This is a genomic window from Thauera aminoaromatica (assembly GCF_000021765.1).
GTDB classification, from domain to species: Bacteria; Pseudomonadota; Gammaproteobacteria; order Burkholderiales; family Rhodocyclaceae; genus Thauera; species Thauera aminoaromatica.
Genome location: NC_011662.2, coordinates 1,632,028 through 1,857,847 on the forward strand (window position 1 = coordinate 1,632,028; position 225,820 = coordinate 1,857,847).

Annotated in this window: 192 protein-coding genes, 4 tRNA genes, 3 rRNA genes and 2 pseudogenes (2 of these 201 running past the window's edge); 102 read left to right on the top strand and 99 right to left on the bottom strand. The window is 68.2% G+C overall.

The window, feature by feature from the left end; translation table 11 throughout:
- The 12 genes from TMZ1T_RS07205 to TMZ1T_RS07260 form a co-directional block, all read left to right on the top strand.
- Window positions 1-510, top strand: partial view of an ATP-binding protein gene (locus tag TMZ1T_RS07205; RefSeq protein ID WP_012585025.1) — the end only. It extends 1,728 nt beyond the left edge of the window; the window shows 510 of its 2,238 coding nt (coding positions 1,729-2,238); the start codon falls outside the window, past its left edge; it ends in the stop codon at window positions 508-510.
- Window positions 511-575: 65 nt separating this feature from the next.
- Entirely contained in the window at window positions 576-1,319 is a 744-nt protein-coding gene (locus tag TMZ1T_RS07210) for a response regulator transcription factor (protein ID WP_012585026.1), read from the top strand.
- Window positions 1,320-1,460: 141 nt separating this feature from the next.
- Complete coding sequence (locus tag TMZ1T_RS07215) at window positions 1,461-1,856, top strand: response regulator transcription factor (protein ID WP_012585027.1); 396 nt, start codon at window positions 1,461-1,463, stop codon at window positions 1,854-1,856.
- A 122-nt stretch (window positions 1,857-1,978) separates the two neighbouring features.
- Entirely contained in the window at window positions 1,979-2,614 is a 636-nt protein-coding gene (locus TMZ1T_RS07220; protein WP_012585028.1) for a DUF3313 domain-containing protein, read from the top strand.
- A gap of 99 nt (window positions 2,615-2,713) precedes the next feature.
- Window positions 2,714-3,550 carry a DUF2092 domain-containing protein gene (locus TMZ1T_RS07225; protein ID WP_012585029.1) on the top strand — a complete coding sequence of 279 codons (837 nt, stop codon included), beginning with the start codon at window positions 2,714-2,716 and terminating at the stop codon, window positions 3,548-3,550.
- Entirely contained in the window at window positions 3,547-4,455 is a 909-nt protein-coding gene (locus TMZ1T_RS21300; protein WP_012585030.1) for a hypothetical protein, read from the top strand. The genes TMZ1T_RS07225 and TMZ1T_RS21300 overlap by 4 nt, the downstream gene beginning before the upstream one ends.
- Window positions 4,456-4,536: 81 nt before the next feature.
- Window positions 4,537-5,358, top strand: coding sequence for a hypothetical protein (locus TMZ1T_RS07235; protein ID WP_012585031.1), 822 nt, complete (start codon window positions 4,537-4,539; stop codon window positions 5,356-5,358).
- A gap of 82 nt (window positions 5,359-5,440) precedes the next feature.
- Complete coding sequence (locus TMZ1T_RS07240; RefSeq protein WP_012585032.1) at window positions 5,441-6,007, top strand: lipid-binding SYLF domain-containing protein; 567 nt, start codon at window positions 5,441-5,443, stop codon at window positions 6,005-6,007.
- 225 nt (window positions 6,008-6,232) lie between these two features.
- Complete coding sequence (locus TMZ1T_RS07245) at window positions 6,233-7,045, top strand: Lnb N-terminal periplasmic domain-containing protein (RefSeq protein ID WP_222702384.1); 813 nt, start codon at window positions 6,233-6,235, stop codon at window positions 7,043-7,045.
- 119 nt (window positions 7,046-7,164) lie between these two features.
- Window positions 7,165-9,351: a patatin-like phospholipase family protein gene (locus TMZ1T_RS07250; RefSeq protein ID WP_049766901.1), complete on the top strand. Its 2,187-nt coding sequence runs from the start codon at window positions 7,165-7,167 to the stop codon at window positions 9,349-9,351.
- 62 nt (window positions 9,352-9,413) lie between these two features.
- Window positions 9,414-11,090: a mechanosensitive ion channel family protein gene (locus tag TMZ1T_RS07255; protein WP_049766902.1), complete on the top strand. Its 1,677-nt coding sequence runs from the start codon at window positions 9,414-9,416 to the stop codon at window positions 11,088-11,090.
- Complete coding sequence (locus TMZ1T_RS07260; RefSeq protein ID WP_012585036.1) at window positions 11,087-12,295, top strand: hypothetical protein; 1,209 nt, start codon at window positions 11,087-11,089, stop codon at window positions 12,293-12,295. Before TMZ1T_RS07255 ends, TMZ1T_RS07260 begins: the two co-directional genes overlap by 4 nt.
- A gap of 22 nt (window positions 12,296-12,317) precedes the next feature.
- Here TMZ1T_RS07260 and TMZ1T_RS07265 read toward each other — a convergent pair whose 3' ends face one another.
- From TMZ1T_RS07265 to TMZ1T_RS07275, 3 genes are all read right to left on the bottom strand, one after another.
- Complete coding sequence (locus tag TMZ1T_RS07265) at window positions 12,318-13,328, bottom strand: DUF1214 domain-containing protein (RefSeq protein ID WP_012585037.1); 1,011 nt, start codon at window positions 13,326-13,328, stop codon at window positions 12,318-12,320.
- Between the two features lie 47 nt (window positions 13,329-13,375).
- Window positions 13,376-14,764: a carbohydrate porin gene (locus TMZ1T_RS07270; RefSeq protein ID WP_012585038.1), complete on the bottom strand. Its 1,389-nt coding sequence runs from the start codon at window positions 14,762-14,764 to the stop codon at window positions 13,376-13,378.
- A gap of 83 nt (window positions 14,765-14,847) precedes the next feature.
- Window positions 14,848-16,524 (bottom strand): sulfatase-like hydrolase/transferase, encoded by a 1,677-nt coding sequence (locus TMZ1T_RS07275; RefSeq protein ID WP_012585039.1) that lies wholly within the window; start codon window positions 16,522-16,524, stop codon window positions 14,848-14,850.
- A gap of 200 nt (window positions 16,525-16,724) precedes the next feature.
- On the opposite strand from TMZ1T_RS07275, the gene TMZ1T_RS07280 reads away from it, so the two are divergent.
- Both TMZ1T_RS07280 and TMZ1T_RS07285 read left to right on the top strand, forming a co-directional pair.
- Window positions 16,725-17,969: an anaerobic sulfatase maturase gene (locus TMZ1T_RS07280; protein ID WP_012585040.1), complete on the top strand. Its 1,245-nt coding sequence runs from the start codon at window positions 16,725-16,727 to the stop codon at window positions 17,967-17,969.
- Window positions 17,970-18,113: 144 nt separating this feature from the next.
- Complete coding sequence (locus TMZ1T_RS07285; RefSeq protein ID WP_012585041.1) at window positions 18,114-20,483, top strand: arylsulfatase; 2,370 nt, start codon at window positions 18,114-18,116, stop codon at window positions 20,481-20,483.
- Window positions 20,484-20,578: 95 nt separating this feature from the next.
- Here TMZ1T_RS07285 and TMZ1T_RS07290 read toward each other — a convergent pair whose 3' ends face one another.
- The 3 genes from TMZ1T_RS07290 to TMZ1T_RS07300 all read right to left on the bottom strand — a co-directional run bounded on the left by TMZ1T_RS07290 (window position 20,579) and on the right by TMZ1T_RS07300 (window position 24,844).
- Complete coding sequence (locus TMZ1T_RS07290; protein WP_049766904.1) at window positions 20,579-22,621, bottom strand: M3 family metallopeptidase; 2,043 nt, start codon at window positions 22,619-22,621, stop codon at window positions 20,579-20,581.
- Window positions 22,622-22,833: 212 nt separating this feature from the next.
- Window positions 22,834-23,607: a DUF2189 domain-containing protein gene (locus tag TMZ1T_RS07295; RefSeq protein WP_004299834.1), complete on the bottom strand. Its 774-nt coding sequence runs from the start codon at window positions 23,605-23,607 to the stop codon at window positions 22,834-22,836.
- A gap of 301 nt (window positions 23,608-23,908) precedes the next feature.
- Window positions 23,909-24,844, bottom strand: a complete 936-nt coding sequence (locus tag TMZ1T_RS07300; protein ID WP_004299836.1) for a phosphoribosylaminoimidazolesuccinocarboxamide synthase — start codon at window positions 24,842-24,844, stop codon at window positions 23,909-23,911.
- Window positions 24,845-25,731: 887 nt separating this feature from the next.
- Between TMZ1T_RS07300 and TMZ1T_RS07305 the strand changes: the two genes are divergently transcribed.
- Window positions 25,732-26,277, top strand: coding sequence for a hypothetical protein (locus TMZ1T_RS07305; RefSeq protein WP_004299838.1), 546 nt, complete (start codon window positions 25,732-25,734; stop codon window positions 26,275-26,277).
- Between the two features lie 115 nt (window positions 26,278-26,392).
- Here TMZ1T_RS07305 and TMZ1T_RS07310 read toward each other — a convergent pair whose 3' ends face one another.
- Window positions 26,393-27,055 (bottom strand): dioxygenase family protein, encoded by a 663-nt coding sequence (locus TMZ1T_RS07310; protein WP_012585043.1) that lies wholly within the window; start codon window positions 27,053-27,055, stop codon window positions 26,393-26,395.
- A gap of 185 nt (window positions 27,056-27,240) precedes the next feature.
- Here TMZ1T_RS07310 and TMZ1T_RS07315 point away from each other — a divergent pair, with 185 nt between their 5' ends.
- On the top strand, window positions 27,241-28,347 hold the full coding sequence (locus TMZ1T_RS07315; protein WP_012585044.1) for an Acg family FMN-binding oxidoreductase: 1,107 nt from the start codon (window positions 27,241-27,243) through the stop codon (window positions 28,345-28,347).
- Window positions 28,348-28,372: 25 nt separating this feature from the next.
- On the opposite strand, the gene TMZ1T_RS07320 is transcribed toward TMZ1T_RS07315, so the two are convergent.
- The 3 genes from TMZ1T_RS07320 to pyk all read right to left on the bottom strand — a co-directional run bounded on the left by TMZ1T_RS07320 (window position 28,373) and on the right by pyk (window position 32,434).
- Complete coding sequence (locus tag TMZ1T_RS07320; protein ID WP_012585045.1) at window positions 28,373-29,674, bottom strand: DUF3422 family protein; 1,302 nt, start codon at window positions 29,672-29,674, stop codon at window positions 28,373-28,375.
- 133 nt (window positions 29,675-29,807) lie between these two features.
- Complete coding sequence (gene fba / locus TMZ1T_RS07325; protein WP_004299846.1) at window positions 29,808-30,872, bottom strand: class II fructose-bisphosphate aldolase; 1,065 nt, start codon at window positions 30,870-30,872, stop codon at window positions 29,808-29,810.
- Between the two features lie 107 nt (window positions 30,873-30,979).
- Window positions 30,980-32,434 (bottom strand): pyruvate kinase, encoded by a 1,455-nt coding sequence (gene pyk, locus TMZ1T_RS07330; protein WP_004299849.1) that lies wholly within the window; start codon window positions 32,432-32,434, stop codon window positions 30,980-30,982.
- Between the two features lie 177 nt (window positions 32,435-32,611).
- On the opposite strand from pyk, the gene TMZ1T_RS07335 reads away from it, so the two are divergent.
- From TMZ1T_RS07335 to TMZ1T_RS07350, 4 genes are all read left to right on the top strand, one after another.
- Window positions 32,612-33,730 carry an SGNH/GDSL hydrolase family protein gene (locus TMZ1T_RS07335; protein ID WP_012585046.1) on the top strand — a complete coding sequence of 373 codons (1,119 nt, stop codon included), beginning with the start codon at window positions 32,612-32,614 and terminating at the stop codon, window positions 33,728-33,730.
- Between the two features lie 186 nt (window positions 33,731-33,916).
- Window positions 33,917-34,681 carry a fumarate reductase cytochrome b subunit gene (locus TMZ1T_RS07340; protein WP_012585047.1) on the top strand — a complete coding sequence of 255 codons (765 nt, stop codon included), beginning with the start codon at window positions 33,917-33,919 and terminating at the stop codon, window positions 34,679-34,681.
- Window positions 34,678-36,681, top strand: coding sequence for a fumarate reductase flavoprotein subunit (locus TMZ1T_RS07345; RefSeq protein WP_004299853.1), 2,004 nt, complete (start codon window positions 34,678-34,680; stop codon window positions 36,679-36,681). Before TMZ1T_RS07340 ends, TMZ1T_RS07345 begins: the two co-directional genes overlap by 4 nt.
- Entirely contained in the window at window positions 36,678-37,415 is a 738-nt protein-coding gene (locus TMZ1T_RS07350; protein ID WP_012585048.1) for a fumarate reductase iron-sulfur subunit, read from the top strand. The genes TMZ1T_RS07345 and TMZ1T_RS07350 overlap by 4 nt, the downstream gene beginning before the upstream one ends.
- Window positions 37,416-37,768: 353 nt before the next feature.
- Here the strand turns inward: TMZ1T_RS07350 and TMZ1T_RS07355 are convergent, their stop codons facing one another.
- The 5 genes from TMZ1T_RS07355 to TMZ1T_RS07375 all read right to left on the bottom strand — a co-directional run bounded on the left by TMZ1T_RS07355 (window position 37,769) and on the right by TMZ1T_RS07375 (window position 44,412).
- Window positions 37,769-38,953, bottom strand: coding sequence for a phosphoglycerate kinase (locus TMZ1T_RS07355; RefSeq protein ID WP_004299857.1), 1,185 nt, complete (start codon window positions 38,951-38,953; stop codon window positions 37,769-37,771).
- A 76-nt stretch (window positions 38,954-39,029) separates the two neighbouring features.
- Window positions 39,030-40,058, bottom strand: a complete 1,029-nt coding sequence (gene gap, locus TMZ1T_RS07360) for a type I glyceraldehyde-3-phosphate dehydrogenase (protein ID WP_004299859.1) — start codon at window positions 40,056-40,058, stop codon at window positions 39,030-39,032.
- Window positions 40,059-40,195: 137 nt separating this feature from the next.
- Window positions 40,196-42,223: a transketolase gene (gene tkt / locus TMZ1T_RS07365; RefSeq protein ID WP_012585049.1), complete on the bottom strand. Its 2,028-nt coding sequence runs from the start codon at window positions 42,221-42,223 to the stop codon at window positions 40,196-40,198.
- A 433-nt stretch (window positions 42,224-42,656) separates the two neighbouring features.
- Window positions 42,657-43,532, bottom strand: a complete 876-nt coding sequence (locus TMZ1T_RS07370; protein WP_004299865.1) for a phosphoribulokinase — start codon at window positions 43,530-43,532, stop codon at window positions 42,657-42,659.
- Window positions 43,533-43,602: 70 nt separating this feature from the next.
- Window positions 43,603-44,412, bottom strand: a complete 810-nt coding sequence (locus tag TMZ1T_RS07375) for an inositol monophosphatase family protein (protein WP_004299867.1) — start codon at window positions 44,410-44,412, stop codon at window positions 43,603-43,605.
- A 126-nt stretch (window positions 44,413-44,538) separates the two neighbouring features.
- Between TMZ1T_RS07375 and TMZ1T_RS07380 the strand changes: the two genes are divergently transcribed.
- Window positions 44,539-45,279, top strand: coding sequence for a 16S rRNA (uracil(1498)-N(3))-methyltransferase (locus TMZ1T_RS07380; protein WP_012585050.1), 741 nt, complete (start codon window positions 44,539-44,541; stop codon window positions 45,277-45,279).
- Between the two features lie 27 nt (window positions 45,280-45,306).
- Here the strand turns inward: TMZ1T_RS07380 and TMZ1T_RS07385 are convergent, their stop codons facing one another.
- From TMZ1T_RS07385 to paaN, 13 genes are all read right to left on the bottom strand, one after another.
- Complete coding sequence (locus TMZ1T_RS07385; RefSeq protein WP_004299871.1) at window positions 45,307-47,967, bottom strand: bifunctional acetate--CoA ligase family protein/GNAT family N-acetyltransferase; 2,661 nt, start codon at window positions 47,965-47,967, stop codon at window positions 45,307-45,309.
- Window positions 47,968-48,140: 173 nt separating this feature from the next.
- Complete coding sequence (locus TMZ1T_RS07390) at window positions 48,141-49,238, bottom strand: 2Fe-2S iron-sulfur cluster-binding protein (RefSeq protein ID WP_012585051.1); 1,098 nt, start codon at window positions 49,236-49,238, stop codon at window positions 48,141-48,143.
- A 19-nt stretch (window positions 49,239-49,257) separates the two neighbouring features.
- A complete protein-coding gene (gene paaD / locus TMZ1T_RS07395; RefSeq protein ID WP_012585052.1) occupies window positions 49,258-49,770 on the bottom strand; it encodes a 1,2-phenylacetyl-CoA epoxidase subunit PaaD in 513 nt (170 codons plus the stop codon).
- 11 nt (window positions 49,771-49,781) lie between these two features.
- A complete protein-coding gene (gene paaC, locus TMZ1T_RS07400; protein WP_004299874.1) occupies window positions 49,782-50,564 on the bottom strand; it encodes a 1,2-phenylacetyl-CoA epoxidase subunit PaaC in 783 nt (260 codons plus the stop codon).
- The gene (paaB, locus tag TMZ1T_RS07405; protein WP_004299876.1) at window positions 50,564-50,860 is read right to left on the bottom strand and encodes a 1,2-phenylacetyl-CoA epoxidase subunit PaaB; all 297 of its coding nucleotides are present in this window, start codon (window positions 50,858-50,860) and stop codon (window positions 50,564-50,566) included. The genes paaC and paaB overlap by 1 nt, the downstream gene beginning before the upstream one ends.
- Window positions 50,857-51,864 carry a 1,2-phenylacetyl-CoA epoxidase subunit PaaA gene (gene paaA / locus TMZ1T_RS07410; protein ID WP_012585053.1) on the bottom strand — a complete coding sequence of 336 codons (1,008 nt, stop codon included), beginning with the start codon at window positions 51,862-51,864 and terminating at the stop codon, window positions 50,857-50,859. The genes paaB and paaA overlap by 4 nt, the downstream gene beginning before the upstream one ends.
- 116 nt (window positions 51,865-51,980) lie before the next feature.
- Window positions 51,981-52,766 (bottom strand): enoyl-CoA hydratase/isomerase family protein, encoded by a 786-nt coding sequence (locus TMZ1T_RS07415; RefSeq protein ID WP_012585054.1) that lies wholly within the window; start codon window positions 52,764-52,766, stop codon window positions 51,981-51,983.
- Between the two features lie 15 nt (window positions 52,767-52,781).
- Window positions 52,782-53,987: a 3-oxoadipyl-CoA thiolase gene (gene pcaF / locus TMZ1T_RS07420; RefSeq protein WP_012585055.1), complete on the bottom strand. Its 1,206-nt coding sequence runs from the start codon at window positions 53,985-53,987 to the stop codon at window positions 52,782-52,784.
- Window positions 53,988-53,997: 10 nt separating this feature from the next.
- Entirely contained in the window at window positions 53,998-55,323 is a 1,326-nt protein-coding gene (gene paaK / locus TMZ1T_RS07425) for a phenylacetate--CoA ligase PaaK (protein ID WP_004299881.1), read from the bottom strand.
- 51 nt (window positions 55,324-55,374) lie between these two features.
- Window positions 55,375-55,842, bottom strand: coding sequence for a hydroxyphenylacetyl-CoA thioesterase PaaI (gene paaI / locus TMZ1T_RS07430; protein ID WP_004299883.1), 468 nt, complete (start codon window positions 55,840-55,842; stop codon window positions 55,375-55,377).
- The gene (paaH, locus tag TMZ1T_RS07435; protein ID WP_004299885.1) at window positions 55,835-57,394 is read right to left on the bottom strand and encodes a 3-hydroxyacyl-CoA dehydrogenase PaaH; all 1,560 of its coding nucleotides are present in this window, start codon (window positions 57,392-57,394) and stop codon (window positions 55,835-55,837) included. Before paaH ends, paaI begins: the two co-directional genes overlap by 8 nt.
- A complete protein-coding gene (paaG, locus tag TMZ1T_RS07440; RefSeq protein WP_004299887.1) occupies window positions 57,391-58,185 on the bottom strand; it encodes a 2-(1,2-epoxy-1,2-dihydrophenyl)acetyl-CoA isomerase PaaG in 795 nt (264 codons plus the stop codon). Before paaG ends, paaH begins: the two co-directional genes overlap by 4 nt.
- A 10-nt stretch (window positions 58,186-58,195) precedes the next feature.
- The gene (gene paaN / locus TMZ1T_RS07445; RefSeq protein ID WP_012585056.1) at window positions 58,196-59,863 is read right to left on the bottom strand and encodes a phenylacetic acid degradation protein PaaN; all 1,668 of its coding nucleotides are present in this window, start codon (window positions 59,861-59,863) and stop codon (window positions 58,196-58,198) included.
- A gap of 473 nt (window positions 59,864-60,336) precedes the next feature.
- On the opposite strand from paaN, the gene paaX reads away from it, so the two are divergent.
- Window positions 60,337-61,287, top strand: a complete 951-nt coding sequence (gene paaX / locus TMZ1T_RS07455; protein WP_012585057.1) for a phenylacetic acid degradation operon negative regulatory protein PaaX — start codon at window positions 60,337-60,339, stop codon at window positions 61,285-61,287.
- Between the two features lie 98 nt (window positions 61,288-61,385).
- Here paaX and paaY read toward each other — a convergent pair whose 3' ends face one another.
- Window positions 61,386-62,003 (bottom strand): phenylacetic acid degradation protein PaaY, encoded by a 618-nt coding sequence (paaY, locus tag TMZ1T_RS07460; protein WP_012585058.1) that lies wholly within the window; start codon window positions 62,001-62,003, stop codon window positions 61,386-61,388.
- Window positions 62,004-62,086: 83 nt separating this feature from the next.
- Between paaY and TMZ1T_RS07465 the strand changes: the two genes are divergently transcribed.
- From TMZ1T_RS07465 to TMZ1T_RS07505, 9 genes are all read left to right on the top strand, one after another.
- Window positions 62,087-62,902: an IclR family transcriptional regulator gene (locus tag TMZ1T_RS07465; protein WP_012585059.1), complete on the top strand. Its 816-nt coding sequence runs from the start codon at window positions 62,087-62,089 to the stop codon at window positions 62,900-62,902.
- Between the two features lie 198 nt (window positions 62,903-63,100).
- Window positions 63,101-64,249: an ABC transporter substrate-binding protein gene (locus tag TMZ1T_RS07470; RefSeq protein WP_004313989.1), complete on the top strand. Its 1,149-nt coding sequence runs from the start codon at window positions 63,101-63,103 to the stop codon at window positions 64,247-64,249.
- 114 nt (window positions 64,250-64,363) lie between these two features.
- Window positions 64,364-65,401 (top strand): branched-chain amino acid ABC transporter permease, encoded by a 1,038-nt coding sequence (locus tag TMZ1T_RS07475; RefSeq protein ID WP_012585060.1) that lies wholly within the window; start codon window positions 64,364-64,366, stop codon window positions 65,399-65,401.
- Window positions 65,398-67,191, top strand: coding sequence for a branched-chain amino acid ABC transporter ATP-binding protein/permease (locus TMZ1T_RS07480; protein ID WP_012585061.1), 1,794 nt, complete (start codon window positions 65,398-65,400; stop codon window positions 67,189-67,191). Before TMZ1T_RS07475 ends, TMZ1T_RS07480 begins: the two co-directional genes overlap by 4 nt.
- A gap of 14 nt (window positions 67,192-67,205) precedes the next feature.
- Entirely contained in the window at window positions 67,206-68,000 is a 795-nt protein-coding gene (locus TMZ1T_RS07485; RefSeq protein ID WP_040829257.1) for an ABC transporter ATP-binding protein, read from the top strand.
- A gap of 39 nt (window positions 68,001-68,039) precedes the next feature.
- Window positions 68,040-68,639 (top strand): hemerythrin domain-containing protein, encoded by a 600-nt coding sequence (locus tag TMZ1T_RS07490; protein ID WP_004313984.1) that lies wholly within the window; start codon window positions 68,040-68,042, stop codon window positions 68,637-68,639.
- A 171-nt stretch (window positions 68,640-68,810) separates the two neighbouring features.
- On the top strand, window positions 68,811-70,127 hold the full coding sequence (gene argA / locus TMZ1T_RS07495; RefSeq protein WP_004313983.1) for an amino-acid N-acetyltransferase: 1,317 nt from the start codon (window positions 68,811-68,813) through the stop codon (window positions 70,125-70,127).
- On the top strand, window positions 70,124-71,542 hold the full coding sequence (locus tag TMZ1T_RS07500; RefSeq protein WP_004313982.1) for a diguanylate cyclase: 1,419 nt from the start codon (window positions 70,124-70,126) through the stop codon (window positions 71,540-71,542). The genes argA and TMZ1T_RS07500 overlap by 4 nt, the downstream gene beginning before the upstream one ends.
- A 3-nt stretch (window positions 71,543-71,545) precedes the next feature.
- Window positions 71,546-71,818 (top strand): oxidative damage protection protein, encoded by a 273-nt coding sequence (locus tag TMZ1T_RS07505; RefSeq protein ID WP_004313981.1) that lies wholly within the window; start codon window positions 71,546-71,548, stop codon window positions 71,816-71,818.
- Window positions 71,819-71,878: 60 nt separating this feature from the next.
- Here TMZ1T_RS07505 and phoU read toward each other — a convergent pair whose 3' ends face one another.
- The 6 genes from phoU to TMZ1T_RS07535 all read right to left on the bottom strand — a co-directional run bounded on the left by phoU (window position 71,879) and on the right by TMZ1T_RS07535 (window position 78,698).
- Complete coding sequence (gene phoU / locus TMZ1T_RS07510; RefSeq protein WP_004313978.1) at window positions 71,879-72,571, bottom strand: phosphate signaling complex protein PhoU; 693 nt, start codon at window positions 72,569-72,571, stop codon at window positions 71,879-71,881.
- 89 nt (window positions 72,572-72,660) lie between these two features.
- Window positions 72,661-73,323, bottom strand: coding sequence for a ribose-5-phosphate isomerase RpiA (gene rpiA / locus TMZ1T_RS07515; protein WP_004313976.1), 663 nt, complete (start codon window positions 73,321-73,323; stop codon window positions 72,661-72,663).
- A gap of 56 nt (window positions 73,324-73,379) precedes the next feature.
- Complete coding sequence (gene moeA / locus TMZ1T_RS07520) at window positions 73,380-74,627, bottom strand: molybdopterin molybdotransferase MoeA (protein WP_012585062.1); 1,248 nt, start codon at window positions 74,625-74,627, stop codon at window positions 73,380-73,382.
- A 49-nt stretch (window positions 74,628-74,676) separates the two neighbouring features.
- Complete coding sequence (ccsB, locus tag TMZ1T_RS07525) at window positions 74,677-75,861, bottom strand: c-type cytochrome biogenesis protein CcsB (protein ID WP_012585063.1); 1,185 nt, start codon at window positions 75,859-75,861, stop codon at window positions 74,677-74,679.
- Window positions 75,858-77,942: a cytochrome c biogenesis protein ResB gene (locus TMZ1T_RS07530; RefSeq protein WP_012585064.1), complete on the bottom strand. Its 2,085-nt coding sequence runs from the start codon at window positions 77,940-77,942 to the stop codon at window positions 75,858-75,860. Before TMZ1T_RS07530 ends, ccsB begins: the two co-directional genes overlap by 4 nt.
- A 126-nt stretch (window positions 77,943-78,068) precedes the next feature.
- A complete protein-coding gene (locus TMZ1T_RS07535) occupies window positions 78,069-78,698 on the bottom strand; it encodes a c-type cytochrome (protein ID WP_012585065.1) in 630 nt (209 codons plus the stop codon).
- Window positions 78,699-78,821: 123 nt separating this feature from the next.
- Here TMZ1T_RS07535 and yihA point away from each other — a divergent pair, with 123 nt between their 5' ends.
- The 3 genes from yihA (at window position 78,822) to TMZ1T_RS07550 (ending at window position 81,281) form a co-directional block, all read left to right on the top strand.
- Entirely contained in the window at window positions 78,822-79,481 is a 660-nt protein-coding gene (yihA, locus tag TMZ1T_RS07540) for a ribosome biogenesis GTP-binding protein YihA/YsxC (protein WP_012585066.1), read from the top strand.
- 286 nt (window positions 79,482-79,767) lie between these two features.
- Window positions 79,768-80,784 (top strand): porphobilinogen synthase, encoded by a 1,017-nt coding sequence (gene hemB, locus TMZ1T_RS07545; RefSeq protein ID WP_004326638.1) that lies wholly within the window; start codon window positions 79,768-79,770, stop codon window positions 80,782-80,784.
- Window positions 80,784-81,281, top strand: a complete 498-nt coding sequence (locus TMZ1T_RS07550) for a GNAT family N-acetyltransferase (RefSeq protein WP_012585067.1) — start codon at window positions 80,784-80,786, stop codon at window positions 81,279-81,281. The genes hemB and TMZ1T_RS07550 overlap by 1 nt, the downstream gene beginning before the upstream one ends.
- A 69-nt stretch (window positions 81,282-81,350) precedes the next feature.
- Here the strand turns inward: TMZ1T_RS07550 and TMZ1T_RS07555 are convergent, their stop codons facing one another.
- The 3 genes from TMZ1T_RS07555 to bioB are packed head-to-tail and all read right to left on the bottom strand — an operon-like array spanning window position 81,351 to window position 83,995.
- The gene (locus TMZ1T_RS07555; protein WP_012585068.1) at window positions 81,351-82,001 is read right to left on the bottom strand and encodes a pyrimidine 5'-nucleotidase; all 651 of its coding nucleotides are present in this window, start codon (window positions 81,999-82,001) and stop codon (window positions 81,351-81,353) included.
- A gap of 39 nt (window positions 82,002-82,040) precedes the next feature.
- Entirely contained in the window at window positions 82,041-83,003 is a 963-nt protein-coding gene (locus TMZ1T_RS07560) for a methyltransferase domain-containing protein (RefSeq protein ID WP_012585069.1), read from the bottom strand.
- Window positions 83,004-83,014: 11 nt separating this feature from the next.
- Window positions 83,015-83,995 (bottom strand): biotin synthase BioB, encoded by a 981-nt coding sequence (gene bioB, locus TMZ1T_RS07565; RefSeq protein WP_004329059.1) that lies wholly within the window; start codon window positions 83,993-83,995, stop codon window positions 83,015-83,017.
- Between the two features lie 64 nt (window positions 83,996-84,059).
- Here bioB and TMZ1T_RS07570 point away from each other — a divergent pair, with 64 nt between their 5' ends.
- Both TMZ1T_RS07570 and TMZ1T_RS07575 read left to right on the top strand, forming a co-directional pair.
- On the top strand, window positions 84,060-84,791 hold the full coding sequence (locus tag TMZ1T_RS07570) for a ComF family protein (protein ID WP_041589632.1): 732 nt from the start codon (window positions 84,060-84,062) through the stop codon (window positions 84,789-84,791).
- A 137-nt stretch (window positions 84,792-84,928) separates the two neighbouring features.
- The gene (locus TMZ1T_RS07575) at window positions 84,929-85,405 is read left to right on the top strand and encodes a tRNA (cytidine(34)-2'-O)-methyltransferase (protein ID WP_004326033.1); all 477 of its coding nucleotides are present in this window, start codon (window positions 84,929-84,931) and stop codon (window positions 85,403-85,405) included.
- 21 nt (window positions 85,406-85,426) lie between these two features.
- Here the strand turns inward: TMZ1T_RS07575 and TMZ1T_RS07580 are convergent, their stop codons facing one another.
- From TMZ1T_RS07580 to TMZ1T_RS07605, 6 genes are all read right to left on the bottom strand, one after another.
- On the bottom strand, window positions 85,427-86,428 hold the full coding sequence (locus TMZ1T_RS07580; RefSeq protein ID WP_012585072.1) for an NAD(P)H-dependent glycerol-3-phosphate dehydrogenase: 1,002 nt from the start codon (window positions 86,426-86,428) through the stop codon (window positions 85,427-85,429).
- Entirely contained in the window at window positions 86,416-86,913 is a 498-nt protein-coding gene (locus TMZ1T_RS07585) for an SH3 domain-containing protein (RefSeq protein ID WP_012585073.1), read from the bottom strand. The genes TMZ1T_RS07580 and TMZ1T_RS07585 overlap by 13 nt, the downstream gene beginning before the upstream one ends.
- A gap of 10 nt (window positions 86,914-86,923) precedes the next feature.
- A complete protein-coding gene (gene secB, locus TMZ1T_RS07590) occupies window positions 86,924-87,388 on the bottom strand; it encodes a protein-export chaperone SecB (RefSeq protein WP_004326030.1) in 465 nt (154 codons plus the stop codon).
- Window positions 87,389-87,513: 125 nt separating this feature from the next.
- Window positions 87,514-87,783 (bottom strand): glutaredoxin 3, encoded by a 270-nt coding sequence (gene grxC, locus TMZ1T_RS07595; RefSeq protein ID WP_004326029.1) that lies wholly within the window; start codon window positions 87,781-87,783, stop codon window positions 87,514-87,516.
- A gap of 2 nt (window positions 87,784-87,785) precedes the next feature.
- A complete protein-coding gene (locus TMZ1T_RS07600) occupies window positions 87,786-88,202 on the bottom strand; it encodes a rhodanese-like domain-containing protein (protein ID WP_004326028.1) in 417 nt (138 codons plus the stop codon).
- Window positions 88,203-88,234: 32 nt separating this feature from the next.
- Entirely contained in the window at window positions 88,235-88,564 is a 330-nt protein-coding gene (locus TMZ1T_RS07605; protein WP_004326027.1) for an ArsR/SmtB family transcription factor, read from the bottom strand.
- A 207-nt stretch (window positions 88,565-88,771) separates the two neighbouring features.
- Here TMZ1T_RS07605 and TMZ1T_RS07610 point away from each other — a divergent pair, with 207 nt between their 5' ends.
- Genes TMZ1T_RS07610 through TMZ1T_RS07625 form a run of 4 tightly spaced genes read left to right on the top strand, consistent with a single transcriptional unit; the run spans window position 88,772 to window position 92,980 of the window.
- Entirely contained in the window at window positions 88,772-90,217 is a 1,446-nt protein-coding gene (locus tag TMZ1T_RS07610; protein ID WP_012585074.1) for a murein hydrolase activator EnvC family protein, read from the top strand.
- A gap of 44 nt (window positions 90,218-90,261) precedes the next feature.
- Window positions 90,262-91,713 carry a S41 family peptidase gene (locus TMZ1T_RS07615; protein WP_004313510.1) on the top strand — a complete coding sequence of 484 codons (1,452 nt, stop codon included), beginning with the start codon at window positions 90,262-90,264 and terminating at the stop codon, window positions 91,711-91,713.
- 27 nt (window positions 91,714-91,740) lie between these two features.
- Window positions 91,741-92,190, top strand: a complete 450-nt coding sequence (locus TMZ1T_RS07620; protein ID WP_004313512.1) for a hypothetical protein — start codon at window positions 91,741-91,743, stop codon at window positions 92,188-92,190.
- Between the two features lie 7 nt (window positions 92,191-92,197).
- Complete coding sequence (locus tag TMZ1T_RS07625) at window positions 92,198-92,980, top strand: HesA/MoeB/ThiF family protein (protein WP_012585075.1); 783 nt, start codon at window positions 92,198-92,200, stop codon at window positions 92,978-92,980.
- Here TMZ1T_RS07625 and ribD read toward each other — a convergent pair.
- From ribD to TMZ1T_RS07660, 7 genes are all read right to left on the bottom strand, one after another.
- Complete coding sequence (ribD, locus tag TMZ1T_RS07630; RefSeq protein WP_004313516.1) at window positions 92,966-94,063, bottom strand: bifunctional diaminohydroxyphosphoribosylaminopyrimidine deaminase/5-amino-6-(5-phosphoribosylamino)uracil reductase RibD; 1,098 nt, start codon at window positions 94,061-94,063, stop codon at window positions 92,966-92,968. The two genes, TMZ1T_RS07625 and ribD, sit on opposite strands and share 15 nt — an antisense overlap.
- Entirely contained in the window at window positions 94,044-94,556 is a 513-nt protein-coding gene (nrdR, locus tag TMZ1T_RS07635; protein WP_004313518.1) for a transcriptional regulator NrdR, read from the bottom strand. The genes ribD and nrdR overlap by 20 nt, the downstream gene beginning before the upstream one ends.
- Before the next feature lie 61 nt (window positions 94,557-94,617).
- Window positions 94,618-95,868 (bottom strand): serine hydroxymethyltransferase, encoded by a 1,251-nt coding sequence (gene glyA / locus TMZ1T_RS07640; protein ID WP_012585076.1) that lies wholly within the window; start codon window positions 95,866-95,868, stop codon window positions 94,618-94,620.
- Window positions 95,869-95,997: 129 nt separating this feature from the next.
- Window positions 95,998-97,809, bottom strand: coding sequence for a TRAP transporter large permease (locus TMZ1T_RS07645; protein WP_012585077.1), 1,812 nt, complete (start codon window positions 97,807-97,809; stop codon window positions 95,998-96,000).
- Window positions 97,806-98,408 carry a TRAP transporter small permease subunit gene (locus TMZ1T_RS07650; protein WP_012585078.1) on the bottom strand — a complete coding sequence of 201 codons (603 nt, stop codon included), beginning with the start codon at window positions 98,406-98,408 and terminating at the stop codon, window positions 97,806-97,808. The genes TMZ1T_RS07645 and TMZ1T_RS07650 overlap by 4 nt, the downstream gene beginning before the upstream one ends.
- A 131-nt stretch (window positions 98,409-98,539) precedes the next feature.
- A complete protein-coding gene (locus tag TMZ1T_RS07655) occupies window positions 98,540-99,622 on the bottom strand; it encodes a TRAP transporter substrate-binding protein (RefSeq protein WP_012585079.1) in 1,083 nt (360 codons plus the stop codon).
- 134 nt (window positions 99,623-99,756) lie between these two features.
- Complete coding sequence (locus tag TMZ1T_RS07660) at window positions 99,757-100,431, bottom strand: histidine phosphatase family protein (RefSeq protein ID WP_012585080.1); 675 nt, start codon at window positions 100,429-100,431, stop codon at window positions 99,757-99,759.
- Window positions 100,432-100,551: 120 nt separating this feature from the next.
- Between TMZ1T_RS07660 and TMZ1T_RS07665 the strand changes: the two genes are divergently transcribed.
- Together TMZ1T_RS07665 and TMZ1T_RS07670 are read left to right on the top strand one after the other, a co-directional pair.
- Complete coding sequence (locus TMZ1T_RS07665; protein ID WP_012585081.1) at window positions 100,552-101,148, top strand: TRAP transporter small permease subunit; 597 nt, start codon at window positions 100,552-100,554, stop codon at window positions 101,146-101,148.
- A complete protein-coding gene (locus tag TMZ1T_RS07670) occupies window positions 101,145-102,788 on the top strand; it encodes a TRAP transporter large permease (protein ID WP_012585082.1) in 1,644 nt (547 codons plus the stop codon). Before TMZ1T_RS07665 ends, TMZ1T_RS07670 begins: the two co-directional genes overlap by 4 nt.
- Window positions 102,789-102,852: 64 nt before the next feature.
- Here the strand turns inward: TMZ1T_RS07670 and TMZ1T_RS07675 are convergent, their stop codons facing one another.
- On the bottom strand, window positions 102,853-103,959 hold the full coding sequence (locus tag TMZ1T_RS07675) for a TRAP transporter substrate-binding protein (RefSeq protein WP_004313534.1): 1,107 nt from the start codon (window positions 103,957-103,959) through the stop codon (window positions 102,853-102,855).
- A gap of 116 nt (window positions 103,960-104,075) precedes the next feature.
- Window positions 104,076-105,422 (bottom strand): metalloprotease PmbA, encoded by a 1,347-nt coding sequence (pmbA, locus tag TMZ1T_RS07680; RefSeq protein ID WP_012585083.1) that lies wholly within the window; start codon window positions 105,420-105,422, stop codon window positions 104,076-104,078.
- A 65-nt stretch (window positions 105,423-105,487) separates the two neighbouring features.
- Here pmbA and yjgA point away from each other — a divergent pair, with 65 nt between their 5' ends.
- The 3 genes from yjgA to TMZ1T_RS07695 are packed head-to-tail and all read left to right on the top strand — an operon-like array spanning window position 105,488 to window position 107,933.
- Entirely contained in the window at window positions 105,488-106,072 is a 585-nt protein-coding gene (gene yjgA, locus TMZ1T_RS07685; protein ID WP_086014413.1) for a ribosome biogenesis factor YjgA, read from the top strand.
- The gene (gene mog, locus TMZ1T_RS07690) at window positions 106,069-106,659 is read left to right on the top strand and encodes a molybdopterin adenylyltransferase (protein WP_004313539.1); all 591 of its coding nucleotides are present in this window, start codon (window positions 106,069-106,071) and stop codon (window positions 106,657-106,659) included. The genes yjgA and mog overlap by 4 nt, the downstream gene beginning before the upstream one ends.
- Before the next feature lie 23 nt (window positions 106,660-106,682).
- A complete protein-coding gene (locus tag TMZ1T_RS07695) occupies window positions 106,683-107,933 on the top strand; it encodes a methyltransferase domain-containing protein (protein ID WP_049766934.1) in 1,251 nt (416 codons plus the stop codon).
- 39 nt (window positions 107,934-107,972) lie between these two features.
- Here TMZ1T_RS07695 and TMZ1T_RS07700 read toward each other — a convergent pair whose 3' ends face one another.
- Together TMZ1T_RS07700 and msrP are read right to left on the bottom strand one after the other, a co-directional pair.
- Window positions 107,973-108,656, bottom strand: coding sequence for a protein-methionine-sulfoxide reductase heme-binding subunit MsrQ (locus tag TMZ1T_RS07700; RefSeq protein ID WP_004325147.1), 684 nt, complete (start codon window positions 108,654-108,656; stop codon window positions 107,973-107,975).
- A gap of 25 nt (window positions 108,657-108,681) precedes the next feature.
- Complete coding sequence (gene msrP / locus TMZ1T_RS07705) at window positions 108,682-109,617, bottom strand: protein-methionine-sulfoxide reductase catalytic subunit MsrP (protein WP_004325145.1); 936 nt, start codon at window positions 109,615-109,617, stop codon at window positions 108,682-108,684.
- 180 nt (window positions 109,618-109,797) lie between these two features.
- On the opposite strand from msrP, the gene aroG reads away from it, so the two are divergent.
- From aroG to TMZ1T_RS07720, 3 genes are all read left to right on the top strand, one after another.
- Window positions 109,798-110,880, top strand: a complete 1,083-nt coding sequence (aroG, locus tag TMZ1T_RS07710; protein WP_004325143.1) for a 3-deoxy-7-phosphoheptulonate synthase AroG — start codon at window positions 109,798-109,800, stop codon at window positions 110,878-110,880.
- 85 nt (window positions 110,881-110,965) lie between these two features.
- Entirely contained in the window at window positions 110,966-112,075 is a 1,110-nt protein-coding gene (gene dinB, locus TMZ1T_RS07715; RefSeq protein WP_004325141.1) for a DNA polymerase IV, read from the top strand.
- A 13-nt stretch (window positions 112,076-112,088) separates the two neighbouring features.
- Window positions 112,089-114,050 (top strand): ABC transporter ATP-binding protein, encoded by a 1,962-nt coding sequence (locus TMZ1T_RS07720; RefSeq protein WP_012585086.1) that lies wholly within the window; start codon window positions 112,089-112,091, stop codon window positions 114,048-114,050.
- A 159-nt stretch (window positions 114,051-114,209) separates the two neighbouring features.
- Here the strand turns inward: TMZ1T_RS07720 and TMZ1T_RS07725 are convergent, their stop codons facing one another.
- A complete protein-coding gene (locus TMZ1T_RS07725) occupies window positions 114,210-114,761 on the bottom strand; it encodes a cob(I)yrinic acid a,c-diamide adenosyltransferase (protein ID WP_004324319.1) in 552 nt (183 codons plus the stop codon).
- Between the two features lie 122 nt (window positions 114,762-114,883).
- Between TMZ1T_RS07725 and TMZ1T_RS07730 the strand changes: the two genes are divergently transcribed.
- The 6 genes from TMZ1T_RS07730 to TMZ1T_RS07755 all read left to right on the top strand — a co-directional run bounded on the left by TMZ1T_RS07730 (window position 114,884) and on the right by TMZ1T_RS07755 (window position 119,428).
- Complete coding sequence (locus TMZ1T_RS07730; protein ID WP_004324317.1) at window positions 114,884-115,147, top strand: ribbon-helix-helix protein, CopG family; 264 nt, start codon at window positions 114,884-114,886, stop codon at window positions 115,145-115,147.
- The gene (locus tag TMZ1T_RS07735) at window positions 115,128-115,544 is read left to right on the top strand and encodes a type II toxin-antitoxin system VapC family toxin (protein WP_004324315.1); all 417 of its coding nucleotides are present in this window, start codon (window positions 115,128-115,130) and stop codon (window positions 115,542-115,544) included. The genes TMZ1T_RS07730 and TMZ1T_RS07735 overlap by 20 nt, the downstream gene beginning before the upstream one ends.
- Before the next feature lies 1 nt (window position 115,545).
- Window positions 115,546-118,167: an alanine--tRNA ligase gene (gene alaS, locus TMZ1T_RS07740; RefSeq protein ID WP_004324313.1), complete on the top strand. Its 2,622-nt coding sequence runs from the start codon at window positions 115,546-115,548 to the stop codon at window positions 118,165-118,167.
- A 208-nt stretch (window positions 118,168-118,375) separates the two neighbouring features.
- Window positions 118,376-118,618 (top strand): type II toxin-antitoxin system Phd/YefM family antitoxin, encoded by a 243-nt coding sequence (locus tag TMZ1T_RS07745; protein WP_004324311.1) that lies wholly within the window; start codon window positions 118,376-118,378, stop codon window positions 118,616-118,618.
- A 2-nt stretch (window positions 118,619-118,620) separates the two neighbouring features.
- The gene (locus TMZ1T_RS07750; RefSeq protein WP_004324309.1) at window positions 118,621-119,007 is read left to right on the top strand and encodes a type II toxin-antitoxin system VapC family toxin; all 387 of its coding nucleotides are present in this window, start codon (window positions 118,621-118,623) and stop codon (window positions 119,005-119,007) included.
- A gap of 16 nt (window positions 119,008-119,023) precedes the next feature.
- Window positions 119,024-119,428, top strand: coding sequence for an FKBP-type peptidyl-prolyl cis-trans isomerase (locus TMZ1T_RS07755; RefSeq protein WP_004324307.1), 405 nt, complete (start codon window positions 119,024-119,026; stop codon window positions 119,426-119,428).
- Window positions 119,429-119,444: 16 nt separating this feature from the next.
- On the opposite strand, the gene TMZ1T_RS07760 is transcribed toward TMZ1T_RS07755, so the two are convergent.
- Both TMZ1T_RS07760 and TMZ1T_RS07765 read right to left on the bottom strand, forming a co-directional pair.
- Entirely contained in the window at window positions 119,445-120,251 is an 807-nt protein-coding gene (locus tag TMZ1T_RS07760) for an ion transporter (RefSeq protein WP_012585087.1), read from the bottom strand.
- A 205-nt stretch (window positions 120,252-120,456) separates the two neighbouring features.
- On the bottom strand, window positions 120,457-121,434 hold the full coding sequence (locus tag TMZ1T_RS07765) for a TerC family protein (RefSeq protein ID WP_012585088.1): 978 nt from the start codon (window positions 121,432-121,434) through the stop codon (window positions 120,457-120,459).
- Between the two features lie 422 nt (window positions 121,435-121,856).
- On the opposite strand from TMZ1T_RS07765, the gene TMZ1T_RS07770 reads away from it, so the two are divergent.
- Both TMZ1T_RS07770 and TMZ1T_RS07775 read left to right on the top strand, forming a co-directional pair.
- A complete protein-coding gene (locus tag TMZ1T_RS07770; RefSeq protein WP_004323555.1) occupies window positions 121,857-123,200 on the top strand; it encodes a hemolysin family protein in 1,344 nt (447 codons plus the stop codon).
- Window positions 123,197-124,318, top strand: a complete 1,122-nt coding sequence (locus TMZ1T_RS07775; protein ID WP_012585089.1) for an AI-2E family transporter — start codon at window positions 123,197-123,199, stop codon at window positions 124,316-124,318. The genes TMZ1T_RS07770 and TMZ1T_RS07775 overlap by 4 nt, the downstream gene beginning before the upstream one ends.
- Before the next feature lie 387 nt (window positions 124,319-124,705).
- On the opposite strand, the gene TMZ1T_RS07780 is transcribed toward TMZ1T_RS07775, so the two are convergent.
- Window positions 124,706-125,485, bottom strand: coding sequence for a ParA family protein (locus TMZ1T_RS07780; RefSeq protein WP_004323553.1), 780 nt, complete (start codon window positions 125,483-125,485; stop codon window positions 124,706-124,708).
- Window positions 125,486-125,835: 350 nt separating this feature from the next.
- Here TMZ1T_RS07780 and TMZ1T_RS07785 point away from each other — a divergent pair, with 350 nt between their 5' ends.
- From TMZ1T_RS07785 to dnaE, 4 genes are all read left to right on the top strand, one after another.
- Window positions 125,836-128,130 (top strand): NADP-dependent malic enzyme, encoded by a 2,295-nt coding sequence (locus tag TMZ1T_RS07785; protein WP_004323552.1) that lies wholly within the window; start codon window positions 125,836-125,838, stop codon window positions 128,128-128,130.
- Window positions 128,131-128,264: 134 nt separating this feature from the next.
- Window positions 128,265-129,488 (top strand): phospholipase A, encoded by a 1,224-nt coding sequence (locus TMZ1T_RS07790; RefSeq protein ID WP_012585090.1) that lies wholly within the window; start codon window positions 128,265-128,267, stop codon window positions 129,486-129,488.
- Between the two features lie 67 nt (window positions 129,489-129,555).
- Entirely contained in the window at window positions 129,556-130,530 is a 975-nt protein-coding gene (locus tag TMZ1T_RS07795; protein ID WP_012585091.1) for a quinone oxidoreductase family protein, read from the top strand.
- Window positions 130,531-130,573: 43 nt separating this feature from the next.
- Window positions 130,574-134,098: a DNA polymerase III subunit alpha gene (dnaE, locus tag TMZ1T_RS07800; RefSeq protein WP_012585092.1), complete on the top strand. Its 3,525-nt coding sequence runs from the start codon at window positions 130,574-130,576 to the stop codon at window positions 134,096-134,098.
- Between the two features lie 219 nt (window positions 134,099-134,317).
- Here dnaE and TMZ1T_RS07805 read toward each other — a convergent pair whose 3' ends face one another.
- From TMZ1T_RS07805 to TMZ1T_RS07820, 4 genes are all read right to left on the bottom strand, one after another.
- Entirely contained in the window at window positions 134,318-134,686 is a 369-nt protein-coding gene (locus TMZ1T_RS07805; RefSeq protein WP_370695913.1) for an acylphosphatase, read from the bottom strand.
- A complete protein-coding gene (locus TMZ1T_RS07810) occupies window positions 134,679-136,370 on the bottom strand; it encodes a SulP family inorganic anion transporter (protein ID WP_004312333.1) in 1,692 nt (563 codons plus the stop codon). The genes TMZ1T_RS07805 and TMZ1T_RS07810 overlap by 8 nt, the downstream gene beginning before the upstream one ends.
- A gap of 172 nt (window positions 136,371-136,542) precedes the next feature.
- Window positions 136,543-138,744 (bottom strand): methionine--tRNA ligase, encoded by a 2,202-nt coding sequence (gene metG / locus TMZ1T_RS07815; protein ID WP_012585093.1) that lies wholly within the window; start codon window positions 138,742-138,744, stop codon window positions 136,543-136,545.
- Between the two features lie 77 nt (window positions 138,745-138,821).
- Entirely contained in the window at window positions 138,822-139,424 is a 603-nt protein-coding gene (locus tag TMZ1T_RS07820; RefSeq protein WP_004312330.1) for an OmpA family protein, read from the bottom strand.
- Between the two features lie 162 nt (window positions 139,425-139,586).
- Between TMZ1T_RS07820 and apbC the strand changes: the two genes are divergently transcribed.
- From apbC to TMZ1T_RS07835, 3 genes are all read left to right on the top strand, one after another.
- Window positions 139,587-140,678 (top strand): iron-sulfur cluster carrier protein ApbC, encoded by a 1,092-nt coding sequence (gene apbC, locus TMZ1T_RS07825; RefSeq protein ID WP_004312329.1) that lies wholly within the window; start codon window positions 139,587-139,589, stop codon window positions 140,676-140,678.
- A 191-nt stretch (window positions 140,679-140,869) separates the two neighbouring features.
- Window positions 140,870-141,436: a dCTP deaminase gene (gene dcd, locus TMZ1T_RS07830; protein ID WP_004312328.1), complete on the top strand. Its 567-nt coding sequence runs from the start codon at window positions 140,870-140,872 to the stop codon at window positions 141,434-141,436.
- A 149-nt stretch (window positions 141,437-141,585) separates the two neighbouring features.
- Window positions 141,586-143,829, top strand: coding sequence for an arginine/lysine/ornithine decarboxylase (locus TMZ1T_RS07835; protein ID WP_004312326.1), 2,244 nt, complete (start codon window positions 141,586-141,588; stop codon window positions 143,827-143,829).
- A gap of 93 nt (window positions 143,830-143,922) precedes the next feature.
- On the opposite strand, the gene TMZ1T_RS07840 is transcribed toward TMZ1T_RS07835, so the two are convergent.
- Window positions 143,923-144,417 carry a dihydrofolate reductase gene (locus TMZ1T_RS07840; protein ID WP_004312324.1) on the bottom strand — a complete coding sequence of 165 codons (495 nt, stop codon included), beginning with the start codon at window positions 144,415-144,417 and terminating at the stop codon, window positions 143,923-143,925.
- The gene (locus TMZ1T_RS07845) at window positions 144,414-145,208 is read right to left on the bottom strand and encodes a thymidylate synthase (RefSeq protein ID WP_004312322.1); all 795 of its coding nucleotides are present in this window, start codon (window positions 145,206-145,208) and stop codon (window positions 144,414-144,416) included. The genes TMZ1T_RS07840 and TMZ1T_RS07845 overlap by 4 nt, the downstream gene beginning before the upstream one ends.
- A gap of 200 nt (window positions 145,209-145,408) precedes the next feature.
- Between TMZ1T_RS07845 and TMZ1T_RS07850 the strand changes: the two genes are divergently transcribed.
- The 6 genes from TMZ1T_RS07850 to rrf all read left to right on the top strand — a co-directional run bounded on the left by TMZ1T_RS07850 (window position 145,409) and on the right by rrf (window position 152,567).
- Window positions 145,409-146,809, top strand: coding sequence for a hypothetical protein (locus TMZ1T_RS07850; RefSeq protein ID WP_012585094.1), 1,401 nt, complete (start codon window positions 145,409-145,411; stop codon window positions 146,807-146,809).
- Between the two features lie 566 nt (window positions 146,810-147,375).
- A 16S ribosomal RNA gene (locus TMZ1T_RS07855) occupies window positions 147,376-148,914 on the top strand.
- 71 nt (window positions 148,915-148,985) lie between these two features.
- Window positions 148,986-149,062 (top strand) — tRNA-Ile (locus TMZ1T_RS07860).
- Between the two features lie 22 nt (window positions 149,063-149,084).
- Window positions 149,085-149,160, top strand: a tRNA-Ala gene (locus TMZ1T_RS07865).
- A 289-nt stretch (window positions 149,161-149,449) separates the two neighbouring features.
- Window positions 149,450-152,336 (top strand): 23S ribosomal RNA (locus TMZ1T_RS07870).
- Window positions 152,337-152,453: 117 nt separating this feature from the next.
- A 5S ribosomal RNA gene (gene rrf, locus TMZ1T_RS07875) occupies window positions 152,454-152,567 on the top strand.
- Together the 16S, 23S and 5S rRNA genes with 2 tRNA genes alongside form the textbook arrangement of a ribosomal RNA operon.
- A 129-nt stretch (window positions 152,568-152,696) precedes the next feature.
- On the opposite strand, the gene TMZ1T_RS21765 is transcribed toward rrf, so the two are convergent.
- The 4 genes and pseudogenes from TMZ1T_RS21765 to TMZ1T_RS07885 all read right to left on the bottom strand — a co-directional run bounded on the left by TMZ1T_RS21765 (window position 152,697) and on the right by TMZ1T_RS07885 (window position 154,961).
- The gene (locus tag TMZ1T_RS21765) at window positions 152,697-152,780 is read right to left on the bottom strand and encodes a hypothetical protein (RefSeq protein ID WP_370695914.1); all 84 of its coding nucleotides are present in this window, start codon (window positions 152,778-152,780) and stop codon (window positions 152,697-152,699) included.
- A 5-nt stretch (window positions 152,781-152,785) separates the two neighbouring features.
- Window positions 152,786-153,251 (bottom strand): annotated as a pseudogene (locus tag TMZ1T_RS21770) (IS66 family transposase).
- Entirely contained in the window at window positions 153,151-153,738 is a 588-nt protein-coding gene (locus tag TMZ1T_RS21775) for an IS66 family transposase (protein ID WP_004313760.1), read from the bottom strand. Before TMZ1T_RS21775 ends, TMZ1T_RS21770 begins: the two are co-directional and overlap by 101 nt.
- A gap of 773 nt (window positions 153,739-154,511) precedes the next feature.
- Window positions 154,512-154,961, bottom strand: a complete 450-nt coding sequence (locus TMZ1T_RS07885) for a MaoC family dehydratase (protein WP_004313762.1) — start codon at window positions 154,959-154,961, stop codon at window positions 154,512-154,514.
- A 304-nt stretch (window positions 154,962-155,265) separates the two neighbouring features.
- Between TMZ1T_RS07885 and TMZ1T_RS07890 the strand changes: the two genes are divergently transcribed.
- The 7 genes and pseudogenes from TMZ1T_RS07890 to TMZ1T_RS07915 all read left to right on the top strand — a co-directional run bounded on the left by TMZ1T_RS07890 (window position 155,266) and on the right by TMZ1T_RS07915 (window position 164,787).
- Entirely contained in the window at window positions 155,266-156,651 is a 1,386-nt protein-coding gene (locus TMZ1T_RS07890) for a TIGR03013 family XrtA/PEP-CTERM system glycosyltransferase (RefSeq protein ID WP_004313763.1), read from the top strand.
- Between the two features lie 78 nt (window positions 156,652-156,729).
- Window positions 156,730-158,799, top strand: a complete 2,070-nt coding sequence (gene prsK / locus TMZ1T_RS07895) for an XrtA/PEP-CTERM system histidine kinase PrsK (protein WP_012585095.1) — start codon at window positions 156,730-156,732, stop codon at window positions 158,797-158,799.
- Between the two features lie 3 nt (window positions 158,800-158,802).
- On the top strand, window positions 158,803-160,176 hold the full coding sequence (prsR, locus tag TMZ1T_RS07900) for a PEP-CTERM-box response regulator transcription factor (protein WP_004313767.1): 1,374 nt from the start codon (window positions 158,803-158,805) through the stop codon (window positions 160,174-160,176).
- 113 nt (window positions 160,177-160,289) lie between these two features.
- Window positions 160,290-161,858, top strand: a pseudogene (gene prsT / locus TMZ1T_RS21540) (XrtA/PEP-CTERM system TPR-repeat protein PrsT); the annotation flags it as partial.
- Between the two features lie 125 nt (window positions 161,859-161,983).
- Complete coding sequence (locus tag TMZ1T_RS21545; protein ID WP_261789185.1) at window positions 161,984-162,976, top strand: tetratricopeptide repeat protein; 993 nt, start codon at window positions 161,984-161,986, stop codon at window positions 162,974-162,976.
- A gap of 51 nt (window positions 162,977-163,027) precedes the next feature.
- Window positions 163,028-163,993, top strand: coding sequence for a lytic transglycosylase domain-containing protein (locus TMZ1T_RS07910; protein ID WP_012585096.1), 966 nt, complete (start codon window positions 163,028-163,030; stop codon window positions 163,991-163,993).
- Window positions 163,990-164,787, top strand: a complete 798-nt coding sequence (locus TMZ1T_RS07915; protein WP_004313772.1) for a S1 family peptidase — start codon at window positions 163,990-163,992, stop codon at window positions 164,785-164,787. Before TMZ1T_RS07910 ends, TMZ1T_RS07915 begins: the two co-directional genes overlap by 4 nt.
- 25 nt (window positions 164,788-164,812) lie before the next feature.
- Here the strand turns inward: TMZ1T_RS07915 and TMZ1T_RS07920 are convergent, their stop codons facing one another.
- From TMZ1T_RS07920 to TMZ1T_RS07930, 3 genes are all read right to left on the bottom strand, one after another.
- A complete protein-coding gene (locus TMZ1T_RS07920) occupies window positions 164,813-165,472 on the bottom strand; it encodes an HAD family hydrolase (RefSeq protein WP_012585097.1) in 660 nt (219 codons plus the stop codon).
- A gap of 99 nt (window positions 165,473-165,571) precedes the next feature.
- A tRNA-Arg gene (locus TMZ1T_RS07925) sits at window positions 165,572-165,646 on the bottom strand.
- Window positions 165,647-165,664: 18 nt separating this feature from the next.
- Window positions 165,665-167,704, bottom strand: a complete 2,040-nt coding sequence (locus TMZ1T_RS07930; protein ID WP_012585098.1) for a site-specific recombinase — start codon at window positions 167,702-167,704, stop codon at window positions 165,665-165,667.
- A gap of 181 nt (window positions 167,705-167,885) precedes the next feature.
- On the opposite strand from TMZ1T_RS07930, the gene TMZ1T_RS07935 reads away from it, so the two are divergent.
- Together TMZ1T_RS07935 and TMZ1T_RS07940 are read left to right on the top strand one after the other, a co-directional pair.
- Complete coding sequence (locus TMZ1T_RS07935; RefSeq protein ID WP_012585099.1) at window positions 167,886-169,820, top strand: ATP-binding cassette domain-containing protein; 1,935 nt, start codon at window positions 167,886-167,888, stop codon at window positions 169,818-169,820.
- A 46-nt stretch (window positions 169,821-169,866) separates the two neighbouring features.
- Complete coding sequence (locus TMZ1T_RS07940; protein WP_012585100.1) at window positions 169,867-170,301, top strand: hypothetical protein; 435 nt, start codon at window positions 169,867-169,869, stop codon at window positions 170,299-170,301.
- Window positions 170,302-170,351: 50 nt separating this feature from the next.
- On the opposite strand, the gene TMZ1T_RS07945 is transcribed toward TMZ1T_RS07940, so the two are convergent.
- Both TMZ1T_RS07945 and TMZ1T_RS07950 read right to left on the bottom strand, forming a co-directional pair.
- A complete protein-coding gene (locus tag TMZ1T_RS07945) occupies window positions 170,352-171,254 on the bottom strand; it encodes a hypothetical protein (RefSeq protein WP_004308959.1) in 903 nt (300 codons plus the stop codon).
- A gap of 142 nt (window positions 171,255-171,396) precedes the next feature.
- Complete coding sequence (locus TMZ1T_RS07950; protein ID WP_004308960.1) at window positions 171,397-171,972, bottom strand: LemA family protein; 576 nt, start codon at window positions 171,970-171,972, stop codon at window positions 171,397-171,399.
- 110 nt (window positions 171,973-172,082) lie between these two features.
- Between TMZ1T_RS07950 and TMZ1T_RS07955 the strand changes: the two genes are divergently transcribed.
- A complete protein-coding gene (locus tag TMZ1T_RS07955; RefSeq protein ID WP_004308961.1) occupies window positions 172,083-173,300 on the top strand; it encodes an MFS transporter in 1,218 nt (405 codons plus the stop codon).
- Entirely contained in the window at window positions 173,297-173,425 is a 129-nt protein-coding gene (locus TMZ1T_RS21550; protein WP_012585101.1) for a hypothetical protein, read from the top strand. Before TMZ1T_RS07955 ends, TMZ1T_RS21550 begins: the two co-directional genes overlap by 4 nt.
- Window positions 173,426-173,882: 457 nt before the next feature.
- Here the strand turns inward: TMZ1T_RS21550 and TMZ1T_RS07960 are convergent, their stop codons facing one another.
- Window positions 173,883-174,746, bottom strand: a complete 864-nt coding sequence (locus tag TMZ1T_RS07960; protein WP_012585102.1) for an HDOD domain-containing protein — start codon at window positions 174,744-174,746, stop codon at window positions 173,883-173,885.
- Between the two features lie 184 nt (window positions 174,747-174,930).
- On the opposite strand from TMZ1T_RS07960, the gene TMZ1T_RS07965 reads away from it, so the two are divergent.
- The 4 genes from TMZ1T_RS07965 to TMZ1T_RS21305 all read left to right on the top strand — a co-directional run bounded on the left by TMZ1T_RS07965 (window position 174,931) and on the right by TMZ1T_RS21305 (window position 179,527).
- Window positions 174,931-175,926, top strand: coding sequence for an oxidoreductase (locus TMZ1T_RS07965; RefSeq protein ID WP_004308963.1), 996 nt, complete (start codon window positions 174,931-174,933; stop codon window positions 175,924-175,926).
- Window positions 175,927-175,939: 13 nt separating this feature from the next.
- Complete coding sequence (locus tag TMZ1T_RS07970) at window positions 175,940-177,115, top strand: GGDEF domain-containing response regulator (protein ID WP_012585103.1); 1,176 nt, start codon at window positions 175,940-175,942, stop codon at window positions 177,113-177,115.
- 136 nt (window positions 177,116-177,251) lie between these two features.
- The gene (locus tag TMZ1T_RS07975; RefSeq protein WP_012585104.1) at window positions 177,252-179,144 is read left to right on the top strand and encodes a propionate--CoA ligase; all 1,893 of its coding nucleotides are present in this window, start codon (window positions 177,252-177,254) and stop codon (window positions 179,142-179,144) included.
- Between the two features lie 245 nt (window positions 179,145-179,389).
- On the top strand, window positions 179,390-179,527 hold the full coding sequence (locus TMZ1T_RS21305; RefSeq protein WP_012585105.1) for a hypothetical protein: 138 nt from the start codon (window positions 179,390-179,392) through the stop codon (window positions 179,525-179,527).
- Here TMZ1T_RS21305 and tnpC read toward each other — a convergent pair.
- Genes tnpC through tnpA form a run of 3 tightly spaced genes read right to left on the bottom strand, consistent with a single transcriptional unit; the run spans window position 179,517 to window position 181,961 of the window.
- Window positions 179,517-181,262, bottom strand: a complete 1,746-nt coding sequence (gene tnpC / locus TMZ1T_RS07980) for an IS66 family transposase (protein ID WP_012584783.1) — start codon at window positions 181,260-181,262, stop codon at window positions 179,517-179,519. The genes TMZ1T_RS21305 and tnpC overlap by 11 nt on opposite strands.
- Before the next feature lie 22 nt (window positions 181,263-181,284).
- Window positions 181,285-181,644, bottom strand: coding sequence for an IS66 family insertion sequence element accessory protein TnpB (gene tnpB, locus TMZ1T_RS07985; RefSeq protein ID WP_012584784.1), 360 nt, complete (start codon window positions 181,642-181,644; stop codon window positions 181,285-181,287).
- Window positions 181,644-181,961: an IS66 family insertion sequence element accessory protein TnpA gene (tnpA, locus tag TMZ1T_RS07990; protein WP_012584785.1), complete on the bottom strand. Its 318-nt coding sequence runs from the start codon at window positions 181,959-181,961 to the stop codon at window positions 181,644-181,646. Before tnpA ends, tnpB begins: the two co-directional genes overlap by 1 nt.
- 69 nt (window positions 181,962-182,030) lie before the next feature.
- On the opposite strand from tnpA, the gene TMZ1T_RS07995 reads away from it, so the two are divergent.
- Window positions 182,031-182,681, top strand: coding sequence for a PEP-CTERM sorting domain-containing protein (locus TMZ1T_RS07995; protein WP_187283030.1), 651 nt, complete (start codon window positions 182,031-182,033; stop codon window positions 182,679-182,681).
- A 113-nt stretch (window positions 182,682-182,794) separates the two neighbouring features.
- Here the strand turns inward: TMZ1T_RS07995 and TMZ1T_RS08000 are convergent, their stop codons facing one another.
- The 3 genes from TMZ1T_RS08000 to TMZ1T_RS08010 are packed head-to-tail and all read right to left on the bottom strand — an operon-like array spanning window position 182,795 to window position 185,998.
- Complete coding sequence (locus tag TMZ1T_RS08000; protein WP_012585107.1) at window positions 182,795-183,535, bottom strand: PEP-CTERM/exosortase system-associated acyltransferase; 741 nt, start codon at window positions 183,533-183,535, stop codon at window positions 182,795-182,797.
- 2 nt (window positions 183,536-183,537) lie between these two features.
- Window positions 183,538-184,752: an ABC transporter permease gene (locus TMZ1T_RS08005; protein WP_012585108.1), complete on the bottom strand. Its 1,215-nt coding sequence runs from the start codon at window positions 184,750-184,752 to the stop codon at window positions 183,538-183,540.
- Between the two features lie 4 nt (window positions 184,753-184,756).
- The gene (locus tag TMZ1T_RS08010) at window positions 184,757-185,998 is read right to left on the bottom strand and encodes an ABC transporter permease (RefSeq protein ID WP_012585109.1); all 1,242 of its coding nucleotides are present in this window, start codon (window positions 185,996-185,998) and stop codon (window positions 184,757-184,759) included.
- A gap of 71 nt (window positions 185,999-186,069) precedes the next feature.
- Between TMZ1T_RS08010 and TMZ1T_RS08015 the strand changes: the two genes are divergently transcribed.
- The 3 genes from TMZ1T_RS08015 to TMZ1T_RS08025 all read left to right on the top strand — a co-directional run bounded on the left by TMZ1T_RS08015 (window position 186,070) and on the right by TMZ1T_RS08025 (window position 189,282).
- Complete coding sequence (locus TMZ1T_RS08015; protein ID WP_012585110.1) at window positions 186,070-186,957, top strand: ThiF family adenylyltransferase; 888 nt, start codon at window positions 186,070-186,072, stop codon at window positions 186,955-186,957.
- Window positions 186,950-188,059, top strand: coding sequence for a nitroreductase family protein (locus TMZ1T_RS08020; RefSeq protein ID WP_012585111.1), 1,110 nt, complete (start codon window positions 186,950-186,952; stop codon window positions 188,057-188,059). Before TMZ1T_RS08015 ends, TMZ1T_RS08020 begins: the two co-directional genes overlap by 8 nt.
- A gap of 200 nt (window positions 188,060-188,259) precedes the next feature.
- Window positions 188,260-189,282: an EDSAP-1 family PEP-CTERM protein gene (locus TMZ1T_RS08025; protein WP_012585112.1), complete on the top strand. Its 1,023-nt coding sequence runs from the start codon at window positions 188,260-188,262 to the stop codon at window positions 189,280-189,282.
- 113 nt (window positions 189,283-189,395) lie between these two features.
- Here the strand turns inward: TMZ1T_RS08025 and TMZ1T_RS08030 are convergent, their stop codons facing one another.
- From TMZ1T_RS08030 to TMZ1T_RS08075, 10 genes are all read right to left on the bottom strand, one after another.
- Window positions 189,396-189,971 carry a hypothetical protein gene (locus TMZ1T_RS08030; protein ID WP_012585113.1) on the bottom strand — a complete coding sequence of 192 codons (576 nt, stop codon included), beginning with the start codon at window positions 189,969-189,971 and terminating at the stop codon, window positions 189,396-189,398.
- 67 nt (window positions 189,972-190,038) lie between these two features.
- Window positions 190,039-191,274, bottom strand: coding sequence for a sulfotransferase family protein (locus TMZ1T_RS08035; protein ID WP_012585114.1), 1,236 nt, complete (start codon window positions 191,272-191,274; stop codon window positions 190,039-190,041).
- A gap of 68 nt (window positions 191,275-191,342) precedes the next feature.
- The gene (gene prsT, locus TMZ1T_RS08040) at window positions 191,343-194,117 is read right to left on the bottom strand and encodes an XrtA/PEP-CTERM system TPR-repeat protein PrsT (protein ID WP_012585115.1); all 2,775 of its coding nucleotides are present in this window, start codon (window positions 194,115-194,117) and stop codon (window positions 191,343-191,345) included.
- An 87-nt stretch (window positions 194,118-194,204) separates the two neighbouring features.
- Window positions 194,205-195,476 (bottom strand): nucleotide disphospho-sugar-binding domain-containing protein, encoded by a 1,272-nt coding sequence (locus tag TMZ1T_RS08045; RefSeq protein WP_012585116.1) that lies wholly within the window; start codon window positions 195,474-195,476, stop codon window positions 194,205-194,207.
- A gap of 22 nt (window positions 195,477-195,498) precedes the next feature.
- A complete protein-coding gene (gene proB / locus TMZ1T_RS08050) occupies window positions 195,499-196,614 on the bottom strand; it encodes a glutamate 5-kinase (RefSeq protein WP_012585117.1) in 1,116 nt (371 codons plus the stop codon).
- 87 nt (window positions 196,615-196,701) lie between these two features.
- Window positions 196,702-197,895 carry an Obg family GTPase CgtA gene (gene cgtA / locus TMZ1T_RS08055; protein ID WP_012585118.1) on the bottom strand — a complete coding sequence of 398 codons (1,194 nt, stop codon included), beginning with the start codon at window positions 197,893-197,895 and terminating at the stop codon, window positions 196,702-196,704.
- A 109-nt stretch (window positions 197,896-198,004) separates the two neighbouring features.
- Window positions 198,005-198,268, bottom strand: a complete 264-nt coding sequence (rpmA, locus tag TMZ1T_RS08060) for a 50S ribosomal protein L27 (protein ID WP_004322888.1) — start codon at window positions 198,266-198,268, stop codon at window positions 198,005-198,007.
- A gap of 20 nt (window positions 198,269-198,288) precedes the next feature.
- Window positions 198,289-198,600, bottom strand: a complete 312-nt coding sequence (gene rplU / locus TMZ1T_RS08065; RefSeq protein WP_004322886.1) for a 50S ribosomal protein L21 — start codon at window positions 198,598-198,600, stop codon at window positions 198,289-198,291.
- A 129-nt stretch (window positions 198,601-198,729) separates the two neighbouring features.
- Window positions 198,730-200,445 (bottom strand): SulP family inorganic anion transporter, encoded by a 1,716-nt coding sequence (locus TMZ1T_RS08070; protein WP_012585119.1) that lies wholly within the window; start codon window positions 200,443-200,445, stop codon window positions 198,730-198,732.
- 206 nt (window positions 200,446-200,651) lie between these two features.
- Window positions 200,652-201,806 carry a PEP-CTERM sorting domain-containing protein gene (locus tag TMZ1T_RS08075; RefSeq protein WP_012585120.1) on the bottom strand — a complete coding sequence of 385 codons (1,155 nt, stop codon included), beginning with the start codon at window positions 201,804-201,806 and terminating at the stop codon, window positions 200,652-200,654.
- Between the two features lie 487 nt (window positions 201,807-202,293).
- Here TMZ1T_RS08075 and TMZ1T_RS08080 point away from each other — a divergent pair, with 487 nt between their 5' ends.
- The 9 genes from TMZ1T_RS08080 (at window position 202,294) to TMZ1T_RS08120 (ending at window position 212,146) form a co-directional block, all read left to right on the top strand.
- Complete coding sequence (locus tag TMZ1T_RS08080; protein WP_004322881.1) at window positions 202,294-203,175, top strand: LysR substrate-binding domain-containing protein; 882 nt, start codon at window positions 202,294-202,296, stop codon at window positions 203,173-203,175.
- Between the two features lie 313 nt (window positions 203,176-203,488).
- Window positions 203,489-205,000, top strand: a complete 1,512-nt coding sequence (locus TMZ1T_RS08085) for an FAD-linked oxidase C-terminal domain-containing protein (protein WP_012585121.1) — start codon at window positions 203,489-203,491, stop codon at window positions 204,998-205,000.
- A gap of 335 nt (window positions 205,001-205,335) precedes the next feature.
- Window positions 205,336-206,406, top strand: a complete 1,071-nt coding sequence (gene glcE / locus TMZ1T_RS08090; RefSeq protein WP_012585122.1) for a glycolate oxidase subunit GlcE — start codon at window positions 205,336-205,338, stop codon at window positions 206,404-206,406.
- 3 nt (window positions 206,407-206,409) lie between these two features.
- Complete coding sequence (gene glcF / locus TMZ1T_RS08095; RefSeq protein WP_012585123.1) at window positions 206,410-207,651, top strand: glycolate oxidase subunit GlcF; 1,242 nt, start codon at window positions 206,410-206,412, stop codon at window positions 207,649-207,651.
- 126 nt (window positions 207,652-207,777) lie between these two features.
- A complete protein-coding gene (locus TMZ1T_RS08100; protein WP_012585124.1) occupies window positions 207,778-208,557 on the top strand; it encodes a PP2C family protein-serine/threonine phosphatase in 780 nt (259 codons plus the stop codon).
- A 347-nt stretch (window positions 208,558-208,904) separates the two neighbouring features.
- On the top strand, window positions 208,905-210,029 hold the full coding sequence (locus TMZ1T_RS08105; RefSeq protein ID WP_012585125.1) for an NAD(P) transhydrogenase subunit alpha: 1,125 nt from the start codon (window positions 208,905-208,907) through the stop codon (window positions 210,027-210,029).
- Between the two features lie 13 nt (window positions 210,030-210,042).
- The gene (locus tag TMZ1T_RS08110; protein WP_012585126.1) at window positions 210,043-210,348 is read left to right on the top strand and encodes an NAD(P) transhydrogenase subunit alpha; all 306 of its coding nucleotides are present in this window, start codon (window positions 210,043-210,045) and stop codon (window positions 210,346-210,348) included.
- Window positions 210,345-211,724: an NAD(P)(+) transhydrogenase (Re/Si-specific) subunit beta gene (locus TMZ1T_RS08115; RefSeq protein WP_012585127.1), complete on the top strand. Its 1,380-nt coding sequence runs from the start codon at window positions 210,345-210,347 to the stop codon at window positions 211,722-211,724. Before TMZ1T_RS08110 ends, TMZ1T_RS08115 begins: the two co-directional genes overlap by 4 nt.
- A gap of 98 nt (window positions 211,725-211,822) precedes the next feature.
- Window positions 211,823-212,146 (top strand): hypothetical protein, encoded by a 324-nt coding sequence (locus TMZ1T_RS08120; RefSeq protein ID WP_012585128.1) that lies wholly within the window; start codon window positions 211,823-211,825, stop codon window positions 212,144-212,146.
- Here TMZ1T_RS08120 and TMZ1T_RS08125 read toward each other — a convergent pair.
- The 3 genes from TMZ1T_RS08125 to rlmM form a co-directional block, all read right to left on the bottom strand.
- Window positions 212,140-213,942, bottom strand: coding sequence for a sensor domain-containing protein (locus TMZ1T_RS08125; RefSeq protein WP_012585129.1), 1,803 nt, complete (start codon window positions 213,940-213,942; stop codon window positions 212,140-212,142). The two genes, TMZ1T_RS08120 and TMZ1T_RS08125, sit on opposite strands and share 7 nt — an antisense overlap.
- Window positions 213,939-215,576, bottom strand: a complete 1,638-nt coding sequence (locus TMZ1T_RS08130) for a DEAD/DEAH box helicase (RefSeq protein WP_012585130.1) — start codon at window positions 215,574-215,576, stop codon at window positions 213,939-213,941. Before TMZ1T_RS08130 ends, TMZ1T_RS08125 begins: the two co-directional genes overlap by 4 nt.
- 138 nt (window positions 215,577-215,714) lie before the next feature.
- The gene (rlmM, locus tag TMZ1T_RS08135) at window positions 215,715-216,809 is read right to left on the bottom strand and encodes a 23S rRNA (cytidine(2498)-2'-O)-methyltransferase RlmM (protein ID WP_004317117.1); all 1,095 of its coding nucleotides are present in this window, start codon (window positions 216,807-216,809) and stop codon (window positions 215,715-215,717) included.
- Window positions 216,810-217,108: 299 nt separating this feature from the next.
- Between rlmM and TMZ1T_RS08140 the strand changes: the two genes are divergently transcribed.
- Window positions 217,109-218,146, top strand: a complete 1,038-nt coding sequence (locus TMZ1T_RS08140) for an aldo/keto reductase (RefSeq protein WP_041589633.1) — start codon at window positions 217,109-217,111, stop codon at window positions 218,144-218,146.
- Between the two features lie 21 nt (window positions 218,147-218,167).
- Here TMZ1T_RS08140 and TMZ1T_RS08145 read toward each other — a convergent pair whose 3' ends face one another.
- Entirely contained in the window at window positions 218,168-218,530 is a 363-nt protein-coding gene (locus tag TMZ1T_RS08145) for a hypothetical protein (RefSeq protein WP_004317121.1), read from the bottom strand.
- 175 nt (window positions 218,531-218,705) lie between these two features.
- Here TMZ1T_RS08145 and TMZ1T_RS08150 point away from each other — a divergent pair, with 175 nt between their 5' ends.
- The 3 genes from TMZ1T_RS08150 to TMZ1T_RS08160 all read left to right on the top strand — a co-directional run bounded on the left by TMZ1T_RS08150 (window position 218,706) and on the right by TMZ1T_RS08160 (window position 221,155).
- Entirely contained in the window at window positions 218,706-219,968 is a 1,263-nt protein-coding gene (locus TMZ1T_RS08150) for an extracellular solute-binding protein (RefSeq protein WP_004317123.1), read from the top strand.
- Between the two features lie 95 nt (window positions 219,969-220,063).
- Window positions 220,064-221,032 carry an octaprenyl diphosphate synthase gene (ispB, locus tag TMZ1T_RS08155; RefSeq protein ID WP_004317124.1) on the top strand — a complete coding sequence of 323 codons (969 nt, stop codon included), beginning with the start codon at window positions 220,064-220,066 and terminating at the stop codon, window positions 221,030-221,032.
- 46 nt (window positions 221,033-221,078) lie between these two features.
- A tRNA-Pro gene (locus tag TMZ1T_RS08160) sits at window positions 221,079-221,155 on the top strand.
- A gap of 286 nt (window positions 221,156-221,441) precedes the next feature.
- Here TMZ1T_RS08160 and pntB read toward each other — a convergent pair.
- The 4 genes from pntB to TMZ1T_RS21310 form a co-directional block, all read right to left on the bottom strand.
- Window positions 221,442-222,857 carry a Re/Si-specific NAD(P)(+) transhydrogenase subunit beta gene (pntB, locus tag TMZ1T_RS08165; RefSeq protein ID WP_004317126.1) on the bottom strand — a complete coding sequence of 472 codons (1,416 nt, stop codon included), beginning with the start codon at window positions 222,855-222,857 and terminating at the stop codon, window positions 221,442-221,444.
- Window positions 222,858-222,867: 10 nt separating this feature from the next.
- Window positions 222,868-224,457, bottom strand: coding sequence for a Re/Si-specific NAD(P)(+) transhydrogenase subunit alpha (locus TMZ1T_RS08170; RefSeq protein ID WP_004317128.1), 1,590 nt, complete (start codon window positions 224,455-224,457; stop codon window positions 222,868-222,870).
- Window positions 224,458-224,698: 241 nt separating this feature from the next.
- Window positions 224,699-224,938, bottom strand: a complete 240-nt coding sequence (locus tag TMZ1T_RS08175) for a hypothetical protein (RefSeq protein ID WP_004317130.1) — start codon at window positions 224,936-224,938, stop codon at window positions 224,699-224,701.
- A gap of 75 nt (window positions 224,939-225,013) precedes the next feature.
- Entirely contained in the window at window positions 225,014-225,193 is a 180-nt protein-coding gene (locus TMZ1T_RS21310) for a hypothetical protein (protein WP_157277056.1), read from the bottom strand.
- Window positions 225,194-225,286: 93 nt separating this feature from the next.
- Here TMZ1T_RS21310 and TMZ1T_RS08180 point away from each other — a divergent pair, with 93 nt between their 5' ends.
- Window positions 225,287-225,820 carry the 5' portion of a GrpB family protein gene (locus TMZ1T_RS08180; RefSeq protein ID WP_004317132.1) on the top strand. The gene runs 42 nt beyond the window's last position, so 534 of the gene's 576 nt are visible here — the first part of the coding sequence; the start codon lies at window positions 225,287-225,289; the stop codon falls past the right edge of the window.

The window sequence follows — 225,820 nt, forward strand, 5'->3', positions numbered from 1 at the left end:
GCTCAGGTCATCGAATCCCTGCGTGCGATGCTGCGCCGCCGGCCCACCGAGCGCCAGCGCGTGGAGATCGCGCAACTGGTGCGGGACGTCATGGGCCTGATGCATAGCGAACTGGTCATGAACGATGTGCGGTTCGAGCTCGATCTGCTTGCCGAGGGCTGCATCGAGGTCGATCGGGCGCAGATCCAGCAGGTCCTCATCAACCTGATCATGAACGGCATCGAGGCCATGCACGAGCTTCCGCCCGGCGGCCGCCTGCTGAGCCTGACGGTGACGCGAGACGAAGCCAGGGGGGTAAAGTTTTCCGTAACGGACGTCGGCCATGGTCTCGAAGTCCTGGATCCCGGAAAAGTGTTCCAGCCCTTCTGGACGACCAAGACGACGGGCATCGGCATGGGGCTTGCGATCTGCCGGTCGATCGTCGAGGCGCAGGGCGGACGGATCTGGGGCGAGAACAACGCGGGGCCGGGGGCGACCTTCAGCTTCACCTTGCCCGCGCTCGCGCGCTGATCGATCGGGTCGCCCCGCATTCTCCGGCTAAGATGCAGCCTTGCCTTGTGTCAGGAACTTTGCAGATGTTGCGGCCCGACTCCGACGCGCCGGTGATCGCCGGTGAGCCCACGATCTTCGTCGTCGATGACGACGACAGCCTGCGCCGAGGCCTTGTGCGGCTCTTGCGTGCGGCCGGTTTCAAGGTCGAGGCTTTCGGTTCGGCGCCCGAATTCCTGCAACGCCTGCCCATCATCGAGCATGGATGCATGCTGCTCGACGTGCAGATGCCCGTCGTGACGGGGCCGGACCTGCACGGCGAACTGCTGGCGCGCGGCATCGCCTTGCCGGTCGTGTACCTCACGGCACATGGCGATCTGCCCACCGGCATCCGGGCAATGAAGAACGGCGCGGTCGATTTTCTGCAAAAGCCGGTAGACGAGTCCGTGCTGGTCGACACCCTGCGCGAGGCGCTTGCACGCCACGCCGTGCTGCAATCCAGGGACCAGCAGGTCGACGAGATCGCCGACCGTCTCGCGGCGCTCTCGGGCAGGGAGCGCGAGGTGCTCAAGCTCGTCATCGACGGCCGCCTCAACAAGCAGATCGCCGATGACCTGGGGATCTCGATCAAGACCGTCAAGGTCCATCGCGCCAATATGATGAAGACCATGGCCGTGCGGTCGGTGGCCGAGCTCGTGCATCTGTGCGAGCTGGCCTCGAGCGGATCGGGCGAGTGTCTCTTCGGCGCTCGCACGGGTCCGCGCTGCGCGCGCCGTGCCTGCCTGAATTCGGGCGGCCGTTGCGAGAAGGCGCCTTGCCCGCGGGGCTGACCCCGCCCAGGCCTGTGGCCTGGCATCCGGCCGTGTGGAGCGATCGTGCCCAGCCCGGGCATGGGACCAAGGTCCAATGGCGCGGGGCCGCGTCTGCCAATACCGTCGTGACACTCCATCAACCGGTGCCCAGGAGCTGTCATGGCGAGTGCGTTCTGCGTGTATGTCGTCGATGACGATGAATCCGTCCGCAAAGCGCTGTCCAGATTGCTGTGCGCCAGCGGATATCAGGTCAAGGCCTATGCCCAGGGCGAGCAGTTCCTCGCCGAGCTGGCGCCCGATGCGGTGGGCTGTCTTCTGCTCGACATGACGATGCCCAGGCTCTCCGGGCTGCAGACGCAGATCCGGATGCGGGAGTTGGGGCGCGACCTGCCGGTCGTGGCCGTTTCGGCGCTCGACGACAACCAGGTCCGAGAGCGCGCCCGCGAGCTGGGCGCCAGTTTCTTCCTGCGCAAGCCGGTCGATGACCAGGCGCTGATGGACGCCATCGCCTGGGTCAGCGCCGGCGACGCCGGCACCCCGCGCGCCCTGCGCTAGGACCAAGGTCTAATGGCATGCGGGTGGGCCGGTCCGTAGAGTGGCAGCGAGCATTGCCGCGGGTGGGGCCTCGGCGCTCCAGAGCCCCCGCGGTGTCCGATTCCGCAACTTCAGGAGGCAGCATGTTCGCCAAGCGCGCACTTTTCATTGCAGGGCTTCTTTTCGTGTCGGCGCAGCAGGCGTTTGGTGCCGACACCCGATTCATCGACAACATGCCCGAGCTGGTCAAGGACGCCGATCGGCCGGGAGCGATGATCTGGACGAAGCCGGGTCTCGACCGTTCGGCCTATACCAGGGTGATGATGGCGCCCGTGCAGATCTTCATCAGCCCGGATTCACCCTATCAGGGGATCGATCCGAACGAGATGAAGGTGCTGGCCGACAGTTTTCACGAGGCTCTGGTCAGGACGCTCGAGCCCGAGATCCCGGTGTTGAGTCAGGGCGGTCCGGGCGTGATCTACCTCCGTTCGGCGATCACCAACGTGAAGCTGAGCGAGCCCAAGCGCGGCCTGCTGAGCTACACGCCGGTGGGCTTCGTCGTGCATGCGGTCGCCAGTGCGACGGGCGCACGGGTGTCCATGAACGAGGCCGCACTCGAGGTCGAGATGCTCGACGCGGTCAGCGGCGAGCGCCTGGGCGTGCTCATCGACAAGGCCCCCAAGTCGCCTGAAGGTGACGCCCTGTCGTGGGACACGATCAAGAGCAACTTCACCTTCTACGCCGAGCGCTTCAAGGCGCGAATGCTGGCGGGCAAGTGAGGCAGGCGGGGCGAGCGGGCGCCCCGTGTCGTTCGAGCCTGGTTCGTGCGGCGCAGGTGCCCTTTTCCCCAGTGTCGGTTATCAATTCGAGGACGCGTGATGTTGCGATCCAGTTTGGTGTTGGCGGCGTCGCTGTTTGCGGCGGGCGCCGTGCATGCGCAGGGGGCGCCTTCCGGCCAGGAGCCGGGCGGCGTGATGGTTGCCGAGAGCGTCGGGCAGCAGTTCGCACGCGATCGCCTGCTCGAGATGGCCAGGACGCTCGGCGCTGCCGAGCGCTTCAGCGTCTCGCTGAACGTCGCGTACGACGTCGTTCAGGACAATGGGCAAAAGATCGAGTTCGGTGAAATCCGCGAGCTCGAGGTTCAGCGCCCGGACAAGGTCCGCATCGCGGAGTCGGCGGGTGATGGCAGCCAGGATCTGATCCTGTTCGACGGCAAGTCGATCACGGTGCTGGACGGCGCGACGAGCGTGTTCGCGCAGGCGCCGCAGCCGGGCGACATCGATGCCTCGGTCAGGTATTTCGTCCGCGACCTGCAGATGCGCATGCCGCTCGCGCCCTTGCTGTTGACGGATTTTGCCGGCGAACTGCAGCGCCGGGTTCGCAGCATCGACTATGTGGGCCTGACCGACATTCTCGGCAAACCGGCCCACCACATTGCGGCCCGCACCGCGCAGGCCGATTTCCAGGTGTGGATCGCCGACGGCGAGCAGCCCACGCCCCTGCGCATCGTGATGACCTATCCGGCGTCGGAGGGACATCCGCAGTTCCGGGCCGATTTCTCCAAGTGGGATCTGGCGCCGAGCTTCGCCGCAGACCGCTTTGAATTCAAGCCGAGTGCGGATGCGCGGCAGATCATCTTCGCCGTCCAGCTCGTCGCGCCGCCTGACGCCGGCGAGTCCGCGGAAGGTGCCGTCACAGAAGGAGTCAAGCCATGAAAGCAGGCAAACAGGCGCGCGTGATGTCGATGGCGGTGCTTGCGCTCCTCGTCTCGGGCATGTTTGTGGTGCAGGACGTGCAAGCCCGCGAGACCAGGGCGGCCGGTGCATCCGCCCGGACTGCCGGCGCGCCGCAGGCGAGCAAGAGCTTTTCGCGTCAGGGAACTGCATCGGCAGGCAGCTTCGCCGGAAGCCGTTCGGCGACGGCCACGGTGTCCACACAGCCTCGCCAGGCACGACCGGCCGGCACGACCTCGGCCAATCAGGCTTCGCGCCAGAGCGCGGCCTCGAGCACGAGTTCGTCCAACCAGGCTGCCCGGCAAGGCTCCCGGCTGGAGAGCCAGGAACAGCGCCAGGAGACGGCGTCGTCGAATCAGGCCCAGCGTCAGTCGACCAGCTCGGCTAACCAGGCGCAGCGCCAGCAGGCCTCGAACGAGAATGTCGAAACGCGCCAGGCCGGGGCGACGGCGCGGCAGCAGGCGAGACCTGCGGCTTATCCGCCGGGCTATCGTCCGCCGGCAGCCGGCTACTATCCGCCCCCGCCGCCGGGCTACTACTACGACAACGACGATGACGACTGGGACGCCGGCTCTGCCGCCGTCGGCTTCGTCGCCGGCGCCGTTGTCGGCGCGGTGGTGACGGATGCCGCGCACAGCAGCGCGTCGACGTCCACTGCGCCGCCGCCCGCAAGCACTGCGCCGGCTCCCGCTCCGGCACCCGCACCAGCACCCGCACCGGCGCCAGCCCCGGTGGCCGCTCCCGGACTGCCGTGTGCGCCCGACGTGAGCTCGGTCAATGGCGTCACCTACTACCGTTGCGGCCAGTCCTACTACATGCAGGCGTACGGGCCTTCGGGTCCGGTCTACATGCCGGTCCAGCCGCCCGAGCAAGCGCCGGCCAAGTAAGTTCCGGGCGTGAACTCGGGACGGCGCGCCAGGTCCGGTGCCGTCCCGAGAGAAATGATGAGGCATTGGAGATCCAGAACCATGAGCACGAACACCTGCAGGGCCCGCGCCGGTGCGGCGCTGCTTGCGGCGCTCGGCCTGGCGATGAGCCCGGCCGCCAGCGCCGACTCCGACGCCGAGCTGGCCAAGAAGGCCCAGAACCCGATCGCCGCCATGATCAGCCTGCCGCTGCAGCTCAATTACGACGAGGGCTACGGCGCGACGGGAGACGGCGAGAAGTGGTTGCTCAACGTCCAGCCGGTGATTCCCTTCGACCTCAATGCCGACTGGAACCTGATCTCGCGCACCATCGTGCCGCTGATCGACCAGAAGGACTTCGTCGCGGGCGGGGCGCTCGACGAGTCCGGCGTGGGGGATGTGCTGCAGAGCCTGTTCTTTTCGCCCAAGGCACCGACGGCCGGCGGCTGGATCTGGGGCGTCGGCCCGGCGCTCCTGCTGCCGACGGCCAGCGACAGGGTGCTCGGCGGCGAAAAGTGGGCCCTGGGGCCGACCGCGGTCGTGCTCAAGCAGGAGAGTGGCTGGACCGTCGGCGTGCTCGGCAACCACCTGTGGTCGGTCGCGGGCGAGGACGATCGGGACGACATCAGCGCGACCCTTGTCCAGCCCTTCCTCGGCTACACCACGCGCACCTACACCACTTTCATGATCAACACCGAGTCGACTTACGACTGGAAGGGCGAGACCTGGTCGGTGCCGGTGAACCTGATGGCGACACAGATGTTGCGCGTCGGCGGGCAGCCGTTGACGCTGCAGGCGGGGGCGCGCTACTGGGCGGACCGCCCGGATGGCGGACCGGACGGTTGGGGCTTCCGCTTCGCCGTGACCTTCCTGTTTCCGAGGTGAAGAGCACCTGCGCCATTTTTCACCGGCCTGAGACTGCCCTTGACCAACTCAAGCAACCGAACCAACTGAAGGAAATCAACCCATGTACACCACTCCCATTTCCGGACGCGGCAGGCTGATCCGGTTCGCAATGACGCTGCTGGCCTTCCTGGCGGTCGGCGCGGCTCACGCCGATTCCGCTCGCGAGATCGATGCCCATGCCGATGCAGCGCTGTCCGAGTTTCGCAGGACGGTGAAGGGCGCCGACGAGTATCTGGCCGCGGCGAAGGGGGTGCTGGTGATTCCCGAGGTCAAGAAGGTCGGCCTCGTGGTCGGCGGCCAGTGGGGCGACGGCGCCCTGCGAATCGGTGGGAAGACGGTCGATTACTACCGCCTGGCGGCCGCATCGGTGGGCTTCCAGGCCGGCGTCCAGCAGGCGAACTACCTGTTCATTTTCCTGACCGAGGCGGCCTTGAACGACTTCCGCACCGGCAAGGGCTGGGATGCCGGGATCGACGCGGGTGTAACGCTGATCGACGAGAGCGTGGGCGCATCGGTCGATACGCTCAAGGCCAAGTCGTCGGTCGTGGCCTTCATCTTCGGCAAGGAAGGCCTGATGGGCGGCTACTCGCTCAAAGGCCAGAAGCTGACCAAGTTCAAGCCGGAGTGATCGGCGGTCGATAGGGGCGCGCAGATGCCGCGGAGAGCTCTTTGCATTGCGGGGCGCGTCCTGCTCGTATTGCTGGTGTCGGGTGTAACGGCCTGGGGTGCCTTGGCCTTGTTGTATTCGAGTACCACCAACGCCCTGGCTAGCGCCGTGCTGGCCGGAGCGTTCCTTCTCTGCGGGCTGCTCACCGCCCTTGCCGTGGGCGCGCGGCGCCGGGCAAGGGCGGCCGTGACCGGCTTTGCCCTGCTGTTCGCCGTGCTGCTCGGATGGTGGAGCGGCATCGAGCCCTCCAACGACCGCGACTGGCAGCCTGACGTCGCCCGGCTCGCACACGCCGAGATCAAGGGCGATCGGGTCACCGTGCGCAACGTGCGCAATTTCGCCTACCGCAGCGAGACCGACTACACGCCGCATTACTACGATCGGACCTACGACCTTGGCAAGCTGCGCTCGGTGGACCTGATCGCCGTCTACTGGATGGGGCCCGCGATCGCGCATACGATCCTCAGCTTCGGTTTCGAAGGCGGCGACCAGTTGGCCATTTCGATCGAGACGCGTAAGGAACGAGGCGAGACCTACTCCACCACGCGCGGCTTCTTCAAGCAGTACGAGCTCCATTACGTCGTGGCCGACGAGCGTGACGTGGTCCGGCTGCGCACCAGCTATCGCAAGGACCCGCCGGAGGATGTGTACGTCTATCGCCTGCACGGCCCGCTCGAGAACGCGCGGCGGGTGTTCCTGCAGTACATGCAGCGCATCAACGACCTCCAGGCGCGTCCCGAGTTCTACAACACCCTGATCGACAACTGCACGACCGGCATCTGGATGAACGCGCGCATCAATCCGGGGCACGTGCCACTGTCGTGGAAGGTTTTCGCCAGCGGCTACCTGCCGGAGTACCTCCATGGGGTCGGCATGCTGGCGCCGGGTGTACCATTCGCCGAGTTGCAACGCCTGGGGTATATAAATCCGCGCGCACGGGCGGCAGGCGATGCGGAGGATTTCTCCCGCCTGATCCGTGTCGGCCTGCCCGGTCAGTAAGCGGGCGTGCACCGGGTGCGGCTTCGCCGCGCCCTGCAATCGATTGAATCGAAGGGGGAGTGATGGGAATGCGGCCGGGAAGGACATGGTGGGCGGGGACCTCGATCCTGAGCTTTGCAGTGGCCATCGTGCTGGGTTCTTCGATGGCGGTCGCGCGCGCCGGGGAGCGAGTCTCTGCCGAGCCGGCCAGGCCGAAGATCGGGCTGGTGCTCGCTGGCGGCGGCGCCAAGGGGGCCGCGCACGTCGGCGTGCTCAAGGTGCTCGAAGAGATGCGGATCCCGATCGACGTCGTGGTCGGTACCAGCATGGGCTCGATCGTCGGCGGGCTGTACGCGTCGGGCATGCGCCCGGACGACATCGAGCGCGCGATCCGGGAGATCGACTGGGTCGATGTGTTCGAGGATGCGCCGGATCGGGCCGATCGCTCCTTCCGGCGCAAGGCGGACGACGCCCTGTATGTGTTCAAGGCCAAACCGGGATTCAGCGACGGCAAGATCAAGGTGCCGCTGGCCGTGGTCCAGGGGCAGAAGTTCGACCTGGAGTTGAACCGCCTGACCCAGGGTGTTTCCGCCGTCGGCGACTTCGACAGGCTGCCCATCCCCTTCCGTGCGGTGGCGGCCGACCTCGAGACCGGAGAACAGGTGGTGCTGAAGTCGGGCAGCCTCCCGCGTGCCCTGCGCGCGAGCATGGCGGTGCCCGGCGCCTTCAATCCGGTCGAGATGGATGGTCGCCTGCTCGTCGATGGCGGTATCGCGAACAACATCCCGGTGAGTGTGGCGCGCGACCTGGGGGCGGACGTGCTGATCGTGTCGGAACTGGGCACGGACATGCTGACGCGCGACGAGATCGAGTCCGGTCTCGACGTTGCGGCGCAGATGGTGAACTTCCTCTTCGTCATCAATTCGCGCCAGCAGCTCAAGACGCTGGCGGAGGACGATGTGCGGATCTCGGTGCAGTTGGGCGACATCGGTGCCGGCAGCTTCGAGCGGATCCGCGAGGCGATTCCGCTCGGCGAGCAGGCGGCGAGGGTCGCCGCGGACAAGCTGAACCGCTACGCGCTCGCCGAGGCGGGCTACCGGCAGCATGTGGCCTCGCGCAGCCTGCCGAGAACGGGGCCGCGGCAGGTCGACTTCGTTCGCATCGAGAACCGGTCCGGCGTCAGTGACGAGGTCATCGCCGCGCGTCTCTCGGTGAAGGCCGGCGAGCCGCTCGATGTAGCCGAGCTCGAGCACGACATCCAGCAGATCTATGGCCTCGAGATCTTCGAGTCGGTGCGTTATGCACTGGTCGAGGAGGACGGCAAGTCCGGTGTCGTCGTGCAGGCGACGGAGAAGTCGTGGGGCCCCGGCTACCTGCAGACGGGCCTCATCACCTCGAGCAATTTCGAGGGCGACGCGGTGTTCAGGCTGGGCCTGACCTATACGCGCACGGCGATCAACCCGCTCAACGGAGAATGGCGCACCGGCGCGCAGATCGGCGACGAGCCCGGCTTGTTCACCGAGATCTTCCAGCCCTTCGATCCCGCGGCACACTACTTCGGCTTTGCCAGGGCCGCCTACCAGACCCAAAACTTGAACAACTTCGACGACGACGGCAACAAGATCGCGGAGATGCGCGCGAAGGGGTTCGGGGTGGAGCTGGGCGTCGGCCGGCAGTTCGGGACCTGGGGCGAGATCAGGCTGGGCTATCTGCGGCGTACGGGCGATATCGAGGTCGGGGTCGGGGCGCCGATGCCGGCGCGGGATTTCGAGACCGGCGAGGTGTTCCTGAGGCTGACCGACGACAAGCTCGACAGCCTGTACTTCCCGCGCACCGGACATGCTGCCCGCGCCAATTGGCGGATGTCGCGCCGCGACCTGGGGGCCGACGCCGACTTCGATCAGGCGGACTATGGCTTCCTGCTCGCCCACTCCTGGGGGCGCCACACGCTGCTCGGCGGCCTGGAGGTGAAGGCGACCGTCGACGGCACCGCCCCGGCCCAGAGCCAGCAGCGCCTCGGCGGCTTCCTGCGCCTTTCGGGGTTCGAGGAAGGGCGTCTGAGCGGACAGCAGTCCGGCCTCGCGCGCCTGGTCTACATGCGCCGGATCAACGATATCCAGCAGTTCAAGGCCTATGCGGGGGCCAGCCTGGAGGCGGGCAATGTGTGGGCGGACAGCGGCGACATCTTCGGCGGCGACCATATCGTCGGCGGCAGCCTGTTCATCGGCGCCGATACGCCGATCGGGCCGCTGTATTTTGCCTACGGTCACAACGACACGGGCAAGGGCAGCGTGTACCTTTACCTCGGGCCCCTGTTCAGCTTCTAGCGTGATCGAGCGGGGCCGATACGCCGGGGACCGAGGTGGGTGATGGCAGGGAGCGAAACGTGTTGAGCAAATCCATACGGTGGCTGGCCGGCTGCGCCGTGCTCTTTGTCCTGGCGTGGGCGGCGGCGGCCGGCGCGGCGGACGTGCGCGTGCCCGTTTCCCCAGTCGACGAGGAGGTCAGCGCGCAGGTCGTCGTCGACGGTGCGGTGCTGTTCAGGGTCCGCGGCACATCGGCCTTTCCCGCCGAAAAGCGCGCCCAGTTGATCGCCGAGCGGATCGTCGGGCTCGCCGCCGACCCCAGGTTCAAGCGCGAGGATCTGCGCATCGACGAGTCGCAACCCGGCGTGGTGCAGGTCATGGCGGGGACCACGCGCGTGATGGCCCTCTATGCCGCCGACGCGGAACTCGAGGGGGTCGATGCGCGCACGCTCGCCACGACGGTCGTCCATCGTGTCGGCGAGGTGCTCGAGGCCTGGCGGCATGACCGCCTGCCGGCGACCCTGGTGCGCAACGGGCTGTACGCGGTCGGTGCGACGCTTGCCCTGGGGCTGGGGCTCTGGGTGGGAGCGCTGCTCATGCGCCGTTGGCGCCGGTTCACCGAGCAGCGCATCGGCACCCGCATCCACGACCTCAAGGTGTTCGGCTTCCGGGTCCTCGGTGCGCGACAGATGTGGGCGGTGCTCACCAGCGTGCTGAACCTGCTGTGGTTCGCGGCCGTGCTGGTGGCCCTCCATCTGTACTTCGGTACCGTGCTGCTGCTCTTTCCGTGGACGCGCGGCTTCGCCATCGACCTTATCGCCCTGGTCGTCAAGCCGCTGCGCACCTTCGCGGTCGGCTTCGTCGCGGCGCTGCCGGATCTGATCTTCCTCGCGGTGCTCTTCGTCTTCGTCCGCTATGTGCTGAAGCTGATCAAGCACTTCTTCGACAATGTGGGGGCGGGCCGCCTCACCCTCGCGGATTTCGAGCCGGACTGGGCCCTGCCGACGTATCGCCTGGTGAAGGTGCTGCTGATCGCCATCGCCGCCGCGGTCGCCTATCCGTACATCCCGGGGTCGGACTCCGATGCCTTCAAGGGCATGTCCCTGCTGCTGGGGGTGATCGTCTCGCTGGGTTCGTCGTCGGTGATCGGCAACATCATCGCCGGCTACACGATGACGTATCGCCGGGTGTTCAAGCTGGGTGATCGCGTGCGGATCGGGGAGTACATCGGCGACGTGCATGAGGCCCGCCTGCTCGTGACCCATTTGCGCACGCTCAAGAACGAGATCGTGGCGATCCCCAATTCGATGATCCTCGGCAGCGAGGTGGTCAATTACAGCAAGCTGGCGGGCAAGATGGGGCTGATCCTGCACACGAACGTCGGCATCGGCTACGAGACGCCATGGCGTCAGGTGGAAGCCATGCTGCTCGAGGCCGCCGCCCGCACGCCCGGTCTGCTGCGCGAGCCGCCGCCCTTCGTGATGCACCAGAAGCTGGGCGATTTCTGCGTCGACTACGAGATCAACGCCTACTGCAAGGACGCGCACGCCATGTACGGCCTGTACAACGCGCTGCACCGCAACATCCTCGATGTCTTCAACGAATATGGCGTGCAGATCATGACTCCGGCCTACGAGGGCGATCCGGACGAGCCGAAGCTCGTGCCGCGCGAGCGGTGGTATGCGGCGCCTGCGCAGCCTACTGCCGCGGCTACCGGAGCGCCGAACGCCGTGCCACTGCAACACGAGGACAACAGATGAGCCACTGGAGTGCGCCGCAGGCGGACGCTGACGGCGATCGCGCGTATTTTTCTCCCGTACTGGGCGGTCCGCTGTTCAGGCTGTTCTGCCGTACTCATCTGTCGACCGACGAGCTCCTGCTCCTAAGGCGCAGGATCGTCGTTGTTGCGTTCGTTGCCTGGCTGCCGCTGCTGCTGCTGTCGGTCATCGAGGGCAGGGCGGTGGGGGCGGGCGTTCCTGTCCCGTTCTTCTACGACTTCGCGGTTCACATCCGGTTTATGGTGGCGCTGCCCTTGTTGTTCGTCGCCGAGTTCGTGGCGCACCAGCGCCTGCGCCCGGTGGTAAAGGCCTTCGAGGCGCGAGGCCTGATTCCCTTCGATGCCCGCGAGTGCTTCGATACCGCCCTCGGCTCGGCCTTCAAGGCGCGAAACTCGGTGGTCGCGGAGCTGGTGATCATTGCGCTGGTGTATGGCGTGGGCGTTCTGGTGGTGTTGAAGCACTACGTCCCGATCGACGGCACGACCTGGTTCTCGGAACTGTCACCGGGCGGCGCCGAACTGTCGATGGCGGGCCTCTGGTACGGTTTCGTGAGCCTGCCCATCTTCCAGTTCCTGATGCTGCGCTGGTACTACCGGGTCTTCATCTGGGCGCGCTTCATGTGGCAGGTGTCGCGCCTCCCGCTCCGCCTGGTACCGACCCACCCGGACCGCGCCGGCGGTCTCGGTTTCCTTGCCCATTCGATCAGCGCGTTCGCGCTGCTGGCCCTGGCGCATAGCGTCGTGCTTGCCGGCCAGTTGCTCAATCGCATCGTGCATCGCGGCGCCAGCCTGCCCGATTTCGCGCTCGAGATTGGTGTGATGGTGGTGGTGTTGCTGCTGCTGGCGCTGGCGCCGCTGGCGGTGTTCGCCGGGCAGCTCGCGCAACTGAGGCGGACGGGGCTCGACGAGTATGGCGTCGTCGCGCAGCGCCTGGCGGACGAGTTCGACACCAAGTGGGTACGCGGCGGCGCCCCGGCCGACGAGCCGCTCCTGGGCAGCCCGGATATCTCGGCCCTTGCCGACATGGGGGGCAGCTACGAGGTCATCGAGAACATGCGCTCGGTGCCGATCGCCCCCGAGGCGCTGATCCCGCTGGTGGTGGCGATCCTGCTGCCGATGCTTCCGCTCACCCTCACCATGATGCCGCTCGACGCGCTGGTGAAGGCGCTGGTCGGCCTGATGTTCTGAGACTGGGAAGCGAGCTCTCCTCCTACTTCGTCGGTTGGGCGACCGGGAACTTCCAGGTGCCGTCGATGATTTCCTTGCGCGGCTGATACATGCGGACGATGTAGTTCCAGCCCGGGGTGATCGGCACATTGTTGAGCGCATCGGTGCCAGCGCCGAAGTGGATGGTCACGCTCCCGTCCTGGTTCTTCTTGGCCGTCACGTTGTTGTGCGAGTAGACGTTCTGGTCGTTCTTCTCCATGAAGCCGTCTTTGTTGTAAACGGTGATGGACCAGAAGCCATCGACAGGCACGTCCTTGACCGTGACCGAATGGGGCGTCTTGCCGTCGTTCTCCGCAGGCACAACGTTGTCGTAAATGGCGGCTTCTTCCGGATTCCCGCCCCAGCCGAAGGCCGTGCCGAGCAGGTGGCTGATCGGATCGAGCTTGGCCTTGTCACCGAACATGCCCTTGGCGCTGGTCCGGGTCGCCGCCAGAACGTTGATGGCATCGCGGACCTTCTTCAGTGAGGCCTCATCCCATTCCGGAATCTCGAACTTCCCTGGGGCCGCCTGCTTCACCACGATCTTGTCCTGCAGGGCGTTGGCCGCTTTGATATCAGTCGGGTCGTTTGAATCGACGAAGGTGCGGAAGAGCACGATCATGTAGCGCGTGCCCATCTTCTCCTGGGTGAAGGTGAACTCGCCCGCGCCGTGCTCTGCGGGCAGCATCGAGTGGTCCTGGTTGATGACCAGCATCGATTGGAATCGCCCCCCGGTTTCCGGCTTGACGATGGTGACCGGTGCGGAGAGGTCGAAGACGCCGGCGGAATACAGCGTGTCGCGATTCATGCGAATCACGTCCTGCCTGTCGATCGGCACGGGCATGCGGATGTGGATGAGTTTGCCCAGCGCGCCCTGCCTGACGTAGCGGTCGAGCGTCATGTCGGTCTCGGCGCGCACGAAGCTGTCCACCGTGACCTTCTCCGCCGCGAAACCGGCGCCTGGGTCGAGTCCCATGATTCCAGTGACTGCGGCGATCATCAGGTATCTGTTCATGCTCGTAAGTCCCTTCCCGGCTGGTTTGCGGAGCGTTGGCGTCCCGTTCAGAAGCGTACGCCGACCCGCACGCCTGCGATGTAGGCGGTGTCCAGGTCTTCGAAGCCGGGTGCGCTCGCGTTGAACACCTTGTTCAGCCCTTGGGAGACGACCTGCAGGCTGGGAGTGATGCTCAGCCAGGGGGTGATCGAGGCCTTGTAGTACAGCTCGACGACGTCTTCGTGATCGAGGCCGAGGTTGAAGCGATCGCGCAGGTAGGGCACGAAGTGGTCGCTGAACTCGGTGCGCGCCCAGCCGAGGCCGAAGTCGTCGTTCGGCCGGCCCGGCACCACGCCCTTGCCGACCAGCCCGAGCGAGTAGCTGTAGCGGATCGGGTTCGCCTTGCCGTCACTTACGCCGACGCTGAAGAAGGTGCCGATGCCGCGCTTCGGGTCACCCGCGGGCTGCCAGACGAACTGTTCGAAGCTGTAGACGGCGGCCCAGGTTTCGCTTTCCTTGTTCAAGGGGTCGGGGGGAATCTTGGCGGCCACGGGATGCGCGTCGAGGATCTCGCTGAGGATCGGGCCGGGGTTGCCGAGGCGCGGGAAGTGCGCGGTGAGCAGAAGTCCGGCGATGTTGGACGGATCCTGGACGAGCGAGGTGCGGTCCTTGTTGCTCCAGGCGACGGTCAGGTTCTGGTGGCCCGGGAGGCCCCAGGGCCGGATCTTCAGGTCCGCGCTGGCGAGCGCCATGATGCCGTCGTCGAAGGCATTGCTCAGGTTGTCGTTCTTGATCGTGCCGTTCGCATCCAGCACCATGCCGGCCAGCGTCACGTCGTGCGAGGGCAGGTACAGCGCGCCGATCCCATACGCCGACAGCGGAACCATGGCGAGCGCGAGTGGCATGTTTATGCCCGTGTTCTGGAAGCCGGTGGTGTAGTCGCCATGCAGCACGTTGGTCGGCGCGATGGCGTTGATCTTGCCCAGGAACACGCCGAAATGCTGGCTGAGGAACTGCGTGTAGGTGATCTCCTGCACGCCGGTGTCCGGGGTGATGGTCGGCAGCATCCACGACAGGTTGGCCGGCACGATGGCGCCGGTTTCCTTCAGCAGCGTGTCGCCGAAGCTGGTCACGGTCTGGAGCTTGAAGAAGCCGCCGGGCCACAGCCCCAGCTTCTGCGTATCCACGTTGAGGGTGAGGATCGCGTTGCCCCAGTCGCCGCTGGCGCTGTCGCGCCCGCCGCTGGTGATCTTCTGCGGCATCCAGTACACGTCCATGTCGAGGACGACCCCCTTCTTCGCCATGTCGTCGCGCGCACCGCCCCAGTTGCCGGTCAGGCGGGCGCGGGATTCGAGATCGCCGCCCCAGGTGTCGGGCGTGTCGTAGGGCATGGCCTGCAGCGGCATGGACGTGCCGAGCGCGGAGATCAAGGCGCCGAGTCCAAGGGTTTTCTTCATTTTTCCGGTCTCTTTTTCAGGTTGTCCATGGGGCGGCAGGGCCTTGCCCGACCGCCCCGGAAGGGGCCAGATCAGCGTGCGAGTCAGAGGTCGTGCACCGCGGGGGTCGCCACCCAGCCGCCATCCACGCCGCCCGGCAGCATCTGGCCGACGTCCTCGCCGACTTCCTCGTCGATCAGCCGGTTGAGCTTGTCGTTCATCATGAGCAGCAGCGCGGCGTTCTTGACCGGGTCCTGGGCAAGGTTGTCGACTTCGTCCGGGTCGTTCTGGAGGTCGAACAGCTCGACGTCGTTGAGTGCGAACAGCTCGTCGATCGACGTCGGCCGGTTGTGCTGCTTGGGCGAAAAGTAGCGGGTGAACTGGTAGCGGCCGTCGAACACGCTGCGGATCGCGCCGCGCTTGCTCAGGTCGGGGCGCAGGCCGGATTCCTTGATCTTCGCCGCGCCACCCGGCTGTGCAAGGAGCGCGCTGGCCTTCTGCAGGAAGCTGCCGTCCAGCGAGGCGAACATGTTGAAGCAGTACAACTGCCCGTCGCGCACGGTGTCGACGTTCGCCTGTTCCGGCGCGGCGAGCACGGGCGAGAAGTCCTTGCCCGGCAGCGTCTGGGCGATTGCCGCCTTTGTCTCCGGGCTCGCGTTGGTGAGCGCGATCAGGGTCGGCGCGAGGTCGAGGTGGGTGGTCACGGCCTTGCAGCGCTTGCCCCCCGCAAAGGCCGGATGCGCCACGATCAAGGGCACGTTGTTCTGCTCGCGATAGGAGGTGGCACCCTTGCCGGTCATCTGGTGTGCGCCACCGAGTTCGCCGTGGTCCGAGGTCAGGATGACGATGGTGTTCGAAGCCAGCCCGCGGTCCTCCAGTTCGTCGAGCAGCGTCATGATGTGACGGTCGACGTCCTGCAAGGCGTTCAGGTAGAAGTTGTGGCGCTTGCGCCAGCGCCATTCCTCGTTCGTCGGGATCACGCCGGTCATGACGTCGTTGCCGATGGTGTGGTCGATGTGCGCGGCGGGGCGTCCGGGGGCGTCGATCGGCTGCTTGAAGCTGGCGGGAAGGTCGATGTCCCACTGCTTCTTGTACATCGCGTGCTCCGGATCGCCGGCGAGGTGGGTCAGATGGTGCTTGCCCTGCACGGGCTGGCCGGGCTCGTCGGTGTTGTAGAACATCACGTCGTGCGGGTTGACCAGGTTCACCGCGAGGAACCACGGCTTCTGCTGCTCGGCGAGCTCCGCGGCCTTGCTGCGCAACCAGCTCGCCGCGGCGGCGGCGATCAAGCCGTCGTGCAGGTAGCCGCCCTGAGTGTGCGCGATGATGTCGCCGACGCCGAGGTAGTCGGAAAAGCCGTAGGCCTCCATCTCCTTGGTGAAGATCTTCTGCGGCGCCGCGAGCGTGTTGTCGGTCTCGAACTCGCGGGTCAGGTGCCACTTGCCCTTGTAGGCGGTGTAGTAGCCGGCCTCGCGCATCATGTGCCCGAGCGTCTTGATGTCGGTGGACATGCTGCTGATCCAGGGGAAGTTCGTGTTGTCGAACATCCTGGTCTGCTGGATGTGGCGGCCGGTGTAGATCACCGAGCGCGAGGGGGTGCACACGCAGGAGTTGATGCGGTGGTTCTCGAACACCACACCATTCTTGGCCAGGCGCTCGCGTGCCGGAAGCGTATAGCCGGCGGGCAGTTCGTCAGGGCGGAAGTAACGCTCCTGATCGGTAAGGATGAACACGATGTTGTACGGTGCGCCTTGTCCTTGTCCTTGCTCGACGATGCTCATGACGCCAGCCTCCAGTGTGATCTGTCGGTCCATCTTAGGAGAAGGCCATGGGCCTGACGATGGGACCAAGGTCTAATTCACCCTTGCCGACGGACGGGTTAGGGTTGGCGTCGTGGGTATCGTGGGATGTTCCTGCCAAGGAGCTGGTCATGCGCGCTGCCCGGAGATGAAGACCGCTCGCCAGGCGAAGGAACGCGCAGATGCAAACGAACCTGTCCCAATATCACCTGCTGGCCAAGCCCGCGGGCGCCGCGTGCAACCTGGGGTGCCAGTACTGCTTTTTCCTGTCGAAGGAAAACCTGTACCACGGTGATAGCCACCTCATGGACGAGGCCACGCTCGACCGCTATATCCGGCAGTTGATGGAGTCCTCGCTCGGGCCGCAGGTCGATGTCGCGTGGCAGGGCGGTGAGCCGATGCTGCGCGGGCTGGATTTCTACAAGCGCTCGGTGGAGCTTGCCGCGCGTTACCGGAAGCCTCATCAGCAGATCCTCCACACCATCCAGACCAACGGCACACTGATCGACGATGCGTGGGCGCGCTTCTTCAAGCGGCACAACTATCTGGTCGGAATCAGCATCGACGGGCCGCGCGCCATGCACGACGCCTATCGTGTCACCAAGAAGGGCGAGGGCAGCTTCGACGAGGTGGTTCGCGGCTGGAATCTGCTGCGCAAGCATGGGGTGGATGTGAACATCCTGTGCACCGTCCATGCGGCCAACCAGGATCATCCGCTCGAGGTCTACCGCTTCTTCCGTGACGAGCTGCAGGCGGAGTACATCCAGCTCATTCCCATCGTCGAGCGCGCGACACCCGACACCCTCGCCGTCGCCAACCAGGGCTGGGGCGGGCTCAAGGGCACGGATCGTCCGCTCTACCGGCAGGAAGGCAGCCTGGTCACCGAGCGCACCGTGAATGCGGAGAAGTTCGGCCAGTTCCTCAACGGCATCTTCGACGAATGGGTCAAGCGCGATGTCGGCAAGGTCTATGTGACGACCTTCGACATCGCCCTCGGCAGCTGGCTCGGGCACCACAACGCCTGCATCGTCTCGCCCACCTGCGGCGAAGCGCTGGCGCTGGAGCACAACGGCGACGTCTATTCCTGCGACCACTTCGTCGAGCCCGATCACCTGCTCGGCAACCTCAAGGACACGCCGCTGGGCGGGCTGGTCCGGTCGGAGAAGCAGCGCCGCTTCGGCCAGGCCAAGTACGACACCCTGCCCAGGTACTGCAGGGAATGCCCGGTGCTGTTCGCCTGCTACGGCGAATGCCCGCGCAACCGCTTCATCAGGACGCCCGACGGCGAGCAGGGGCTGAACTACCTGTGCGCGGGCTACAAGGGCTTCTTCACCCACATCGACCCGGCGATGAAGACCATGGCGAGCCTGCTCAGGCAGGGGCGCTACGCCGACGAGATCATGGACCTTGCGGGCGCCACGCCCTGAGACCCTCGCCCAGCGACGGCCGGCCCGACTGGGACCAAGGTCCAATGGCGGCTGCATGGCCGGCGCCTACACTGCCTGAGCACAACGCCTTCACTGTTGGGCAACAAGGCGGCGCCACCTTACGTTCATGCAAGGAGTTCGATGATGAGCAAGCAGGACAACAAACCCCGTACCCACCTGCCGATGCGCAATACCGCGCCGGCGCGCTTCGTTAACTACGATGCCAAGGATCCGGACACGGTCACGACCCCGATCGAGCAGTTGCGTCCGCCCGAAGGCGCGCCGAACGTGCTGATCGTGCTCATCGACGACTGCGGCTTCGGCGCGCCCAGCACCTTCGGCGGCCCCTGCGCCACGCCCTTTGCCGACAAGCTGGCCGCGGGCGGCCTGCGCTACAACCGCTTCCACACCACCGCGATCTGCTCGGCCACGCGCCAGTCCCTGCTCACCGGCCGCAACCACCACAACGCCGGCATGGCCGGCATCACCGAGATCGCCACCGGCCAGCCGGGCTACTCCTCGGTGCTGCCCAACTCCATGGCGCCGCTGGCCAAGACGCTCAAGCTCAACGGCTACAACACCGCACAGTTCGGCAAATGCCACGAGGTGCCGGTGTGGCAGTCGAGCCCGGTCGGCCCCTTCGACCAGTGGCCCACGGGCGGGGGCGGCTTCGAGTACTTCTACGGCTTCATCGGTGGCGAGGCGCACCAGTGGTATCCCGCGCTCGTCGAGGGCACCACCCCGGTCGCGCCGCCGAAGACGCCCGAGGAGGGTTACCACCTGATGGAGGACATGACCGACAAGGCCATCGGCTGGATCCAGCAGCAGAAGGCCCTCTCGCCCGACAAGCCCTTCTTCGCCTATTTCGCGCCCGGCGCGACCCACGCGCCGCACCATGTGCCCAAGGAATGGGCCGACAAGTACAAGGGCAAGTTCGACGCCGGCTGGGATGTGCTGCGCGAGGAGACCTTCGCCCGCCAGAAGAAGCTCGGCGTCATTCCTGCCGACTGCGAACTCACTGCCCGGCCCAAGGACGTTCCCGGCTGGGACGACATGCCCGAGGCGTTCAAGCCGGTGCTGCGTCGGCAGATGGAGGTCTATGCGGGCTTCCTCGAGTTCACCGACCATCACGTGGGCCGCCTGTTCGAGGCGATCGAGAATCTCGGCATCGCCGACGACACGCTGGTGTATTACATCATCGGCGACAACGGCGCCTCGGCCGAGGGCTCGTTCAACGGCTGCTTCAACGAGATGAGCTACTTCAACGGCCTGCAGTCCCTCGAGACCGCCGAGTACCTGACGGAGCGGATCGACAAGCTCGGCGGGCCGGAGTCGTACAACCACTTCGCGGTGGGTTGGGCGCATGCGCTGAACACGCCCTACCAGTGGACCAAGCAGGTCGCCTCGCACTTCGGCGGCACGCGCAACGGCACCATCGTGCACTGGCCGAAGGGCATCCAGGCCAAGGGCGAGTTGCGCACGCATTTTGCCCACGTGATCGACGTGGCGCCGACCATCCTCGAGGCGGCGGGCATTCCCGAGCCGGTCTCGGTCGATGGCATCCAGCAGGACCCGATCGATGGGGTCAGCATGCTGAAGACGTTCAACGACGCCAAGGCACCGGAAGCCCACGAGACGCAGTACTTCGAGGTCATGGGCAACCGGGCCATCTATCACAAGGGCTGGACCGCGGTGACCAAGCACTACACGCCGTGGATTCCGAACGTGAAGCCCGCGCTCGACGACGACGTCTGGGAGCTCTACGACACCACCACGGACTGGGCGCAGTCCAAGGACCTGTCGAAGGAGATGCCGGACAAGCTGCGCGAACTGCAGCGCCTGTGGATCATCGAGGCGACGCGCAACAAGGTGCTGCCGATCGATGACCGGATGTTCGAGAAGATAAATCCGGACACCGCCGGCCGGCCGACGCTGGTGAAGGGCAAGACCCAGCTCCTGGCCGGTGGCATGAGCCACCTGGGCGAGAACTGTGTCCTCAACATCAAGAACAAGTCGCACTCCGTCACCGCAGCGATCGTGGTCCCGCAAGGCGGGGCAGAGGGCGTCATCATCGCGCAGGGCGCCGATATCGGCGGCTGGAGCCTGTATGCCAAGGGCGGCAAGCTCAAGTACTGCTACAACTGGGGCGGCTTCAAGCACTTCATGATCGAAGGCGCTTCGGTCATGGCTCCGGGCGAGCATCAGGTGCGCATGGAGTTCGCCTACGCCGGTGGCGGCCTCGGCAAGGGCGGCAAGGTGACGCTGTACGTCGATGGCCAGCAGGACGGCGAGGGCGAAGTCGGCGCAACGCTGGCGATGATCTTCTCGGCCGACGACGGTCTGGATGTCGGCAAGGACGGCGGCTCGGCGGTATCGCCGGACTACAAGCCTGGCAACAATTCCTTCAACGGCAAGGTGAAGGGCGTGCAGCTCGCGATCGACGAGGCCGCGGAAGACCTGGATCACCTGCTCGATCCGGCGGACGTCATCCGCATGGCGATGGCCCGCCAGTAAGGGCCTGCCGGCCGGCAGCCTGCACGGGCTGCCAGTCAGCCAAGCGGCGTCGCTGTGATCGCGACGCCGCTTGCACGTTCAGTAGCCAGTTTGCGTCAGGCCTGCGCCACCATGCCGCTGTGGCGCAGCAGCGCGTCGACCCTGGGCTCGCGGCCGCGGAAGGCCTTGAAGGATTCCAGCGCCGGGCGGCTGCCGCCCACCGCCAGGATCTCGCGCCAGAAGCGCTCGCCGGTCTCGGGGTCGAGCAGGCTGCCCTTGCCGGCGCCGGCTTCCTCGAAGGCGGCGAAGGCGTCGGCCGACAGTACCTCGGCCCACTTGTAGCTGTAATAGCCCGCCGCGTAGCCGCCGGCGAAGATGTGCGAGAAGCTGTGCGGGAAGCGGTGCCAGGCGGGCGGGATCATCACCGCCACTTCGCGGCGCACCTCGTCGAGCAGGGCCATCACGCGTTCGATTGCGACCGGGCCGGCAGAGGCCTCCACCTCGCCGTGCAGGCGCAGGTCGAACATCGAGAACTCGAGCTGGCGCACGGTCTGCATGCCGCTCTGGAAGTTCTTGGCGGCGATCATCTTGTCGTACAGCGCGCGCGGCAGCGGCTCGCCGGTATCGACGTGCGCGGTCATGCCCTGCAGCACGTCCCACTCCCAGCAGAAGTTCTCCATGAACTGGCTGGGCAGCTCGACCGCATCCCACTCCACGCCGTGAATGCCGGACACCGCGAGCTCGTCCACCTGGGTGAGCAGGTGGTGCAGGCCGTGGCCACACTCGTGGAAGAGGGTGAGCACGTCGTCGTGGGTGAAGGTGGCCGGTTTGCCACCCACCGGGCCGGGGAAGTTGCACACCAGGTAGGCCACCGGCGTGTCGCTGCCCCAGGTGTTGCGGTGGCGGCTGCGTGCCGAATCCATCCACGCGCCGCCGCGCTTGGTGCTGCGCGCATGCAGGTCGAGGTAGAAGTGGCCGACGAGTTCCGGACCGTTCGCGCCTTCCTTCTCGATGCGGAAGAAGCGCACGTCCGGGTCCCAGCTCGGCGCCTCGTCGGGCAGGATGTCGACGCGGTACAGCGCGCGGATCACGCCGAACAGGCCGTCGAGCACCTTGGGCTCGGGGAAGTACTGCTTCACCTCCTGGTCGGAGTAGGCGTAGCGCTTCTCGCGCAATTTCTCGGAGGCGTAGGCCACGTCCCAGGGTTCGAGGGTGTCGAGGCCCAGCTCGGCCTTGGCGAAGGCCTTGAGTTCTTCCAGGTCCTTCTCGGCGAAGGGCTTGGCCTTGGCGGCGAGGTCGCGCAGGAAGCCGAGCACCTGCTCCGGCGTGTCGGCCATCTTGGGCACCAGCGACACCTCGGCGAAGTTGCGATAGCCGAGCATGCGCGCTTCTTCGTCGCGCAGCGCGAGGATGCGGCCGATCAGCGGGCCGTTGTCGAGTTCCGGGTTGCCGAGCTCGGAGGCGCGGGTGGCGTAGGCGCGGTACATGCGCGCGCGCAGCTCGCGATCGTCGGCGTACTGCATCACCGGCAGGTAGGAGGGCATCTGCAGGGTGAACTTCCAGCCTTCCTTGCCCTCGGCCTCGGCGGCGGCGCGGGCGGCCTGGCGTGCGTCGTCGGGGATGCCGGATAGGCCGGATTCATCGGTGATCCACTCGGCGTGGGCGTTGGTGGCGTCGAGCAGGTTCTCGGAGAACTTGGCGGCGAGCTGGGATTGCTCTTCCTGGATCTCCTGGAAGCGCGGCTTCTGCGCGTCGGGCAGCTCGGCGCCGGAGAGGCGGAAGTCGCGCAGCGCGTGCTCGAGGATGCGCTGGCGCACCGGAGACAGGGTGACGAACTCGGGGCTGTCGTGCAGGGCCTTGTACTTCTCGAACAGCGCGAGGTCTTGCCCGACCTCGGCATAGAAGCGCGAGATCTCGGGCAGCATCGCGTTGTAGGCCTCGCGCCACTCGGGCACGTCGAACACGCTGTGCAGGTGGCCGACCACGCCCCAGGCGCGGCCGAGGCGCTCGCCAGCCTCTTCCATCGGAGCGACGAAGCCGTCCCAGCTCGGGGTGGCGGGGTCGGCGGTGAGGCGTTCGATGAGCGCACGATTCTCGTCGATGAGGCCGCGGATCGCGGGCTCGACGTGCTCGGGCCGGATGTCGGCGAAGCGCGGCATGCCGGCGAAGTCGAGCAGGGGATTGGCGTTGGGAGTGGACGTGGAAATGGACGTGGAAATGGACGTGGAAATGGACGTGGAAATGGACGTGCTGTCGTGCATCTTCGACCTTGTCTGTTCGTTCCGGCCTCGCCGGGCAAGGCGGCTATTCTGCCGCAAAAAAGACGGCGGGCGCCGCGTACGACGCCCGCCGCCGCCTGAGCTGCGTGTACTCAGCGGACCACGTCGCGATAGGCGTGCCAGGTGGCGTGACCCACCAGCGGCAGCAGGACGGCCATGCCGATCATCATGGTGGCGAAGCCGATGCCGACCAGGACGACGATCAGCAAGGCCCACAGCATCATCGTGTCGAAATTGGTCTGCACCGCGCGCAGGCTGGTCATCGCCGCAGTGATGGTGTCGGTGTCGCGGTCCAGCACCATCGGAATCGCGATCGCGGAGAGCGAGAACACGACGATCGCCAGCACGGCGCCGACGACGACGTAGGCGGCGAGGAAGTACAGGTTGTCGCCCGACCCCAGGATGCCGCTGACGAAGTTCGTCACGTTGCTGACCTCGCCCCGATAGAACAGCGCGAAGAGGATGGCCGAGATGCGCTCCCAGGCGATCAGTGCGATGGCGAGGAAGGCGCCGAACATCGCGAGACCGTCGGCACTGCGGACGAGCCCCCGTACCGATGCGGCGAAGGAGACCTTCTCTCCCTTCTCGTGGTGACGCGAAATCTCGTACAGACCCGCAGCCGCGATCGGGCCGACCAGCATGAAGCCCGAGATCGCCGCCATGAACAGATAGGGCTTGTCCGCCGCGTAGGACAGGATCAGGTAGCCGATCGCAGCCAGGATCACGCCGTAGGAGAGGCTTGCGGCGAGGTTCTCGCGCATGTCGTTCCAGCCCATGCGCAGCCACTGCAGCGGCCGCTCCGCGCCGACGGAGCGGATCTGGGGCAGGTTGAAATGTTGATCCAGCGAGTCGTAGGGCTTGTCCATGATCGTCTCCGCAGGTTCTTCGTTATGTTTGACGTGTCGTCCGTGGATGGGATCGACGCGCATGGAAAAGTGCGCGTGATGCCTCGGGCGGTCGTGTTCTTAGAATAGGACAGGCGCGAAGAGTTCGCGAATGAGAGCTATTCTTTATCCAGATAGGGCGTGGCTATGCTGCGCGCGGCGCGGTCCCCAGCAGCGGGCGGCTCGGGTTCGTGAAACCTGCGGCCGATTCGGATGGACGCAGAAAGGAACAAGGGGCACCCCGTGGGGCGCCCCTTGTCGACGTCCTGTGCGCCCGCGGCGCTCAGTCCAGCTTGCGGCCGGTCAGGCGTTCGTAGGCCTCGCGGTATTTGGCCGCGGTGTGCTCGATGACCTCGGCGGGCAGCTTCGGTGCCGGCGGCGCCTTGTTCCAGTCCAGCGTCTCCAGGTAGTCGCGCACGTACTGCTTGTCGAAGGAGGGCGGGCTGATGCCCTCGCGGTAGCCGTCCGCCGGCCAGAAGCGCGAGGAGTCGGGGGTCAGCGCCTCGTCGATCAGGTGCAGCGTGCCGGCGGCGTCGATGCCGAACTCGAACTTGGTGTCGGCGATCAGGATGCCGCGGGTCGCGGCGAACTCGGCCGCCTCGGAATACAGCGCGATCGCCGCGGCGCGCGCCTCGTCGGCGAGCTGGGCGCCGGTCTTGCCGGTGCCGGCCAGCGCGTCCTTCATCAGCGCCTCGCAGCGCGCCTGCGCCTGCGCGAAGGAGATGTTCTCGTCGTGCTCGCCCATGTCGGCCTTGGACGAGGGCGTGAAGATCGGCGCCGGCAGCTTCGCCGCCTGCTGCAGGCCCGCCGGCAGCGCGATGCCGCAGATCGCGCCGGTGGCCTGGTAGTCCTTCCAGCCCGAGCCGATCACGTAGCCGCGCACCACCGCCTCGATCGGCAGCGGCTTCAGGCGCTTGACCACCAGCGCGCGCCCGCGCACCTGTTCGCGCTCGTTTTCGGCGACGACGGTTTCGGGGTCGATGCCGGTGAGCTGGTTGGGCAGAATGTGGCCGAGCCGGTCGAACCAGAAGTTCGCCAGCGCCACCAGCACGCGGCCCTTGTCGGGAATCGGGTCGGGCAGGACCACGTCGAAGGCCGACAGGCGATCGCTGGTCACGATGAGCAGCTTGTCGGCATCGACGGCATAGATGTCGCGCACCTTGCCGCGGCCGAGCAGCGGCAGGCTCTGGATGGAAGTCTCGAAAATGGGCGTCGCCACGGTGGGGCCTCGGGTTGCTGGCAAAGCCGGGATTATAGGGGAGGGCGCGGCAACGCGCTGAGCTCCTCCCGTGACAGCACCGTGTGGGACACGGACCGGCGTCTTCGACCGCAGCGGCGCCCATCTCGCGAGGATGGCGTAGCGCGGGGAAGCGCACGAACGCGTACCCAATAAACGTATTGCTGTCCGGTTCGCAAGCTGCAATGCTAGGGCCGAACGCGTTCCCGCATCTCGTCGAGCAAGCGCAAGGCCTACCGCGGCGGGGCGGGCGGCTCGTTCCGACGAGTACGGGGGGCGGTGGGCGTCCTGGGGGGGCGACTGGGCATGCCGCAGGGTTCCGTGCAAGCCAGCAGATTTGCGGGCTAAAACACGTTGGGCCTTTCCTTTCGGTTGGAGGCGGTCATTATTTGAACACTCGTTTTGTTCCTCACTGGCCTATTCCCGGTTCTCGTTTTCGGCCAAGTGCCATTCCCCGAGTTGCCGCAGCCGATAGCGGGCTATTCTTTTGAGGACAAGGACTGGAACGTCGAAGCGCCAACGACACCAAGGAGTGGTCGCCCTCATGCTCCCACGCCAACGTCCATTCCTGGCGCGCGGGTGATAAGGACACTTCAACTCAAGGCGCTTCTTGATGCAAGCAACAAGGTTGTGGTGGTTGATGTGCTGGATGCGAAGACCAGAATGGAGCGAGCCCGAGAGTGTCAGCTGGTAGCCGGCCAGGTTCAATTGGAAACGCATTGGTCACGGCTCATGCCGTTCCGCCAGCGCCGACATTTGCTTGGTCCCATCCATCCGCCAAACTGCGGGTGCATTCCCGGCCGCATCAGTCGGCGTCGATGCAGAAGGAGCGCTGGAATCATCAAACGCCATAAACAGGGAGCTTCGCCATGGCAGGTTTCGACATCAGGAACGATACGATCTGGCCGCTGGAGATCTCGCTCGGAATGCTGAGTCCGCTGTACTGGGGCTTGACCGAGCCCGCCCAGACCTTCTCCAGAAGCACGGGCGCGGTCTGGTTCACCATTCAGGCCACGGTGGCGCTGGACCACAAGGAGCACATCACGACGGCCGGGGCGGTCTTCGATGTCTTCAAGAACATCCTCTTCCCGCAGGTGATGCTCGGCAATTGGCTCATCAATGGCGAAATGCTCGCCGGATCGCATGGCATCACCGAGGACGTGGCCCAGGCCCTGGGCGCAAAGCGGCCGATCACGATCAAGGGCCGGCCGCTCGACGAGATGTCGACCGAAGATGCGATCGCGGGTTTGCAGGGAATCTTCACCCATGACAGGTCGCGCGTCTCGAAGGCGGGATGCTATGCGGGCTGGAGCGGGCACAAGCAGTACGTCGTCAGCGGCGGGCCGACGCTGCAGGTCAGGGCTGGCGGCGTGGAACTCGTGTCGGGTACGCCGCTGTCCATCGTGAAGCTGTAGGCGCGCCGAGACCTTGGCACCGGACCGCGACGTCGTCACGGTGAATGTCGCGTGTGCTCGTAGCACGAGGACGAAAGACCGCGAACGGCCCGGCCTGCGGGTCTCCCGGACAGCCTCAGGCCGTGCTCGCCTCGAACAGTCCCGCCAGCGCCGGCGCCAGCACGAAGTCGAACTCCGCCGCCAGCGTGGCGACCGGATCGTCCGCCGCGACGAAGTCCGCCAGCAGCAGCGGGCGCAGCGCCTCGGGCACGCGCATGAAGAGGCCGTCGCGCTGGTTGAGCGGTTCGCCGGCGACATAGATCTGGGTGACGAAGGGACGCCCGCCTTCCTGGAACACCGCGGCGTGGATGTGCGGCGTGCGTCCTGGGTAGGGCACCGGGCGGATGGTGCGGAAGCGGTAGCGCCCGTCGGCGTCGGTGAGGGTGTGGCCGAAGCCCTGGAAGTCCGGGTCCTCCTCCACGTCGGCGCGATCGCGCGGGTGGCGGTAGCGGCCGTTGGCGTCGCATTGCCAGATCTCCACGCGCAGGCCGGCCAGCGGGCGGCCGTCGAGGTCGAGCACGCGGCCCGACAGGTCGGCGATCTGCCCGGCGGCACGACCGCTGCGGCCTTCGACCCGGGTGAGGTCGTTGTCCTTGTGCAGCGGCGGGGTGACCGGGTAGAAGGGGCCGGGCATCTGGCTCGGCGTCAGCACGCGCTGCGCCGCGGCGAGCGGCGCGGAGAGCAGGGTGGCGCTGCCGCCGAGGACGAGGCGGCGGCGGAGTCCGGAATGGTGCGACATGCTTGCGGCTCCGGCTGTGGACATGCCGTGAAGACCGTCGCGGTGGGGCGCGGTTCCGCGCGTGCCCGGACGCGCGCGTCGGGCTTGGCGGGCGGTGGGGGCGCAGGCGGCGCAGGCGGTCTCGCGCGTGCCCGCAGGCGCGTCCAGACTGCCTTGGAGATTGGGTGGTCGGACGGAGGCGGGGCATGGAGCGAAGACGATTCATCGCCGCCGCGGCGCTGGCCGGGCTGGGGGTGGCGGGCGGGACCGGCGTCCTTTCCCATCGGCAGAGCGTGGCGGTCTACGAGGCAGCAGCGGGTGCGACCTGGCGCCATGGCGAGCCGGCGCAGCGGGACACGCGTGCGGCACTGCGCGAGCTCGTGCGCTACGCCACCCTCGCGCCGTCCAGCCACAACACGCAGTGTTGGAAGTTCGCGCTGGCGGAGCGGTCGGTTTCCATTCTCCCCGACTACTCGCGGCGCTGCCCGGTGGTGGATCCCGACGATCACCACCTCTTCGTCAGCCTGGGCTGCGCTGCCGAGAACCTCGTGCAGGCGGCGCCGGCGATGGGTTTCCACTGCGAGGCCGCCTTCGACGGGGAGGCCGCCGAGGTCCTGAACTGCGCGCTGGCGCCCGCGCCGAGCCGACGAACCGCCCTGTTCGAGGCCATTCCGCAGCGTCAATCGACCCGCGGCGAGTTCGACTCGCGGCCGCTTTCGAACGAGGAGCTGCGGCGGCTCGAGGCGGCCGGCTCGGGCAGGGGCGTGAGCGTGCGCCTGCTCACCGGGGCGCAGGCGTTGGAACGCGTCCTGGAGTTCGTCGTCGCGGGGAACACGGCGCAGATGCGGGACCCGGCGTTCGTGCGCGAGCTGAAGGCGTGGATCCGCTTCAACGGCAGCGATGCGGCGCGCACCGGCGACGGCCTGTTCGCAGGGGCGTCCGGAAACCCCTCCGCCCCGGCCTGGCTTGGCGGCCTGCTGTTCGATGCCTTCTTCACCGCGGCGGCCGAGAACGACAAGTACGCGCGGCAGGTCCGCAGCGCCGCGGGGATCGCGGTGTTCGTCTCGGAGCGCGACGATCGCGCGCACTGGATCGAGGCGGGGCGTTGCTTCCAGCGCTTCGCGCTGCAGGCGACCGCGATCGGCGTCCGCACCGCGCATCTCAACCAGCCGGTCGAGCTCGCCACGCTGCGCCCCGCCTTTGCCGCCGACCTGGGCATCACGAACGGCCGGCCGGATCTGGTGATCCGTTTCGGCAGGGGGCCGGCGATGCCCCGATCCCTGCGCCGTCCGCTCGACGCCGTGCTGCTGTGAGGGGCGGCGCCCGCCGCCGGCCACCTCAAGGGTGGGCCTGGCCGTCCTCTTCCGTGCCCAGCAGCTTGCGCATCCGCCGCAGCCCCATGAAGACGATGCCGGCGATGACCGGGATCGACACCGCGGTGAGCACCTCCGGCGTCAGCGGCTCGATCAGGTGCTTTGCGCCCTTGGCGACGTAGTTCACCAGCTGCGAGGCGTAGTAGGTGATCGCCACCACCGACAGCCCTTCAACGGTCTCCTGAAGGTGGAGCTGGATCTTGGCGCGGCGGTTCATCTGCGCGAGCAGCTCCTGGTTCTGGCGCTCGATCTCGATGTCGACGCGGGTGCGCAGCAGCTGCGAGTTGCGCGCGATGCGGCCGGAGAGGTCGTCCTGGCGGCGCGCGATCGAGGTGCAGGTGTCGATCGCGGGGACGAGGCGGCGGTCCATGAACTCGCCGATCGGCGAGAAGCCGGGCAGGCGCTGTTCGCGCAGGTCGTCGATGCGCTGGCGCACCAGGCGGTAGTAGGCCGCGGCGGCGCCGAAGCGGAAGGTGGTGCGCGCCACCGAGCGCTCGACCTCGGCGGCCAGGCGGGACAGGCGGGCGAGCACCGCGCGGTCGTCCTCGGCGCTGCGCGACCGGCCCATGCCGTCCATGAGGTCGGCGAGCTCGTCCTCGGCGCGCGAGACCAGGCGGCCGGTGTCCTTGGCCACCGGGAAGGCGAGCAGCGCCATGACGCGGTAGGTCTCGATCTCGACCAGGCGCTGGGCGATGCGGCCGGCCTGGCGCGGGGTGAAGCCCTTGTCGAGCAGCAGGAAGTGCGAGAAGCCGTCGTGCAGGTGGAAGTCGGTGAGCACCCAGCCGGCGCCGTCCGAGACGCCGGAGGCGACCAGCGCCTGGCCGTGGCGCGACTGCTGGTGCAGCACCGTCTCCAGCGGCACCTCGCCGACGTCGCGCAGCTCGATGTGGGTGGCGGCGATCAGCAGGCCGGGGATGGCCTTGCGCCACGCCGCGGGCACGTGCAGCAGGGCGTAGTCGTCGGGGCTGTCGTCGGGCTCGATGCGGCGGAAGAAGCAGTAGCTGGAGAACTCGTTGTGGCGCTCCCACTTCAGCCGGAAACCCTCGGCCTCGAGCAGCACGTGGCCCGAGTCGATGTCCGGCGCGGGCTGGCCGAGCTGCCCGGCCAGCGCCGCGAGGTGGTCCGCCTCGCGCCCGGCGCTGCCTTCGTGGTGCAGGAAGGCGAGGTAGGTGACGAATTCCGGGGTGTCCAGCGGCACCGGCGGGCGCGCGTGCACCTCGTCGCTGAGCGTCTGGCGCAGGGGGTGCTGTTCGAAGAGGGAGGACATGGTGGCTCGCAGAGCAGTCGGCGGCGGGTTGGATGAGGGCGACGCGATCGAAGACAATGGATCCACGGCCGCTTGAAGCGACGACCGCGCCAGCTGGCGCGGTCGTCGCTTCAAGCATGTGCTCCGCGCTGGTTCAGCGCACGATCTGGCTCAGCTCGCCGGCCTTGTAACGCGCCGCGATCTTGTCGAGCGCGACGGGCTTGATCTTCGAGGCCATGCCGGCGCAGCCGAAGGCTTCGTAGCGCGCCTTGCAGACCAGCTTGGCGGCCTCGCGCGCGGGCTTGTTGTACTCGCGCGGGTCGAACTTCGACGGGTTCTCGAACATGAACTTGCGGATCGCCCCGGTCATGGCGAGGCGGATGTCGGTGTCGATGTTGATCTTGCGCACGCCGTACTTGATGCCCTGGACGATCTCCTCGACCGGCACGCCGTAGGTCTCCTTCATGTCGCCGCCGTACTGGCGGATGATCTCGAGGAGCTCCTGCGGCACCGAGGAGGAGCCGTGCATCACCAGATGGGTGTTGGGGATGCGGGCATGGATGGCCTTGACGCGCTCGATGGCGAGGATGTCGCCGGTGGGCTTGCGGGTGAACTTGTAGGCGCCGTGGCTGGTGCCGATGGCGATGGCGAGCGCGTCGCAGTCGGTCTGCTTGACGAAGTCGGCGGCCTGGTCGGGGTCGGTGAGCATCTGGCTGTGGTCGAGCGTGCCCTCGGCGCCGACGCCGTCTTCCTCGCCGGCCTGACCGGTCTCGAGCGAGCCGAGGCAGCCAAGCTCGGCCTCGACGCTGACGCCGATCGCGTGCGAGAACTTGACCACCTCGCGGGTGACGGCGACGTTGTATTCGTAGGAGGAGGGCGTCTTGCCGTCTTCCAGCAGCGACCCGTCCATCATCACGCTCGAGAAGCCCGAGCGGATCGCACCCATGCAGATCGCCGGCGACTGGCCGTGATCCTGGTGCATGACGACCGGGATGTGCGGATAGGCCTCGATCGCGGCATCGATGAGGTGGCGCAGGAAGGCTTCGCCCGCGTATTTGCGCGCGCCGGCCGAGGCCTGCATGATCACCGGGGCGTCGCACTCGGCGGCCGCTTCCATGATCGCCTGCACCTGTTCGAGGTTGTTCACGTTGAAGGCGGGCAGGCCATAGCTGTGTTCGGCGGCGTGGTCGAGCAGCTGGCGCATGGAAACGAGGGGCATGGAATCTCTCCGGAAAAGGCCGCCGGGCGGGGCGGCCGGACGATCGAAAATTCTATTTTAGCGTGTGCGCGGGGACGCTGACCGTGTCTCCCGTCGCGGACGGGTATTCAGACGGGGTCGTCGAGCGTGCCGGGGCGGTGGTGTTCGCCCACGCGCACGATCTTGAGCGTGTTGGTGCCACCCGCGCTGCCGATCGGCTCGCCGATGGTGAGCACGATGAGGTCGCCGTAATCGACCACGCCCTGCTCGAGCAGGACCTGCTCCGCCTCCCACAGCAGCACGTCGCGGTCCTGGTGGGTCTGGCTCATCAGCAGCGGATGGACCTCGCGGTAGAGCGTCATCTGGTTGCGCGCCGAGACCTCGGGGGTGAGCGCGTAGATCGGCACGCCGGCGATCAGGCGGCTCATCCACAGCGCGGTCGAGCCGGTCTGGGTGAGCGAGGCGATCGCCTTGACCTTGAGATGGTAGGCGGTCCAGATTGCCGCCATCGCGATCGACTGGTCGATGCGGGTGAACACGCGGTCGAGCATCTCGCGGTCGAGCCCGGTGTCGTAGGACTTCTCCGCCTCCAGGCAGACCCGGCTCATGGCCTCGACCACCTCCACCGGGTACTTGCCGGCGGCGGTCTCGGCCGACAGCATCACCGCGTCGGTGCCGTCGAGCACCGCGTTGGCCACGTCGGAGACCTCGGCGCGGGTGGGCACCGGGCTGGTGATCATGGATTCCATCATCTGCGTGGCGGTGATGGTGAGCTTGTTGCGGTCGCGCGCAGCGCGGATCATCTTCTTCTGCAGCGCCGGCACCGCGGCGTCGCCCACCTCCACCGCGAGGTCGCCGCGCGCCACCATGATGCCGTCGGAGGCGTCGAGGATCTCGTCGAGGTTGGCCACCGCCTCGGTGCGCTCGATCTTGGCGATCAGCAGCGCCGAACAGCCGGCGGCGCGCATGAGCTGGCGCGCCATGTACATGTCGGCTGCGCTCTTGGGGAAGGACACCGCGACGAAGTCCACGCCGATCAGCGCGGCGGTGCGGATGTCGTCCATGTCCTTGGCGGTGAGCGCGGGCGCGGTGAGCCCGCCGCCCTGGCGGTTGATGCCCTTGTTGTTGGACAGCTCGCCGCCCACCTTCACCGTGGTGTGGATCTCGTGGCCGAGCACGCGCTGCACGGTGAGCTTGAGGCGGCCGTCGTCGAGCAGCAGCACGTCGCCCGGCTTCACGTCCTTGGGCAGGTCCTTGTAGTCGAGGCCGACGCGCTGGACGTTGCCGAGCTCGCAGCGGGCGTCGAGGATGAAGGGCGCGTCGCGGGTCAGCGTCACGCGGCCTTCCTCGAACTTGCCGACGCGGATCTTGGGGCCCTGCAGGTCGGCGAGGATGCCGATCGGGCGGCCGGCGCGCGCGGAGGCGTCGCGGATGGTCTCGGCGCGGGCGACGTGGTCCTCGGGCTTGCCATGGGAGAAGTTCATCCGCACCACGTCGAGGCCGGCGTGCACCATGCGCTCGAGGGTGAGGAGGTCGGACGAGGCGGGGCCGAGGGTGGCGACGATCTTGGTGTGGCGGGACATCCGGGCTGCTCCGGTCGGTGGCGTGCCCGCATTCTAGCAGCGCGGCCGCGACCGCGACTTCGCGCGCACCGTACGCGAGGCTTGCGGATCGGCCTGCATGGCATATATTGGATGAAGTCTGTTCGCGGATGGCACCCGGGTACCGGAGCCAGCCTCGCCACCCACTGGAGGAGCGTCATGGCCCTACCCGGCAAACCGAGCCGTCGCACAGCCGCGATGGCGGTGTCGAGCGTCGTGTTGTGCATGCTGTCCGCAAGCGCCGCGGCCGTGCCGTCCAGCCTGTACGTGTTCGGCGACAGCCTCTCGGACAACGGCAACCTGTATGCCTGGACTTCGAATCCGTCGAATCCGGTGACCTTCGGCTTGCCGATCCCGGTGTCGCCCCCCTATGAGCAGGGAACCTTCACCAATGGCCCGGTATACGCGGAGCGCCTTTGGGACAGGCTCGGCCTTCCCGGGGAGCTCGCTCCGGCGGCGCTGCCGGGCGGCACGAACCATGCGGTAGGCGGGGCGCGCTCGCGCTACCACTCCTTCGATGTCGGCCCCGACGGCCTGCCGCCGCTCGTGTGGCCCGCCAACTTCGCGTCCTTCAGCCTGACCGGACAGTTCCAGGGCTACCGCGACGGGCTCGCCGGTGGCGCTGCGGACGCGTCGGCGCTGTATCTGGTCTGGGCCGGTGCGAACGACCTGCAGGACGTGCTCCGGCTCGCCCAGCTGAGCGGCCCTGCCGCGGCCGGTGCGCGGCTGGCCGAGGCGGTCGGCGATGTGGCCGGCGTGATCGGCGGGCTGGTCGGCCTGGGCGCGCGCCAGCTCCTCGTGCCCACGGTGCCGGACATCGGCGCGCTGCCGGTGGTGGCCGCCTTCGGTGCGCAGGCCCAGGGAATCGCCCGCCAGTACAGCATCGCGTTCAACCAGGCGATCGACCAGGCCTTGCAGTCCTTCGCCGGCATCCCCGCACTCGAGGTACTGCGCTTCGATGCGTTCGGGCTGCTCGACGAGGTCGTCCGCGATCCCGCGGCGAACGGCTTCACCGACATCGACACGGCCTGCCTGCAGGGGCTGTACATCGCGCCGACGCCCGGTGCACCCGCGCCGACGATCTGCTCGAATCCGGACGAGCATCTGTTCTGGGACGTGGTGCATCCGTCGGCGGCCGCCCACGTGATCCTCGCGGACGAGATGTACCGCGAGGTGCGCACCGCCTTCGTGCCCGAGCCCCCGCTGCCGGCGCTGCTCGTGGTGGGCGCGTTGTTCCTCGGCGTTATTCGTCGCCTGCGGCTGACCAGGCCGCTGTAGGCGTCGGGAGCGCGCAGCTTCGTGCGCGGCGGCGCGCTTCGCCTTTCGGGCTGTTGCATTGCGGCAACGGGGGGCGTGACTTAATCCACTGAATGAGACTTTGCGCGGCGTCGGGCGCGGCGATCTGGGTTGTGCACTGCGGCATCCGTTGTATAGTGTGCTGCCTGTCCTGCACATCGCATCTTCATGACGCTCCCGCGACCTTGCGCAGCTTCGGCCGCCTCGCCCTGGCCGGCACGCCTGGATCTGCTCCAGAGCCTGTCCGGCCTCGCCCTCGCCCTCTTCATGTGGCTGCACATGGGCTTCGTGTCCGCGATCCTGATCAGCGCGGACTTCGCGTGGGCGGTGGCGCGTTTCTTCGAGGGCTACTTCTTCCTGCCGCGTCCGCAGGCGTGGCTGGTGACGGCCTTCGTCGCTTCGATCGCGCTCCTGTTCGCCCTGCATGCGCTGCTGGCGCTGCGCAGGTTTCCCGCCGACTGGCGCCAGTACCGCATCGCCGCGCGCCACGGCAGCCGTCTGCGCCATGGCGACACGACGCTTTGGTTCGTGCAGGTGGCGACCGGCTTCGCGATGTTCTTCCTCGCGCCGGTGCATCTGTACGCCATGTTCATGCATCCCGACCTCATCGGCCCTTACGAATCCGCCGATCGCGTGTGGACCGGCGGCTTCTGGCCGCTCTATCTCGCCTTGCTGTTCGCAGTCGAGGTGCATGGCAGCGTGGGCCTGTACCGCCTGGCGGTGAAGTGGGGCTGGTTCGAGGGCCGCGACGCGCGTACGACGCGGCGCCGGCTGAAGCTGGCGATGTGGGGCCTGATCGCCTTCCTGCTCACGCTGGGGCTGACCACGCTGTTGGCGGAGATCCGCATGGGCATCGAGCATGCGCCACGCGCCGGCGAGCGCTACGTGCCGACCTGGCAGCGCAGCCCGACTGCGGTGGAGGAGGCGCGATGAGGATCGAGTACACCGACGTGCTGGTGGTGGGCGGCGGCCTGGCCGGCCTGCGCACCGCGGTAGGCGCGGCAAGGCGCCGGCTGCGGGTCGAGGTGCTGTCGCTGGTGCCGGCCAAGCGCTCGCACTCGGTGGCGGCGCAGGGCGGCATGCAGGCGAGCCTGGGCAACGCCTTCAAGGGCATGGGCGACAACGAGGACGTGCACTTCGGCGACACCGTGCGCGGCTCGGACTGGGGCTGCGACCAGCTCGTCGCGCGCATGTTCGCCCACATGGCGCCCAAGGCGGTGCGCGAGCTCGCGGCCTGGGGCGTGCCCTGGAACCGCGTGCAGCGCGGCGCCCACGAGGTGGTCATCAACGGTGAGCGTGTCACGCTGACCGAACGCGACGAGGCCCACGGCCTCATCACCGCGCGCGACTTCGGCGGCACGCGCAAGTGGCGCACCTGCTACACCGCCGACGGCACCGGCCACACCATGCTCTACGCGCTCGGCGACCGCGCGGTCGCCGAGGGCATCCCGGTGCGCGACCGCAGCGAGGCGGTGGCGCTGATCCACGACGGCGGGCGCTGCCAGGGCGCGGTGGTGCGCGACCTGGAGACGGGCGAGCTGTACGCCATCCTGGCCGCCGCCACGGTGATCGCCACGGGCGGCTTCGGCCGCATCTGGGGCATCTCCACCAACGCGATCATCAACGAGGGCATGGGGGCTGCGATCGCGCTCGAGACCGGGGTGGCGCGCCTGGGCAACATGGAGGCGGTGCAGTTCCACCCCACCGCGATCGTGCCCGCCGGCATTCTCGTCACCGAGGGCTGCCGCGGCGACGGCGGCCTGCTGCGCGACGTCGACGGCCACCGCTTCATGCCCGACTACGAGCCGGAGAAGGCCGAGCTCGCCTCGCGTGACGTGGTCTCGCGCCGCATGGCCGAGCACATGCGCCGCGGCAAGGGCGTCAAGTCGGCCGCCGGCGAGCACCTGTGGCTGGACATCGCGGTGCTCGGCGCCGCCCATATCGACCACAAGCTGCGCGAGGTGAAGGACATCTGCCGCCACTTCCTCGGCATCGACCCGGCGCGCGACTGGATCCCGGTGCGGCCGACCCAGCACTACTCGATGGGCGGCATCCGCACCGACCACCGCGGCGAGTCGCCCGCGCTGCGCGGCCTGTTCGCGGTGGGCGAGGCGGCGTGCTGGGACCTGCACGGCTTCAACCGCCTGGGCGGCAACTCGCTCGCCGAGACGGTGGTGGCGGGCATGCTGGTGGGCGAGCACGTCGCCGACTTCGTCGAGTCGCACGCCGGCGCGCTGCAGTTCTCGCCCGGGCTGGCGCGCGACTTCGTCGGCCGCGAGCGCGCTGCCCTGGAGGCGATCACGGCGCGTCCGGCGCCCGCGCCGGGCGCGGACAACGTCGCCTCGCTGCGGCGCGGGATGGAGGCGACCATGACCGAGCACGTCGGCCTGTTCCGTAACGAGGCGGGGCTGCGCACGGCGGTCGCCACGCTGGTCGACCTGCACGCGCGCGCGCAGCGGGTCGGCATCGCCAGCCGCCACCTCGACGCCAATCCGGAGCTGGTGGCCGCCTACCGGCTGCCGCGCATGCTGGCGTTGGCGCTGTGCGCCGCGCAGGGCGCGCTCGAGCGCCGCGAGAGCCGCGGTGCGCACGCGCGCGAAGACTACCCGGCACGCAACGACCGCGACTGGCTGCGGCGCACGCTGGCCTGGTGGCCGGTGGGCGCCGCCACGCCGGTGCTGGAATACGAGCCGATCCGGGTCGAGAGCATGGAGCTGCCGCCCGGATTCCGCGGCTATGGCACGCGCAACATCGTCGAGCATCCGGCCACCGCGCTGCGCGAGGCCGAGCTCGAGTCCATCCGTGCCCGTCTCGAAGGCGCGGGGGGTGCCCCGCTGCAGGCCGCGCTGCTGGATTTCCGCGCACGCCTGCCCGAACGCTATCGAGGCGACAACGAACGCATCGCCGACATCGAAGAGGGAGCGCCGCGATGAGCCGCCGCCTGAAGATCTCGATCTTCCGCCACAACCCGCGCGACCCCCGGAGCGTGCCGCGCCTGGTCGACTACGAGCTCGACGAGCGGCCGGGCATGACTCTCTTCATCGCGCTCAACGCGATCCGCGACACGCAGGCGCCCGACCTCAACTTCGACTTCGTGTGCCGCGCCGGCGTGTGCGGGGCGTGCGCGATGGTGATCGACGGCCGCCCCGGGCTGGCCTGCCGCACGCTGACGAGCACGCTGCCGGCGGCGTTCAGCCTCTATCCGCTGCCGGTGTTCCGCCTCGTGGCGGACCTGTCGGTGGATACCGGGAGCTGGATGCGCGAGCTCGCCGAGCGCCTGCAGACCTGGGTGCATCTCGACGCGGAGCCCGATCTCGATCGCCTGGAGGCGCGCATGGAGCCGGCGCTGGCCGAGGCGGTCTACGAGCTCGACCGCTGCATCGAATGCGGCTGCTGCATCGCCGCCTGCGCCACCGCGCAGATGCGCGAGGGCTTCGTCGGCGCGGTCGGTCTCGTGAAGATCGCGCGCTTCCGCCTCGACCCGGCGGATACGCGCGACGCCGCCGACTTCTACGAGCTCGTCGGCAACGACGAGGGCATCTTCGGCTGCATGAGCCTGCTTGCCTGCAACGACCTCTGTCCCAAGGAGCTGCCCCTGCAGACCCAGCTCGCCTGGCTGCGCCGCAAGATGGCCGGGCAAGGGGTACGCTGGCTGCGGCGGGGATGAATCGAGCGCCGCAATCGCGACTCGCGTCGCTCCTACACCTCATCCGCGGCGCCGCAGGACGCGTAGGAGCGACGCCAGTCGCGATCCCGGCCACGCGGTATTTGCAGGCCGTGCGTCGCCCGCCGGAGCGCCCGATCGCGACTTGCGTCGCTCCCACGACAACCGTCGCGCTCCGGCCAGCGCCTGGAATTGCTTGTAGGAGCGACGCCAGTCGCGATCCAGCGCAATAGGCCAGCGCGGCCTGAACTCCAGGCGCCGCAATCGCGACTGGCGTCGCTCCTGCACCCCACCCGAGACGCCGCGGGTCTTGCAGGCGCGACGCCAGTCGCGATCCGGCGGTGCCGGATCGAGGCTCAGTCCTTGACGCGCGCTTCCAGCGCCGCGATCGCGGGCAAGGTCTTGCCTTCGAGGAACTCGAGGAAGGCGCCGCCGCCGGTGGAGATGTAGCCCACGTCCTCGGCGATGTGGAACTTGGCGATCGCCGCCAGGGTGTCGCCGCCACCCGCGATCGAGAAGGCCTCGGAGTGCGCGATCGCCGAGGCCATCATCTTGGTGCCGCCGGCGAACTGGGGCAGCTCGAACACGCCGACCGGGCCGTTCCACACGATGGTGCCGGCGTTGGCGATGATCTCGGAGAGCTTGGCGGCCGTCTTCGGGCCGACGTCGAGGATGCGGTCGTGCGCGCCGACCTCTTCCACCGGAATGCGGTTGGCACGCGCCAGCGCGGAGACCTCGTCGGCGACGACGACGTCGACCGGCAGCGGCACCTCGGCGCCACGCGCCTTCATCATGTCCATGATCGCCTGCGCTTCCTTGACCAGCTCGGGCTCGGCGAGCGACTCGCCGATGCGCTTGCCGGAGGCGAGCAGGAAGGTGTTGGCGATGCCGCCGCCGACGATGAGCTGGTCCACCTTGTGGGCGAGCGACTTCAGGATGGTGAGCTTGGACGAGACCTTGGAGCCGCCCACGATCGCCACCAGCGGGCGCTGCGGGGATTGCAGGGCCTTGCCGAGCGCGTCGATCTCGGCGCCCATCAGGATGCCGGCGCAGGCCACCGGGGCGAAGCGGGCGATGCCGTGGGTGGTGGCCTCGGCGCGGTGGGCGGTGCCGAAGGCGTCATTGACATAGACGTCGCAGAGCGCGGCCATCTTCCTGGCCAGCTCTTCGTTGTCCTTCTTCTCGCCCTTGTTGCAGCGGCAGTTCTCGAGCAGGACGACCTCGCCCGGCTTGACCTCGAAGCCGCCCTCGACCCAGTCGGACACCAGGCGCACCGGGCGGTGCAGCAGCTGGCCGAGGCGCACCGCGACCGGGGCCAGGGTGTCGTCGGGGCCGACCGTGCCTTCGGTGGGGCGGCCGAGGTGGGAGGTGACCATCACCGCGGCGCCGTTGTCCAGGCAGTACTGGATCGAGGGCAGCGAGGCGCGGATGCGGGTGTCCTCGGTGATGTTGCCGGCGTCGTCCTGCGGCACGTTGAGGTCGGCGCGGATGAAGACCTTCTTGCCGCGCACGTCGAGTTCGGTGAGTTTCTTGACTTGCATGATTCGCTCGTTCCCGGAAAAACGCCCTGCGGGGCAGGGCGTCGGTTCGACTGGATGTCCGTGTGTCGCCTGGCGCTTACTTGGCGTTGCAGAAGGCGCGCGCGGCGTCGAGCATGCGGCAGGAGTAGCCCCACTCGTTGTCGTACCAGGCCAGCACCTTGACCAGCACCGAGCCGTCCTCGCCCTGGATGACGCGGGTCTGGGTGGCGTCGAAGGTGGAGGACACGGTGGTGTGGTTGAAGTCGGAGGACACCAGCGGCTCGGTGTTGACCGCCAGGATGCCCTTTAGCGGGCCGTTGGCCGCGGCGGTCATCAGCGCGTTGATCTCTTCTTTGGTGGTGGCGCGCTCGGCGGTGAAGGTGAGGTCGACCAGCGAGACGTTGATCGTGGGCACGCGCAGGGCGAAGCCATCGACCTTGCCGACCAGTTGCGGCAGCACCAGGCCGACGGCCTTGGCGGCACCGGTCTTGGTCGGGATGATGTTGGCGGCGGCGGCGCGGGCGCGGCGCAGGTCCTTGTGGCGCACGTCCACGGTCACCTGGTCGTTGGTGTAGGCGTGGATGGTGGTCATCAGGCCCTGCTTGATGCCGACGCTGTCGGCCAGGATCTTGGCGACCGGGGCCAGGCAGTTGGTGGTGCACGAGGCGTTGGAGACCACGGTCATGTCGCCGCGCAGCACTTCCTCGTTCACGCCCATGACGATGGTGGTGTCGACGTCGTCGCCGCCCGGGGCGGAGATCAGCACGCGGCGGGCGCCCTGGTCGAGCAGGGCCTGGGCCTTGGCCTTGGTGGTGTAGGCGCCGGTGCATTCGAGCAGCACGTCCACGCCGTGGCTGCCCCAGTTCACGCCCTTGGGGTCCTTGGTGGAGTAGAAGGGGATCTTCTTGCCGTCGATGATGATGACGTTCTCGCCCTCGGTCTCGACCGAGGTGGCGAAGCGGCCGTGGGTGGTGTCGTACTTGAGCAGGTGGGCGTTGGTGGCCAGATCGCCCGAGGCGTTGATGGCGACCACTTCGAACTCGTTCTGCAGGCCCTGCTCGTAGATGGCGCGCAGCGTGCAGCGACCGATACGACCGAAACCGTTGATGGCGACCTTGATGCTCATCCTTGCTTCTCCCTGAGATAACGGTGGAAAACCGCGTGATTTGTGTTTGCCGATGCCCTGCCGGTCCGTGCGGGACCGTGTCCTGATGTGCAGCGGGAGCGATCCGTTTCCGGAACCGCTCCCGCGCCAGGGTCTCGTCAGAGCACCGACTTCACTGCCTGCACCACCGCCTCCGCGGTGATGCCGAAATACTTGAAGAGCTCGCCCGCCGGGGCCGACTCGCCGAAGCGGTCGATGCCGATCACGCGGCCTTCGAGCCCGACGTACTTGTACCAGCCGTCGGTCGTGCCGGCCTCGACCGCGACGCGCGGCAGGCCGGCGGGCAGCACGCTCGCCTTGTACGCCGCGTCCTGGCGGTCGAAGACGTTGGTCGAGGGCATGGACACCACGCGCACCGCGACACCCTGCTCGGCGAGGGTTTTCTGCGCGGCCACGGCGAGCGCGACCTCGGAGCCGGTGGCGAGGATCACCGCCTGCGGCTTGCCGCCATTCACGCCGGCCGGGGCCTCCGACAGCACGTAGCCACCCTTGCGGATCGCCGCGACCTGATCGGAAGTGCGTGCCTGGAAGGGAAGGTTCTGGCGCGAGAAGCACAGGCTGGTCGGGCCATCCTTGCGCTCGATCGCGTTCGCCCACGCCACGGCCGACTCGGTGGTGTCGCAGGGACGCCACACGTCCATGTTGGGGATCAGGCGCAGCGTGGCGGTCTGTTCCACCGGTTGGTGGGTGGGGCCGTCCTCGCCGAGGCCGATCGAATCGTGCGTGAACACGAAGATCTGGCGCACCTTCATCAGTGCGGCCATGCGCAGGGCGTTGCGCGCGTACTCGCTGAACATCAGGAAGGTGGCGGTGTAGGGGATGAGACCGCCGTGCAGGCTGATGCCGTTGGCGATCGCCGCCATGCCGAATTCACGCACGCCGTAATAGACGTAGTTGCCGCCGCTGGTCTTGCTGACGCCCTTCGCGCCCGACCACAGCGTGAGGTTGGAGCCGGCGAGGTCGGCCGAGCCGCCGAGGAGTTCGGGCAGCCTGGGTGCGTAGGCCTCGATGGCGTTCTGGCTGGCCTTGCGGGTGGCGATGGTCTCGGCCTTGTCGACGACCTTGGCGAGCACCGCGGCGACGTGGGCGTCCCAGTCGGCGGGCAGCTCGCCGGCCATGCGGCGCTCGAACTCGGCGGCGAGCTCGGGGTGGGCGGCGCGGTAGGCGGCGAAGGCGGCGTTCCATTGCGCCTCGAGCGAGGCGCCCTTGGTGCGCGCGTCCCAGGCCGCGTAGACGTCGGCCGGGATGTGGAAGGGCGGGTGGTTCCAGCCGATGTGGGCGCGCGCGGCCTCGATCTCGGCGGCACCGAGCGGGGCGCCATGCACGTCGTGGCTGTCCTGCTTGTTGGGCGCGCCGGCGCCGATGATGGTCTTGCAGCAGATCAGCGTGGGCTGGGCGGTGTTGGCCTTGGCCTGCTGGAGGGCGGCCTCGATGGCGACCGGGTCATGGCCCTGGACGTCGCGGATGACCTGCCATCCGTAGGCTTCGAACCTCTTCGGGGTGTCGTCGGTGAACCAGCCGTCGACATGGCCGTCGATGGAGATGTTGTTGTCGTCGTAGAACGCGACCAGCTTGCCCAGGCCCCAGGTGCCGGCGAGCGAGCAGGCTTCGTGCGAGATGCCTTCCATCAGGCAGCCGTCGCCGAGGAAGACATAGGTGTGGTGGTCGACCACCTCGTGGCCGGGGCGGTTGAACTCGGCGGCGAGGATCTTCTCGGCGAGCGCCATGCCGACGGCGTTGGTGATGCCCTGGCCGAGCGGACCGGTGGTGGTCTCGATGCCGGGGGCGTAGCCGTATTCGGGGTGGCCGGGGGTCTTGCTGTGGAGCTGGCGGAAACGCTTGAGCTCCTCGATCGGCAGGTCGTAGCCGGTGAGGTGCAGCAGCGCGTAGATCAGCATCGAGCCGTGGCCGTTGGAGAGCACGAAGCGGTCGCGGTCGGCCCACTTGGGGTTGGCCGGATTGTGGCGCAGGTGGTGGCGCCACAGCACCTCGGCGATCTCGGCCATGCCCATCGGCGCGCCGGGATGGCCGGAGTTGGCCTGCTGCACCGCGTCCATCGCGAGGGCGCGGATGGCGCCGGTGATGGGGTTGAAGACCGGGGGCTGGACGTTGCGGGTCGACTGCATGCTGTTTTCGGGCCGGAGGCCGCCATCGGGAAAGTTCGGAATTATCCCTTAAAAGACCCCGGGGATGCCAATGCTGCGTTGCGGCAATCTCGCTACGGGCGAGGGCGACGCGGCGGGTGCGGCTGCGAAGCGGTCACGGGACCTGGGTGGTGCGCGCCGCCTGCACTCGCGGCCCCTCGCTGCGCTCGAGGCTGCCCTCGGCGGAGGACGCCGCGGGGGCGGCGACGCAAACTCGTCGCTGCGCTCCTCAAACATGCGTCGCCTTGCTTCCCCCGCGACGCCCTCCACCTCGGCGCTCCTGAAGTTGGCGCGCATCACCCCGGCCCCGCGACCTTGCGTGTGTGCGGCTGAGGGCGGGGGGCGTGGTCGCGTCGGAACGGGGGAGCGGTTGCGGGGAGGCCCGATCTGGAGGTCTCGTCGGGGCGTTCGCGCCTCACACCCACTGGCGGCGGCGTTCCATCAGCTTCCAGATCAGCGGGGTGAGGATCAGCTGCATGGCGAGGTCGAGCTTGCCGCCGGGGATCACGATGGTGTTGGCGCGGCTCATGAAGGCGTCGTGGATCATGCGCAGCAGGTAGGGGAAGTCGACTCCGCGCGGGTCCTTGAAGCGGATCACCACCATGGACTCGTCCTGGGTGGGCACGTCGCGCGCGATGAAGGGGTTGGAGGTGTCGACCACCGGCACGCGCTGGAAGTTGATGTGGGTGCGGGCGAACTGCGGGACGATGTAGTGCACATAGTCGTGCATGCGGCGCAGGATGGTGTCCTGCACGGCCTCGGCGGTGTAGCCGCGCAGCTTGGTGTCGCGGTGCAGCTTCTGGATCCACTCGAGGTTGATGATGGGCACGACGCCGATCAGCAGGTCGACGTGGCTGGCGATGTCGGCCTCGTCGGTGACGAGTGCGCCGTGCAGGCCCTCGTAGAACAGGCAGTCGGTGCCGACCGGGAGATCTTCCCACTCGGTGAAGGTGCCGAGCGGCAGGTTCCAGCGCATCGCCTCGGCTTCGTTGTGGATGTAGTAGCGGCGGCGGCCGGTGGCGGCCTCGCCGTAGGCGCGGAAGAGGCTCTCGAGCTCGGAGAGCAGGTTGGCCTCGGGGCCGAAGTGGCTGATCCCGCGCAGGCCCGCACGCTCGGCTTCCTCGATCAGCGTCTTCATCTCGGCGCGGGTGTGGCGGTGGAAGCTGTCGCCCTCGACGATGGCGGCGTTGACGTTCTCGCGGTGGAAGATCGCTTCGAAGGTGTGCTTGACCGTGGTGGTGCCGGCGCCGGACGAGCCGGTGACGGCGATGATCGGGTGCTTCATGGACATGATGGGTTCCGCCGCTGGCGAGTCGGTTTCGACACGGATTCTGCACCGCAATAAAGCGCGGTGCGAGCCATCAGGAGCGCGCCTTGACCCAGGCCGACCATTCGGCGAACAGCGCCGGGCTGGTGGCGGCGATGACGCCGCGCTTGATCGCCGGGCCGGACATCAGCACGCCGCCGTCGAGCGCCTCGGCGATGCCGCCGGCTTCGGCGAGGATCAGGCGGCCGGCGGCGTAGTCCCACAGCATCTGCCCGCCGTGCAGGTAGACGTCGAGCCGGCCGGCGGCGACAAAGCACCATTCGAGGGCGCTGGAGCCGAAGTTGCGCTGCGAGTAGTAGGGCGGACGCACCGCGAGCTCGTCGCCGAGGTGGTGGCTGATGCGCTTGAAGTCCACCCCGGCGACGGCGTCGCGCAACTCGGTGGCGCCTGCGCGCAGCGGCAGCTCGGTGCCGTTGAGGAAGGCGCCGGCGCCGCGGGCGGCGTAGAAGGATTCGTCGGTGATCGGGTTGTACACCACGCCGATCACCGGCTCGTGGTCGATCAGATAGGCGATCGACACCGCGAACAGGGGGATGCCGTTGGCGAAGTTGGTGGTGCCGTCGATCGGGTCGATGCACCACAGGCCGCGCGCGCCTTCCTTCCACAGCGCGGCCTGCTCGGCCGCGGTCATCTCCTCGCCGAGCACGGCGCCGGGCAGGAAGGCGGGCAGGGCCTCGCTGAAGCGCTGCTGCGAGGCCATGTCGGCCTCGGTGAACAGCGAACCGTCGGCCTTGCGGTTGCGCGCGGACTTCAGGTAGCGCGGAAGGATCTCGGCGCGCGCGATGTCGCGCACCATCGATTCGAGGGCGCGGGCACGGGCGAGGCGGTGGGCGGCGGTGGGCATGGCGGGCTCCTTGCCGGCGGGCGGCGGGAGAGGGGCGGCGGGAGAGGGGCGGCGGGAGAGGGGCTGGGGGAGAGGGGCTGGGGGAGAGGGGCTGGGGGCGAGGGGAGCTGGGCCTATAATCTTACGATGATTTCACGATTCCACTTTCCGGATCGCCTGCCTGCGGGCGGCGAGGTGGCGCTCCCCGAGGCGCTCGCCCACCATGCGCTGCGGGTGTTGCGCCTGCGCGATGGCGAGGCGGTGGTGCTGTTCGACGGCAGCGGCGGAGAGGTCGATGCGCGCCTGGCCGTGCGCGGCAAGGCGGTGTTCGCTCGGCTCGGCGAGGCGCGTGCGGTCGAACGCGAGTCGCCCTTGCGCATCGTGCTGGTGCAGGCGCTGGCCTCGGGCGACAAGATGGACTGGGTGGTGCAGAAGGCGGTGGAGCTCGGCGTGCATGCGATCCAGCCGGTGCAGGCCGAGCGCTCGGTGCTGCGTCTGGCGGCCGAGCGTGCCGACAAGCGCGTCGCGCACTGGCAGCAGGTCGCGATCGCGGCCTGCGAGCAGTGCGGGCGCAACCGCGTCCCCGAGATCCGCCCCCTGCAGCCGCTCGCACACTGGCTGGGCGCGCATCGCGCTGCGCCCGGCTACGTGCTTGCGCCCGGCTACGTGCTTGCGCCCGGCGGGGCCAAGGGCTTTGCCGACGAACCCGAGCCGAAGGACGAGGTGCACCTGCTGGTCGGGCCGGAGGGTGGCTGGAGCGAGGGCGAGATGGCGGCCTTCGACGCCGCCGGTTGCCGGCGCGTGCGGCTCGGGCCGCGCGTGCTGCGCACCGAGACCGCGGGCCTCGCCGCCGTGGCGGCGCTGCAGGCGCGCTGGGGCGATTATTGAGCGGCCGTCTGCGCCGCTGCGGACGCGCTACTTGCCATGCAGCACCTTCACCACCCGGCGCAACGCGCTCTCTTCCGGGTGGGGCTGCACGAGGAAGCCGAGGCCGTGCATCAGGCGCAGCATCTTGGCGTTCTTGCCCAGCACGTCGCCGAAGATGTTGCGATAGCCCTTGCCGCGCGCGACCTCGATGAGGGCACCCATGAGGCGGCGGCCCAGTCCGTGGCGTTGCCAGTCGTCGGCCACGACCAGGGCGAACTCGACCGATTCGCCGTCGGCGGCGAGGGAATAGCGGGCGCTGCCCACCATGTGCTCGGCGCCGGCGTCGTCGATGGTGGTGGCGATCAGCGCCATCTCGCGGTCGTAGTCGATCTGCGTGAAGCGCGCGACCAGCGCCGGGCTGAGCTCCTGCAGCTCTTCCATGAAGCGCATGAAGCGGGTCTCGGCGCTCAGTCCGTCGAAGAAGCCCAGCACCAGGTTGGCATCCTCCGGGCGCACCGGACGCGTACGCACGGCACGACCGTCGCCGACCTTCCAGTCCTGGACGAGGTGCAGCGGATAGGGGTGGATCGCCATGTGCGCGTAGCGGTCGCTGCCGGCGGGAAGGCCCTGGTCGATGACGACGCGGGCATCGGCCGCGATGGCGCCGTCGCCGTCGATGAACAAGGGGTCGATCGCGAGCTCGCGCACCCAGGGCAGCTCGCACACGAGGTCGGACACCGACACCAGCACCTGCTCGATGGCGGCGCGGTTGAGCGCGCCGCCCTGGCTGCGCGGGCCCTGTGCGGCCGCCGGGATGGCCGAGTCGATGAGGTCGCGGGCCAGCACGGGGTTCAGCGGTGGCAGCGCGAAGGTGCGCGGCGCGGAGGCGTCCTGCGCGCCGAGGCTGATCACCGGACCGAAGATCGCGTCGCGATGCACCTGGATGCGGAAGGCGCGCGCCTGCGGCCGGTACAGATAGGGCTCTATCGACACGCCGTTGATCTGCACCTCGGGGTGGCGCAGGCGCACCGCGTCGACGATGTCGTGGAAGGCGCTCCACACCGACTCGGCGGTGTTGAGGTTGAGGCGCACGCCGCCGGATTCGGACTTGCTCGCCAGCTCGGGAGCGTCGACCTTCATCGCCACCGGAAAACCCGCCTGCTCGGCGACGAACAATGCCTCGGTGGCGTCGCGGGCGACGGTGGTGTGCGTGACCGGGATGCCGAAGCTGCGCAGCAGCGCCTTGGACTCCATCGCCGAGAGGATATGGCGACGCTGGTTGAGCAGGGTCTCGATCAGCACGCGCGCACCACCCGTGCGGCGGTAGGCGGCGGCGCTGCCGCCGCCGGCGGTCTGCAGCAGCAGGGTCTGGTTGTGGTGGAAGCGCGAGATGTTGTGGAACAGCTCGATCGCCGCCTCGGGCGAACTGAACACCGGCAGCCCGGCCCGGGCGAGCAGCGCGCGCGCCTCGGCGACCTGGCCGCCGCCCATCCAGCAGCAGCACAGCTGGAGCCGCACCTGGGCGGCGAGGTCGATGATGTCCTGCGCCACCTCGACCGGATCGACGAGCGCGTGCGGCGACAGGATCACCAGCACGTTGGAAACCGCGGCGTCCTCGGAGAGGGCGAGGATGGCGTCGCGGTACAGCTGCGCGCTGGCGTCGCCGCCGAGGTCGAGCGGGTTGTGGGAGTGCCGCTCGCGTCCGCCGAGGCGCTCGAGCGTGGCGACCGTCGGCGAGCCCAGCCCGACGAGTCCGGTGCCGAGGTCCTTGGCGCGGTCGGCGGCGAGATCGGCCGGGCCGCTGCCGTTGGAGACGATGGCGAGGCTGTCCTCGCGCGGTCGAAAGCCGCAGGACAAGGCCTTGGCGGCGAAGAAGAGCTGGTCGATGTTCTGCACCCGCACCACGCCGGCGCGGCGCATCGCCGCGTCGAAGACCACGTCGGCGAGGCCGGCGTTGTCCGCGTCGGCGGCGTTGTTGTCGCTGCGACCGTGGCGGCCGGCCTTGAGCAGGATGATCGGCTTGACGCGCGCGGCCGAGCGCAGTGCGCTCATGAACTGGCGGGCGTTGCGGATGTGATCGACGTGCAGCAGGATGTAGCGCGTCTGCGTGTCGTGGATCAGGTACTCCAGCGTTTCCCCGTAGTCGATGTCCACCGTGCCGCCGAGCGAGATGACCGAAGAGAAGCCGACGTCGTTGGTCAACGCCCAGTCGAGCACGACCGAGCACATCGCGCCCGACTGCGAGATCAGGGCGATCTCGCCGGGCTTGACGGCGATGCGGGTGAGCGCGGCATTGATCCCGCTGCCGGGGCGTGCGATGCCCAGGCTGCCGGGCCCGATCAGGCGCAGCCGGGTCTCGCGCGCGGTCTCGACGATGCGGCGCTCGAGTGCGTTCCCGCTGGCGCTGATGATGACCGCGTTGCGTACGCCGCTGCGCCCGCACTGTGCGGTGACGCTGTGCAGCATGCGTGCGGGGGTGGCGATGATGGCGAGATCGACCGGTCGGCCGATGTCCTCGACCGAGCGGTGGCAGGGATGGTCCTGGATGCTGCCGTACTTCGGGTTGACCGCGTACAGGGTGCCGCGATAGCCGCCTTCGACCAGGTTGCGGAAGATGACGCGGCCGACGGACCCGGGTGCGTCGGACGCGCCGATGACGGCGATCGAGGACGGTTCGAAGGCGGTGCTGAGAGCGTGGGAGCCGGCCATGATCTTCGCGCTGGAAAGTGGATGAGGTCTAAAGGGATAGCAGGCCGCCGCCCTTTCGGCGTTGACCTGCGTCAGGGGCGCGCGGCCGCGTCTCCGTCCGCGAAGGAAAACGGCCGTCGAGACGGCCGTCGGAAGCTGCTGCGCGCGCGGACGCCGTCGGCCCGCAGATCGTGTCAGCGCTCGTCGAAGCTGATCTTGAGGCGCTTGGTGGTGGCGCGCGCCTGGCAGCTCAGCACGTAGCCCTGCGCGACTTCGTCGGCCTCGAGGGTGAAGTTCTTGTCCATCACGACTTCGCCCTCCGTCACCTTGGCGCGGCAGGTGCAGCACACGCCGGCCTTGCACGAGAAAGGGAGGTCGAGGCCGGCATTGAGGCCGGCGTCGAGCAGGTGCTCGTCGGGGCCGATCGCGATCTCGTGCTCCTTGCCGTCGAGCACCAGGACCATGGTGATGTCCTTGGTCGCGGCCGCGACGGCCTCGGCGGTGCTCGAGGCGCCGACCGGGTGGGCGCCGGCGGGCAGGTTGGCGGTGAAGCGCTCGGTGCGGATACGGTCGGCGGGCACGCCGGCCTCGACCAGCGCGGTCTCGGTGGCGGTGATCATCTCGTCGGGGCCGCAGATGAAGACCTCGTCCATGCTGCCTACCGGCAGCAGGGCGTCGATGATCGCGCGCACCTTGGGACCGTCGATGCGCCCCTGCAGCAGGTCCACTTCCTGGGCCTGGCGCGACAGCACGTGGATCATGGTCAGGCGGTCGCGGTAGCGGTCCTTGAGGTCCTGCAGGTCCTCGTTGAACATCACCGTGGACATGCGACGGTTGCCGTAGATCAGCGTGAACTTCGAGTCCGGCTGTTCTTCCAGCGTGCTCGCGGCGATCGACAGGATCGGGGTGATGCCCGAGCCGGCGGCGAAGCCGACGCGGTGGATGGCGCGCTTCTTCTTGACCACGAAGCGGCCGTCGGGCGGCATCACCTGCAGGGTGTCGCCGGCCTTGATGGCGCGCGTGGCCCAGTTCGAGAACAGGCCGCCTTCCACCGGGCGGATGCCGATCTCGAGCTCGCCCTCGCGTGCCAGGCGGCTGCGCGGGCTGCTGATCGAGTAGTTGCGGCGCACGTCCTGGCCATCGATGGTGGCGCGCAGGGTGAGGAACTGGCCCGGCTCGAAGGCGAAGCGCTCGCGCTCGGCCTCGGGGATGGCGAAGGTGATCGCCACCGCGCCGGCGGCCTCGGGGCTCACGCGCTTGATGGCGAGTTCTTGGAAACGGGGGGCTGACATGGCGTCTGGGCTCCGGCTCTTAATAGGGTTTGAAATAGTCGAAGGGCTCCTGGCAGTCGAGGCACTTGTACAGCGCCTTGCAGGCCGTGGAGCCGAACTCGGAGGTGACGACGGTGTGGGTGGAGCCGCACTGCGGACAGGCGACCGCCGCGGTCGGTTGCCGGCGCACGAACTTCAGCACGCTGACCTCGGCGCCGCCGCTGCTGCCGCAGGTGCGGTGGGGCGGGGCGATGCCGTAGGCGCGCAGCTTTTCCTTGGCCTCGTCGCTCATCCAGTCGGTGGTCCAGGCCGGCGCGAGCTGGGTGATCACCCGCGCCGCGATGCCGGCCTGTTCCAGGCTCGCACGCACGTCGTCCTCGATCTGCCCCATGGCGGGGCAGCCGCTGTAGGTCGGGGTGATGACCACCTCGATGCCCGCCGCCGTCTCCCGCACATCCCGCAGGATGCCCAGCTCGCGCAGGGTCACCACCGGGATCTCCGGGTCCGTCAGGGGTTCCAGGGTGGCCCAGACCTTGTCCACGACGCTGCTCATGGCCTTCGCCCTTACCAGGTGGCGCCCGGGTGGGCGCGGGCCAGACCCTGCATCTCGCCGAGCAGGTAGCTCAGATGCTCGGAGTGCAGGCCGATCTTGCCCTCGGTCACGTAACCGTGGAAGTTCGGGCGGGTCAGGGTGGCTTCGGCCAGCGCCTCGTTGACGAGCGCGTCCCAGGCCGGGCGCAGCGCCCATACGTCGATGCCGATCTTGGCCGCCACCGCGGCGCCTTCGGCCGGGCTGGTGGTCCAGAACTCCTCGGTGTAGGGCATGAGGTGGTTCACCGCCGCCTGCGCGCGGGCGTGCGACTCCTCGGTGCCGTCGCCCATGCGCACCAGCCAGTCACGCGAGTGGTGCAGGTGGTAGCTGGTTTCCTTCAGCGACTTGGCGGCGATCGCGGCGAGGCTGGCGTCGGCGGACTGCTGCAGGCCGTCCCACACGTGCACCATCAGCGCCGAATACAGGAAGTTGCGCACGATCGTGGTGGCGTAGTCGCGGTCGGCCGCGGCGTAGCCGACCAGCGCGCCGTGGTGCGGGAGCTCCAGCAGCGTGTAGTTGCGGAACTCGTGCGGGCCGCGGAAATAGGCCAGCTTGTCCTCGGTGGCGTCGCCGCCCTTCAGCTCGGCGGCGCGCTGGTACAGCAGGCGCGCCTGGCCGATGAGGTCGAGGCTGACGTTGGCCAGCGCCATGTCTTCTTCCAGGATGGGGCCGTGCCCGCACCATTCGGCGTTGCGCTGGCCGAGCACGACGGCGTTGTCGGCCAGGTGCAGCAGGTAGTCGATCGGCGTGCTCATTACATGTGCCCCACTTCTTCAGGGATCTCGTAGAAGGTCGGATGGCGGTAGATCTTGTCGGCGGCGGGGTCGAAGAGCTCGCCCTTGTCGTCCGGGTTGCTGGCGGTGATGGCGACCGAGGGCACCACCCAGATGCTCACGCCTTCCTGGCGGCGGGTGTACACGTCGCGCGCCATGTGCAGGGCCTGGGCCGCGTCGGCCGCGTGCAGGCTGCCGCAGTGCTTGTGCTCGAGGCCTTGCTTGCTGCGGACGAAGACTTCCCAGAGGGGCCAATCCTTGAGTGCGGGGGTGTTCATGCTGCCTCCTTCAGTGCGCGTTCTTTTTGCTTGCGGGCATAGGCCTGGGCCGCGTCGCGGACCCACTGGCCATCGTTGTGTGCCTTGACCCGGGTGGCCAGGCGTTCGTTGTTGCACGGTCCGTTGCCTTCGACGGTGTTCCAGAACTCGGCCCAGTCGATCTGGCCGTAGTCGTAGTGGCCGCGCGCCTCGTTCCACTTGAGGTCGGGGTCGGGCAGGGTCACGCCCAGCACCTTGGCCTGCGGCACGGTGGCGTCGATGAACTTCTGGCGCAGGTCGTCGTTGCTGATGCGCTTGATGCCCCAGCGCATGCCTTGCGCGCTGTGCGGGCTGTCGGCATCCGGCGGCCCGAACATGGCCAGGCACTTCCACCAGTAGCGGTTGACCGCGTCCTGCACCATCGCGCGCTGCTCGTCGGTGCCCTTCATCATCACCAGCAGGGCCTCGTAGCCCTGGCGCTGGTGGAAGGATTCCTCCTTGCACACGCGCACCATGGCGCGCGCGTAGGGGCCGTAGGAGCAGCGGCACAGCGGGACCTGGTTCATGATCGCCGCGCCATCGACCAGCCAGCCGATCACGCCGACGTCGGCCCAGTTGAGCGTCGGGTAATTGAAGATCGAGCTGTACTTGGCCTTGCCCGAGTGCAGGCCTTCGAGCATCTGGTCGCGGCTGGTGCCCAGCGTCTCGGCGGCGGAGTACAGGTAGAGGCCGTGGCCGCCCTCGTCCTGGACCTTGGCGATCAGGATGGCCTTGCGCTTGAGGCTGGGCGCGCGCGAGATCCAGTTGCCCTCCGGCAGCATGCCGACGATCTCGCTGTGGGCGTGCTGGCTGATCTGGCGCACCAGCGTCTTGCGGTAGGCCTCGGGCATCCAGTCCTGCGGCTCGATGCGCCCGTCGGCGTCGATGCGGGCCTCGAAGGCGGCTTCCTGCTCGCTCGTCGCATTGGAGACCGCTGCGAGTTTCTTTCCGGAATCGTCCGGAATGTCCATTGCCTGGGTGTACATGTGTTTCCTCCTAGCAAACACCGCACCGGGAAATACCGGCACGGAACGCGGGGTGCGCATGGCTGTGACCCCGCCTCCTCCTCAAAGGTCCGCCACGCCCGGGGCGCGGCGGGTGTTCATTGCATCCACGCCGGCGAGCGCTTCTCGAAGAAGGCCGTGAAGCCTTCGCGGGCTTCGGCGGTGACGCGCTGGCGCGCGATGCGGCCGGCGGTCTCCTCGGCGACGGCGTCGTCGATCGGACGCCCGGCCAGCGCGGCGATCAGCTGCTTGGCGGCAAGCTGGGCCTGCGGGCCGCAGGCGAGCAGGGCCTGCACGAGGCGATCGACCGCGGCGTCGAGTTCATCCAGCGTGACGACCTCGCCGACCAGGCCCATGGCCTTGGCCTCGGCGGCGCCGAAGCGTTCGGCGCTCTGGAAGTAGCGCAGGGCGTGGCGCGGGCCGATGGCGCGCAGCACGTAGGGGCTGATCACCGCGGGGATGATGCCGAACTTGACCTCGGAGGTCGCGAAGCTGGCATCGTCCGCGGCGATCGCCATGTCGCAGGCGGCGGTGAGGCCGGTGCCGCCACCGAGCGCCGCGCCCTGCACGCGCGCGATGGTCGGCTTCGACATCCCCGACAGCGTGCGCAGCATGGCGGCGAACTTGCGCGAGTCGGCGAGGTTCTCCGCCTCGGTGCTGTCCGAGGCGCGGCGCATCCAGTTGAGGTCGGCACCGGCCGAGAAGTGCTTGCCACGCCCGGCCAGCACCACCACGCGCACGCCGGCATCGGCGTCGAGTTCGGCGCAGGCGGCCGCCAGCTCGGCGATGAGCTGCTCGTTGAAGGCGTTGAACACTGCCGGCCGATCCATCCAGATCGTCGCGACGGCGCCGCGGCGCTCGATGGCGAGGGTTTCGTAGTTCATGGACTGTCCCGTGCCTCAGACGCGCTCGATGATCATCGCGATGCCCTGGCCGACGCCGATGCACATCGTGCACAGCGCGTAGCGGCCATTGCGGCGCTGCAGCTCGTAGGCCGCCGTGGTGACCAGGCGGGCGCCGCTCATGCCCAGCGGGTGGCCCAGGGCGATGGCGCCGCCATTGGGGTTCACGCGTTCTTCGTCGTCGGCGAGGCCGAGGTCGCGCAGCACGGCGAGGCCTTGTGCCGCGAAAGCCTCGTTGAGTTCGATCACATCCATCTGATCGAGCGTGAGGCCCGCCTTGGCGAGCACCTTGCGCACCGCGGGTGCGGGGCCGAAGCCCATGATGCGCGGCGCCACGCCGGCGGTGGCCATGGCGACGACGCGGGCGCGCGGGGTCAGGCCATGCTTCGCGGCGGCGGCGTCGGAGGCCAGCAGCAGCGCGCAGGCGCCGTCATTGACGCCCGAGGCGTTGCCGGCGGTGACGCTGAGCTCGGGGCCATTGACGCCCTTGAGCTTGGCCAGCATCTCCAGCGTGGTTTCGGGGCGCGGATGCTCGTCGGTGTCGAAGACGATCGGGTCGCCCTTCTTGCGCGGGATCACCACCGGCACCAGCTCGTCCTTGAAGCGACCGGCGGCGTGGGCGGCGGCCCAGCGCTGCTGCGAGCGCAGCGCGAAGGCGTCCTGGTCGGCGCGCGAGATGTCGAAGTCGGCGGCGACGTTGTCCGCGGTCTGCGGCATCGAGTGCGTCTCGTACAGCTTCTTCATCAGCGGGTTGATGAAGCGCCAGCCGATGGTGGTGTCGTAGATCGCGGCGCTGCGCGAGAAGGCCGACTCGGCCTTGCCCATCACGAAGGGCGCGCGCGACATGCTCTCGACGCCGCCGGCGATCATCAGCTCGGTCTCGCCCGACTTGATCGAGCGCGCGGCCAGGCCGATGGCGTCCATGCCCGAGCCGCACAGGCGGTTGACCGTGGTGCCGGGCACCTCGATCGGCAGCCCGGCGAGCAGGCCGGACATGCGCGCGACGTTGCGGTTGTCCTCGCCGGCCTGGTTGGCGCAGCCGTAGATGATGTCTTCGACCGCGGTCCAGTCGACCTGGGGGTTGCGGGTCATCAGGGCCTTGAGCGGCACGGCGCCGAGGTCGTCGGCACGCACGGAGGCCAGGGAGCCGCCGTAGCGGCCGATGGGGGTGCGGATGGCGTCGCAGATGAATGCTTGAGTCATGGCCAGCTCCTTACAGTTGCTTCGGGCGCTGGTCGATGACGCGGCGGGCCTTGCCGGTCAGCGTGCGCGGAATGGCTTCGAACTCCATCACGTTCACCTTGGTGGAGATGCCGATGATGGTCTTGATGTGGTGCTGCAGCTCGCGTGCGATGTTCTCGGTCTCGGTGCGGCTGAGCTTGCCGGAGAGTTCGCGCTGGACCTCGACGCGGATCTCGACGTTGTCGAGATGGCCGTCGCGCGTGAGCACGATCTGGTAGTTACCCGACAGGCGGCGGTCGCGCATGATCTGCTCCTCGATCTGGGTCGGGAACACGTTCACGCCGCGCACGATCAGCATGTCGTCCGAGCGCCCGGTGATCTTGCCGATGCGGCGGAACGAGCGCGCGGTCGGCGGCAGCAGGCGGGTGAGGTCGCGGGTGCGGTAGCGGATGACCGGGAAGGCTTCCTTGGTGAGCGAGGTGAACACGAGTTCGCCTTCCTCGCCGTCGGGCAGCACTTCGCCGGTGTCGGGATCGATGATCTCGGGATAGAAGTGGTCTTCCCAGATCACCGGGCCGTCCTTGGTCTCGATGCACTCGCTGGCCACGCCCGGGCCCATGACCTCGGTGAGGCCGTAGATGTCGATGGCGTCGATGCCGAGCTTGCGCTCGATCTCGCTGCGCATGCCTTCGCCCCAGGGCTCGGCGCCGAAGATGCCGATCTTCAGCGAGATGTCCTCGGGCTTGATGTTCAGGCGCTCGAACTCCTCGGCGATCACCAGCGAGTAGGACGGCGTGACCATGATCGCGTCGGGGCGGAAGTCCATGATCTGCTGCACCTGCTTCTCGGTCTGGCCGCCGGACATCGGCACCGCGGTGCAGCCGGCACGCTCGATGCCGTAGTGGGCGCCGAGGCCGCCGGTGAACATGCCGTAGCCGTAGGCGTTGTGCACCATGTCGCCGGCACGCACGCCGGCCGCGCGCAGCGAGCGGGCGACCACGTCGGCCCAGTTGTCGAGGTCGCGCTTCGTGTAGCCGACCACGACCGACTTGCCGGTGGTGCCGCTGGAGGCGTGCAGGCGGGCGACCTTGTCGCGCGGCACGGCGAACAGGCCGAAGGGGTAGTTGTCGCGCAGGTCCGTCTTCGTCATGAAGGGGAACTTCGCGAGGTCGGCCAGCGACTGGAGGTCGTCGGGATGCACGCCCGCTTCCTCGCAGCGCTTGCGGTAGGGCGCGACGTTGTCGTAGGTGTGGCGCACCGACCACTGCAGGCGCTGCAGCTGCAGGGCGGAAATTTCGTCGCGGCTGGCGGTCTCGATCGGGTCGAGGTCGCCGGGGCGGGGGCTCTTCACGGGCATGGTGTGGTCTCCTCTGTCTCTCTACGTGTGCTTGGGGCCGCGCGGACCCGTCTAGGCGTTCTCTGCGGCGAGTCCGGCGATCACCTCGCCGGAGATACGGTAGCTCTTGCCCCGGAACAGGGCGATGGTGTTGCCTGCGCTGTCGCGCACGGTGACGTCATAGACGCCGGTGCGACCGGCCAGCGTGCGCTCCACGGCCTCGGCCTGCAAGGTGTCGCCTTCGCGCCCGGTGGCGACGAAGTCGATGTTGCATCCGGACGCCACGGTGTTGCGGTTGTAGGCGTTGCAGGCGTAGGCGAAGGCGGTGTCGGCCAGGGTGAAGATGAGGCCGCCGTGGCAGATGTGGTGGCCGTTCACCATGTCGCCGCGCACCGTCATGCTGACCCTGGAGCGGCCGGGACCGACGTGCTCGATGCGCATGCCGAGCGCCTGGGCGGTACGGTCGCGCGACCACATCGCCGCGGTCACGGCCTCGGCCAGGGCCTGCGGATCGGTCGGGATGGGCTGCGCATCAGTCATGGATCTTCTTTCCGGCGAACACGCGCTGCTGGATCAGCGGGGACACGCGATAGCGGTCCTCGCCATAGAAGCGGGCGAGGTTGGCGAGTACGGCGCAGATCGCCGGCAGGCCGACGCGGTCGGCCCATTCCAGCGGTCCGCGCGGGTAATTGACCCCGAGCTTCATCGCCGCATCGGCGCCGGCGGCATCGCACACCCCCTGGTTGACCGCGTCGGCCGCTTCGTTGGCGAGCATCGCGACGGTGCGCATCACTGCCAGTCCCGGGGTGTCGCCCAGGCGGCAGACCTCGAAGCCGGCCGCCTGCAGCAGGCTGATCGCGGCGCCGACCGCGGGCGCGAAGCAGTTGATCGCGGCGCCGACCGCGATGCGGCCGGCGGTGGCGTAGTCCAGTGCGAGGTCGATCAGCACCACGTTGGCGATGCCCATCTCGGTGGCGCGTTGCGTGGCGGTGCGGCCGTCGGTGACGAAGATCACCGCGCCTCCCGTCTCGGCGATGCGACCGTCGTTGGCTTCGCCCCAGGTATGGGGGATGTTGCGCTCGAAGAGGCGGTCGGCGAGCGCATGCACGGCGGCCGAATGGCCGTGGAGCACGATCTCGTCCGGTGCGTGCTGCGCCACCGCGACCTGGGGTGCGGGGCGCGCGGCGCCCTCGCGGTAGTCGTAGAAGCCGCGGCCCGACTTGCGACCGAAAAAGCCGGCGTCGACCAGCTCCTGCTGGATCAGCGAGGGCGTGAAGCGCGCATCGTTGTAGAAGGCGTTCCACACCGAGCGTGTGACGGCGAAATTGACGTCGTGGCCGATCATGTCCATCAGCTCGAACGGCCCCATGCGGAAACCGCCGGCGTCGCGCATGATCGCGTCGAGTGTGGCGCAGTCGCCACCGCCTTCGTTGAGGATGCGCAGCGCCTCGGCGTAGTAGGGACGGGCGACGCGGTTGACGATGAAGCCCGGCGTCGAGCGCGCATGCACCGGCGTCTTGCCCCAGGCCGCGGCGGTGGCGAACAGGGTGTCGGCGACCACGCGCGCGGTGGCGAGGCCGGAGACGATCTCGACCAGCTTCATCAGCGGCGCCGGGTTGAAGAAGTGCAGGCCGGCCAGGCGTTCGGGGCGCTGCAGGGCGGCGCCGATCGAGGTCACCGAGATCGACGAGGTGTTGGTGCCGAAGATGCAGTCGGCGCCGACGATGTTCTCCAGGTCGCCGTACAGCTTCTGCTTGGCTTCGAGGTTCTCGACGATGGCCTCGACCACCAGTGCGGCGTCGGCGAGCTCGGCCAGCTGGTCGACGGCGATCAGGCGTTCAGCGGCCGCCTGCGCGGCTTCGGTGCTCATCTTGCCCTTGTCGGCGAGCTTGCCGAACTGGGCACGGATGCCTTCGATCGCCTTGGCGGCGGCGCCCGGACGGTTGTCGAGCAGCTTGACCACGTGGCCGGCCGCGGCCGCCACCTGGGCGATGCCGGCGCCCATGGCGCCGGTGCCGACCACGGCGACGACAGCCGAGGCGGGCAGCGGCTGCGCGGCGGACTTGGAGATCTGGGTGTCGGTCACGCTCATTCCCCGGTGAACTTCGGTGCGCGCTTTTCCATGAAGGCGGCGACGCCTTCGGCGTAGTCGGGGCTCCAGCCCAGCTCGCGCATGAAGCCGCCCTCGAAGGAGAGCTGCTGCTCCAGCGTATGGCCGGCCGCGGCGTGCATGGCCTGGCGGGTGCGCACCAGGGCCTTGGTCGGCATGGCGGCGAGCTGCGCGGCGAGCGCGTCCACCTTTGCAGCGAACTCGGCATCGTCGTACGCCGCCCAGATCAGGCCCCAGTCGGCGGCCTTCTCGGCGGGCAGCTTGTCGGCGAGCATCGCCAGGCCCATCGCGCGCGCCATGCCGACGCGCTGCGGCAGGAACCAGGTGCCGCCGGTGTCGGGTACGAGTCCGATCTTGCTGAAGGCCTGCAGGAAGGAGGCCGACTTCGCCGCCACCACCAGATCGCAGGCGAGCGCCACGCTGGCGCCGGCGCCGGCGGCGATGCCGTTGACCGCGGCGATGGTGGGCACGCGCAGGTTCTGCAGGCGCAGCACGAGCGGCTTGTAGTTCTTTTCGACGACGTTGCCGATGTCGGGCATCTTGCCGCCCACCGACGCCATGTCGGGATCGGCCAGATCCTGGCCGGCGCAGAAGGCGCGGCCGGCGCCGGTGAGCACCAGCACGCGCGCGGCCTTGTCGGCGTGGACGCGGTCGAGCGCGTCGCGCAGCTCGGCGTGCATCTCGCCGGTGAAGCTGTTGAGCTTGTCGGGGCGGTTCAGCGTCAGGCGGGCGACGCCCGCCTCCACTGCAAACTGGATGTTGTTGTATTCCACGGACGGATCCTCAGACGTGGTAGCGGCGCTGGACGACGCGGAAGCGGTTGGCGACGAAGGCGGAATCCGAATACGAGGCGTTGGCCGACGGGTTGCCGCCGGTGCCGTGGTAATCGGAGAAGGCCGCCGACTGGTTCACGAACACGCCGCCGGTGAGGTTGATCGACAGCGCGACCTTGCCGCGCCAGGTGGCTTCGGTCATCGCGTCGATGACGTCCTGCCTCGTGGAGTAGAGCCCGACGGTGAGCGCGCCGTGGGTCCTGACCACACGCTCGGAGAGCGCGATCCCTGCGGCGGTGTCGGCGACCTTGACGATGAAGCTGATCGGGCCGAAGCGCTCTTCCATGTAGGCCTTCTCGTCGGCGGCGTCGCAGGCGAGCAGCACCGGGGTGCGCACCTTGGCGCCCGGGAACTCGGGGTTGTCGAGCTTCTGCGAGGCCAGCACGACCTTGCCCAGCGCGCCGCTGTTGGCGATGTCGATGCGTTCGGCGGTGTCGGCGGACTGGATCGCGCCGAGCACGGCGTGGGCGACCTCGGGTTTGGACAGGAAGCGCTCGACCGCACGGGCGAGGTCGGCGCAGACCTCGTCGTAGCTCTTGTGGCCGTCCTCGGTGTCGATCCCGCCCGCGGGCACGAAGATCGCCTGCGAGGTGGTGCACATCTGGCCGGAATACAGCGAGAGCGTGAAGGCGAGGTTGCCCAGCATCGCCTTGTAGGAGTCCGTCGAGTCGATGACGATGTTGTTCACGCCGGCGAGCTCTGCATAGACCTGGGCCTGGCGGCAGTTGTCGATCAGCCACTGGCCGAACACGTTGCTGCCGGTGAAGTCGACCGACTGCACCGCCGGGTGGGTGGCGAGCGCCTGGGTGACGCTGCGCTGGGTGGCCACGCACAGGCTCACCAGGTTGGGGTCGATGCCGTTCTCGGCGAGCACGGTGCGGATCGTGCGCACGGTGATCGCCGCCGGCAGGATGGCATTGCTGTGCGCCTTGACGATGACCGCGTTGCCGGTGGCGAGCGCGGCGAACAGGCCCGGGTAGGTGTTCCAGGTCGGGAAGGTGCCGCAGCCGATCACCAGGCCCACGCCGCGGCCGACGATCTGGAAGTGCTTCTTCATGACCAGCGCCGGGTTCTTGCCCTGGGGCTTCTCCCAGGTGGTCTCGGCCGGCACGAAGCTCTGCTCGCGCCAGGCGTAGGTGACGGCCTCGAGGCCGCGATCCTGGGCGTGCGGGCCGCCGGCCTGGAAGGCCATCATCCAGCCCTGGCCGGTGGTCATCATGACCGCGTGGGCGATCTCGAAGCTCTGCTTGTTCAGGCGCTGGAGGATTTCCAGGCAGATGCCGGTGCGGCCGTCGGCGCCCGCCGCCTGCCAGCCCTTCATTGCCTCGAGCCCGGCGGCGATCAGCGTCTCCGGGTCGCACACCGGATAGCGCACGTCGAGCGCCACGCCATAGGGCGAGCTCTCGCCGCCGTGCCAGCCCGTCTGGCCCGGCTGCCCGAGCTCGAACGGCTTGCCCAGGTGCGCCTCGAAGGCGCGCTTGCCCTCGTCCGGCGCCGCCTCGCCATAGAGCTTGGGGCTCGGCATCTCGGGGAAGGCAGACCAGTAGCCGCGCGTGGCGATGGCGTCGAGGGCGCTTTCGAGGGTGGCGCGGTGCTTTTCGAGCAAGGGGTGGGGCATGGGTCTCTCCGAGTGGGTGGTCTTGTGCTTCAAACGATACAAATCGATTTGATAAATGTCAATACTAGGTATCTATTCTGGAGGGGGTGATCACCTCAAGTTTTGATAGGCGAAACACGTTTAGATATAAGGAAGTCGTTTATAAACAGTTGGATATGTGAAAATTATCGGGGTGTTCCGGCAGCCGTAGCCAGTCGAAAAACCCGGGGCGTCCGCTGCTCTGGACTTAATGTGATACAAGAAGACATAGAAAAATCTAGTATAAGTATCGTATTAATCTCCTTGCTGCCTTGCCCTCCCGCGCACTCGCCCGCACGCATCCAGGCTTCGTGCCCGCGGAATCGGCGTGGCGCTCGTCCTCGAGCCTTGCGTACGCGAGTGCAGCGGCCTCGAAAGCGCGCTCCGGCGCTAGGCGCATCTGCCCGGAATCGATAGACTTCGGGCCCCCAACCGCAGCGCGAACAAGCTCGTCCGTGACCACTTCCATCCAAGATCGCCTTGAAGCGTTCCGCAAGCAAGATCGCGTGCAGGCCGGGTCGCTGATCATTTCCGTCTTCGGCGACGCCGTGCTGCCCCGAGGCGGACGCATCTGGCTGGGCAGCCTGATCCGCTTGCTCGAGCCGCTTGGGCTCAACGAGCGTCTCGTCCGCACATCGGTGTTTCGGCTTGCGCGCGATGAATGGCTGGTCAGCGAGCCTTGCGGCCGCCGTACGGACTATATGCTGACGCCTTCCGGTCTGCAGCGTATCGAGGAGGCGTCGCGCCGCATCTACGCCTCCGCTGCGCAGGGCTGGGATCGTCGCTGGCGGCTGATCCTCGCCGTCGGCGAGCTTGCGGCCAGGGACCGCGAGCGCCTGCGCAGGGCGCTGTTCTGGCAGGGCTTCGGCGCCCTCGACGGGGACTGCTTCGTGCATCCGAGCGCGGACCTCATCACCGCCTTCGACGCGCTCGTCGGGGAGGGGTTGGGTGGGCTGCTGCCGCGGCTCAAGCCCCTGATGGCTGCGGATGCGGCCCTGGGTGCGGCGGCCAGCGACGCCGACCTGGTGCATGCGGCATGGAATCTCGAGCGCCTGGCGCAGACCTATCGCGAATTCGTCGACTGCTACCAGCCCGTGCTGGCCCAGCTCCGCGATGGCGCCAGCGAGTCCGGGGATGAGAACGCCTTCCTCATGCGGATGCTGCTGATCCACGACTACCGCCGCCTGCTGCTGCGCGATCCCGGATTGCCCGACGTGCTGCTGGCGAGCGACTGGCCGGGGCAGCGTGCGCGGCTGCTGTGCCGCGAACTCTACCGTCGGCTGCTGGTGCCGTCCGAGCGCCATATCGACGCTCACCTCCGCCTCGCCGACGGCCGCACGCCCGAGGCGTCGCCCCGCCTTCTCGCGCGCTTCCAGGACGCCGACCCGCTGCGCGGCGCCGCCTGAGCGCCGCCAGCCTCTTCCCGCCGGTCGGCGCGCGGCGACCGGGGCGGGGGCGTGCGGGACGCGTTCATGGCCGTGCCGCCCTGCGTGCGCCGCCGGCCTCAGCCTTCCCGCCTGCGCAGTTCCACCAGCGGCACCACGTCCGGCATGTGGATGCGCTTGCGCCCGGGCTCGACCGCCGCGAGCGGCACGGTCTCTTCCATCGTGGCCAGGCTGCGGCGGGTGAGGTCCTGGTAGGTCGCGGTTCCCGAGCTCTTCCAGCGCATCTCCTCCTCGGAGAGCGCGCGGATCGCCTTGGCCGGCATGCCGGCGATCAACATGCGCGGCGGCATCTCGACGCCGGCCTTGACGAAGGCCGCCGCGGCGACGATCGATGACTCGCCGATCACCGCGTTGTCCATGATCACGGCGTTCATGCCGACCAAGGCGTTGCGGCCCACCCTGCAGCCGTGCAGCACGGCGCCGTGGCCGATGTGTCCGTCCTCCTCGACCACCGTATCGGTGCCGGGAAAGCCATGCATCACGCAGGTGTCCTGCAGGTTCGAGCCGCGCTCCAGGATCAGTCGCCCGAAGTCGCCGCGCAGGCTTGCGCAAGGCCCGACGTAGCAGTCCGGGCCCACGATCACGTCGCCGATCAGCACGGCCGACGGGTGCACGTAGGCGGTCGGATCCACCACCGGCACGATGCCGTCGATCGCATAGACTTTCAGCTGATTCATCCTTGTTCTCCTCCGCTCGGACTTATGTTACATATAAAGGAAAGATTTCTTCAATAAGTAATTTTATCGGTGAGGGGGCTTCGATGAGCGACGAACTCGACGGCAAGCACGGCGTGCAATCTCTCGAGGTGGGCATGAGCATCCTCCGCGCCATGGTCACCGGCAAGCGCTCCATGATGCTCAAGGACATCGCCCAGGCCGCCGACATGCCGCCCTCGAAGGCGCACCGCTACCTGGTCAGCCTGATCCGCAGCGGACTCGTCGAACAGGACCGGCTCACCTCGCGCTACGACCTCGGTCCCTTCGCCCTCAACCTCGGCCTGGTCGCCCTCGACCGCGTCGACCGGATCCGTCTCGGCTTGAGCGCGATCGGCGATTTGCGCGATCTCACCAACGAGACCGTCGCGCTCGCCGTCTGGAGCGATCGAGGGCCGGTCGTCGTGCGCTGGGAGCGTCCCCGTCGTCCGATCACCGTCAATGTGCTGACCGGCACCAGCCTCAGCCTGCTGAGCTCGGCCGCCGGGCGCGTCTTCGCCGCATGGCTGCCCGAGCAGCAGACCGAAGCGCTGCTGCGCGCCGAGCTCGAATCCGGTCGGGTGCCCGCGGGCCTTGCCACCCTCGACGACGCGCGCCGGCTGCTCGCCGAGGTCCGCGCGCGGGGTGTGGCGGTGATTTCCAGCGGCTATTTCGCCCGCGGCGTCGAGGCTGCGGCGGCCCCGGTGTTCAACTTCAAGAACGAGATCAACATGAGCATCGCCCTCGTGGGCGTCGAGGGCACGCTGGATCTCCTCCCGCACAGTCCCGTGCTCCAGGCGCTGAAGGAGGCCTGCGACGCGCTGTCGCGGCGACTCGGCGCGACCCTTCTCCCGGGTGTCGAGTCGGGCGACCACGCGACCTGAGGGGTGGGTGCGGCGGGAGGTTGCGCACAGCAGGAGCCGGATACTTTTGGAATTGATACAAAGTTTCTGCTTGACGGAATCTTTTGTATCAATTCTAATAACTAGAACGCGTTCTGCAATGCAGAACTTGCGCGCCCCGAGCGCTGCGCCCCCGGCGCGCCGGCCCCCTCGCACCGCACAACCACTGGAGGAGACACCATGAAGTTGCGTAACACCCTGCTGGCCGCCCTCGGCCTCGCCTTCGCCGCCACTGCCGCCCATGCCGAGATCAAGGTCGGTGTCGTGCTCTCGGCCACCGGCCCCGCCGCTTCGCTGGGTATCCCGGAAAAGAACACGATCGCGCTGCTGCCGGCCACCATCGGCGGCGAAAAGGTGAGCTACATCGTGCTCGACGACGCCTCCGACACCACCACGGCGGTCAAGAACGCCCGCAAGCTGACCGTCGAGGACGGCGTCGATGTGATCATCGGCTCCACCACCAGCCCCGCTTCGCTGGCCATGGTCGACGTCGCCGCCGAGACGAAGACGCCGATGATCTCGATGGCCGCGTCGGCGCGCATCGTCGCGCCGATGGACGACAAGAAGCGCTGGGTCTTCAAGACCCCCCAGAACGACCAGCAGATGGCGTCGGCGATCGTCGAGCACATGGTCGCCAACAAGGTGAAGAAGGTGTCCTTCATCGGCTTCGCCAACGCCTACGGCGAGGGCTGGTACGAGCAGTTCAAGAAGCTGGCCGAAGCCAAGGGCATCGAGATCGCCGCCAGCGAGCGCTTCAACCCGGCCGACACCTCGGTGACCGGCCAGGCGCTCAAGCTGATGTCGGTGAAGCCGGACGCGGTGTTCATCGCCGGCTCGGGCACGCCCTCGGCGCTGCCGCAGAAGACGCTGCGCGAGCGCGGCTACAAGGGGCCGATCTACCAGACCCACGGCGTGGCCAACAACGACTTCCTGCGCATCTGCGGCAAGGACTGCGAAGGCACGCTGCTGCCGGTCGGCCCGGTGCAGATGGCGCGCAGCCTGCCCGACAGCCACCCCGTCAAGGCGAGCGCGCTGGCCTACGTGGAGAAGTACGAGGCCGCCAACGGCGCGGGCTCGGTGTCGAGCTTCGGGGCCTACGCGTGGGACGCCGGGGTGTTGCTGCAGGCGGCCGTCCCTGCCGCGCTCAAGGCGGCCAAGCCGGGCTCGGCGGAGTTCCGCACGGCGCTGCGCGATGCGCTCGAGGGCGTGAAGGAAGTCGCCGGCGCCACCGGCATCTACACGATGAGCCCCGACGATCACCTCGGCCTGGACGACCGCTCGCGCGTGATGATCGAGATCCGCAACGGCACCTGGTCGCTGCTGAAGTAAGCATCCCCCTCCGCGGCGGGGCGCATGGCGTCCCGCCGCGCGTCCGTCGGGGGTTCCCGACACATCGAATCAATCACGGCGGTCCGCGAGGCACCGCCGAGACGAGGCATTTCCATGGATATGTCAATTGCATTGATCCTGTCGCAGGACGGGATCACCAACGGCGCGATCTACGCGCTGCTGGCGCTGGCGCTGGTGCTGGTGTTCGCGGTCACGCGGGTGATCTTCATCCAGCAGGGCGAGTTCGTGGCCTACGGGGCGCTGACGCTGGCGATGATGCAGTCGGGCGTGTTGCCGGCCACGGTGTGGATGCTGGTGGCGATGGGAGCGCTGGTCACGGTGCTCGACGGCGGGCTCGCGCTCAAGGCGGGGCAGGGCCGGCGTGCCGCGAGCGTGGCGGGCTGGAACCTGGGCTATCCGCTGGCGCTCGCCGCGGTGGTCGGCGGGCTGGCGGTCAAGGAGCTGCCGCTGGCGGTGCAGGTGCTGCTGACGCTGGCGATCGTGGTGCCGATGGGGCCGATGATGTACCGCCTGATGTACCAGCCGATCGCATCGGCGCCGGTGCTGGTGCTCCTGATCGTCTCGGTGGCGCTGCATATCGCGATGGTGGGCCTGGGACTGCTGTTCTTCGGAGCGGAAGGCCAGCGCACCCCGGCGTTCAGCGAGTTCAGCCTCGAGCTCGGCCCGCTGATGGTCTCCGCGCAGACGCTGTGGGTGGTGGTGGTGTCGGTGCTGCTGATCGTGGCGCTGTACCAGTTCTTCGAACGCACGCTCTACGGCAAGGCCTTGCGCGCCACCGCGATCAACCGCGTCGGCGCCCAGCTCATGGGGATCTCGCCCACGCTCGCCGGCAAGCTGACGTTCTTCCTCGCCGCCTTCATCGGTGCGCTCTCGGGCGTGCTGATCGCCCCGATCACCACGATCTACTACGACACCGGCTTCCTGATCGGCCTCAAGGGGTTCGTCGCCGCCATCATCGGCGGCCTGGCGAGTTATCCGCTGGCCGCCGTGGGTGCGCTCGCCGTGGGGCTGCTCGAAGCCTTCGCGTCGTTCTGGGCCAGCGCCTACAAGGAAGTCATCGTGTTCACCCTGATCATTCCCGTGCTGCTGTGGCGCTCGCTGCGTAGCCACCACGTGGAGGAAGAAGAATGAGAACCGACCGTCTGGTCCTGGGGGCCTTTCTCGCCCTGCTGCTGCTGGTGCCGGCGATCCTGTCGCCGTATTACGTGACGCTGCTGAACTACATCGGCCTGTATGCGATGGTCGCGCTCGGCCTGGTGCTGCTTACCGGGGTGGGCGGACTGACCAGCTTCGGCCAGGCCGCCTTCGTGGGCCTGGGCGCCTACACCACCGCGGCGCTCACCACCGCGACCGACCTGCCGGGATGGCTCGCCTGGGCGGGGACTTCGCCCTGGCTCACCCTGGCGGTCGGGCTGCTGCTGACCGCCCTGGTCGCGGTGCTGATCGGCTCGCTCACCCTGAAGCTCTCGGGGCACTTCCTGCCCCTGGGCACGATCGCGTGGGGCATCAGCCTGTACTTCCTCTTCGGCACCATGGAGAGCCTGGGCGGCCACACCGGCATCAGCGGCATTCCGGCCATCGGGCTGCTGGGCTGGACGCTGGACGAGGGCGGCGAGATCTATTACCTGATCTGGGCCTTCCTGCTCGTCGCCATGCTCACCACCCACAACCTGCTCGACTCGCGCGAGGGGCGTGCGATCCGCGCCCTCAAGGGCGGCCGCGTGATGGCAGAGGCGATGGGCGTGGACACCTCGCGCTCGCGCATGGTGATCTTCGTGATCGCGGCGCTGCTGGCGTGCGCCTCGGGCTGGCTGTATGCGCACATGCAGCGCTTCGTGAACCCGACCCCGTTCGGCGTGCATATCGGCATCGAGTACCTCTTCATGGCGGTGGTCGGCGGCGCCGGCTACGTTTGGGGAGCGATCGTGGGCGCGGGCGTCATCACCGTGCTCAAGCAGTGGCTGCAGAACTGGCTGCCCAGCCTGCTCGGCGCCACCGGCAACTTCGAGACCATCGTGTTCGGCCTGCTGATGGTGCTGGTGTTGCACCGCGCCCGCGAGGGCCTGTGGCCGATCCTCAAGAAACTGGTGCCGGTGCGTGCGCTCCGCAAGACCATCGACCCCGACGCCGAACCGCTGCCGCGGCGCACCCTGCCGAAGGCGGGCGAACTGATCCTCGAGGCCAAGGACGTCACGCGCCGGTTCGGCGGCCTGATCGCCAACAACAACATGAGCCTGGAGGTGCGCGCAGGCGAGATCCTCGCGCTCATCGGCCCCAACGGCGCGGGCAAGAGCACGATGTTCAACCAGATCTCGGGCGTCGACACCCCGACCTCGGGCGAGGTGCGCTTCCTCGGCAAGCCGGTGGCCGGCCACGACTCGCGCGAGATCGCCCGCATGGGCATGAGCCGTACCTTCCAGCACGTGAAGCTGCTGCCGACGATGAGCGTGCTCGAGAACGTGGCGATCGGCGCCCACCTCAGGAGCGACAAGGGCGTGTTGAGCTCGGCCTGGCGCCTGGACCGCGCGGAAGAGGCCCGCATCCTCAAGGAAGCCGCCCGTCAGATCGAGCGCGTGGGCCTGGCCGAGTACATGTACGAGGAGGCCGGCAGCCTCGCCCTGGGCCAGCAGCGCATCCTGGAGATCGCGCGTGCGCTGTGCGCCGACCCCTGCCTGCTGCTGCTCGACGAGCCCGCGGCCGGCCTGCGCTTCAGGGAGAAGGAGGCGCTCGGCGAGTTGCTCCGGAAGCTGCGCGCGGAGGGCATGGCGACCCTGATCGTGGAGCACGACATGGACTTCGTGATGAGCCTGGTCGATCGCGTGGTGGTGATGGAGTTCGGCCAGAAGATCGCCGAGGGCCTGCCCGACGAGATCCAGCAGAACCCGGCGGTGCTCGAGGCCTATCTGGGCGGTGTGGAATGAGCGGGGAGAACGCGATGAATAAGCAGACGCAAGGCAGCGCCGCATCCTCTAACGCGGACGCGAAGAACCCGGTGCTCGAGGTCAAGGACCTGTGCGTGTCCTACGGCAAGGTCGAGGCGCTCACCGATGCCAGCCTCACCGTCGGCGAGGGCCAGATCGTCACCGTGATCGGCCCCAACGGCGCGGGCAAGACGACGATGCTGTCGGCGATCATGGGCGTGCTCGGCTCGCGCGGCCAGGTCGCCTTCGACGGCAGCGTGGAAGGCGTGCCCGAGGTCGAACGCATGGTCGCGCGCGGCATGACCCTGGTGCCCGAGAAGCGCGAGCTCTTCGGCGAGATGAGCGTCGAGGACAACCTGGTGCTGGGCGCCTTCCAGCGCTATCGCATGGGCAAGCGCGATCACGCGCAGACGCTCGAGGAGGTCTATGCGCTCTTCCCGCGCCTCAAGGAGCGCCGCAGCCAGGCCGCAGGCACCATGTCGGGCGGCGAGCGCCAGATGCTTGCGGTGGGCCGCGCGCTGATGGCCAAGCCCAAGCTGCTGATGCTCGACGAGCCCAGCCTGGGGCTGGCGCCGCTGATCGTGCGCGAGATCTTCCGCATCATCAGCGAGCTGCGCCGGCGCGGGGTGTCGATCCTGCTCGTCGAGCAGAACGCGCGCGCCGCGCTGCAGGTGGCCGACTACGCCTACGTGCTCGAGACGGGCCAGATCGCCATGCAGGGCCCGGCGCACGAGCTCGCGGACGATCCGCGCGTGATCGAGGCCTACCTCGGGCTCGGCGGCAAGCACCAGGCGATGCTGTCGACCTGAGCCACCCGCCCTCAGCTCCCCACGGAAAAGGACAAGACCATGGACGCGATGCGCATCCTGATGGACGAACACCAGTCGCTGGCGGCGATCATCCACGCCATCCGGCACATGATCGGCGAGATCGATGCCGGCCGCCTGCGCCCGGATCACAAGCTGCTCGAGGCGATGGTGCATTACCTCGACGCCTACCCCGAGAAGCGCCACCACCCCAAGGAAGATGCCTTCCTGTTCGGGCCGCTGCGTGCCCGCACGCACGACGCGGACGCCGCGCTCGACCGGCTCGAGGCCGAACACGCCCAGGCCGACGCCCGCATCGCGGTGCTCGAGGCCGCGGTCAAGGGCTACGCGCAGGACCCCGTCGGCGGCTTCGAGGCCTTCAAGACCGCCTTCAACGACTACGCCGCGTTCTATCGCAACCACATGATGACCGAGGAGCGCGAGGTGCTGCCGCAGATCCGCAAGCACTTCACCGCAGAGGACTGGGCGCGCGCCAACGCCGGCTTCATCGCCGACGATCCCCTCGGCGGCACGCGCGCCAGTGCCCGGGCGGGCGAGGAGGACTTCGCGCAGATCTTCTCCAGGCTCGTCGCCGCCGCGCCGGCGCCGATCGGCTTGGGGGCGGGACCGTACAAGGGCTGAACGCGCGCGCCCGCGTTCCACGCCGGTGCCCGGCCGGGCTAGAATCCGTCGTCGATTCCAGTCCGCCGGGTCGCCCCATGTGTGTCCGGCCCCAACAGCGGTGAATGCGTGAGCGCCGAAAACAGCAGTTCCAGTCCCGAAACCTCCTCTCCTTCCCCGGCCGTTCCACGCGTGGATGACGCCACGGCCCAGTTCGTGGCCTGGGTGCGCGGCGCGGCGCCCTACATCCACGCCTTCCGCGGCCGCACCTTCGTCGTCGGCTTCGGCGGCGAGGTCGCCGCCGGCAAGCGCGCACAAAGCCTTGCCTACGACTGCAACCTGCTCGCCGCGCTCGGCATCCGCCTGGTGCTGGTGCATGGCGCGCGACCGCAGATCGATGCCGAGCTCGCCCGCCGCGGGCTCGAGCCGCGTTTCCACCACGGCCTGCGCGTGACCGACGCCGATGCGCTCGAATGCGTCAAGTCGGCGATGGCGGTGACCCGCTTCGAGGTCGAGGCGCTGCTCTCGCAGGGCCTGCCCAACACCCCGATGGCGGGCAGCTACATCCGCGTCACCGGGGGCAACTTCATCACCGCGCGGCCGGTGGGCGTTGTCGATGGCGTCGATTACCAATACACCGGCGCGGTGCGCAAGATCATCGCCGAGGAGATCAACGCCGACCTCGACCAGCAGAACGTGGTGCTGATCACCCCGCTCGGCGTCTCGCCCGCGGGCGAGATCTTCAATCTCGCGATGGAGGAGGTGGCCGAGGCGGTGGCGGTGGCGCTCAAGGCCGAGAAGCTGATCTACCTGTGCGATGCGCCCGGCCTGCTCGGCGAGGATGGCCAGCTCGTCGAGTCGGTCACCGCCGACGAGGCGCAGGGCAAGCTCGAGACGGGCGAGGGGCTCACCGAAGACCTGCACCTGTTCCTGCCGTGCGCGATCCGTGCGGTGAAGAAGGGGGTGGCGCGCTGCCACCTGATCGATCACGACCTCGACGGCGGCCTGCTGCTCGAGTTCTTCACGCATGCGGGCGTCGGCACGGTGGTGTCGCGCGACCCGCTGTTCCGCCTGCGCGAGGCCACGGTCGAGGACGTTGCCGCTCTCGTCGCGCTGATCTCGCCGATGGAGGCCGACGGCACCCTGGTGCGGCGCGGGCGCGAGCTGCTGGAGCAGGAGATCGAGCGCTTCACCGTCGTCGAGCACGACGGCGTGCTGGTGGGCTGCGCGGCGCTGTATCCGTTCAGCGAGGACAACGCCGCCGAGCTCGCCTGCCTGGCGGTGACGCCGGAGTATCGCCGCGCCGGTCTCGGCGACCAGCTCCTCAAGCGCATCGAGCGGCGCGCGCGCGTGCAGCGGCTCGAGCGCCTGTTCGTGCTCACGACCCGCACCGCGCACTGGTTCCGCGAGCGCGGCTTCAGCGAGATCGGCCCCGAGGCCCTGCCGCGGCAGAAGCGCGAACTCTACAACTTCCAGCGTCGCTCGAAGGTGTTCGTCAAGCCGCTATGAGCGCCTGCCCGGCACCCGGCAAGGCGGAGGACGCCGAACTGCTCGCCGAGATCGCGCTCGGCGTGCGCAGCGTCGAGGCGATCTTCCTGCCCGGGCTCGCGCTGCGCTGGATCAGCCCCTCGATCGAGGCGCTTACCGGCTTCACGGCGGCGGATTGCGTCGCGGCGGCCGACCCCTTCGAACTCCTGGTGTTCGAGGACGATCGCGTGTTCTGCCGGCGGATGGCGCAGCGGGTCGCTGCGGAGGAATCCGCCCAGGCCTTCGAGCTGCGCCTGCGCGCACGGGATGGGCGGGCGGTTTGGGTGCAGACGCACTGGCGGCCGCGCGCCGACGGCGGCCTGCGCCTGTCGGCCGAGCACATCCAGGCGCGCAAGGAGACCGAATTCACCCTGCTTGAGACGGTGGCCGAGCTGCGCCGCCAGGAGGCGCTGCGCGAGCTCTACCTCGTGCGCAGCAACGACGAGCGCCAGCGCCTGGCTGCGCTGCTGAACCTGATCCGGCTCGGCATCCTGTTCATCGACCACGACCGCCGCGTGCTCTACCACAACCGTGCGATGCTGGCGATCTGGGGCTATCCCCCCGACACCGTGCTCGTCGGCTGCCGCGACGCGGTGCTCAAGGAGCGTGCGCCGGTCGTGCTCGCCGATCCGGCGGGCTATCTCGCCCACATCCATCGCACCGTGCGGGCCAAGCAGTCGATCAGCGAAGAGTACGAGTTCCGGTTCGCCGACGGGCGCATCGCCACCGACCGTTCGGCGGTGGTCGCGGGCGGGGAAGCCGGGCGGCGCATCGGCCGGCTGTGGATCTACGAGGACGTGACCGTGGCGCGGCGCACCTCGATGCAGCTCGTCGAGCTCGCCGAACGCGACGAACTCACCGGTCTCTACAATCGCCGTCGCTTCCATGAAGAACTCGGTCGCATGCTCGCGGACGCCGGGCGTCGCGGCAGCCGGCTCGGCCTCCTCGCCTTCGATCTGGACGGTTTCAAGCCGATCAACGACTCCTTCGGCCACCAGGCCGGCGACGAGGTGCTCGTTCGCCTCGCGCGGGAACTCGGGCGCACCGTGCGCCGCAACGAGACCTTGTTCCGCATCGGCGGCGACGAGTTCGCCCTGCTCGTGCCCGAGGGCAGCACGGAGGGCCTGTGCGAACTCGCCCACCGCCTGGTGGAGACGGTGGGCGCGATGCGCTTCGTCTTCGAGGGCCGCGCGGCGCGCGTCACCGCCAGCGTGGGCATCGCGCGCTTTCCCGACAACGCGCGCGAGGGCGAGGCCCTGGTCGCCGCCGCCGACGAGGCGCTCTATCGCGCCAAGTCGGAGGGGCGCAATCGCGCCGCGGTGTCCGGGAGGCGGGCCGACGAATCGGCTAGAATGCCGTCCTCGAACCCCGATGAACCCGCAAGCAGAGAGGATTGAACAATGGCTCGCATGGTGAACTGCGTGAAACTCGGTCGCGAGGCCGAAGGCCTGGACCTGCCACCGGTGCCCGGCGCGCTCGGCAAGCGCATCTTCGAGAACGTCTCGAAGGAAGCCTGGCAGCAGTGGGTCAAGTACCAGACCATGCTGATCAACGAGAACCGCCTGAACCTGATGGACGCGCGCGCGCGCAAGTACCTCGCCGAGCAGATGGAGAAGCACTTCTTCGAAGGTGGCGCCGACCAGGTGGCCGGCTACGTCCCGCCGCAGGCGTAAGCCCGGATCGCCGATGTAAAAAAGGGGAGCCGCAAGCTCCCCTTTTTCATGCCTGACGCCTCAGCCCCTGCCGAGCTGCGCCTGCGACTTCTCGAAGCGCACGTCCTCGCCGCGCGCCACGAACACCACGTGCTCGGCGATGTTCATCGCGTGGTCGCCGACGCGCTCGATCGCCTTGGCGATGAAGAGCATCTCGAGGCAGCTCGAGATCGTGCGCGGGTCTTCCATCATGTAGGTGATGAGCTGGCGCATCACGCCCTTGAAGCCGGCGTCGATCTCCGCGTCCTTGCGGCGCAGGTCCTCGATGCCTTCCGGATTCACCCGCGCGAAGGCGTCAAGCGAGGCGCGCAGCAGTTCGAGCGCGAGCTCCACCGCCTGGGTGAGGCCCACGCGCGGCACGAAGGGGGTTTCGGCGCTGTGCAGGCGGCGCGCCGCCTTGGCGATCTTCTTCGCCTCGTCGCCGATGCGCTCGAGGTCGGAGGCGATCTTGATCACCGCCAGCACCAGGCGCAGGTCGCCGGCGGCCGGCTGGCGCTTGGCGATGATGTGGCTGCAGTCGTCGTCGAGCTCGACCTGCGCGAGGTTGATCGGCTTGTCGCCTTCGATCACGGTGTCGAGCAGGTCGAGCTGGCCGCTGCGCAGGCCCTCGATCGCCTTGACGACCTGCGCCTCCGCCAGGCCGCCCATGTTGAGGACGCCACGGCGGATTTCTTCGAGTTCGATGTCGTACTGTCTGAGAGTGTGTTCTGTCATGTTCGCCACGATCCAGTCCGGGAAGCGCGCAGGCTAACAGGCGATTGTTAAGGTTTTGTTGCCTGCAACACGGCTGCCATGCAGGTCGCTCACCGTGCGTCCAGCCGTTGCACGCCGCCGGGGGCGGCGAGCAGCAGCACGTCGGCGCCGCGCACGGCGAAGAGCCCGTTGGTGACCACACCGACGATCTGGTTGATCCGCATCTCGATGGTGACGGGGTCGGTGATCGACAGCCCATGCACGTCGAGGATCAGGTTGCCGTTGTCGGTGACGAAGCCCTCGCGCAGCCTGGGCTCGCCGCCGAGCGCGCGCAGCTCGCGGGCGACGTGGCTGCGGGCCATCGGGATCACCTCGATCGGCAGCGGGAAGCGGCCGAGCACCTCGACCTTCTTGCTCGCGTCGCAGATGCACACGAAGCGCTCGGACACTGCGGCGACGATCTTCTCGCGGGTCAGTGCGCCGCCGCCGCCCTTGATCATCGCGAAGCCGCCGTCGATCTCGTCGGCGCCGTCTACATACACCGGCAGCGACTCGATGCCGTCGAGGTCGAACACCTCGATGCCGTGCGCGCGCAGGCGTTGCGTGCTCGCTTCGGAGCTGGAGACCGCGCCGCGGATGCGATCGCGCATGCCGGCGAGCGCATCGATGAAGTGGTTGACGGTGGAGCCGGTGCCGACGCCGACGATGCTGCCTTCGACCACGTGGTCGAGAGCGGCGTAGGCGGCGGCTTTCTTGAGTTCGTCCTGGGTCATGTGCGCGAGGAAGGGATGAGGTGGGAAGGGGAAAGGGGGAGGGGGAAGCCGGCCGCTCAGACGATGCCGTGGAAGGGTTGCACGAGGACGGTGTCGCCTTCTCTCACGGCGGTGCAGTCGGCCGGCAGCACGACGAAGCAGTCGGCCTCGGACATGGAGCTCAGCACGCCGGAGCCCTGGGCGCCGGCGGGCGCCACGGCAAGCGCCTCGCCGCTGCGCTGCAGGCGGCCGCGCAGGTACTCGACGCGACCCGGCTGCTTGCGCATCGAGAAGGCGGCGCGCACGGGGAAGCGCTCGGGCGCGGGCAGCGGTGCGACGCCCATGAGCTGGAGCAGCGCGTCCTGCACGAACTGGTAGAAGGTGACCATCACCGCCACCGGGTTGCCGGGCAGCCCGAACAGCACCGCATCGCCGATGCGGCCGAAGGCCATCGGCCGCCCGGGCTTGATCGCGAGCTTCCAGAACGCCACCTCCCCCATGCGGTTCATCATCTCGCGGATGAAGTCGGCCTCGCCGACCGACACGCCGCCGCTGGTGATGATCACGTCGGCGGCCTGGGCGGCCTCGCGGAAGGCCTCCTCGAGCGCCTCCGGGCGGTCCGGCACGACGCCGAGGTCGAGGAGCTCGCAGCCCAGGCGGGTGAGCACGCCGTGCAGGGTGTAGCGGTTGCTGTCGTAGACCTCGCCGGGGCCGAGCGGGCGGCCGATCGAGGCGATCTCGTCGCCGGTGGACATCACCGCCACGCGCAGGCGGCGGCGCACGCACACCTCGGCGATGCCGAGCGAGGCGATCAGGCCGAGTTCGGCGGGACCGCAGCGCTTGCCCGCGGGGATCGCGACCCCGCCCTCGGCGAGGTCCTCGCCGGCGCGGCGCAGGTTCTGGCCCTTCTTCTGCCCGATGGGGATGAACACGCGCTCGTGCTCGCGACGGGCGACTTCCTGCACGACGATGGTGTCGGCGCCCTGAGGGATGGTGGCGCCGGTCATGATGCGCACGGCCTGGCCGGCGCTGACCATGCCCGAGAAGGGTCGGCCTGCGAAGGCGGTGCCGACCACCGCGAGCGCGCTCTCGCCATCGGCCGAGAGGTCGGCGGCGCGCACCGCGTAGCCGTCCATCGCGGAGTTGTCGTGCGCGGGCACGTTGCACGGCGCGATCACGTCCTCGGCGAGCACGCGGCCGAGCGCGGCGCGTACCGCGACGCGCTCGCGCCCGGCGATCGGGGTGAGCGCGCCGAGGATCGCGGCGCGCGCGGCATCGACGGCGAGGAAGCTGCGGTCGTCGCCGCCTGCGGGATTGGGATTCATGCTTCGGGTCCGTCCTCGATGGGCGACCGCGCTGCGAGCCCCGGCGCGCTCACAGCGCACCGTAGGAGTGCAGGCCGGTCAGGAACATGTTGACGCCGATGAAGGCGAAGGTGGTGACGAGCAGGCCCACCACCGCCCACCATGCCAGCACCGCGCCGCGCAGGCCCTTGGTCAGGCGCATGTGCAGCCAGGTCGCGTAGTTGAGCCACACGATCAGCGCCCAGGTCTCCTTCGGGTCCCACTGCCAGTAGGTGCCCCAGGCCTCGGCCGCCCACAGCGCGCCGAGGATGGTGGCGATGGTGAAGAAGGCGAAGCCGATCGCGATCGCCTTGTACATCACGTCCTCGAGCACGCGCAAGGGCGGCAGGCGGGAGGCGAGGATGCCGCGCTCGGCGAGCAGGTAGGCGGTGCCGACCATGGCCGAGACCGCGAAGGCGCCGTAGCCGATGAAGTTGGTCGGCACGTGCACCTTCATCCAGTAGGACTGCAGCGCCGGGATCAGCGGCTGGATCTCGTGCGCTTCGCGGGTGAAGGTGTACCAGAGCAGGAAGGCCACCGCGGCCGAGATCACGATCATCACGAAGGCGCCCATGCGCCGCGTGGCGTAGCGACCCTCGTAGTAGAGGTAGAGCAGCGCCGTCATCAGCGCGAACAGCACGAAGACCTCGTACAGGTTGCTGATCGGGATGTGGCCGATCTCGGGGCCGAGCAGGTAGGACTCGTACCAGCGCACGAAGAGGCCGGTGGTGCCCATGACCGCGGCGATCCAGGTCAGCGCCGAGCCGGTGCGCTCGGCGAAGTCGCTGCGTGCGAGCAGGCCCAGCCAGTACGCGCCCGTGGCGATGAAGATCAGCGCGCTCATCCACATGATCGCGGTCTGGCTGGAGATCAGGTACTTGAGCAGGAAGGTCTGCTCGGCGCGCGCGAGATCGCCTTGGTAGAGCGCGATGCTCGCCAGCGCAAGCAGCGCCACCGCGGCGAGGAAGGCGCGGAAGGGCTTCCACTGCCAGCCGATCACGGCGAGCACCGGCACTTGCAGCACCAGGATGAGATCGTCGTATACGTCCATCACCGGGTGGTAGCGGACGAGCGCGAAGGCCGCGCCCAGCATCAGCGCGAGCGCGTACAGCCAGTCGAAGGCGCCGAGCCGGCGCAGCAGCGGCGTGTGCGGCCGGAGCGCGGCGGGGGCCGGACCGGCCGGGGTGGCGGGGGAGGGGCGGGCGATTTCCATCATGCACTTTCTCGGGGTTCGGATGCGGGCACGGGGGCGCCGAGCATGGCGGCGAGGCCTTCGACGTGTTGGCGGAAGGCCTCGTCGACGTCGAGCGCCCTGCGATTGGAAGACATCGCGACCAGCGCCTCGTTCGGCTTCACCAGCACGAACAGGCGACGTTCGCGGATGTAGAGCATCGCGAACACGCCCAGCACCAACAGCAGCGCGCCCAGATAGACGAGCGGCATGCCCGGCGAGCGCGTCGCCTGCAGCACGGTGGCGTGACGCTCTTCGAAGCCGTCGAGCTGAAGCCAGGCAGGCGCGCCGTAGAACTGGCTGTCGGAGATCGCCGCGATGGTGTCGTTGACGAAGGTGGCGCGCGCCGGGTCGAGCTGCAGCGGCGGTTCGCCACCGGCCTCGCGGTGCAGCATCCATGCCTCCCAGGCGAGCCCCTGCAGGATGCGCACCAGCACGTCGGCGGCCGGGCCGCGTTCGGCCTCGGGCACGGACTTCTCGATGAAGCCGCCGAGTGTCTCGTAGCCCTTCTCGGCGAACAGCCCGAGGGTCTGCCGGGCCGACTGCACCAGGGCCTCGCGCATCGCGTCCTGGCCGCGACCGGCGGGGAAGCTGCGCGCGGCGAAGCGGGCGACCAGAGCGTCGCGCTGCGCGGGGTCGAGCAGGCGGTCGCGGATCGCGAACCAGGCATCCACTCCGCCGCGCTCGTCGAGGGGGATGCGCATGTAGCGGAAGGCGTCGGCCTGCGCGTCGCGCAGGCCGGTGTAGAGGAACCAGCGCCCGCCCTGCTCGATCGGCAGCATGTAGTTGTGGAACTCGCGCGCCTGGCCGGCGGGGTCGCGCAGCTTGAAGGTGAAGCTGGGGCCGATGTTGCGCAGGTCGCGCACCTCCGCGCCTTTGGCGCCGCTGCCGAGGTGGCGCTGCAGCTTGTCCATGCCGCGCGGCGCGGCCTCGCCTTCGTCGCCTTGCCCGCCCTCGTTGCCGCGCATGTCCTCGACGTTGAAGGCCCGGAAGTCGGTGAATTCCAGCGTATAGGAGAAGCCCGCGGCGCCGTCGGCGAACGCCAGGCTTTCGCCCACCACGCCCTCGATCTCGCGCAGCACCCCGGGACGGCCAGGCAGCAGGCTGCGCGCCTTGATCGCCAGCTTCGAGCCGCCATCCTCGAAGCTCGACTGGTAGAGGGTGATGCCGTCGACGGTGAGCGGGTGGTTGACCTCGATGGTGTGCCGCGTCGTCTGGCCGCTCGACCGGTCGGTGATGCGGATGTCGCTGGCGAAGCGCTTGGGCATGCCGTTCTGGTAGTGCTCGATGTGGAACTTGTCGAGCGTGACGTTGAAGGGCAGTTCCTGCAGCAGGATGCCGTCGGCCAGGCCGAGCACCGCGAAGCTGGTGCTGCGGCCCTCGGGGATGAAGACGTCGCCGCGGAAGCTCGGGTTGCCCGTGCCGAGACGGGCCGACGGTGGAATGTTTGCGATGACCTGGTCGCCCGCGGTGGTGTGCTTGTCGCCCAGCCACACCTGCAGGCGCAGCGGCAGGTTGCCGTCGAGCAGGCCGCCGATGCAGATCAGCACGATCGCGCCGTGGGCGAGGAAGTAGCCGATGCGTCCGGCGCTGCCCTGGCGGGCGGCGAGCAGGGTGCCTTCGCCGTTGTCGGCGACCCGGCTGGTGAAGCCGGCGTGCGCGAGGTAGGCCTGCGCGCGCTCCACCGCGTCGGCGGGGGGCTGCGCGGGCACGAGGCTGACGCGGTGGGCGAAGCTGCGCAGCGAGGCCTCGCGCGCGCGCTCGCGGAAGCTGCGCATCTCGCGCAGCATCGGCGCGGTCTGGCGCACGATGCACAGCGTGGTCGACAGCACCAGGAAGGCGAGGATGACGAGGAACCAGCCGGCGTTGTACACGGAGTACAGGCCGAGCTTCTCGAAGACGGGGAACCAGAACGGACCGAACTGGTTGAGATAGGCGTTGAAGGGTTCGTTCTGGCGAACGACCGTTCCCACTACCGACGCGATCGACAGGATCGTCAGCAGGGAGATGGCAAAACGCATCGAGCTGAAGAGCTCGAAGAGGGCGCGCGCGATGCCGCTATGCATCCGGACCTCGGAGAAAGACGGACGCCAGCGTCGCAGGGCGTGCGGCGCGGGCGCGCGATGCAGACGATCGCCCCCGCCCGCCCCCACGCGGCTCGGCGGTGGGGGCTGCGCAGGGCTGGCGCAGGGTCAGCGCAGGCCGGTCGCGTAGTCGGCGACGGCCTTGATCTCCGGATCGGTCATCTTGAGCGCGATGGTGCGCATCATGCCGTTCGGGTCGTTTGCGCGCACGCCGTCGCGGAAGGCCTTCATCTGCGCTTCGGTGTATTCGGCGAACTGGCCGGACAGGCGCGGATATTGCGCCGGCATGCCCGCTCCGGCGGGGCCGTGGCAGGCGGCACAGGCGGGGACGCCCTTGGCGGGGATGCCCGCGCGCCAGATCTTCTGGCCGAGGTCGATGGTGCCGAGGCTCTTGGCCGGCTCAGGCTTCTGCTCGAAGCTGGCGAAGTACTTGGCGAGGCCGCGCATGTCGGCTTCCTCGAGGCCGGCGACCATCGCGCCCATGATCGCGTTCTCACGCACCGGCGGATTGCCGTTCCAGCCCTTGAACTCGCGCAGCTGCTTGAAGAGGTAATCCTCGTGCTGGCCGGCAAGCTTGGGGTTGGCCGGGAGCTGGCTGTTGCCGTCGGCGCTGTGACAGGCCGCGCAGACCGTCTCGGCGGTCTGCTTGGCCTTTTCGAGGTCCGGGGCCTGGTCCTGGGCCTGAAGGCCGCCGGCGACCAGCAGAAGCGACGAGAGCAGCAGGGAACGCTTGATCATGATGTCCTCGGAAAGCCGTGAGTGATTGTTTCAAACGCGGTATTCTAATACACGAACGCCTGATTGCGCGATGCGATGAGGTCTGTTCGCCGCGCAAGGCGCGGTTTTCAGTGATCTTCCTCCATGCCTCTGTTCCGCAACGCAACATTCGAAATCTCGATCGCCAAGCCTTCGGGCCTGCCACCGCCCTCGGGCGCGGAGATCGCCTTCGCCGGGCGCTCCAACGCCGGCAAGTCGAGCGCGATCAACACCCTCGCCGGTCACGTGCGCTTGGCCTACGTGTCGAAGACGCCCGGGCGCACGCAGCTGATCAACTTCTTCCGTCTCAACAACGGCGCGCTGCTCGTCGATCTGCCCGGCTACGGCTACGCCGCGGTGCCCGAGAAGATCCGCCGCCAGTGGTCGGGGCTGATCGAGACCTACCTGCGTACCCGCGAGAGCCTGATCGGACTCGTGCTGATCATGGACAGCCGCCATCCGCTCACGCCTCTCGACCGCAACATGATCGATTGGTTCGCGCCCTCGGGCAGGCCGATGCACGTGCTGCTCACCAAGAGCGACAAGCTCTCGCGCGGCGCCGCCGCGGCGACCCTGCAGGAGGTGCGTCGCGCGCTCGAGCCGCTCGGGCCGCAGGTCACCGTGCAGCTGTTTTCCAGCCTGAAGAAGAGCGGGGTGGAGGAGGTCGAGCGCGTGATCGGCGGCTGGCTGGTGCCAGCCGGCACGGTGGGCGGCGACCTCGCCGACAGGCCTGCCGGCGCGGTCGATGCGCCGCCGGGCGCATAAACAAAAGCCCCCGACCAGGGGACGTAGTCGGGGGCGAAAATGCCTCACCAGGCGTGAGGCACCCGCTCAGGGAGGTGAAGCGGGAGATGGCCGGCCTGGGGGCACGGCGCCATCTGCCTGCTAAGATGAGCTCCTGACGTGAAAGTTCCGCAAGCCGCGCGCACGGCCCTGCCGGCGTGCGCGGTTGCGCTGGCCGTGCGTGAGGTGATCCGCGCGCGCCCTGCGGTCGGCGCCCGCCGCCGCACGTCCCCGCCGCACGTTCCACAACGACCTGCTAGAGACCGAGATGCGACCCACTGGAGCCTTTCCCGCGACCCGCATGCGCCGCATGCGCCGTGACGAATTTTCCCGCCGTCTGATGCGCGAGCACGTACTCACCGCCAACGACCTGATCTATCCGGTGTTCGTGCTCGACGGCACCGACCGCAGCGAGGCCGTGCCCTCGATGCCCGGTGTCGAGCGTGTGAGCATCGACCGGCTGTTGGGCGTGGCCGAGGAGGCGATGCGCCTGGGCGTGCCGGCGCTCGCGCTGTTCCCGGTGATCGACCGCGCCGGCAAGACCCCCGGCGCCGAGGAGGCCTGGAATCCGGAGGGCTTGGTGCCGCGCACCGTGCAGGCGCTCAAGGCGAACTTCCCCGACCTGGGCGTGATCACCGACGTGGCGCTCGATCCCTACACCAGCCACGGCCAGGACGGTCTCATCGACCCCGCCGACCCGCGCGGCTACGTGATGAACGACGAGACCCTGGAGGCGCTCGCCAAGCAGGCCCTGTGCCACGCCCAGGCCGGCGCCGATGTCGTGGCGCCTTCCGACATGATGGATGGCCGCATCGGCCGCATCCGCGCCGAGCTGGACGGCGCGGGCCACATCCACACCCGCATCCTGGCCTACTCTGCAAAGTACGCCTCGAGCTTCTACGGCCCCTTCCGCGACGCGGTGGGCTCGGCCGGCAACCTCGGCAAGGGCAACAAGCACACCTATCAGATGGACCCGGGCAACAGCGACGAGGCCCTCCGCGAGGTCGAGCTCGATATCGCCGAGGGTGCCGACATGTTCATGGTGAAGCCCGGCATGCCCTACCTCGACATCGTGCGCCGCGTGAAGCAGGAGCTGCAGGTGCCGACCTACGCCTACCAGGTCAGCGGCGAGTACGCCATGCTCAAGGCCGCCGCGGCCAACGGCTGGCTGGACGAGAGGGCGTGCGCGCTCGAGGCCCTGCTGTCCTTCAAGCGCGCCGGCGCCGACGGCATCCTGACCTATTTCGCGCTCGACGCGGCGCGCTGGCTTAAGGCCGGCGCCTGATGACGGCGCGGCCGGTCCTGCGGCCGTTGTGCGCGGCCGACCTGCCGGACGTGCTGGCGATCCAGCGCGCGGCCTACGGCGACGGCTACCAGGAGTCGGCCGCGGTGCTCGGGCGCAAGCTCGAACTCGCGCCGCAGGCGTGCTGGCTCGCGCAGGCGGACGGTGCGGCGGTGGGCTACGTGTTCGCCCATCCCTGGGACGATGCCGACGCGCCGCCCCTGCATGCGCCGCTGCGAGCCTTGCCGGCACGCGCCGGGCATGGCTTCGTTCATGACCTCGCGGTGGTGCCGGCGGCGCGCGGGCTGGGCGTGGCGGCAGCGCTGTTCGGTCGCGTGCGCGACTGGTCGGCCGCCGCGGGGCATCGCGGACTGCGCCTGGTGGCGCTCGCCGATGCGGTGCCGTTCTGGGCACGCCAAGGCTTCGCCGCGCTGCCGGCGGTGCTGCCGGCGGGCTATGGCGAGGACGCCTGCCTGATGGAGCGTGCGCTGCGCGACTGAGCCAGCGCGGACGTGCCGGCCAGCCTCGAGCGCCGTCGCGCGCGCTCCTGGCCGCACGCGTTCTTCTTCTCAGCGCACCTGCAGCCGCCCGAGCTGGCGGCGCAGCGCGAGGATGTTGGGGATGCGCAGGTCCACGTAGGCCGGCGTGCGCAGCCCGCCGCCCACCAGCACGGTACGCATGCCGAGGCGCTTGGCGGTGCGCAGGTTGACGGCCGAATCTTCCAGCATGATGCATTGCGCGGCGTTCAGGCGCCGGCGCTGGAGCAGGCCGCGGTAGGCGCGGATGCCGGGCTTGGGGTGGTAGTCGAGATCCTCGATGCCGACCACGTCCTCGAACAGGCGGCGCACGCCCATGATCTCCAGCACAGCCTCGGCGTAATGGCGCGGTGCGTTGGAGAACACGATGCGCCGCCCCGGCAGGGCGCGCAGCATGCCGCGCAGCGCGCGCTCGAACACCATCATCTCGTGCAGGCGGTCGAAGCGGTGGGTCTCGACGAGGAAGTGGTCGGGGTCGGTGCCGTGGTGGCGCATCAGGCCGAGCATGGTGGCTCCGTAGCGGTGCCAGTACTGCATGCGCAGCGCGTTGGCCTCGTCGAGGGCGAGCCCGAGGTGCTGCTCGAGGTAGCGCGTCATGCTGCGGTTGATGTGCGGGAAGATGTGCGGACTGGCGTTGTGCAGGGTGTTGTCGAGGTCGAACAGCCAGACGGGACGGGAGGACATCTTCTTCGCTCGGGGCAGGATCGTGCGGGGAGGAGGGGCTCAGCGCGCGGGCGGGCGGGGCTGGAAGCGCATGATGGCGCGTCCGTCCGCGGTGGTCTTCGGGGCGGGCTTCCAGGCGTGGCCCTGGATGATCTCGAAGCTCGCCGGCAGGCGGCCGTCGTGGCGCAGGCGCTCGTAGGCGGCGCGCGCAGCCTCCCAGCCGGTCCGGCCGGAGAGCCCGCGCGGGCGAGTGCTGGCGGCGTTGTTGCCACCGCTCGCGCGCAGGTCGGCGAAGAGGCCGTCGAGGTCGGCGTAGGTCAGGGTCAGCATCTCCATGTCCATGACCGGGTCGCTGAAGCCGGCCTGCACCAGCGCGTCGCCGAGGTCGTGCATGTCGATGAAGCGGTGCACCCGCTCACCCGCCGTGGCGGGCAGCGCGGCGCGCAGCTCGCGCAGGGTGTCGGGGCCGAGCGTCGAGAACATGAAGAGCCCGTCCACCTGCAGCGTGCGGTGCACCTCGCGGAAGGCGGGCAGCGGGTCGTCGAGCGCCGGCAGCATCAGGTTGGACCACACCAGCCCGAGGCTGGCGTGCGCCAGCGGCAGCGCACACGCGTCGGCGACGAAATGCGGCGCCGCGGCGGGGCGCCCGCCGATCAGGCGGCGCAGCAGCCCGCCGCCCTGCGGGCGCAGGCGCGCGCGCGCGCGGGCGAGCATCGCGGGCGCGAAGTCGGCAGCGAGCAGGGTGGCCGCGGGGAAGCGTTCGGCCAGGCGCGGCAGGTCTGCCCCGGTGCCACAGCCGAGGTCGAGCACGCGCTGCGGACTCAGGCGGATGTAGTCGAGGCGCTCGTCCATGCGCCGCGCGACCTCGCGCGCCAGCGCGTCGGCGCCGTCGCAGTGCGGCGCGGCGCGCTCGAAGCGGCGGCGCAGCAGGCTGCGGTCGAGGGCGAAGCCCGGCGCGGCGGGGGCCTGCCCGGGGGGGGCGTCCCGGGCGCTGACGTCCTGGCCGGGGGTGGGGGTGTCCATGCGCTCGCCGCTCAAATTGCGCGCAGGCCGAGGCGCGCGAACAGGCGGTCGTCGCGGTCGGCGTCGGGGTTGTCGGTGGTGAGCAGGCGCTCGCCGTAGAACATCGAGTTGGCGCCCGCCAGGAAGCACAGCGCCTGCAGCTCGTCGCTCATCTCGCCGCGGCCGGCGGACAGGCGCACGTAGCTGCTCGGCATGGTGATGCGCGCGGCGGCGATCGTGCGCACGAATTCGAAGGGGTCGAGCGCCCCGGCGCCCGCGAGCGGCGTGCCCGGGACCTGGACCAGGTTGTTGATCGGCACCGACTCGGGCGGCGCCGGCAGGTTGGCGAGCTGGGCGATCAGCGCGGCGCGCTGGCGGCGGTTCTCGCCCATGCCGACGATGCCGCCGCTGCATACGTTGATGCCGGCGCCGCGCACCTTGTCGAGGGTGTCGAGGCGGTCCTGCAGGGTGTGGGTGGTGATCACCCGGCCGTAGAAGTCGGGTGCGGTGTCGAGGTTGTGGTTGTAGTAGTCGAGGCCGGCGTCGGCGAGCTGCTCGGCCTGGCCTTCCTTCAGCATGCCCAGGGTCACGCAGGTCTGCAGGCCGAGCGCCTTCACCTCGCGCACCATCTCGAGCACCGGGGCGAGGTCCTGGTCCTTCGGCCCGCGCCAGGCGGCACCCATGCAGAAGCGGCTGGCGCCGCGCGCCTTGGCCGCGCGCGCGTTGGCGAGCACCTCGTCGACCGGGAGCAGGCGCTGGCGGGCGAGACCGCTGTCGTGGCGGGCGGACTGCGAGCAGTAGCCGCAGTCTTCCGAGCAGCCGCCGGTCTTGATCGAGAGCAGGGTGGAGCGTTGCACTTCCTGCGGGTCGAAGTGGCTGCGATGCACCTGCTGGGCGCGGAAGACGAGCTCGAGCAGGGGCAGCTCGAAGAGCGCCTCGACCTCGGCGGTCGCCCACTGGTGGCGGGACGGGGGCGCTGCGGGGCGTTCGATCGTCGCGGAAGTCGTTGTCATGTAATGCTTTCCAGGCTGTAATTACGAATTACGAGGCCCGCATGTTCTTCCATCGGTGGAAATCTTGTCAAATTCACTGCATCCCCTCCGCGTCCTGTTCAACCATGCGATGGACGTGCTCGCGCCGCAGGACTGCTTCGTCTGCGGTGCGACGAGCGGCGGCGAGGCCGTCTGTGCCGCCTGTGCCGACGAGCTGCCGCGGCGTCCTTCCACCGCGTGCCCGCAATGCGGCCTGCCCGGCCTGGATGGTGGCCGTTGCGGCGCCTGCCGGCGCAGCGCGCCGGCCTTCGATGCGACGCGGGCGGTGTTCGATTTCGCCTTCCCGGTCGACGCGATGATCCATGCCCTCAAGTACCGCCACCAGCTCGCGGTGGGCCGTTACCTTGGCGATGCGTTGGCCCGATGCGGCGCCGATTTCGCTGCGGAAGACGGCGCGGGGGCCGATCTCGTGCTGCCGATGCCGCTGCATCCGCGCAGGCTCGCCGAGCGCGGCTTCAACCAGGCGGTGGAGCTGGCGCGCGGATTCGCGCGTGCGCGCGACCTGCCGCTCGGGCTCGCCGTCGTGCGCAAGCTGCGCGACCTGCCGGCGCAGGCCGGGCTCGACCGCGAGGCCCGCCTGCGCAGCCCGCGCGGCGCCTTCGAGTGCGTGGAGGACCTGAGCGGGCGCAGGGTGATCGTGGTCGACGACGTGATGACCACCGGCGCCACGCTCGACGAGCTTGCGCGCTGCCTCAAGGGGCGAGGGGCGAGCTGGGTCGGCAACCTGGTCGTGGCGCGCACGCCTTCGCCCTCTTGAGCCCGCGGTGGTGGCGGCCTGCTAGACTCGCCGGCCGGCGGCTCCGCTGCACTCGCTTCGGCTTGCGGAGCGGTCTTGCCGCAGCCGATTTCCGCCCGGCCATGCACCTGCACCCGGCCAACCTTGGCTATCCAGCGATGTTCGAGATCGTCCTCTACCAGCCCGAGATCCCGCCCAACACCGGCAACGTGATCCGCCTCGCCGCCAACACCGGCTGCCGCCTCCATCTGGTGGCGCCGCTCGGCTTCGACCTGTCGGACAAGCAGCTCGCCCGCGCCGGCCTGGACTACCACGATCTCACCTGCCTGACCGTGCATCCCGACTGGGCGCACTGCCGCGAGGTGCTCGCCGGGCGGCGCATGTTCGCCATGAGCACGCGTGCGAGCCGGCGTCACGACCGTGTGGATTTCCAGCCTGGCGATGCGCTGCTCTTCGGTCCCGAGAGCCGCGGCCTGCCCGAGGAGATCCTGCGCGAGTTCGCGCCCGAGCGGCGGGTGCGCATCCCGATGCGCCCGACCAACCGCAGCGTCAATCTGTCGAACGCGGTGGCGGTGGTGGTGTACGAGGGCTGGCGCCAGCACGACTTTGCCGGCGCCGTCGCGCAGGGCGACTGAGCCGAGCCGCGCCGCGCGCGCTCACTCCGCGCGCGGGTCGCGTGCGAGCAGGCGCTCCACGGCGCCGCGCGCGTCGAGTCCGTGATGGAGGAGAGCGTCGATGGCTTCGCAGATCGGCATCTCGACGCCATGGCGGCGGGCGAGGCCGACCACCTCGCGTGCGGTCGACACGCCCTCGGCAACGTGGCCGAGCTGGCGCAGGATGTCGGCGAGGCCCTTGCCCTCGGCCAGCGCCAGGCCGACGCGGCGGTTGCGCGAGAGGTCGCCGGTGCAGGTGAGAATCAGGTCGCCCATGCCGGCCAGGCCCATCAGGGTCTCGCCGCGCGCGCCGAGCGCACGCGCGAGGCGGGCGATCTCGGCCAAGCCGCGGGTGATCAGGGCGGCGCGCGCATTGAGTCCGAAGCCCATGCCGTCGGAGACGCCGGCGGCGATCGCCATGACGTTCTTGACCGCGCCGCCGACCTCGCAGCCCACCAGATCGGTGTTGGCGTAGATGCGCAGGCGGGGCTGGTGCAGCACGCCCACCCAGTGGCGGGCGAAATCGGCGTCGTGTGCCGCCAGCGCGATCGCCGCGGGCAGGCCGCGCGCGACCTCGGCGGCGAAGCTCGGGCCGGTGAGTACGCCACTCGCGGACCCGGCGCCGCACTCCTCGGCGACGATCTCGTGCGGCAGCTTGCCGGTGCCGGCCTCGAAGCCCTTGCAGGCCCACAGCAGCGCACGCCCGGGAGCGAGCCGACGCAGCTCGCGCACCGTGGTGCGCAGGCCGGCGAGGGGGGTGACGACCAGATGCAGCTCGGCCTGCGCTGCGGCGCGCGCGAAGTCGGCCTCGACCGCGAGCGTGTCGCGCAGGCGGACACCGCGCAGGTAGCGGGTGTTCTCGTGGATGCGGGCGATCTCTTCGAGCTGGCCGCGGTCGCGGCCCCACAGGACCACCTCGTGGCTGGCGGAAAAGGCTTGGGCGAGCGCGGTGCCCCAGGCGCCCGCGCCGAACACGGCGATGCGGCGGCGGCTCACAGTCCCCATACCTCGCTGGCGTGCACGTAGCCTTCGAAGCCCTCGACGTGGCGCACGCGCGCCCAGCCCTCGCTGGCGGGTTCGAGCAGTTCGAGGACGACGTTGCGCGTGGCTTCGAAGGCGGGCGCGGCGGTCTCCTGCGCGGCGCGGCGCACGATCGCGCGCTCCGCGGTGACGATGACCGTCCGGCGCGTGACGAGGGCGCCGCCCTCGACCCAGCCGAACCCGCCGGCAGGGTCGCGCACGCGCATCCAGCCGTCCTCGCGCACGACGATCTCGACCGGTGTGCCCGGGCGCAGGCGGAACAGCGCCTCGGCATCCGGCGCCGGCTGCTCGCGCAGCAGGGTCGAAGCCGCGACCGAGCGGTATTCGATCGCCTGCGCGGCGACCGGCAAGGCCGCGCCGCCCAGGGGGGCGAACACGGCGAGCATCAGGAGCGCGCGGCCGAGCGGCGCCGAAGGTATCTGCGGGGACGGACGGCGCGCGCGCTTCATGCGGGACGCCTCACTGGATGGGAACTTCGCCGTTCGCCTGCTCGATGGCCTGCTGGCGTTGCGCCTGGTAGAGCGATTCGAAATTGACCGGCGAAAGCAGCACCGGCTGGAAACCGGCACGGGTGACCGCGTCCGACACCGCCTCGCGGGCGTAGGGGAAGAGGATGTTGGGGCAGCCGATCATCATCACCGGCTCCAGCTCACCCTCGGGGAGGTTGCGGATCTGGAAGATGCCGGCCTGCGCGACCTCGACCAGGAAGAGGTTGCGTTCCTCGCCGATGCGGGCGTTGACGGTGACGGTCAGGGTGACTTCGTACACGCCTTCCTCGACCACCTGGCCTTCGGTACGCAGTTGCACGTTCACCTGCGGGGTCTCGCGCTCGAGGAAGATCTGCGGGGCACCCGGCACCTCGACCGAGAGGTCCTTGACGTAGAGTTTTTCGATCGAGAAGACGGGTTGGGTGTTTTCGCTCATGAATCGGGTTCCGGTTTGGGTGGGTACGGCCGCGCCTGCGGCCGCGGGGAAAAAGGATGCTCGGCGGGGAGCGTCGGAGATGGGGGGGCGGGGGCGTCTCGCGTGCCGCGGGTACGAACCCGCGCTCAGGCGCTCTCGCCGCGCAGCAGCGCAGCGAGCCTGCCGCCGCGCTCGAGGGCGAGGAGATCGTCGCAGCCGCCCACATGGTAGTCGCCGATGAAGATCTGCGGAACGGTGCGGCGTCCGCTCAGCTTCATCATCTCCTCGCGACGCGAGGGGTCGAGATCGACGCGGATCTTGTCCAGCCCGACCACGCCCTTGTCGAGCAGCAATTGCTCGGCGCGGATGCAGTAGGGGCAGGTGGCGGTCGCGTACATGCGGATCGGAGGCTGCATGCTCACTTCCTCTTGCGGCTGACGGGCTGCCCCGCCTTCTGCCACTCCATCATGCCGCCGCGCAGGTTGTAGATGCGGTTGAATCCGGCCTTGCGCAGCGCGCCTGCGGCGCTGTTCGAGCGCGCGCCGGTGGTGCAGCAAAGGATGACCGGGTGGTCCTTCCACTTTTCCATCTCCTTGCCGCGGCGCTCGATCTCGCCGGCGGGGATGTGGCGCGCGTTGGGGATGTGGCCCTGGGCGTACTCGCCCTGCTCGCGCACGTCGATGACGATCGCGTCCTCGCGGTTGACGAGGAGGGTCGCCTCCACGGGCGAGAGCTGGGTGTCGTCGCCGCGGCTGCGCACGAGTTCGACCATCAGCCAGGTGCCCGAGGCGGCGGCGAGCGCCGCCCAGTACCAGTTGTGTTGCAGGAATTCCACGAAGGGGATGCTCCGGTTGCGGGGTTGGGGGGTCAGCGTTCGGCGTCGTCGTCGGCGCAGAAGACCTCGCGCATCAGCACGATCAGCTGCAGGGTGCGCTCGTCGCCGACGCGGTAATAGACGCGGTTGGCGTCCTTGCGCGTCTGCAGCACACCCTTGTCGCGCAGGATGGCGAGATGCTGGGAGATGTTGCTCTGCGAGGTTCCCACCGCGTCGACGATGTCCTGCACGCATTCTTCGCCGCTGCCGAGCACACAGAGGATCTTCAGGCGCAGGGGATGCGCGATCGCCTTGAGCGCGCGGGCGGCGGTCTCGATGTGTTCGTGCTTGTCGATCAGGGTGGTGATTGCGTCTTTGTCCACGATGGGGCCGGCAGAACCAAAGCGCTAGTATAAAATAACGCGTTGTCCCGATGCATGAGAGATCTCGCGTCCGAGCGGCCGCGTGCCGGTCACGAGCCGCCGCCTCGCGCACCCTTCACCGCATCGGGTCCCTTGTCCGACTGCCCTCCGTCCTCGCCCCCGTCCAGCATTGCTCGCCCCTCGCAACTCTCCGCGGATCCCACCCCGTTGTCGCCCAGAAGCCTGAAGTCGCCGATCGCAGGCGCGTGCATCGCCGCGCTCGCCGCCCTCCTTGTCGTGCCCGGCCCGGCCTTCGCCCAGGCCGGCGGCGAGATCGCCGAGCGGCGCTCCGACCTCGACGAGCTCAAGCAGCGTATCCGCGAGTTGCAGGAGGAGATGGCGAAGGCGGAGGCCGATCGCACCAGCGCGCAGAAGGCGCTGGTCGACTCCGAGCGTTCGGTGTCGCGCGCCGTACGCGAGCTCGCCCGCATCGAGGGCGAGCGCAGGAATGCCGAGAAGCGGCTCGCGGTGCTCGAAGGCGAGCAGCGCGAGACCGCCGCGCGCATCGACGCCCGCCGCGGTGAGCTCGCCGACTGGGTGCGTCGCCACTACGTGCATGGCGCGGCCGACGGTGTGGCGCCGCTGCTGTCGGCACGCGACCCCAACCAGCTCGCGCGCGACGCGCACTACCTGGAGCACCTTGGTCGCGCCCGCCTGGAGCTCATCGAAGGCCTGCGCACCGACCTCTCCGAGACCCGGCGCCGCGCCGACGAGATCAGCGCCCGCCGCGATCGTCTCGCCACGCTCGAGAGCGAGCAGCGCGACCGCCAGCAGCAGCTGCAGACCGAGCAGTCGCGGCGCAAGGCCGCGCTCGCCGAGGTGAGCCGCGAGCTGCAGGCGAAGAAGAGCGAGGTCGATGCGCTGCAGCAGGACGAACAGCGTCTCGGCAAGCTCATCGAGACCCTCGCTCGCCGCGCCCGCCTCGCCGCCGCGCGCGAGGCCGCACGCCGTGAAGCGGAGCAGCGCGAGGCCGAACGCCGCGCCGCCGCGCAGCGCGAGGCCGAACGTCGCGAAGCCGCGCAGCGCGAGGCGGAGCGCCGTGCGGCGCGGGCACGCGCCGAGCACGAACAGCGTGGCGAGACCGCAGCGCGCGCGGAGCCGGCGCCGGTGCCACGCCTCGAGGCGCCGCCGCCGGCACGGGTGGAGCGTGCGCAGCGCCCCGAGCCGGTGGTCGGCGAGGTCCGCGACGCCGCCAGTGCCACGCCCACCGGCGTGCGCTTCAACCAGCTGCGTGGGCAGCTGCGCTTTCCGGTGCGCGGAGAACTCGTGGGCCGCTTTGGTGCTCCAAGGGCGGAGGGTGGAACCACCTGGAAGGGCGTGTTCATCCGCGCCGGCAACGGTGCCGAAGTGCGTTCGGTGGCCGGCGGGGAAGTGGTCTTCTCGGACTGGTTGCGCGGGTACGGCAACCTCATCATCGTCGACCACGGCAGCGACTACCTGACCATCTACGGCAACAACGATTCCCTGCTCAAGGAAGTGGGCGATCGCGTCGGCGGTGGCGAGCCGATCGCCAGCGTGGGCGCCGCCGGGGTGGGCAACGATTCGGGTTTATACTTCGAGATCCGTCACCAGGGGCAGCCGCTCGATCCGATGCAATGGATGCGGCTCAACTAGACGGGACGGCCGACCGGGGCGGTCGGCGCACTACTGGAGTTCTCATGCGCAGCAGCAAGCTGAAACAGTTCGGCCTCGTCATGACCGGCATGGTGGCCGGGATCATGATCAGCCTCAATTTCTCCGCCAACGCCGACCGCAGCGCGCCCCTGCCGCTGCCGGTCGACGAGTTGCGCGCCTATGCCGACGTCTTCAACGCGATCAAGCAAGGCTACGTCGAGCCGGTGGAGGACAAGAAGCTGATCACCGACTCGATCAGCGGCATGCTCTCCGGGCTGGATCCGCACTCCGCCTATCTCGACGCCGAGGCCTTCAAGGACCTCCAGGTCGGCACCCAGGGCGAATTCGGCGGTCTCGGCATCGAGGTCGGCATGGAAGACGGCTTCGTCAAGGTGATCTCGCCGATCGAGGATACTCCGGCCTTCCGCGCCGGTGTGCTGGCGGGCGACCTGATCGTCAAGCTGGACGACACCCCGGTCAAGGGCATGAGCCTCAACGACGCGGTCAAGCGCATGCGCGGCAAGCCGCGCACCGACATCATCCTCACGATCATGCGCAAGGGGCAGTCGCAGCCGATCGTGATCAAGCTGACGCGCGAAGTCATCAAGGTGCAGAGCGTCAAGTCCAAGGTGGTGGAGCCCGGCTACGCCTACCTGCGCATCGCGCAGTTCCAGGAGAACACCGCCGCGTCGGTGGTCGAGCACCTGGCCAAGCTCGGCGCTCAGGGCCCGGTGCAGGGCCTGGTACTCGACCTGCGCAACGACCCTGGCGGCCTGCTGCACGGCGCCGTGGGCGTGTCGGCGGCCTTCCTGCCCGAAGAGACCCTCGTGGTGAGCACCGACGGCCGCACCGAGGACGCCAAGCGCGAGTACCGCGCCATCCAGGCCGACTACCTGCGCGGCACCCGCGACGACTTCCTGCGCCGCCTGCCGGCCTATGCGCGCGACGTGCCGATGGTGGTGCTGGTGAACGCGGGCTCGGCCTCGGCCTCGGAGATCGTCGCCGGCGCGCTGCAGGATCACAAGCGCGCCAGGGTGATCGGCACGCAGACCTTCGGCAAGGGCTCGGTGCAGACCATCCTGCCGCTCAACAACAACACCGCGATCAAGCTCACCACCGCACGCTACTACACGCCGAGCGGGCGCTCGATCCAGGCCAAGGGCATCGCGCCCGACATCGTCGTCGAGGAGACCGCCAACGGGTCCGGCCGCCGCGTGCGCGAGGCCGATCTGCTGGGGCATCTCGAGAACGACAAGGGCGCCGTGGAGGCCGCGAAGGCCGCTGCCGGCAAGGCGGACGGCGCGCCGGCAGAAGAAACCGCGGCCGAGACCGCGCGCTTCGAGCTCGCGGGCGACAACGACCACCAGCTCAAGCAGGCGATCCGCCTGCTCAAGGGCGAGGACATCGCCCACGCCGCGCCGGCCGTCGAGGCCGAAGCGGCCGGGGGACAGGCCGCGGCGGCCGGGGCCGCGCAGCCTGCGGCGGCGAAACAGTAAGCCGGGAGTCCGGCCGGGGGGACGATCATGCGCAGGGAAACTGCCTACAAGCTGGCGGGCCGGCATCACGACCGGCCCTTGCCGGGCGCCGATATCCACAAGCATCGCGAGATCCGCTTCAAGCCGCTCCCGCCCGGGCAGGTGGAGCGCGCCTGGAAGTCGCTGCAACTGCTCAAGGGCCTGCAGCTCGAGCGCACCGACGATCCGCTGGGAATCGTGGTGCGCTACTCGGTGCTCGACTATTCGCTCGAGTCGCTCGAGGACGCGCTGCGCGAGGCCGGCTTTGCGCTGGAGAATTCGCTCTACATCAAGCTGGTGCGGGCACTCGTGTATTTCAGCGAGGAGACCCAGCGCCACAACCTGCTGTCGCCCGAACGCCTGATCAAGCAGTCCAACGAGGTCTACATCCAGGCCTGGGACCACCACGTGCATGGCGACCACGACGACACCCCGCTCGAACTGCGCGAATACAAGTAATCGGGCGATGAACGACGACCAGCTGCTGCGCTACAGCCGCCACATCCTGCTGCCCGAGATCGACGTCGAAGGCCAGCAGGCCCTGCTCGATGGGCGCGCGCTGGTGGTCGGCGCGGGCGGGCTGGGCTCGCCCGCGGCGATGTACCTTGCCGCCGCCGGGGTCGGCACCCTCGTGCTCGCCGACCACGATACGGTCGATCTCACCAACCTGCAGCGCCAGATCATGCACTCGGCCGACATGGTCGGCCTGCCCAAGGTCGCCTCGGCACGTGCCACGCTGCACCGGCTCAACCCGCAGACCCGGCTCGAGCCGATCCAGGCGCGCCTGGAGGGCGAGGCACTCGAGGCCGAGGTGGGGCGCGCCGACGTGGTGCTCGACTGCACCGACAACTTCGCCACCCGCCACGCCATCAATCGCGCCTGCGTGAAGCACCGCAAGCCGCTGGTGTCGGGCGCGGCGATCCGCTTCGACGGTCAGGTCTCGGTGTTCGACCTGCGCAAGCCCGACAGCGGCTGCTACCACTGCCTGTTCCCGGAAGGCGAGGACATCGAGGAGGTGCGCTGTGCGGTGATGGGCGTGTTCGCCCCCATCGTCGGCATCGTCGGCACCATCCAGGCTGCCGAGGCGCTCAAGGTCCTCATTGGTTGCGGGCGCACGCTCGACGGCCGCTTGCTGCTGCTCGACGGCTTGTCGATGGAATGGCGCAGTGTCGCGCTCGGGCGCGACCCCGGCTGCGCGGTGTGCGGGACGGCGCGATGCGCCGGAGCGGTGGAATCAGCCCTGCGCTAGCGGTCGCGCGATCAGGCGCAGGTCGGGGCCGATGCGGCGCAGGTCGCGGATGTCCAGCCTTGTGGCGCCTTCCAGGCGGGTGAGCGCGGGCAGGTTGAAGAGCCCCTGCGCGGCGTCGCCGACCAGCATCGGCGCCAGGTAGATCAGCAGCTCGTCCACGCAGCCCTCGCGCAGCAGCGAGCCGTTGAGCTTGAAGCCGGCCTCGACGTGCAGCTCGTTGATGCCGCGCTCGCCCAGCAGGCGCAGCAGCGCACCCAGATCCACCTTGCCGGCCGCGTTGGGCACGAAGACGATCTCGTGGCCGGCCGCGCGCAGCATGTCGATGCGGGCTTGATCCGTGCTGCCGGTGGCGATCAGGATGGGTTCGCCCTGCAGGATGCGGGCCTGCGGCGACACCTCCAGGCGCGCATCGACCAGGATGCGCAGCGGCTGGCGTTCGCAGGGCACGTCGCGCACGCCGAGTTGCGGATCGTCCTCGCGCACCGTGCCGATGCCGGTCAGGATCGCGCATGCGCGCGCGCGCCAGCGGTGGCCGTCGCGGCGTGCGGCCGGGCCGGTGATCCACTGGCTGACGCCGTTGTCGAGCGCGCTCTTGCCGTCGAGCGTGCCGGCGACCTTGAGCCGCACCCAGGGCCGACCGCGCGTCATGCGTGAAACGAAGCCGATGTTGAGCTCTTGCGCCGCCTCGGCGAGCAGGCCGTGCGCGGCGGCGATGCCGGAAGCGCGCAGGCGGGCGAGACCGCGCCCGGCGACGAGCGGGTTGGGGTCTTCCATGGCGGCGATCACGCGCGCCACGCCGGCCTCGATCAGCGCGTCGGCGCAGGGTGGGGTGCGGCCGAAGTGCGAGCACGGCTCCAGAGTGACGTAGGCGGTGGCACCGCGCGCAGCCGCTCCGGCCTGGCGCAGCGCGTGGACTTCGGCGTGGGCCTCGCCGGCGCGCGCGTGCCAGCCCTCGCCGACGGTCGTGCCGTCGCGCACGATCACACAGCCCACGCGCGGGTTGGGCGAGGTGGTGTCGAGGCCGCGGGCGGCGAGCTGCAGCGCGCGCGCCATGGCGGCGTGGTCAGCCGCCGAAAAGGTCATGTCCGGGGTCCGCTCCGCCCTTGTCGGCCTTGCCGCGCCGCGGGCGCGTCTGCACCTCGCGGATCACCTCGGCGAACTCGTCGACGTCGGCGAAGTTGCGATACACCGACGCGAAGCGGATGTAGGCCACCTTGTCGAGCTTCTTGAGTTCCTTCATGACCAGCTCGCCGATCTTCTCGCTCGGGACTTCCTGTTCGCCCATGGCGAGCAGGCGCGCCTCGATGCGGTCCACCGCAGCGTCGATGGCCTCGATGGTGACCGGGCGCTTGCGTAGCGCCAGCTTCATGCTGCCGGCGAGCTTGGCGTGGTCGAACTCGGTGCGGTTGCCGTTGCGCTTGACGATGTGAGGCATCTTGAGGTCGATGCGCTCATACGTGGTGAAGCGCTTGTCGCACTTGACGCAGCGACGGCGACGCCGGACGACATCGCCGTCCTCGTTCTCGCGCGTGTCGGTGACCTGGGTGTTGGGGTCAGCGCAGAAGGGGCATTTCATGGCCGGAAGGCGGCGCCGGGCGGGGCGGGTGCCATTGCGGCGCCCGCTCCGCCCGAACGGCTTACTTGCCGTAGACCGGGAACTTCGCGCACAGCTCGGCCACCTGGCCGCGCACGCGCGCGATCACCGTCTCGTCCTGCGGTGCGTCGAGCACGTCGGCGATCAGGTGGGCGATCTTCTCGGCCTCGATCTCGGTGAAGCCGCGCGTGGTCATCGCCGGCGAGCCGAGGCGGATGCCCGAGGTGGTGAAGGGCTTCTCGGGGTCATTCGGGATCGAGTTCTTGTTCACCGTGATGTGGGCGCTGCCCAGCACCGCCTCGGCGGCCTTGCCGGTGATCTTCTTGTTGCGCAGGTCGACCAGGAAGACGTGGCTCTCGGTGCGGCCGGAGACGATGCGCAGGCCGCGCTCCTCGGACAGCACGCGTGCCATCACGCGGGCGTTGGCGATCACCTGCTCCTGGTAGTCGCGGAACGCGGGCGAGGCCGCCTCCTTGAAGGCCACCGCCTTGGCCGCGATGACGTGCATCAGCGGGCCGCCCTGCAGGCCGGGGAAGATCGCCGAGTTGAGCGCCTTCTCGTGCTCGGCCTTCATCAGGATGATGCCGCCGCGCGGGCCGCGCAGGGTCTTGTGGGTGGTCGAGGTGACGACGTCGGCGTGCGGCACCGGGTTGGGGTAGAAGCCCGCGGCGATGAGGCCGGCGTAGTGCGCCATGTCGACCCAGAAGATCGCGCCGACTTCCTTGGCGATCTTCGCGAAGCGCTCGAAGTCGATGCGCAGCGCGTAGGCCGAGGCGCCCGCGATGATGATCTTCGGCTTGTGCTCGCGCGCCAGCGCTTCCATCTTGTCGTAGTCGATCTCTTCCTTGGCGTCGAGACCGTAGGCGACCACGTTGAACCACTTGCCGGACATGTTCAGCGGCATGCCGTGGGTGAGGTGGCCGCCTTCGGCCAGGCTCATGCCCATGATGGTGTCGCCCGGCTTGGCGAAGGCCATCAGCACGGCCTGGTTGGCCTGCGAGCCGGAGTTCGGCTGCACGTTGGCGGCCTCGGCGCCGAACAGCGCCTTGAGGCGGTCGATGGCCAGCTGCTCGGCGATGTCGACGTGTTCGCAGCCGCCGTAGTAGCGCTTGCCCGGGTAACCCTCGGCGTACTTGTTGGTGAGCTGGGAGCCTTGGGCTTCCATCACCGCGTGGGAGACGTAGTTTTCGGAGGCGATCAGTTCGATGTGGTCTTCCTGGCGCTTGTTTTCGGCCTGGATGGCGGACCACAGCTCGGGATCGACTTTGGCGAGGGTGTCTTGCGAAGAGAACATGGCGTCTGCTTACCGGATGGGGTTGGGCGGAATCGAGGGGATTCGGACGCGCGATTCTAGCATGCGGCGATGCACGAAAAAGCGGCGGGCGCCCGTCGGACGCCCGCCGCCGGCAGGGAGGCGGCGGCCTTACCAGCCGCGCTGCTGCGTGCCGTAGCCCTCGTTGCCTGCGGCCGCTGCGGGCTCTCCTGAAGGGGGCGTGCCGCTGCCCTCCGGCGCTGCGCTGCCGGGGGGTTCCGCAGGCGATGCCCCGCCACCCCAGCTGTCGGACTGCTGCGCGCCCCAGCCGCCACCGTCGCCGCCACCGTCGACCTTGATCTCGATGGTGTCGAGGTCGACCTCCATCTTCTTGTCCAGCGTGAAGGTCACCAGGCCCGGGAACGCGATCAAGGCCACCACCATGACGATCTGCATCAGCACGAAGGGGATCGAGCCGGCGTAGATGTCCATCGTCTTGACGCCGGCCACGCGCTTCTTCGTCACGCGGTCGAGGTAGTCCTTCGCCGGCGCCACGCTGCGCAGATAGAACAGCGCGAAGCCGAAGGGCGGGGTCAGGAAGGAGGTCTGCAGGTTCATCGCCAGCAGCACGCCGAACCACACCAGGTCGATGCCCAGCTTGTCGGCGACCGGCGCCAGCAGCGGGATCAGGATGAAGGCGATCTCGAAGAAGTCGATGAAGAAGCCGAGGAAGAAGATCACCGTGTTCACGAACACCAGGAAGCCGATCTCGCCGCCGGGCAGCTTGTCGAACAGGTGCTCGACCCAGATCGGACCATCGACCGCGGTGAAGGTGAAGCTGAAGATCGTCGAGCCGATGAGGATGAACAGCACGAAGCACGACAGCCGCGCGGTGGCTTCGAGGCCGTGCTTGAGCAGCGCCATGTCGAGCTTGCCGCGCGAGAACGCCATGATCATGCCGCCCACCGCGCCCATCGCGCCGCCCTCGGTCGGGGTGGCCACGCCGAGGAAGATGGTTCCGAGCACGAGGAAGATCAGCGCCAGCGGCGGAATGAGCACGAAGGTCACGCGCTCGGTGATGCGCGACAGCAGGCCCATGCCGGTGAGCTTGTTGATCATCGCGGCGACGAAGGCGAACAGGGTGCCGCCGGTGAGTGCCACGACGATGGTCTCGTCCATCGCCGGCTTGACCTCGGCGCCCTTGAGGGCGGACAGGATCTCGCCGTAGTACATGCCGAAGGTGACCGCGACGACGGTGACGAATACGGTGAACACGCCGAGCGAGCGCATGCCCGAGCTGCCGTCCGGCTCGCGGTAGGTGCGCGCCTCGGGCGGCAGGGCGGGGACCATGGCAGGCTTGAAGATCGCCAGGCCGATGATGAACAGCACATACAGGCCGATCAGCATGAAGGCCGGGATGAAGGCGCCCTTGTAGAGGTCGCCGACGCTGCGGCCCAGCTGGTCGGCGATCACGATCAGCACCAGCGAGGGGGGCACGATCTGCGCCAGCGTGCCCGAGGCGGTGATCGCGCCGCTCGCGATCGCAGGGCTGTAGCCGTAGCGCAGCATGATCGGCAGCGAGATCAGGCCCATCGAGATCACCGCGGCGGCGACCACGCCGGTGGTCGCCGCGAGCAGGGCGCCGACGAAGATCACCGCCAGCGCGAGCCCGCCGCGGATCGGCCCGAACACCTGGCCGACGGTGTCGAGCAGCTCCTCGGCCATGCCGCTGCGTTCGAGCACCAGGCCCATCAGCGTGAAGAAGGGAATCGCGAGCAGGGTGTCGTTCTGGATGATGCCGAAGACGCGCAGCGGCAGCGCCTGGAAGATGCTGGGCGACAACAGGCCGATCTCGACGCCGATGAAGCCGAACAGCAGCCCGCAGGCGGCGAGGGCGAAGGCGACCGGGAAGCCGGTGAGCAGGAAGAGCAGCAGCGACCCGAACATCAGTTCGGGAGCGTGGGCGGTGAAGAGTTCGATCATTTCCGCACCTCGCCGGCGTCGTCATGATTGGGTTGGGCGTGTTCGGCGTCGTGCGCCTCGTTGCTCTCGTGCGCACCGTGCAGCAGCGGGTTGGGCGCCTTGCCCTGCAGGAAGGCGAAGCGCTTGATCAGCTCCGAGATCGCCTGCAGGCCGAGCAGCGCGAAGCCGAACGGCACCAGGGCATACACCGGCCAGCGGATCAGGCCGCCGGCGTTCGACGACATCTCTCCCGAAGCGTAGGCGCCCACCACCACCGGCCACGCGAACTGGATCATGAACCAGCACAGCGGCAGCAGAAACACGATGATTCCGGCGATGTCGATGACCATCCGCGTGCGCATCGACAGCTTGCTCGCGAGCACGTCGATGCGGACGTGGGCGTTCTGCAGGAAGGTGTAGCCGGCGCCGAGCAGGAAGACCGCGCCGAAGAGATACCACTGGATCTCGAGGAAAGCGTTCGAGCCGATGTTGAAGGCCTTGCGCGCGACGGCGTTTCCGGCGCTGATCAGCGCGGCGGCGAGCACGAGCCAGATGATGAACTTGCCGAAGAATCGGCTTACGGCATCGATGCCGTGTGAAATTCGGAGGAGGGTGTCCATTTGGCTCGCCTCGAGGCTTGCGTGCACAAAAATGCCGAGCGGGGCCAGGGCTTCGCTCGGCGTGAGGGAGGGGGCGGGGGTGCCGCGAGCGATGTCCGGAACGCAAGCAGCTGCGCCCGGACATCCGATCGTCACAGCTTCTGCGAAGCCAGGTATTGCGCGTAGTTGCCTTCTGCGACCGACTCCCACTGCACCTGGTCGGCGAGGAAGCGGCTGTAGTCGGGGTAGACCTTCTTCCAGTTGGCGTTCTTCTCGTTCAGTTCTGCATAGACCTCGCGCGAGGCCTTGAACGCGGCGTCCATGAAGTCCTTCGGGAAGCGCGACAGCTTGGCGCCTTCCGCGATCAGCTGCTTGAGCGCGCTCGGGTTGCGGGCGTCGTAGCGCGCCTGGCAGGTGACGTGCGCGGCGCGCGAGGCCTGCTCGACGATCGCCTTGTACTCGGCCGACAGGCCATTCCACTGCTTGTCGTTGATATATACCGAGAACTGGGTGCTGCCTTCCCACCACGCCGGGAAGTAGTAGTTCTGCGCCACCTTGTGCAGGCCGAGCTTGAGGTCGTCGTAAGGACCGATCCATTCCGCGGCGTCGATCGTGCCTTTCTCCAGCGACTGGTAGATCTCGCCGGCGGGGATGTTCTGCGGCACCGCACCGAGCTTGGCGAGCACACGGCCGCCGAAGCCGCCGATGCGCATCTTCAGGCCCTCGACGTCCTTGACCGACTTGATCTCCTTGCGGAACCAGCCGCCCATCTGCGCGCCGGTGTTGCCGCAGGGGAAGTTCACGATGTTGAACTGGGCGTAGAACTCGCGCATCAGCTTGAGGCCGTTGCCTTCGAACATCCACGCGCTCATCGCGCGCGAGGTCATGCCGAAGGGGATGGTGCAGTCGAAGGCGAAGGTCTCGTCCTTGCCGAAGAAGTAGTAGGGCGCGGTGTGTGCGCACTCGATGGTGCCCTGCTGCACGGCATCGACCACGCCGAAGGCGGGTACGAGTTCGCCCGCCGGGTGCACCGAGATCACGAACTTGCCGCCGGTTGCATCGGAAACGTACTTGGCGAATGCCTCGCTTGCACCGAACACGGTGTCCAGGGACTTCGGAAAGCTGGAGGCCAGGCGCCAGCGGATCTGCTGCTGAGCGTTGACGATGGCCGGTGCGGTGCCGGCGGCGAGAATGCCGGCCATGCCGGCGCCCTGCAGAAATTTACGACGTTCCACGGTGTCTCCTTGTCGCGTGAGGTGTGATGTGTGATCGAAACCTTCGATGCGATTATAGGAAGACCCGATTCCGGGCCGTAATCCACGGAAAACCCTAATGGCGGTCGTCTACGTCATTTTCGATGCGCTTCGCATCAGGTTCCGGGCAGTTCGTCCAATGCGTCGGCGAGGTGACGCTCGTCGGCCCATGCGATCAACCGCCAGCTTCCGGCCGTGTGTTCGATCCAGTTGAGCGCGGCGTTCGGGATCGCGAAATCGCGCACGCCCTCGAGCGTCTTGCCGGTGGCCAGGCGGTGGGCGATGTCGAGCACGCCGCCGTGGGTCACCACCACCACCGACTCGCCGGCGTGGCGTGCGGCGATCTCCTCCAGTGCCGCATGCACGCGCGCGGCGAGCCCGTGCAGGCTCTCGCCGCCGCCGTCGAGCGCCACTTGCGGATCGCGCTTCCTGAAGTGCTGCCAGGCCTGCGGCTGCTGGTGTTCCGCTTCCTCGAAGGTCAGTCCCTGCAGCACCCCGTAGTGACGCTCGCGCAGGCGTGCGTCGTGGGTGGCGGCGAGGCCGTGTGCGCGCGTGACCGCGTCGGCCGTCTGGCGCGCGCGCTGCAGGTCGCTGCTGTAGAGCGCGGCAAAGCGTTCGCCGGCGCGCGCGAGGCTGCGCGCGGTGGCCTCGGCCTGGGACAGGCCGCGCGGATTGAGCGGCACGTCGATGTGGCCCTGCAGGCGGCGCTCGGCATTCCAGGCGGTCTCACCGTGGCGTACGAGGCAGATCCGGCAAGCAAGTGCGGATTGTGTCGAGTTTCGTGTTTTCATCGTGATCGGCAAGCTGTCGCCCGGCGAGGGCGGCCCTTGTGGGATAATCGAGATTTTAAGGCCTGCCGGCTCGCAAAGCGGCACCGGGCGGCGTCCCGCCCCGGTTTCCGGAGTTTTCCCGTGTCTTCTCTGCTGCGCTTATCCCGCTTGATCGACTGGATCAACGAACGGGTCGGACGCGCCGTGATGTGGCTGGTGCTGGTCGCCGTGGTGATCAGCGCCGGCAACGCCCTCGTCCGCAAGCTGTTTAACACAAGTTCCAACGCCCTGCTCGAGATCCAGTGGTACCTGTTCGCCGCGATCTTCATGCTCGCCGCGGGCTACACCTTCCTGCGCAACGAGCACGTGCGCATCGACATCCTCACCAGCCGGCTGTCGCCGCGTGGGCAGAACGTCGTGGACATCGTCGGCATCCTGTTCTTCCTGCTGCCGATGGCCGGGCTGATCCTGTGGCTGTCGTGGCCGATCGTGATGACCTCGCTCGCCTCGGGCGAGATGTCGCAGAACTCCGGCGGCCTGATCCGCTGGCCGGTCAAGATGATGCTGCCGCTCGGTCTCGGCCTGCTCGTGCTGCAGGCCTTCTCCGAGCTGGTCAAGCGCATCGCCTTCCTCGCCGGCCACGGCCCCGACCCGTTGCAGAAGAAGTCCTCCGGCGCAGCGACCGCGGACCTGGTCGCAGCGATCAAGGCGCAGCGCGAGGGGAGGGTGGAGCCATGACCGAGTTCGTCGTCGCCAACATGGCGCCGCTGATGTTCGCGTCCATGATCCTCTTCCTGCTGTTCGGCTTTCCGGTGGCGTTTGCGCTCGCGGCCAACGGCATCCTGTTCGGCCTCGTCGGCATCGAGCTCGGCCTGCTCCACGGTGCGCTGTTCCAGGCGCTGCCGGAGCGCATCTTCGGCATCATGGCCAACGACACCCTGCTCGCGGTGCCTTTCTTCACCTTCATGGGGCTGATCCTCGAGCGCAGCGGCATGGCCGAGGATCTGCTCGACACCATCGGTCAGTTGTTCGGGCCGATCCGCGGCGGCCTCGCCTTCGCGGTGATTTTCGTCGGCGCGCTGCTCGCGGCGACCACCGGCGTGGTCGCGGCCTCGGTGATCTCGATGGGTCTGATCTCGCTGCCGATCATGATGCGCTACGGCTACGACCATCGCCTCGCCACCGGCGTGATCGCCGCCTCCGGGACGCTGGCGCAGATCATCCCGCCCTCGCTGGTGCTGATCGTGATGGCCGACCAGCTCGGCCGCAGCGTCGGCGACATGTATCAAGGCGCGCTGGTCCCGGGCTTGGTCCTCACCGGCCTGTATGTGGTCTATGTCGCGGTGGTGGCGATCTTCCGGCCGTCGCTCGCGCCGGCGATGCCGCCCGAGGCGCGGACGCTGCGCGAGCCCGATGGCGCCAGCGGGTTGCGCTCGCTGGCCCTGCTGACCGTGGTCGCGGGCGCCGGCGCCTGGCTCTTCGCCAGCCAGATCTATCGCGCCGATGCACCGCGCGACGAGGTGGTGGTGGTGTCGGCGATGGCCGGGATCGGCATCGCGTTCGTGGCAGCGATGGTCAACCGCATCTTCGGCATCGGCCTGCTGTCGCGCATGGCCGAGCGCGTGACCTTCGTGCTGATCCCGCCGCTCGGGCTGATCTTCCTCGTCCTCGGCACCATCTTCATCGGCGTCGCGACGCCGACCGAGGGCGGTGCGATGGGGGCCCTCGGCGCGGTGCTGATGGCGCTCGCGCGCCGGCGCCTGTCGCTGCCGCTGCTCAGGCAGGCGATGGACTCGACCACCAAGCTTTCGTGCTTCGTGGTCTTCATCCTGATCGGCTCCAGCGTGTTCGGCCTCACCTTCCGCGGTGTAAACGGCGACCTCTGGGTCGAGCACCTGATGACCTCGCTGCCCGGCGGGCAGACCGGCTTCCTGGTCGCGGTGAACCTGCTCGTATTCGTGCTCGCCTTCTTCCTCGACTACTTCGAGCTCGCCTTCATCATCGTGCCCCTGCTCGCGCCGGTGGCGGACAAGCTCGGCATCGACCTGATCTGGTTCGGCGTGCTGCTGGCGGTGAACATGCAGACCTCCTTCCTGCATCCGCCCTTCGGCTTCGCGCTCTTCTTCCTGCGCTCGGTGGCGTCGGAGAAGGTGAAGACGGCGTCGATCTACTGGGGTGCGGTGCCCTTCGTGATCATCCAGCTCGTCATGGTCGGCCTCATCATTGCCTTCCCCGGCCTGGTGTCCTACGGCGACGCGGGCGCCAAGCCGGCGCAGCAGCAGGAACTCGACCTCGAGCAACTGCTGCAGGGCGGCGGCGGGGCCGCAGCGGCGGGCGATTCGAACGCCGACCTGATGCGGCAACTGCAGGGCGACTGAGTGCGCGCACCATGAAAAAAGCCGGGCATGCCCGGCTTTTTTTGCGCCTGAAGCCTGAAGCCCGTCAGCGCACCGACTGCATGAAGCGGTCGAAGCCCGCCTCGGCGACGCTGAACCACGCGTTCTGCGACTTGCGGTACTTCTCGAACTCGGCGTAGATCTTGGCCCACGCCGGGTTCTTCGCAGCCTCCTCGGCGTACAGCTCGCGCGAGATGTCGAAGGCCTTCTTCATGATCTCGTTGGAGAAGTTCTGCAGCTTGACGCCCTGCGCGAGCAGGCGGGCGAGCGCCTGCGGGTTCTTGTGGTCGTACATCGCGGTCATCTGGATGTGCGCCTCGCGCGAGGCGGCGCGGAAGGCGGCCTGGTATTCCTTGGGCAGCTTGTCCCACTCGGCCTTGTTCACATAGAAGTGCACCACCGGGCCCGGCTCCCACCAGCCCGGCGAGTAGTAGTGGGGCGCGACCTTGTAGAAGCCGAGCTTCTCGTCGTCGTAGGGGGCGACCCACTCGGCGGCGTCGATGGTGCCCTTCTCGAGCGAGGGGTAGATGTCCGAGCCGGCGATCTGCTGCGGGATCGCGCCCATGCGCGACATGATCTCGCCGGCGATGCCGGCGATGCGGATCTTCAGGCCCTTGATGTCCTCCAGGGTGTTGATCTGCTTGCGGTACCAGCCGCCCATCTGCACGCCGGTGTTGCCGCCGAGGAAGGAATACACGTTGTAATTGCCGTAGAACTCGTCGAGCAGCTCCTGGCCGCCGCCGCCGATGATCCAGGCGTCCATCTGGCGCGCGTTCATGCCGAAGGGCACGGCGGTGCCGAAGGCGAAGGTCTTGTCCTTGCCGACGTAGTAGTAGGAGCACGAGTGGCACATCTCGACCGTGCCCTGCTGCACCGCGTCGAGCGCCTGCAGGCCGGGGACGATCTCGCCGGCCGGGAAGATGCGGATGTCGAACTTGCCGCCGGTGATCTCGCGCAGGCGGTTGGCGAGCAGTTCGGCGCTGCCGTACAGGGTGTCGATGCTCTTGGGGAAGCTCGAGGTCATGCGCCACTTGATCTCGGGCAGGCCGGTCTGGACGGCGGGGGCGGCGACGGCCGCGGTGGAGGCGACGCCTGCGGCGGCACCGGCGGCAAGGCCGACGCTGGCCTTCTTGAGGAATGAACGACGTTCCACGATTTCTCCTTGTGTTCGGGGGTGGATTCCAGCGAATTCAGCGAACGATTATAGACGCCGCTCGCGCAACGGGACGGAAAGGTACCGCGCTGGCGGGATGAAGTCCGGACACCGGCTCAGCGCCCGGCGACCTTCATGCGCTCGATCAGCACCGAGCCGCACAGCTTGGCGCCGCGCGGCAGGGCGTCGTTACCCACCGCGACGATGCCGCGGAACATGTCGCGCAGGTTGCCGGCGATGGTGATCTCCTCGACAGCGTGCTTGATGCGGCCCTTCTCCACCCAGAAGCCTGCCGCACCGCGCGAGTAATCGCCCGTGACGTAGTTCACGCCGTGGCCGAGCAGCTCGGTCACGAGCAGGCCGCGGTCCATCTGCCGGATCAGTCCGGCGAGGTCCTGCTCGCCGGGCTTCACGATCAGGTTGTGCGAGCCGCCGGCGTTGGCGGTGGTCTGCAGGCCGAGCTTGCGCGCCGAATAGGCGGAGAGGAAGTAGCCGTTCAGCACCCCGTCGGTGACCACCTCGCGGTCGCGGGTGGCCACGCCGTCGCCGTCGAAGGGGCTGGAGCCGAAGGCCTTCTTCAGGTGCGGGCGCTCGGCGATGCTCACCACCGGCGAGAACACCTGCTTGCCGAGGCTGTCGAGCAGGAAGCTCGACTTGCGGTAGAGCGAGCCGCCGCTCACCGCCTGCACGAAGTTGCCGACGAGCGCCACCGCGAGCTGCGCCTCGAACAGCACCGGCACCTCGCAGGTGCGGATCTTCTTCGCACCCAGGCGCGCCAGCGCGCGCTCGCCGGCGCGCCGGCCAACCTCCTCGGCCACCATCAGCTCGGCAGGGTCGCGCCGCGAGTCGTACCAGTATTCGCGCTGCATGGCGTCGCCCTCGCCGGCGATCACCGAGCACGACAGACCGTGGCGGGTGGTGGCGTAGCCGCCGAGGAAGCCGTGGCTGTTCGCCGACACGAAGTGCGACTGCTGGATCGAGGTGTTGGCGCCCTCCGAGTTGCCGATCTTCGGGCTGACCGCGAAGGCGGCGTCCTCGCAGCGGCGGGCGAGTTCGATGGCCTGCGCGACGTCGATGTTCCACGGATGGAAGAGGTCGAGCTCGGGCATGTCCTTCGCCTTCGCCATCAGCGCCGCGTCGGCCAGCCCGGCGCAGGGGTCGGGCGCGGTGAAGCGCGCGATCGAGAGCGCGGCGTCCACCGTGGCCTTGAGCGCCTTCTTCGAGAAGTCGGAGGTGCTCGCGTAGCCGCGCTGCTGGCCGAGGTACACCGTGACGCCCACCCCCTTGTCGCGGTTGTACTCGATGGTGTCGACCTCGCCGCGGCGCACCGCGACCGACTGGCCGAAGCCCTCGGAGACGTCGGTCTCGCACGACGAGGCGCCGTGCTTGCGGGCGTATTTCAGGATGTCGGTGGCGATCTCGGCGAGATGCGCCTGCGAGAAGGAGAAGCCTTGGCTGGACATGGGCGGGCCGGGTGCGTGCAAAGGCTATAATCTTACCCCGATCGAGCCAGCCCCCCATGCAAGCAATGCGCCACCACCATTCCGACCCCGCGGACGAGGACGATTTTCCCGAGCCGCCGAGCAAGAGCAGCCGCAAGCGCGAGATGCAGGCGCTGCAGGACCTCGGCGAGCAGCTCGTCGCGCTCTCGCCCGAGCGCCTCAAGAAGGTGCCGCTGCCCGAGACCCTGTACGAGGCCATCCGCGCCGCCCAGGGTTTCAAGATGGAGGCGCGCCGCCGCCAGCTGCAGTACATCGGCAAGCTGATGCGCAAGATCGACCCCGAGCCCATTCAGGCCCAGCTCGACATCTTCGCCGGCAACTCCGCCGCCGAGGTGGCGAAGATGCACCGCCTCGAGCGCCTGCGCGAGCAGCTGCTCGAAGACGAGCAGACCATCGGCGCCATCGCCGAGACCTGGCCCGAGGCCGACCTGCAATACCTGCGCACCCTGCGCCGCAACGCGCTCAAGGAGCGCGAGGCCGCCAAGCCGCCGAAGTCCTTCCGCGAGATCTTCCGCGTGCTGCGCGAGCTGCAGGAAGCCCGCGACGCCGCCGCCGAGGCGGCGGAGACCCCGTCCGACGAGGACGCCGCAGAACAGGGACCGAACCCATGAGCGAACACATCCGCATCGGCCTCGTGTCGATCAGCGACCGCGCCTCCGAGGGCACCTACGAAGACCAGGGCATCCCCGCGCTGAAAGACTGGCTGGGCAGGGCGCTCACGTCGCCGTGGAGCGCCGAGACCCGGCTGATCCCCGACGAGCGTGCGTTGATCGAGCGCACCCTGGTGGAGCTGGTCGACCGGGCCGGCTGCAACCTCGTGCTCACCACGGGCGGCACCGGTCCGGCGGTGCGCGACGTGACCCCCGAGGCCACGCTCGCGATCGGCGACAAGGAGATGCCCGGCTTCGGCGAGGAGATGCGCCGCATCAGCCTGAACTTCGTACCCACCGCGATCCTGTCGCGCCAGGTCGCGGTGATCCGCGGCAAGTGCCTCATCATCAACCTGCCCGGCCAGCCCAAGTCGATCCGCGAAACCCTCGAAGGCGTGCGCGACGCCGACGGCAGCGTGCGCCACGTCGGCATCTTCGCCGCAGTGCCGTACTGCATCGACCTCGTCGGCGGTCCGTATGTCGAGACCGACGACGCGATGATCAAGGCCTTCCGCCCCAAGCACGCGATGCGGCCGAAGCAGGCGTGAGCACCTCGAGCGCAGCGGCGACGCTGACCTGGGAAGAGCTTGCGGACGACGGCAGCGTGCGCCGCTGCAGTGCGCGCTGGCGTTCCGAGAGCGGCCAGGCGCCACCGCGCCGGGTGGTGATCGCCGACGACACCACCAAGGCCGATGCGGCCTGGCGCCTGGCCTGCGAGGGCAGCGCCCTGCTGTGGCGCGGCGACTACCACAACGCCCGCCAGCTGCTGCAGGCGATGGCGCGCCGCGCCGACGCGCGCGCGCGGAAACCGGGCAGGGCGGTCAAGCCGGGCAAGGCGCCGGCCACGCCCGCCGAGGCCTTCCACCTCCACCGCATGGCGCAGGCGCAGCGCGCGCGCGCCCTGGGCATGCTGCTGATCCCCTTCGAGGCCGGCGTGCGCATTCCGCTGCGGCGCGCGCCCGAGGTCGCCGAAGTCGTCGCCGAGGCGGTCGCCGGCACAGCGGATGCGGACCTCGCTGCGGCACCCTTCGTGATGTCGCTGCGCGAGCTGCTCGGCCTCGTCGGCGCGCACGAGTGGCGGCGCAAGGGCGTCGCCATCCCTGCGCTCGGCGAGCGCATCCACCCCTGGTACGGCGTTTATTCGCCGATCCGCGGCGAATACCTGGACCTGATCGCGCGCGCGCCGCTGCCCGCGACCACGCTCGCCTTCGACATCGGTACCGGCACCGGCGTCATCGCCGCGCTGCTCGCGCGCCGCGGGGTGGCGCGCGTGGTGGCCACCGACCTGTCGCCGCGTGCGCTGGGTTGCGCGCAGCAGAACCTCGCGCGCCTCGAGTTGCTGGCCGGGGCCGCGGCGGAGGAGGGCGCCCCGGGCACAACCTCCTGCACGATCCCGGGCGCCGCTGCGCCCGACCTTCAGGTTGCCGCCGGCCGCGTGCAGTTGCTCCAGGCCGATCTCTTCCCGCCCGGCCGCGCGCCGCTGGTGGTGTGCAACCCGCCCTGGGTGCCGGCCAAGCCGAGCTCGGCGATCGAGCACGCGGTCTACGACCCCGACAGCCGCATGCTGCGCGGCTTCCTCGCCGGCCTGGCGGAACACGTGGAGGAAGGTGGCGAGGGCTGGCTGATCCTGTCGGACCTCGCCGAACACCTCGGCCTGCGCAGTCGCGCCGAGCTTCTCGGCTGGATCGAGGCCGCGGGACTGCGCGTCCTCGGACGCGAGGACATCCGTCCGCGCCACGGCAAGGCGGCCGATGCGGACGATCCGCTGCATGCGGCGCGCGCGGCGGAAACGACCTCGCTCTGGCGCCTGGCTCCGCGCTGAGGCGTGGCGCCGCCGGGCCCGACGGCGCCGCGGTGCCGCCTACTGCCGCGGCACCAGCCGGATCACCTTCTTCTCCAGGTGCTTCGCCGGCGGCGGCACCGAGAGCTGCCGCCGGCGTTCGAGTTCGCGCCACCAGCCGCGCAGGCCGAGCAGCACGGCGAGGATGCTCGCGTAGAGCAGCGGACGCCCGATGTCCGCCTTCACCAGCCACCAGAAGTGCACCACGGCGAAGATCGCGATCGCATAGACAGAGCGGTGCAGCGACTGCCAGCGGCGCCCGCCGAGGCGTCGGATCGCGAAGCTGTTCGAGGTCGCGGCGAGCGGAATGAGCAGCACGAAGGCGGCGAAGCCCACGGTGATGAAGGGGCGGTCGAGGATGTCGAGGGCGATCGCGTTCCAGTCGAAGAACTGGTCCAGCCACAGATAGATCGCGAAGTGCCCGAGCGCGTACGCGAACGCGAAGAGGCCGAGCATGCGGCGCAGGCGCAGCAGCCAGTGCAGGCCGCTGAAGCGGCGCAGCGGCGTTACGGCGAGTGTGATCAGCAGCAGGCGCAGCGTCCATTCCCCGCTCGCGCGCGTGATCGTCTCGATCGGGTTGGCGCCGAGCGCGTTCGCCTGCCAGCCGAGCGCAAGGTTCACTGCGGGCAGCAGGCAGAGGGCGAACACGATCGCCTTGAAGGCGACGATCGTGCCCGCGGAGGGGCTTCTGAGGGAAAGATTCATCGTTGCGGTCGGCGGGATGCAGTGCTCAGTAGAACTTCTTCAGGTCCATGCCCTGGTACAGGCTCGCGACCTGCTCCGCATAGCCGTTGAACATCTGCGTCGGGCGCTTGCGCAACTCGCCGATGCGGCGCTCGGTAGCCTGGCTCCAGCGCGGATGGCGCACCTCGGGGTTCACATTGGAGTAGAACCCGTACTCCTGCGGCGCGAACTTGTTCCACGCGGTCGCCGGCTCCTTCTCGGTCAGGCGGATGGTGACGATCGACTTGGCGCTCTTGAAGCCGTATTTCCACGGCACCACCAGGCGCAGCGGCGCGCCGTTCTGCTTGGGCAGCGCCTCGCCGTACACGCCTACCGCGAGCAGGGTCAGCGGGTGCAAGGCCTCGTCCAGGCGCAGGCCCTCGGTGTAGGGCCAGTCGAGCACGTCGCGGATCATGATCTTCGGATCGTAGTGGGTGACGAACTCGACGTACTTGGCGCTGCCCAGGGGCTCGACCTCCTTCAGCAGCGCGGCGAGCGGGAAGCCCACCCAGGGCACCACCATGGACCAGCCTTCGACGCAGCGCAGGCGGTAGATGCGTTCTTCCAGCGGTGCCAGGCGCAGCAGCTCGTCGATGTCGAAGCGGCGCGGCTTGCCGACCAGGCCCTCGACACGCACCGTCCACGGGCGCACCTCCATCTTGTGGGCGTTGCGCGCCGGATCGGCCTTGTCGGTGCCGAACTCGTAGAAGTTGTTGTAGCCGGTGACCGCGTCGCGCTCGCTGAGCGGTTCGGTCGTGCTCAGTGCCGAGGGCACGGTCTGCAGCCGGGTCGATGCGCGCGCGGCGCCGGGCAGGCCGTGCCACAGCGCCGCGCCCGCCACCAGCCCGGTGCCGCTGCGCGCGAGGAAGTTGCGACGGCGCTCGAACAGGCTGCGCGGGGTGATTTCGGAGGGCGGGACGTCGGCGGGCTTGTGGATCAGCATGATTGCGGACTCGTCTGGAACGGAGGATTCGGTGGTGCGCGGCGGGCGGCAGTGTACGAACAGACGCGCGCCGCGCCGATCGGTTCATCCCATCCGGCCTATAGTCTGCATTGCGTCCAGCCATGCTCGCCTTTCCGCTAGAATCAGGCATCCCAGCAAAGATCCGAGAAAGAGCCTCGCATGTCCGCCTCCATCAAACTCCACATCGACGACGTCCGCATCCAGGAGATCAAGGAGCTCGTGCCGCCCGCGCACGTGCTGCGTGAATACCCTGCCACGCCGAAGGCGGCCGAGGTTGCCTACGAGGCGCGCCAGGCGATCCATCGCATCCTGTACGGCGCCGACGATCGTCTGCTGGTGGTGATCGGCCCGTGCTCGATCCACGATGCCAAGGCGGCGCTGGAGTATGCGCACAAGCTCAAGGCCGAGGCCGAGCGCGTCAAGGACGACCTGCTGATCGTGATGCGGGTGTATTTCGAGAAGCCGCGCACCACCGTGGGCTGGAAGGGCCTGATCAACGATCCCGGGCTGGACAACAGCTTCCGCATCAACGACGGCGTGCGTCTGGCACGCAAGCTGCTGTGGGAGGTGAACGAGATCGGCCTGCCCGCCGGCACCGAGTTCCTCGACATGATCACCCCGCAGTACATCGCCGACCTGATCGCCTGGGGCGCGATCGGCGCGCGCACCACCGAGAGCCAGGTGCACCGCGAGCTCGCCTCCGGCCTGTCCTGCCCGGTAGGCTTCAAGAACGGCACCGACGGCAACCTGCGCATCGCCGCCGACGCGATCAAGGCCGCGCAGGCGCCGCACCACTTCCTGTCGGTGACCAAGGCCGGGCACTCGGCGATCGTGTCGACCCGCGGCAACGAGGATTGCCACGCCATCCTGCGCGGCGGCAAGGAGCCCAACTTCGACGCCGACAGCGTCGAGGCCGCCAGCCGCGAGCTCGCCGCGGCCGGAGTGTGCAACAAGGTCATGGTCGACTTCTCCCACGGCAACAGCCGCAAGCAGCACCGCCTGCAGATCGAGGTGGCGAAGAACGTCGCCGCCCAGCTTGCCGCCGGTGACGACCGCATCATGGGCGTGATGGTCGAGTCGCACCTCAAGGAAGGCCGCCAGGACCTCGTCCCGGGCAAGGAGCTCGAGTACGGCAAGAGCGTCACCGACGCCTGCATCGGCTGGGAAGACAGCATCGACGTGCTCGACATCCTCGCCGAGGGTGTGCGCCAGCGCCGCGTCAAGCGCGCCGCCGAGTTCTGAGCGCGGGCGCCGTTCGCTCGGCCTGCCCCCGGCGGGTCCGTCCGCCCCTGGCGCCTCACTCCCGACTCCTCACGCGCGCGGGCGCATGCGCAAGATCATCCACTGCGATTGCGACTGCTTCTACGCGTCGGTCGAGATGCGCGACGACCCCACGCTGCGCGGCAGGCCGGTCGCGGTGGGCGGGCGCGCCGAGACGCGCGGCGTCATCGCAACCTGCAACTACGAGGCGCGCGCCTTCGGCGTGCATTCGGCGATGCCCACCGCGCGTGCGCTGCAGCTGTGCCCGCAGCTCGTCCTGCTGGCGCCCGACTTCGAGCGCTACCGCGAGGCCTCGCGCCGCATCCTGGCGATCTACCACGACTACACGGCGCTGGTGGAGCCGCTCTCGCTCGACGAGGCCTACCTCGACGTGACCGGGGTCGAGCGCTGCCGCGGCTCGGCCTCGCTGATGGCGCAGGAGATCCGCGCGCGCATCCGCGCCGAGGTCGGCATCACCGCGTCGGCGGGCATCGCCCCCAACAAGTTCATCGCCAAGGTGGCGAGCGACTGGAACAAGCCCGACGGCCAGTTCGTGGTGCGGCCGCAGGACGTCGACGCCTTCGTCGCCGCGTTGCCGGTGAAGAAGATCTTCGGCGTCGGCAAGGTCACCGCGGCCAGGCTCGCCCGCCTGGGCGCGCACACCTGCGCCGACCTGCGCGCCTGGAGCGTGGCGGAGCTCACACGCGAGTTCGGCAGCTTCGGCGCCAGCCTGCACCGCCTGTGCCGCGGCATCGACGAGCGCCCGGTGCAGCCCGACCGCGTGCGCAAGTCGCTTTCGGTCGAGACCACCTACACGCCCGACCTGCACGACCTCGCCGCCTGCCGAGCGGGCTTGCTGGCGCTGCTGGAAGACTTCCTCCGCCGCTTCGAGCGCGCGCGCGATCGCCCGCCGGTGCACAAGGCCTTCGTCAAGGTGCGCTTTTCCGACTTCAGCCGCACCACCGCCGAGTGCATCGCCAGCGCGCCCGACCAGGCCACCTGGCTGCGCCTGCTCGACGAGGCGCATGCGCGCAAGGCGCTGCCGGTGCGCCTGCTCGGCGTCGGCGTGCGCTTCGCCGAGGACGAGGGCGGCGAGCGGCCGGCGCAGATCCCGCTATTCGATCCCGAATCCGATCCCAACCCCGATCCCGCGCGCGCAGCGGCGGAACCCCACTGACGCGGAGCCTGCGATGCCCGACCTCGAAACCAGCGCGGCCGCGGCCGAACCCCCGCCCGCGCCGCAGCCGCCTGCGGTCGCCGGCGAGCAGCCGGTGGGCATCGGCGCGCTCTACCGCGCGCTGTGGGAGCACGCCGCAGGCGCGCGCCAGTTGCTTCTCTACGCCTTCCTGCTGCTGCTCGCGTCTCAGCTCTTCAAGCTCGCCGTGCCCTGGCTGGCGGGCAACGCGATCAACCACATCCAGTCCGGCGGGCTGGAGGGCATGAGCGAGGCCGGGCGCTGGCTCGGCATGGTGTTCGCGGCCATCGTCGCGAGCTGGCTGCTGCACGGGCCGGGGCGCATTCTCGAACGCAACGTGGCGCTCAAGGTGCGTGAGCGCCTGTCGGCGCTGCTCGTGGGGCGCCTGCTCGCCGCGCCGCTGGCCTGGCACGAGCGCCACCACTCCGGCGAGACCACCCACCGCATGCAGCAGAGCACGCACGCGCTCTACGACTTCGCGCAGAGCCAGTTCATCTACCTGCAGAACACCGTGCGCCTGGTGGGGCCGATCGTGGCGCTGTGGCTGATCTCGCCGCTGGTGGGTGCGGTGGCCCTGGTCGGCTACGGCCTCATCGGCCTGCTCATCACCCGCTTCGACCGCGTGATGATGCGCGTGGCGGTGGAGGAGAACCGCGCCGAGCGCGCCTACTCCGCGACCCTGGTCGATGTGCTCGGCAACGTGCTGTCGGTGCTCGCGCTGCGCCGCGGCGAGGGCGTGGCGCGGCTGATCGGCGAGCGCCTGGCGGCGGTGTTCGGGCCGCTGAAGAAGAGCATCGTGCTCAACGAGGCCAAGTGGTGCGCGGTGGATCTGCTCGCGAGCGCGCTGTGGTGCGTGCTGGTCGGAGTGTATGCGGCCGAGGCCGCGGGTGTGTTCGGCTTCGGCGCGGCCGCGGGCGGGGCTGCGGCGGCGGCCGGCACGATCGCGCTCGGCAAGGTCTTCATGGTGTACGAGTACTCGCAGCAGGCCGGCGGGGTGATCACCGCGATCGCGGCGCACTTCCAGTCGCTCGCGCGCCAGCGTGCCGACTACGCCGCAGCCGAGCCGCTGTTGTCCGCCGCGCCGGCGCCGCGTCCGGCCGACGGCGAGGACATCGCCGCCTTGGGCTGGCGCACGCTGAGCCTGGAGGGCGTGTGCTTCGCCCATGGCGACGGGCGCGCGAGCGCGCTCGAGCTCGACCGCCTGGCGCTCGTGCGCGGCCGCCGCTATGCCCTGGTCGGCCCGAGCGGCGCGGGCAAGACCACCCTGCTGCGCCTGCTCGCCGGGCTGGACGCGCCCACGGCGGGTGTCCTGTCGATCGACGGCGAGGCGGTGCCCGCAGCCGCCACCGCGGCGGTCGTCGGCGAGCGCGTTCCCAGCGCTGGCGGCTTGCCGAGCGACGCCGGGGGGCTGGCGGCGATGCCGGCGCGTCTGCGCCATCTCGCCACCCTGATCCCGCAGCAGGCCGAGATGTTCGACGGCACGCTGGCCGAGAACCTGCTGCTCGGTGCCGGTCGCACGCCCGAGCGCATCGAGGCCGCGCTGCATGCGGCGTGCGCAGACTCCGTGGTCGAGGGCCTGGCGCAGGGGCTGGACACGCGGGTGGTGGAGGGGGGCGCGAACTGGTCCGGCGGGCAGCGCCAGCGCCTCGCGCTCGCCCGCGGCGTGCTCGCCGCCGCAGGCACCAGCCTGCTGCTGCTCGACGAACCCACCAGCAGCCTGGACCCGGAGACCGAGGCGCGCGTCTACCAGCGCCTGTTCGCGCATTTCCCGGACGCGGCGCTGGTGTCCTCGGTGCACCGCCTGCACCTGCTCGATCGTTTCGACGAGGTCATCCTGATGCGCGCCGGCCGCATCGAGGCGGTCGGCCGCGCCTGGGAGCTGGCGCAGAGCTCGGCCTTGTTCCGCGAACTCCTCGCCGCCCAGGCGGTGAGCGGAGAGGAGGCGTCGCAGGGGTGAAGCCGGGGAGCGGCACGCGCTGCACCCCGTCCGGGCGCGCCGGCATGAGCGACGCCCGTCGCGATCGGGCGCTTCCGGGGCGGAGGCGCGGATTCCAAGCGCCGCAATCGCGACTCGCGTCGCTCCTACGAGAAACGACGTGGCTGCGGGAGGCGGCCCTCAGGCATTCTTCCGCTTCTGCCAAAGCACGTCGCCGCGGCCGCCGGCGCGGTTGAGCACGCGGCCGAGCACGAAGAGGAGGTCGGAGAGGCGGTTGAGGTACTGGCGCGGGGCGTCATTCACAGACTCCTCGAGTGCCAGCGCCACCAGCGCGCGCTCGGCGCGGCGGCACACCGTGCGGGCGTGGTGGGCGTAGGCGGCGGCGCGGGTGCCGCCGGGCAGGATGAAGTCCTTGAGCGGCTCGAGCGGTTCGTTGAAGCGGTCGAGCTCTTCTTCAAGGTGTGTCACCTGCTTGCCGGTGATCATGCTCATGCCCGGGATGCACACCTCGCCGCCGAGGTCGAAGAGGTCGTGCTGCACGTTGGTCAGCAGCACGCGCACGTCCTCGGGCAGCTCCTCGCACAGCAGCAGGCCGATGATGGCGTTGGTCTCGTCGACCTCGCCCAGGGCGTGGATGCGCAGGCTGTTCTTGGAGACGCGCTTGCCGTCGCCCAGGCCGGTGGTGCCGGCGTCGCCGGTGCGGGTGTAGATCTTGGAGAGCCGATTGCCCATGTTGTCCTCGTGTCCGGGGTGGTTGTCGTAACGCATAATTATAGGCGTCACGGGCGGAAATTGACTTCGATCGCAGCGCGTCATACGATGCATTACGTTGTGTAATACAGGAGGCCGGCCCCATGACCCTGTCGATCCGTCTCGATCCCGAGCTCGAGTCCGAACTCGCGCGTGCCGCCGCGCAGACCGGCCGCAGCAAGAGCGAGCTGGTCAAGGCCAGCCTGCGCGAATACCTCGCCCGGCTTGCGCCGCGCAAGACGCCCTACGAGCTCGGCAAGGACCTGTTCGGCGATCCGTCCGCCACGGCGGCAACGCTCGATCTCACCAGCAAGGACCGCGTCCGTAGCACCATCGTGGAGCGGCTGCGTGCTGAGAACGATCGCTGACTCCGGGCCGCTGATCGCGCTGTTCGAGCCCGCCGAGTGCAACCACGTACGCGTGCGCCGCTTCATCGAGAACTACGAGGGGGCGCTGCTGACCACCTGGCCGGTGCTGACCGAAGTCGGTCATATGCTCGGTCATTCGGTCGATCGCCAGCTCGCCTTCCTGCAATGGGTGGAGCGTGGTGGCGTGGAGGTGACGACCCCCGGCGCGGGCGCCGTCTCGCTGATCCGCCAGCTCTCCGAAAAATACCGCGACCTGCCGATGGATATCGCCGACGGGTCGCTGATCGTGCTCGCGCTCGAAAGTGGGGTGCGCGACATCCTGACACTCGACCGGGGCTTCGACGTCTATCGTCTCCCCGATCGCTCCCGATTCAACAACGTCCTGGCCACGACCTGACATGAAATCCGCCGAAATCCGCGACGCCTTCCTCAAGTTCTTCGAATCCAAGGGCCACCAGATCGTGGCCTCCAGCTCGCTCGTGCCGCACGAAGACCCGACGCTGCTGTTCACCAACGCCGGCATGAACCAGTTCAAGGACGTGTTCCTCGGCTTCGACAAGCGTCCCTACACCCGCGCCACCACCTCGCAGAAGTGCGTGCGCGCCGGCGGCAAGCACAACGACCTCGAGAACGTCGGCTACACCGCGCGCCACCACACCTTCTTCGAGATGCTCGGCAACTTCAGCTTCGGCGACTACTTCAAGCGCGACGCCATCGCCTACGCCTGGGAGCTGCTGACCGAGGTCTTCAAGCTGCCCAAGGACAAGCTCTGGGTCACGGTGTACGCCGAGGACGACGAGGCCTACGACATCTGGACCAAGGAGGTCGGCGTGCCGGCGGAGCGCGTGATCCGCATCGGCGACAACAAGGGCGCGCGCTACGCCTCGGACAACTTCTGGATGATGGGTGACACCGGCCCTTGCGGCCCGTGCACCGAGATCTTCTACGACCACGGCGACCACATCTGGGGCGGCCCTCCGGGATCGCCCGAGGAAGATGGCGACCGCTACATCGAGATCTGGAACAACGTGTTCATGCAGTTCAACCGCGACGAGCAGGGCGTGATGCATCCGCTGCCCAAGCCCTCGGTGGACACCGGCATGGGCCTGGAGCGCATCTCGGCGGTGCTGCAGCATGTGCACGCCAACTACGAGATCGACCTGTTCCAGGCGCTGATCAAGGCGGCGGCGCGGGAAACCTGCAGTGCCGACATGGACTCGCCCTCGCTGAAGGTGCTGGCCGACCACATCCGCGCCTGCTCCTTCCTGATCGCCGACGGCGTGATCCCGGGCAACGAGGGCCGCGGCTATGTGCTGCGCCGCATCATCCGCCGCGCCATCCGCCACGGCTACAAGCTCGGCGCGCGCGCCGCCTTTTTCCACAAGATGGTGCCCGACCTGGTCGCCGAGATGGGCAGCGCCTATCCCGAGCTGAAGGACGGCGAGCGCCGCATCATGGACGTGCTGCGCCAGGAAGAAGAGCGCTTCTTCGCCACCATCGAGAACGGCATGGCGATCGTCGAGGCCGAGCTCGCCGCGATGGAAGCGGCGGGCAAGAAGGTCTTCGACGGCGACACCGCCTTCAAGCTGCACGACACCTTCGGTTTCCCGCTCGATCTCACAGCCGACATCTGCCGCGAACGCGAGGTCACCGTCGACGCGCTCGCCTTCGACGCCGCGATGGCGCGCCAGAAGGAGCAGGCGCGCGCCGCCGGCAAGTTCAAGATGGCCGCCAACCTGGAATACGACGGCCCCGAGACCACCTTCCACGGCTACACGCTGCTGGAAGAGAAGGGCAACATCCTCGCGCTGTACAAGGACGGCGTCCCGGTCAATGAGCTGCTCGAGGGCGAGATGGGTGTGGTCGTGCTCGACCACACCCCGTTCTATGCCGAGTCCGGCGGCCAGGTCGGCGACCGCGGCGAGCTGCGCGCCGCCGCCGGCATCTTCGGCGTGGAAGACACGCAGAAGATCCAGGCCGCGGTGTTCGGCCATCACGGCGTGGTGCGCACCGGCAAGCTGGCGGTCGGGCAGGGCGTGGTCGCGCGGGTGGACGTCGCCGCGCGCGCCGCCACCGCGCGCAACCACTCGGTCACCCACCTGATGCACAAGGCGCTGCGGGAAGTGCTTGGCGCCCACGTGCAGCAGAAGGGCTCGCTGGTCGATCCCGACAAGACCCGCTTCGACTTCGCCCACACCGCGCCGATGAGCGCCGAGGAGATCCGCGAGGTCGAGGAGATCGTCAACCGCGAGATCCTCGCCAACGCCGCCACGCAGGCCGAGGTGATGGCGCTGGAGGCGGCGCAGAAGTCGGGCGCGATGATGCTGTTCGGCGAGAAGTACGCCGACGAGGTGCGTGTGCTGTCGATCGGCACGTCGAAGGAGCTGTGCGGCGGCACCCACGTGGCGCGCACCGGCGACATCGGCCTGTTCAAGATCGTCGGAGAGGGCGGTGTCGCCGCCGGCATCCGCCGCGTCGAGGCGATCACCGGCGAGAACGCGCTGCGCTACGCCCAGGAGCAGGAGCGCCGCGTGCAGGGCATGTCGGCGCTGCTCAAGGTCCAGCCCGACGAGGTCGCCGAGCGCGTCGCCGGCATCCTCGACAACGTTCGTGCGCTGGAGAAGGAACTGGCCCGCCTCAAGAGCAAGCTCGCGGCCAGCCAGGGCGACGAGCTGGTGAGTCAGGCGGTCGAGATCAAAGGCATCAGGGTGCTCGCCGCCCTGCTCGAAGGCGCCGACGCGCCGACCCTGCGCGACACCATGGACAAGCTCAAGGACAAGCTCAAGTCGGCCGCGATCGTGCTCGCCGCGGTCGCCGACGGCAAGGTCAGCCTGATCGCGGGCGTCACCGCCGACCACACCGCCAAGGTCAAGGCTGGCGAGCTGGTCAACTTCGTCGCCCAGCAGGTCGGCGGCAAGGGCGGCGGCCGCCCCGACATGGCCCAGGCCGGCGGCACCCAGCCGGAGAACCTGGCGGCGGCGCTGGCGGGGGTGAAGGACTGGGTGGCCGGGAAGCTGTAAGCGCGATCTTCAGCGCGGCGAGCGCGAGCGGCGCGCGTTTGCGATCCGGCCTTGCATGCAGGACGACGCCCGGCGATTGCCGGGCGTCGTTTTTCGAGACGGGCTCCGGCGCAGGCGGTGCCGTCGGTGCAATGGAGAATCCCGCGAACGCTCGTTTGCAGGAAAAGATTAGCCAGACTAGACTAAACAAGTGTCTGAGGAGGCCTCCATGCAATCCGTAAATATGCTGCAGGCAAAGTCATCCTTGTCCCGCCTGGTGGAGGCGATCGAGTCCGGCCGGGAGCGCGAGATCGTCATCGCCCGCAACGGCCGTCCTGCCGCGCGGCTCGTTCCGATGGAGAGCGCGTCCGTGGGGCCGCGCATCGGGGTGGCCAAGGGCAGGTTCGAGGTGCCCGACGACATCGACGCCAGCAACGAGGACGTCGCCAGGCTGTTCCTCGCCGGAGGCTGATCTTGAATCTGCTTCTGGATACGCATGTCGCGCTGTGGGCCATCACCGACCACCCCAGGCTGCCGCAGGCCGCGCGCGATCTGATCCTGTCGCCCAAAACGACGGTATGGGTCAGCGTCGCAAGCGTCTGGGAGATCGCCATCAAGCATGCGCTCGGGCGTGGAGACATGCCGGTGTCCAGCCGGGATGCCGTGTGCTATTTCACCGCCTCGGGGTATCGCCTCCTGGCGATCGAGCCCGAGCACGTCGTGGCGGTCGAGACCTTGCCCGCGCATCATCAGGACCCTTTCGACCGTCTTCTGGTGGCACAAGCACTGGTCGAGCCGATGCGCCTGGTCACGCACGATCGTTTCGTGGCGCTCTACAGCGACACCATCATCAAGATCTGAATCTCCGGAGTCCGACATGCGCCGACTGCTTTCCCTCCTCGCCCTGCTTCCCCTTGCCGCTGCGATCGCAGCCGGGCCGCAGACCACGACCTTGCCCTCGGGCGTCACCGTCGAGACCTACCGCGTGGGCGAGACCGGCGCGCCGCCGACGCTGGCCGATGTGGTACGGGTGCACTACCAGGGCACGCTCGCCGACGGCAAGGAGTTCGACAGCTCCTACAGCCGCGGCCGCCCGGCGGAGCTGCCGCTGGAGGCCCTGGTGCCGTGCTGGAAGGAAGTGCTGCAGCAGATGAGGCCGGGCGGCGCGGTGCGCATCGTATGTCCGCCGGAGACCGCCTACGGCAGTCGCGGCGTGCCCGGCCGCATCCCGCCCGACAGCACGCTGAACTTCGTGATCGAGCTGCTCGAGGTCAAGCGCTGAGGCGGTCGGTGCCGCGTCAGGCGGTGGGTGGGGGCTCGCCACCGGCCCCCCGCAGCGCGGCCAGCTCGGCGCGGATCGCGCGCAGTTCGGCGAGCACCGCGTCGTGGTCCACGCCGACAAGCTCGCGGGTCTGCTCCTGCTCCTCGTGTTCGACCGCGCTCATCGAATCGACCACGATGGCGATGAAGAGGTTGAGCACGGCGAAGGTGGTGAGCAGGATGAAGAGGACGAAGAAGATCCACGCGTAGGGATAGGCCTCCATGACCGGGCGGGCGATGCCCATCGACCACGACTCCAGGGTCATGACCTGGAACAGGGTGTAGAAGGATTCGCCGATGCTTCCGAACCACTCCGGGAAGCTCGCGCCGAAGAGCTTGGTGCTCATCACCGCGGCGACGTAGAACACGAGCAGCAGCAGGGTGAGCACCGAGCTCATGCCGGGGATGGCGCGCAGCAGCGCATTGACGACCTTGCGCATCGAGGGCACCACCGACACCAGGCGCAGCGCGCGCAGGATGCGCAAGGAGCGCAGCACCTGCAGGCCTTCGCCGGTGGGGGCGAGGGTGATCGCGACGATGGTGAAGTCGAACACGTTCCAGCCGCTGCGGAAGAAGCGCAGGCGGTAGACGTAGAGCTTGAGCGCGAGCTCGACCACGAACACCGCAAGCGCGGCGCGGTCGAGCGCGAGCAGCAGTCCGCCCGCCTGTTGCATGGCGGTGGGCGAGGTCTCGAGGCCGAGGGTGATCGCGTTGATGACGATCACCATGACGATGAAGCGCTGGAAGGCGGCGGATTCGACGAGGCGTTGCAGGGTGACGGTCATGTCGGGTCGGGGGGAGGTAGGGGGGCGGTAGGGGTAGGGGATTCAGGGGGGGCGGCACCTGCTTTTCCGGCGGGATCGCGACTTGCGTCGCTCCTACCGTGCAGCCCGACATTTCGGGCTGGTTCTCGTGGGAGCGACGCAAGTCGCGATGGCGGGATGGGGGCGGCGACGCGGCGCCCGGCGCCCCCAACCCGCCCGCTGCGCGTCAGCCCGCGTTGATCCTGGCGGCTTCCTTCTCCTTGCGCGCCGTGTACCACAGGCTCGCGAACACCGAGCAGGCCAGGATGGTGGCGACCACCGACAACGAGACCAGCACCGGGATCTTCACCCACTCCACGATCAGCATCTTGGTGCCGATGAAGACCAGGATGGCCGCCAGTCCGTACTTGAGCAGCTCGAAGCGGTCGCCGAGGTCGGCGAGCAGGAAGTACATCGCGCGCAGGCCGAGGATGGCGAACAGGTTCGAGGTCAGCACGATGAAGGGGTCGGTGGTGATCGCGAAGATCGCCGGGATGCTGTCGACCGCGAAGATCACGTCGGAGATTTCGACCAGCACCAGGGCGAGAAAGAGTGGCGTCATCATGCGCACGCCGTCGCGCACGACGAAGAAGCGCTCGCCCTCGAGCTTCTCGGTGATCGGGTAGTGATTGCGGATCCAGCGGATGAGCGGGTTCTTGTCCAGGTCGGGGTCGTGCTCGGAGAACCACGCCATCTTGATGCCGGTGACGATCAGGAAGGCGCCGAAGACGTAAAGCAGCCAGTGGAACTCGCTGATCAGCCAGCTGCCTGCGAAGATCATGATCGTGCGCAGCACGATCGCGCCGACGATGCCGTACAGCAGCACGCGGCGCTGCAACTCGAGCGGCACCGCGAAGAAGCTGAAGATCATCATCCAAACGAAGACGTTGTCGACCGCCAGCGACTTCTCGACCAGGTAGCCGGTGACGAAGGCGGTCGTCTGCTCGTTGGCGACCGCACGCCCGAGCGTGCCGTCGAGATACCACCACAGCCCGGCGGCGAACAGCATCGCCACGGTGACCCAGGCGAGCGACCAGCCTGCCGCCTCCTTCAACGACACCCGGTGTTGCTTGCCGCCACCGAAGGCGAACAAGTCGACAAGCAGCATCGTTCCCACGATGGCGGCAAAGGCCGCCCACATCCACCACGTTCCGATCGATTCCATCGCGCGCTCCGCAGAAAACAAAAAAGGTCTGTTCCCGACGGACACAGACCCTGGCGCGCTGCGATGCACGGACCTTGCCCATCGGGCAAGGTCTCGCTTGCAACGAACGAATGGATCCGTTCGTTGCCCCCGGCACCGGGAGACGGTCTGAAGACCGATCTGCCGTATTGACGATGCCGGAGCGGAAAAGCTACTCCCCTTGATGAACGGGATTGTGTCTGTTGCACTGCGGGAGTGTCAACGCCGGCGTTTCGGGTCGCCGCGAGCAAGGGGTTCGTGGTGTTGCGCTGCAGCAGCGGGCGAGCGTGGCGCGTGGTCGCGCGGTCGACACCCCGTGTCCGCTGGGGCATCATCGGCGGCGTTCGGCCCGCCCGTCATGCCCGGGGGCCCGCCGGCGCCCCTCTCTCAACCACCTCGAACCCATGGAAATCCTCTTTCTGATCGGCCTCATCGTCCTCAACGGCGTCTTCGCCATGTCCGAGATCGCGCTCGTCACCGCGCGTCGGGCACGGCTCGCGCGGCTCGCCGAGGAGGGCGACGGCGCGGCCGAGGTGGCGATCAAGCTCGGCGAGGACCCGACCCGCTTCCTGTCGACGATCCAGATCGGCATCACCTCGATCGGCGTGCTCAACGGCATCGTCGGCGAGGCCGCGCTCGCCGGCCCGCTCTCCGACTGGTTGCAGGTGCTCGGCATGGAGCAGCGGGTGAGCGAGATCGGCTCCACCGTGCTGGTCGTGGTGGTGATCACCTATGTGTCGATCGTGGTCGGCGAGCTGGTGCCCAAGCGCATCGGGCAGATCGACCCCGAGGGGATCGCCCGCCTGGTGGCGCGGCCGATGAATGTGCTGTCGATCGCCTCGCGGCCCTTCGTCTACCTGCTCGCCGGCTCCACCGCGCTGCTGCTGCGCATCATGGGCCAGCGCGAGAGCACCGGGCCGAGCGTGACCGAGGAGGAGATCCACGCCATGCTGGTCGAGGGCTCCGAGGCCGGCGTGATCGAGAAGAGCGAGCACGACATGGTGCGCAACGTGTTCCGCCTCGACGACCGCCAGATCGGCTCGCTGATGGTGCCGCGCGCGGACATCGTGTCGCTCGACCTCGAGCGGCCGCTGGAGGAGAACCTCGAGCTGGTGGCGTCCTCGTCCTACTCCAGCTTCCCGGTGTGCCGCGGCGGGCTCGACGACATCCTCGGCATTGCCAGCGCCAAGAAGCTCTTCAACCAGTCCCTGCGCGGCGAGCCGATCGACCTCGCCAGGGAGCTGCAGCCTGCGGTGTACGTGCCCGAGTCGCTGACCGGCATGGAGCTGCTCGATCAGTTCCGCTCTTCCGGCACCTACACCGTGTTCGTGATCGACGAGTACGGCGAGATCCAGGGCATGGTCACGCTGCACGACGTGATCGAGTCGGTGACCGGCGAGTTCCTGCCGCACGACACCGAGGAGGCCTGGGCGGTGCAGCGCGAGGACGGCTCCTGGCTGCTCGACGGCCTGATCCCGATCGTCGAGCTCAAGGACCGCCTGGGCATCAAGACCGTGCCGGAAGAGGAGAAGGGGCGCTACCACACGCTGTCGGGCATGGTGATGTGGCTGCTCGGCCGCCTGCCGGGCACCGGCGACATCGCCACCTGGGAGAACTGGCGCTTCGAGGTGATCGACCTCGACGGCAAGCGTATCGACAAGGTGCTGGCGAGCCGCCTGCCCGAGCCGGCCGACGAGATCGGCGCCGAGCAGGAGGCCAGCCCGGAAGATCGGGGCGAGACCGCATGATCGACCAGGTCGCGGAGAAGGTCGTCCGCCGCGTCATCCTCGGCTTCCTGCTCGGCGGCCTGCTGTTGCTGAGCTATGCGGTGCTGCACCTGTTCATCGTGCCGGTGGCGTGGGCGGTGATCATCGCCTATGCCACGTGGACGCCTTACCGCCAGCTGCGCTCGCGGTTACCGCGCTATCCCACGATCAGCGCGCTGCTGATGACGCTTTTGCTGAGCGCCGCCTTCGTGCTGCCCGCGCTGTGGATCGGCATGCTGCTGCGCACCGAGGTCGGTGTCGCGATCGCCGCGGTGACCGCGCAGATCCGCGAGGGCGCCTTCGTGCTGCCCGAGTTCGTCCGCACGCTGCCGTGGATCGGCGACGACCTGCAGGCGATGGTGGGCGAGCTCACCCGCGAGCCGGAGGCGCTGCGCGCGCAACTCACCGAGTGGGTGCGCCAGGGCAGCGACCTCGCGCTGACGCTGATCGGCGACGTCGGGCGCAACGCGGCCAAGCTGGGTTTCGCACTCATCACCGTGTTCTTCCTCTACCGCGACGGCGAGCGCGTGCTCGAGCAGGTGGTGGCGGTGCTGCGCCGCTTCCTCGGCGAGCGCCTGGACCCCTATCTCTCCGCGGTGGGCGGGATGACCAAGGCGGTGGTGTGGGGCCTGATCGCGACCGCGATCGGCCAGGGTTTCGTCGCCGGGCTGGGCTACTGGTGGGCGGGCGTGCCGGCACCGGTGCTGATGGGGGCGATCACCGCCGTGATCGCGATGATCCCCTTCGGCACGCCCTTCGCGTGGGGCTCGATCGGCGCCTGGCTGCTGCTCACCGGCAACACCGTCGAGGGCATCGGGCTGCTGCTGTGGGGCGCGCTGGTGGTGAGCTGGGTGGATAACCTGGTGCGTCCGCTGGTGATCAGCAATGCCACCCGCATCCCCTTCCTGCTGGTGATGTTCGGCGTGCTCGGCGGGCTGTCCGCGTTCGGGCTGGTCGGCCTGTTCCTCGGGCCGGTGGTGCTGGCAGTGCTGATGGCGGTGTGGGGCGAGTGGCTGGAGGAGTCGGAGTTCGCGCGCCTTGCGGCGATCGGAGCGCCCGCGGGCGCGAGGGAGGAGGTGGAGCGCGGCGGTCGGTCCTGAGCCGCCGATCGCGACTCGCGTCGCTCCTACAGGAAACGTCGAAGCGCGCGGTCGCCCCGTAGGAGGCGGCGCAAGTCGCGATTGCCACGGTTCCGTCGGCACGGCACCCGGTTCGCGCCGGGATCGCGACTCGCGTCGCTCCTACAGGAAACGTCGAAGCGCGCGGTCGCCCCGTAGGAGCGACGCAAGTCGCGATTGCCACGGTTCCGTCGGCACGGCGCCCGGTTCGCGCCCGGATCGCGACTCGCGTCGCTCCTACAGGAAACGTCGAAGCGCGCGGTCGCCCCGTAGGAGCGACACAAGTCGCGATTGCCACGGTTCCGTCGGCACGGCGCCCGGTTCGCGCCGGGATCGCGACTCGCGTCGCTCCTGCGGAAAGCGCGAGGCTCAGGTGCCGTACTTGCGCGCCAGGGTATCGTGCAGCGCGACGAACTCCTGCGACAGCTTGTGCTTGGGGTCGAGGTGGATCATCGGCTTGGCCTGCTCGTGCGATTCCTTGATCCTGATCGAGGCCGACAGGTAGGGCTGCAGCACCGGCAGACCCTCGTCGATGAGTTCCTGGACCACCTTTTGCGGCAGGCTCGCGCGCGGCTGGAACTGGTTGACCACGATGCCCTCGACCTCGAGGGCGCGGTTGTGGTCGGCCTTGATCTCTTCCACGTTCGCGAGCAGCGAGTACAGCGCCTTGCGCGAGAACTCGTCGCAGTCGAAAGGGATCAGGCAGGCATCGGCGGCGATCAGCGCCGAGCGGGTGAAGAAGTTGAGCGCCGGGGGGGTGTCGATGAAGACGCAGTCGAAGTCCTTCGCCAGCTCCTCCAGCGCATCGCGCAGCTTGTAGATCTTGTAGCGCGACTCGAGCTTGGATTGCAGCTCCTCGAGCTGCGGATGCGAGGGCATCACGTGCAGGCGCTCGAAGGGGGTGGCGACGACGAAGTCCTTGGTGCCGCGCGGGTTGAGCTTGAAGTTGAGCGTCTGGTCGAAAAAATCGGCGAGCGTCGCATCCAGGACGTCCACGCCGGCACCGAGCAGGTACTGGGTGGAGTTGCCCTGCGGGTCGAGGTCCACCACCAGGGTGCGCTTGCCCTGGGCGGCGGCGATCGCCGCGAGGTTGCAGGTGATCGTCGACTTGCCGACACCGCCCTTCTGATTGAATACCACCCGTCGCATCGCCTTCTCCCCTGTCGTCATGTGCGCGCGGCTGCTCGCCGGCCCCGCATTCTGCCAAAAACCGGCGCCTCCGGCGCGCCAGGCACCGGCAAAGCTCGATTCCAGGGTGATCCTGCGCATAAGCGGCGGGCGTGTCCAAGGCCGGGGTGCTGGAGTACACTTCGGGGGCGTCGGTCGCTGGCGATCCCGAGCCGGACGACGCCAACAAGAACAAGCAGGTCTGCGTTCGATTCCCGAGCAGGTCCTCCGTCCCGGGCTGCAAGCCCCGGGCGGGCGGGTGCTGCGTCGCGATTCCGGCCCGGCCTCGACGACCTCATATCGATTACCTCATAGACACGAGAGGGGAGAACATGGATCAGGATTTCATCACCGCAGCGCTCGACTATCACCGCTCGCCGACGCGCGGCAAGATCTCGGTGGTGCCCACCAAGGGCCTCACCAACCAGCGCGATCTCGCGCTCGCCTATTCGCCCGGCGTGGCCGCGGCCTGCGACGCGATCGTCGCCGACCCTGCCGAAGCCTTCGAGCTCACCAGTCGCGGCAACCTCGTCGCCGTGGTCACCAACGGCACCGCGGTGCTCGGCCTGGGCAACATCGGCCCGCTCGCCTCCAAGCCGGTCATGGAAGGCAAGGGTTGCCTGTTCAAGAAGTTCGCCAACATCGACGTCTTCGACATCGAGCTGGCCGAGAACGACCCCGACAAGCTGATCGAGATCATCGCCGCGCTCGAGCCCACGCTCGGCGGCATCAACCTCGAGGACATCAAGGCGCCCGAGTGCTTCTACATCGAGAAGAAGCTGCGCGAGCGCATGAAGATCCCCGTCTTCCACGACGACCAGCACGGCACCGCGATCATTTCGGCTGCCGGCCTGGTCAACGGTCTCAAGGTGGTCGGCAAGAACATCGCCGACGTCAAGCTGGTGTGCTCCGGCGCCGGTGCCGCGGCGATCGCCTGCCTCGACATGATGGTCAGCGTGGGCCTGCGCCGCGAGAACATCTATGTGTGCGACTCCAAGGGCGTCATCTACGAGGGCCGCGAGCCCAACATGGAGCCGACCAAGGCGCGCTACGCGCAGAAGACCGAGGGCCGCGCGCTGGGCGACGTGATCGCCGGCGCCGACGTCTTCCTGGGCTTGTCGACCGCGGGCGTGCTCAAGCCCGAGATGGTGGCGAAGATGGCTGCCAAGCCGCTGATCTTCGCGCTCGCCAACCCGAACCCCGAGATCCTGCCGGCCGACGCCAAGGCCGTGCGTCCCGACTGCATCGTGGCCACGGGCCGTTCGGACTTCCCGAACCAGGTCAATAACGTGCTGTGCTTCCCCTTCATCTTCCGGGGTGCGCTCGACGTCGGCGCGACCACGATCAACGAGGAGATGAAGCTCGCCTGCGTGAAGGCGATCGCCGAGCTGGCCGAGGCCGAGGCGAGCGACATCGTCGCCAGCGCCTACGGCGGCCAGGAGCTCAGCTTCGGTTCCGAGTACATCATCCCGAAGCCCTTCGATCCGCGCCTGATCGTCAAGATCGCGCCCGCGGTGGCGAAGGCGGCGATGGATTCGGGCGTGGCGACCAAGCCGATCGCCGACCTCGAGGCCTACGCCTCCAGCCTCAACGCCTTCGTCTACCAGTCCGGCATCGTCATGAAGCCGGTGTTCTCGGCCGCCAAGGCGGTGCCGCTGGAGCAGAAGCGCGTGATCTACGCCGAGGGTGAGGACGAGCGCGTGCTGCACGCGGTGCGCGTGGTGCTGGACGAAGGCCTGGCGCGTCCGATCCTCATCGGTCGCCCCGAGGTCATCGAGATGCGGATCAAGAAGATCGGCCTCAACCTCAAGCCCGAGCGCGACTTCGAGATCGTGAATCCGGAGTCCGACCCGCGCTATCGCGAGTTGTGGACCGAGTACTACAAGCTCATGAAGCGCGACGGGGTCACCCCCGACCTGGCCAAAGCCAAGATCCGCCGCGACACCACCCTGATCGGGGTCATGATGCTGCGCCGCGGCGATGCCGATGCGCTGGTGTGCGGCACCTTCGGCTCCTACGACTACCACCTCAAGCAGGTGGCGGACGTGATCGGGCTGGCGCCGGGCGCCAAGCAGTTCGCGGCGATGAACCTGCTGCTGCTCACCAAGCGCATGCTGGCGATCACCGACACCTATGTGAATGAGAACCCGAGTGCGGAGGAAGTCGCCGAGATCGCCCGCATGGCGTCCGACGAACTGCGCCGCTTCGGTATCGAGCCGAGCGTGGCGCTGTTGTCGCATTCCAACTTCGGCAGCTCGAACTCGGCTTCGGCGCGCAAGATGCGCCGCGCCTGCGAGATCCTGCGCGAGACCTCGCCCGACCTCAACGTCGATGGCGAGATGCACGGCGATGCCGCGCTCTCCGAGGAGATCCGCGACAAGCTGCATCCGGATTCGGGCCTGAAGGGCGAGGCCAACCTGCTGGTGATGCCCAACCTGGACGCCGCCAACATCTCGTTCAACCTGATGAAGGTGGCCAATGGCGACGGCGTCTCGGTGGGTCCGATCCTGCTGGGCGCGGCCAAGCCGGTGCACATCGTGACCCCCTCGGCCACCGTGCGCCGCCTGGTCAACATGACCGCGCTCGCCGTGGTCGATGCCAAGGAGTCGCGCAACGCCGGGGCCTGATGCCTGCTGGCGGCGCCGCTCGGCGCCGCCTCCGCACGAGCCTCGCACGAGGAGGTTCGCGCGGCGTTTTCCCGGGGGCAGTCCTGCGAGGGGCTGCCCCGCTTTGTTTCCTTCGTTCCCGCCAGGCGATCGCCATGCCGAAAACTTCCTCCCCGCGCCCGCTGCTGCTCGCCGGCGCGCTCGCCCTGGCCGCGCCGGCCGCGTTCGCCGCCGACTGGCTGCTCGCCACCTCCAGCCCGCAGGTCGTGCCGGGCCAGCGCTTCGAAGTCGTGGTGATCGGCGAGGGCCGCGCGGCGGATTGGCCGGCGCGGCTGCCGGCGAGCATCGAGCTGTCGGGTGGCGGGCCGCGCATCGCGGTCGAGCTGGTGGCGATCGGCAGGCCCGCGGCGGGGGGCGGCCAGCGCCGCTATTTCGCACGCTGGCCGATGGAGGTCACCGGGGTGGCGGCGCTCGCGCTCGTCGGGCGGCCTTCGGCCCGCGTGCTGCTCGACGCCGGGACGGCGGCCGATGTGGCTACGGCGGCCACCGCGTCGACCGCCATCCCGTCGGTCGCCGCGGCCGGCACGACGGCGGTCGCCCCAGCGGCCGCGGTGGCGCCGATGGCGCCGGTGGCGGCGGTGCCGTCCGATGCGGCGCCGGTCGAGCCGTCGGGCTTCGGCTTCCACGAGCCGATGTATTTCCTCATCGGCGGACGCGACCCGGTATCTGCGCGCTTCCAGTTCAGCTTTCGTTACCGCATCTTCGACGAGCAGGGCGTGGTGGCGGAGACGATCCCGGTGGCGAGCGGGCTCTACTTCGGCTTCACCCAGACCTCGCTGTGGGACCTGCAGTCGGAATCCAAGCCATTCCGCGATTCGAGCTTCCGCCCTTCGCTGTTCTACCGCTTCGCGCTCGACGACCCGCAAAAGCGCGGTTCGCTGGCACTCTCCGGCGGTTACGAGCACGAATCGAACGGCAAGGAGGACATGCCCTCGCGCAGCATCGACACGCTCTTCGTGCGCGCCGACGCGCGCCTGCGCCTGGACGAGTCCGGCTCCTACCTCGGCGTCGTGCCCAAGGCGTGGACCTACCTCGATCGGGAGGACAATCCCGACATCGCGCGCTACCGCGGCCACGCCGAGCTCGGCCTGCGCCTCGGCCGCGACGACGGCTGGCTGTTCTCCACGCTGATCCGGCGCGGCACCGAGGGCAAGATGGGCACCCAGTACGACCTGTCCTATCCGATCCGGCGCAGCGTGTTCTCCGGGGTGGGCGCCTTCGTCCATCTGCAGGCCTTCAAGGGCTATGGCGAGACCCTGCTCGAGTACGACGAGAACAAGGAAGCGCAGTACCGCATCGGGGTCTCGCTGGTACGCTAAGATCACCCGACGCCGCGTGGCCGGGCTCCCTCCGACGCTGCGCGCAAGGAATCCCGAGGAGAATCCGATGACCCATGCGATCCGAATCCACCGCACCGGCGGCCCCGAAGTCCTGCAGTGGGAGGCCGTCGAGCTGCCGCCACCCGCGACCGGCGAGGTGCGCCTGCGCCACCATGCGGTGGGGCTCAACTTCATCGACACCTATCACCGCAGTGGCCTGTACCCGCTGACGCTGCCGTCCGGGCTGGGCATGGAGGGGGCGGGCGTGGTGGAGGCGGTCGGCGACGGTGTCGCCGAGCTGAAGGTGGGCGACCGCGTGGCCTATACCAGCGGCCCGCTCGATGCCTATGCCGAGGCGCGCAACATCGAGGCGCGCCACCTGGTGCCGTTGCCGGACGACATCTCCTTCGAGCAGGGCGCGGCGATGATGCTGCAGGGCATTACCGCACAATACCTGTTGCACGCCACCTACCCGGTCAAGGCGTGCGAGACCATCCTGGTGCATGCGGCGGCGGGTGGGGTCGGCTCGATCCTGGTGCAGTGGGCGAAGCAGCTCGGCGCAACCGTGATCGGCACCGTGGGCAACGATGACAAGGCGCAGCGCGCGCGCGCGCTCGGCTGCGACCACGTCATCGTGTACTCGCGCGAGAACTTCCCCGAGCGCGTGCGCGCGCTCACTGGCGGCGAAGGCGTCGCGGTGGTGTACGATTCGGTCGGGCGCGACACCTTCCTCGATTCGGTCGCCTGTCTGCGCCGCCGCGGCACCATGGTGAGCTACGGCAACGCCACCGGCCCGGTCGCCGCCTTCGATTGCGCCTTGCTGCACAAGGCGGGCTCGGTCTATGTCACTCGGCCCGGGCTGCCCGACTACATCGCCAGCCGCGCGGAGCTCGTCGAACGCGCCGCGGCGCTGTTCGAGGTGGTGCGCAGCGGCCAGGTGAGGATCGAGATCCTGCAGCGCTATGCGCTGAAGGACGCGGCCCAGGCGCACCGCGACCTCGAGGCGCGCAAGACCACCGGCTCGACGGTGCTGTTGCCCTGAGTGTCGGCGGCGGGGGCGGGCGGCGTCGGGTAAAATCCGCGCCATGAATCCTGCTGCCCCCTCCACGGCCGAAGCGCCCATCGTGCCGAGCGCTCCGCGCTTCGTGCATCTCCGCCTGCACTCCGAATATTCGATCACCGACGGCATCGTCCAGCTCGACCAGGCGATCGCCGCCGCCGCGGCCGACGGCATGCCGGCGCTCGGCGTCTCCGATCTCGCCAACCTGTTCGGCATGGTCAAGTTCTACAAGGGCGCGCGCGGCAAGGGCATCAAGCCCATCGTCGGCGTCGACGCCTGGATCCGCAACGAGGCCGAGCGCGACAAGCCGCAGCGCGTGCTGCTCATCTGCAAGAACCGCGCGGGCTATGGTCAGCTGTGCGAGCTGCTGACGCGCGCCTACCTCGAGAACAAGCACCGCGGCCGCGCCGAGATGCGCCGCGAGTGGTTCGAGAATGGTGCCGCAAGCGCGCTGCTGTGCCTGTCGGGTGCGATGAGCGGCGACATCGGCGCGGCGATCGCGGCCGGCAACCTCGCGCTCGCCGAACAGCTCGCGGCCGACTGGGCGCGGCTGTTTCCGGACGCCTTCTACATCGAGATCCAGCGCGCCGGGCATCCCGGCACCGAGTCCTACATCCGCCACGCGGTGGAACTCGCCGGCCGGCTCGGCCTGCCGGTGGTGGCGACCCACCCGGTGCAGTTCCTCAAGCGCGAGGATTTCAAGGCACACGAGGCGCGCGTCTGCATCGCGCAGGGCTACGTGCTCGCCGACAAGCGCCGGCCGCGCGACTTCACCGAGGAGCAGTACCTCAAGAGCCAGGCGGAGATGTGCGAGCTCTTCGCCGATCTGCCCGAGGCGCTCGAGAACGCGGTCGAGATCGCGCGCCGCTGCTCGCTCACCGTGCAACTCGGCAAGAACTTCCTGCCCTTGTTCCCGACGCCCGAGGGCATGACGCTCGACGACTTCCTCGTCGCGGAGGCGAAGAAGGGGCTGGAGGAGCGCCTCGCCCAGCTCTACCCGCACCCGGAGGAGCGCGAGCGTCAGCGCCCGCGCTACGAGCAGCGGCTGAAGTTCGAGACCGACACCATCATCCAGATGGGCTTCCCCGGCTACTTCCTGATCGTGGCCGACTTCATCCAGTGGGGCAAGAACAACGGCGTGCCGGTCGGACCGGGGCGGGGCTCCGGCGCGGGCTCGCTGGTGGCCTACTCGCTCAAGATCACCGACATCGACCCCCTCGAGTACGCGCTGCTGTTCGAGCGCTTCCTCAACCCCGAGCGGGTGTCGATGCCCGACTTCGACATCGACTTCTGCCAGGACAACCGCTACCGCGTCATCGAGTACGTGCGCGAGCGCTACGGCAAGGACGCGGTGAGCCAGATCGCCACCTTCGGCACCATGGCCTCGAAGGCGGTGGTGCGCGACGTCGGCCGCGTGCTGGATCTGCCTTACGGCCTGTGCGACCGCCTCTCCAAGCTGATCCCGATCGAGGGCGCCAAGCCCGTCTCGCTGAACAAGGCCTACGAGATGGAGCCGCAGATCGGCGAGATGATGGCCGACGGCAACGACGGCGAGTCGGTGCGCGACCTGTGGAGCCTGGCGCAGCCGCTGGAGGGCTTGAGCCGCAACGTCGGCATGCACGCCGGCGGCGTGCTGATCGCGCCCGGCAAGCTCACCGACTTCTGTCCGCTCTACATCGCCGACGGCGACGACGCCACGCCGGTGTCGCAGTTCGACAAGGACGACGTCGAAGCCGTGGGCCTGGTCAAGTTCGACTTCCTCGGCCTGCGCAACCTGACCATCATCGAGCTCGCGCTGGAGTACGTGGCGCGCCTGGAGGGCAGCCGTCCGGACCTGATGAGCCTGGGCTTCGAGGATCCCGCCGCCTACCAGATCCTCAAGGACGCCAACACCACGGCGATCTTCCAGGTCGAATCGGACGGCATGAAGAAGCTGCTCAAGAAGCTCGCGCCCGACCGCTTCGAGGACATCATCGCGGTGCTCGCGCTCTACCGTCCCGGCCCGCTCGGCTCGGGCATGGTGGACGACTTCATCCTGCGCAAGAAGGGCCAGCAGGAGATCGACTACTTCCACCCCGACCTCAAGGCCTGCCTGGAGCCGACCTACGGCGTGATCGTGTACCAGGAACAGGTGATGCAGATCTCCCAGATCATCGGGGGCTACACGCTTGGCGGTGCCGACATGCTGCGCCGCGCGATGGGCAAGAAGAAGGCCGACGAGATGGCCAAGCACCGCGCCACCATCGCCGAGGGTGCGAAGCAGAAGGGCTATGACCCGGCGCTCGCCGAGCAGCTCTTCGACCTGATGACCAAGTTCGCGGAGTACGGCTTCAACAAGTCGCACACCGCGGCCTACGCGGTGGTCACCTACCACACCGCCTGGCTCAAGGCGCACCACTGCGCGGCCTTCATGGCGGCGACGATGTCGTCCGACCTGGACAACACCGATACCGTCAAGATCTTCTACGAAGACACGCTCGCCAACGGCATCAAGGTGCTGCCGCCGGATGTCAACGCCTCCGACTACCGCTTCGTGCCGGTGGATCGCAAGATCATCCGCTACGGCCTGGGCGCGGTGAAGGGCGTGGGCGAGCCTGCGGTGCGCGCGATCCTCGCCGCGCACGAGAAGGGCGGAGACTTCCGCGACCTGTTCGATTTCTGCGAGCGCGTCGATCGCCGCATGGTAAACCGCCGCGTCATCGAGGCGCTGATCCGCGCCGGCGCGATGGACACCCTGCCGGGCCACAAGGGCCTGGACCGCGCGCAGCTGATGGCGACCGTCGCGCTGGCGATGGAGGCGGCCGAACAGGCGGCGGCCAACGCGATGCAGGGTGGGCTCTTCGACCTGATGCCGGAGGCCGCGGGCGCGGCGCCCGAGTTCGCCAAGGTGCGTGCGTGGACCGAGCGCGAGCGCCTCAAGGAAGAGAAGCTCGCGATCGGCTTCTTCCTCTCCGGCCATCCCTTCAACGCCTTCAAGCCCGAGGTGCGCCGCTTCGTGCGCCGCACGCTGGCGCAGCTCGAGCCCTCGCGCGACATCACCATGCTGGCCGGCGTGGTGATGGAGCAGCGCACCAAGGTCGGCAACCGCGGCAAGATGGCCTTCGTGCTGCTCGACGACGGTACCGAGCCGCGCGAGGTCACGGTGTATTCCGAGGTGCTGGAGGCGAGCCGCGGCAAGATCGTCACCGACGAGGTGCTGGTGGTGGAGGCCAAGGTGAGCAACGACGATTTCTCCGGTGGCCTGCGCATCAACGCCGACCGCCTGCTCACCCTCGGCGAGGCGCGCAGCCGTTTCGCACGCGCGCTGTCGCTACGCATCGACGGCGAGCTTGCCGCCAGCGGCGGTGCGGCGGGCGCGGCCGGCAAGCTGCAGACCCTGCTCGAGCCCTTCCGCGAGGGCGGCTGCCCGATCCGCGTCCGCTATCGCAACGCCGCCGCCGAAGCCGAGCTCCCGCTCGGCGACGGCTGGCGCGTGCGCCTGGACGACGCGCTGCTGGAGAGCCTGCGCGAATGGCTGCCGGGCGAGGCGGTCGAGGTGGTGTACCCCTGAGGCGCCGCCCGGTGCGGTGACGACTGCGGCGTGGAATGGAGGCGCTGCAATCGCGACTTGCGTCGCTCCCACGGGAATCGAACATGCGCTGGGGGTCTGCGGGTTTTCGTAGGAGCGACGCAAGTCGCGATCACAGCGCATGAACTCCCACGGCGCGCAACGGGCGCGCCGCGTCGCCGTCGCGGAAGTCGAGGGCGCTTCGTTCGGGTCGGGCTGTGCTCAAACCGTCGGACGCTGCTCGAAGCCGGTGAGGCGCTCGAGTTCGGCCTCGAACACCTCCACCCGCGACACGCGCGCATTCTCCGGGCCCCGGTGGGCCCAGGCGACGAAGGTTTCGACCTTGACGAGCGGGCCGATCGCGAGCGCCTCGACCGTTCCGTCGCTGCGGTTGCGCACCCAGCCCGAGAGGCCGAGGCGCGCCGCCTCGGCGGTCGCGCTGCCGCGATACCAGACGCCCTGCACCCTGCCGTGGATGCGCAGGCGGCGGGCGATGGCGTCCGCCGCCGGCGCGCTTGCAGCGGGCAGCGGTGATTTCCCGTCGGGCATGCTCGAGTGCTGTTCAGGCGTGGGCGATTTCCGCTCAGGCATAGGCGATCTCCGGCTCGCGCCCGCTCAGGCGCTGGGCGCGGATCAGCGCCTCGGTGAGGTTGGCGGCGATGTTGTCGTCGCCGAGCTTGTCGCTGAAGCCCGAGCGGAACACGATCGAGCCGGGTTGCGAGTTGAGTCCGCACAGCACGAGGTGGGCGCCGCGCTTCTGCAGGTTGCGGTGCAGGGTCTGCAGGATGTCCAGGCCGGTGGTGTCGATGTTGATCACCTTGTCGAGGTCCAGCACGACCACCTCGGGGTGGCCGGGCAGCCCGAGCAGCAGGTTCTCGAGCTTGTTGGCGGCGCCGAAGAAGAGGCTGCCCTTGAGCTTGTAGGCGACGATGCGCGGCGTGCCGTCGGGGTGGGACAAGGCTTCGACGCCATAGAAGTCTTCCAGTGGCACGCGGTCGATGCGGGTGAGGTCGGACATGCGGTAGATGAAGAATAGGCTCGCGAGCGCCATCCCGATCTCGACCGCCAGGGTGAGGTCGAACACCACGGTGATGAAGAAGGTGCCGAGCAGGATGGTGCGGTAGTTGAGCGAGTAGCGCGCGAGCTCCTTCGGCGCGAAGGCGTGCCACTCTCCCATGTTGATCGACACGATGACCACGATCGCCGACAGCGTGGCGAGCGGGATGTGGCTGGCGAGCGGGGCGAGCGCGAGCACGATCGCGAGCAGCACGCCGGCGTGGATCATGCCGGCGATCGGGGTGCGTCCGCCGGTGCGGATGTTGGTCGCGGTGCGCGCGATCGCGCCGGTGGCGGCGAAGCCGCCGAAGAGCGGCGCGGCGACGTTGGCGATGCCCTGCGCCATCAGCTCCTGGTTGGGGTCGTGGCGGTCGTCGATCTGGCTGTCGGCGACGCGCGCCGAGAGGAGCGACTCGATCGCGCCGAGCAGCGCGATCGTGATCGCCGGCGCGATCAGCTTGCCGAGCGTGGACAGGCTCAGTTCCGGCAGGCCGAAGGGGGGAATTTCCTGCGGGATGCCGCCGAAGCGGCTGCCGATGGTGTCGACCGGGAGCGCGATCAGGGCGTTGATCGCGGTCAGGATGATCAGTACCGCGAGCGGGCCGGGCAGGCGGCGCATCCACGCGGTCTTCACGGCCTGGCGGTTCCACGCCACCAGGATCGCGAGCGACACGAGCGCCACCGCCACCGTGGGCAGGTGCAGCGTGGGCAGCGCCGCGGCGAGCGCCCCCATCTTGGCGAAGAACTCGCCCGGCAGGTCGGCGATCTGCAGGCCGAGGAAGTCCTTGATCTGCGAGATGAAGATCACCACCGCGATGCCGTTGGTGAAGCCGATCACGACCGACAGCGGGATGAAGCGGATCATGTTGCCCAGGCGCAGCGCGCCCATGGCGAACAGCAGCACGCCCGACATCATGGTGGCGATGAGCAGGTTCTGCACGCCGAGGTCGGCGACGATGGCGTAGATGATCGGGATGAAGGCGCCGGTGGGCCCGCCGATCTGCACCTTGGAGCCACCAAGGAAGGCGATCAGGAAGCCGGCGACGATCGCGGTCCAGATGCCCGCGGTAGGCGACATGCCACTGGCGATCGCGAACGCCATCGCGAGCGGCAGCGCGAGCACGCCCACGGTGATGCCCGAGGAGAGGTCGCCGACGAAGGTCGCACGGCTGTAGCCGGGCAGGGTGTCGAAGAGCTTGGGACGGAAGTCGAGTTTCATGTTGTCTCCGCTGCGTACTGGTTCAGGACGGGGCGCGAGGCCCGGGCGGCGCCGCCGCCATCGAGGGCAGGCAGGCGGCGCGGAGCACGGAGACGGTCACCCTCGGCCGGCGTGATGCAGGACGATCCAGCGTTTCGAGGGTGTGAGCGGCATGACGGCGACTCGGTGCGGCTTACTTCACCTTCATGCCGGGGTGCGCGCCGGCGTCGGGCGAGAGCAGGAAGATCCCTGGCGTGCTGCCGGCAGCGTCGGAGGCGGCGAGCACCATGCCCTCGCTCATGCCGAACTTCATCTTGCGCGGTGCGAGGTTGGCGACCATCACCGTCAGGCGCCCGATGAGCGTCGCCGGGTCGTAGGCCGACTTGATGCCCGCGAAGACCTGGCGCGGTTTCGGGTTGCCGGACTCGTCGGCCTCGCCGATGTCGAGCGCAAGCCGGATCAGTTTGTCGGCGCCTTCGACGTGCTGGGCATCGACGATCCTCGCGATGCGCAGCTCGACCTTGGTGAAATCGTCGATCGTGATATGCGGCGAGGCGGTCTCCGCAGCCTGGGCCGAATGCTGCTGTTTCTCGGCGTGGCGCTGCTGCGAGGACGCCGCCTCGGTGTCCTTGGCAGGCTCGTCTGTCTTCGCGGGCACCGCCGTCGCCGGGGCGAGCGACTCGCGGTTGGCCTCGAGCAGGGCGTCGATCTGCTTGCGCTCGACGCGGGTCATCAGGTGGCTGTAGGCCTGGATGGCATGGCCGGCAGGCAGCGCCGCCCAGTCGCCCTGCCAGTCCATGGCCGGGATGGCGAGGAAGGTTTCGACCTGCGCGGCGAGCGCCGGCAGCACCGGCTTCAGGTAGCGGGTGAGGTCGCGGAACATGGTCAGCGCGGTGCTGCACACCGTGTGCAGGCGGGCTTCCTGGCCTTCCTGCCTGGCGAGTTCCCAGGGCTTGTGGTCGTTCACGTACTGGTTGGCGAGGTCGGCCAAGCGCATGACCTCGCGCAGCGCGCGGCTGTAGTCGCGCTCCTCGAACGCGGTGGCGACTCGGCCCTCGCTCCAGGCGGCGGCGAACTCGGCACAGGCGGCGGCGTCGGCCTCACCCAGGCGGCCGTCGAAGCGCTTGCCGATGAAGCCGGCGCAGCGGCTGGCGATGTTCACGAACTTGCCCACGAGCTCGGAATTGACCTTGGCGATCATGTCGTCGAGGTTGAGGTCGACGTCCTCCATGGTGCCGTTCGACTTGCCGGCGAAGTAGTAGCGCAGCCACTCGGGGTCGAGCTTCTGCGCGATGTAGGAGTGCGCGGTGATGAAGGTGCCGCGGCTCTTGCTCATCTTGGCGCCGTCGACGGTGAGGAAGCCGTTCACGCACAGCCGGCTGGGCGTGGCGTAGCCGGCGAACTTCAGCATCGCGGGCCAGAACAGGGCGTGGAAGTAGAGGATGTCCTTGCCGATGAAGTGCACCATCTCGGTGCCGGCCGCGGCGGCGCGGGCGGCGTCGGTGTAGTCCTCGACGGCGATCGTCTCGCCCGCGGCGGCGCGCTTGGCAGCGAGGTTGCGGAAGCTGGCGAGGTAGCCGATCGGTGCGTCCAGCCACACATAGAAGTACTTGCCCGGCGCACCCGGAATCTCGAAGCCGAAGTAGGGTGCGTCGCGCGAGATGTCCCAGTCGGAGAGCGTGTTCTCGCCTTCCTCAGTTGCGTTTTCTCCGAGCCACTCCTTCATCTTGTTGGCGGCTTCCATCTGCAGGCGGCGCTCGCCGGCGGCGTTGGTTCCGCGCGTCCATTCGCGCAGGAAGGCGACCGCGCGTTCGTCCGACAGACGGAAGAAGTAGTGCTCCGAGGTCTTCAGCACCGGCTTGGCGCCGGACACCGCGGAATAGGGGTTCTTGAGCTCGGTGGGGGCGTAGGCCGCGCCGCAGGCCTCGCAGTTGTCGCCGTACTGGTCGGGGGCGCCGCACTTCGGGCACTCGCCCTTGATGAAGCGGTCGGGGAGGAACATCTCCTTGACCGGGTCGTAGTACTGCTCGATCGAGCGTGTGTCGATCAGGCCGCCCGCCTTCAGTCTGGCGTAGATGTCCTCGGCATAGAAACGGTTCTCGGCGCTGTGCGTCGAGTGGTAATTGTCGAATGCGACGCCGAAGGCGGTGAAGTCGCGCAGGTGCTCGCCGTGCACGCGCTCGATGAGCTGCTCGGGCGTGAGCCCTTCCTTTTCGGCGCGCAGCATGACCGGCGTGCCGTGGGTGTCGTCCGCGCACACGTAGTGCACCGAGTGGCCGCGCATGCGCTGGTAGCGCACCCAGATGTCGGCCTGGATGTAGCCCACGAGGTGGCCGAGGTGGATGTCGCCGTTGGCGTAGGGCAGGGCGTTGGTGACGAGGAGCTTGCGGGACATGATGGGTGCGGGAACCGGTGCCGGATAAAGTCGAGAGTTTAGCAAAGCGGCACGCGATGCCGCGCCGTGGCGCGCGCTCAGGGCATGCGCGAGAGGATCAGCTCGATGCGGCGGTTGCGCACGCGGCCTTCCTCGGTGGCGTTGGACGTGAGCGGATCGGCCTCGCCGCGACCGTCGGCGGCGAGGCGGTCGAGGGCGATGCCGCGCTCGCGCAGCCACGCCACCACTGCCTCCGCGCGCGCGATCGACAGGCGCAGGTTGACCATCTCGCTGCCTTGGCTGTCGGTGTGGCCGACCACCCGCACCGCCACTCCGGCCTCGGCCGCGAGCGCGGGCGCGAGCGCGTCGAGCGCGCGTCCGAGCGTCGGACGGATTGCCGGACTGCCGCTGGCGAAGCCGTCGGCGACCGGGATCTGCACGCGGAAGCCCGTGTCGCCGGCGCTGCCGATCTCGACTCCCGCGAGGCCGGTGGTGGCCTTGGCGAGCTGCTCGCGAAGTGCGGCCCAGGACGGTTCGGGCGGTGCGGTCCGCACCAGCGCATGGCGGTGGATCGCGTCGGTGGCCGTGCCATTGCCGCCAGGGCTGGCGCAGGCGGCGAGGAGGCCGGCGAGCAGGGTGGCGGACACGAGGGCCGTCGGGAAGCCGGGTCTGTGGCGGGAATTGCGCAAAGTCATGTGCATGTGGCGCCTGCATGCGGCGCGCGGGAAATTCGTCGAACGGGGTCGGGTGCGGGGGCGGGCGAGAAACCCTGCGCAGAACGCGGATGAGTCCGGCGCTGCGCTCCGGTATGATTCTGCCGCTTCCACCCGGCGGCGGGTGCACCGATTTTCGAGGAAAACGCGATGAGTCTTGATCAGCAAACCGTAACCGAAGCGCTCAAGCAGGTGATCGATCCCAACACCGGCAAGGATTTCGTGGCGGGGCGCAGCATCCGCAACCTGTCGGTGCAGGGTGGCGAGGTCCGCTTCGACGTCGAGCTCGGCTACCCGGCGAAGAGCCAGCACGATCCGATCCGCGCGCTGCTGAGCGAGGCCGTGGCCAAGCTGCCGGGCGTGGAGCGCGTCGCCGTGACGGTGTCTAGCAAGGTGGTCGCGCACGCGGTGCAGCAGGGCGTCAAGCTGCTGCCGGGCGTGCGCAACATCATCGCGGTGGCCTCGGGCAAGGGCGGCGTGGGCAAGAGCACGACCGCGGTGAACCTCGCGCTCGCGTTGTCGGCCGAAGGTGCCCGCGTCGGCCTGCTCGACGCCGACATCTACGGTCCCTCGCAGCCACAGATGCTGGGCATCGGCGACCAGCGCCCGGTGTCGGAGGACGGCAAGACCATGACCCCGCTGCAGGCCTTCGGGCTGCAGGCGATGTCGATCGGCTTCCTGATCGACCCCGATACGCCGATGGTGTGGCGCGGCCCGATGGCCACGCAGGCGCTCAACCAGATGCTCAAGGACACCGCCTGGGACGACCTCGACTACCTCGTCATCGACATGCCCCCGGGCACCGGCGACATCCAGCTCACCCTGTCGCAGAGCGTGCCGGTGACCGGCGCGGTGATCGTCACCACGCCGCAGGACATCGCGCTGCTTGACGCGCGCAAGGGCGTGAAGATGTTCGAGAAGGTGGGCGTGCCCATCCTCGGCGTGGTCGAGAACATGAGCATCCACATCTGCTCGAAGTGCGGCCACGAGGAGCACATCTTCGGCCAGGGTGGCGGCGAGAAGATGTGCGCGGACTTCAAGGTGCCCTTCCTCGGTGCGCTGCCGCTCGACATCCAGATCCGCACCGAGGCCGACAGCGGCGCGCCCACCGTGGTCGCCGATCCGGATGGCCGCATCGCCTCGATCTACAAGCAGATCGCGCGCAAGGTGGCGGTGCGCATCGCCGAGCGCTCGAAGGACATGACGCACAAGTTCCCCAACATCGTGTTCAAGTCCGCCTGATTGCGCAGGCCGCGCCCGTCCGTAGCGGCGGGCGCGCACGTCGAGCGTGCCCGCCGTGCGCCAACTTCGCGCGATCCGGCCGCGATTCGTTTTCCCTCCGCCTTTCGTCCGCCGCTTGCCTGCCTTACACTACGCGCCTTTTCACGGACGGCCTCCGCCGCCCGCACCGCAACCCGCCGGAAGACGCGCCCATGTCCATCAAGTCCGACAAGTGGATCCGCCGCATGGCCGAACAGGCCCGCATGATCGAGCCCTTCGCGCCGGAACTGGTGCGCAGCAACGACACCGGCCGCATCGTGTCCTACGGCACCTCGAGCTATGGCTACGACGTGCGCGTGGCGAACGAATTCAAGATTTTCACCAACATCAACTCGACCATCGTCGACCCCAAGGACTTCGATGCGCGCAACTTCGTCGACTTCACCGGCGACGTGTGCATCATCCCGCCGAACTCCTTTGCACTCGCGCGCACGGTCGAGTACTTCCGCATTCCGCGCAGCGTGCTGACCGTGTGCCTGGGCAAAAGCACCTACGCGCGCTGCGGCATCATCGTGAACGTCACCCCGCTCGAGCCCGAGTGGGAAGGCCACGTGACCCTCGAGTTCTCCAACACCACGCCGCTGCCGGCGAAGATCTACGCCAACGAGGGCGTGGCGCAGATGCTGTTCTTCGAGTCGGACGAGGTGTGCGAGACCTCGTACAGGGATCGCGGCGGCAAGTACCTCGGGCAGACCGGCGTCACCCTGCCCAAGATCTGAGCGCCTTCGCTTCGCCGACCTTCCTCCACGGGGCCGCCTGACGGCCCCTTGTGCTTTTTCGAACCAATTTCGGTAACGCGCGGGCAATCTTCGCCGGAGTACACTGCCGGCTTTACCCGGCCCGCACGGACCCGCTGGAGACGACCAGGATGAGATTCCACTTCCCCATCATCATCATCGACGAGGACTTCCGCTCGGAGAACACCTCGGGACTGGGGATCCGCGCGCTCGCCAAGGCGATCGAGGAAGAGGGCATGGAAGTGCTCGGCGTCACCAGCTACGGCGACCTGACGTCCTTCGCGCAGCAGCAGAGCCGTGGCTCGACCTTCATCCTGTCGATCGACGACGAGGAGTTCTCCTCGCCCGAGGCCTCGGCCAAGGCGATCGCCGACCTGCGCGCGTTTGTCGTCGAGATCCGCTTCCGCAACGCCGACATCCCGATCTTCCTGCACGGCGAGACGCGCACCACGCGCCACATCCCCAACGACGTGCTGCGCGAGATGCACGGCTTCATCCACATGTTCGAGGACACGCCGGAGTTCATCGCGCGCTACGTGGTGCGCGAGGCGAAGAACTATCTCGATTCGCTGGCGCCGCCCTTCTTCCGCGCGCTGGTGCACTACGCGGCCGACAGCTCGTACTCGTGGCACTGCCCGGGGCACTCGGGTGGCGTTGCTTTTCTGAAAAGCCCGGTGGGGCAGATGTTCCACCAGTTCTTCGGCGAGAACATGCTGCGCGCGGACGTGTGCAATGCGGTCGACGAACTCGGCCAGCTGCTCGACCACACCGGGCCGGTGGCGGCCTCGGAGCGCAACGCGGCGCGCATCTTCAACTGCGACCACCTGTACTTCGTCACCAACGGCACGTCGACGTCGAACAAGATGGTCTGGCACACCACGGTGGCGCCCGGCGACATCGTGGTCGTCGACCGCAACTGCCACAAGTCCATCCTCCACTCGATCATCATGACCGGCGCGGTGCCGGTGTTCCTGACGCCGACGCGCAACCACTACGGCATCATCGGCCCGATCCCGCTGGAGGAGTTCTCAATGGAGAACATCCGCAAGAAGATCGAGGCCAACCCCTTCGCGCGCGAGGCGAAGAACAAGAAGCCGCGCATCCTCACCATCACCCAGTCGACCTACGACGGCGTGGTGTACAACGTCGAGGCCATCAAGGAGCTGCTCGACGGCGAGATCGACACCCTGCACTTCGATGAAGCCTGGCTGCCGCACGCCGCCTTCCACGACTTCTACGGCGACTATCACGCGATCGGCGCCGATCGTCCGCGCTGCCGCGAGTCGATGGTGTTCGCCACCCAGTCCACCCACAAGCTGCTCGCCGGACTCAGCCAGGCCTCGCAGATCCTGGTGCAGGACTCGCAGACCCGCAGGCTCGACCGCGACATCTTCAACGAGGCCTACCTCATGCATACCTCGACCTCGCCGCAGTACGCGATCATCGCGTCCTGTGACGTGGCGGCGGCGATGATGGAGGCGCCGGGCGGCACCGCACTGGTCAATGAATCGCTCTCCGAGGCGGTGGAGTTCCGTCGCGCGATGCGCAAGGTGGACGCCGAATTCGGCGACGACGAATGGTGGTTCCAGGTCTGGGGGCCGGAGTACCTGGCCGAGGAGGGCATCGGCGAGCGCGACGACTGGACGCTGAAGGCCGGCGAGCGCTGGCATGGCTTCGGCAACCTGGCCGAGGGCTTCAACATCCTCGACCCGATCAAGGCAACGATCATCACCCCGGGCCTGAACATGGACGGCGACTTCGCCGAACACACCGGCATCCCGGCGGCGATCGTCACCAAGTACCTCGCGGAGCACGGCATCATCGTCGAGAAGACCGGCCTGTACTCCTTCTTCATCATGTTCACCATCGGCATCACCAAGGGCCGCTGGAATACGATGGTGACCGAGCTGCAGCAGTTCAAGGACGACTACGACCGCAACCAGCCGCTGTGGCGCGTGATGCCCGAATTCATCGCCAAGCATCCGCGCTACGAGCGCGTCGGGCTCAAGGATCTGTGCGACCAGATCCACAGCTTCTACAAGGCCAACGACGTCGCCCGACTGACCACCGAGATGTATCTGTCGGACATGGTGCCGGCGATGAAGCCCGCCGACGCCTTCGCCAAGATGGCGCACCGCGAGATCGAGCGCGTGGCGCTCGACGAGCTCGAGGGCCGCGTCACCGCGATGCTGGTCACGCCCTATCCGCCGGGCATCCCGCTGCTGATCCCGGGCGAGCGCTTCAACGCGACGATCGTGCGCTACCTCAAGTTCGCGCGCGACTTCAACGCCCGCTTCCCCGGCTTCGAGACCGACATCCACGGCCTGGTCAAGGGCGAGGACGGGCGCTACCACGTGGATTGCGTGAAGGGCTGAGCCGCTCCCGCCGCAGGGGGTGTCGAATGACGAGGGTCGCGCGATGCGGCCCTTGTCGTTTCTGCGGCAGGGCAGTCGGCGCGGCCGTCGGGCTCAGCGCCGGCAGTAGCGCACGAAATCGAAGTCGAAGGCGTTGTCGGCGTCGGCGTGGTGTGTCTCGCGACGCTCCTCGACGAACCGCGCCGGATCGACGGCGGGGAAGTGCGCATCGCCCTCGACGTCGGCTTTCACCTCGGTGAGCTCGAGGCGGTCGGCGAGGGGAAGCAGCTGGGCGTAAAGTTGGGCGCCGCCGATCACGAACAGTGTCTGGGCCTCGCCGGCCGCGGCGATCGCGGCCGCGGGGTCGGCGAAGCATTCGGCGCCTTCGGCACGGTAATCCGGCGTACGGCTCACCACGAGGTTGCGCCGTCCTGGCAGCGGGCGGCCGAGCGATTGCCAGGTCTTGCGCCCCATCAGGATCGGGTGCCCCAGGGTGAGGGCACGGAAATGCTGCAGGTCGGCCTTCAGCCGCCAGGGCAGCTCGTTATCGCGGCCGATCGTGCCGTTGCGCGCGACCGCGGCGATGAGGACGATCTCGGGCTTCTTCATACCGCCACCGGGGCCTTGATGTGCGGATGCGGGTCGTAGCCTTCGAGCGCGATGTCCTCGAAGCGGAAGCCGAAGAGGTCGCGCACTGCGGGGTTCAGGCGCAGCGTCGGCAGGGGGCGCGGGGCGCGCTCGAGCTGCTCCCGCGCCTGCCTCAGGTGGTTGCTGTAGAGGTGGCAGTCGCCACCGGTCCACACGAAATCGCCCGCTTCGAGCTCGCACACCTGCGCCACCATGTGGGTGAGCAGGGCATAGGAGGCGATGTTGAAGGGCACGCCGAGGAAGATGTCCGCGCTGCGCTGGTAGAGCTGGCATGACAGGCGACCACCGGCGACGTAGAACTGGAACAGCGCGTGGCAGGGCGGCAGGGCCATGGCGTCGACTTCGCCCGGATTCCATGCCGAGACGAGATGGCGGCGCGAATCCGGGGTGCGCCGGATGCTTTCGACGACGCGTGCGATCTGGTCGACGCTGCGCCCGTCTGCGGTCTCCCAGCGCCGCCACTGCTTGCCGTACACCGGGCCAAGCTCGCCGTCGGCGTCCGCCCATTCGTCCCAGATCGACACGCCGTTTTCTCTCAGGTAGCGGATGTTGGTGTCGCCCTGCAGGAACCACAGCAACTCGTGGATGATCGAGCGCGTGTGCAGCTTCTTGGTGGTCAGGAGCGGAAAACCGTCCTGCAGGCGGAAGCGCATCTGCCAGCCGAACACCGACAGGGTTCCGGTGCCGGTGCGGTCGGTCTTGGGGTCGCCGTGCTCGAGCACATGGCGCATCAGGTCGAGGTACTGTCGCATCGTCGCTCCCGGAAAAGGCGAGATTCTACTGTGCAGGGCGAAGGATCTGTGATGGCGGTGGCGATACGATCGCTTCGTCCCGGCGTGTATGCGGTGGACATCGCCGTGGACGCTGGTTCAGAATGTGACGAAATCTTTCGTGCGACGCCTGTTTTCCCTGGGGAACACAGGCAGGGCGCGGTTTGTGCGGAGAAAGCCCTTTGGACCAGCCCAGGACGCTCGACTACACGCCTGCCGGTGTGCTCGCTGGTGGAGGCAACCCGGTCGCGGGCCTGGAGGCGGCGACTGCGACGCTGCGGGCATTGTACAAACCGGGAAGCCAGAAGACGGAGGTCGCGGGCTTGCATGTGGTGTCCAGCTTCGACGACGCCTTGCGTGAAGCAGTCGAGCGCTCGGCGCCGGTCGGGGTGCGCGCTCTGGCAGGCGCCGCGCCCGAGCGTGACCACGCGTGGTGGGTGCGTTGGCTCGCAGGGGTCCGGGATGCCTGGATGGCAGTGTGCGATGGCTATTGGTGTCTCTCCCCGTCGAACTCGGTGGCCGCCTCCGAAGAGATCCGGTTGCGTCTCGCGAGCAGCGTGGTCGAGGCGCTGAAGTGGTCCGCCTGCGATCGCTTCGGCCCCGAGGAGGTGCTCTGGGGGCGCATCGGCCAGTTGTTCTCTTCCTCGCCGCAGGCCCGCGACAGCGTCGTCGGCGGAGACTTGCACAGCATCGGGCGCGAATACCTGCGCGCGGTCGCCCACTACAGCATCAACCTCGATCAGGTCGAGCTCGAGATGGGCGTCGCGCTCGGGCACGTGGTGGATATTTGCCTTCCGTTTCTCTCCCTCGATCGGCGCGCGGCGGATGTTCCGCAGTATGTGGTCATCCCCGAGGAGGGAACCATCCCGGTGCGCCAGATGGGCAAGCACCGGGATGGCGAGTGGCGTTTCGCCCCGTGGGCGGCGGGGGAGTTGCTGACCGAGTTCTCGAGGCAGCTCGCGCGCTCGATCGTGCCCGCTCCGTTCGGGCGCCTGCCACTCGAGCATGCCCGCGCAGCCGTCGAATACCTGCGCATGCAGTGGTCGCATACCCCTCCGGTGCGCACACGACGCCGTTACGCCCAGGAGGCGAGCGCAGATATCGCGCGGGGATTGCACGCCTGTGCCGCGGTGATCGGCGGGCAGCCCTTGCCGGTGCCGCGAAACTGGAGGGTGGTCGATTTCAGTCGCAGCGGCCTGCAGATTGTCGCCAACAGCGACCCGACGCGCGCGTGGCCAGACATCGGTGAACTCCTCGGCATCCATTTCGTGGACGGCGAAGGCTGGCAGCTTGGCATCGTGCGCCGGTTGCGCATGTGGGCTGCGCACGCGGGTCTGGGCATCGAGTTGCTGGCTCGCAGTCCGACGCTCGGCGTGATCGATGACGGTCGCGCCAGCGTGGACGGCATCCTGTGCGATCTCCCGAGCAAGGGCGAGGCCTTGCGCGTCTTGATGCCCGCCAATGCGCCTGCGCTCGCCGAGCCGGTCTTCGTCAAGACCGCGGGGGCGGTCCATAAACTACGCTCGCTCGGTGTTCTCCGGCGCGAAGCCGGTTATCAACTGCAGGTGTTCCAGGTTCTGTAAGTCCTTAGGCGCTCCTTGGCCGATCCGATCGGCCGTTCGCGGTTGTCGGATGCAAGGGGGGGGCGGGGATTTCTTTGGTTGGCGTCGTGCGAGGGCGACGCAGGTCGAGTGTGCTTGGCGTGGATGGCCTGTGGTTTTGCGCGGCGTGGTGCTTGCGGCTGGTGTGCTGGTGCGGGTGTTCCTGGATTGGTCGGAGAGGTTTTTTGTTGTTTTTTCTTGACTTCAGGATTTGGTTGTCTATAATGCGCACCTCTTCCAGCGCAGCGGTGCTTGAGTTCAGGCGCAGCGGGGCGGGAAGGGAGAGGCAGTCGGGTGTTGCGGGTCTTGTTGTTCCGTGTTTTTGGCGGGGCGGCGCAAAAAAAGATTCGCGAGATGCTTGACAGGGTGATGTAGGTTCTACATAATCTCGCTTCTTCGCTGCGGCAGCGCAGCGATTCTTTAAAAACTTGGACAACCGATAAGTGTGGGTGCTTGGTTGTTGTGGTCGGCGACTTTGGTCGCATAGGTATCACAATGATTGGTGCTCATGCTGATGTAAGTCAGTATTTTGAGTACTTTGCTGGATTGAACTTAAGAGTTTGATCCTGGCTCAGATTGAACGCTGGCGGCATGCTTTACACATGCAAGTCGAACGGCAGCGGGGGCTTCGGCCTGCCGGCGAGTGGCGAACGGGTGAGTAATGCATCGGAACGTGCCCATGTCGTGGGGGATAACGTAGCGAAAGCTACGCTAATACCGCATACGCCCTGAGGGGGAAAGCGGGGGATTCTTCGGAACCTCGCGCGATTGGAGCGGCCGATGTCGGATTAGCTAGTAGGTGAGGTAAAGGCTCACCTAGGCGACGATCCGTAGCGGGTCTGAGAGGATGATCCGCCACACTGGGACTGAGACACGGCCCAGACTCCTACGGGAGGCAGCAGTGGGGAATTTTGGACAATGGGCGCAAGCCTGATCCAGCCATGCCGCGTGAGTGAAGAAGGCCTTCGGGTTGTAAAGCTCTTTCGGCCGGGAAGAAATCGTGGTCTCTAACATAGGCCATGGATGACGGTACCGGACTAAGAAGCACCGGCTAACTACGTGCCAGCAGCCGCGGTAATACGTAGGGTGCGAGCGTTAATCGGAATTACTGGGCGTAAAGCGTGCGCAGGCGGTTTTGTAAGACAGATGTGAAATCCCCGGGCTTAACCTGGGAACTGCGTTTGTGACTGCAAGGCTAGAGTACGGCAGAGGGGGGTGGAATTCCTGGTGTAGCAGTGAAATGCGTAGAGATCAGGAGGAACACCGATGGCGAAGGCAGCCCCCTGGGCCTGTACTGACGCTCATGCACGAAAGCGTGGGGAGCAAACAGGATTAGATACCCTGGTAGTCCACGCCCTAAACGATGTCGACTAGTCGTTCGGAGCAGCAATGCACTGAGTGACGCAGCTAACGCGTGAAGTCGACCGCCTGGGGAGTACGGCCGCAAGGTTAAAACTCAAAGGAATTGACGGGGACCCGCACAAGCGGTGGATGATGTGGATTAATTCGATGCAACGCGAAAAACCTTACCTACCCTTGACATGTCTGGAACCTTGCTGAGAGGCGAGGGTGCCTTCGGGAGCCAGAACACAGGTGCTGCATGGCTGTCGTCAGCTCGTGTCGTGAGATGTTGGGTTAAGTCCCGCAACGAGCGCAACCCTTGTCACTAGTTGCCATCATTTGGTTGGGCACTCTAGTGAGACTGCCGGTGACAAACCGGAGGAAGGTGGGGATGACGTCAAGTCCTCATGGCCCTTATGGGTAGGGCTTCACACGTCATACAATGGTCGGTACAGAGGGTTGCCAAGCCGCGAGGTGGAGCCAATCCCTTAAAGCCGATCGTAGTCCGGATCGTAGTCTGCAACTCGACTACGTGAAGTCGGAATCGCTAGTAATCGCAGATCAGCATGCTGCGGTGAATACGTTCCCGGGTCTTGTACACACCGCCCGTCACACCATGGGAGTGGGTTTCACCAGAAGTAGGTAGCTTAACCTTCGGGAGGGCGCTTACCACGGTGAGATTCATGACTGGGGTGAAGTCGTAACAAGGTAGCCGTATCGGAAGGTGCGGCTGGATCACCTCCTTTCAAGAGATCAGGCCATGATGGCCAAGTATCCACAACTTATCGGTTGTTCAGGCGAGAAGAGCCTCGGATGAGGGTCTGTAGCTCAGCTGGTTAGAGCACCGTCTTGATAAGGCGGGGGTCGTTGGTTCGAACCCAACCAGACCCACCAATCAAGGGTTGCTCGAGACAGGGGGGCTGTAGCTCAGCTGGGAGAGCGGCGGCTTTGCAAGCCGTAGGTCGTCGGTTCGATCCCGACCAGCTCCACCAGGACTGTCCAAGCAACAGGTTCGAGAAGTAAGAGATGTCGATGGCGCTCGAAGATCGTGGCGTCGTCATCTCTTACTTCTTGGTCGGCAGCTTCGGCTGTCGCGCGTAGAGGTTTGCTCTTTAACAAAGTGGAAGAAGTGTAGTACGTACCGAGCCGGTGCGTACTGCAAGTTGTGTGATTGCATCGATCCAGGCTGAGCTTGTCAGCGCAGGCTGGATCGCACAAACGAGTTCGTTCCTGTACGCGGGCCTTCGGGATGGCAACATCGAAGAGGGTCCAAGGTTATAGGATCAAGCGACTAAGTGCATGTGGTGGATGCCTTGGCGATCACAGGCGATGAAGGACGTGTAAGCCTGCGAAAAGCGTGGGGGAGCTGGCAATAGAGCATTGATCCCACGATGTCCGAATGGGGAAACCCGGCCCGCAAGGGTCATCTCACACTGAATACATAGGTGTGTAGAGGCGAACCGAGCGAACTGAAACATCTAAGTAGCTCGAGGAAAAGAAATCAACCGAGATTCCGTAAGTAGTGGCGAGCGAACACGGAAGAGCCTGCACGACTAAACCATCAGCTTAGCAAAACGGTCTGGAAAGTCCGACGATACAGGGTGATAGTCCCGTATGCGAAAAGCCGGTGGCGGGTCTGAGCGTGCGACAAGTAGGGCGGGACACGAGAAATCCTGTCTGAAGATGGGGGGACCATCCTCCAAGGCTAAATACTCGTGATCGACCGATAGTGAACCAGTACCGTGAGGGAAAGGCGAAAAGAACCCCGGGAGGGGAGTGAAATAGATCCTGAAACCGCATGCATACAAACAGTGGGAGCCTCGAAAGGGGTGACTGCGTACCTTTTGTATAATGGGTCAGCGACTTACGTTCAGTTGCGAGCTTAACCGAATAGGGGAGGCGTAGCGAAAGCGAGTCTGATAAGGGCGTCAGAGTAGCTGGGCGTAGACCCGAAACCGGATGATCTATCCATGGCCAGGATGAAGGTGCCGTAACAGGTACTGGAGGTCCGAACCCACTAACGTTGAAAAGTTAGGGGATGAGCTGTGGATAGGGGTGAAAGGCTAAACAAATCCGGAAATAGCTGGTTCTCCCCGAAAACTATTTAGGTAGTGCGTCGTACGGACACTTGCGGGGGTAGAGCACTGTAATCGTTGGGGGGGTCATTGCGATCTACCCCGCGATAGCAAACTCCGAATACCGCAAAGTGATATACGGCAGACAGACATCGGGTGCTAACGTCCGGTGTCAAGAGGGAAACAACCCAGACCGCCAGCTAAGGTCCCAAATGCATGGCTAAGTGGCAAACGAGGTGGGAAGGCATAGACAGCTAGGAGGTTGGCTTAGAAGCAGCCATCCTTTAAAGAAAGCGTAATAGCTCACTAGTCGAGTCGTCCTGCGCGGAAGATGTAACGGGGCTCAAGCCATGAACCGAAGCTGCGGATGTGTCTTTGACACGTGGTAGGGGAGCGTTCCGTAAGCCTGCGAAGGTGTCTCGTAAGGGATGCTGGAGGTATCGGAAGTGCGAATGCTGACATGAGTAGCGATAAAGGGTGTGAAAAGCACCCTCGCCGTAAGCCCAAGGTTTCCTGCGCAACGTTCATCGGCGCAGGGTGAGTCGGCCCCTAAGGCGAGGCAGAAATGCGTAGTCGATGGGAAACAGGTCAATATTCCTGTACCGCTCTTAGATGCGATGGGGGGACGGAGAAGGTTAGCTCGGCCATCTGTTGGAATAGGTGGTTTAAGCGTGTAGTCGTGCCGCGTAGGCAAATCCGCGTGGCTTAGATGAGGCGTGATGACGAGGATCCTCGGATCCGAAGCGAGTGATACCCAGCTTCCAGGAAAAGCCTCTAAGCTTCAGTCTAAGAGTGACCGTACCGCAAACCGACACAGGTGGGCTGGTAGAGAATACCAAGGCGCTTGAGAGAACTCAGGAGAAGGAACTCGGCAAATTGATACCGTAACTTCGGGAGAAGGTATGCCCCTGGTACGTGAAGGCCCTCGCGGCCGGAGCGGAACGGGGTCGCAGAGAATCGGTGGCTGCGACTGTTTATTAAAAACACAGCACTCTGCAAACACGAAAGTGGACGTATAGGGTGTGACGCCTGCCCGGTGCCGGAAGGTTAAGTGATGGGGTGCAAGCTCTTGATCGAAGCCCCGGTAAACGGCGGCCGTAACTATAACGGTCCTAAGGTAGCGAAATTCCTTGTCGGGTAAGTTCCGACCTGCACGAATGGCGTAACGATGGCCACACTGTCTCCTCCTGAGACTCAGCGAAGTTGAAATGTTTGTGAAGATGCAATCTCCCCGCGGCTAGACGGAAAGACCCCATGAACCTTTACTGTAGCTTTGCATTGGACTTTGACGGGACTTGTGTAGGATAGGTGGGAGGCTTTGAAACCGGGACGCCAGTTCCGGTGGAGCCAACCTTGAAATACCACCCTGGTGTCGTCGAGGTTCTAACCCAGGCCTGTGAATCCAGGTCGGGGACCGTGCATGGTGGGCAGTTTGACTGGGGCGGTCTCCTCCCAAAAGGTAACGGAGGAGTACGAAGGTCACCTAGGTACGGTCGGACATCGTACTGATAGTGCAATGGCAAAAGGTGGCTTGACTGCGAGACCCACAAGTCGAGCAGGTGCGAAAGCAGGTCATAGTGATCCGGTGGTTCTGTATGGAAGGGCCATCGCTCAACGGATAAAAGGTACTCTGGGGATAACAGGCTGATTCCGCCCAAGAGTTCACATCGACGGCGGAGTTTGGCACCTCGATGTCGGCTCATCACATCCTGGGGCTGTAGCCGGTCCCAAGGGTATGGCTGTTCGCCATTTAAAGTGGTACGTGAGCTGGGTTTAAAACGTCGTGAGACAGTTTGGTCCCTATCTGCCGTGGGCGCTGGAAGTTTGAGAGGGCCTGCTCCTAGTACGAGAGGACCGGAGTGGACGCACCCCTGGTGTACCGGTTGTGACGCCAGTCGCATCGCCGGGTAGCTATGTGCGGAAGAGATAACCGCTGAAAGCATCTAAGCGGGAAACTCGCCTCAAGATGAGACTTCCCCGGGGCCTCGAGCCCCCTGAAGGGTCGTTGAAGACCACAACGTTGATAGGCCGGGTGTGTAAGCGTGGCAACACGTTCAGCTAACCGGTACTAATTGCCCGTGTGGCTTGATCCTATAACCTTCAAAACAAAACGAACTCAACCCCCTGGTTGCCAAAACAACGCAACCAGACAATCACACAACACTTCTTCCTAACTTTGGCCTGCAAACCACGCAGGCAACAAGTCAAAGTCTGACGACCATAGCTGTGTGGAACCACCCCTTCCCTTCCCGAACAGGACCGTGAAACGCACATGCGCCGATGATAGTGAGGTCCGCCCTCGTGAAAGTAGGTCATCGTCAGACTAACCACACCAACACAACGCCCCACGCACACATCCGTGCCTGGGGCGTCGTGCCGTCTACGCAGAACGCAGGGGTTGAGCCCCCGCGGATCCGTCGTAAGCACCCGGCAAACCCATCTTGTCGTGTCGCTCATGCGCAGGCGGCCGGCTGCCTGCGATGCGGCAGCAGCGCCCCGATCCGGCTATGGGGCTGCGTCGGCAGCCATTCGAGCACATCCTTCAGGTACGCAAAGGGCCCGTGCCCGTTGAGCTGCGCCGACTGATGGCGCGGGCGATGTCCGAGCGGTTGGGCACTTGGGTGCGCCGCGCGAGCAACCACGCATGCAGGCGTTCAAGGAGGGGGCGGGCCTTCACGTCCCGAAGGCGCTGCCGGGCGTCGATGTCCAGTTCGGCTGCCTCACGTTCGATCCCATACTGCTCACCGACGGCTTCGAGCGCCTCGCTGGCGATCTGGCTCTTCGCTTGGGTGGTGAGATCGAAGAACTTGCGCCGCGCATGCGCCATGCAGCCGGCTTTCTTCACGCCCAGGGCGACCAGCGCCCCTGGGTTCGGCGTAGTCGTCACAGATCAGCGTGCTGCGCCACTCACCCAGGAATGCCTGGGCGTGACGGCCTGCGCGGCTGTCGGCGGAGTCGTATACCACCGCCTTGATCGGATCGAACGCCCCGACGCCGTAGGACCACAGGTAGGCGTGGTGCGTCTTGCCCGCACCCGGGTCGAGCATCACCACCGGGGGCGTCCGCGTGCAGCACGGGGTGCGCTAGCACGCCGGTCTTCGGCGCATCGACCAGCGGCTGCAGATGCACGCCGCTCTGGCCCACCCACTGGGCCAGCGGCGATTGCGGGATCGCCAACCCGGCCCGACTGAAGATGCCTTCCTGCCGGTAGAGTGGCAAAAGGTCCTGATACCTGGCGACCAGCACTTGGACGAGTAGCCCGGCAGTCGGGATGCCCTTGTCGATGATGTGCGCCGGCACGGGTGCCTGCACGAGGGTCTCGCATGAATCGCACGCCCACTTGTCCCGGATGTGGCGCTCGACGGTGAAGTGGCCCGGGGTGTAGTCGAGCGTCTCGACGACGTCCTTGCCGATGTGGCGCATCTGGCAGCCGCAGGCGCAGGTGGTCGAGTAGGGTTCGTCATGGATCTCGGTGGGCGGCAGCTCGGGCGGCAACGGATGCGCCGGGCCTGTCCCTTGGGCTGCTGGCTCTTGCTGGTATCCGGTTGAAGTTGCTCGAGATCTTCGCTCATCGCCGCCAGATCGGCCTCGGCGGTCTCCTCGAAGAGTTGCGCCTGCTCGGTGGAGAGGCGCTCGGCCTTCACGCCGGAGCGATGACGTTTGTGCAGCGCCAGCTCATGCGTGAGCCGCTCGATCTTGGTCTGGCGCCACACGAGCTCGCGCTCCTGACCGATGAGCAGGTGGCGCAAGGCATCGGCATCCAGTTGATCGAGGTCGGCGGGCAGCGGCCTGGAGCGGCCATTCGAGCTCAATGCGGGCGTTGCCACGCTGCGCTTCGAGGCGGATCGCCAACGTTTCGACGGCGGGAGCCACCTGCACGGCTACAAAGCCCGGCTCAGCCAATGGCGGGCGTTCAGCGCAGAGCGGCTTGCGAGGACTCGGTGGCTCGATGCCGCGCTCGCGCATCCAGCGGTGGACCCGGTTGGCGTTCAGGCCGTTGGCCAGAGCCAGGCCGGCCACCGAGACGCCGGGCTCACGACAGGCCGAGACCACAGACTGCTTGAAGGCTTCGCTGTGCGTGCGCCGACTCCGGCGCGGGATAACCACATCCATCGTGTCCACCATCGAACTTGATGGACACGATCTTCAATGGGATAAGCAGACGGCGGAAGGTGGGTTCGCCGGGGGCTTAGAGCTGGGTGGCGAGATTTCTGCAGGTGCCTCGCACGGCCTCTGCAGGGAGCCGCGCGAGGCGAGGGCATGCTCGATCAGGTGCGCGCCGGTACGAGGATTTCAGCCTCGCCATCCATGACCACCTTGTCTCCAACTGTGCAGACGGTCGAGAAAACCGCGCGGCGCTTCTCTGCCTTCAATTCCTTGACGGTGACACGCGCGACAACGGTGTCACCGATCTTGACGGGCGCCTTGAATTTCAGGCTCTGGGACAGGTAGATGCAGCCGGGGCCGGGCAGGCGGGTGCCGAAGACGGCCGAGATGAGGCCGGCGGAGAGCATTCCGTGGGCGATCCGGCCGCCGAACATCGTACTCGCAGCGAACTCCTCGTCCAGATGGACCGGGTTGGTGTCGCCCGATACGCCGGCGAACATCAGGATGTCGGCCTCGCTCACCGTACGTGAGACCGAGGCGGTACGGCCAATGTGAAGGTCCTCGAAACTGAGGCCGTAGACTTCGCTGAAATCGCGTTGAGCTTGAGTCATGTACTTCTCCTTGTGTGAAACGGTGCTCCGGTAACGGACCGACGCTACAAGCTTCGCATGCTAAAATCAACCTTGGATGCTGCGCTGCCGCATTTGCCGCAAGGCCAGGCGGGCGTTTCGTGCGATTTTGCTCGGTGTGCTCGAGGCGGTTTGCTCCACCCGCCCTCGCCGTGAAGTGAGTCACAGGTGTCCTGCCGGTGATTGTCTAAGCTTAGGCACGATCAGGAGCCGGGCGATCCCTCCGCGATAAGCACTCCCGGCGCCCAGGGTTCCGACCCTTCCCAACACATGCAGAGGCCCCTCGATGCTGAAGGTGTTCAGCCACTACCTTCCCACGCACACCCTGCAGCAGGTGCTGTTCGACGCCTTGACGCTTTTTGCGGTGGTGCTTGCAGCGGTTGCGGTACTCGTGACGCCGACAAGCGCGGTCGACTGGGCAATCTGCATTCCATCGGCGCTTACCTTCGCTGCAAGCATGATCGCCCTCAATGCGGCGATGGGTTTGTACCGACCGGTGTATCAGCGTTCCCATCGGCAGACCTTCGCGCGCGTCGCCCTGTCGCTGACCGTGAGCGTACCAGTGGCCTACCTCGTGTTCGGGCTGTTGCCGTGGTCCGAAATTGCCCCGCACTCCCTGCAGCTCAGCGTATTGCTGTTGCTCTGTTCGCTGTTGCTGGTCCGCGGGCTGGTCAATCAGCGCCAGGCCTCTGCCCTTTTCGTGCCGCGCGTGCTGATCGTGGGTACCGGCCGTGACGCGCGCATGGTGCAACAGGACCTGGTCCGTCCGCTGCAGCGCAGCGTGGAAGTGGTCGGCTTTCTTCCGGTGGGGGGAAACGAACGGGTCGAGGTGGAGCAGCACGCCGTGTTGCCACCGGGCAGCTTGCTGGAGGTGGTGCGCAACCTGCGTGTGGACGAGGTGATCGTCGCGGTGCGCGAACGTCGGGGGGGAGTGCTCTCCTTGCGCGAACTGCTGGACTGCAAGTTGCTCGGAACGCGCATCCTCGATCTGTCGACCTTCTTCGAGCGCGTGCAGGGGCAAGTGAGGCTGGATTCGCTGCGGGCGAGCTGGCTGATCTATGGTGACGGCTTCCGCCAAGGCTGGACGCGAACCTTCGTCAAGCGTTGTTTCGACCTCGTCGTCGGGACCGCGCTCCTGCTCGTGGCCTTGCCGATCATGGTGCTCACTGCGCTGTTGATCCTGCTGGAGGATGGCGCGCCGATCTTTTACTCGCAGGAGCGTGTGGGACGCGGTGGGAAGCCGTTCCGTGTCATCAAGTTCCGCAGCATGCGGCGTGACGCCGAGAAGGACGGCAAGCCGCGGTGGGCGACTTCGAACGACGATCGAGTGACACGCGTCGGGCGTTTCATCCGCAAGCTGCGTATCGATGAGCTTCCGCAGCTGTTCAACGTGCTCAAGGGCGACATGAGTCTGGTCGGCCCGCGCCCGGAGCGCCCCTATTTTGTGGACCAGCTTACCCAGCAGATTCCGTTCTATGCGGTGCGGCACTGCGTCAAGCCCGGCGTCACCGGGTGGGCGCAGGTTCGTTACCAGTACGGGGCTTCGGTCGACGATGCCGCGGAGAAGCTCCAGTACGATCTGTATTACGTGAAGAACCACTCGCTGATCCTGGATACCCTTGTCCTCTTCGAGACGGTGAGGGTCGTCCTGACCGGTGAAGGCGCGCACTGAGCGGCCGCGTGAGACTGCGGGCTCGCTTGGACGGGGGTACGGCGCAGTTCGCACGAATGCGTGACAGGGGAGAGGGGCGTGCTTGAGGTTGCGATCTGGAGTTATGGGGTTGCGGCCGTAGCCTTCCTCATCTTCGCGCTGTACATCTTCCTCGCGTGGCGGGGCGCGCTGCCGGGTGGGGCCTTGTTCGCGGCCGTGGCGATTTCCGGTCTGTGGGCGGGTCTTTCGGCGCTCGAGGCCAGGGGCGCTTGGCCGTTTTCCGGTGCCCTCGCCGTCGCGCTCGATCTGCTCAGGGGCGCGGCCTGGTACGTGTTCCTGATCGTGCTGTCCCGCCCGTTGTGGGGGCGGTGGATGCGCTGGCCGGCGTATGTGGCGCTCGCGGTGGTGGTGGCGCAGGTGCTCGCGCTCGCGCTCGAGTCGGCGGGCGTCACCGGAGGGTTGCCGATCGCGCCGGCGATCGGTGCCTGGCTGATGCACGCGATCGTCGGCCTGATGCTTGTGGAACAGCTCTACCGGGGCATGCCCGCCGTCTCGCGCTGGGGTTTGAAGCCGCTTTGCCTCGCGCTGGCGGCGGGCTACATCTTCGAACTGTACCTCTTCGCCGATGCCCTCCTGTTCTCGCGCATCGATGCGGATGTCTGGGCAGCGCGCGGCATCGCGCACGCCCTGCTCATCCCGCTGATCGCAATCGCGGGGACGCGCAGTCCCTCATGGACCCTGCGGATGTCCGTATCGCGCGAGATCGTCTTCCATTCGACCGCGCTCGCCGGCGCCGGCCTCTATTTGCTCGTGATCGCCGCTGCGGCCTATTACGTGCGCTTCTTCGGCGGCGATTGGGGGCGCGCACTGCAGATGGCATTGCTCTTCGCCGGCCTGGTGGTCCTCGGCGCGCTGCTGTTTTCGGGCGCCGTGCGCGCGCGCCTGCGGGTCTTCATCAGCAAGCACCTCTTTCCGTACCGCTACGATTACCGGAGCGAGTGGTTGCGCTTCACCCAGGCCCTGTCGACCGTCGACCGCAGTCTCGATCTGGGTCAATCGGTCATCAAGGCGCTGTCGGATCTTGTCGAGAGCCCTGGAGGGTCGCTCTGGCTGGCCGATGCCTACGGCAAGTGCCGGCCGCATTCGCGCTTCAACCAGCCCCCGATCGACGTGGTCGAGGCGCTCGATTCGCCGCTGTGCGGGTTCCTTGCCCGCAGCGGCTGGGTGATCAACCTCGAGGAGTATCGCGTGCAGCCCGGACGCTACCAGGGTCTGGTGCTGCCGGACTGGCTGTCACGGCTCGACGAGGCATGGCTGGTGATCCCGCTGCAGACCGCCGAGCGCCTGATCGGCTTCGTCGTACTGGGTTCGCCGCGGACCCCCTTCGACATCGACTGGGAAGTCCTCGATCTCCTCAAGACGGCGCAGCGTCAGGCCGCAGGCTATCTGGACCGTATGCTCGCGGCCGAGGCCTTGCTGGAGGCACGCAAGTTCGACTCCTTCAACCGCATGTCGGCCTTCGTGGTCCATGACCTGAAGAACCTCGTCGCCCAGTTGTCGCTGATGCTCAAGAACGCCCAGCGCCACCGCGACAACCCCGAGTTCCAGCAAGACATGCTGGATACGGTGGCGAACGTCGAGGCGCGCATGCGCGGGCTGATGACGCAGTTGCAGGAGAAGCGCTCGATCGACCCGCCGCGCGCGGTGGATCTCCCCGCGCTGCTGCGCGCGGTGTGCGAGTCCAAGCGTGGCCAGTCGCCCGTGATCGAGCTCGTGTGCGCAGCCGCGGGGCCGGTGGAGGTCAGTGCGCACCCGCAGCGGCTGGAGAGAATCATCGGTCATGTCGTGCAAAATGCACTGGATGCCACGGCACAGGATGGTAAGGTGGTTCTCAGTCTCGCTGCCGGGAAGGACGGGCGGGCGAACGTGGTCGTCGAGGACGACGGCTGTGGGATGAGTCCTGAATTCGTCCGCGAACGGCTGTCCCGTCCCTTCCAGACCACCAAGTCGAGCGGGATGGGGATCGGGGTCTACGAGACCCGGCAGTACCTCGAGGAGATCGGTGGCGCGCTGCACTACGACAGCGAAGTCGGGCGCGGCACCCGCGTCAGTATCGAACTCCCCCGCATCCGGCGCGAGGACGGGCAATCTACCGCGATGGGCATATAGAACGTGAATTCGACGCAAGACAAGCAGCGTACTCTCCTGATCGTCGAGGACGACCTCGCGCTGCAAAAGCAGATGCGATGGGCGTTCGACGCCAGCGAGACCGTGGTCGCGAGCGACCGCGAGAGCGCGATCGCGCAGCTGCGCAAACACGAACCTGCGGTGGTGACCATGGACCTCGGCCTGCCGCCGGCGCCCGACGACGTCAGCGAGGGCTTCAAGCTCCTGCGCGAGATCCTCACGCTCGCGCCCGATACCAAGGTCATCGTGCTCACGGGCCAGCATGACCGCGAGAACGCGATCAAGGCGGTGGGCCTGGGCGCCTACGACTTCTTCGCCAAGCCCTTCGAGCCCGAGCTGCTCAATCTCACCATCGAGCGCGCCTTCCGCATGCACGACCTGCAGAGGGAGAACGCCCGCCTCGCCGCGCTCGAGGGCAGCCCGCTCTCCGGACTGCTCACCCGCGATCCCGGGATGCTCAAGGTCTGCCGCACGATCGAGAAGCTCGCCTCGGCCTCCGCCACGGTCGCGCTGCTCGGCGAGAGCGGTACCGGCAAGGAGATCCTCGCGCGCGGCCTGCACATGCGCTCCGCCCGCGCCCGCGAGCGCTTCGTGGCGATCAACTGCGCCGCCATTCCCGATGCCTTGCTCGAGAGCGAGCTGTTCGGCTATGAGAAGGGCGCCTTCACCGGCGCAGTGAAACAGACCCTCGGCAAGATCGAGACGGCCAACGGGGGTACCCTCTTCCTCGACGAGATCGGCGACCTGCCGCTCGCGCTGCAGGCCAAGCTGCTGCGTTTCCTGCAGGAGCGCTCGATCGAGCGCATCGGCGGGCGCGAGGAGATCCCGGTCGACGTCCGCATCGTGTGTGCCACCCATCGCAACCTCAAGGCGCAGATCCAGGCCGGGGTCTTCCGCGAGGACCTGTACTATCGGCTTGCCGAGATCGTCATCGAAATCCCGCCCCTGCGCGAGCGCGACGGCGACGCGACCTATCTCGCGCATGCCTTCGCACAGCGCTTCGCCAAGGAGAACGGCCGGCGCACGCCCATCTTCACGGACGACGCCCTCTCGGCGATCGAGGCGCACCGCTGGCCGGGCAACGTGCGCGAGCTGGAAAACTGCATCAAGCGTGCGGTGATCATGGCCGATGGCGAATGTATCGCAGCCGAAGACCTCGGCCTCGCGGCGGGGGACGAAGACCTTTCGATCTTCAACCTGCGCCAGGTCCGGGAGGATGCCGAGCGTGCCGCCGTGCTCAAGGTCATCGCCCGCACCAACGGCAACATCGCCCGCGCCGCCGAGATCCTCGGTGTCAGCCGCCCCTCCCTGTACGATCTATTGAGCCGCTTCGGACTCAAGAAGGAGAATGCTTCGTGAGCGAAAACCGCACCGTCCGTCACCACCCGCGCTGGTCCCGGCCCATTCGGGGCATCGCCGTCGCCGCGTTCTCGGCGCTCGTTCTTGTCGGTTGTGGCGAGACGCCCGAGCAGATGCTCGCCTCGGCGAAGTCCTTTCTGGAGAAGCAGGACTTCGACGCGGCCGGCATCCAGCTCAAGAATGCCCTGCAGGAAAACGCCAATCTCGCCGAGGCGCGTTTTCTCCTCGGGCGGGTCAACCTGCGTCAGGGCAACGTCGCTGGCGCGGTCAAGGAGCTCGAGCGGGCGCTCGAACTCGGCTACCCGCGCGACGCGGTCGCCGCCGAACTTGCGCCGGCGCTGGTGCGGGCGGGCGAGTTCGACCGGCTTCTCGCGGAGTTCGGCGATCCTCGGGTGACCGCGCCCGCGACGATCGCCATCGTCCAGGCTGCGCTGGGCGATGCGCATCTGGCGCGGCGGGAGATCGACAAGGCGCAGGCGGCCTATCTCCAGGCGCTCGGGGCGAACGCCGACGAGCACGGGGCGCGGATCGGATTCGCACGCACCGCGGCGATCAAGGGTGATCTGAAGGCAGCGGAAGAGGCCGTACGGGAGGTCATCGCACGCGCGCCGCAGGTCGCCGATGCGCATGCGCTGCTCGGCGACCTGCTCGTTGCCCGCGGCGATCTGTCGCAGGGGCTCGCCGCCTTGCGCGAGGCCGTGCGTCTGCAACCGGGGACGGTGGCCAACCATTACGCGCTCGTCACCCTTCTGCTTCGCCAGAACGCCATCGCCGAGGCCGATGCCGCCCTCGACGCGATGAAGTCGGCGGTGGGCAGGCACCCCTTCACGCGTTACCTCCTAGCGCTGCGGGATTACCGCGAGAATCGCCTCGTGGAAGCCCGCGACGCGCTCATGCAGGTGCTCAAGGAGTCGCCCGGGCTGCTCGTCGCCGAACTGCTCGCAGGCGTCGTGCATTTGCGGCTGAACGATCACGAGATCGCGCGTGCCCATCTCGACCGGGTTCTCCAGGCCGCGCCGGGAAATCTCGTCGCTCGCCAGGCGTTGGTGGCCTCGCACCTCGCCACCGGCGAGTCGAAGCGTGCGCTCGAGCTCGTCCAGCCCGCGCTCCAGGTTCCGCAGCCGAGTGCCCGCCTGCTCGGCCTGGCAGGGCAGGTGTACATCGCCAATGGGGATTTCGAGCGTGCCGAGGACTATTTCGAACGGGCGGCGAAGGCAGCACCGGCGGACGTGCGTGCGCGAACGCGCCTTGGGGTCGCGCGCATGGCCGTCGGCGACGCGGATGCCGGCTTCACCGAACTCGAGGAAGCCTCCCGGATGGATGAGGGCGGCATCCAGGCCGATCTAGCCCTCGTCGTCGGGCATCTGCGCAGGGGCGACGCGAAAAAGGCGCTCGCCGCACAGGCCGAACTCGAGCGCAAGCAGCCGGACAATGCGCTCGTGCACAATCTTCGTGGCGGGCTGATGCTGGCCACGCGCAACATTCCTGCTGCGCGTGCAGCGTTCGAGAAGGCACTCGCGAAGCAGCCCACCTATCTCTCCGCCGCGGTCAGCCTGGCGCGGCTCGATCTGGCCGAGCGCCGTCCCGAGATGGCCATCGGGCGCATCAAGGCGGTGGTCGATCGCGACCCCAGGAGTGTCGAGGCCTTGCTGACCTTCGCCGAGATGCAGCGTCTCACCGGCGCCGCGCCGATCGAGGTGCTCGGAACGCTGGAGCGTGCCGAGGCCGTCTCGCCCGGGGCCCGGTCGTCGGTCTGGCAACCATCCAGCACCATCTCTCCGAAGGGCAGCCTGCGGAAGCACTGCGGGTGGCGCAGAAGCTCGCGACCGCGCATCCGAACGATCCGCGCGCGATCGAGGCGCTCGCGCGCGCGCAGTTCGCCGCGGGGGACAGCCAGCAAGCGATTTCCGCGCTCAATCGGCTGGTCGGGCTATTGCCCGAGTCGCCGCTTCCGCTCGTTGCGCTGGCGGACATGCATCGTGCACTGATGGACGGACAGGCGGCGGAGCAGGCCTTGCGCAAGGCCTTGGGGATCGCCCCCGACTCCATGGACGTCCGCCAGCGCCTGATCGCCCTGGCGCTGCAGCGCAAGGACCCGCAGGGTGCGTTGCGTCTTGCCCGCGAGGCCCAGTCGCGGCAGCCCGAGCTTCCTGCAGGCTACCTGCTCGAGGGCGACGTGCATGCGGTGGGCAGCCAGTGGCCCGATGCCGCGGAGGCTTATCGCAAGGCGCTCGAGCGCAAGGGTGGAGGCACGGCTGCGGTACGCCTGCATTCGGCCCTTCTCCGCGCAGACCGCAGGGCCGATGCGAATCGCATGTCCGAGGGGTGGCTGAAGGCGAATCCGACGGATCTCGTGCTGCGTGGCCATCTTGGCGAACTGGCCCTGAGCGAGAAACGGTATGCGGATGCGGCCAGGATCTTTGCGCGCATGGCCGAGATGGCGCCGCAGAACCCGATCATCCTGAACAATCTGGCCTGGGCCGCCAACGAAGCGAAGGACCCGAAGGCGCTGGAGTATGCCGAGCAGGCTCTGCGCCTCGCCCCGGACAACCCGGCGATCATCGATACCGTGGGCACCATCCAGGTCGCCAGCGGGGCGGTCGATGCCGGCCTGGCCAACCTGCGGCGCGCGGTGTCGATCGGTCCCGACTTGCTGCCGCTGCAGCTGAACCTCGTGAAGGCGCTCGCCAAGGCCGGACGCAAGGACGAGGCGCGCAGCCAGCTCGATGCGCTGATGCCGCGCCTGCAGGAGGGGACCCCGATGCATCAGGAGGCGCGTGCGCTGCAAGCGTCGCTCTGATCCCCCGATCCCAGGGGTGGCGATCCAGCGTGGCGTGTGCGATAAAGAGTCATGGACAAGACAAGTTGCCCGGTCCCGGTCGGCAGGATTGCGCGGCCACGCCTCCGGCGCCTTCCACGGCTGCTGGGGTTGGCGGTCGCGCTGGCCTCGACCGTTTGCGCCGCGGCCGGTGAGGGCGCGTTCGAGCGTGCGCTCGCCGAGCAGGCCCGCTATCTCGCCACCGAGGCGCTGGCCTACGAACACGGCGAGGGCGTGCCGCGCGACCAGTCGTATGCGGCCTTGCTCTACTGCGAGTCCGCGCGCCTCGGCGACAGCGAGGGCATGTACGCGCTTGGCTGGATGTACGCCAACGGCCGTGGCGTCGAGCGCAACGACGCCTACGCCGGCACGCTCTTCGCGATGGCGGCCGCGAAAGGCGATGAACATGCGCAGCGCATGTTGCGGTACACCGGCGAATACACCGGTGACGTACCGGACTGCCTGCACACGCCTTCGACCCAGATCGTGCAGCGCTGGCCGGTCGAGGCGCTGATCGCGCGCCTGCCGCCGGTGCGTCAGGCGGTTGCGCGCATGCTCGCCGAGCTGGCCCCCAAGTACGGCGTGCGCCCCGAGTTCGCCCTCGCGATCGGGCTGACCGAGTCGGCCCTGAACCCCGACGCGCTCTCGCCCAAGAACGCGATGGGCGTCATGCAGCTCATCCCCGCCACGGCCGAGCGCTTCAATGTCGGCAAGCCCTACGATCCCGAGCAGAACATCCGTGGCGGCCTCGCCTACCTGCGCTGGCTGCTGGCCTATTTCGAGGGCGACATCGCGCTCGCCGCAGCGGCCTACAACGCCGGAGAGGGTGCGGTGGACCGCTATCGGGGGGTGCCGCCGTATCGCGAGACGCGTGCCTACGTGGAGCGCATCCTGCGTCACGTCGGTCAGGATCGCCATCCCTACGACAGCCGCGTGGTCCCCCCCAGCCCGATGTTGCGCAAGCTCCGCCTCGCTCTGGAAGAGGAACACGAGTCATGAATCCCCGCCCGGAGACGCGTGCGCGGCGTCGGCTGCTGGCCTGCGCGCTCGCCCTTCCCGCCGCGCTCGCCCTGGCCCCGATCGCACGTGCCGAGCTGGCGTCCACGCTGGCGCGCGTCAAGCCCTCGGTCGTCGCCGTCGGTACCTATCAGCGTACACGCAGCCCGGCCTTCCAGTTCCGTGGTACCGGCTTTGCGGTCGGCGACGGCATGCTGGTCGCCACCAACGCCCATGTCCTGCCTGACGAGATCGACGGCGCGAAGATGGAGGCGCTCGTCATCGTGCTTCCGGGCGACGACCTCACCGGAGCGGTGCGACCGGTGAAGGTGGTGGCCACGGAGCGCGCGCAGGATCTCGCCTTGCTCCGGCTCGAAGGCGGGCCGCCGCTGCCTGCGCTTCGTCTCGCCGGCGGGGGCGGCGTGGTCGAGGGCCAGGAGGTCGCCTTCACCGGCTTCCCGATCGGTGCCGTGCTCGGCATGACCCCGGTGACGCACCGCGGCATCGTCTCGGCGATCACGCCGATCGCGATTCCTCAGGCCAATTCTCGCGATCTCAACCCGGCGCTCATCCGGCGTCTCGCCACCGATCCGTTCCGCGTCTACCAGCTCGACGCCACCGCCTATCCGGGCAACAGTGGCAGCCCGCTCTACGATCCCGCCAGTGGCGAGGTGATCGGCGTGCTCAACATGGTGTTCGTGAAGTCGACCAAGGAAAAGGTGCTCGCCGATCCGTCGGGCATCAGCTACGCCATCCCCGTCGAGTACCTGCAGCGCCTGATCGCCGGCCGGAACTAGGCGCGCACGAGCATGCCCGCAAGCGTCAGGCGTCGCCCAGAATCGCGTCGACGAGCGCCGCCGGGCTGGTCACCGCGCGCCAGTGCGGCGCCATCTCGCCCGCTTCGAGGCTGCCATAGCCCCAGGTCGCGGCGATGAAGGCCAGCTGGTTGGCGTCGGCCGATTCGCCGTCCTCGCTGCGGTCGCCCACATAGACCGCATCGCCACGGGCGATGCCGCGATCCTGCAGCAGGCGCGCGATCATCGAGGCCTTGTCGGGCAGGCGTGGCTCGAACAGGTCGAGCGCATACACCGCGGCGAAATACCCGCTCCAGCCCAGGTGCTCGAGGATCAGTCGTGTCGGCAGCAGGCGCTTGTTGGTCGCGATCGAGAGCGTGCAGCCGGCCGCGCCGAGGCGGCGCAGCATAGCGTCGACGCCGGCGTAGGCCGCGGTCTGGCGGTAGCCGCGGCTGTCGTAGCTCGCCTTGAAGCCGGCTGCGAGCGCGTCGATCACCCCGATGTCGGTGGTCCCGGCGAGCATGCGCAGGGTCTCGAGCAGCGGCGGGCCGACGATGCCCGCGTCGATCGCGATCACCGGCTGGTGACCCGTGCTGGCGAAGGCGTCGCGGTAGCTCGCGAGGATGGCGGGGGCGGAGTCGATCAGGGTGCCGTCGAGGTCGAACAGCACCTGGGAGTAGCGGGGCATCGGGCTCGTGCGATCGGGAAGCACGCCTCCGGTCCCCGAATCGAGCGCCTGCCGAGCAAGCCGCGACCAACCGTTTAAAACACCGAAAACGCGAATGAGTGGTCCCGTCACCAGGAATCGAACCTGGATCTGGCGCTTAGGAGGCGCCCGTTCTATCCATTGAACTATGACGAGGACTCGGGGACGCGCATTCTAGCCGTTCGGCGGCGTCGGACCAAGCGCGCTTTGATCCACGCCTTGGTCTGTGCGCGGCGGGAACAGGAAGGCATGGGGCGTGCGCAGCAGGCGGCGCAGCAGCAGGCCGCCGAGCGAGCGGCTCTGCGCGAAGGTGATGCGGCGTGCGCGCATCGCCACGCTCAGCGTCAGCGCGAAGCTCACCGTCAGGTTGGTGAGGCCGATCAGCAGCACGCCGGCGAAGGCGATCGCCGCGGTCGTCAGCGGGATCGAGAAGTCGAGCGCCGCCGCGGCGTAGCCGAGGTAGGCCGACGAGAAGGCGATGTGGCGGATGTCGATCGGCAGGCCGAACAGTACTCCCAGGCCGGTGGCGCCGCCGAGCAGGAAACCGAAGAAGAAGTTGCCGACGAGGGCACCGATGTTCTGCTCGACGTAGTCCGCGAGCTTGCGCAGGCGGCGCTCGCCGAGCAGGCGGCGCAGGCCGCGCAGCTGGGTGAGCCGCTGCGGGATGCGGTTGTAGGCCGAGAGGTTGTCGTAATAGGCGGCGATCAGCCCCGACATGAACAGGCACACGCCCGCGATCGCGGCGAAGAACAGCGCGCCGCCGAGTGGATGGATCTCGGCCAGCAATGAGTGCGCCTTCTCCGGGCTGATGAAATGGCTGCCGGTGGCGAAGTGGATCAGCACGCCCACGCCGATCGCCACCGGGATCGCCACCCCGATGTTGCCGAGGATGGCACCGATCTGGCTGCGGATCGTGCGCACGATCAGGTCGGCGAGCGCCTCCAGGTCGCGCGTCTTGCCCCTGGCCTCGCCGATCGAGGCGGCGATCGCGTTTGCGGTCATCGCCGGCTGCTTGGTGGCGACCGTGCCGCCTAGCATGTGGATCAGCGCGAAGCCCAGTCCGTAGTTGAGGCAGAAGGACAGCAGCTCGTTGAGCGGGGCCATGCCCTGGCTGCCGAGCACGACCTTGTTGCCAGCCATGAAGGCGATGATCAGCCCGCCGAGCGCGGCCGATGCGAACAGCCCGAAATACTCGCTGCGCGAACTGGTGATGTAGTGCTCGCCGGTGCGGCTCGCGCTCTCGGTCATGCGCAGCGACAGCAGCTCGACGTTCTGGCCCCAGTAGTCGGAGAGGATGTTCTTGCGGCACTCGGCGCGCACCAGGGTCTTGAACAAGCGCACGATGCGGGGCGCGGCGTCCTCGACCACGCGCCGGATGCGCAGCTCGCCGAGCAGCGCGATGAGCTCGTGGATGCGCTCCAGGTGCTGGCGCAGGCGCTCGAGCTTGAAGGTCAGCGTCAGGCTGGTGCCCACCCGCATCGCGCGCTTGCGCACCCGCTGCAGCACCTCGTCGCACTGGTGCAGCATCACGGTGAGGTGCTTGTCGTCGGCGATCAGGGCGCCCGGGGTGGTCCACCACGCCTTGTAGTGGCCGATGTAGGCGAGCAGCTCGGCGTTCTGCGCGAGGAAGGGGGATTCGTGCTCCTCGAGGTGGGGATCGATGCGCACCAGCTCGCGGTCGAGCCCGATCGCCGAGACGTGGAAGGAGAGCACGCGCAGCGACTCGAGGATCTCGCCCACCGCGCTCGGCAGCGGGCTGGCGTCTTCCTCGAACATCGGGGTCTGGTGTCCGACCAGCAGGCGGAGGAAGTCCTGCCAGGCCTCGTCCGCGATGGCGCGCACCCAGACTTCGTCATCCACGCGGTGGAAGACCGCGGAGAGGAGGTCCTTGAGGTGGGTGGTGTCGAGCAGCTCGGGCAGCATGCGGCTGCCGAACCTGCGCGAGGTCTCGGAGAAGAACCCGGTCGAGGGCAGGAGGCCGGAGGAGACGTACATCGTCACCTGCTTGCGCTCGGCGAAGAGCTCCAGCACCGCCGTGCGCAGGTTCGCCAGCAGATCGGGCCGGCGCGCGAGCAGGTTGCCGAGTTCGCGCAGGTTCCCGGTGGCCTGGTCGGTGTCGGTCGGGCGCGCGGGGCGCAGCTTGTCGACCAGTGCGGACCACAGCCGGACCGGATCCTGGTCCGGCTGGCCGAAGCGTTCGAGCAGTTTTTCCATTCGTTTCCCGTGTTCCGTATCCGCCTCGCGGCCGCGCCAGGCGCGACCGTCGCGCGCTGAACCGGGTCGCCGCGCGGCGGTTTTGTGCACTGCATTATGCGGGATTCCGCCGGAGCCGCCAGCGCGGGGCTAGAATCGCCACCCCGATCCGACCCGCGGCCCGCGCGCCGTGCCCGCCAAGATGCCGCTCCTCGCCGTAGATAACGCCTGCCTCGCCTTCGGTCACGTCGACCTGCTCGATCACGTGAGCTTCCAGCTCGACGCCGGGGAGCGCGTGGCGCTCATCGGGCGCAACGGCTCGGGCAAGTCCAGCCTCCTGCGCGCGCTCGCCGGCCAGGCAGCGCTCGATGATGGCACAGTGTGGCGGCAGGCTGAAATGGTCGCGGCATACGTGCCGCAGGAGCCGGATTTCGAGCTCGGGCGCGACGTCTTCGAGACCATCGCCGACGGCCTGGGCGCCGCCGCCCGCCTGCTCGTCGACTACCATGCTGCCATGCTGGAGGTCGCCGAGCACGCCAGCCCCGAGGCCATGGCCCGGCTGGACGCCCTGCAGCATGCGGTCGAGGCCGCGGGCGGCTGGCGGCTCAACCAGCGCGTCGAGCAGGTGGTCGCCCGACTCGGACTCGACCCGGCGGCAAAGGTTTCCAGCCTCTCCGGCGGCGGCGTCAAGCGTGTGGCGCTGGCGCGCGCGCTGGTCGCCGAGCCCGACCTGCTGCTGCTCGACGAACCCACCAACCACCTCGACCTCGACGGCATCCTGTGGCTCGAAGGGCTGATCCGCGACTTCCGCGGTGCCGTCATCGTCATCACCCACGACCGCGTCTTCCTCGACAACGTCGCCACCCGCATCATCGAGCTCGACCGCGGCCGGCTGGCGAGCTACCCGGGGCGCTTCTCCGACTACCAGCGCCGCAAGGCGGAAGAGCTCGAAGCCGAGGAGAAGGCCGCCGCGCGCTTCGACAAGTTCCTCGCCCAGGAGGAGGTGTGGATCCGCAAGGGCGTGGAGGCCCGGCGCACCCGCAACGAAGGCCGCGTGCGTCGGCTCGAGGCCCTGCGCAACGCGCGCGCCGCGCGTCGCGACCGCCTCGGCGACGTCAGCCTGGCGGTCGACACCGGCGACAAGAGCGGCCAGATGGTCGCGGAGCTCACCGACGTCTCCAAGCGCTACGGCGACAAGGTGGTGGTGCGCGATTTCTCCACCCGCATCCTGCGCGGCGATCGCATCGGCTTCATCGGCCCCAACGGCGCCGGCAAGACCACGCTGTTGAAGCTCATCCTCGGCGAGGTCGAGCCCGACGCGGGCACGGTGCGCCGCGGCACCCGGCAGACGGTGGCCTATTTCGACCAGCTGCGCGCCCAGCTCGACCCCGAGCTGCCGCTCACCGAGGTCATCAGCCCGGGCTCGGATTTCGTCGAGATCGGCGGCGAGAAGAAGCACGTCATCGGCTACCTCGGCGACTTCCTGTTCGCGCCGCAGCGCGCGCGCTCACCGGTCAAGTCGCTCTCCGGCGGCGAGCGCAACCGCCTGCTGCTGGCGCGTCTGTTCGCCCGCCCGGCCAACGTGCTGGTGCTCGACGAGCCCACCAACGACCTCGACATCGAGACCCTCGACCTGCTGGAGGAGCTGCTTGCCGGCTACGACGGCACGCTCTTCCTCGTCAGCCACGACCGCGCCTTCCTCGACAACGTGGTCACCCAGGTGATCGCCGCCGAGGGCGACGGGCGTTGGAGCGAATACGCCGGCGGCTACGGCGACTGGCAGCGCGTTCAGGCACGGCGTGCCGAGGAGGCTGCCGCGCGCGAGGCGACGGCGCGCGAGAGCGTCAGGCGCAGCGCTCCGCCCGCGGACAAGGCGCGCGCCGCCGAGCCCAAGGCCGCGAACCGCCCGACCAAGCTGTCCTTCAACGAAAAGCGCGAGCTCGAGGCCTTGCCCGAGCGCATCGCCGCGCTCGAGGACGAGCAGACCGCGTTGCACGCGCGCATGGCCGACCCGGCGCTGTACCAGAACGCCCCGCAGGAGGTCGCGCAGATCAAGGCGCGGATGGAGGCGCTGGACGGCGAGATCGAGACCGCGATGCTGCGCTGGGAAGAGCTCGAGTCGCGCGCGGCAGGTTGAGCGCCAGGCGGGCCGCGGCGCGGATGACCCGCGCCGTAATCGCGACTTGCGTCGCTCCTACGAAACCGGCGCCGCGAAGACCGCCGCGCTTGCGGAGCCGCGCCGTAATCGCGACTTGCGTCGCTCCTACGGAACTGGCGCCACGAAGACCGCCGCGCTTGCGGAGCCGCGCCGTAATCGCGACTTGCGTCGCTCCTACGAACCCGGCGCCGCGAAGACCGCCGCGCTTGCGGAGCCGCGCCGTGATCGCGACTTGCGTCGCTCCTACGACACCGGCGCCGCGAAGACGGCCGCGCTGACGGAGCCGCGCCGTAATCGCGACTTGCGTCGCTCCTACGGAACCGGCGCCGCGAAGACCGCCGCGCTGACGGAGCCGCGCCGTGATCGCGACTTGCGTCGCTCCTACGAAACCGGCGCCACGAAGACCGCCGCGCTTGCGGAGCCGCGCCGTAGGAGCGACGCAAGTCGCGATCCACGGTGACGAACCGTCCACCGTGCCGGGCAAGGGCGCCGCGACTTCTGCGGCCCGCGCTAGAACACGCCGATCTGCCCGAACCACGCCGTCGCCGCGCTGGCGCCGAGGAAGACCGCGGCGTGGAAGGCGGCGATCCAGCGGTACTGGCGACCGATGCGCTCGGGGTCGAGGTCCGAGATCAGGTACAGGCGGCCGCCGCTCGGCGGGCGCATCAGGTGCAGCTCCGGCGCGGCGAGCGCCTCGGCCTGGCGCTGGCGCACCTCGCGACGCGCCTGGGCGCGGGCGAGCTCCCACTCGCGCAGGTCGATCTCGCCGTCGCCGTCGAGGTCGAAGCGCTGCAGCAGGGCGGGGCGGTCGGCCTTCCAGGCGGTGAGCAGCTCGCGCACCTCGGTCGTGGTGTCGGTGCGCACGTCGGCGCTGCCCAGGGTGGCGAAGTCGCCGATCACATAGAGCTTGTCGTGCTCGATCAGAGACCATTGCGTGTAGCGCAGATCGTCGCGCACGAACACGTCGCGTCGCCGCACCAGCATCTCCGCGCCCTCCGGGTCGACCACACAGCGCGCGCTGCCGTCGTCGAGCAGAAAGGAGGACGCGCTGGTGTCCGTGCTCACCACCCGCCACTCGCCGTTGCGCTGGCGGCGCTCGATGCGCAGGCGGTACCACAGCACCGGCAGCGCATTCACCGGCGACAGCAGCGGATCGCCGTCCAGCGGCGCGCCGCGGCCCCGCAGTTCGGTGTAGCCCTGCGCCGCCGAGACGATGCGCGCGGTCGGGGTGTCGGCGATCAGGCGCGCGTGGCGCAGCGCGCGCAGAGTGCCGAGCAGGCCGGTGCCGAGCAGCACCGCGAGCGCGGCCAGGCTGCCCGGGCCGGGGCCCAGGCGCAGTGCGAGTGCGATCGCGCCGAGCTGGATGGCCGGTAACGCGAGGTCTGCCCGCAGGTGGCGAAGGTGCACGAGCATGGTGGGGTACCGGGTGGTGTCGATCGCGGCGGGGCGAGCGGGCCTGCGTGCGCTGCGGCAAGATCGCCGACGGGCCCGGGGCCGGTTCCGCGCCGGTCCGGTTCGTCCGCGACGCCGATCGTGCGGCGCTCGCCACGCGCGCTCAGCTGCCGAACAGCGCCTTCAGATCGACATCCGCCTTCTCAGCGATGCTGAACTGCAGCAGCGGCTGCTCGCTGTAGCCGAGCGGGCGCGCGATCAGCAGGTCGGGGAACTGCTCGATGCGCACGTTGTGTACATTGACCGCCTCGTTGTACCACTCGCGGCGGTCGGCGATGGCGTTCTCGAGCGCGGTGATGCGGCTCTGCAGCTGCATGAAGTGCTCGTTGGCGCGCAGCTCGGGGTAGGCCTCGGCGACCGCGAAGATCTGCCCCAGCCCGCTGCGCAACAGCTGCTCGGCGGCACCGAGCGCGGGCACGTCGTGGGTCTCGCGCGCCTGGGCGACGCGCGCGCGCGCCTCGGTCACGCGCGCGAGCGTGTCCTGCTCGAACTGCTTGTACTGGCGGCACACCTCGACCAGCTTGGGGAGTTCGTCGTGGCGCTGCTTGAGCAGCACGTCGATGTTGGCCCAGGCCTTGGCGAGGTTGTGCTTGAGCTGCACCAGGCCGTTGTAGATCACCACGCCGTACACCAGCGTGAGGACGACGAGGCCGAGGAGGACTGCGCTGCCGATGCTCATTGCGGGGACTCCATTGCGAATGCGCGCATCTTATACTCGCGCCCTCGTGCCACGTGTTGCGCATGCCACGGTGGCGGCGAATCGCCTCCCTCGCAGCGGAAATTCCCATTTTGCTCTTCTCGTCTTCCTCCCTTCCCGTCTTCCTGCGCCGCCCCGCGGTCGTCATGGCCTGCGGCGCGCTGATCCTCACGCTGGCCATGGGCGTGCGCCACACCGGCGGCCTGTTCCTGCAGCCGATGACGCTCGACCACGGCTGGTCGCGCGAGCTGTTCTCCTTCTCGATCGCGCTGCAGAACCTGCTGTGGGGCGTGTTCCAGCCCTTCGCCGGCGCCTTCGCCGACCGCCACGGCGCCGGCCGCACCCTGGTGGGCGGGGCGCTGCTCTACATCCTGGGCCTGGTGATCATGGCTCACGCCGACAGCGCGCTCGGCCTCAACCTCGGCGCCGGCCTGCTGATCGGCATGGGCCTCTCGGGCACCACCTTCAGCGTGGTGCTGGGCGTGATCGGGCGCATGGCCGCGCCGGAGAAGCGCAGCCTCGCGCTCGGCATCGCCTCGGCCGGCGGCAGCTTCGGCCAGTTCGCGGTGCTGCCGGTGGGACAGGGGCTGATCACCGCCTTCGGCTGGCAGGACGCGCTGCTGTGGATGGCGGTGGGCATCGCCTTCATCATCCCGCTCGCCGCCGCGGTCACCGGCACCAGCGAGCGCGGCGGCGGTGTCGAACAGTCGCTGCGCCAGGCGCTCGCCGAGGCGATGCGCACGCCGAGCTTCCACTTCCTGTTCTGGAGCTTCTTCGTGTGCGGCTTCCAGACCGCCTTCGTCATGCTGCATCTGCCCGCCTACGTGGTCGACATGGGTCTGTCGGCCAACATCGGCATGAGCGCGGTGGCGATGATCGGGCTGTTCAACATCTTCGGCTCCTTCCTGTCGGGCTGGCTGGGCGGCCTCTACAGCAAGAAGTGGCTGCTGGCGTGGATCTACGCGTTGCGTATCGTGGCCATCCTGGCGCTGATGCTGTTCCCGCTCAGCCCGCTCACGCTCTACGTCTTCGCCGCGGTGATGGGCCTGCTGTGGCTGGGCACGGTGCCGCTCACCAGCGGCCTGGTCGGCCACATCTTCGGCCTGCGCTACGTCGGCATGCTGTACGGCATCGTCTTCCTCGGCCACCAGATCGGCGGCTTCCTGGGGGCCTGGCTGGGCGGGCGCATCTTCGACCTCAGCGGCTCGTACGAGATGGCGTGGTGGCTGTCGATCGCGCTCTCGGTGATGGCGGCGGCGCTGTCGCTGCCGGTGCGCGAGGCGCCGCTCGCAAGGCTGGCGGCGCGATGAGGAAGGGCCTGCTGCGGCTGGCGCTCGTCGTGCTGGGGGCGCTCGCGCTCGGCCTGCTCTTCGCCGCCTACCAGCAGCCGGCGCTGCTGCTCGATTTCGGCAACCTGATCCTGCTGTGCGGGTGAGCGTCTGGACGGCTGCAGTCGCGACTCGCGTCGCTCCTACGGCGCGCCGAACCGCCTCGACCGCCCCCGAAGCCGCGCCGCCTTTCGCAGGAGCGACGCGAGTCGAGATTACTTTTCGCAGGAGCGACGCGAGTCGAGATTACGGCCCACGAGCCAGCACCGTCCGCTCATCCCGGCCCTCCCGCCCGATCGCGACTCGCGTCGCTACGGCGCGCCGCGGTGGTGTCGGGCGGGCGGCGATCGCGACTTGCGTCGCTCCGGGTCGCCGCGGTGGTTTCGGCAGGTTTCGGCGCCGCGGCGGTTTTCGTAGGAGCGACGCAAGTCGCGATTCCGGCAGCGGACGTGCTGCGGCGCGCATCCGCTGTCGATCGGGTCGGTCCATCACCACAGTGCCGCTGCGGGCGCCGCCGGGGTCCTGCAAGCGTCACTCCCGGCGCGCCGAACCCGCCCTGCGCATTCACTCCGGCGGCACGTCCGGCAGCAGGCGGGCGCGCAGCTCGGAGGGAACCCCCAGGCGCTGCAGCAGGCTCTCGCGGGGCTGGTGCAGCAGCGCTTCGAGCTCGGCGAGATCGCCCACCAGCGCCGGATGGGTCCATCCGCGCGCCTGGTGGCGGGCGAAGCGGGCGGCCAGCGTGATCGTGCGCACGCGCGGGTTGTCGGCGTGACCGCTGTCGAGCAGCCCGGCGAGCAGCTCCGGCAGCCGCCAGGCGTCGATCAATGCGTTCTGGAGCTCCGCTGCGCTGATGCCGAACACCTCGCGCTGCACCTCCGCCGCCGAGCGCGCGGGTTCGGCCTGCCGGCGTGCGATCGCCTCCAGGGTGAGCGTGGGGGCGTGGATCGCGCACACGATCTCCGTGGCCTCGCGCAGCAGGGTGGCGACGGTGATCTCCTGCACCTCGTGATCGCGCCGCATCGTCGCGAACTCGCGCGCGAGCGTGGCTGCCCGGCGTGCGCGCGCGATCAGCTTGAGCGCCACGACGAGCGCCTTCGGGTGCGCCGCGAGGGTGTCTTCCACCGTGGGAAGATCGCAGAAGGTGGCGAAGAACGGCTCCACGCCCAGCATCAGCACCGCGCGCTCGATGGTGGTGATGTCGTGGTTCTGCGAGGCGCGCCGGTTCGCCTCGAGATGCGTGAGCAGGCGCAAGGTCATCAGCGGATCGGCCAGCACCACCGCGGCGATCTCGCGTGCGCCCGGCGCAGGATCCGCGCTGCGCAGTTCCTCGAAGGCGCGTACGGTGTGGCGCAGGACGGGCAGTCCGGCGCGGGTGAAGGCGTCGATGTAGGCTGCGGAGGAGGGCAGGGGGCTGGGCAGCAGGGGCATGTTCGCGGTCTCTGGCGCGGTCGGGGTGGCGGTGGTGCGGCGCATGGAATCAAACCGGGATGACGGCCGCCGCGGCACAAACTTGAGGCGAGCGCGCCGTGTTCGGGCAGATTCGCAGTTGCGGCTATAATTATGAATCAACGCAGCCTCCAGGCTGGCCGCCACATCGACAGGAGACTTCCGCATGAATCCCTTCAAGGCCTTCGTGATCGACCAGGACGAGAACCGCAAGGTGGTCGGCGGCATGCGCACGATGAGCGCCGACCAGCTCGATGCGGGCGAGGTGACGATCCGCGTCCACTACTCCAGCATCAACTACAAGGACGCGCTCGCTGCGACCGGCGCCGGCAAGATCATCCGTCGCTTCCCCTGCGTCGGCGGCATCGACCTGTGCGGCGAAGTGGTCGACAGCGCCGATGCGCGCTTCAGGCCGGGCGACAAGGTGATCGCCACCAGCTTCGACATCGGGGTCGCCCACCATGGCGGCTATGCCGAGTACGCGCGCGTGCCGGCGGGCTGGGTCGTGCCCTTGCCGGCGGGGCTCGATCTCTTCGAGGCGATGGCGCTGGGCACCGCGGGCTTCACCGCCGCGCTCGGCATCGTGCGCATGGAGGACAACGGCCTCGCCCCGGCCAACGGGCCGGTGGTGGTCACCGGCGCCACGGGTGGCGTCGGCGCGCTGGCCATCGACATGCTGGCGCAGCTCGGTTACCACGTGGTCGCGCTCACCGGCAAGGATGCCGAGGCCGACTACCTGAAGATGCTCGGCGCGGCGGAGATCCTGCCGCGCTCCTCCATCGACTTCGACAAGGTGCGACCGCTCGAGGCGGCGCGCTGGGCCGGCGCGGTGGATAACGTCGGCGGGCAGATCCTGCACTGGGTGCTGGCGACCATGAAGCAGGCCGGCACGGTGGCGAGCATCGGCAACGCGGCGAGCTTCAACGTCGATACCACGGTGTTCCCGCTCATCCTGCGCGGGGTGAGCCTGCTCGGGGTGGATTCGGGCTACATGGGCTTCCCGACCCGGCAGCGCGTTTGGGAGCGCCTGGCCACCGACCTCAAGCCGCGCCACCTCGCCGCGATCACGCGCACGATCGACTTCGACGCGTTGCCGGGCGCCTTCGACGACTTCATCCACGGCCGCGTCAAGGGGCGCACCGTCGTGCGCATCGGCGCCTGAGCCGACGAACGCCATGGACCCGGGCGCGCTGACGACGGACGGGGACGGCAGGCTGCCGCGCATCCTCGTCGTGGACGACTCGCGCATGGTGCGCGCGTCCATCGTCAAGCACATCCGCGGTCGTTTCGAGGCGCGCGAGGAGCCCGACGGCGAGGCCGCCTGGGAGGCGCTGCTGGTCGATCCGGCGATCGAGATCGTGCTCACCGACATCGGCATGCCGCGCCTGGACGGCTACGGCCTGCTCGGGCGCCTGCGTGCCTCGAAGCTGCCGCGGGTGCGCGACCTGCCGGTGGTGATCATCTCCGGCGACGAGGACGAGTCCGCGCGCGCGCGCGCGCTCGCCCTCGGCGCCAACGGCTTCGTCACCAAGGGCACGGGCGGAGTCGAGCTGCTCGCCACGTTGATGTCGCTGCTGCGCCTGTCCAAGGCGCAGGGCGAACTCGAGCGCAGCCGCGCTGCGCTCGAGCGCCAGAGCCCGGTCGACCCCGAGTCGGGCCTGGCGACCGAGGCCTACCTCGAGCATCACGGCGCCCAGGCCGTGGCCGAGGCGCGCCGGCGCCAGGCCGACATCGGCGCGATGGTGATCGAGATCGACCAGTTCGACGAGCTCGCCACGCGCTACGGCGTGCAGGTGGTGCAGCTCATCCTGCGCAAGCTCGGCAAGCTGGTGAGCGGGCGCATCCGCGCCGAGGACACCTTGTCGCAGCACGGCCAAGCCTGCTTCGCGCTGCTGTCGCCGGGCATCGACCGCGTGTCCACCTGCGCCTTCGCGCTGCGCCTGCGCGCCAGCGTCGAGAAGCTGGTGATGGCCTACCGCGACGAGCGCATCCGCGTGACCCTGAGCATCGGCGTCGCCAGCGCGGTCACCGACGGTCGCGAGGCCATCGGCGCGCTGCTAACGCTCGCCCAGGAGCGCGCCACGCAGGCGCACACGGCGGGTGGCAACCGCGTCGTCGCCGAGGGCGGCGAGGTCGACCCGGCGGCGATCGAACGCGAGCTTGCGCGCGTCCCCAGCGTCGATGGCGCGCTGCGCCTGCTGCGCGCCGGCGCGCGTGACGAGGTGGCCGGGCAGTTGCCCGAGCTCGTCGGGGCGCTGCTGCCGCTGCTCGAATTGCTAGAATCCAGGCTTCAATCCGGATTACCGCTCGCAAGACTCCGCGAGTTCCACGACAAGGGCGGGGGCGGATGAGTGGAGGGCGGCCGCACCCGCAGGCCGTCCCCAACAGGTGTGCCCGCGGGCTTCGCTGCGCTGTCCCGGCGCCGCGCTGCCGGTGGCACGTCGAGTTCGACAACACGATCATTGAAGGCAGAAGGGAGAGGAAGCAATGACCGATTACCAGCAGTTCCACCGCCGTTCCATCGAAGACCGCGACGGCTTTTGGGCCGAGCAGGCGCAGCTCGTGCACTGGAACAAGCCCGCGGAGAAGATCTGCGACTATTCCAAGCCGCCGTTCGTCAAGTGGTTCAAGGGTGGCGAGACCAACCTGTGCTACAACGCCGTCGATCGCCACGCCGCCGCGCGCCCGAACGACCGTGCGCTGGTGTATATCTCGACCGAGACCGACGAGGAGAAGGTCTATTCCTTCGCGGAGCTGCAGCGCGAGGTCGAGCGCATGGCGGCGATCTACCAGGAGCTCGGCGTCAAGCGCGGCGATCGCGTGCTGATCTACATGCCGATGATCGCCGAGGCCGCGTTTGCCATGCTGGCCTGCGCGCGCATCGGCGCGATCCACTCGGTGGTGTTCGGCGGTTTCGCGGCCGGCTCGCTCGCCACCCGCATCGACGACGCCAAGCCGGTGCTGATGGTCAGCTCGGATGCCGGCATGCGCAACGGCAAGCCGGTGCCCTACAAGCACCTGGTGGATGAAGCCTGCAAGCTCGCCGAATTCCCGCCCGCCAAGGTGCTGATCGTCGATCGCGGCCTGGACAAGGGCTTCCCCAAGGTGGAAGGCCGTGACGTCGACTACGCCGAGCTGCGTGCCAGGCACCTGGACGCCAAGGTCCCGGTCGTGTGGCTCGAGTCCTCCGAGCCGAGCTACATCCTGTACACCTCCGGCACCACCGGCAAGCCCAAGGGCGTGCAGCGCGACACCGGCGGCTACACCGTGGCCCTGACCGCGTCGATGAAGCACATCTTCACCGGCGGCGCGGGCGAGACCATGTTCTCGACCTCGGACATCGGCTGGGTGGTCGGCCACAGCTACATCATCTACGGCCCGCTGCTCGCGGGCATGGCCACGATCATGTACGAGGGCACGCCGTTGCGCCCCGACGCCGGCATCTGGTGGCAGATCGTCGAGAAGTACAAGGTCACGGTGATGTTCTCCGCGCCCACCGCGGTGCGCGTGCTCAAGAAGCAGGACCCGGCCTTCCTCAAGAAGTACGACCTGTCCTCGCTCAAGCACCTGTTCCTCGCCGGCGAGCCGCTCGACGAGACCAGCCACCAGTGGATCATGGAAGAGCTCGGCATCCCGGTCATCGACAATTACTGGCAGACCGAGACCGGCTGGCCGATGCTCGCCATCTGCCGCGGCGTGGAAGACAGCCCGATCAAGCTCGGCTCGCCCGCCTTCCCGGTCTATGGCTACGACCTGCGCATCTTCCGCGAGGACGGCACCGAGTGCGGCGCCAACGAGAAAGGCATCGTCGGCATCGTGCCGCCGCTGCCGCCGGGCTGCCTGTCCACCGTGTGGGGCCAGGACGAGCGCTTCGTCAGCACCTACTTCAGCCTGTTCACCGAGCCGGTGGTGTATTCCTCGTCCGACTGGGGCATCAAGGACGACAAGGGCTACTACACCATCCTCGGCCGCATGGACGACGTGATCAACGTCGCCGGCCACCGTCTCGGCACCCGCGAGATCGAGGAAGCGGTGCAGACCCACCCGGCGATCGCCGAGGTGGCGGTGGTGGGCGTGGCCGACGAGCTCAAGGGCCAGATGCCGATGGCCTTCGCGGTGGTCAAGAACGCCGCCGACGTCGACACCCCCGAGAAGCGCGCCGTGCTCGAGAAGGAGGTCATGAAGAAGGTCGACGAGAGCCTCGGCGCGATCGCGCGTCCGGCTCGGGTGCACTTCATCGGCGGCCTGCCCAAGACGCGCTCGGGCAAGATGCTGCGGCGCTCGATCCAGGCGCTGGCCGAGGGGCGCGACGCCGGCGACCTGACCACGATCGACGATCCGAGCACGCTCGAGCAGATCAAGGCGGCCTTGAAGAGCTGAGCCGGCCGGCACCCGGCGCTGCGTACGCGATCGGGGGCACATCTTTCGGTAACGGGGGCATCGATGCCCCCGTTTTTTTGTGGTGGCGGTGGAAGGTGGCGCGGGCGTTCGCGAGGCGATGTGTCGGAAATTTTTAGGTAGTGTTCTGATCAGTGTGCAAAAGCCCGAACGGGCTTGCAGAGAGGGGTGGTCATGGTAAGAGGTTGATTGTGCAGATCGACCTTGATCCCTGAGGAGGGCAAACCATGACCACGAGCAAGGGTAATACGGTGTCGTTGTCGGCGAAAGAGTGGGTGTCGGGCGACCGTGACCTGATGAAGTCGCTGATGAAGGAAGGTAAGCGCTCCACGAATCCCATCCTTCCCGGGCTCTTTACGCCGTGATCAACTGCTCAGCCTTGAGATTCCAGGGCAGGAGGGCCTCGAAATGTTCGACGTTGGTCGCGGTGGGCAAGGCGCGCAGCACGTGGCGCAGCCACAGATACGGCTCGAAGCCGTTGGCCTTGGCGGTTTCGACCAGCGAGTAGAGGAGTGCGCTGGCACGCGCACCGGCCTGAGTGTCCGAGAAGAGCCATGCCTTTCTCCCGACCACGAAGGGACGGATGGCGTTTTCGGCGGGGTTGTTGTCGATCGGCAGATCGCCGCGCTCGAGGTAGCGCGTCAGACGCGGCCACTGCCGATGCAGGTAGCCCAGGGCACCCCCGAGCACCGAGGTGGGCGGCACGGTGGGGAGCACTTGGTCGAGCCAACGGCGCAGTTCGTCGATGACGGCGCGGCTTCTGCTCTGGCGTAGCGCCAGGCGCTGGGCGTCGTTCAGTTCGCGCGCGTCCTTCTCGATGGCGTAGAGCTTGCCGATCAGGGCCAGCGCTTCGTGGGCGCGGCCGCGCTTGCCGGCAGGCAGCACCTTGCTGGCATCGACGAAACGACGTCGCGCGTGCACCCAGCAACCGAGCCGGGTCACCCCTTCGGTGAAGGCAATTGCGCCGTAGCTCTCGAGCCCGTCGGCCATCAGATGCCCCTTCCAGCCTTCGAGCAGGCGTAAGGGCACCGCCTGCGCGCGGCTCGGATCGTACTCGAAGAGGACCACCGGCTTGCCCGGCGGTCCGCCGCGCTGCACCCACATCTGGCTCTTGCTCGTGGCTGCCCGGCCAGGCTCCTTGAGCACCTGCACCGGGGTTTCGTCCATGTGGATGACGTCGTGCCCGAGCAGCACGTCGCGCATCAGGTTGGCGAGCGGCTGCAGCGCCTGGGCGGTACCGATCACCCAGCGCGCCAGGGTCTGGCGCGGCACAAGCACGCCTGCGCGAGCGAGCACGTACTCGAAACGCGCCAGCGGCAGCCCATCGACGTACTTGATGACGATCAGCAAGGCCAGCAGGTCGTTGCTGGCGTTGCTCTTGGGCAGCACCTGCGCCGGGGCGCGGGCGGTGACCGGCGCCTGGTCGCCCTCGGGGCAGCCGTAGCGCTTGCGGATATGGCGCAGCACACGCACCTGCATCGGGACGATGTCGAGCTGTTCGCTGACGTCCTGGCCGATCTCGACCATGGGCGTGCCGCAGGCGCAGGTGCGCTCGGCCTCGGGGACGTCATGGACGACGTCGATGCGCGGCAGCTCGATGGGCAAGGGCTTGCGCTTGCCGCGCGCCTTCTTCTTGCCGGTGTCGGCGGACGCCTCACCCGTCGTCTCGGTGGCCGGCGGCGGCAAGGTTGCGGTGTCGAGCGCCTCGGGTGCGGACTCGGCCAGCGCCTCGGCCTCGTCGAAGAGCCAGGCCTGGCCCGCGTGCGATTCGCTGCTGGGCCCGAACATGCGCCGACGCGCCAGGCGAAGCTGCTCGTAGAGCTCGAGGATGCGTGCCTCGAAGGCCTTTTGCAGTTCGGCCTCCCGCGCATCGAAGGCTCTTTGGCGTTCAGCCTCCCGCGCATCGAAGACTTTCTGGAGTGCGGCCTCACGGGCCTCGAAGGCTGCCTGCCGTTCGGCTTCACGCGTCTCGAAGGCACGCTGCTGTGCCAGCAACAAGGCTTTGAGCGTTGCTGGATCGTCGGGCAACAGCTCGGCCAGGACGGATGCGCACACGCCAACGGAAGGGTTCGAGCGAGGGGCGGCGGTACGTTGCGGCATGCCGGAATTATACCCGATCACGCTACGTAACTGATTGGTATTGCAGCGTTTTATGCGGCCTTGCCGCCCACAGATCGAAGCCCTCAAGCAGCCATTCGAGCTCCTTCATCGTCAGTACGCAGGTGGGCTCGCCCGCCTCGGCCGCCGGCCAGGCGAAGCGCTCGGCTTCGAGCCGCTTGTACCAGAGGCAAAAGCCGTTGCGGTGCCAGTACAGCGCCTTGAGCTTGTCGCGGCGACGGTTGATGAACAGGTACAGTGCGTCGCCGAACGGGTTCAGCCCCAGCTCCTGCTCGACCAGTGCCGACAGTCCGCCGATGGATTTGCGAAAGTCGATCGCCGGCCGGTACAGATACACCGCACCGATCGAATGCCCCGGGTGCATCAGCGCCCCCGCTCGGCAAGGGCCACCGACAGCGCGGCCAGCCAGTCGACGCCGGGCAGCATCGCGCATTCGAGCCGCAACTGCGCGTCGATCACCACCGTGCAGCCCGCGCGGGGCGTCATCGAGGGTTCGATCTGGATCGGGACGAATCCGCCAAGCTTGGCGCGGCTACGACGGCCACCGGCCACCAGGCGCTTGCGCCACTGGTAGAGCGCCTGCGGCGACAGCCCCTCGCGCTCGGCGTACGCCTTCGTGGTGATGCCCTCGGCTTCGATTGCCGACAGGTGCGACAACCAGAACGTACTGCGCTCCGACATGCTCGTGCTCCCCGAAAAACGGAAGCCGAAGCATGAGGGCTCAACGGGGGCTACGTAAGGATGGGGTTCGTGGAGCGCTTACACAACAACGACACCAACAGCGACCAGAACCTCGCGATCTGGGCCAAGCTCTGGCTGACCGACAGCGGTGGCGGTCTTTATGGTCGCTATCTGTATCTGAGCAACGAAATGCGCAATTACGGCACCTTGGTGCCAGCCCAGCTTAACGGCAACGCGACGGTTTACAATCCCACGCCGAACAATCTGGTCCAGCCCGGCTTGTCAGCCGTTGCCGGCCTCCCGACCGACTACGTGCTGTCGGGCGGAGAGGTTTGTCTGGACACCGACGTGGCTGGAAATCCAGTCGTCAGTTGCGCCAGCGCTGCGGCAGACGAAACCTTCAACCACAACCTCGGGGCCAATCAGGTCGCGTACGTGGGCGAGGTGCCGCTGCTCAACCAGTACCTGACCGAGATTGCCGCCTTGCCCAATGTGAACCTGGCCGATTACAGCATGCACCTCGAGCTGTGGCTGGGTTGCGATCCGCGGATCGCCCAGGTGACCTGCAACAATCTCCAGATCGACAACGGCTTCGAGCAGCTCTTCCTGGCCTCGTCGAAGGCGAACTTCAACAATGTTCCCGAGCCGGGCTCGCTCGCCCTGTTGGGTCTGGGCTTCCTGGGGATCGGCCTGCAGATGCGTCGCAGAATCTTCGCGTGATCGATCGGCAGCCGGTGCGCGCGGTGCGTACGCGATGAAAACAAGAACCGGAGGGCGATGCCCTCCGGTTTTTTTATGGTCTCTTTTGCCGCCCTCGCTCGGCTTGGAGCGCGTCATCCGCCGTTACTGCGCTCGATGTCCTCGCGCACGGCACGCCAGATCGGCTTGAGCAGCATGCGCATGTCCGAGATGATGCTGCCGACGTCCATCACCGACGGGATACGGGTGCCGCGATGCTCGACGGGTGAGCCGATCTGCCGGATCTCGACGCCGAGGCGGGCGAAATGGGTGGCCAGCCGTGGCTCGGTGAGGACGAACAAGGTATCGATGCCGTTGCGTTCGGCCAGCGCCACCGCCCCGAGGTAGAGCGCAATGGGGATGTAGGGAAAGCGTGGCTGGTCGCCGGTCCCGAAATCTTCCTCGTGGATCAGCCGTGAATCCGAATCGGTCTTCCGCCGGCGATAGGTCGAGCGCACGGCGAGGCGAGACACTTCTGCGATGCGCTCGCGCGGCAGGCATGCGGGGTCGATGATCGAACGGTCGAGCGAGGTCGCGCAGGTGCGTTCGAAGGGCAGGGGCTGGTTGCGATCGTCGGGATGGGTGAGCACCAAGCGCGCGCATCCGACTGGGGGCTGTGGGTCGTTCCGGCTGCGCAGCAGGCAATGCACGCTGTGTTCGTCGTATTCGTCGCGCTCCCGACCGTCAGGACGGAGCGCCTCGAAGCCGAGGTCTTTGCAGTAGACCTCATGCCGGATTCCGAACACCTCGTCGCGCAAGGCTTCGGTGTTTGCGGCGTGGATGCTGAAGTACTTTCGGTAGCCGTGACCGAGGTTGAAGCGATCGAGGAAGCTCATGGTCAATTTCCGTTACGGAGCAGGCTGACGACCGGAATGCGGGAGATCCGCCGTGCCGGAAGCAAGGCTGCGAGCGCGGTGGCGAGGAGGCCGATCATGAACGCGGAGGCGATTGTCGCCGGTACGATCCGGATCATGGCGGTGTAGCCCACGTTCGAGTTGGGCGGCGGCGGCATCGGGATGCCGACGGCGGACACCGCAAGTGCGATGCCCAGCGCGATCAGCGTGCCGAGGGCGGCGCCAATCAATCCGAGGAGGATGTTCTCGATCAGGATCAGACGAAAGATGCTGGCATTCCGGTTGCCGAGCGCCAGCAGGGTGCCGAATTCGGACAGGCGCTCGAAGGCTGTCATATTGACGCTGTTCGCGACCGACAGCAGCACCATCACCAGGATGATGGCCTGCAGCACGCCGAACTGGCGTTCGTACAAGGCCAGCGTCTTTTCGTAGAAATCCGAAAGCATGCGCCAGTGCCGGGCCTCGAGCTCGCTGCCGGCGACCGCCTGCGCGATGCGGGCGTGGGCGAGGTCGGTGTCCTCGGTGCGGTGAAGGGTCGCGACCAGCAGATTGGCGCCGTCGGTGAAGAGCAACTCCTGCGCCGCGCCGAGCGGTATGCGGAGCGCGCGCGCGTCGAACTCCTTGGAGAAGCTCTGGAAGATGCCGACGATCTCGAAGTCGAGCATGTTCATCGCGCCCTCGGCCGTGCTCAGGACGAGGTTCACCCGATCGCCCACCGCGAGGCTCAGCGAGTGGGCGACGCCCTGGCCGACGACCATCGCGAACACGTCGTCCTCGCGTAGCGCGCGGCCCGACAGGATCTGGAGGAAACTGCCGAGTCGTGCCTCCTTGCCGGGCTCGATGCCCTCGCCGACGATGCCGAGGTCGCGCTTGCCGTTGTTCAGCAGCCCGGCGAAGCTCAGGCGCAGCGCGACCTCGTCGACCTCGGGGAGGGCCTCGATTCTCGTTGCGGTTTCGCGCGGGCGTTCGATCAGGAATCGTTCGGGCTGGCGCGTGCCGCGTTCGATGAAGCCCTGGCGGAAGACCTGCACGTGGCCGGTTTGCGAATGGATGATCGCCTCGCCGAGTTGGAGGAAGATGTCCTGGATGAATCCGCCCGACACGATCAGGCCCGCCACGCCGAACACGATCGCGGCAAGCGTCATCGCGCTGCGGACCTTCTGCCGCAGCAGGTTGCGCAGGGCCAGTCTGACGATCATCGGCTCACCTCTGGTGACGCAGCGCGTCGACGATGTTCATCCGCGACGCCCGCAGCGCCGGCATGACGCTCGCCAGCAGCGTGGTCAGGAAGGCCAGTACGAAGGCATCGAGTGCGAGCGCAGGCGACACCGAGATGCGCCCGGTGAAGCCGATGTCCATGCCCGGCGGAGGCGGCATCGGGATGCCAACGTACGAAATGACAAGCGCCAGTAGGCTGCCCAGGGTGACGCCGAGAACGCCGCCGAGCACGCCGAGCAGGGCGCCTTCGGTGATGAACATGGCGAGCACGCCACGTCGGCGGGTGCCGAGCGCCATCACCGTGCCGATCTCGCTGGTGCGCTCGAACACCGCCATGGACAACGTGTTAGAGATGCTCAGCACCACGATAAAGGCGATCAGCAGCCGCACGACCCCCACTTGGCGGGTGAACAGTTCGACCGTCTTGTTGTAAAAGTCGGCGAGATCGTGCCAGGGAATGACTTCGAAGGATTCGGCGGCGAGTCCAGCGCGCAGGCTTGCCACTGCCGACGCCGTGCCGTCGGTGTCCTCGAGCAGCACCACCCAACTCGTCGCGCCATCCACCCCCATCAGCTTGCGGGCGACCTCGATCGGCACCCGCAGCGCGGCGTCGTCGTAGGCCTTCGCGGTGGTGGCGAACAGGCCGGCGACCTCGAGTTCGACCGCGCCCAGTCCGCCGGACGCGCCCGTCGCCAGCAGCACGATGCGGTCCCCCGGTTCGACGCCCACGTTGGCGGCAAGCCCGGCCCCGATGATGGCCGCCTGTTCGTCGGCGACCTGCAGGTTGCGACCCCGCACGATCCGGATCGAACGCATGATCGCCGTCTCCCGCACAGGATCGATGCCCTCGCCCATGAAGCTCACCGTCGTGTCGCCACTCGACAGCAGACCGTTGAATGCCAGACGCGGTGAAACCGTGCGCAGCCCCCTGAGCGAAAGTGCCTCTACGGCCGAGGTGCCGGGCGGCAGCAGATAGCGGTAGGGATCGCCGAGCCCCTCGCGGAAATAGCCCGGGCGGATGATCTGGGCATGGCCGAGCTGCGAGTGGATCGTCGCCTCGCGCATGTTGCCGAGCAACCAGTGGATGAAGCCGCCAGCCAGCAGGAAGGTGATCACCCCACCGCTGATGATCGCGAGCGCGAGCAACGCACGCCGACGCTGCCTGAAGAGGTTGCGGGCGGCCAAGGAAAAGGCCAGTCGGAGCCGGCCGACGGCGATCTGCTGCATGTGGGCATTATCCCCCGGGAAGCTCGCGCTATGATAGCGCCCCGTACAGCCCTTACGAAGGAGATTCGCTAATGGAGGGCGGCTTCGATTACGACACCGCGTTCACGCGCAACATCGGCTGGCTCACGGTGGCCGAACAGGCGCGGCTGCGGGCGAGCCGTATCGCGATCGCTGGAATGGGAGGGGTTGGGGGGGTGCATCTGCTGACGCTGGCGCGCTTCGGCGTCGGGGCCTTCACGATCGCGGACTACGATCGCTTCGATCTCGCCAACCTCAACCGGCAGGCGGGTGCGTTGATGTCGACGCTCGGTCAGCCCAAGGCCGAGGTTCTCGCCCGCATGGTGCGCGACATCAATCCGGAGGTCGACCTGCGGTGCTTCGACGACGGCGTCGACCCTGCGCGCGCCGACGTCTTCCTCGAGGGCGTCGACCTCTACGTGGATGCGCTCGACTTCTTCGCCTTCGATGCCCGGCGTGCGGTCTTCGCGGCCTGTCGGCGGCGCGGCATCCCCGCCATCACCGCAGCGCCGCTCGGCATGGGGGCGGCGGTGATGGTGTTCACCGCCGACAGCATGTCCTTCGAAGACTACTTTGGCTTCGAGGGCTGCGACGACGACGAGCGGGCCGTCCGCTTCCTGTTGGGGCTGTCGCCCGGGATGCTGCAGCGCGCTTATCTGGTCGATCCGACCCGTGTCAACCTCAGTCGTCGCGAGGGGCCCTCCACGATCGCGGCCTGCCAGATCTGCGCTGGCGTCACCGCCACCGAGACGATCAAGTTGCTGCTCGGCCGCGGCAAGGTGCTCTCGGCACCCTGGGCCTACCAGTTCGACGCCTATCGCAACCGGCTCAAGCGCACTTGGCGGCCTGGCGGCTGGCGCAACCCGCTGCAGCGCATCGGGCTGTGGCTCGGCCGGCGACAGCTCGAGCGCATGAAGGCGTTGGAGGCGGCGCATGATTGAACAAGGCACAATGGAGCGGCTGCTCGAGCGTGCGCGCTGGGCGCCGAGCGGTGACAACACCCAGCCTTGGCGCTTCGAGGTGCTCGGTGTGGATCGGCTTGCGATCCATGGTTTCGATACGCGCGCCGAGGTGGTCTACGACTTTGACGGGCGGGCGAGCCAGCTTGCGCATGGTGCCTTGCTCGAGACCCTGCGCCTGGCCGCCTCGGCCCGCGGCTTGCGCGCCGAATGGACGATTCGCCCCGCTTGCAGCGAAGAGGCACCGATCTACGACGTCGTGCTCGTCCCCGATGCGACTCTACGCCCCGATCCGCTAGAGGCCTTCATCGAAAGTCGTGTCGTGCAGCGCCGGCCGATGCGCGTCACCGCGCTCGGTCCGGCCGAGCGCGAGGCACTTGCCGCAGCGGTCGGCAGCGATTACCGGCTGAGGTTCTTTGAAGGTTTCGATGGCCGCTGGCAGGTGGCGAGGCTCTTGTGGCACAGCGCGCGCATCCGCCTGACCATGCCCGAGGCCCTGAACGTGCATCGCAGCATCATCGAATGGCGCGCGCGCTTCAGCGAGGACCGCATTCCCGAGCAAGCGGTGGGGGTCGATCCCCTCACCGCGCGTCTCATGCGCTGGGTGATGCAGAGCTGGAGCAGGGTGGAGTTCTTCAATCGCTACCTGCTCGGCACTGTGGCGCCGCGCGTTCAGCTCGATCTGCTGCCGGCACTCGGGTGTGCGGCGCATGTGCTGATGACCCCGGTGCGTCCGCTGCGCACGCTCGGCGATTTTGTCGCCGCCGGCGCGGCGATGCAGCGTCTGTGGCTGGCGGTCGAGGCCGCGGGCATGCACCTCCAGCCCGAGATGACGCCGGTGATTTTCCGCTGGTATGTCCAGGCGGGGCGTTCGCTGTCGCCCCATCCCGGCATGGATGCTGCGGCTGGCGCGCTCGCACGCCGCTTCGAGGCGCTTGCCGATGCCGGACCGGCGGATGGTTTTGCCTTCTTTTGCAGGGTGGGGTACTCGGCGCTGCCGCATTCGCGTTCGCTGCGCAAGGCGCTCGGTTCGCTGCTCGTCGGGGAAGGGGGCGCTTCCGATGGGAGCGGACGAGAGGTGTGAGAGTGTCGGATTTTTTTACAGTGCTGTGTGTCCGGCGTGCGTTCGATGCGGGCGGAGTTTCGCAAGTGCAGGAAGAAAAACAAGTTTTTATTTCTGGCCCGCTAATTGCTTAAGAAATCCCGAGCAGATCAACGGTGCTGGCAAAAACCAGATCGCAAGCGCCCGACCCTGCGAGCATCTACCTAGATACGGAGGAAAACATGAACATCAAGAAAACGACGCTTGCGACGGCGCTGATCGGTGCGCTCTCCATGGGCTTCGCCGGACAGGCTTCGGCCAGCGTGTATGCCGGTTCGTCGCTGAACCTGAGCAATCTGACGATCGGTTTCATCAACGCTTCGACCGGTGTGGTGATCACTAACCTGAATCCCGGCTACACCTTCAACGTCGAAGATTCCGCAACGCTGAACGGAAGTACAGTCGCCGACGCCGATGCTTGCAGCAAGCTGCTTCTCAACTGCGGTGTATCGCCGGTTCTGAAGGTGAGTGCGGTAAACGCACCCGGTAGCACGGTGATTCGCGCCGACAATGACTACTCGCTGTTTGGCCAGAACAGCGGCACCTTCGCCAACGCGAATGCTGAGATCACGTCCGCGCAACTCGTGAATGGAACGCCGTCTTCGACGAAACAGGTCGCCGAGGCCGAGTTGCAGATCTCGGGCCAAGGGCAAGCCTCGACCAACATTCAGTCGAATACTACTTGGACCTTCTCGTTCTCCATCGGTGAAACGGCGAACATGGTGCTGAGCTTCCTGGCCAATCCGGAGATGAAGGCCGACGTGACGTTGGTTCCGCCCTACACGGCGGGTAATGCGCAAGCGAACATGTCTGCGGACTTCACGCTTCGCAGGATCAGCCAAATTTCAGGAGATGCGGCCACGCTGGCGCCGTTCGTGAACTGGACTCCGGACGGTGTGAACACGAACGCGGTTTGCGTGAATGTCGGTTCGTGCGTTGATGTGGACCCTGAAAGCCTGAACGAGACCATGGGTGTCGGACCGGGCAACTCCACCGTGACGCATAGCCTCGGGACCGCCGGCAGCAACTACTCGCTGACCATCACCGGTCTTACGCGTGGCAACTATTCGCTGACCCTCGCCGGCTTGACCAGCGTCAACGTCACGCAGGTTCCGGAACCTGGCACCCTCATGCTGCTGGGTGGCGCGCTCGCCGCGCTCGGCTTCGGCGGAACGCGTCGTCGCAGCCAAGCGACGGCGGCCTGATCGTACAAGCCCGCGGTGCGCCGCGGGTTTGGATTCGAAAAAGACGCGGCTAAGTGCCGCGTCTTTTTTTGGCTGTACGCCGCGTCGGCGAGTTGTATCAAAGCGCTCGCTCCTCAGCGGGCCGCATGCTCGAAATCGTCCGCGATGCGTCGCACGGCGAAGGCGGTCAGCAGGAAGTGGATGCCGGCGTAGAGTAGGAGCAGGCGTTCCAGCAAGGTCTGCGGCAGGTTGCTGTCGAGTACTTGGCAGGCGCCAGCCAGGAGGAGGCTCGTGAAGCCTACTGCCAGGTTGCCACGCGCGAACAGGGCATACAGGAAGGTACCGAAGCGGGCGTGCAGTTTCTTCCAGGTCAGGTGGCCGCTCAGGAAGAAGGGGGCAAAGCCGAGCGCCCACAGCGGTGGGGACGGTAGCTCCGAGCTGGCGAGCAGCATCGTCCCGGCGTAGGCCAGTGGAACGACGTGCAGCAGGAGATGAAGCTTCATGCACCGCAGGTCGGTGGCGGACAAGCGCTCGTCACCACGGCGGGCGAGCGACCATGCACGGTGCAGCGTTGCCGCGAGCAGCGTCGCCGCGGCGGCGAAGGCGAGCGCGACCACTCCGCGGGTTGGGCCGAGCGCGGCGGCGAAGGAGGTCCCGAGAACGGCCGCCGGGGTCAGCAGCCGGAGTGCTCGCGGCAGGGCGAGGCTCATCCGTCGTTCCTCCTGTGTGGGCGCGCCGCTGCTGTAGCGCCGAGCCGCTGGTTCCGGACTTGCTGCTTCAGCGTGCAGGAGCAACTCCGTAGTGGCCGATGTAGCGCGCGAAGCGTTCGCGAATGCGTTCCGCACTCAGGCCGAAGTGCTCGGGAGCATAGGCATGGCTGCGCTTCTTGTCGCGGTCGCCGTGCAGGAAACTCTCGACGCGTGCCCGCGTCGATGGAGCGAAGTCGAGTCCGAAATGCGCATGGATGCGCTCGACCTGGCCGAGCGGATCGGCGATGAGGTCGCGATACTGGAGGTCGAGGAAGCGATCCGCGGGGAGGCGTTGGCGCGCGTCGATGCTGGCGTCCATGTCGGTGGCAAGCCGTTCCAGGATCTGCGGTCCGAGCTCGGCCGCATCGATACGTTCGCTCCAGATGCCACGGAAGGCCGCATTCAGGCTCGCCCACGAGGACACCGCCTGCACCGGGTCGCGATGCAGCTGGATCAGGCATGCGTCGGGATAGGTCTCGAGGAGGGCCTCGAGCGCAGCGAGGTGATCAGGCGATTTGAGCAGCCAGCGCCCGGCCGGATAACAACGCTGCAGGGTCAGCAGGATGCGCCTGTGATGCTGGTAGGTCGCGCGATGATCGGCGTGATCGAGCCAGTGCGAGTAGTCCGGGGCGTCGAACATCCCCGCCAGCGCCTGGGTGTCGAAGCCCTGCATCAGCAGGGGGGTGCATTCCTCGGGGCCGTCTAGGTGGAACTCGTGGATCGACTCCAGGCCGGGTGCGAGATGGCGCTGGAACGCCATCAAGAGCTTGCCGATGCGTCGTCTGGGGTCCTGTCGCAGCGTGACGGGCGGGGGCGTGGGCGGGATCTGTGAGACGGTGGTTTCCCAGTTGGTGAGGTAACGGTGTTCCGGGTCGTGGGCGAGCAGGTTGAACAGGTAGGACGTCCCGCAGCGGGGCAGGCCGACCACGATCACCGGCTGGCGAACTTCGTCCGCGAGTGTTTCCGGGTGCTCGGCCCAGAACTTGGCAAGTCGCATCCGATTCGACAGCAGCCCCGCAAACATCTGCTCGAGATAGTAACGCCCGAACGGGTGCAGGGCACTCCTGCCCGAGTGGATGGCTTCGACCAGCACGCCTAGCGCATCCATCGTCGCTGCGGGTGGCGGTGGCGCATCGGGCTGCTTGCGCTGTGCCGCGACGAGCAGCGCCCTCGCGTCGAGCGTCACCGGGCGTCGAGCGGCGCTGGCGATGGCGTTCCACGCCTTGACCAAGGGGCTGCGGTAGGGGGGCTTGGCGGCCTGCATCGCGGTGACTCCTCGGGCGGGGGGGGGGGGGGGGGGGGCGATTCGTTCGCGGCGGTGAGGTGCCGGGCTCAGCGCCCGCTCTCGAGCGTTGCACGCAGGCTCTCGGCCTGTTTGTGAAGTGCAGGATCGCGCGCCTCTGCAAGCACGCCGTCGATGAGCTTGAGCGCCTCTGCGGTGTTGCCCTTGGCGTGTGCGACCTCGGCGAGGTGCAGGCTGATCTGGTGGTTGCGCGGGTTCTGCTCATGCGCCTTGCCGACGTACCACCCTGCCTGCGTCAGGTCCCTGCGGTCCAGATACAACATGCCGACGGTATCGAGCACGTTCGGGTCCTTGGGGGCAAGCTCGAGGGCGCGACGGGCCGTTTGAAGGGCTTCGTCCGGCCGGCTGCGGCGCAACAGCCAAGCGACGTTGTTGAGCGACGGGACGTGCGCCGGGTCGAGCTCCAGCACCTTGCGATAGATGCGGACTGCCTCCTCGTCCTGGCCGAGCTCCAGATATGCGCCGGCAAGCTGGAGCAGCGCTGCGCTGTCCTGCGGGTGTTCGGCCAGCCAGTCCCGGATGAGCGCGAGGGCTTCATCCCGCTTCTCCATGCCCCACAACGCGGCCATCCTCTCGAGGAGGAGGGCTGTGCTCGGCGTCTGCGCGAATGCACGCCCGAGGTGGTCGGCCGCGATGGCGAACTCGCTGGTCATCAATGCATGCCAGCCGGTGGTGGCGAGGATGTCCGGGCGGTCGCCGAAATCCTTGCGCAGGCGCTGCGCAGCGCTCTTTGCCTTGTCGAGTTGTCCCGTCCGGGTCAGCATGCGTACCTCGGCGATGCGCACCTCGGGGTTGGTCGGGTCGAGCTTGACGGCCCGGACCAGCGCGCCCTCGGCGTCACGGATGCGTCCCAGGCGAGCGAGGGTTTCGGCATGCAGGAAGTGCGCTGCAGCGGATTCGGGGGCCAAGTGCGCCCAGCGCTCGAAGTTGCCGAGGGCTTCGGCGTTCTGGGCGAGGGCCAGGTGAGCGCGCCCGCGCAGTTCGAGGAGCGCCGGCGAGGACTCGATGCGTGCCTTGTCGAACTGGGCAAGGTATTCGAGCGTGCGTTCCGGCTTGTTGCCTCGTAGCGCACGGCCTGCGGCCAGGGCACGTGCAAGCGTGGCCGAGGGGTTGCTCTTGACCAACTGCTCAAGCACCTGGTCCGCGGCGACGTCGTTCTGCAGCCCATGCTCGGCGGCCACAAGCAGGAGCGCGGGCGCTTCCGCCGAAGGCGACGCGAGCACGAGCGGGCTCACGAGCTCCTTAATGCGCTGGAAGTTGCGATCTTGCAGTTCGAGCTTGGCGAGGTTGATGCGTGCGGTCGCATCCGCGGGCTGGCGTTGCAGGACGGTCTCGAGTTCCTTGCGCGCCTTGGGCCACTGGCCGGTGGAAAGATACAGGGCGGCGAGCAGGTTGATCGGCCCGATCTGTTCGGGATGCGCTGCGCGCAGGGCCTCGGCGCGCTTTGTCGCTTCGCCGAAGCGCTTGTCGCGGAAGGCCTCGAGGGCCTGCATGAACTCGGCCTGGAGCGCATCGACCTGACCGGCGGTCGGCTCGGGCACTTCCGCACCCGACATCAACTGCGCCATCATTAAAAGGTTGATGGCGCCCGTCGAGTCCGGACGCAGCGTGGCGAGACGCTGGGCATGGGAGAGTGCGGTCTTGCTGTCGCCCTGCAGCAGGCTCAGCGTGGCCAGCAACTGCAAATTGGTGACGTTGTCCGGCTCGGAGGCCAAGGCGGCTTCGAGCGTCTTGCGCGCCTGGCCGTAGTCGGCGTGACCAGCCTGGGCGATGCCGAGGAGCAGGTTCGCGCCCGAAGCCTGCGGTGCGGCAGCACGGATGAATTCGGCGTGCGCCAGCGCCTGTTCCTGCTGGCCGAGCATCAGCCGGGTGATGGCGAGATAGACCCGGTTGGGTGCGAAATTCGGATCGGCGGCCAAGGAAAGTTCGAATGCGTCAGCCGCCTCGCGCAGGCGCTGCTGGCGGAAATGGGACAGGCCGGTGACGTACTGCGCATAGGGATGGCGAGAAAGCGCTCCGAGTGCGTTCAGGTCCGCCTCGGCCTCTGCGAACTTGCCTTGGCGCACGCGGGCGAGGGCGCGCTTCGCGCGCTCGAGGGTGACATGGGCACGCGCCCGGATCGCCTGGCCGAAGGCGGTCTCGGCGGCGTCGAAGCGCTCCTGCTCGGTTTCAATGTCGCCGAGCAGCGACCACGCGTCGGCGACCGGCGGCGTGCGCTCTAATGCGGGTGCAAGCGTCTTGCGCGCCTCGTCGTACTGCTTGCGCAAGCTCTGCGCCAGCGCGAGGCCGACGATGGCCTCCGGCAGGGCGGGGTCCAGCTTGTGCGCCTTGCCGAACTCGGGCTCGGCAGCGTCGAGTTCTCCCTTGAGCAGGAGCGCGGTGCCACGCAGACTTGCATACTCGGCTTGCATTGTGTCGGGCGCGTCCGTCGGGGCGGTGGAGAGTTCGGTGAGAACCCGGTCGGGCGCCTGCTGCATCAGGATCGCCCGCGCCAGCAGGGGTAGGGCTTCGGTGCGCGAGAACCCGTATTCGATCGCCTTGCGTGCATCGCGTTCGGCCTTGTCGGCTTCGCCGAGCTGGAGCGCCGCCTGCGCCAGCAGCCAGCGTGCCTCGCGGTTCTTCGGATCCTTCTGGAGTGCGTTGTTCAGCTCGATGGTCGCTTCGCGATAGGCGCCGTTGGCAAGGTGGTCGCGGGCGAGTGCGACGTAGTGTTGTGGGCTGCCGCTGTCGCCACAGGCGGCGAGCAGGAGCGTGGCGCAGAGCGTCATCGTGCGCACTGCGCGACGTTCGGGTCGGGTAGGCATGCAAGTCCCTCGTTGTGCGGAATTGTTTCAGGGCGGTGGAGCTGCCGAGCACAGGGCTCGGTGCGTCGGGTTCAGGCGGAGGTCATTCTAACAATCATCCCCGCCGCGGGTTTGCGCGGGTACGCCGGCACCCCGAAAAACGGCTTGAAGCAGGTCGGATGCGCGGGCGCCCAGCCGGTGCAGGCTGGCGGCTGGAGCCGCCAGTTCCGGGTCACGCAGGCGGCTGGCCTGCAGGCGGGCGCTCGGGGTCCCGAGCAGGCACTCGGTGGCCTTCGCCAGCGCACCGGTTGACACCCGGTCGGCACGTAGCGTGAGGCCGGCGCCGAAGCGCTCGATGGCCTGCATATTGAGGAACTGATCCATGTTGCGTGCGATGCCGAGCACCGGTACGCCGTGCACAAGGGCTTGGTTGGTCGTCGGGCTGCCGCCGTTGCAGACGACCAGGCTCGCTCGTGCACAGACGAGGTCGCCGGGCAGATAGTCGAAGATGCGGACCCGCGCAGCATCGACGGTGGAGGGCAAGGGGCGGCCCGCGGTGGTGACGATGAGCTCGCAGTCGCGCTGCGCAAGCGCGCCAAGGACGAGGCCGAGGATCCCGGTCGCGCCCGAGCTGCCCATCGTGACATACACCAGGGGCCTGTCCGAGTCGCCGAGCGCCGCGGGCAGCGCCATTCCGCGGGGCGCCCACGCGAGCGGACCGATGAAGGCTGCGCCGGCATGTGGCGCGACCTGGGGGAACAGGGCTGCAGGGTTGGCGAACAGGCGAAGGTCGGCGTCGGTGTAGCAGCGCCGTAGATCATGGTCGAGGCCCGGCAGGCCATGGCGCCGCCGCAAGGCTTCCATCGGGCGGGCATGGAGCCGGAAGGCGAGCGGTGCAACGCTGCGGAAGAGCGGCTCGGCGAGCGCGAGCGGGACGTACGGAGTCCACGGGAACACCGGGAGGGCTGGTTCCAGGGGGGCCTCGGGGCTCCAGTAGGCATCGCAAAGGGTGGCGTAGGCGACACCTGCGAGTCGGGCACTGACCGAGAGCGAGAGGCGGAAATCGCCGATGACCACGCCGGGGCGGTGGGCGCGCAGAAGGACGAGGTCGTCCTGAACGTAGCGCTCGAGTGTCGCCAGATCGTAAAGTGGCTGTCCGCGCTCGAGGCGACGGGCGAACTCCGTGGGAGATTGCGTCGCCAGATCCACCGACGTGAATCGGTCGTCGCGCGTCATCCACCCATAGGCTGGTGGGCGGGCAAACACCACATCGAACCCAGCCAGATGCAGGGCGCGGGCGAGCACCAACGGACGTCCGACGTGCGCGAGGGTCGAGCCTTCGGCAATGAACAGGAAGCGGGTCGCGGTCGGCTCGGTCATCGATCGGCGCCTTGGGGTTGGGTCACGTACGGACCATGTTGTCCCGATGCACCAGTTCCGGCTCGTCGAGGTAGCCGATCAGGTTCGCGATCTCCGCGGTCGGCTTGCGCGCGATGCGCCGGCATTCCGAAGCGGAGTAGTTCACCAGCCCGCGCGCGACTTCCTCGCCGGCCAGGTTGCGGCAGGCCACCACCGCGCCGCGCTCGAAATCCCCACGCGCCTCGACCACGCCCACCGGCAGCAGGCTCTTGCCGCTTTTCAACGCCGCCACCGCGCCGTCGTCGATGACGAGGTCGCCGGCGAGCTGCAGGTGGTCGGCCAGCCACTGCTTGCGTGCCTGCAGCGGCGTGCTGCTGGCGTAGAGCAGGGTGCCGAGCGCCTCGCCCGCGGCCAGGCGCAGGATGGGGTCGGGCTCGCGGCCGCTGGCGATGCAGGTGTGCGCCCCGCTGCGCGCGGCGCGCTGGGCGGCGCGGATCTTGGTGATCATGCCGCCCTTGCTGATCGCGCTGCCCGAGCCGCCGGCCATGGCCTCGTACTGGCGGTCCTCGGCGCGGCCCTCGCCGATCAGCGTGGCGGCCGGGTCCTTGCGCGGGTCGGCGGTGTACAGGCCCTGCTGGTCGGTGAGGATGATGAGCGCCTCGGCCTCGATGAGGTTGGCGACGAGCGCGCCGAGGGTGTCGTTGTCGCCGAACTTGATCTCATCGGTGACCACGGTGTCGTTCTCGTTGATGATCGGCACCACGCCGAGCGCGAGCAGCGTCGTGAGGGTGCTGCGCGCGTTGAGGTAGCGGCTGCGGTCGGCGAGATCCTCGTGGGTGAGCAGGATCTGCGCGGTGTGCAGGCCGTGGCGCGAGAAGGCCTTTTCGTAGGCTTCCACCAGTCCCATCTGGCCGACCGCGGCGGCGGCCTGCAGCTTGCTCATCTCGGTCGGGCGCTTCGCCCAGCCCAGGCGCTGCATGCCGGCGGCGATCGCGCCCGAGGACACGAGCGCGATCTCGCGGCCCTCGGCGCGCAGCGCGGCGATCTGGCGCGCCCAGGCGTCGAGCGCGTCCTTGTCGAGACCGGCGCCGTTGTTGGTGACGAGTGCGGAGCCGACCTTGACCACGAGGCGGCGGGCGTTGCGGAGCTTGGTTCTCATCGGGGTGCGTGCGGGCAGCGGAGAGGGTGGGGGGCGGAATCAGGCAATTGCGTGCCGTCCGCCAGGCCGGCGGCACGCGGAATCAGGTCAGCGCGACGGCGGGGAGTCGTCTTCTTCGGAGTCGAGCGCATCCTCGGGCCGTTCGTCGTCTTCGTCGAGCAGGGCTTCGCGCTCGTAGGCGGCGTCGGCTGCCGCGCGCGCGGCCTCGGCCGCGGCGAGACGAGCGGCCTCGGCGGCGACGCGCTCGGCGCGCTCGGCCTCGATGCGGGCGCGCTCGGCGTCGAGCAGGTCCTGGATCGCGAAGATCAGCGCCTGGGTGCCTTCGCCCTTCATGGCGGAGATCTGGAAGTGGCGTTCGACCGGCCCGTAGGCTTCGAGGAAGGCAGCCACGCGTTCGGCGCGCTCTTCCTCGGGGATGAGGTCGAGCTTGTTGAGCACCAGCCAGCGCGGCTTGTTGTACAGCGCCTCGTCGTACTTGCGCAGCTCCTCGGCGATGGCCTTGGCGTCCGCGACCGGATCGGCCTCGGGATCGAAGGGGGCGAGGTCGACCAGGTGCAGCAGCAGGTGGGTGCGCTGCAGGTGGCGCAGGAACTGGTGGCCCAGCCCGGCGCCCTCGGCCGCGCCCTCGATCAGGCCGGGGATGTCGGCGATCACGAAGCTGCGCGCCTCGCTGGTGCGCACCACGCCGAGGTTGGGTGCGAGCGTGGTGAAGGGGTAGTCGGCGACCTTGGGCTTGGCCGCGGAGACGCTGCGGATGAAGGTGGACTTGCCGGCGTTGGGCATGCCGAGCAGGCCGACGTCGGCGAGCACCTTGAGCTCCAGGTGCAGGTTGCGGTACTCGCCTTCCTGGCCCATCGTCTTCTTGCGCGGGGCGCGGTTGGTGCTGGACTTGAAGTGGATGTTGCCCAGGCCGCCGCGGCCGCCCTGGGCGATGAGTACGGTCTTGCCGTCCTCATCGAGGTCGGCGACGAGCTCGCCGCTCTCGAGGTCCTTGATCACCGTGCCGACCGGGAAGCGCAGCGTGATGTCGTCGCCGCCCTTGCCGTAGCAGTCGCGGCTGCCGCCGTTCTCGCCGCGCTCGGCGCGGAAGCTGCGGGTGTAGCGATAGTCGATCAGGGTGTTGAGGTTGCGGTCGGCCACGGCGTACACGCTGCCGCCACGGCCGCCGTCGCCACCGCTCGGGCCGCCCTTGGGGATGTACTTCTCGCGGCGGAAGGTGGCCGCGCCGTTGCCGCCGTCGCCGGCGTACACCTCGATGCGGGCTTCGTCAAAGAACTTCATGCCTGATCAACCTCTTGGCGGGGCAGGCCGGCAGGCGCGCCCCGAAAATGAAAAAGCCCTACCACGGGGATAGGGCTTTCGATGCTGCGATGCGGACCGGAGCGCGCGATCAGGCCGCTTCCGGCACGATGATCACGGTGCGACGACGCGACGGGCCCTTGACCGCGAACTGCACGACGCCGTTCTTGAGCGCGAACAGGGTGTGGTCCTTGCCGATGCCGACGTTGTCGCCAGGGTGGTATTCGGTGCCGCGCTGGCGAACGATGATGTTGCCGGCGAGCACGAACTGGCCACCGTAGCGCTTGACGCCGAGGCGTTTCGATTCCGAGTCGCGGCCGTTACGCGAACTACCGCCAGCTTTTTTGTGTGCCATGTCGGATTACCCCCTGCGCCTTAGGCCGAGATCGCTTCGATGCGAAGCTCGGTGTAGTTCTGACGATGCCCCTGGTGCTTCTGGTAGTGCTTGCGGCGGCGCATCTTGAAAATCTTGATCTTGTCGTGACGGCCGTGGGAGACCACGGTCGCCTTGACGGAAGCTCCGGCCACAACGGGCGTGCCGATCTTGACGGCATCGCCTTCACCGACCATGAAGACCTGGTCGATGGTGATCTCGGAACCCACGTCGGCCGGTATCTGTTCTACCTTGATCTTTTCGCCGGCAGCGACGCGATACTGCTTGCCACCGGTTTTTATCACCGCGTACATGGTGTTGCTCCAGTTGATGGGTCTGCGAAGAATCGCGCACTATACGAACACGCGGCAGGAAAGTCAATGAAAACAATGTCCGGACCTGCGTTCCCAGCGTATCCGGGCACATGTAAGAAAATCCGACACTCACGGGGCCGGGGCGCTCGCCGCGGGCCCTGCCGCGGCCAGGGCCGGCTGCAGGGCGTCCAGGGCCTGGTGCTCCGTGCGATAGTTCGAATGCGCGCTGATGCGCGTCCACACGCCGTCGCGCTCCATGGCGTCGATCACCTGCTTCTTGAGTCCGCAGAAGGCGATCTTCTGACCCTGGCCGTGGAAGCGCTCGACCAGACTGGCGAGGGTGTGCAGGCCGGTGGCGTCGATCGCGTTGATGCCGGCGGCCGAGACCAGCACGACGCGCACGCTCTCCTGCGCGCGCGCGGCGCCGAGCATGGCGTCCTCGAAGGTGGCGGCGGTGACGAAACTGAGCGGGCCGTCGAAACGCAGGATCACCAGCCGGGGATGCGGGTGGTGCAGGCCGAAGCGCTCGCGGTCGCGGTAGGTGCCGTCCTCGTGCAGGCCGAGCAGCGCCACGCGCGGACGCATGCCGCGATACACCAGCAGCGCGAGCGACAGGATCAGGCCGGTGAACACCCCGTTCTGGATGTTGGGCGCGAAGGCGAGGGTGGCGAGGAAGGTGATCGCCGCGGCGGCGCCGTCGTCGCGGCTCGCACGCCAGGCGCGCCGCATCACTCCGGTGTCGATCAGCCCGGCGACCGCCTGCAGTATGATCGCCGCCAGCACCGGCTTGGGCAGGTGCCACAGCAGCGGGGTGAGCCACAGCAGGGCGGCCAGCACGAAGGCGGCGGTGACCAGCGAGGACAGGCCGGTGCGCGCCTCGTTGGCGTAGTTGAGCGCCGAGCGCGAGAACGAGGCGCTCACCGGCAGGCCGCCGGTGAAGGCGGCGGCGAGCTTGCCCAGGCCCTGGCCGACGAGCTCCTGGTCCTGGTTCCAAGGCTGGCGGGTGCGGCCGCAGATCAGCTTGGCGCTCGAGGCCGCCTCCATGAAGCTCACCATGGCCACCACGAAGGCGGCCGGCAGCAGCGCGGCGATCAGCTCCGGGCGCAGCGGCGGCAGGCTGAAGCCGGGCAGGCCGGCCGGCACTGCGCCCACCACCGCTCCGCCTTGGGCAGCGAAGCCGGTCCAGGCCGATAGCGCGATCGTCGCCGCCACCACCAGCGGCACGCCGGGCAAGCGCGGCCACAGGCGCTTGAGCCCCACCAGCACGGCCAGGCTGCCGACGCCGAAGGCCGCCGCGGCGGGCTGCAGTGCGTCGAGCCCGCCGAGCGCACGCACGAAATCGACCAGCAGGTGATCGGAGTGCGGCATGGCCAAGCCGAGTAGCGGAGGGATCTGGGTCAGGCAGATGATCAGCGCGGCGGCGTTGACGAAGCCCATCAGCACCGGCACCGACAGCAGATTGAGCAGCCAGCCCAGGCGCAGCACACCGAGCGCGAGCTGGATCAAACCCGACAGCAGCGCCAGCAGCAGGGCGAGCCCGACGAGGTCGCCCCCGGCGGTCGCGCCCAGCGGGAGGATGCTCGCGCCCACGAGCAGGCTGGTGAGCGCCACCGGTCCGGTGGAGAGCTGGCCGCAGGAACCGAACAGCGCAGCGACCACCGCCGGCAGCAGCGCGGCGTAGAGGCCGATGTGCGGCGGCAGCCCGGCGAGCTTGGCGTAGGCGAGCGCCTGCGGAATCAGCACCAGCGCGACCGTGATGCCGGCGACGAGGTCGCCGCGCAGCCCATGCTCGCGCCATTGCGCAGGCCAGGCGAGGAAGGGCAGGTGCGGATATGGGGAGGGCATCGGCCGGAGGATTCCCGAGGGCGGGGGGGTGTGGCCCCCTGTCGTCCGGGGGATTCCATCTTAGCCGTGAAACGGGGGGCGGCCCAGGCGCCCGAAAAGAGTTCGGGCAGCGGCGCGGGACGCGCGGCTGCCCGAAGTGGAGCCGGCAGGGCCGGATCCGGACGAGGCTCGGTGAGGGTTTTCGCTGCCGCGGCGGCCGCGATGCCTCAGGACTTGCGGGAACGGCGGGCGGCCGCGAAACCCAGCAGACCCGAGCCGAGCAGCGCCAGGGTGCCGGGTTCCGGCACGCGTTGCGTCGCCAGGCGGGTGCTGATGAAGACCTGTTCGAAGTTGTTGTCCTGCGACACCGCGGTGCCGTAACCGACGCAGGAGTCGTTTCCCTGCGTGTCGATGGTGAATGGCGGGCTGACGCAGCCGTAGCGCAGGTCGACCCGCATCACGTAGTCGTCGAGATTGGCATTCGCCGCCATCAGGCCGCCGATGTAATCGTCGAGTTCGGGAATGGTGATCGCGTAGGGGGCCTGGTTCTCGCCGAGGTTGTGGTTGATCGCATCGAAGCTGCCGGCGCTGGCGGTGGTGCAATCGACCAGCGTGCTGGTGTTCTCGTCGACGCACACCTGACCGCCCGACATGGCGAAGTCGGTGATCTCGGGGGCGTTGCTCTCGCTGGTATAGAGCGTGACGTCACCATACGGGACACCGCCTCCGACCGGCGGGGGGCCGTAACCCGGGGCGGGCAGGTCGCCGATGCCGTCGCCGTCGCGCTGTTCGCTCGTGCGCGGGTCGTTGGTCACGTCGAAGGTCTTGTAGACCGTCGTGCCGGCGAGGTTGGTCAGCGTCACGCGGGCCCAGACGGCGAGGTTCTGCGTCAGGCCGTCGTTGCTGTTGGGCTCGTTGTTCACGAAGAAGAACGTCATCAGGTTCTTCGAGAAGTCGAAACTCTGGTCGAGTGCGCCAAGCGTCGCATCCCAGGTGTTGGTCTTGTCGCCGGTGAAGGTGGCGTTCTTGTTGCCGTCGCTGCCCGGCTCGTTGGCGGAGGTCATCGTGAAGAACAGCTCATTGTTCGCCGCGTCGAAGGCGTCGTCGATGTTCGCGTTCTCGTTGTCGACGTGGCCGCCGGCCCCCTGGACGATGTAGATGCGCGGGTCGGTCTCACTCGCACCCGGGGAGCCCTTGACGTTGTAAGGACAGCCGGGGCCGTATTCAGAGCCGCAGGCGAAATAATTGGCCACCGCCAGCGAATAGCTGTTGCCATCGCCGTACGTGACGTAACCGAGCCCGTTGAGGTTGACCAATGCGGCCGATGCGGACGATGCGCCGAGCGCGGCGAGCATTGCGACGACCAGGTTTTTGGCTTTCATGGCACTCCCTCCTACAGGTGTATGGGGATCTCGTAGCAAATCGTGTGCCAATAATGCAAGTATCTGTTTTTTAGATATTTTAATTTTTAGATTTTTCTTCTTCAGCAGCCTGTGTAAAAAAAATCGACACCCGGATCCAGCCTACTTGTGGAGATCCGAACGGGTTCCAAGCGAAGGGATATGCGAAAGGCAATTCCTTTGCGGCGCCTTTTCCGATGGCCATGGAAAGTAACTCGGAGTTGCCGATGTACTATGAAAAATTAATTCGATAAATGCCTGAAGAATAATTGCGGCACGAATGAAGTGGCCGGGCCGATCCGGCGCTTCGTCCTGCGACCGGGAGAATGACGCTCTCGCGCCAAAGCAGGATGCGCGCACCCGAAACTCGGCGCGGGAGGGAAGGTGGGTGGGGGCGTCGCAGTGCAGGCAGCGGGGCTGCGGGGGCATAATCGGGGACATCCTTCCGAACGGGCCCCGAGCCGCGACCATGGCGCTCCGCCGCATCCCGCCCATCCAGTGCCTGCTCACCTTCGAGGCGGTCGCGCGCCTGCGCAGCGCGAGCCGTGCGGCCGAGGAGCTCTGCGTGACCGTCAGCGCGGTCAGCCATCGCCTGCGCCAGCTCGAGTCCCATCTGGGCGTGCGGCTCTTCTCGCGCAGCGACTTCACCCCGACCGCCGAGGGGGCGGCCTACCTGCAGCAGGTCGGTGTCGCGCTCGCGGCGCTGCGCGAATTGCCGGGCGAGCGCGCGCCGGGTGCATCGGCGCGCTTGCGCGTGGCGGTGACACCCTCGTTCTGCCGACAGTTCGTCATGCCCAAGCTCGAGCTCTTCCGCCGCGACTGGCCGGACATCGAGCTCACCCTGCAGGTGTCGATCCCGCTGCGCGACGTCGTCGCGGAAGAGGCGGAGCTCGAGATCCGCTATGGCGCCGGGGGCTACACCGACCTCGAGCACCGCCTGCTGCTGAGCGACGAGGCGGTCCCCGCCTGCAGCCCGGCCTTCCTCGACGAGCACGGCCCCTTCGACGGTTTCGCGAGCCTCGCCGAGTGTGCCGGCACCGCGCTGGTGCGCAGCCCGCTCGAGCCCTGGTCGAACTGGTTCGCGCACTGCGGCCTGGCCCTGCCCGAGCCGGCGCGCGGCGCACAGTTCAACGACCTCGGCCTGGCCTACGATGCCGCGGCGAGCGGCTTCGGGGTCGCCCTGGTGCGCCAGCGCCTGGGGGCGGCGTGGTTCGACAGCGGGCGCCTGCTGGCGTTGTCCTCGCGCCCGCTGCGCTCGCCCTACGCGCACTACCTGTGCTGGCGCCCCGGCGCGCTCGAGCGCTGGGAGTGCGCCGCGTTCGCGGACTGGCTGCAGGCCGCGCTGCCCTGAAGCATCGCCGGGCCGTTTCAGGGTTGAATTTTCTTCAAGCCGGCGAGCAAGAGGCGTCAAGCGGGCGCTGTGCGCGAGCCTCTATACTCCGGATAGCTGCCCGGTCCCGCGGGGAGTCGAGGATTCGGATGCGCCAAAGATCGCGACACGCCCGCGTGGATTCCGGGGGCGGAGGATCGCGCTTCGCGGCGGTTCTGTTTTCGTAGGAGCGACGCAAGTCGCGATTGCCGCGGTCCCGATACGCCCGCGCGGATTTCGATGTGCCGGCGCGGCGGTCGATGCTCGATCGGCATGGCCAGGCGAGGAGACGAGGATGATGCTGGAGAACGAAGCGCTGCCGTTCGGTGAGACCGAGGGCGATTTTTCCGCGGTGGTCAAGGCGCGCGTGGTCGCAGCCTTGAGCAAGGTGCTGCCGTCCGGGACGCTGATGTACGACAGCGAGGACCTGCGCCCCTACGAGTGCGACGGCCTCGCCGCCTACCGCGCGCTGCCGCTGGTCGTGGCCCTGCCCACCACCGAGGCGCAGGTGGTGGCGGTGCTGCGCATCTGCCATGAGATGGGCGTGCCGGTGGTGGCGCGTGGCGCGGGCACCGGGCTGTCGGGCGGCGCTCTGCCGCACACCCGCGGCGTGCTGCTGTCGCTGGCGCGCTTCAACCGCATCGTCAGGCTCGATCCGCTCGCACGCACCGCGGTCGTGCAGCCGGGCGTGCGCAACCTGGCGATCTCCGAGGCGGCCGCGCCCTACGGGCTGTATTACGCGCCCGATCCGTCCTCGCAGATCGCCTGCTCGATCGGCGGCAACGTGGCCGAGAACGCCGGCGGCGTGCATTGCCTCAAGTACGGCCTCACGGTGCACAACCTGCTGCGCGTGCGCGGCGTCACCATTGCGGGCGAGGTCGTCGAGATCGGCTCGGGTGCGCTCGATTCGCCGGGCTACGACCTGCTTGCGCTGGTCACCGGCTCTGAGGGCATGCTGATCGTGGTCACCGAAGTCACCGTCAAGCTCGTGCCCAAGCCGCAGCTCGCGCAGTGCGTGCTCGCCGCCTTCGACGACGTGGTGCGCGCCGGTGAGGCGGTGGCGAGGATCATCGCCGCCGGCATCATCCCCGCCGGCCTGGAGATGATGGACCAGCCCGCGACCGCGGCGGTCGAGGAGTTCGTGCGCGCCGGCTATCCGCTCGACGCCAAGGCGATCCTGCTGTGCGAGGCCGACGGCACGCCGGAGGAGGTGGCCGAGGAGATCGCCCGCGTGCGCGCGGTGCTGGAAGACAGCGGCGCCACCGAGATCCGCGTGTCGCGCGACGAGGCCGAGCGGCTCAGGTTCTGGGCCGGGCGCAAGGCCGCCTTCCCGGCGGCGGGGAGGATCTCGCCCGACTACTACTGCATGGACGGCACGATTCCACGCAAGCGCCTCGGCGAGATGCTCACCGCCATCCAGGCCATGGAAGGCAAGTACGGCCTGCGCTGCATGAACGTGTTCCATGCCGGCGACGGCAACCTGCATCCGCTGATCCTCTTCGACGCCAACCAGCCCGACGAGCTCGAGCGCGCCGAAGAGTTCGGCGCCGAGATCCTCGAGCTGTCGGTGGCGCTCGGCGGCACCATCACCGGCGAGCATGGCGTCGGGCTGGAGAAGATCAACCAGATGTGTTCGCAGTTCACCACGGCCGAGGTGCGCCAGTTCTTCCGCGTCAAGGCGGCCTTCGATCCGCCCGGGCTGCTGAACCCCGGCAAGGCGATCCCCACGCTCAACCGCTGCGCCGAATACGGCCGCATGAAGGTGAGCAAGGGGCATGTGCCGTATCCGGAGATTCCGCGGTTCTGAACGGGGGAATCGCGACTTGCGTCGCTCCTACGGGCGGTCCCGGGCGGCGGTGAATCCCGGATGGTCACGGGGTTTCCGTAGGAGCGACGCAAGTCGCGATCGCGGCCGACGAGCGTTGGCCTTCCGTAGGCGCGACGCGAGTCGCGATCGCCGCCGACGAGCGGTGGCCTTCCGTAGGAGCGACGCGAGTCGCGATCGTGGCCGACGAGCGGTGGCCTTCCGTAGGAGCGACGCGAGTCGCGATCGCCGCCGACGGACTGCGCCCCGCGCGTCGGGAGTGCCCGGCCGGCAGGGTGTGCGGCCACGCATATGAATGATGATTGGACGATGACACGATGACGACGATCGAGAAGGAATGGGCCGAGCGCGTGCGCGCGGCTGTGGCGGCGCGCACGCCGCTGTGCCTGCGCGGCGGCGGCAGCAAGGACTTCTTCGGCTGTACGCTCGCCGGCGAGCGCTTCGACCTGTGCGCCAACCGCGGCGTGGTCGCCTACGAACCCACCGAGCTCGTCGTGACCGTGTGTGCCGGCACGCCGCTCGCCGAGCTCGAAGCGGTGCTGGCGGACAAGGGCCAGTACCTCGCTTTCGAACCGCCGCATTTCGGTCCCGGCGCCACGGTGGGCGGCTGCGTGGCCGCCGGCCTGTCGGGGCCGCGGCGGGCGAGTGCCGGCGCGGTGCGCGACTTCATGCTCGGCGTCAAGCTGCTCGACGGCCGTGGCGAGGTGCTGCGCTTCGGCGGCCAGGTCATGAAGAACGTCGCCGGCTACGACGTCTCCCGCCTGGTGGCGGGCAGCCTCGGCACGCTCGGCATCCTGCTCGAGGTCTCGCTCAAGGTGCTGCCGCGGCCGGTGGCCGAGGCCACGCTGCGTTTCGAGCTCGACGAGGCCAGCGCGCTGCAGCGCGTCAATGAATGGGGCGGCCAGCCGCTGCCGGTGTCGGCCACGCTGTGGCAGCACGGCGTGCTGCACCTGCGCCTGTCGGGCGCCGAGGCGGCGGTGCAGGCGGCCTGTGCGCGGCTCGGCGGCGAAGCGCTCGATGACGCGACGGCGCAGGCGCTGTGGACCGCGGCGCGCGAGCAGACCCTTCCCGGCTTCGCGCTGGAGGAGGGCGAGGTGCTGTGGCGGCTGTCGCTGCCCTCGACCGCGCCCGCGCTCGGCCTGCCCGGGCGCCAGCTCGTCGAGTGGGGCGGCGCGCAGCGCTGGTTCGCGGGCGCGATCGACGCGCAGGCGGTGTGCGCGCGCGCCGTCGAGCTCGGCGGCCATGCCACGGCCTTCCGCGGTGGCGCTCGCGCCGCCGGCGTGTTCCAGCCCCTGGCGGTGCCGCTCGCGGCGGTGCATCGCCGGCTCAAGCAGGCCTTCGACCCCGCGGGGATCTTCAACCCCGGCCGCCTCTACCCGGAGCTCTGAGCCATGCAGACCCAGCTCGCCGACTTCATCCGCGACACGCCCGAAGGCCGCGAGGCCGAGGAGATCCTGCGCAAGTGCGTGCATTGCGGCTTCTGCACCGCCACCTGCCCGACCTACCAGCTGCTCGGCGACGAGCTCGACGGCCCGCGCGGGCGCATTTACCTGATCAAGCAGGTGCTCGAGGGCGCCGCGCCCACCGAGAAGACCCGCCTGCACCTCGACCGCTGCCTCACCTGCCGGTCCTGCGAATCCACCTGTCCCTCGGGTGTGCATTACAGCCGCCTGCTCGACATCGGCCGCGCGGTGGTGGCCGAGCGCGTGCCGCGCCACGGCGGCGAGGCGCTGGTGCGGCGCACGCTGCGCGAGTTCGTGCCGCGGCCGAAGCTGTTCGGCCTGGCGATGGGCGCCGGGCGGGCGGTGCGCGGCCTGCTGCCGAAGTCCCTGCAGGACAAGGTGCCCACGCTGCGGCCGGCCGGCACCTGGCCGGCGCCACGCCATGCGCGCCGGGTGATCGCGCTCGCCGGTTGCGCGCAGCCCGCGATGGCGCCTTCGATCAACGCCGCGGCCGCGCGCGTGCTCGACGCGCTTGGCATCTCGATGGTCGAGCTGCCTGGTGCCGGCTGCTGCGGTGCGGTGCGCTTCCACCTCGACGATGCCGAGGGCGCGCGTGCTGACGCCCGCCGCAACATCGACGCCTGGTGGCCCGACATCGAGGCCGGGCGCATCGAGGCGATCGTGATGACCGCCTCCGGCTGCGGCGTGCAGGTGCGCGACTACGGCCATCTGCTGCAGCACGATCCCGTCTATGCGGAACGCGCGCGGCGGGTGAGCGAGCTGACGCGCGACATCGCGGAGCTCGTCCTCGCCGAGGGCGACGCCCTGCGCGCGCGGCTGGGTGCCCGCGCGCAGCCTCGCGAGCCGCTCGCCTGGCACGCGCCGTGCACGCTGCAGCACGGCCAGCGCATCCGCGGCACGGTCGAGTCCCTGCTGACGGCGGCGGGCTACGAGCTCACCCCGGTGCGCGACGCCCACCTTTGCTGCGGTTCGGCGGGCACCTACTCGATCCTGCAGCCCGAGCTCTCCGGCCGCCTGCGCGCGAACAAGCTCGACGCCCTGCTCGAGGGCGGCGCCGCACGGATCGCCTCCGCCAACATCGGCTGCATCACCCACCTGCAGGCGGGCACCGACAAGCCGGTGCTGCACTGGATCGAGCTGATCGATTCCCGTCTCGGCCCGGCGTCGTGATGAAGCGCACCGGGCGTGACGGATTTCACACCGGGTCGCGCCCCCCGGCGGCAGGCGCTCGCCTGCTGCCTGCTCCGGGTTGATATCATCCTATGATCCGTCCCGATTCCGGCCCGCTCATCCCTCATGCCTTTCACCGCCGAAACCTGTGTCGCCATGCACCTGGGCGACCGCAAGGAGCAGCAGGACCGCGTCGCGCTGTTCGGCCACCCCAAGCGGCCGGGCATGATGATGGCGGTGCTCGCCGACGGTATGGGCGGCCATAGCGGCGGTGCCATGGCGGCCGAGCAGGTGCTGATGCGCGCGCGGCAGAACTTCGAGGCCTATGCGCCGCTGCACGAGACGCCCGAGCACCTGCTCGGCAGCATCATCGACGAGGCCCATGTCGTCATCAAGCTGACCCGCTTCACCAGCGAGCAGGACCCGCACAGCACCGCGGTGGTGTTCATGATGCAGCAGGGCAAGGCCTACTGGGCGCACTGCGGCGATTCGCGCATGTACCACTTCCGCGGCACGCGCACGATGTCGGTGAGCAGCGACCATTCGCTCGTCGCCGAGCTGGTGCGCAAGGGGCGCCTGGACGATCGCGCGGCGCTGCGCCACCCGCAGCGCAACGTGCTGCTGTCCTGCCTGGGCAGCGACCGCGAGCCGCGCATCGACTACGGCCGCGACGAGTCCCCGCTCGCCGGCGACTGCTTCCTGCTGTGCTCGGATGGCCTGTGGGCGCATTTCACCGACTTCGAACTCGCCTCGACGCTGCAGGAATTTCCCGCCCGCGCGGCCGCCGAGCGCCTGGTCGCGCTCGGCCGCGAGCGTGCCGGCGGCAGCGGCGACAACATCTCGCTGGCGATCGTCAAGTTGATCGAGGCTCCCGCCACGCCCGCCCGACCCGCCGCATCGCGCTGAACCTGCGCGCGCAGGGGCGCCGCGAGTCCGCGGCGGCCGCAGGTGGGGCGCAGGTCGCGGCAGGGCTCCAGAGCCGGGCACGCTGCGGATTCCAGGCGCCGCCATCGCGACGTGCGCCGCTCCCACGAAAATCGTCGCGGCTCCGAAGCCGCTCTGTCAGGTCCGTCGTGCGCTTCGGCCTTGCGCTGCACGAAGATGGTGCGTCCGCCTTGATTGAAGTTAATATCGACGGGTGTCGGTCTCGCGAGCCCGCAAGTCGGGGCAGGGAGAGACAACAATCAAGAGGCAGGCGACCGACGCGTCATTCCATGAACCCCTCTAACCTCTCAATATGGAGGAGTACATCCATGCCTCTGGTCATCGGAGTGCTCAAGGAAACCCATCCCGGCGAGCGGCGTCTGTCCGTCGTCCCGGATGTGGTGAAGAAATACCAGGGTCTTGGCGCCAGCGTAGTGATGCAGAAGGACGCCGCCAAGGGCGCGCACTTCCGCGACACTGATTTTGCCGACGTCACCTGGGTCGATAGCGCGGCCGATGTCGTCGCCGCCGCCGATGTGGTGCTGTGCGTGCAGCCGCCCGCCGCCGAGACCCTCGCCGCGATGAAGCCCGGCAGCGTGCTGTGCGGCATGCTGCAACCCTGGTACAGCACCGAGCGCGTGCAGCAGCTGGTCGATGGCCAGGTCACCGCCTTCGCGCTCGAGCTGCTGCCGCGCATCTCGCGCGCGCAGAGCATGGACATCCTGTCCAGCCAGGGCGCGGTCGCCGGCTACGAATGTGCGCTGATCGCCGCCGACCACTCGCCCAAGTTCTTCCCGATGCTCACCTATGCCGCCGGCTCGATCCGCCCGGCGAAGGTGCTGGTCATCGGTGCCGGCGTCGCCGGCCTGCAGGCGATCGCCACCGCGCGCCGCATCGGCGCCATGGTCGAGGCCTACGACGTGCGTCCGGAGACCCGCGAGCAGATCGAGTCGCTCGGTGCCAAGTTCGTCGACACCGGCGTGTCGGCGGCGGGGGCCGGCGGCTATGCGCGCGAGCTCACCGAAGAGGAGAAGGCCAAGCAGGCCGAGCGCCTCGCCAAGGCGGTGGCGCAGTGCGACGCGCTCATCACCACCGCGGCGATCCCGGGCCGCAAGGCGCCGCGCATCATCACCGCCGACATGATCGCGCGCATGAAGCCCGGCGCGGTCGTGGTCGACATGGCAGCCGAGACCGGCGGCAACGTCGAGGGCACGGTGGCCGGCGAGAAGGTGTGGATCAACGACGTGCTCGTGATCGGCCCCACCAACATCCCCAGCCGCATGCCGGTGCATGCCTCGGAGATGGTCGCCAAGAACCTGTTCAACTTCATCTCGCCCTTCATCAAGGACGGCGCGCTCGCGCTCGACTGGGAGGACGAGGTCATGGCCGGCAGCTGCCTGGCGCATGCGGGCGAGCTTCGCCACGCGGGCGTCAAGCAGGCGCTCGGGCTGTAAGGAGGAATTCGCAATGGATGGCTTTACCGCGTTGTACATCTTCGCGCTGGCCGCGTTCACCGGTTACGAGGTGATCTCGCGCGTGCCGGTGATCCTGCACACCCCGCTGATGTCGGGCTCCAATTTCGTGCATGGCGTCGTGCTGATCGGATCCATGGTGGCGCTCGGCCATGCCGACCCGGAAAGCCCGCTGCAGCTGCTGATCGGCTTCTTCGCGGTGTTCCTCGGCGCGGCCAACGCGGCCGGCGGCTACATCGTCACCGAGCGCATGCTGGGCATGTTCAAGGCCGGCGGCCGCAAGCAGGGAGGTGAGCAATGACCTCGAACTGGTTCGTCAACATGGCGTACTTCATCGCCGCCATCGTGTTCATCTTCGGCCTCAAGGCGATGGCCTCGCCGGTCACCGCGCGCAAGGGCGTGGTGTGGGCCGGCTACGCGATGATCGCCGCGACCCTGGCCACCTTCTTCATCCCCGACCTGCACAACATCGGCCTGATGGTGGTGGCGATCGTGCTCGGCGGCGGCGTCGCCTGGTACAGCGGCAAGGTGGTCAAGATGACCGACATGCCGCAGATGGTTGCGATCTACAACGGCATGGGCGGCGGCGCCGCGGCCGGCATCGCGGCGATCGAGCTGGTGCGCGGGGTGCCGCACGACGCGGTCACGTCCACGCTGCTCGCGCTCGGCGCGGTGATCGGCGCGGTGGCGTTCTCGGGTTCGTGCGTGGCCTTCGCCAAGCTGCAGGGGCTGATGACCAAGGCGATCCGCCTGCCGGGGCAGAACAACATCAACTTCCTGCTCTCGGTCATCACCATCGGCATCGGCCTCACCGTGGCCTACTCGGCGCACCCGGGCGGCTTCGAGATCTTCCTGTTCTTCGTGCTCGCGCTCGCGCTCGGCGTGATCCTGGTGATGCCGATCGGCGGTGCCGACATGCCGGTGGTGATCTCGCTGCTGAACGCCTTCACCGGCCTCGCGGTCGGCTTCAAGGGCTTCGTGATCGGCAACCCGGCGCTGATCGTGGCCGGCATCGTGGTCGGCGCCTCGGGCATGCTGCTCACCCAGCTCATGGCCAAGGCGATGAACCGCCCGATCAGGAACATCATCTTCGCTCCGATCACCGGTGCCGCGGCCGAAGGCGGCGAGGCCGTCGAGGGCACGATGCGCGAGCTGTCGTCGATGGATGCGGCGGCGCTGATGCGCTACGGCCAGAAGGTCATCATCGTGCCGGGCTACGGCATGGCGGTGGCCGGCGCCCAGCACAAGGTGTGGGAGATGGCGCAGCTGCTGGAGGAGGGCGGCGTCGAGGTGGTGTTCGCGATCCATCCGGTCGCGGGCCGCATGCCCGGCCACATGAACGTGCTGCTCGCCGAGGCCGGCGTGCCCTACGACAAGATCTTCGATCTCGACGAGATCAACAACGACTTCGCCCAGGCCGACGTGGCCCTGGTGATCGGTGCCAACGACGTGGTGAACCCGGTCGCGCGCACCGACAAGTCGAGCCCGATCTACGGCATGCCCATCCTCAACGCCGACATGGCGCAGAACGTCATCGTGGTCAAGCGTGGCAAGGGCGCCGGTTACTCGGGCATCGAGAACGCGCTGTTCTACAAGGACAACTGCCGCATGCTCTACGGCAGCGCGCAGGAAGCCATCGCCGAGGTCATCCAGCACGTGAAGTCGATGGAGGCATGACGCCGAACCGCCCGCCGGCTGCAGCGCCGGCGGGTTCCGCTCAAGCCGGAGGCGCATCGGGCCGTAAGGGCAGGGAACCTTCCTGTACCTGCGGCCCGATGCGCGTTTGCCTTTTCGCTTTCCTCCTTGTCGTCCCGCTCGGCCTTTCCAGCGCTCCGGCCCTTGCGCAGAAGGCTCCCGCTGCGCCTGCAGCTGCGGCTGCGGCGAATCCGCCGACGCCCGAGTGGCGGCGCACCGACGGCTATCGTTTCCCGGCGCTCGCCGACAGCGTGCGCCGCCTGCAATACACCACGCTGGCGATGCAGCTGCGCGAATACTGTGCCGACCGGCGCGTGTCCGACGACTTCGTGCGCGAGCGCCTGCAGCGCTTCGGTCGTATTACCGGGCGCGCGGAGACCTGCGCCAGCCTGCGGGATTACTGAGCGCGGAGCAGGCGGTCCGCGAACTCCCGCGCCGCCAGCGGCCGCCCGAACAGCGGCCCTTGCTGCAGGTGGCAGTCGAGCGCGCACAGGAAGGCCTGCTGGCCGCGGTGCTCGACCCCACGCGCGTAGATTTCCAGCCCGAGCGTGCCGGCGAGCGCGCCGACCGCCTCGACGATGGCCTCGCTGTCCTCGCTGCGACCGACCCCGCGTACCAGCTCGGGGTCGAGCTTGAGCGCGGCGAGCGGGTAGCGGCGCAGGCGCGGGATGGACGACAGGCCGCGGCCGAAGTCGTCGATCGACAGGCGCACGCCGGTGGCGGCGATGCGCTCCAGTGTGGCGGCGAGCGTCGGGCTGTCGAGTGCCAGCACCTTTTCGTCGAGGTCGAGCTCGAGCCGCTCCGCCTTCAGCCCGGAGGTGCGCAGGGCGGTCGCGACGCGCGCCGCGAAGTCGCCGCGCATGAGCTGCTCGACCGAGACATTCACCGTCAGGCGCAGGCATTCGCCATCGTGCGTCGGCGGCCAGTCGGTGGCGTGGTCGCAGGCAGTGGCCAGCACCCAGTCGCCGACGTCGGCGAGCAGGCGGGGGTCGCCGACCGCACCCATGAACTGGCGGTAGGGCAGCAGGCCGAGCTCGGGGTGGCGCCAGCGCAGCAAGGCCTCGCCCGCACGGGTGCGACCGGAGCGCGCATCGACCAGCGGCTGGAAGTGCAGGCACAGCTCGTCGGCTTGCAAGGCGTGGCGCAGGCCGCGTTCGAGATGGCTGCTGTCGAAGCCGGGGCCGTCGAGCCGGGTGTGGAAGACGCTGCAGTGGTTGCCGCCGAGCCGGCGTGCCTGTTCGAGCGCGCTCTTGGCGTTGCGCAGCAGGGTGTCGAGGTTGCGCCCGTCCTGCGGATAGAGGGCGAGGCCGGCGCTGGCGGTGATGCGCTGCAGCCCGCCGCCGAGCTCGAGGGGCTCGGCCACTGCGCGCAGCAGGGTTTCGGCGAACTGGTCGGCGTTGCCGGGATGCGCCGGCTCGGGCAGCAGCACGATGAAGCTGTCGCTGCGCTCGCGCGCCACCAGGGCAGCGGAACCGGCGGTAGCGGCGAGGCGGCGGGCGATGCACCGGAGGACCTCGTCGCCGGCGCTCTCGCCCAGGCTGCGATTGACCGCGGCGAAGCCGTCGAGGTCGAGGCGCACGATCGCGATGCTGCCGTGGCGGCCCGCCGCGCGCACCGCGCAGTCACCGAAGCGCGCCTCGAGCATGCGGCGGTTGGCCAGGCCGGTGAGCGGGTCGTGGCTCGTCAGGTACATCGACATCGACGGCGCGTCGTCGAACGCGCGCGCACCGCCTGCTGTCGGGCGTGGCGCTGCGAGGACGGGGGTGCCCGTTTCGTACTCCGCCACGACTGCGGGCGCGCTCAGGATGATGGCGTGGATGCCGGGGCGCAGCCGCGGCGCGCAGTTGAACTCGAGCGCGCGCACGCCGCCATCCGGGAGAGCGAAGTCGAGGCGGCCGCGGCGTTCGCCCTCGATCAGCAGGCGCGCGCGCGCGGCCAGGAAGGCCTGGCCGTCGGCGAAGAGGTCGGCGAGCGGACGCCCTGCCACGTCGCGGTAGTCGCGGCCGAGCAGGCGGCAGGCGGCGCTGTTGGCGTCGAGCACGACCTCGTCGCCGGTGATCAGCAGGCCCTCGTCGAGCAGCTCGAGCAGGGCGAGGTATACGCCGGTCTCGGCGCCCTCCGAAAGGTCCGCGACGAAGGGCTCGGCAGAGGAGGGGCCGGGGGAGGGCGGCAGGCCCGGCAGGTGTCCGGAAGGGTTCACGACAGCAGAGGATCGCAGGGGAGTTCGATGCGGGCGCCCCCGGGCGGGGGAGCCTGCGAGTGAGACCACAGCATAGCCGATGCCTGTGCGCCGCCGTGTGGCGAATAAGGGGCCGGGGTGCCCCTTATTTGCGCCCGAGGCCGCCGAGCAGCACCGCGATCGGACGCTGGTGGCGACGTAGCGGGTCGGGCTTGCCGGCAGCGGCCACGGTGGGCTGAGTCTGCTCGGCGACCGCGACGGGGGGGATTGAGCGGCTCGTAGGGCTTGGAGAAGTCGAAGCCGTCGGCGGCGACGCTGCTGCGGCCGCGGCGGGGGCCGGCGCGCAGGCCTTCGCGCTCGCGCGCTGGCTCGCGACGAGCCTCGGCGCTGCGCTCGACGCCACGTTCGCGGCCGCCGGAGCGCGCCGCCGGAGCCTGCGCCTCGGTGTCGGCGGCCGCGGCCGCCGGCCTGCGGCCACGATGGCCGCGGCTGCCGGCCTCGTGGAAGTCGGGATCGGGGTCGAAGCCGGGTACCCTCTCCTGCGGAATCTGCAGCTTGATCAGCTTTTCGATCTCGGACAGCCAGTGCTTTTCTTCCGAGCTGACCAGCGAGATCGCATAGCCGTGGTGGCCGGCGCGGCCGGTGCGACCGATGCGGTGCACGTAGTCCTCGGCGGTGTGCGGCAGCTCGAAGTTGATCACGAAGGGCAGCTCGTCGATGTCGAGGCCGCGCGCGGCCACGTCGGTGGCGACCAGCACGCGCAGCTTGCCCGACTTGAAGGCCTCGAGCGTGTCGGTGCGCTGCTGCTGGCCCTTGTCGCCGTGGATGGCGTCGGCCGAGATGCCGCTGCGCTCGAGGTAGTGCGCCAGGCGGCCGCACATGAGCTTGGTGTCGACGAAGACCAGGGCCTGGGTGTCGGGCTTGTGGCGCAGCAGGTGGGCGAGCAGGTTGCGCTTCATGCCCGAGGACACCGGGTGCACCACGTGGGTGATGGTCTCGGAGACCATGTTGCGGCGCGCGACCTCGATCAGCTGCGGTTCCTTCAGCATCTGGTCGGCGAGGCGCTTGATCTCGTCCGAGAAGGTGGCCGAGAACAGCAGGCTCTGGCGCTGCTTGGGCAGCAGGGCGAGGATGCGCTTGATGTCGGGGATGAAGCCCATGTCGAGCATGCGGTCGGCTTCGTCCAGCACCAGCACCTCGACCTGCGACAGGTTGATCGACTTCTGCTCGAGGTGGTCGAGCAGCCGGCCCGGCGTGGCGATGACGATCTCGATGCCGCGGCGCAGCTCGGCCTGCTGCGGGCGGATGTCGACGCCGCCATAGACGCACACCGAGCGCAGCGGCAGGTGCTTGCTGTAGGTCTTGACCGACTCGAACACCTGCATCGCGAGCTCGCGCGTCGGCGCGAGGATCAGCGCGCGCGTCTGGTGACGGGCGGGCGAGGTGCTGGTGTTGGCGTGGCGGGCGATGCGGTGCAGCAGCGGCAGGGTGAAGCCGGCGGTCTTGCCGGTGCCCGTCTGGGCGCCGCCCATGACGTCCTTGCCGGCGATGACGATGGGGATGGCCTGGCGCTGGATCGGCGTGGGCTCGGTGTAGCCGGCGTCGGTGACGGCCTGCAGCAGTTCGGGAATGAGGCCGAGATCGGCAAAGCTCATGGGTGCCTTCGGGTTGGAGACGGTCGACAGTCGACCGCCGGATGACGGAAAACCCGGATTATACACGGCACAAAAAGCGTTACCGGACAGGGGCTTCGCCGCCGACCGCGCGGCGGCGGTCCGCCGCGCCTGGTCCGCTCAGCGCTTGAGCGTGAGGAAGGCGGTGACCTCCTCGCGGTCGTGGTAGAGGTGCTTGATGCGCAGGTCGTAGGGGCCGACGCTGGCGAGCCGCTTGCGGATCAGCTCGCGGCACTGCTCGACCGCCTCGACGCGGCGCTTCATCGGCAGCTTGAGGTTGAAGATCGTGTAGCGGCAGCGCCCGGTGGCGACCCATTCGGCCATCAGCGAGGCGATCCGCGAGGGCTGCTCGACCATGTCGCACACCATCCAGTCCACCGGCCGGTGCGGGCGCCAGGTGAAGCCGTCGGCCTTGAGGTGCTCGACCATCTCGGTCGCCATCACGCTGTCGCGCAGCGGGCCGTTGTCGATCGCGGTGACGCGCAGGCCGCGATTGACGAGCTGCCAGGTCCACCCGCCCGGCGCGGCGCCGAGATCGACCGCGCGCTGGCCGGCGCGCAGGATGCTGTCGCGCTCGCCTTCCTCGAGCAGCATCATGAAGGCTTCGGACAGCTTGGCGGTGGAGCGGCTGGGCGCGTTCGAGGGCATGCGCACGCGCGGGATGCCCATCGGCCAGGTCGAGCACTGCCCGGGCTGGCCGGCGGCGAGCCAGGCGGTGGTGGCGCTGGTGAAGAGCACGTGCAGGACCGGCAGGCCGGCGCGGCTGCTGCGCAGGCAGCCGGCCTTCTCGAGCGCCTTGGCGAGCGGCTCGGTGAAGCGCTTGCAGAAGCCCGAGCGCTGCTTGGCCTCGTCGGTGTCCGGAGTCTCCAGCATCACCCCGGAGAAGCGCTGGCCGCTGGCCTTCACCGCCTCGACGATCGGTGTGGCGCGGTCGCGCTCGGGCAGATCGTCGACGCGCGCGAACCACGGCAGGAGCTGGCGCGCGAACACCGGGCGGCGCCAGTCGGTGGATTCGCCGAAGCTGCCGAGCGGGGTGGGCTCGAAGGTCTCGTAGATCACGTAGCCCGAGTCGGGCTCGGCGCGCACGTAGCCGATCAGGCCGGCTTCGGCGGCGATGTCGTCGAGTTCGGCGGCGAGTTCCTTCTCGAAGCCGGCGCGGCAATAGCCGAGGAGGCCGGCGCAGGCGAGCGCGGCGGCGGGGGTGTGCTGGTTCATGGGGTCGGTGCGCGCAGGGGCTGCAGTATGATGGGTCCGTGCCGGGCCGCAGGGGCGGCAACCGGAATCGGCGCAAGGCAGCGGATGATAAGCCGCGAGCGCCGCGCTGGCGAGCATGCCGGCGCTACGACGCAGGTTGAGATCGGGCCGGCCGCCGCGCCTGCGCGGGTTCCGCGCGCCGCAGTTGCGATTCGCGTCGCTCCCAAGGCACACCCTCGCGCCTCCGGAGCAGCCCGCGGGAGCGCGGCGGGTCACGATTCGGTTGTCGGAAAAGGGGATACGGGATGGCAGTACGTGAAATGGAATACCGCCGGCTGGGCGGAGCGGGGCCGCAGGTGTCGGCGGTGTGCCTGGGCACCATGACCTTTGGCCAGCAGAACAGCGAGGCCGAGGCGCACAGCCAGCTCGACCTCGCCGTGGAGCGCGGGATCGACTTCATCGACACCGCCGAGATGTATCCGGTCCCGGCGCGTGCCGAGACCAGCGGCGAGACCGAACGCATCGTCGGCAACTGGCTGGCGCCCCAGGTGCGCGAGAAGCTGGTGATCGCGACCAAGGTGGCGGGGCCGGCGCGCAGCCTGGAGTGGATCCGCGGCGGTCCGCTCGCGCTCGACCGCGCCAACATCCGCACCGCGGTCGAGGGCAGCCTGCGCCGGCTGCGCACCGACTACATCGACCTGTATCAGCTGCACTGGCCGGCGCGCAACCAGCCGCTGTTCGGCCAGCTGCCCTTCGATCCGGCGCGCGAGCGCGAATCCACGCCGATCCGCGCCCAGCTCGAGGCGCTCGCCGAACTGGTGGACGAGGGCAAGATCCGCCACGTCGGCCTGTCGAACGAGCAGCCCTGGGGGCTGATGGAGTTCGTGCGCATGGCGCAGGAGAGCGGCCTGCCACGCGTGGTGTCGGTGCAGAACGCCTACAACCTGCTCAACAGGGTGTACGAGTACGGCATGAGCGAGATCACGCTGCGCGAGGACGTGGCGCTGCTGGCGTATTCGCCGCTCGCCTTCGGCCACCTGTCGGGCAAGTATCTCGCCGACCCGGCTGCGCGCGGGCGCCTCACCGAGTTCGAGAATTTCGGTGTGCGCTACGCCAAGCCCGGTGTGCGTGCGGCGGTGGAGCGCTACGCGGAGATCGCGCGGCGGCGCGGGATGAGCCTCACCGCGCTGGCGCTCGCCTTCGTGTATTCGCGCTGGTTCGTGGGCAGCACCATCGTGGGCGCGACCACGGTGGCGCAACTCGCCGAGAACCTCGACGCCTGGCATCGGCGTCTCGACGAGGATGCGCTCGCCGAGATCGAGCGGGTTCATCAGCTGCACGGCAACCCGGCGCCCTGAGCGTCGGTGCGGGTACGGCGGTCAGTGCGCTGCGGGCTGTGCCGGCGCCGCCTGCGCCGTGGAGCGGGGAGGCGCTGCCTTTGGCGCGCCCTGGACGAGCTGCGAGGGCACGATCTCGAGCTTGTGTTCCATCATGTAGTCGTTCATGTCACGCCAGCCGGCGAACACCGCCGCCTTCGAGGCCGCCGGATTGAGCGCGTAGCAGTCCTCCAGCGAGCGCCCGGAGTGGCGGCAGGCGCTCCCGACCGCACGGCCCTCGGCCTCGACCTTCGATGGATTGGGCAGCTCGAGCACCTCGGCGAGTTGGTCACAGCCGGCTGCGAAGGGCAGCAGGGCGAGGAGGACGAGTCGGCGCAGCGTCGGGGATGGGGTCGGGCGGGGCATGGCGATCCGGGGGCATTCTTCTGGTGGGGTTATCGGCCGCGGCCACCCCATCTTGAGAGGAGTGTCGCGCGCGCGGCACGCTCGCCCTCGAGGCCCACTATTCGAGTGCGCGCGGATCTATAATCGCGCCCGCTTCCGGGCCGTCCTGCCCGGCTCCTTTCTGTGTGTCGAATCGATGAACAAGATGCGTTTCAAGGCCTTGGCCGCAGCGGTCGCTGCCGGCGGTCTCTTCTTCGCGCCCGGCTCGGTGGTCCAGGCCAGCGCCCAGCAGCAGGTCCAGCTCTTCCATCGCCTGCCCGATGCCAAGGCGGGGGCGCTGAAGGACTTGGTCGAGCGCTTCAACGCGCAGTCCAAGGACGTGCAGGTCGTGATGTCCGCGGCGGACTGGCGCTCGGGCGCGCCCCACCTGATGATCCTCGAGGGCGACGACGAGGAGGAGTTCGTCGCCGGCAAGCCGCGCTTCAAGCCGCTCTTCCAGCTCATGAAGGAAAGTGGCGTGCCGCTGCAGACCCTGCGTCCGCCCGCGATGATGACGCGCACCCCGGTCGATGCCAAGGGACAGCTGCTGGCGCTGCCGGTCGGCCTGTCGACCCCGGTGCTGTTCCTCAACCGCGACGCGCTGCGCCAGGCCGGCCTCAACCCGGAGACCACCCGGATCAACACCTGGTTCGATCTGCAGGAAACCCTCGGGCGCCTCGCCGATACCGGTCACACCTGCCCCTATACCGTGGCCGAGCCCGGCCGCGTGATGGTGGAGAACCTCTCGGCCTGGCATAACGAGCCGGTGGCCGCGCAGAGCGGCAAGACCACCGTACCGAGCTTCAACGGCATGTTTCAGGTCAAGCATGTGGCGATGATGGCGAGCTGGACGCGTGCGCGCTACCTGCACGTGTTCGACCAGCAGGCCGAGGCCGAGCAGCGCTTCGCGCGCGGCGAGTGCGCGGTGATCGCCGCGCCCTCGGCGAGCTGGACCGACTTCCGCCGTGCCGGCAAGGTCGATGTGGCGGTATCCAAGCTGCCCTACTACGACGACTTCCCCGGTGCGCCGCAGAACACCATCGCCGACGGTCCCGCACTGTGGGCCTCGGCAGGCAAGAAACCGGCCGAATACAAGGCCGTGGCGCGCTTCGTGAGTTTCTGGCTGCAGCCCGACAACCAGGTCGCGTGGCAGCGCGAGACCGGCTACCTGCCGCTCAACCGCGCCGGCCTGCTGGCCTCGCGCAGCGAGCTGCTCGGCAACGACCTCGAGAACATCCAGGTCGCGGTCGACCAGCTCGGCGGCAAGCCCGCCACGCCGCAGTCGTCGGCGCAGCCCGTGGTCGAGCGCCAGAAGGTGCGCCGCATCCTCGATGAGGAACTCGCCGGCGTATGGGCCGACGAGAAGGCCGCGAAGGAAGCGCTCGACAACGCGGTGACGCGCGCCCGCAACGGCAACTGAGCTCGCTACCGCTCACCTGCGGCGCCCGGGGTTGCGGCTTGACGCCGCGCGCGGGCGCCGCCTAACATCTACGATTTTCCGCGAGCCAGAACGCCTTGTCCGTCCAGCAGCTCTTCGCGCCGATCGCCGCCGACATGCAAGCGGTGGATACGGTCATCCGCAACCGACTGCACTCGGACGTGGCCCTGATCCGCCGCATCGCGGAATACATCGTCGGCAGCGGCGGCAAGCGGCTGCGCCCCGCGCTGGTGCTCTACGCGGCGGGCGCGCTCGACTATCGCGGCGTGCATCACCACGAGCTCGCCGCGGTCGTCGAGTTCATCCACACCGCCAGCCTGCTGCACGACGACGTCGTCGACGAGTCCGACCTGCGCCGCGGCAAGCGTACCGCCAACGCCGCCTTCGGCAACGCCTCTGCCGTGCTGGTGGGCGACTTCCTCTATTCGCGTGCCTTCCAGATGATGGTCGGGGTCGACGAGATGCGCGTGATGCGCGTGCTCGCCGACGCCACCAACATCATCGCCGAGGGCGAGGTGCTGCAGCTGCTCAACTGCCACAACGCCGACGTCGTCATCGAAGACTACCTGCGCGTGATCCGCTACAAGACCGCCAAGCTCTTCGAGGCCGCGGCGCGCCTGGGCGGCATCGTGGCCGGTGCGGACGACGCGCTCGAGCAGCGCCTGGCCGCCTTTGGCATGCACCTTGGCACCGCCTTCCAACTCATCGACGACGTGCTCGACTACTCCGCCGACGAGGCCGACACCGGCAAGCACCTTGGGGACGACCTCGCCGAAGGCAAGCCGACGCTGCCGCTGATCCACGTGATGCAGCATGGCACGGCGGAGCAGGGCGCGCTGGTGCGTCACGCGATCGAAGGCGGCGGCCGCGGCGATTTCGCGGCCGTGCTCGCGGCGATCCAGTCGACCGGCGCGCTCGAAGAGACGCGCCGCTACGCGGAAGCGGAGGCGAAGCTCGCAATCGACGCGATTTCGGTGCTTCCCCCTTCCATTTTCAAGGAAGCGCTGCTACAATTATCGGACTTTGCAGTTCGGCGAAAACACTGATATAGTTTCTGGCTTCGCAGGGCAGCAAAAAGCAGCAAAAAAGTGTCGGGGAATAGCTCAGCCTGGTAGAGCACTGCGTTCGGGACGCAGGGGCCGGAGGTTCGAATCCTCTTTCCCCGACCATAAATCCCGCAAAAAAGCCACTCAATGAGTGGCTTTTTTGTTATCGAATCAAGGGTTTGCGTTTGATTGCCCCCTTGATGCTGCGTCCCGGTGTCGCGCTGATCCGCTTTAGCGCGACACGAAATCTGCACTGCAGCGCGCCCGGATCTGACTCTCCAGGTTGGCCGTACGATTGTCCGGGCAGGATCCACGTCCCGATTGCAGCCACCGCGGCTCAGGTCGGGCGGGCTTCACCGCGGTGCCGCCGCCACGCGAAACCCCGGCACGCGGATCCGCCCGTGCTGCTTCAAGCGCTCAGCGCGCCCAACACCTCGTCGAGCATCTTGCGGGCGTCGCCGAACAGCATGCGGTTGTTTTCCTTGTAGAACAGCGGGTTGTCGACCCCGGCGTAGCCGGAAGCCATGCTGCGCTTCATGACGATCGAGGTCCGTGCCTTCCACACCTCGAGCACCGGCATGCCGGCGATCGGGCTGCCCGGGTCTTCCTGCGCGGCCGGGTTCACGATGTCGTTGGCACCGATCACGATCGCCACATCCGTTTCGGGGAAGTCCGCGTTGATCTCGTCCATCTCGAGCACGATGTCGTAGGGAACCTTGGCCTCGGCCAGCAGGACGTTCATGTGGCCGGGCATGCGGCCTGCCACCGGGTGGATGGCGAAGCGCACGGCGACGCCCTGTCCGCGCAGCACGTTGACGATCTCGCAGACGACGTGCTGTGCCTGTGCGACCGCCATGCCGTAGCCCGGCACGATGACGATGTTCTTCGCGTCGCGCAGCAGGTCGGCGGTATCCACCGCGCTGATCGACGTGACCTCGCCGGCCGGCTCCGATCCGTCGGCCGTCGCCGCGGGCGCGCCGCTGCCGGAGCCGAAGCCGCCCGCGATGACGCTGACGAAGTTGCGGTTCATCGCGCGGCACATGATGTAGGACAGGATCGCCCCCGAGGAGCCCACCAGCGCGCCGACGACGATCAGCAGATCGTTGCCCAGCATGAAGCCCGTCGCCGCCGCCGCCCAACCCGAATAGCTGTTGAGCATCGAGACCACGACCGGCATGTCGGCGCCACCGATCGCCATCACCATGTGCACGCCGAAGGCCAGCGCGATCAACGTCATCACCAGCAGCAAGGCCATGCCGGCCCAGATCGAGTGTGTGTTGAGGAACCAGCGCCCGAGCAGGATCACCAGGATCAGCCCGGCGAGGTTGAGCCAGTGGCGCGCGGGCAGCAGCAGCGGCTTGCCGCCGATCTTGCCGGAGAGCTTGGCGAAGGCGACCAGCGAGCCGGAGAAGGTGACTGCGCCGATCAGGATGCCGACGTAGATCTCCACCTCGTGGATGGTCTTCTCGGCTGCGGTGGGGAACACCAGGGAGGTGTCCACGTAGCTCGCGAAGCCCACCAGGCAGGCCGCCAGACCCACCAGGCTGTGCATGAGGGCGACGAGCTCGGGCATCTGCGTCATCTGCACCTTCTTCGCGGCGTAGAGGCCGACGGCGGCGCCGATGACGAGGGCGATGACGATCCATGGAATGCCGCCCATGCCGACTTGCGGGCCGAACACGGTGGCCAGCACCGCGATGCTCATGCCCGCGATGCCGAACAGGTTGCCGCGGCGCGCGGTCTCGGGATGGGCGAGTCCGCCCAGGCTGAGGATGAAGAGGATGGTGGCGCCGATGTACGAGACAGTGGCCAGACTTGAGGTCATTGTCTTCTCCTTATTTGCGGAACATCGCCAGCATGCGACGCGTCACCGCGAAGCCGCCGAACATGTTGACGGCCGTGAGGGTGATGGCGACGAAGGCGAGCACGCCGATCAGCCCCCCCGGTCGATCGCTGGCGCCTTCGGCCAGCGGTGGGGCGATCTGCACGAGCGCGCCGATCGCGATGATCGACGAGATGGCGTTGGTGACGCTCATCAGCGGCGTGTGCAGCGAGGGTGTGACGTTCCAGACCACCATGTAGCCCACGAAGCAGGCCAGCACGAACACGGTGAAGTGCGTGAGGAAGCTGGCCGGGGCGTACAGACCGACGAGCAGGAACAGCAGGGCGCCGACACCGAACACGATCGCCAGCGACTTGACCGGCATCGGCGCGCCGGCCCCGTGGCCATGGCCCTTGGGTGCGGTGATCGGTGCGCTCGAAGCCTTGGGTTTGGCCGATGCGGCCGGCAGCTTGGGAGGTGGTGCGGGCCAGGTGAGCTCACCCTGCTTGATCACGGTGAGGCCACGGATCGCGTCGTCCTCGAAGTTGACGGCGATGTTGCCATCCTTTGCCTTGCACAGGTCTTCGGTGAGGCGGAGGAGGTTGTTCGAATACAGGGTCGAGGATTGCCTGGCCAGCCGGCTCACGAGGTCGGTGTAGCCGATGATCGTGACTCCATGGCGTACCACCGCCTCGCCGGGCACGGTGAGCTCGCAGTTGCCGCCCTGCTCGGCGGCGAGGTCGACGATCACGCTGCCCGGCTTCATGCTCTGCACCATCTCGGCGGTGATCAGCTTGGGTGCGGGTTTGCCCGGGATCAGCGCGGTGGTGATCACGATGTCGGCGTCCTTCGCCTCGCGCGCGTACATCTGGCGCTGCGCGGCCTGGAAGCCCTCGCTCATCACCTTCGCGTAACCGCCGCCACCCGAGCCCTCTTCGTCGTAATCGACCTTGACGAACTCGCCGCCGAGCGACACCACCTGGTCGGCGACCTCGGCGCGGGTGTCGTTGGCGCGCACGACCGCGCCCAGGTTGGCCGCGGTGCCGATCGCCGCCAGGCCGGCGACGCCGGCGCCGGCGATGAAGACCTTGGCCGGCGGGATCTTGCCCGCGGCGGTGATCTGGCCGTTGAAGAAGCGCCCGAAGGCGTTCGCCGCCTCGACCACCGCGCGGTAGCCGCTGATGCCGGCCATGGAAGACAGCGCGTCCATCTTCTGCGCGCGGCTCAGCTGCCGCGGCAGGCAGTCGATCGCGAGCACGGTGGTCTTGCGCGCCTGCAAGGCCGCCATCAGTTCGGGGTGCTGCGCCGGCCAGACGAAGCCGATCAGCGTCGCGCCCTCGCGCAGCATGCCGACCTCATCCAGGGTGGGCGGGCGCACCTTGAAGACGATGTCGGCACGGCCCAGCAGCTCGGCCGACCCGGGCGACACCTCCGCGCCGGCAGCGCGGTAGTCGTCGTCGGAGAAGTTGGCCGCCGCGCCGGCGCCGCTCTCGACCGCGACGGAGAAGCCCAGCTTGATGAGTTTCGCCACGACCTCGGGAACGGTCGCGACGCGCTTTTCACCGGCGAAGGTTTCCTTCGGAACTCCGATCAGCAAGGTCATGATCCCGACTCCGCGCAGGTTTGATTGTGGAAGCGGGGCGCGGCCGTGTGGCTGGTGCGGGCATGCCCGGGGAAGTCTTGCGCCGTCGCTGCGCGCGGGCTCCCCGGGGTGGGTGCGAAGCGGATTTCACGAAGCGTGGCTCCGCAAGCCATGGTCGGGTGCATCGGGTTCTCCCTGTTCGGTTTTCGTTGGTGCCGGCGTGCGTATTCGTCTCGGACATGCCCGCCTGGCCCGGGCGAACTCATGGGCGATCGCATTCGCGTCGATTGCCGATGTTCGTTCCCTTGGCGAGTATGCCGGATCCGACCTGGCTTTCGATAGCCAGGGCGATGCCCGGGCCACCGCCGATGCACCGTGAAGCGAGGCCGCGTCCCGGCGTGAGCATGCGTGCATCCGCGCCCGGCACCGCGTGGCGCTCGAAGCAGATCAGGTCGCCATCGTGCGCTGCCGAGGGCGGGTTCTTGATGGTCTGCTTGGCCACACCAAAAAACCTTATCCTGCCCGCCTGAAGTTCTATCGAGCTGCAAGGGCTATCCATCGCACGAGGCTGCGGTGGTCAGGGACGTGGAATGTGCGGCGTCCCCCGCGCCACGCGAACCTGCCGGAGCAGCGCGGAAACGTCGGAATCCAAGGAGATCGTCATCATGTCGATCGGCGCATCATTCAGCGCAGTCGTGCAGCCGAGGCGGGCGCGCCGGTCGGATACCATTGCCGAGCAGATCGAGGGCTTGAGCACGGGCGGAGCCTCGTCGTCCGTGCGGCGGTCCCGATCGCGCGGCCGTCTGCCCCCGTTGGCACGCTGCGAAGCCTCGAGGTCACGATTTCGAGCATGAACCCCAAGCCCCGCCACATCGAACGCGCGCTCCGGGAGCGCGTCGAGATCGTGCCCTACGATCCGGCCTGGCCGGGGCTCTTCGCCGAGGAGGTGGCGCGGCTGCGTGCGGCCCTGCCGGCGGAGCTGATCGGGCGCATCGAGCACTTCGGCAGCACCGCGGTGCCCGGCCTGGCGGCCAAGCCGATCATCGACATGCTGGTCGAGGTACGCTCGATGGAGGACGTAGCGGAGCGCATCGCACCGCTGCTGCGGGCGCTGGGCTACGAGTTCTTCTGGCGCGCCCCCGGGCACGGGCTGCCCGGCATGGAGTACGCGTGGTTCATCCGCCGCGATGCTGCGGGCCGGCGCACGCATCACATCCATTTTGTCGAGGCGGGCTCGTCGGAGTGGGGGCGCCTGCGGTTCCGCGACTACCTGCGCGCGCATTCCGAAGTCGCGCGAGCGTATGGCGCACTCAAGCAGCGCATTGCGGCCCAATATCCCGACGACCGCATCGCCTACGCGAAGGCGAAGACGTGCTTCGTGCGC

What these genes read in the sequence shown, in the direction of transcription:
- TMZ1T_RS07210 (WP_012585026.1), top strand. Translation starts at nt 576, where the DNA reads ATGTTGCGGCCCGACTCCGACGCGCCGGTGATCGCCGGTGAGCCCACG.
- TMZ1T_RS07215 (WP_012585027.1), top strand. Translation starts at nt 1,461, where the DNA reads ATGGCGAGTGCGTTCTGCGTGTATGTCGTCGATGACGATGAATCCGTC.
- TMZ1T_RS07220 (WP_012585028.1), top strand. Translation starts at nt 1,979, where the DNA reads ATGTTCGCCAAGCGCGCACTTTTCATTGCAGGGCTTCTTTTCGTGTCG.
- TMZ1T_RS07225 (WP_012585029.1), top strand. Translation starts at nt 2,714, where the DNA reads ATGTTGCGATCCAGTTTGGTGTTGGCGGCGTCGCTGTTTGCGGCGGGC.
- TMZ1T_RS21300 (WP_012585030.1), top strand. Translation starts at nt 3,547, where the DNA reads ATGAAAGCAGGCAAACAGGCGCGCGTGATGTCGATGGCGGTGCTTGCG.
- TMZ1T_RS07235 (WP_012585031.1), top strand. Translation starts at nt 4,537, where the DNA reads ATGAGCACGAACACCTGCAGGGCCCGCGCCGGTGCGGCGCTGCTTGCG.
- TMZ1T_RS07240 (WP_012585032.1), top strand. Translation starts at nt 5,441, where the DNA reads ATGTACACCACTCCCATTTCCGGACGCGGCAGGCTGATCCGGTTCGCA.
- TMZ1T_RS07260 (WP_012585036.1), top strand. Translation starts at nt 11,087, where the DNA reads ATGAGCCACTGGAGTGCGCCGCAGGCGGACGCTGACGGCGATCGCGCG.
- TMZ1T_RS07265 (WP_012585037.1), bottom strand. Translation starts at nt 13,328, where the DNA reads ATGAACAGATACCTGATGATCGCCGCAGTCACTGGAATCATGGGACTC.
- TMZ1T_RS07270 (WP_012585038.1), bottom strand. Translation starts at nt 14,764, where the DNA reads ATGAAGAAAACCCTTGGACTCGGCGCCTTGATCTCCGCGCTCGGCACG.
- TMZ1T_RS07275 (WP_012585039.1), bottom strand. Translation starts at nt 16,524, where the DNA reads ATGAGCATCGTCGAGCAAGGACAAGGACAAGGCGCACCGTACAACATC.
- TMZ1T_RS07280 (WP_012585040.1), top strand. Translation starts at nt 16,725, where the DNA reads ATGCAAACGAACCTGTCCCAATATCACCTGCTGGCCAAGCCCGCGGGC.
- TMZ1T_RS07285 (WP_012585041.1), top strand. Translation starts at nt 18,114, where the DNA reads ATGAGCAAGCAGGACAACAAACCCCGTACCCACCTGCCGATGCGCAAT.
- TMZ1T_RS07290 (WP_049766904.1), bottom strand. Translation starts at nt 22,621, where the DNA reads ATGCCGCGCTTCGCCGACATCCGGCCCGAGCACGTCGAGCCCGCGATC.
- TMZ1T_RS07295 (WP_004299834.1), bottom strand. Translation starts at nt 23,607, where the DNA reads ATGGACAAGCCCTACGACTCGCTGGATCAACATTTCAACCTGCCCCAG.
- TMZ1T_RS07305 (WP_004299838.1), top strand. Translation starts at nt 25,732, where the DNA reads ATGGCAGGTTTCGACATCAGGAACGATACGATCTGGCCGCTGGAGATC.
- TMZ1T_RS07310 (WP_012585043.1), bottom strand. Translation starts at nt 27,055, where the DNA reads ATGTCGCACCATTCCGGACTCCGCCGCCGCCTCGTCCTCGGCGGCAGC.
- TMZ1T_RS07315 (WP_012585044.1), top strand. Translation starts at nt 27,241, where the DNA reads ATGGAGCGAAGACGATTCATCGCCGCCGCGGCGCTGGCCGGGCTGGGG.
- TMZ1T_RS07320 (WP_012585045.1), bottom strand. Translation starts at nt 29,674, where the DNA reads ATGTCCTCCCTCTTCGAACAGCACCCCCTGCGCCAGACGCTCAGCGAC.
- fba (WP_004299846.1), bottom strand. Translation starts at nt 30,872, where the DNA reads ATGCCCCTCGTTTCCATGCGCCAGCTGCTCGACCACGCCGCCGAACAC.
- pyk (WP_004299849.1), bottom strand. Translation starts at nt 32,434, where the DNA reads ATGTCCCGCCACACCAAGATCGTCGCCACCCTCGGCCCCGCCTCGTCC.
- TMZ1T_RS07335 (WP_012585046.1), top strand. Translation starts at nt 32,612, where the DNA reads ATGGCCCTACCCGGCAAACCGAGCCGTCGCACAGCCGCGATGGCGGTG.
- TMZ1T_RS07340 (WP_012585047.1), top strand. Translation starts at nt 33,917, where the DNA reads ATGACGCTCCCGCGACCTTGCGCAGCTTCGGCCGCCTCGCCCTGGCCG.
- TMZ1T_RS07345 (WP_004299853.1), top strand. Translation starts at nt 34,678, where the DNA reads ATGAGGATCGAGTACACCGACGTGCTGGTGGTGGGCGGCGGCCTGGCC.
- TMZ1T_RS07350 (WP_012585048.1), top strand. Translation starts at nt 36,678, where the DNA reads ATGAGCCGCCGCCTGAAGATCTCGATCTTCCGCCACAACCCGCGCGAC.
- TMZ1T_RS07355 (WP_004299857.1), bottom strand. Translation starts at nt 38,953, where the DNA reads ATGCAAGTCAAGAAACTCACCGAACTCGACGTGCGCGGCAAGAAGGTC.
- gap (WP_004299859.1), bottom strand. Translation starts at nt 40,058, where the DNA reads ATGAGCATCAAGGTCGCCATCAACGGTTTCGGTCGTATCGGTCGCTGC.
- tkt (WP_012585049.1), bottom strand. Translation starts at nt 42,223, where the DNA reads ATGCAGTCGACCCGCAACGTCCAGCCCCCGGTCTTCAACCCCATCACC.
- TMZ1T_RS07370 (WP_004299865.1), bottom strand. Translation starts at nt 43,532, where the DNA reads ATGTCCATGAAGCACCCGATCATCGCCGTCACCGGCTCGTCCGGCGCC.
- TMZ1T_RS07375 (WP_004299867.1), bottom strand. Translation starts at nt 44,412, where the DNA reads ATGCCCACCGCCGCCCACCGCCTCGCCCGTGCCCGCGCCCTCGAATCG.
- TMZ1T_RS07380 (WP_012585050.1), top strand. Translation starts at nt 44,539, where the DNA reads ATGATTTCACGATTCCACTTTCCGGATCGCCTGCCTGCGGGCGGCGAG.
- TMZ1T_RS07385 (WP_004299871.1), bottom strand. Translation starts at nt 47,967, where the DNA reads ATGGCCGGCTCCCACGCTCTCAGCACCGCCTTCGAACCGTCCTCGATC.
- TMZ1T_RS07390 (WP_012585051.1), bottom strand. Translation starts at nt 49,238, where the DNA reads ATGTCAGCCCCCCGTTTCCAAGAACTCGCCATCAAGCGCGTGAGCCCC.
- paaD (WP_012585052.1), bottom strand. Translation starts at nt 49,770, where the DNA reads ATGAGCAGCGTCGTGGACAAGGTCTGGGCCACCCTGGAACCCCTGACG.
- paaC (WP_004299874.1), bottom strand. Translation starts at nt 50,564, where the DNA reads ATGAGCACGCCGATCGACTACCTGCTGCACCTGGCCGACAACGCCGTC.
- paaB (WP_004299876.1), bottom strand. Translation starts at nt 50,860, where the DNA reads ATGAACACCCCCGCACTCAAGGATTGGCCCCTCTGGGAAGTCTTCGTC.
- paaA (WP_012585053.1), bottom strand. Translation starts at nt 51,864, where the DNA reads ATGTACACCCAGGCAATGGACATTCCGGACGATTCCGGAAAGAAACTC.
- TMZ1T_RS07415 (WP_012585054.1), bottom strand. Translation starts at nt 52,766, where the DNA reads ATGAACTACGAAACCCTCGCCATCGAGCGCCGCGGCGCCGTCGCGACG.
- pcaF (WP_012585055.1), bottom strand. Translation starts at nt 53,987, where the DNA reads ATGACTCAAGCATTCATCTGCGACGCCATCCGCACCCCCATCGGCCGC.
- paaK (WP_004299881.1), bottom strand. Translation starts at nt 55,323, where the DNA reads ATGCCCGTGAAGAGCCCCCGCCCCGGCGACCTCGACCCGATCGAGACC.
- paaI (WP_004299883.1), bottom strand. Translation starts at nt 55,842, where the DNA reads ATGACTGATGCGCAGCCCATCCCGACCGATCCGCAGGCCCTGGCCGAG.
- paaH (WP_004299885.1), bottom strand. Translation starts at nt 57,394, where the DNA reads ATGAGCGTGACCGACACCCAGATCTCCAAGTCCGCCGCGCAGCCGCTG.
- paaN (WP_012585056.1), bottom strand. Translation starts at nt 59,863, where the DNA reads ATGCCCCACCCCTTGCTCGAAAAGCACCGCGCCACCCTCGAAAGCGCC.
- paaY (WP_012585058.1), bottom strand. Translation starts at nt 62,003, where the DNA reads ATGAATCAGCTGAAAGTCTATGCGATCGACGGCATCGTGCCGGTGGTG.
- TMZ1T_RS07465 (WP_012585059.1), top strand. Translation starts at nt 62,087, where the DNA reads ATGAGCGACGAACTCGACGGCAAGCACGGCGTGCAATCTCTCGAGGTG.
- TMZ1T_RS07470 (WP_004313989.1), top strand. Translation starts at nt 63,101, where the DNA reads ATGAAGTTGCGTAACACCCTGCTGGCCGCCCTCGGCCTCGCCTTCGCC.
- TMZ1T_RS07475 (WP_012585060.1), top strand. Translation starts at nt 64,364, where the DNA reads ATGGATATGTCAATTGCATTGATCCTGTCGCAGGACGGGATCACCAAC.
- TMZ1T_RS07480 (WP_012585061.1), top strand. Translation starts at nt 65,398, where the DNA reads ATGAGAACCGACCGTCTGGTCCTGGGGGCCTTTCTCGCCCTGCTGCTG.
- TMZ1T_RS07485 (WP_040829257.1), top strand. Translation starts at nt 67,206, where the DNA reads ATGAATAAGCAGACGCAAGGCAGCGCCGCATCCTCTAACGCGGACGCG.
- TMZ1T_RS07490 (WP_004313984.1), top strand. Translation starts at nt 68,040, where the DNA reads ATGGACGCGATGCGCATCCTGATGGACGAACACCAGTCGCTGGCGGCG.
- TMZ1T_RS07500 (WP_004313982.1), top strand. Translation starts at nt 70,124, where the DNA reads ATGAGCGCCTGCCCGGCACCCGGCAAGGCGGAGGACGCCGAACTGCTC.
- TMZ1T_RS07505 (WP_004313981.1), top strand. Translation starts at nt 71,546, where the DNA reads ATGGCTCGCATGGTGAACTGCGTGAAACTCGGTCGCGAGGCCGAAGGC.
- phoU (WP_004313978.1), bottom strand. Translation starts at nt 72,571, where the DNA reads ATGACAGAACACACTCTCAGACAGTACGACATCGAACTCGAAGAAATC.
- rpiA (WP_004313976.1), bottom strand. Translation starts at nt 73,323, where the DNA reads ATGACCCAGGACGAACTCAAGAAAGCCGCCGCCTACGCCGCTCTCGAC.
- moeA (WP_012585062.1), bottom strand. Translation starts at nt 74,627, where the DNA reads ATGAATCCCAATCCCGCAGGCGGCGACGACCGCAGCTTCCTCGCCGTC.
- ccsB (WP_012585063.1), bottom strand. Translation starts at nt 75,861, where the DNA reads ATGATGGAAATCGCCCGCCCCTCCCCCGCCACCCCGGCCGGTCCGGCC.
- TMZ1T_RS07530 (WP_012585064.1), bottom strand. Translation starts at nt 77,942, where the DNA reads ATGCATAGCGGCATCGCGCGCGCCCTCTTCGAGCTCTTCAGCTCGATG.
- TMZ1T_RS07535 (WP_012585065.1), bottom strand. Translation starts at nt 78,698, where the DNA reads ATGATCAAGCGTTCCCTGCTGCTCTCGTCGCTTCTGCTGGTCGCCGGC.
- yihA (WP_012585066.1), top strand. Translation starts at nt 78,822, where the DNA reads ATGCCTCTGTTCCGCAACGCAACATTCGAAATCTCGATCGCCAAGCCT.
- hemB (WP_004326638.1), top strand. Translation starts at nt 79,768, where the DNA reads ATGCGACCCACTGGAGCCTTTCCCGCGACCCGCATGCGCCGCATGCGC.
- TMZ1T_RS07550 (WP_012585067.1), top strand. Translation starts at nt 80,784, where the DNA reads ATGACGGCGCGGCCGGTCCTGCGGCCGTTGTGCGCGGCCGACCTGCCG.
- TMZ1T_RS07555 (WP_012585068.1), bottom strand. Translation starts at nt 82,001, where the DNA reads ATGTCCTCCCGTCCCGTCTGGCTGTTCGACCTCGACAACACCCTGCAC.
- TMZ1T_RS07560 (WP_012585069.1), bottom strand. Translation starts at nt 83,003, where the DNA reads ATGGACACCCCCACCCCCGGCCAGGACGTCAGCGCCCGGGACGCCCCC.
- bioB (WP_004329059.1), bottom strand. Translation starts at nt 83,995, where the DNA reads ATGACAACGACTTCCGCGACGATCGAACGCCCCGCAGCGCCCCCGTCC.
- TMZ1T_RS07575 (WP_004326033.1), top strand. Translation starts at nt 84,929, where the DNA reads ATGTTCGAGATCGTCCTCTACCAGCCCGAGATCCCGCCCAACACCGGC.
- TMZ1T_RS07580 (WP_012585072.1), bottom strand. Translation starts at nt 86,428, where the DNA reads ATGGGGACTGTGAGCCGCCGCCGCATCGCCGTGTTCGGCGCGGGCGCC.
- TMZ1T_RS07585 (WP_012585073.1), bottom strand. Translation starts at nt 86,913, where the DNA reads ATGAAGCGCGCGCGCCGTCCGTCCCCGCAGATACCTTCGGCGCCGCTC.
- secB (WP_004326030.1), bottom strand. Translation starts at nt 87,388, where the DNA reads ATGAGCGAAAACACCCAACCCGTCTTCTCGATCGAAAAACTCTACGTC.
- grxC (WP_004326029.1), bottom strand. Translation starts at nt 87,783, where the DNA reads ATGCAGCCTCCGATCCGCATGTACGCGACCGCCACCTGCCCCTACTGC.
- TMZ1T_RS07615 (WP_004313510.1), top strand. Translation starts at nt 90,262, where the DNA reads ATGCGCAGCAGCAAGCTGAAACAGTTCGGCCTCGTCATGACCGGCATG.
- TMZ1T_RS07620 (WP_004313512.1), top strand. Translation starts at nt 91,741, where the DNA reads ATGCGCAGGGAAACTGCCTACAAGCTGGCGGGCCGGCATCACGACCGG.
- TMZ1T_RS07625 (WP_012585075.1), top strand. Translation starts at nt 92,198, where the DNA reads ATGAACGACGACCAGCTGCTGCGCTACAGCCGCCACATCCTGCTGCCC.
- ribD (WP_004313516.1), bottom strand. Translation starts at nt 94,063, where the DNA reads ATGACCTTTTCGGCGGCTGACCACGCCGCCATGGCGCGCGCGCTGCAG.
- nrdR (WP_004313518.1), bottom strand. Translation starts at nt 94,556, where the DNA reads ATGAAATGCCCCTTCTGCGCTGACCCCAACACCCAGGTCACCGACACG.
- glyA (WP_012585076.1), bottom strand. Translation starts at nt 95,868, where the DNA reads ATGTTCTCTTCGCAAGACACCCTCGCCAAAGTCGATCCCGAGCTGTGG.
- TMZ1T_RS07645 (WP_012585077.1), bottom strand. Translation starts at nt 97,809, where the DNA reads ATGATCGAACTCTTCACCGCCCACGCTCCCGAACTGATGTTCGGGTCG.
- TMZ1T_RS07650 (WP_012585078.1), bottom strand. Translation starts at nt 98,408, where the DNA reads ATGGACACCCTCCTCCGAATTTCACACGGCATCGATGCCGTAAGCCGA.
- TMZ1T_RS07660 (WP_012585080.1), bottom strand. Translation starts at nt 100,431, where the DNA reads ATGAAAACACGAAACTCGACACAATCCGCACTTGCTTGCCGGATCTGC.
- TMZ1T_RS07670 (WP_012585082.1), top strand. Translation starts at nt 101,145, where the DNA reads ATGACCGAGTTCGTCGTCGCCAACATGGCGCCGCTGATGTTCGCGTCC.
- pmbA (WP_012585083.1), bottom strand. Translation starts at nt 105,422, where the DNA reads ATGTCCAGCCAAGGCTTCTCCTTCTCGCAGGCGCATCTCGCCGAGATC.
- yjgA (WP_086014413.1), top strand. Translation starts at nt 105,488, where the DNA reads ATGCGCCACCACCATTCCGACCCCGCGGACGAGGACGATTTTCCCGAG.
- mog (WP_004313539.1), top strand. Translation starts at nt 106,069, where the DNA reads ATGAGCGAACACATCCGCATCGGCCTCGTGTCGATCAGCGACCGCGCC.
- TMZ1T_RS07700 (WP_004325147.1), bottom strand. Translation starts at nt 108,656, where the DNA reads ATGAATCTTTCCCTCAGAAGCCCCTCCGCGGGCACGATCGTCGCCTTC.
- msrP (WP_004325145.1), bottom strand. Translation starts at nt 109,617, where the DNA reads ATGCTGATCCACAAGCCCGCCGACGTCCCGCCCTCCGAAATCACCCCG.
- aroG (WP_004325143.1), top strand. Translation starts at nt 109,798, where the DNA reads ATGTCCGCCTCCATCAAACTCCACATCGACGACGTCCGCATCCAGGAG.
- dinB (WP_004325141.1), top strand. Translation starts at nt 110,966, where the DNA reads ATGCGCAAGATCATCCACTGCGATTGCGACTGCTTCTACGCGTCGGTC.
- TMZ1T_RS07720 (WP_012585086.1), top strand. Translation starts at nt 112,089, where the DNA reads ATGCCCGACCTCGAAACCAGCGCGGCCGCGGCCGAACCCCCGCCCGCG.
- TMZ1T_RS07725 (WP_004324319.1), bottom strand. Translation starts at nt 114,761, where the DNA reads ATGGGCAATCGGCTCTCCAAGATCTACACCCGCACCGGCGACGCCGGC.
- TMZ1T_RS07730 (WP_004324317.1), top strand. Translation starts at nt 114,884, where the DNA reads ATGACCCTGTCGATCCGTCTCGATCCCGAGCTCGAGTCCGAACTCGCG.
- alaS (WP_004324313.1), top strand. Translation starts at nt 115,546, where the DNA reads ATGAAATCCGCCGAAATCCGCGACGCCTTCCTCAAGTTCTTCGAATCC.
- TMZ1T_RS07745 (WP_004324311.1), top strand. Translation starts at nt 118,376, where the DNA reads ATGCAATCCGTAAATATGCTGCAGGCAAAGTCATCCTTGTCCCGCCTG.
- TMZ1T_RS07755 (WP_004324307.1), top strand. Translation starts at nt 119,024, where the DNA reads ATGCGCCGACTGCTTTCCCTCCTCGCCCTGCTTCCCCTTGCCGCTGCG.
- TMZ1T_RS07760 (WP_012585087.1), bottom strand. Translation starts at nt 120,251, where the DNA reads ATGACCGTCACCCTGCAACGCCTCGTCGAATCCGCCGCCTTCCAGCGC.
- TMZ1T_RS07765 (WP_012585088.1), bottom strand. Translation starts at nt 121,434, where the DNA reads ATGGAATCGATCGGAACGTGGTGGATGTGGGCGGCCTTTGCCGCCATC.
- TMZ1T_RS07770 (WP_004323555.1), top strand. Translation starts at nt 121,857, where the DNA reads ATGGAAATCCTCTTTCTGATCGGCCTCATCGTCCTCAACGGCGTCTTC.
- TMZ1T_RS07775 (WP_012585089.1), top strand. Translation starts at nt 123,197, where the DNA reads ATGATCGACCAGGTCGCGGAGAAGGTCGTCCGCCGCGTCATCCTCGGC.
- TMZ1T_RS07780 (WP_004323553.1), bottom strand. Translation starts at nt 125,485, where the DNA reads ATGCGACGGGTGGTATTCAATCAGAAGGGCGGTGTCGGCAAGTCGACG.
- TMZ1T_RS07785 (WP_004323552.1), top strand. Translation starts at nt 125,836, where the DNA reads ATGGATCAGGATTTCATCACCGCAGCGCTCGACTATCACCGCTCGCCG.
- TMZ1T_RS07790 (WP_012585090.1), top strand. Translation starts at nt 128,265, where the DNA reads ATGCCGAAAACTTCCTCCCCGCGCCCGCTGCTGCTCGCCGGCGCGCTC.
- TMZ1T_RS07795 (WP_012585091.1), top strand. Translation starts at nt 129,556, where the DNA reads ATGACCCATGCGATCCGAATCCACCGCACCGGCGGCCCCGAAGTCCTG.
- dnaE (WP_012585092.1), top strand. Translation starts at nt 130,574, where the DNA reads ATGAATCCTGCTGCCCCCTCCACGGCCGAAGCGCCCATCGTGCCGAGC.
- TMZ1T_RS07805 (WP_370695913.1), bottom strand. Translation starts at nt 134,686, where the DNA reads ATGCCTGAGCGGAAATCGCCCACGCCTGAACAGCACTCGAGCATGCCC.
- TMZ1T_RS07810 (WP_004312333.1), bottom strand. Translation starts at nt 136,370, where the DNA reads ATGAAACTCGACTTCCGTCCCAAGCTCTTCGACACCCTGCCCGGCTAC.
- metG (WP_012585093.1), bottom strand. Translation starts at nt 138,744, where the DNA reads ATGTCCCGCAAGCTCCTCGTCACCAACGCCCTGCCCTACGCCAACGGC.
- TMZ1T_RS07820 (WP_004312330.1), bottom strand. Translation starts at nt 139,424, where the DNA reads ATGCACATGACTTTGCGCAATTCCCGCCACAGACCCGGCTTCCCGACG.
- apbC (WP_004312329.1), top strand. Translation starts at nt 139,587, where the DNA reads ATGAGTCTTGATCAGCAAACCGTAACCGAAGCGCTCAAGCAGGTGATC.
- dcd (WP_004312328.1), top strand. Translation starts at nt 140,870, where the DNA reads ATGTCCATCAAGTCCGACAAGTGGATCCGCCGCATGGCCGAACAGGCC.
- TMZ1T_RS07835 (WP_004312326.1), top strand. Translation starts at nt 141,586, where the DNA reads ATGAGATTCCACTTCCCCATCATCATCATCGACGAGGACTTCCGCTCG.
- TMZ1T_RS07840 (WP_004312324.1), bottom strand. Translation starts at nt 144,417, where the DNA reads ATGAAGAAGCCCGAGATCGTCCTCATCGCCGCGGTCGCGCGCAACGGC.
- TMZ1T_RS07845 (WP_004312322.1), bottom strand. Translation starts at nt 145,208, where the DNA reads ATGCGACAGTACCTCGACCTGATGCGCCATGTGCTCGAGCACGGCGAC.
- TMZ1T_RS07885 (WP_004313762.1), bottom strand. Translation starts at nt 154,961, where the DNA reads ATGACTCAAGCTCAACGCGATTTCAGCGAAGTCTACGGCCTCAGTTTC.
- TMZ1T_RS07890 (WP_004313763.1), top strand. Translation starts at nt 155,266, where the DNA reads ATGCTGAAGGTGTTCAGCCACTACCTTCCCACGCACACCCTGCAGCAG.
- TMZ1T_RS07910 (WP_012585096.1), top strand. Translation starts at nt 163,028, where the DNA reads ATGGACAAGACAAGTTGCCCGGTCCCGGTCGGCAGGATTGCGCGGCCA.
- TMZ1T_RS07915 (WP_004313772.1), top strand. Translation starts at nt 163,990, where the DNA reads ATGAATCCCCGCCCGGAGACGCGTGCGCGGCGTCGGCTGCTGGCCTGC.
- TMZ1T_RS07920 (WP_012585097.1), bottom strand. Translation starts at nt 165,472, where the DNA reads ATGCCCCGCTACTCCCAGGTGCTGTTCGACCTCGACGGCACCCTGATC.
- TMZ1T_RS07930 (WP_012585098.1), bottom strand. Translation starts at nt 167,704, where the DNA reads ATGGAAAAACTGCTCGAACGCTTCGGCCAGCCGGACCAGGATCCGGTC.
- TMZ1T_RS07935 (WP_012585099.1), top strand. Translation starts at nt 167,886, where the DNA reads ATGCCGCTCCTCGCCGTAGATAACGCCTGCCTCGCCTTCGGTCACGTC.
- TMZ1T_RS07945 (WP_004308959.1), bottom strand. Translation starts at nt 171,254, where the DNA reads ATGCTCGTGCACCTTCGCCACCTGCGGGCAGACCTCGCGTTACCGGCC.
- TMZ1T_RS07950 (WP_004308960.1), bottom strand. Translation starts at nt 171,972, where the DNA reads ATGAGCATCGGCAGCGCAGTCCTCCTCGGCCTCGTCGTCCTCACGCTG.
- TMZ1T_RS21550 (WP_012585101.1), top strand. Translation starts at nt 173,297, where the DNA reads ATGAGGAAGGGCCTGCTGCGGCTGGCGCTCGTCGTGCTGGGGGCGCTC.
- TMZ1T_RS07960 (WP_012585102.1), bottom strand. Translation starts at nt 174,746, where the DNA reads ATGCCCCTGCTGCCCAGCCCCCTGCCCTCCTCCGCAGCCTACATCGAC.
- TMZ1T_RS07965 (WP_004308963.1), top strand. Translation starts at nt 174,931, where the DNA reads ATGAATCCCTTCAAGGCCTTCGTGATCGACCAGGACGAGAACCGCAAG.
- TMZ1T_RS07970 (WP_012585103.1), top strand. Translation starts at nt 175,940, where the DNA reads ATGGACCCGGGCGCGCTGACGACGGACGGGGACGGCAGGCTGCCGCGC.
- TMZ1T_RS07975 (WP_012585104.1), top strand. Translation starts at nt 177,252, where the DNA reads ATGACCGATTACCAGCAGTTCCACCGCCGTTCCATCGAAGACCGCGAC.
- TMZ1T_RS21305 (WP_012585105.1), top strand. Translation starts at nt 179,390, where the DNA reads ATGACCACGAGCAAGGGTAATACGGTGTCGTTGTCGGCGAAAGAGTGG.
- tnpC (WP_012584783.1), bottom strand. Translation starts at nt 181,262, where the DNA reads ATGCCGCAACGTACCGCCGCCCCTCGCTCGAACCCTTCCGTTGGCGTG.
- tnpB (WP_012584784.1), bottom strand. Translation starts at nt 181,644, where the DNA reads ATGCACCCGGGGCATTCGATCGGTGCGGTGTATCTGTACCGGCCGGCG.
- tnpA (WP_012584785.1), bottom strand. Translation starts at nt 181,961, where the DNA reads ATGTCGGAGCGCAGTACGTTCTGGTTGTCGCACCTGTCGGCAATCGAA.
- TMZ1T_RS08000 (WP_012585107.1), bottom strand. Translation starts at nt 183,535, where the DNA reads ATGAGCTTCCTCGATCGCTTCAACCTCGGTCACGGCTACCGAAAGTAC.
- TMZ1T_RS08005 (WP_012585108.1), bottom strand. Translation starts at nt 184,752, where the DNA reads ATGATCGTCAGACTGGCCCTGCGCAACCTGCTGCGGCAGAAGGTCCGC.
- TMZ1T_RS08010 (WP_012585109.1), bottom strand. Translation starts at nt 185,998, where the DNA reads ATGCAGCAGATCGCCGTCGGCCGGCTCCGACTGGCCTTTTCCTTGGCC.
- TMZ1T_RS08015 (WP_012585110.1), top strand. Translation starts at nt 186,070, where the DNA reads ATGGAGGGCGGCTTCGATTACGACACCGCGTTCACGCGCAACATCGGC.
- TMZ1T_RS08020 (WP_012585111.1), top strand. Translation starts at nt 186,950, where the DNA reads ATGATTGAACAAGGCACAATGGAGCGGCTGCTCGAGCGTGCGCGCTGG.
- TMZ1T_RS08025 (WP_012585112.1), top strand. Translation starts at nt 188,260, where the DNA reads ATGAACATCAAGAAAACGACGCTTGCGACGGCGCTGATCGGTGCGCTC.
- TMZ1T_RS08030 (WP_012585113.1), bottom strand. Translation starts at nt 189,971, where the DNA reads ATGAGCCTCGCCCTGCCGCGAGCACTCCGGCTGCTGACCCCGGCGGCC.
- TMZ1T_RS08035 (WP_012585114.1), bottom strand. Translation starts at nt 191,274, where the DNA reads ATGCAGGCCGCCAAGCCCCCCTACCGCAGCCCCTTGGTCAAGGCGTGG.
- prsT (WP_012585115.1), bottom strand. Translation starts at nt 194,117, where the DNA reads ATGCCTACCCGACCCGAACGTCGCGCAGTGCGCACGATGACGCTCTGC.
- TMZ1T_RS08045 (WP_012585116.1), bottom strand. Translation starts at nt 195,476, where the DNA reads ATGACCGAGCCGACCGCGACCCGCTTCCTGTTCATTGCCGAAGGCTCG.
- proB (WP_012585117.1), bottom strand. Translation starts at nt 196,614, where the DNA reads ATGAGAACCAAGCTCCGCAACGCCCGCCGCCTCGTGGTCAAGGTCGGC.
- cgtA (WP_012585118.1), bottom strand. Translation starts at nt 197,895, where the DNA reads ATGAAGTTCTTTGACGAAGCCCGCATCGAGGTGTACGCCGGCGACGGC.
- rpmA (WP_004322888.1), bottom strand. Translation starts at nt 198,268, where the DNA reads ATGGCACACAAAAAAGCTGGCGGTAGTTCGCGTAACGGCCGCGACTCG.
- rplU (WP_004322886.1), bottom strand. Translation starts at nt 198,600, where the DNA reads ATGTACGCGGTGATAAAAACCGGTGGCAAGCAGTATCGCGTCGCTGCC.
- TMZ1T_RS08070 (WP_012585119.1), bottom strand. Translation starts at nt 200,445, where the DNA reads ATGCCCTCCCCATATCCGCACCTGCCCTTCCTCGCCTGGCCTGCGCAA.
- TMZ1T_RS08075 (WP_012585120.1), bottom strand. Translation starts at nt 201,806, where the DNA reads ATGAAAGCCAAAAACCTGGTCGTCGCAATGCTCGCCGCGCTCGGCGCA.
- TMZ1T_RS08080 (WP_004322881.1), top strand. Translation starts at nt 202,294, where the DNA reads ATGGCGCTCCGCCGCATCCCGCCCATCCAGTGCCTGCTCACCTTCGAG.
- TMZ1T_RS08085 (WP_012585121.1), top strand. Translation starts at nt 203,489, where the DNA reads ATGATGCTGGAGAACGAAGCGCTGCCGTTCGGTGAGACCGAGGGCGAT.
- glcE (WP_012585122.1), top strand. Translation starts at nt 205,336, where the DNA reads ATGACGACGATCGAGAAGGAATGGGCCGAGCGCGTGCGCGCGGCTGTG.
- glcF (WP_012585123.1), top strand. Translation starts at nt 206,410, where the DNA reads ATGCAGACCCAGCTCGCCGACTTCATCCGCGACACGCCCGAAGGCCGC.
- TMZ1T_RS08100 (WP_012585124.1), top strand. Translation starts at nt 207,778, where the DNA reads ATGCCTTTCACCGCCGAAACCTGTGTCGCCATGCACCTGGGCGACCGC.
- TMZ1T_RS08105 (WP_012585125.1), top strand. Translation starts at nt 208,905, where the DNA reads ATGCCTCTGGTCATCGGAGTGCTCAAGGAAACCCATCCCGGCGAGCGG.
- TMZ1T_RS08110 (WP_012585126.1), top strand. Translation starts at nt 210,043, where the DNA reads ATGGATGGCTTTACCGCGTTGTACATCTTCGCGCTGGCCGCGTTCACC.
- TMZ1T_RS08115 (WP_012585127.1), top strand. Translation starts at nt 210,345, where the DNA reads ATGACCTCGAACTGGTTCGTCAACATGGCGTACTTCATCGCCGCCATC.
- TMZ1T_RS08120 (WP_012585128.1), top strand. Translation starts at nt 211,823, where the DNA reads ATGCGCGTTTGCCTTTTCGCTTTCCTCCTTGTCGTCCCGCTCGGCCTT.
- TMZ1T_RS08130 (WP_012585130.1), bottom strand. Translation starts at nt 215,576, where the DNA reads ATGAGCTTTGCCGATCTCGGCCTCATTCCCGAACTGCTGCAGGCCGTC.
- rlmM (WP_004317117.1), bottom strand. Translation starts at nt 216,809, where the DNA reads ATGAACCAGCACACCCCCGCCGCCGCGCTCGCCTGCGCCGGCCTCCTC.
- TMZ1T_RS08140 (WP_041589633.1), top strand. Translation starts at nt 217,109, where the DNA reads ATGGAATACCGCCGGCTGGGCGGAGCGGGGCCGCAGGTGTCGGCGGTG.
- TMZ1T_RS08145 (WP_004317121.1), bottom strand. Translation starts at nt 218,530, where the DNA reads ATGCCCCGCCCGACCCCATCCCCGACGCTGCGCCGACTCGTCCTCCTC.
- TMZ1T_RS08150 (WP_004317123.1), top strand. Translation starts at nt 218,706, where the DNA reads ATGAACAAGATGCGTTTCAAGGCCTTGGCCGCAGCGGTCGCTGCCGGC.
- pntB (WP_004317126.1), bottom strand. Translation starts at nt 222,857, where the DNA reads ATGACCTCAAGTCTGGCCACTGTCTCGTACATCGGCGCCACCATCCTC.
- TMZ1T_RS08170 (WP_004317128.1), bottom strand. Translation starts at nt 224,457, where the DNA reads ATGACCTTGCTGATCGGAGTTCCGAAGGAAACCTTCGCCGGTGAAAAG.